197 protein-coding genes, 3 tRNA genes, 3 rRNA genes, 3 pseudogenes and 1 riboswitch (2 of these 207 running past the window's edge) are annotated in these 230,686 nt (G+C 59.8%); of the genes and pseudogenes, 96 read left to right on the top strand and 110 right to left on the bottom strand.

Annotation, left to right across the window (positions count from 1 at the left end):
- The 3 genes from F506_RS02565 to F506_RS02555 all read left to right on the top strand — a co-directional run.
- Positions 1–3,433, top strand: the 3' portion of a protein-coding gene (locus F506_RS02565; RefSeq protein ID WP_158443111.1) for a response regulator. The gene continues 77 nt to the left of window position 1, outside the view; only the last 3,433 of its 3,510 coding nucleotides appear in the window; the start codon falls outside the window, past its left edge; the stop codon is at positions 3,431–3,433.
- 22 nt (positions 3,434–3,455) lie between these two features.
- On the top strand, positions 3,456–4,625 hold the full coding sequence (locus F506_RS02560) for a response regulator (protein ID WP_053195198.1): 1,170 nt from the start codon (positions 3,456–3,458) through the stop codon (positions 4,623–4,625).
- Positions 4,626–4,939: 314 nt separating this feature from the next.
- Positions 4,940–5,179 (top strand): hypothetical protein, encoded by a 240-nt coding sequence (locus tag F506_RS02555; protein ID WP_053195197.1) that lies wholly within the window; start codon positions 4,940–4,942, stop codon positions 5,177–5,179.
- Positions 5,180–5,348: 169 nt separating this feature from the next.
- Here the strand turns inward: F506_RS02555 and F506_RS22960 are convergent.
- Positions 5,349–5,554, bottom strand: a pseudogene (locus tag F506_RS22960) (IS3 family transposase); the annotation flags it as partial.
- An 83-nt stretch (positions 5,555–5,637) separates the two neighbouring features.
- Here F506_RS22960 and F506_RS22955 point away from each other — a divergent pair.
- The 7 genes and pseudogenes from F506_RS22955 to F506_RS22485 all read left to right on the top strand — a co-directional run bounded on the left by F506_RS22955 (position 5,638) and on the right by F506_RS22485 (position 12,348).
- The gene (locus tag F506_RS22955) at positions 5,638–6,126 is read left to right on the top strand and encodes a helix-turn-helix domain-containing protein (RefSeq protein WP_144423974.1); all 489 of its coding nucleotides are present in this window, start codon (positions 5,638–5,640) and stop codon (positions 6,124–6,126) included.
- A 476-nt stretch (positions 6,127–6,602) separates the two neighbouring features.
- On the top strand, positions 6,603–7,256 hold the full coding sequence (locus F506_RS02545; RefSeq protein WP_053195195.1) for a TnsA endonuclease N-terminal domain-containing protein: 654 nt from the start codon (positions 6,603–6,605) through the stop codon (positions 7,254–7,256).
- Positions 7,237–9,225, top strand: a complete 1,989-nt coding sequence (locus F506_RS02540; RefSeq protein ID WP_053195194.1) for a Mu transposase C-terminal domain-containing protein — start codon at positions 7,237–7,239, stop codon at positions 9,223–9,225. Before F506_RS02545 ends, F506_RS02540 begins: the two co-directional genes overlap by 20 nt.
- Positions 9,222–10,190, top strand: a complete 969-nt coding sequence (locus F506_RS02535) for a TniB family NTP-binding protein (protein WP_053195193.1) — start codon at positions 9,222–9,224, stop codon at positions 10,188–10,190. Before F506_RS02540 ends, F506_RS02535 begins: the two co-directional genes overlap by 4 nt.
- Positions 10,187–10,591 (top strand): annotated as a pseudogene (locus tag F506_RS23825) (TniQ family protein); the annotation flags it as partial. The gene F506_RS02535 and the pseudogene F506_RS23825, both read left to right, overlap by 4 nt.
- 186 nt (positions 10,592–10,777) lie before the next feature.
- Positions 10,778–11,170, top strand: a complete 393-nt coding sequence (locus F506_RS23600) for a hypothetical protein (RefSeq protein ID WP_235471352.1) — start codon at positions 10,778–10,780, stop codon at positions 11,168–11,170.
- 17 nt (positions 11,171–11,187) lie between these two features.
- Positions 11,188–12,348: a TniQ family protein gene (locus tag F506_RS22485; RefSeq protein ID WP_083457533.1), complete on the top strand. Its 1,161-nt coding sequence runs from the start codon at positions 11,188–11,190 to the stop codon at positions 12,346–12,348.
- Between the two features lie 243 nt (positions 12,349–12,591).
- Here F506_RS22485 and F506_RS02530 read toward each other — a convergent pair whose 3' ends face one another.
- From F506_RS02530 to F506_RS02510, 5 genes are read right to left on the bottom strand one after another with little or no spacing between them, the layout of a single operon-like run.
- The gene (locus F506_RS02530) at positions 12,592–15,231 is read right to left on the bottom strand and encodes a GAP1-N1 domain-containing protein (protein ID WP_144423973.1); all 2,640 of its coding nucleotides are present in this window, start codon (positions 15,229–15,231) and stop codon (positions 12,592–12,594) included.
- Between the two features lie 10 nt (positions 15,232–15,241).
- On the bottom strand, positions 15,242–16,312 hold the full coding sequence (locus tag F506_RS02525; protein ID WP_053195191.1) for a TRAFAC clade GTPase domain-containing protein: 1,071 nt from the start codon (positions 16,310–16,312) through the stop codon (positions 15,242–15,244).
- Positions 16,309–17,310 (bottom strand): TRAFAC clade GTPase domain-containing protein, encoded by a 1,002-nt coding sequence (locus tag F506_RS02520; RefSeq protein ID WP_144423972.1) that lies wholly within the window; start codon positions 17,308–17,310, stop codon positions 16,309–16,311. The genes F506_RS02525 and F506_RS02520 overlap by 4 nt, the downstream gene beginning before the upstream one ends.
- 53 nt (positions 17,311–17,363) lie before the next feature.
- Entirely contained in the window at positions 17,364–18,392 is a 1,029-nt protein-coding gene (locus F506_RS02515) for a GTPase-associated system all-helical protein GASH (RefSeq protein WP_053195189.1), read from the bottom strand.
- 28 nt (positions 18,393–18,420) lie between these two features.
- Positions 18,421–19,773 (bottom strand): metallophosphoesterase, encoded by a 1,353-nt coding sequence (locus tag F506_RS02510; RefSeq protein ID WP_053195188.1) that lies wholly within the window; start codon positions 19,771–19,773, stop codon positions 18,421–18,423.
- A 1,095-nt stretch (positions 19,774–20,868) separates the two neighbouring features.
- On the opposite strand from F506_RS02510, the gene groES reads away from it, so the two are divergent.
- Both groES and groL read left to right on the top strand, forming a co-directional pair.
- A complete protein-coding gene (gene groES, locus F506_RS02500) occupies positions 20,869–21,159 on the top strand; it encodes a co-chaperone GroES (protein WP_007882171.1) in 291 nt (96 codons plus the stop codon).
- A gap of 107 nt (positions 21,160–21,266) precedes the next feature.
- On the top strand, positions 21,267–22,919 hold the full coding sequence (groL, locus tag F506_RS02495) for a chaperonin GroEL (RefSeq protein ID WP_053195187.1): 1,653 nt from the start codon (positions 21,267–21,269) through the stop codon (positions 22,917–22,919).
- 210 nt (positions 22,920–23,129) lie between these two features.
- On the opposite strand, the gene F506_RS02490 is transcribed toward groL, so the two are convergent.
- On the bottom strand, positions 23,130–23,699 hold the full coding sequence (locus F506_RS02490; RefSeq protein WP_053195186.1) for a methylated-DNA--[protein]-cysteine S-methyltransferase: 570 nt from the start codon (positions 23,697–23,699) through the stop codon (positions 23,130–23,132).
- 306 nt (positions 23,700–24,005) lie between these two features.
- Here F506_RS02490 and F506_RS02485 point away from each other — a divergent pair, with 306 nt between their 5' ends.
- The 3 genes from F506_RS02485 to F506_RS02475 all read left to right on the top strand — a co-directional run bounded on the left by F506_RS02485 (position 24,006) and on the right by F506_RS02475 (position 26,563).
- A complete protein-coding gene (locus tag F506_RS02485) occupies positions 24,006–25,055 on the top strand; it encodes a methionine ABC transporter ATP-binding protein (RefSeq protein WP_053195185.1) in 1,050 nt (349 codons plus the stop codon).
- On the top strand, positions 25,045–25,698 hold the full coding sequence (locus tag F506_RS02480; RefSeq protein ID WP_053195184.1) for a methionine ABC transporter permease: 654 nt from the start codon (positions 25,045–25,047) through the stop codon (positions 25,696–25,698). Before F506_RS02485 ends, F506_RS02480 begins: the two co-directional genes overlap by 11 nt.
- Positions 25,699–25,762: 64 nt before the next feature.
- A complete protein-coding gene (locus F506_RS02475) occupies positions 25,763–26,563 on the top strand; it encodes a MetQ/NlpA family ABC transporter substrate-binding protein (protein ID WP_053195183.1) in 801 nt (266 codons plus the stop codon).
- 175 nt (positions 26,564–26,738) lie between these two features.
- On the opposite strand, the gene ylqF is transcribed toward F506_RS02475, so the two are convergent.
- Both ylqF and F506_RS02465 read right to left on the bottom strand, forming a co-directional pair.
- Positions 26,739–27,692: a ribosome biogenesis GTPase YlqF gene (gene ylqF, locus F506_RS02470; protein ID WP_083458203.1), complete on the bottom strand. Its 954-nt coding sequence runs from the start codon at positions 27,690–27,692 to the stop codon at positions 26,739–26,741.
- Between the two features lie 82 nt (positions 27,693–27,774).
- A complete protein-coding gene (locus tag F506_RS02465; RefSeq protein ID WP_235471351.1) occupies positions 27,775–29,220 on the bottom strand; it encodes an MFS transporter in 1,446 nt (481 codons plus the stop codon).
- Positions 29,221–29,419: 199 nt separating this feature from the next.
- On the opposite strand from F506_RS02465, the gene F506_RS02460 reads away from it, so the two are divergent.
- On the top strand, positions 29,420–30,286 hold the full coding sequence (locus F506_RS02460; protein WP_053195181.1) for a LysR family transcriptional regulator: 867 nt from the start codon (positions 29,420–29,422) through the stop codon (positions 30,284–30,286).
- Here the strand turns inward: F506_RS02460 and F506_RS02455 are convergent.
- Positions 30,283–31,224 carry a histone deacetylase family protein gene (locus F506_RS02455; RefSeq protein WP_053195180.1) on the bottom strand — a complete coding sequence of 314 codons (942 nt, stop codon included), beginning with the start codon at positions 31,222–31,224 and terminating at the stop codon, positions 30,283–30,285. The genes F506_RS02460 and F506_RS02455 overlap by 4 nt on opposite strands.
- A gap of 224 nt (positions 31,225–31,448) precedes the next feature.
- On the opposite strand from F506_RS02455, the gene mltB reads away from it, so the two are divergent.
- The 3 genes from mltB to F506_RS02440 are packed head-to-tail and all read left to right on the top strand — an operon-like array spanning position 31,449 to position 35,962.
- Positions 31,449–32,585 carry a lytic murein transglycosylase B gene (gene mltB / locus F506_RS02450; protein ID WP_053195179.1) on the top strand — a complete coding sequence of 379 codons (1,137 nt, stop codon included), beginning with the start codon at positions 31,449–31,451 and terminating at the stop codon, positions 32,583–32,585.
- A 35-nt stretch (positions 32,586–32,620) separates the two neighbouring features.
- The gene (locus tag F506_RS02445; protein WP_053195178.1) at positions 32,621–34,774 is read left to right on the top strand and encodes a TonB-dependent siderophore receptor; all 2,154 of its coding nucleotides are present in this window, start codon (positions 32,621–32,623) and stop codon (positions 34,772–34,774) included.
- A gap of 24 nt (positions 34,775–34,798) precedes the next feature.
- Positions 34,799–35,962 carry a phosphotransferase enzyme family protein gene (locus F506_RS02440; RefSeq protein WP_053195177.1) on the top strand — a complete coding sequence of 388 codons (1,164 nt, stop codon included), beginning with the start codon at positions 34,799–34,801 and terminating at the stop codon, positions 35,960–35,962.
- On the opposite strand, the gene F506_RS02435 is transcribed toward F506_RS02440, so the two are convergent.
- Complete coding sequence (locus F506_RS02435) at positions 35,963–36,376, bottom strand: RidA family protein (protein ID WP_053195176.1); 414 nt, start codon at positions 36,374–36,376, stop codon at positions 35,963–35,965.
- 55 nt (positions 36,377–36,431) lie between these two features.
- Positions 36,432–37,403: an agmatinase gene (locus F506_RS02430; RefSeq protein WP_053195175.1), complete on the bottom strand. Its 972-nt coding sequence runs from the start codon at positions 37,401–37,403 to the stop codon at positions 36,432–36,434.
- 209 nt (positions 37,404–37,612) lie between these two features.
- Between F506_RS02430 and F506_RS02425 the strand changes: the two genes are divergently transcribed.
- The 4 genes from F506_RS02425 (at position 37,613) to F506_RS02410 (ending at position 42,176) form a co-directional block, all read left to right on the top strand.
- Positions 37,613–38,497 (top strand): LysR family transcriptional regulator, encoded by an 885-nt coding sequence (locus F506_RS02425; RefSeq protein WP_053195174.1) that lies wholly within the window; start codon positions 37,613–37,615, stop codon positions 38,495–38,497.
- Positions 38,498–38,800: 303 nt separating this feature from the next.
- Positions 38,801–39,772, top strand: a complete 972-nt coding sequence (locus F506_RS02420; protein ID WP_235471349.1) for a MurR/RpiR family transcriptional regulator — start codon at positions 38,801–38,803, stop codon at positions 39,770–39,772.
- An 88-nt stretch (positions 39,773–39,860) separates the two neighbouring features.
- A complete protein-coding gene (locus F506_RS02415; protein ID WP_053195172.1) occupies positions 39,861–40,649 on the top strand; it encodes a transporter substrate-binding domain-containing protein in 789 nt (262 codons plus the stop codon).
- Positions 40,650–40,754: 105 nt separating this feature from the next.
- Entirely contained in the window at positions 40,755–42,176 is a 1,422-nt protein-coding gene (locus F506_RS02410) for an MmgE/PrpD family protein (protein ID WP_053195171.1), read from the top strand.
- A gap of 6 nt (positions 42,177–42,182) precedes the next feature.
- Here F506_RS02410 and F506_RS02405 read toward each other — a convergent pair whose 3' ends face one another.
- Positions 42,183–42,719, bottom strand: a complete 537-nt coding sequence (locus F506_RS02405) for a YaeQ family protein (RefSeq protein WP_053195170.1) — start codon at positions 42,717–42,719, stop codon at positions 42,183–42,185.
- A 126-nt stretch (positions 42,720–42,845) separates the two neighbouring features.
- Between F506_RS02405 and F506_RS02400 the strand changes: the two genes are divergently transcribed.
- Together F506_RS02400 and F506_RS02395 are read left to right on the top strand one after the other, a co-directional pair.
- Entirely contained in the window at positions 42,846–43,427 is a 582-nt protein-coding gene (locus tag F506_RS02400; protein ID WP_053195169.1) for a DUF1415 domain-containing protein, read from the top strand.
- Between the two features lie 321 nt (positions 43,428–43,748).
- On the top strand, positions 43,749–44,081 hold the full coding sequence (locus F506_RS02395; RefSeq protein ID WP_053201175.1) for a hypothetical protein: 333 nt from the start codon (positions 43,749–43,751) through the stop codon (positions 44,079–44,081).
- An 87-nt stretch (positions 44,082–44,168) separates the two neighbouring features.
- Here the strand turns inward: F506_RS02395 and cysM are convergent, their stop codons facing one another.
- The gene (cysM, locus tag F506_RS02390; protein ID WP_053195168.1) at positions 44,169–45,071 is read right to left on the bottom strand and encodes a cysteine synthase CysM; all 903 of its coding nucleotides are present in this window, start codon (positions 45,069–45,071) and stop codon (positions 44,169–44,171) included.
- 182 nt (positions 45,072–45,253) lie between these two features.
- Here cysM and F506_RS02385 point away from each other — a divergent pair, with 182 nt between their 5' ends.
- Complete coding sequence (locus tag F506_RS02385; protein WP_053195167.1) at positions 45,254–46,915, top strand: isovaleryl-CoA dehydrogenase; 1,662 nt, start codon at positions 45,254–45,256, stop codon at positions 46,913–46,915.
- Between the two features lie 6 nt (positions 46,916–46,921).
- Here the strand turns inward: F506_RS02385 and F506_RS02380 are convergent, their stop codons facing one another.
- Genes F506_RS02380 through F506_RS02360 form a run of 5 tightly spaced genes read right to left on the bottom strand, consistent with a single transcriptional unit; the run spans position 46,922 to position 53,067 of the window.
- Positions 46,922–48,247 carry a four-carbon acid sugar kinase family protein gene (locus F506_RS02380; protein ID WP_053195166.1) on the bottom strand — a complete coding sequence of 442 codons (1,326 nt, stop codon included), beginning with the start codon at positions 48,245–48,247 and terminating at the stop codon, positions 46,922–46,924.
- A complete protein-coding gene (locus F506_RS02375) occupies positions 48,244–49,521 on the bottom strand; it encodes a ribulose-bisphosphate carboxylase large subunit family protein (protein WP_053201173.1) in 1,278 nt (425 codons plus the stop codon). The genes F506_RS02380 and F506_RS02375 overlap by 4 nt, the downstream gene beginning before the upstream one ends.
- Positions 49,522–49,532: 11 nt before the next feature.
- Complete coding sequence (locus tag F506_RS02370) at positions 49,533–50,072, bottom strand: VOC family protein (protein WP_016832757.1); 540 nt, start codon at positions 50,070–50,072, stop codon at positions 49,533–49,535.
- Positions 50,073–50,127: 55 nt separating this feature from the next.
- Complete coding sequence (locus F506_RS02365) at positions 50,128–52,002, bottom strand: TRAP transporter large permease (RefSeq protein ID WP_235471348.1); 1,875 nt, start codon at positions 52,000–52,002, stop codon at positions 50,128–50,130.
- Positions 52,003–52,029: 27 nt separating this feature from the next.
- Positions 52,030–53,067, bottom strand: a complete 1,038-nt coding sequence (locus F506_RS02360; RefSeq protein WP_053195165.1) for a TRAP transporter substrate-binding protein — start codon at positions 53,065–53,067, stop codon at positions 52,030–52,032.
- 470 nt (positions 53,068–53,537) lie between these two features.
- Between F506_RS02360 and F506_RS02355 the strand changes: the two genes are divergently transcribed.
- From F506_RS02355 to F506_RS02340, 4 genes are all read left to right on the top strand, one after another.
- Positions 53,538–54,713: an acetyl-CoA acetyltransferase gene (locus F506_RS02355; protein WP_053195164.1), complete on the top strand. Its 1,176-nt coding sequence runs from the start codon at positions 53,538–53,540 to the stop codon at positions 54,711–54,713.
- 91 nt (positions 54,714–54,804) lie between these two features.
- Positions 54,805–56,427: an acyl-CoA synthetase gene (locus F506_RS02350; RefSeq protein WP_268762606.1), complete on the top strand. Its 1,623-nt coding sequence runs from the start codon at positions 54,805–54,807 to the stop codon at positions 56,425–56,427.
- Positions 56,424–56,999 (top strand): PCC domain-containing protein, encoded by a 576-nt coding sequence (locus F506_RS02345; protein ID WP_053195162.1) that lies wholly within the window; start codon positions 56,424–56,426, stop codon positions 56,997–56,999. The genes F506_RS02350 and F506_RS02345 overlap by 4 nt, the downstream gene beginning before the upstream one ends.
- Before the next feature lie 89 nt (positions 57,000–57,088).
- A complete protein-coding gene (locus F506_RS02340) occupies positions 57,089–57,463 on the top strand; it encodes a PPC domain-containing DNA-binding protein (RefSeq protein ID WP_235471491.1) in 375 nt (124 codons plus the stop codon).
- Positions 57,464–58,180: 717 nt separating this feature from the next.
- Here F506_RS02340 and glcF read toward each other — a convergent pair.
- The 5 genes from glcF to F506_RS02315 form a co-directional block, all read right to left on the bottom strand.
- Positions 58,181–59,422, bottom strand: coding sequence for a glycolate oxidase subunit GlcF (gene glcF / locus F506_RS02335; protein ID WP_053195160.1), 1,242 nt, complete (start codon positions 59,420–59,422; stop codon positions 58,181–58,183).
- A gap of 1 nt (position 59,423) precedes the next feature.
- The gene (gene glcE, locus F506_RS02330; RefSeq protein ID WP_053195159.1) at positions 59,424–60,485 is read right to left on the bottom strand and encodes a glycolate oxidase subunit GlcE; all 1,062 of its coding nucleotides are present in this window, start codon (positions 60,483–60,485) and stop codon (positions 59,424–59,426) included.
- Positions 60,486–60,488: 3 nt separating this feature from the next.
- Positions 60,489–61,976: an FAD-linked oxidase C-terminal domain-containing protein gene (locus F506_RS02325; RefSeq protein ID WP_053195158.1), complete on the bottom strand. Its 1,488-nt coding sequence runs from the start codon at positions 61,974–61,976 to the stop codon at positions 60,489–60,491.
- Positions 61,977–62,201: 225 nt separating this feature from the next.
- Positions 62,202–63,092, bottom strand: coding sequence for a LysR substrate-binding domain-containing protein (locus tag F506_RS02320; protein WP_053195157.1), 891 nt, complete (start codon positions 63,090–63,092; stop codon positions 62,202–62,204).
- A 90-nt stretch (positions 63,093–63,182) separates the two neighbouring features.
- Positions 63,183–64,592, bottom strand: a complete 1,410-nt coding sequence (locus tag F506_RS02315) for an FAD-binding oxidoreductase (RefSeq protein WP_053195156.1) — start codon at positions 64,590–64,592, stop codon at positions 63,183–63,185.
- 213 nt (positions 64,593–64,805) lie between these two features.
- On the opposite strand from F506_RS02315, the gene F506_RS02310 reads away from it, so the two are divergent.
- Complete coding sequence (locus F506_RS02310; protein WP_053195155.1) at positions 64,806–65,369, top strand: cob(I)yrinic acid a,c-diamide adenosyltransferase; 564 nt, start codon at positions 64,806–64,808, stop codon at positions 65,367–65,369.
- Positions 65,370–65,415: 46 nt separating this feature from the next.
- Here the strand turns inward: F506_RS02310 and dxs are convergent, their stop codons facing one another.
- The 3 genes from dxs to F506_RS02295 form a co-directional block, all read right to left on the bottom strand.
- Positions 65,416–67,278, bottom strand: coding sequence for a 1-deoxy-D-xylulose-5-phosphate synthase (gene dxs, locus F506_RS02305; protein WP_053195154.1), 1,863 nt, complete (start codon positions 67,276–67,278; stop codon positions 65,416–65,418).
- 78 nt (positions 67,279–67,356) lie between these two features.
- On the bottom strand, positions 67,357–68,268 hold the full coding sequence (locus tag F506_RS02300) for a polyprenyl synthetase family protein (protein ID WP_053195153.1): 912 nt from the start codon (positions 68,266–68,268) through the stop codon (positions 67,357–67,359).
- The gene (locus F506_RS02295; RefSeq protein ID WP_053195152.1) at positions 68,265–68,516 is read right to left on the bottom strand and encodes an exodeoxyribonuclease VII small subunit; all 252 of its coding nucleotides are present in this window, start codon (positions 68,514–68,516) and stop codon (positions 68,265–68,267) included. Before F506_RS02295 ends, F506_RS02300 begins: the two co-directional genes overlap by 4 nt.
- Before the next feature lie 222 nt (positions 68,517–68,738).
- Between F506_RS02295 and F506_RS02290 the strand changes: the two genes are divergently transcribed.
- The 3 genes from F506_RS02290 to F506_RS02280 all read left to right on the top strand — a co-directional run bounded on the left by F506_RS02290 (position 68,739) and on the right by F506_RS02280 (position 71,868).
- Positions 68,739–69,857, top strand: coding sequence for an aromatic ring-hydroxylating oxygenase subunit alpha (locus tag F506_RS02290; protein ID WP_053195151.1), 1,119 nt, complete (start codon positions 68,739–68,741; stop codon positions 69,855–69,857).
- 212 nt (positions 69,858–70,069) lie between these two features.
- Positions 70,070–70,993 (top strand): DMT family transporter, encoded by a 924-nt coding sequence (locus tag F506_RS02285; RefSeq protein WP_053195150.1) that lies wholly within the window; start codon positions 70,070–70,072, stop codon positions 70,991–70,993.
- 14 nt (positions 70,994–71,007) lie between these two features.
- Positions 71,008–71,868, top strand: coding sequence for a sulfurtransferase (locus F506_RS02280; RefSeq protein WP_053195149.1), 861 nt, complete (start codon positions 71,008–71,010; stop codon positions 71,866–71,868).
- Positions 71,869–71,921: 53 nt separating this feature from the next.
- Here F506_RS02280 and F506_RS02275 read toward each other — a convergent pair whose 3' ends face one another.
- The 8 genes from F506_RS02275 to F506_RS02240 all read right to left on the bottom strand — a co-directional run bounded on the left by F506_RS02275 (position 71,922) and on the right by F506_RS02240 (position 82,128).
- Positions 71,922–72,824, bottom strand: a complete 903-nt coding sequence (locus F506_RS02275) for a LysR family transcriptional regulator (protein WP_053195148.1) — start codon at positions 72,822–72,824, stop codon at positions 71,922–71,924.
- A gap of 253 nt (positions 72,825–73,077) precedes the next feature.
- Positions 73,078–73,836, bottom strand: coding sequence for a ZIP family metal transporter (locus F506_RS02270; RefSeq protein ID WP_186447317.1), 759 nt, complete (start codon positions 73,834–73,836; stop codon positions 73,078–73,080).
- Positions 73,837–73,937: 101 nt separating this feature from the next.
- Positions 73,938–78,044, bottom strand: coding sequence for a hybrid sensor histidine kinase/response regulator (locus F506_RS02265; protein ID WP_053195147.1), 4,107 nt, complete (start codon positions 78,042–78,044; stop codon positions 73,938–73,940).
- Between the two features lie 33 nt (positions 78,045–78,077).
- A complete protein-coding gene (locus F506_RS02260; RefSeq protein WP_053195146.1) occupies positions 78,078–80,291 on the bottom strand; it encodes a methyl-accepting chemotaxis protein in 2,214 nt (737 codons plus the stop codon).
- 83 nt (positions 80,292–80,374) lie between these two features.
- Complete coding sequence (locus F506_RS02255; RefSeq protein WP_235471344.1) at positions 80,375–80,896, bottom strand: chemotaxis protein CheW; 522 nt, start codon at positions 80,894–80,896, stop codon at positions 80,375–80,377.
- A gap of 61 nt (positions 80,897–80,957) precedes the next feature.
- Positions 80,958–81,323, bottom strand: a complete 366-nt coding sequence (locus F506_RS02250) for a response regulator (RefSeq protein WP_053195145.1) — start codon at positions 81,321–81,323, stop codon at positions 80,958–80,960.
- A 35-nt stretch (positions 81,324–81,358) separates the two neighbouring features.
- Entirely contained in the window at positions 81,359–81,769 is a 411-nt protein-coding gene (locus tag F506_RS02245) for a response regulator (RefSeq protein WP_053195144.1), read from the bottom strand.
- Between the two features lie 206 nt (positions 81,770–81,975).
- Positions 81,976–82,128 (bottom strand): rubredoxin, encoded by a 153-nt coding sequence (locus tag F506_RS02240; protein ID WP_040503154.1) that lies wholly within the window; start codon positions 82,126–82,128, stop codon positions 81,976–81,978.
- Between the two features lie 96 nt (positions 82,129–82,224).
- Between F506_RS02240 and thiD the strand changes: the two genes are divergently transcribed.
- Together thiD and hemL are read left to right on the top strand one after the other, a co-directional pair.
- A complete protein-coding gene (gene thiD / locus F506_RS02235) occupies positions 82,225–83,052 on the top strand; it encodes a bifunctional hydroxymethylpyrimidine kinase/phosphomethylpyrimidine kinase (RefSeq protein WP_053195143.1) in 828 nt (275 codons plus the stop codon).
- A gap of 15 nt (positions 83,053–83,067) precedes the next feature.
- Entirely contained in the window at positions 83,068–84,369 is a 1,302-nt protein-coding gene (gene hemL, locus F506_RS02230) for a glutamate-1-semialdehyde 2,1-aminomutase (RefSeq protein WP_053195142.1), read from the top strand.
- Between the two features lie 134 nt (positions 84,370–84,503).
- On the opposite strand, the gene erpA is transcribed toward hemL, so the two are convergent.
- From erpA to rplM, 6 genes are all read right to left on the bottom strand, one after another.
- Positions 84,504–84,869 carry an iron-sulfur cluster insertion protein ErpA gene (gene erpA, locus F506_RS02225; RefSeq protein ID WP_016832796.1) on the bottom strand — a complete coding sequence of 122 codons (366 nt, stop codon included), beginning with the start codon at positions 84,867–84,869 and terminating at the stop codon, positions 84,504–84,506.
- A gap of 53 nt (positions 84,870–84,922) precedes the next feature.
- Complete coding sequence (locus tag F506_RS02220; RefSeq protein ID WP_007877923.1) at positions 84,923–85,324, bottom strand: bactofilin family protein; 402 nt, start codon at positions 85,322–85,324, stop codon at positions 84,923–84,925.
- An 8-nt stretch (positions 85,325–85,332) separates the two neighbouring features.
- Complete coding sequence (locus tag F506_RS02215) at positions 85,333–86,037, bottom strand: DUF6776 family protein (RefSeq protein ID WP_053201165.1); 705 nt, start codon at positions 86,035–86,037, stop codon at positions 85,333–85,335.
- A 23-nt stretch (positions 86,038–86,060) separates the two neighbouring features.
- Positions 86,061–87,098, bottom strand: a complete 1,038-nt coding sequence (argC, locus tag F506_RS02210; protein WP_053195141.1) for an N-acetyl-gamma-glutamyl-phosphate reductase — start codon at positions 87,096–87,098, stop codon at positions 86,061–86,063.
- Positions 87,099–87,284: 186 nt separating this feature from the next.
- Positions 87,285–87,677 (bottom strand): 30S ribosomal protein S9, encoded by a 393-nt coding sequence (rpsI, locus tag F506_RS02205; RefSeq protein WP_034299906.1) that lies wholly within the window; start codon positions 87,675–87,677, stop codon positions 87,285–87,287.
- Positions 87,678–87,686: 9 nt separating this feature from the next.
- Positions 87,687–88,115 (bottom strand): 50S ribosomal protein L13, encoded by a 429-nt coding sequence (rplM, locus tag F506_RS02200; RefSeq protein WP_007877931.1) that lies wholly within the window; start codon positions 88,113–88,115, stop codon positions 87,687–87,689.
- 551 nt (positions 88,116–88,666) lie between these two features.
- On the opposite strand from rplM, the gene F506_RS02195 reads away from it, so the two are divergent.
- Complete coding sequence (locus tag F506_RS02195; protein ID WP_053195140.1) at positions 88,667–89,125, top strand: OsmC family protein; 459 nt, start codon at positions 88,667–88,669, stop codon at positions 89,123–89,125.
- A 57-nt stretch (positions 89,126–89,182) separates the two neighbouring features.
- On the opposite strand, the gene coq7 is transcribed toward F506_RS02195, so the two are convergent.
- The 11 genes from coq7 to F506_RS02145 form a co-directional block, all read right to left on the bottom strand.
- Entirely contained in the window at positions 89,183–89,809 is a 627-nt protein-coding gene (gene coq7, locus F506_RS02190; protein ID WP_053195139.1) for a 2-polyprenyl-3-methyl-6-methoxy-1,4-benzoquinone monooxygenase, read from the bottom strand.
- 42 nt (positions 89,810–89,851) lie between these two features.
- Positions 89,852–90,886 carry a dihydroorotase gene (gene pyrC, locus F506_RS02185; RefSeq protein ID WP_053195138.1) on the bottom strand — a complete coding sequence of 345 codons (1,035 nt, stop codon included), beginning with the start codon at positions 90,884–90,886 and terminating at the stop codon, positions 89,852–89,854.
- A 236-nt stretch (positions 90,887–91,122) separates the two neighbouring features.
- Positions 91,123–91,851: an amino acid ABC transporter ATP-binding protein gene (locus F506_RS02180; protein WP_053195137.1), complete on the bottom strand. Its 729-nt coding sequence runs from the start codon at positions 91,849–91,851 to the stop codon at positions 91,123–91,125.
- A 79-nt stretch (positions 91,852–91,930) separates the two neighbouring features.
- Entirely contained in the window at positions 91,931–92,626 is a 696-nt protein-coding gene (locus F506_RS02175; protein WP_053195136.1) for an amino acid ABC transporter permease, read from the bottom strand.
- Positions 92,627–92,629: 3 nt separating this feature from the next.
- On the bottom strand, positions 92,630–93,379 hold the full coding sequence (locus F506_RS02170; RefSeq protein ID WP_053195135.1) for an amino acid ABC transporter permease: 750 nt from the start codon (positions 93,377–93,379) through the stop codon (positions 92,630–92,632).
- Between the two features lie 220 nt (positions 93,380–93,599).
- On the bottom strand, positions 93,600–94,547 hold the full coding sequence (locus F506_RS02165; RefSeq protein ID WP_053195134.1) for an amino acid ABC transporter substrate-binding protein: 948 nt from the start codon (positions 94,545–94,547) through the stop codon (positions 93,600–93,602).
- A gap of 175 nt (positions 94,548–94,722) precedes the next feature.
- Positions 94,723–95,643: an amino acid ABC transporter substrate-binding protein gene (locus F506_RS02160; protein ID WP_235471341.1), complete on the bottom strand. Its 921-nt coding sequence runs from the start codon at positions 95,641–95,643 to the stop codon at positions 94,723–94,725.
- 185 nt (positions 95,644–95,828) lie between these two features.
- Positions 95,829–96,188 (bottom strand): hypothetical protein, encoded by a 360-nt coding sequence (locus F506_RS23375; protein ID WP_158443110.1) that lies wholly within the window; start codon positions 96,186–96,188, stop codon positions 95,829–95,831.
- Complete coding sequence (locus F506_RS02155) at positions 96,172–97,470, bottom strand: Glu/Leu/Phe/Val family dehydrogenase (protein ID WP_053195133.1); 1,299 nt, start codon at positions 97,468–97,470, stop codon at positions 96,172–96,174. The genes F506_RS23375 and F506_RS02155 overlap by 17 nt, the downstream gene beginning before the upstream one ends.
- 347 nt (positions 97,471–97,817) lie before the next feature.
- A complete protein-coding gene (locus F506_RS02150) occupies positions 97,818–98,789 on the bottom strand; it encodes a LysR family transcriptional regulator (protein ID WP_053195132.1) in 972 nt (323 codons plus the stop codon).
- Between the two features lie 99 nt (positions 98,790–98,888).
- Positions 98,889–100,769, bottom strand: coding sequence for an ABCB family ABC transporter ATP-binding protein/permease (locus F506_RS02145; RefSeq protein WP_053195131.1), 1,881 nt, complete (start codon positions 100,767–100,769; stop codon positions 98,889–98,891).
- 142 nt (positions 100,770–100,911) lie between these two features.
- Here F506_RS02145 and F506_RS02140 point away from each other — a divergent pair, with 142 nt between their 5' ends.
- The 4 genes from F506_RS02140 to F506_RS02125 all read left to right on the top strand — a co-directional run bounded on the left by F506_RS02140 (position 100,912) and on the right by F506_RS02125 (position 104,053).
- A complete protein-coding gene (locus tag F506_RS02140; RefSeq protein WP_053195130.1) occupies positions 100,912–101,379 on the top strand; it encodes an acyl-CoA thioesterase in 468 nt (155 codons plus the stop codon).
- A gap of 97 nt (positions 101,380–101,476) precedes the next feature.
- A complete protein-coding gene (locus F506_RS02135; RefSeq protein ID WP_053195129.1) occupies positions 101,477–102,427 on the top strand; it encodes a 2-hydroxyacid dehydrogenase in 951 nt (316 codons plus the stop codon).
- A 13-nt stretch (positions 102,428–102,440) separates the two neighbouring features.
- Entirely contained in the window at positions 102,441–103,409 is a 969-nt protein-coding gene (locus tag F506_RS02130) for a 2-dehydro-3-deoxygalactonokinase (protein WP_053195128.1), read from the top strand.
- A 26-nt stretch (positions 103,410–103,435) separates the two neighbouring features.
- Positions 103,436–104,053: a 2-dehydro-3-deoxy-6-phosphogalactonate aldolase gene (locus F506_RS02125; RefSeq protein ID WP_053195127.1), complete on the top strand. Its 618-nt coding sequence runs from the start codon at positions 103,436–103,438 to the stop codon at positions 104,051–104,053.
- A gap of 80 nt (positions 104,054–104,133) precedes the next feature.
- On the opposite strand, the gene F506_RS02120 is transcribed toward F506_RS02125, so the two are convergent.
- The 3 genes from F506_RS02120 to F506_RS02110 all read right to left on the bottom strand — a co-directional run bounded on the left by F506_RS02120 (position 104,134) and on the right by F506_RS02110 (position 109,303).
- The gene (locus F506_RS02120) at positions 104,134–105,828 is read right to left on the bottom strand and encodes a long-chain fatty acid--CoA ligase (RefSeq protein WP_053195126.1); all 1,695 of its coding nucleotides are present in this window, start codon (positions 105,826–105,828) and stop codon (positions 104,134–104,136) included.
- A 281-nt stretch (positions 105,829–106,109) separates the two neighbouring features.
- Positions 106,110–107,210 (bottom strand): aminopeptidase, encoded by a 1,101-nt coding sequence (locus tag F506_RS02115; RefSeq protein ID WP_053195125.1) that lies wholly within the window; start codon positions 107,208–107,210, stop codon positions 106,110–106,112.
- Positions 107,192–109,303, bottom strand: a complete 2,112-nt coding sequence (locus F506_RS02110) for a molybdopterin-containing oxidoreductase family protein (protein WP_053201161.1) — start codon at positions 109,301–109,303, stop codon at positions 107,192–107,194. Before F506_RS02110 ends, F506_RS02115 begins: the two co-directional genes overlap by 19 nt.
- A gap of 89 nt (positions 109,304–109,392) precedes the next feature.
- Between F506_RS02110 and F506_RS02105 the strand changes: the two genes are divergently transcribed.
- Positions 109,393–110,223 (top strand): AraC family transcriptional regulator, encoded by an 831-nt coding sequence (locus F506_RS02105; protein WP_053195124.1) that lies wholly within the window; start codon positions 109,393–109,395, stop codon positions 110,221–110,223.
- Here the strand turns inward: F506_RS02105 and F506_RS02100 are convergent.
- The 5 genes from F506_RS02100 to F506_RS02080 form a co-directional block, all read right to left on the bottom strand.
- Complete coding sequence (locus F506_RS02100) at positions 110,220–110,855, bottom strand: LysE family translocator (protein ID WP_053195123.1); 636 nt, start codon at positions 110,853–110,855, stop codon at positions 110,220–110,222. The genes F506_RS02105 and F506_RS02100 overlap by 4 nt on opposite strands.
- 99 nt (positions 110,856–110,954) lie before the next feature.
- Entirely contained in the window at positions 110,955–111,983 is a 1,029-nt protein-coding gene (locus F506_RS02095; RefSeq protein WP_053195122.1) for an ABC transporter ATP-binding protein, read from the bottom strand.
- Complete coding sequence (locus F506_RS02090) at positions 111,980–112,963, bottom strand: ABC transporter ATP-binding protein (protein ID WP_053195121.1); 984 nt, start codon at positions 112,961–112,963, stop codon at positions 111,980–111,982. The genes F506_RS02095 and F506_RS02090 overlap by 4 nt, the downstream gene beginning before the upstream one ends.
- Before the next feature lies 1 nt (position 112,964).
- Positions 112,965–113,876: an ABC transporter permease gene (locus tag F506_RS02085; protein ID WP_053195120.1), complete on the bottom strand. Its 912-nt coding sequence runs from the start codon at positions 113,874–113,876 to the stop codon at positions 112,965–112,967.
- Between the two features lies 1 nt (position 113,877).
- On the bottom strand, positions 113,878–114,855 hold the full coding sequence (locus F506_RS02080; protein ID WP_053195119.1) for an ABC transporter permease: 978 nt from the start codon (positions 114,853–114,855) through the stop codon (positions 113,878–113,880).
- 264 nt (positions 114,856–115,119) lie between these two features.
- Between F506_RS02080 and F506_RS02075 the strand changes: the two genes are divergently transcribed.
- Positions 115,120–116,313: a M20 aminoacylase family protein gene (locus F506_RS02075; protein WP_053201159.1), complete on the top strand. Its 1,194-nt coding sequence runs from the start codon at positions 115,120–115,122 to the stop codon at positions 116,311–116,313.
- A gap of 60 nt (positions 116,314–116,373) precedes the next feature.
- Here the strand turns inward: F506_RS02075 and F506_RS02070 are convergent, their stop codons facing one another.
- Entirely contained in the window at positions 116,374–116,838 is a 465-nt protein-coding gene (locus F506_RS02070) for a hypothetical protein (protein ID WP_053195118.1), read from the bottom strand.
- A gap of 247 nt (positions 116,839–117,085) precedes the next feature.
- Here F506_RS02070 and F506_RS02065 point away from each other — a divergent pair, with 247 nt between their 5' ends.
- The gene (locus tag F506_RS02065; protein WP_053195117.1) at positions 117,086–117,439 is read left to right on the top strand and encodes a DUF1304 domain-containing protein; all 354 of its coding nucleotides are present in this window, start codon (positions 117,086–117,088) and stop codon (positions 117,437–117,439) included.
- A gap of 26 nt (positions 117,440–117,465) precedes the next feature.
- Here the strand turns inward: F506_RS02065 and F506_RS02060 are convergent, their stop codons facing one another.
- Both F506_RS02060 and F506_RS02055 read right to left on the bottom strand, forming a co-directional pair.
- Positions 117,466–118,293: a DUF3047 domain-containing protein gene (locus F506_RS02060; RefSeq protein WP_235471339.1), complete on the bottom strand. Its 828-nt coding sequence runs from the start codon at positions 118,291–118,293 to the stop codon at positions 117,466–117,468.
- Between the two features lie 72 nt (positions 118,294–118,365).
- The gene (locus tag F506_RS02055; protein WP_053195116.1) at positions 118,366–119,349 is read right to left on the bottom strand and encodes a LysR family transcriptional regulator; all 984 of its coding nucleotides are present in this window, start codon (positions 119,347–119,349) and stop codon (positions 118,366–118,368) included.
- Positions 119,350–119,577: 228 nt separating this feature from the next.
- On the opposite strand from F506_RS02055, the gene araD1 reads away from it, so the two are divergent.
- The 10 genes from araD1 (at position 119,578) to F506_RS02005 (ending at position 129,630) form a co-directional block, all read left to right on the top strand.
- Positions 119,578–120,573 (top strand): AraD1 family protein, encoded by a 996-nt coding sequence (araD1, locus tag F506_RS02050; protein WP_053195115.1) that lies wholly within the window; start codon positions 119,578–119,580, stop codon positions 120,571–120,573.
- A gap of 326 nt (positions 120,574–120,899) precedes the next feature.
- Positions 120,900–121,583 carry an amino acid ABC transporter permease gene (locus tag F506_RS02045; protein ID WP_053195114.1) on the top strand — a complete coding sequence of 228 codons (684 nt, stop codon included), beginning with the start codon at positions 120,900–120,902 and terminating at the stop codon, positions 121,581–121,583.
- Between the two features lie 9 nt (positions 121,584–121,592).
- The gene (locus tag F506_RS02040) at positions 121,593–122,243 is read left to right on the top strand and encodes an amino acid ABC transporter permease (RefSeq protein WP_053195113.1); all 651 of its coding nucleotides are present in this window, start codon (positions 121,593–121,595) and stop codon (positions 122,241–122,243) included.
- Positions 122,227–122,961: an amino acid ABC transporter ATP-binding protein gene (locus F506_RS02035; RefSeq protein WP_016832902.1), complete on the top strand. Its 735-nt coding sequence runs from the start codon at positions 122,227–122,229 to the stop codon at positions 122,959–122,961. The genes F506_RS02040 and F506_RS02035 overlap by 17 nt, the downstream gene beginning before the upstream one ends.
- Before the next feature lie 64 nt (positions 122,962–123,025).
- Positions 123,026–123,832, top strand: a complete 807-nt coding sequence (locus F506_RS02030; protein WP_053195112.1) for a transporter substrate-binding domain-containing protein — start codon at positions 123,026–123,028, stop codon at positions 123,830–123,832.
- 118 nt (positions 123,833–123,950) lie between these two features.
- The gene (locus F506_RS02025; protein ID WP_053201155.1) at positions 123,951–125,486 is read left to right on the top strand and encodes a UxaA family hydrolase; all 1,536 of its coding nucleotides are present in this window, start codon (positions 123,951–123,953) and stop codon (positions 125,484–125,486) included.
- 194 nt (positions 125,487–125,680) lie between these two features.
- Positions 125,681–126,853, top strand: a complete 1,173-nt coding sequence (locus F506_RS02020; protein ID WP_053195111.1) for a fumarylacetoacetate hydrolase family protein — start codon at positions 125,681–125,683, stop codon at positions 126,851–126,853.
- Between the two features lie 10 nt (positions 126,854–126,863).
- Entirely contained in the window at positions 126,864–127,628 is a 765-nt protein-coding gene (locus F506_RS02015; RefSeq protein WP_053195110.1) for an SDR family oxidoreductase, read from the top strand.
- 254 nt (positions 127,629–127,882) lie between these two features.
- Positions 127,883–128,776, top strand: a complete 894-nt coding sequence (locus F506_RS02010; RefSeq protein WP_053195109.1) for an SMP-30/gluconolactonase/LRE family protein — start codon at positions 127,883–127,885, stop codon at positions 128,774–128,776.
- A gap of 305 nt (positions 128,777–129,081) precedes the next feature.
- Positions 129,082–129,630, top strand: coding sequence for an acyloxyacyl hydrolase (locus F506_RS02005; RefSeq protein ID WP_053195108.1), 549 nt, complete (start codon positions 129,082–129,084; stop codon positions 129,628–129,630).
- Between the two features lie 497 nt (positions 129,631–130,127).
- Here the strand turns inward: F506_RS02005 and rrf are convergent.
- From rrf to F506_RS01975, 6 genes are all read right to left on the bottom strand, one after another.
- A 5S ribosomal RNA gene (gene rrf / locus F506_RS02000) occupies positions 130,128–130,240 on the bottom strand.
- A 134-nt stretch (positions 130,241–130,374) separates the two neighbouring features.
- Positions 130,375–133,248, bottom strand: a 23S ribosomal RNA gene (locus F506_RS01995).
- 284 nt (positions 133,249–133,532) lie between these two features.
- Positions 133,533–133,608: transfer RNA gene (locus F506_RS01990), tRNA-Ala, on the bottom strand.
- Positions 133,609–133,617: 9 nt separating this feature from the next.
- Positions 133,618–133,694 (bottom strand) — tRNA-Ile (locus F506_RS01985).
- 116 nt (positions 133,695–133,810) lie between these two features.
- A 16S ribosomal RNA gene (locus F506_RS01980) occupies positions 133,811–135,343 on the bottom strand.
- Together the 16S, 23S and 5S rRNA genes with 2 tRNA genes alongside form the textbook arrangement of a ribosomal RNA operon.
- Positions 135,344–135,950: 607 nt before the next feature.
- The gene (locus F506_RS01975) at positions 135,951–136,727 is read right to left on the bottom strand and encodes an enoyl-CoA hydratase (RefSeq protein ID WP_053195107.1); all 777 of its coding nucleotides are present in this window, start codon (positions 136,725–136,727) and stop codon (positions 135,951–135,953) included.
- Between the two features lie 165 nt (positions 136,728–136,892).
- Here F506_RS01975 and F506_RS01970 point away from each other — a divergent pair, with 165 nt between their 5' ends.
- Positions 136,893–137,330, top strand: a complete 438-nt coding sequence (locus F506_RS01970; protein ID WP_053195106.1) for a universal stress protein — start codon at positions 136,893–136,895, stop codon at positions 137,328–137,330.
- A gap of 84 nt (positions 137,331–137,414) precedes the next feature.
- Here the strand turns inward: F506_RS01970 and mltA are convergent, their stop codons facing one another.
- Positions 137,415–138,617, bottom strand: a complete 1,203-nt coding sequence (gene mltA / locus F506_RS01965) for a murein transglycosylase A (RefSeq protein ID WP_053195105.1) — start codon at positions 138,615–138,617, stop codon at positions 137,415–137,417.
- A gap of 176 nt (positions 138,618–138,793) precedes the next feature.
- Positions 138,794–139,168 carry a Co2+/Mg2+ efflux protein ApaG gene (gene apaG, locus F506_RS01960; RefSeq protein ID WP_053195104.1) on the bottom strand — a complete coding sequence of 125 codons (375 nt, stop codon included), beginning with the start codon at positions 139,166–139,168 and terminating at the stop codon, positions 138,794–138,796.
- Positions 139,169–139,326: 158 nt separating this feature from the next.
- Between apaG and rpe the strand changes: the two genes are divergently transcribed.
- From rpe to trpC, 7 genes are all read left to right on the top strand, one after another.
- Entirely contained in the window at positions 139,327–139,989 is a 663-nt protein-coding gene (gene rpe / locus F506_RS01955) for a ribulose-phosphate 3-epimerase (protein WP_053195103.1), read from the top strand.
- 18 nt (positions 139,990–140,007) lie between these two features.
- Positions 140,008–140,676 (top strand): phosphoglycolate phosphatase, encoded by a 669-nt coding sequence (locus F506_RS01950; RefSeq protein WP_053195102.1) that lies wholly within the window; start codon positions 140,008–140,010, stop codon positions 140,674–140,676.
- A 277-nt stretch (positions 140,677–140,953) separates the two neighbouring features.
- Positions 140,954–142,465, top strand: a complete 1,512-nt coding sequence (gene trpE, locus F506_RS01945) for an anthranilate synthase component I (protein ID WP_053195101.1) — start codon at positions 140,954–140,956, stop codon at positions 142,463–142,465.
- On the top strand, positions 142,466–143,041 hold the full coding sequence (locus tag F506_RS01940) for an aminodeoxychorismate/anthranilate synthase component II (RefSeq protein ID WP_053195100.1): 576 nt from the start codon (positions 142,466–142,468) through the stop codon (positions 143,039–143,041). It begins immediately after the preceding gene.
- A gap of 41 nt (positions 143,042–143,082) precedes the next feature.
- Entirely contained in the window at positions 143,083–144,120 is a 1,038-nt protein-coding gene (gene trpD / locus F506_RS01935) for an anthranilate phosphoribosyltransferase (RefSeq protein WP_053201153.1), read from the top strand.
- Positions 144,121–144,175: 55 nt separating this feature from the next.
- On the top strand, positions 144,176–144,808 hold the full coding sequence (locus F506_RS01930) for a LysE family translocator (protein ID WP_053195099.1): 633 nt from the start codon (positions 144,176–144,178) through the stop codon (positions 144,806–144,808).
- 56 nt (positions 144,809–144,864) lie between these two features.
- The gene (trpC, locus tag F506_RS01925; protein ID WP_053195098.1) at positions 144,865–145,665 is read left to right on the top strand and encodes an indole-3-glycerol phosphate synthase TrpC; all 801 of its coding nucleotides are present in this window, start codon (positions 144,865–144,867) and stop codon (positions 145,663–145,665) included.
- Between the two features lie 71 nt (positions 145,666–145,736).
- Here the strand turns inward: trpC and F506_RS01920 are convergent, their stop codons facing one another.
- Positions 145,737–146,495, bottom strand: coding sequence for a 3-oxoacyl-ACP reductase family protein (locus F506_RS01920; protein ID WP_053195097.1), 759 nt, complete (start codon positions 146,493–146,495; stop codon positions 145,737–145,739).
- A 164-nt stretch (positions 146,496–146,659) separates the two neighbouring features.
- Here F506_RS01920 and F506_RS01915 point away from each other — a divergent pair, with 164 nt between their 5' ends.
- On the top strand, positions 146,660–147,583 hold the full coding sequence (locus tag F506_RS01915) for a LysR family transcriptional regulator (RefSeq protein ID WP_053195096.1): 924 nt from the start codon (positions 146,660–146,662) through the stop codon (positions 147,581–147,583).
- Between the two features lie 5 nt (positions 147,584–147,588).
- On the opposite strand, the gene F506_RS01910 is transcribed toward F506_RS01915, so the two are convergent.
- The 8 genes from F506_RS01910 to F506_RS01875 all read right to left on the bottom strand — a co-directional run bounded on the left by F506_RS01910 (position 147,589) and on the right by F506_RS01875 (position 158,055).
- On the bottom strand, positions 147,589–149,016 hold the full coding sequence (locus F506_RS01910; protein ID WP_053195095.1) for a DHA2 family efflux MFS transporter permease subunit: 1,428 nt from the start codon (positions 149,014–149,016) through the stop codon (positions 147,589–147,591).
- 34 nt (positions 149,017–149,050) lie between these two features.
- Positions 149,051–150,622, bottom strand: coding sequence for a ubiquinone biosynthesis regulatory protein kinase UbiB (gene ubiB, locus F506_RS01905; RefSeq protein ID WP_053195094.1), 1,572 nt, complete (start codon positions 150,620–150,622; stop codon positions 149,051–149,053).
- Positions 150,622–151,203, bottom strand: a complete 582-nt coding sequence (locus tag F506_RS01900; RefSeq protein WP_235471338.1) for a ubiquinone biosynthesis accessory factor UbiJ — start codon at positions 151,201–151,203, stop codon at positions 150,622–150,624. Before F506_RS01900 ends, ubiB begins: the two co-directional genes overlap by 1 nt.
- Before the next feature lie 117 nt (positions 151,204–151,320).
- A complete protein-coding gene (locus tag F506_RS01895; RefSeq protein WP_053195092.1) occupies positions 151,321–152,292 on the bottom strand; it encodes a Tim44 domain-containing protein in 972 nt (323 codons plus the stop codon).
- Positions 152,293–152,327: 35 nt separating this feature from the next.
- On the bottom strand, positions 152,328–153,062 hold the full coding sequence (gene ubiE / locus F506_RS01890) for a bifunctional demethylmenaquinone methyltransferase/2-methoxy-6-polyprenyl-1,4-benzoquinol methylase UbiE (protein ID WP_053195091.1): 735 nt from the start codon (positions 153,060–153,062) through the stop codon (positions 152,328–152,330).
- Between the two features lie 60 nt (positions 153,063–153,122).
- Entirely contained in the window at positions 153,123–153,539 is a 417-nt protein-coding gene (locus F506_RS01885) for a gamma-butyrobetaine hydroxylase-like domain-containing protein (protein WP_053195090.1), read from the bottom strand.
- Between the two features lie 71 nt (positions 153,540–153,610).
- The gene (locus F506_RS01880) at positions 153,611–154,042 is read right to left on the bottom strand and encodes an HIT family protein (RefSeq protein ID WP_053195089.1); all 432 of its coding nucleotides are present in this window, start codon (positions 154,040–154,042) and stop codon (positions 153,611–153,613) included.
- 2 nt (positions 154,043–154,044) lie between these two features.
- Entirely contained in the window at positions 154,045–158,055 is a 4,011-nt protein-coding gene (locus F506_RS01875) for a DUF3683 domain-containing protein (RefSeq protein ID WP_053195088.1), read from the bottom strand.
- Between the two features lie 368 nt (positions 158,056–158,423).
- On the opposite strand from F506_RS01875, the gene F506_RS01870 reads away from it, so the two are divergent.
- Entirely contained in the window at positions 158,424–159,371 is a 948-nt protein-coding gene (locus F506_RS01870) for a ZIP family metal transporter (protein ID WP_083458198.1), read from the top strand.
- Here the strand turns inward: F506_RS01870 and F506_RS01865 are convergent.
- Entirely contained in the window at positions 159,363–159,854 is a 492-nt protein-coding gene (locus tag F506_RS01865; RefSeq protein WP_053195087.1) for a YqaA family protein, read from the bottom strand. The two genes, F506_RS01870 and F506_RS01865, sit on opposite strands and share 9 nt — an antisense overlap.
- 289 nt (positions 159,855–160,143) lie before the next feature.
- Here F506_RS01865 and ilvA point away from each other — a divergent pair, with 289 nt between their 5' ends.
- The 6 genes from ilvA to rapZ all read left to right on the top strand — a co-directional run bounded on the left by ilvA (position 160,144) and on the right by rapZ (position 166,165).
- Positions 160,144–161,670 carry a threonine ammonia-lyase, biosynthetic gene (gene ilvA / locus F506_RS01860; RefSeq protein WP_053195086.1) on the top strand — a complete coding sequence of 509 codons (1,527 nt, stop codon included), beginning with the start codon at positions 160,144–160,146 and terminating at the stop codon, positions 161,668–161,670.
- 51 nt (positions 161,671–161,721) lie between these two features.
- On the top strand, positions 161,722–162,570 hold the full coding sequence (gene queF, locus F506_RS01855) for an NADPH-dependent 7-cyano-7-deazaguanine reductase QueF (RefSeq protein WP_053195085.1): 849 nt from the start codon (positions 161,722–161,724) through the stop codon (positions 162,568–162,570).
- 420 nt (positions 162,571–162,990) lie between these two features.
- Positions 162,991–163,497: a hypothetical protein gene (locus tag F506_RS01850; RefSeq protein ID WP_144424144.1), complete on the top strand. Its 507-nt coding sequence runs from the start codon at positions 162,991–162,993 to the stop codon at positions 163,495–163,497.
- A 176-nt stretch (positions 163,498–163,673) separates the two neighbouring features.
- Complete coding sequence (locus tag F506_RS01845) at positions 163,674–164,147, top strand: PTS sugar transporter subunit IIA (RefSeq protein ID WP_053195083.1); 474 nt, start codon at positions 163,674–163,676, stop codon at positions 164,145–164,147.
- Between the two features lie 93 nt (positions 164,148–164,240).
- The gene (hprK, locus tag F506_RS01840) at positions 164,241–165,179 is read left to right on the top strand and encodes an HPr(Ser) kinase/phosphatase (RefSeq protein WP_053195082.1); all 939 of its coding nucleotides are present in this window, start codon (positions 164,241–164,243) and stop codon (positions 165,177–165,179) included.
- Positions 165,180–165,301: 122 nt separating this feature from the next.
- A complete protein-coding gene (gene rapZ, locus F506_RS01835) occupies positions 165,302–166,165 on the top strand; it encodes an RNase adapter RapZ (RefSeq protein WP_200907703.1) in 864 nt (287 codons plus the stop codon).
- Between the two features lie 35 nt (positions 166,166–166,200).
- On the opposite strand, the gene mutY is transcribed toward rapZ, so the two are convergent.
- Both mutY and mutM read right to left on the bottom strand, forming a co-directional pair.
- Positions 166,201–167,328: an A/G-specific adenine glycosylase gene (mutY, locus tag F506_RS01830; protein WP_144423969.1), complete on the bottom strand. Its 1,128-nt coding sequence runs from the start codon at positions 167,326–167,328 to the stop codon at positions 166,201–166,203.
- Complete coding sequence (gene mutM, locus F506_RS01825) at positions 167,325–168,155, bottom strand: bifunctional DNA-formamidopyrimidine glycosylase/DNA-(apurinic or apyrimidinic site) lyase (protein ID WP_053195080.1); 831 nt, start codon at positions 168,153–168,155, stop codon at positions 167,325–167,327. The genes mutY and mutM overlap by 4 nt, the downstream gene beginning before the upstream one ends.
- Before the next feature lie 259 nt (positions 168,156–168,414).
- Between mutM and F506_RS01820 the strand changes: the two genes are divergently transcribed.
- The 6 genes from F506_RS01820 to F506_RS01795 all read left to right on the top strand — a co-directional run bounded on the left by F506_RS01820 (position 168,415) and on the right by F506_RS01795 (position 173,785).
- Positions 168,415–170,181 (top strand): tetratricopeptide repeat protein, encoded by a 1,767-nt coding sequence (locus tag F506_RS01820; RefSeq protein WP_053195079.1) that lies wholly within the window; start codon positions 168,415–168,417, stop codon positions 170,179–170,181.
- 45 nt (positions 170,182–170,226) lie between these two features.
- Positions 170,227–170,862, top strand: coding sequence for an outer membrane lipoprotein LolB (locus F506_RS01815; protein ID WP_053195078.1), 636 nt, complete (start codon positions 170,227–170,229; stop codon positions 170,860–170,862).
- Positions 170,863–170,916: 54 nt separating this feature from the next.
- Positions 170,917–171,786: a 4-(cytidine 5'-diphospho)-2-C-methyl-D-erythritol kinase gene (gene ispE, locus F506_RS01810; RefSeq protein WP_053195077.1), complete on the top strand. Its 870-nt coding sequence runs from the start codon at positions 170,917–170,919 to the stop codon at positions 171,784–171,786.
- 83 nt (positions 171,787–171,869) lie between these two features.
- Positions 171,870–171,946, top strand: a tRNA-Gln gene (locus F506_RS01805).
- Between the two features lie 133 nt (positions 171,947–172,079).
- Positions 172,080–173,030: a ribose-phosphate pyrophosphokinase gene (locus tag F506_RS01800; protein ID WP_016832843.1), complete on the top strand. Its 951-nt coding sequence runs from the start codon at positions 172,080–172,082 to the stop codon at positions 173,028–173,030.
- Positions 173,031–173,176: 146 nt separating this feature from the next.
- Positions 173,177–173,785, top strand: a complete 609-nt coding sequence (locus F506_RS01795) for a 50S ribosomal protein L25/general stress protein Ctc (RefSeq protein WP_053195076.1) — start codon at positions 173,177–173,179, stop codon at positions 173,783–173,785.
- Between the two features lie 114 nt (positions 173,786–173,899).
- Here the strand turns inward: F506_RS01795 and F506_RS01790 are convergent, their stop codons facing one another.
- The 6 genes from F506_RS01790 to F506_RS01765 all read right to left on the bottom strand — a co-directional run bounded on the left by F506_RS01790 (position 173,900) and on the right by F506_RS01765 (position 184,472).
- Entirely contained in the window at positions 173,900–175,687 is a 1,788-nt protein-coding gene (locus tag F506_RS01790) for a M61 family metallopeptidase (protein WP_053201146.1), read from the bottom strand.
- 183 nt (positions 175,688–175,870) lie between these two features.
- Positions 175,871–177,334, bottom strand: coding sequence for a glutamate synthase subunit beta (locus F506_RS01785; protein WP_053195075.1), 1,464 nt, complete (start codon positions 177,332–177,334; stop codon positions 175,871–175,873).
- Positions 177,335–177,454: 120 nt separating this feature from the next.
- Entirely contained in the window at positions 177,455–182,131 is a 4,677-nt protein-coding gene (locus F506_RS01780; protein WP_053195074.1) for a glutamate synthase-related protein, read from the bottom strand.
- A gap of 182 nt (positions 182,132–182,313) precedes the next feature.
- A complete protein-coding gene (locus F506_RS01775; protein ID WP_053195073.1) occupies positions 182,314–183,051 on the bottom strand; it encodes a transposase in 738 nt (245 codons plus the stop codon).
- A 98-nt stretch (positions 183,052–183,149) separates the two neighbouring features.
- Positions 183,150–184,115 carry a TerC family protein gene (locus F506_RS01770; protein ID WP_053195072.1) on the bottom strand — a complete coding sequence of 322 codons (966 nt, stop codon included), beginning with the start codon at positions 184,113–184,115 and terminating at the stop codon, positions 183,150–183,152.
- 36 nt (positions 184,116–184,151) lie between these two features.
- A complete protein-coding gene (locus tag F506_RS01765; protein WP_053201144.1) occupies positions 184,152–184,472 on the bottom strand; it encodes a TFIIB-type zinc ribbon-containing protein in 321 nt (106 codons plus the stop codon).
- A 114-nt stretch (positions 184,473–184,586) separates the two neighbouring features.
- Here F506_RS01765 and nhaR point away from each other — a divergent pair, with 114 nt between their 5' ends.
- Entirely contained in the window at positions 184,587–185,510 is a 924-nt protein-coding gene (nhaR, locus tag F506_RS01760) for a transcriptional activator NhaR (RefSeq protein WP_053195071.1), read from the top strand.
- Between the two features lie 183 nt (positions 185,511–185,693).
- Here nhaR and F506_RS01755 read toward each other — a convergent pair whose 3' ends face one another.
- Positions 185,694–186,557, bottom strand: a complete 864-nt coding sequence (locus F506_RS01755; RefSeq protein WP_053201143.1) for a LysR substrate-binding domain-containing protein — start codon at positions 186,555–186,557, stop codon at positions 185,694–185,696.
- Between the two features lie 236 nt (positions 186,558–186,793).
- On the opposite strand from F506_RS01755, the gene F506_RS01750 reads away from it, so the two are divergent.
- Positions 186,794–188,011, top strand: coding sequence for a YbfB/YjiJ family MFS transporter (locus F506_RS01750; protein ID WP_053195070.1), 1,218 nt, complete (start codon positions 186,794–186,796; stop codon positions 188,009–188,011).
- A gap of 76 nt (positions 188,012–188,087) precedes the next feature.
- Here the strand turns inward: F506_RS01750 and F506_RS01745 are convergent, their stop codons facing one another.
- On the bottom strand, positions 188,088–189,587 hold the full coding sequence (locus tag F506_RS01745) for an AMP nucleosidase (protein ID WP_053195069.1): 1,500 nt from the start codon (positions 189,585–189,587) through the stop codon (positions 188,088–188,090).
- A gap of 577 nt (positions 189,588–190,164) precedes the next feature.
- Between F506_RS01745 and F506_RS01740 the strand changes: the two genes are divergently transcribed.
- The gene (locus tag F506_RS01740; RefSeq protein ID WP_053195068.1) at positions 190,165–191,232 is read left to right on the top strand and encodes a type II asparaginase; all 1,068 of its coding nucleotides are present in this window, start codon (positions 190,165–190,167) and stop codon (positions 191,230–191,232) included.
- Between the two features lie 98 nt (positions 191,233–191,330).
- On the opposite strand, the gene F506_RS01735 is transcribed toward F506_RS01740, so the two are convergent.
- Positions 191,331–191,906: a TMEM165/GDT1 family protein gene (locus F506_RS01735; RefSeq protein WP_053195067.1), complete on the bottom strand. Its 576-nt coding sequence runs from the start codon at positions 191,904–191,906 to the stop codon at positions 191,331–191,333.
- A 3-nt stretch (positions 191,907–191,909) separates the two neighbouring features.
- Positions 191,910–192,091, bottom strand: a riboswitch (yybP-ykoY riboswitch).
- Positions 192,092–192,369: 278 nt separating this feature from the next.
- Between F506_RS01735 and F506_RS01730 the strand changes: the two genes are divergently transcribed.
- Positions 192,370–193,983 (top strand): glucan biosynthesis protein, encoded by a 1,614-nt coding sequence (locus F506_RS01730; protein WP_053195066.1) that lies wholly within the window; start codon positions 192,370–192,372, stop codon positions 193,981–193,983.
- A gap of 46 nt (positions 193,984–194,029) precedes the next feature.
- Here the strand turns inward: F506_RS01730 and F506_RS01725 are convergent, their stop codons facing one another.
- The 8 genes from F506_RS01725 to F506_RS01690 are packed head-to-tail and all read right to left on the bottom strand — an operon-like array spanning position 194,030 to position 201,047.
- The gene (locus tag F506_RS01725) at positions 194,030–194,479 is read right to left on the bottom strand and encodes a nuclear transport factor 2 family protein (protein WP_053195065.1); all 450 of its coding nucleotides are present in this window, start codon (positions 194,477–194,479) and stop codon (positions 194,030–194,032) included.
- Positions 194,476–195,261, bottom strand: coding sequence for an SDR family NAD(P)-dependent oxidoreductase (locus F506_RS01720; RefSeq protein ID WP_235471336.1), 786 nt, complete (start codon positions 195,259–195,261; stop codon positions 194,476–194,478). Before F506_RS01720 ends, F506_RS01725 begins: the two co-directional genes overlap by 4 nt.
- A gap of 8 nt (positions 195,262–195,269) precedes the next feature.
- Positions 195,270–195,815: a DUF3833 domain-containing protein gene (locus F506_RS01715; RefSeq protein ID WP_053195063.1), complete on the bottom strand. Its 546-nt coding sequence runs from the start codon at positions 195,813–195,815 to the stop codon at positions 195,270–195,272.
- Positions 195,812–197,092, bottom strand: coding sequence for an MFS transporter (locus F506_RS01710; protein ID WP_053195062.1), 1,281 nt, complete (start codon positions 197,090–197,092; stop codon positions 195,812–195,814). The genes F506_RS01715 and F506_RS01710 overlap by 4 nt, the downstream gene beginning before the upstream one ends.
- The gene (locus tag F506_RS01705; protein WP_053195061.1) at positions 197,089–197,628 is read right to left on the bottom strand and encodes a chalcone isomerase family protein; all 540 of its coding nucleotides are present in this window, start codon (positions 197,626–197,628) and stop codon (positions 197,089–197,091) included. The genes F506_RS01710 and F506_RS01705 overlap by 4 nt, the downstream gene beginning before the upstream one ends.
- Before the next feature lie 31 nt (positions 197,629–197,659).
- Entirely contained in the window at positions 197,660–198,880 is a 1,221-nt protein-coding gene (locus F506_RS01700) for an SAM-dependent methyltransferase (RefSeq protein WP_053201141.1), read from the bottom strand.
- A 32-nt stretch (positions 198,881–198,912) separates the two neighbouring features.
- Positions 198,913–199,749 (bottom strand): DUF1365 domain-containing protein, encoded by an 837-nt coding sequence (locus F506_RS01695; RefSeq protein ID WP_053201139.1) that lies wholly within the window; start codon positions 199,747–199,749, stop codon positions 198,913–198,915.
- A 2-nt stretch (positions 199,750–199,751) separates the two neighbouring features.
- The gene (locus F506_RS01690) at positions 199,752–201,047 is read right to left on the bottom strand and encodes an NAD(P)/FAD-dependent oxidoreductase (RefSeq protein WP_053195060.1); all 1,296 of its coding nucleotides are present in this window, start codon (positions 201,045–201,047) and stop codon (positions 199,752–199,754) included.
- A gap of 134 nt (positions 201,048–201,181) precedes the next feature.
- On the opposite strand from F506_RS01690, the gene F506_RS01685 reads away from it, so the two are divergent.
- The gene (locus F506_RS01685) at positions 201,182–201,796 is read left to right on the top strand and encodes a TetR/AcrR family transcriptional regulator (RefSeq protein ID WP_053195059.1); all 615 of its coding nucleotides are present in this window, start codon (positions 201,182–201,184) and stop codon (positions 201,794–201,796) included.
- 103 nt (positions 201,797–201,899) lie between these two features.
- On the opposite strand, the gene F506_RS01680 is transcribed toward F506_RS01685, so the two are convergent.
- The 3 genes from F506_RS01680 to F506_RS01670 all read right to left on the bottom strand — a co-directional run bounded on the left by F506_RS01680 (position 201,900) and on the right by F506_RS01670 (position 206,471).
- Positions 201,900–204,380: an EAL domain-containing protein gene (locus F506_RS01680; RefSeq protein ID WP_235471331.1), complete on the bottom strand. Its 2,481-nt coding sequence runs from the start codon at positions 204,378–204,380 to the stop codon at positions 201,900–201,902.
- A gap of 415 nt (positions 204,381–204,795) precedes the next feature.
- The gene (gene mctP, locus F506_RS01675) at positions 204,796–206,292 is read right to left on the bottom strand and encodes a monocarboxylate uptake permease MctP (RefSeq protein ID WP_053195057.1); all 1,497 of its coding nucleotides are present in this window, start codon (positions 206,290–206,292) and stop codon (positions 204,796–204,798) included.
- Entirely contained in the window at positions 206,292–206,471 is a 180-nt protein-coding gene (locus F506_RS01670) for a DUF3311 domain-containing protein (protein ID WP_053201137.1), read from the bottom strand. Before F506_RS01670 ends, mctP begins: the two co-directional genes overlap by 1 nt.
- A 359-nt stretch (positions 206,472–206,830) precedes the next feature.
- Here F506_RS01670 and F506_RS01665 point away from each other — a divergent pair, with 359 nt between their 5' ends.
- The gene (locus F506_RS01665; RefSeq protein ID WP_053195056.1) at positions 206,831–208,201 is read left to right on the top strand and encodes a cache domain-containing protein; all 1,371 of its coding nucleotides are present in this window, start codon (positions 206,831–206,833) and stop codon (positions 208,199–208,201) included.
- Positions 208,202–208,223: 22 nt separating this feature from the next.
- Positions 208,224–208,832: a response regulator transcription factor gene (locus F506_RS01660; protein WP_407638204.1), complete on the top strand. Its 609-nt coding sequence runs from the start codon at positions 208,224–208,226 to the stop codon at positions 208,830–208,832.
- A gap of 132 nt (positions 208,833–208,964) precedes the next feature.
- Here F506_RS01660 and ssb read toward each other — a convergent pair whose 3' ends face one another.
- Positions 208,965–209,462 carry a single-stranded DNA-binding protein gene (gene ssb, locus F506_RS01655; RefSeq protein WP_053195054.1) on the bottom strand — a complete coding sequence of 166 codons (498 nt, stop codon included), beginning with the start codon at positions 209,460–209,462 and terminating at the stop codon, positions 208,965–208,967.
- Between the two features lie 85 nt (positions 209,463–209,547).
- Positions 209,548–210,744, bottom strand: a complete 1,197-nt coding sequence (locus tag F506_RS01650; protein WP_053201134.1) for an MFS transporter — start codon at positions 210,742–210,744, stop codon at positions 209,548–209,550.
- 337 nt (positions 210,745–211,081) lie between these two features.
- On the opposite strand from F506_RS01650, the gene F506_RS01645 reads away from it, so the two are divergent.
- From F506_RS01645 to F506_RS01635, 3 genes are all read left to right on the top strand, one after another.
- Entirely contained in the window at positions 211,082–212,881 is a 1,800-nt protein-coding gene (locus F506_RS01645; protein ID WP_200907701.1) for an ArnT family glycosyltransferase, read from the top strand.
- A gap of 72 nt (positions 212,882–212,953) precedes the next feature.
- Positions 212,954–215,809 (top strand): excinuclease ABC subunit UvrA, encoded by a 2,856-nt coding sequence (uvrA, locus tag F506_RS01640; RefSeq protein ID WP_053195053.1) that lies wholly within the window; start codon positions 212,954–212,956, stop codon positions 215,807–215,809.
- Between the two features lie 22 nt (positions 215,810–215,831).
- Entirely contained in the window at positions 215,832–216,596 is a 765-nt protein-coding gene (locus tag F506_RS01635; RefSeq protein WP_053195052.1) for a phytanoyl-CoA dioxygenase family protein, read from the top strand.
- A 76-nt stretch (positions 216,597–216,672) separates the two neighbouring features.
- On the opposite strand, the gene F506_RS01630 is transcribed toward F506_RS01635, so the two are convergent.
- From F506_RS01630 to F506_RS01620, 3 genes are all read right to left on the bottom strand, one after another.
- A complete protein-coding gene (locus tag F506_RS01630; RefSeq protein WP_053195051.1) occupies positions 216,673–218,427 on the bottom strand; it encodes a methyl-accepting chemotaxis protein in 1,755 nt (584 codons plus the stop codon).
- Between the two features lie 99 nt (positions 218,428–218,526).
- Positions 218,527–219,447, bottom strand: coding sequence for an AEC family transporter (locus F506_RS01625; RefSeq protein WP_053195050.1), 921 nt, complete (start codon positions 219,445–219,447; stop codon positions 218,527–218,529).
- Between the two features lie 12 nt (positions 219,448–219,459).
- The gene (locus tag F506_RS01620; protein WP_053195049.1) at positions 219,460–221,448 is read right to left on the bottom strand and encodes a cation:proton antiporter domain-containing protein; all 1,989 of its coding nucleotides are present in this window, start codon (positions 221,446–221,448) and stop codon (positions 219,460–219,462) included.
- A 255-nt stretch (positions 221,449–221,703) separates the two neighbouring features.
- Here F506_RS01620 and F506_RS01615 point away from each other — a divergent pair, with 255 nt between their 5' ends.
- From F506_RS01615 to F506_RS01575, 9 genes are all read left to right on the top strand, one after another.
- The gene (locus F506_RS01615) at positions 221,704–222,732 is read left to right on the top strand and encodes a KpsF/GutQ family sugar-phosphate isomerase (protein ID WP_053195048.1); all 1,029 of its coding nucleotides are present in this window, start codon (positions 221,704–221,706) and stop codon (positions 222,730–222,732) included.
- Positions 222,732–223,283, top strand: coding sequence for a KdsC family phosphatase (locus tag F506_RS01610; protein WP_053195047.1), 552 nt, complete (start codon positions 222,732–222,734; stop codon positions 223,281–223,283). The genes F506_RS01615 and F506_RS01610 overlap by 1 nt, the downstream gene beginning before the upstream one ends.
- Entirely contained in the window at positions 223,280–223,891 is a 612-nt protein-coding gene (gene lptC / locus F506_RS01605) for an LPS export ABC transporter periplasmic protein LptC (protein ID WP_053195046.1), read from the top strand. The genes F506_RS01610 and lptC overlap by 4 nt, the downstream gene beginning before the upstream one ends.
- 56 nt (positions 223,892–223,947) lie before the next feature.
- Positions 223,948–224,505 carry a lipopolysaccharide transport periplasmic protein LptA gene (lptA, locus tag F506_RS01600; protein WP_053195045.1) on the top strand — a complete coding sequence of 186 codons (558 nt, stop codon included), beginning with the start codon at positions 223,948–223,950 and terminating at the stop codon, positions 224,503–224,505.
- 1 nt (position 224,506) lies between these two features.
- Positions 224,507–225,250: an LPS export ABC transporter ATP-binding protein gene (gene lptB, locus F506_RS01595; RefSeq protein ID WP_053195044.1), complete on the top strand. Its 744-nt coding sequence runs from the start codon at positions 224,507–224,509 to the stop codon at positions 225,248–225,250.
- A 23-nt stretch (positions 225,251–225,273) separates the two neighbouring features.
- Positions 225,274–226,755: an RNA polymerase factor sigma-54 gene (locus F506_RS01590; protein ID WP_053195043.1), complete on the top strand. Its 1,482-nt coding sequence runs from the start codon at positions 225,274–225,276 to the stop codon at positions 226,753–226,755.
- Positions 226,756–226,878: 123 nt separating this feature from the next.
- Positions 226,879–227,232: a ribosome hibernation-promoting factor, HPF/YfiA family gene (hpf, locus tag F506_RS01585; RefSeq protein ID WP_053195042.1), complete on the top strand. Its 354-nt coding sequence runs from the start codon at positions 226,879–226,881 to the stop codon at positions 227,230–227,232.
- A gap of 333 nt (positions 227,233–227,565) precedes the next feature.
- Complete coding sequence (grxD, locus tag F506_RS01580) at positions 227,566–227,877, top strand: Grx4 family monothiol glutaredoxin (RefSeq protein ID WP_053195041.1); 312 nt, start codon at positions 227,566–227,568, stop codon at positions 227,875–227,877.
- Positions 227,878–227,950: 73 nt separating this feature from the next.
- Positions 227,951–228,487 (top strand): UbiX family flavin prenyltransferase, encoded by a 537-nt coding sequence (locus tag F506_RS01575; RefSeq protein ID WP_407638203.1) that lies wholly within the window; start codon positions 227,951–227,953, stop codon positions 228,485–228,487.
- A 47-nt stretch (positions 228,488–228,534) separates the two neighbouring features.
- Here F506_RS01575 and F506_RS01570 read toward each other — a convergent pair whose 3' ends face one another.
- Positions 228,535–229,293 (bottom strand): SDR family oxidoreductase, encoded by a 759-nt coding sequence (locus F506_RS01570; RefSeq protein ID WP_053195039.1) that lies wholly within the window; start codon positions 229,291–229,293, stop codon positions 228,535–228,537.
- Between the two features lie 187 nt (positions 229,294–229,480).
- Between F506_RS01570 and arsC the strand changes: the two are divergent.
- Positions 229,481–229,834: pseudogene (gene arsC / locus F506_RS01565) on the top strand (arsenate reductase (glutaredoxin)); the annotation flags it as partial.
- 34 nt (positions 229,835–229,868) lie between these two features.
- Here arsC and F506_RS01560 read toward each other — a convergent pair.
- Positions 229,869–230,686, bottom strand: the 3' portion of a protein-coding gene (locus tag F506_RS01560) for an ABC transporter permease (RefSeq protein ID WP_053195037.1). Its footprint extends 19 nt past the window's final position; the window shows 818 of its 837 coding nt (coding positions 20–837); its start codon lies off the right edge, out of view — the gene reads right to left on this strand; the stop codon is at positions 229,869–229,871.

Below are 230,686 nucleotides of genomic sequence, written 5' to 3'. Positions count from 1 at the left end.
GATTATTCTGGGCTTGGGTCTCAAGGACCTCCAGATGCAGACCGAACAGAGCGCGTTGATCGAGGACATCTACGAAACCGACCTGCTTGGCATTTCCAACGCCAAGGATGCCCTGATCCATTTGTCGCAGCGCGGTCGCGCCTTGCGTCAGGCCATCCTGGCGCCCGATGCTGCGAGCCGGGAACAAGCGCTGGCCCTGGTCGACGAGGCACAAACCAGACTCGATGTCGCGTTGAAGGAACTGCGGCCGCGCATCGTGCTGGCGGAAAACGCAGTCAATCTTGCCGACTTTGAAAAAGCGCACGCGGTCTACCGGGCCCGGGTCGAACGGGCAGTCCAGTTACTGAAGAAAGGCAACATCGCGCAGGCGCGCGAGATCGTTGCCGATCCGGAATTCCAGAACTATGGATTGGTGGCCAATATCGCCCTGAACCGCTTGACCGAACTCAAGGAAGACAGTGCGCGGCGGCGGATCAGTGAGCAAGGCGATCGCTATACATCGCAAACACGGTTCACGGTCATCTGGCTGTGCATCGGCCTGGCCTTGGGTCTGCTGTTCGCCGTCCTGGTCGGCCGCTCGGTCCGGCTGCCCAGCCAACGGTTGCGCAGAGCGCTGCAGGAGCTTGCCGCCGGAGAGCTTGAGCGTACCGTTCCTTATACCCACTATCCAAATGAAATAGGCGTCATCGCGCATTCGATCCAATCGCTTCAAGCAGAGCTGCGCAAAGGCAAGCGGTTTGAGGAAGAAATCAAGCGCATGAATTTCCTTACCGACGTGGCCCTGGATCAGACCAAGAGCGGGATATGGGTGGTGGATTTCAAGGACCCCGAGCATGTCTTCATGCCGGAGCGGACCGCTCGCCTGCTAGGTGAAGAAATCAAGCCGGACGGCGGCTTGTACCGGCTGGACAAGGAGTGGTTCGAGCGGGTTGTCGATGCCGACAAGACGCTGGGGCCGGACCAGGCTTGCGCCGAGCTGACCAATAGCCGCTATCGGGCGGCCATCAGCGGCGAGACCGAAAAATACGAATCGATCTATGCTTATAAACGTCCGGTGGATGGCGAAGTCATCTGGCTGCATGCGCATGGCCGGCCGGTACGGGATGAGCGGACGCAAGAGATCCTGTTCATCTATGGCGCCTATCTGGACATCACCGCGCAAAAGAATGCCGAGAACGAACTGCATCAGGCCAAGGAGCAGGCGCTGACCGCCACGCGCGCCAAGAGCGAGTTCCTGGCCAACATGAGCCATGAAATCCGCACCCCCATGAACGCCATCATCGGCATGTCGCATCTGGCGCTGCAGACCTCTCTCGACAAGCGTCAACGCAACTACATCGAAAAAGTGCAGCGCGCCGGTGAAAATCTGCTCGGCATCATCAACGACATTCTCGATTTCTCCAAGATCGAAGCCGGCAAGCTGACCGTCGAACAAATCGATTTCAGCCTGGAAGATGTGATGGATAATCTCGTCAGCCTGATTGGACTGAAAGCGGAAGACAAAGGCCTGGAGCTGCTGTTCCAGATCCGCTCGGATGTGCCCGGCGATCTGATCGGCGATCCGCTCAGAATCGGCCAGGTCCTGGTCAACCTGGGCACCAATGCCGTCAAATTCACCGATGCCGGCGAGATTGTCGTCGCAGTCGAACGCATTTCCGGCGACGACGACTCCGTCATGCTGCATTTTTCCGTCAAGGATTCAGGCATCGGCATGACCGAGGAACAGTGCGACAAACTGTTCCAATCCTTCAGCCAGGCAGACGCCTCGACCACGCGCAAATATGGCGGCAGCGGGCTTGGTCTCGCCATCTCCAAGAATTTGCTGGAACTCATGGACGGGCGGATCTGGGTCGAAAGTGAAATCGGCCGGGGATCGACGTTCCATTGCCATGCGCGTTTCGGCCTGCAAAAGAACGCCAAACCGCGCCGCATGTTTCACGCCGACGAATTGCTGGGCATCCGGGTGCTGGTGGTCGACGACAACGCCATGGCGCGTGAAATCCTGTCGACAATGGCGCGCAACTTCGGCCTCGAAGTCGACGTCGCTTCCGGCGGCGCGCAAGGCGTCGAGATGGTCCTGCAGGCGGAACGGCAATCCCTGCCTTACAACCTGATGCTGATGGACTGGAAGATGCCCGGCATGGACGGCATTGCGACGGTGCAGCGCTTGCGCGCCACCAGTCTGGCGCAAACGCCTGCGGTCATTATGGTGACCGCATACGGACGCGAGGACGCACTGCTCAACGCGGCGGAACAGGGCGTGGAACTGAGCTCGGTACTGACCAAGCCGGTCACCTCTTCTTCCCTGCTGGAGGCCATCGGCCTTGCGCTGGGAAAGGGTACGCTGGTCGAGACGCGCGCTAGCGAACGTGGTCATCACTATAAAGAGGCGATGGCCCACCTGCGCGGCGCGCGCGTGCTGCTGGTCGAGGACAATGAAATGAACCAGGAGCTGGCATGCGAGCTGTTGTCCAATGCCGGTGTGGAAGTGGTGGTCGCCGGCGACGGGCAACAGGCAGTAGATATTCTGGCCAGGGATGCCCGCTTCGACGGTGTGTTGATGGACTGCCAGATGCCGGTGATGGATGGCTATGAGGCGACACGAGTTTTGCGCGGCAATCCCTCATTTTCTGGCATGCCGATCATCGCCATGACTGCCAATGTCATGATGAGCGACAAACAGAGAGCGCTTGATGTCGGCATGCAGGATCACATCGCCAAGCCACTCAATGTCGGCGACATGTTTGCAACCCTGGCGCGCTGGATACATCCGCAGGAACCTGGCATCCACACATTGTCGGCCAGGACCGTGACGCCTGAAAAGGGCATGCCTCCTGTAATCGACAGCATCGACGGCATCGACATACAAGCCGGTCTGGCGACAACCATGAACAATCTGCCGCTGTACCGCCGTCTGCTAAGCAAGTTCCGCACGGGCCAGGGCAATTTTTCACAGATGTTCGAGGCGGCCTGCCGCGACGCGGATGCCTCCGCACCGGCGCGGCTGGCCCACACACTGAAAGGCACCGCCGGCAACATCGGCGCGAGGGAAGTTCAGGCCGCTGCGGCCGAGCTGGAAACGGCCTGCATGAGTAACGCTTCTTCAATGGTGATCAATGACCTGCTGGCCGACGTACTGAGAAAGCTGGAACCAGTGATTGCCGCACTGACGGCCCTTGAAGGCGTCGACACGGAAAATACCGGATCAATGACGAACATCGATATAACGCTCCTGCACGCGCAGACGGATCGCCTGAAGCAGCTCCTGGCGGATAGCGATGCGGAAGTCGCCGAGCTGTGGCAGGCCCATGCCGAACTCTTCAAAGCCGCCTACCCGCGGCATTGGCATCGAATTAACAAAGAAATGGAAGATTTTGATTTTGAGGTCGCCCTGACTGTCGTTGAAGCTGCAGAACAGGAATATCGCATTTGAAATGCCACCCGAGGGGACATTGATGAACGCAAAAGACGATGAACTGAACTTTGTAACCAAGCAGACGATTCTTCTGGTGGACGATACGGCAGACAATCTCACGCTGATGAATGATTTGCTGAAGGACCGTTACAAGATCAAGATTGCAAACAATGGCGCCAAGGCTTTGCGCATTGCACAGGCCGAAGCACCGCCCGATCTGATCTTGCTCGACATCATGATGCCGGAGATGGATGGCTATGAGGTCTGCCGCATACTGAAAGCGGACGTGAAGACACGTGACATTCCCGTGATTTTCCTGACTGCCAAATCAGATCCTGCGGATGAAAAGATGGGACTGGAACTCGGCGCCGTGGACTATCTGACCAAGCCCATCAGTCCACCCATCGCGTTGGCGCGGGTCAAAAATCATTTGCTGCTGAAGGCAAGCGCCGACTTCTTGCGCGACAAAAGCAAATTTCTGGAACAAGAAGTCGAAAGCCGTACGCGTGAGGTTTTGGCGATCCAGGATGTGACCATCCTCGCTATGGCGTCGCTGGCCGAAACCCGGGACCAGGAAACGGGCAATCACATTCGCCGCACGCAGTTCTACGTCAAGACGCTAGCAGAGAAACTAAAGGATCATCCGCGCTTTCGCGCGGTGCTCACCGAAAGTTACATCAACATTTTATTCAAATCCGCCCCATTGCACGACATCGGCAAGGTCGGCATTCCCGATCGCATCCTGCTCAAGCCGGGACGTTTCGAACCGCATGAATTTGAAATCATGAAAACGCATACGACACTGGGACGCGATGCGATCGAGCATGCGGAGCGCGCGCTGGGTACGCCGGTCCCGTTTTTATCCATGGCAAAGGAGATCGCCTACGGACATCAGGAAAAATGGGATGGATCGGGATATCCGCAAGGCTTGAGCGGAGAAGACATTCCCCTGTCGGCGCGCCTGATGGCCGTCGCAGATGTCTACGATGCGTTGATCAGCCGCCGCGTCTATAAGGAAGGCATGCCACACGACAAGGCAATCCAGATCATTATCGACGGCAAAGGAAAACACTTCGACCCGGATCTGGTGGATGCCTTCATCGAGTTACAGGATGAATTCCGTGCCATCGCGGTTCGCTTTCACGATACGGATCATGACATGGCACAAAAGCAGCATCTGATGGAGAGGTTGCTGGATACAAAGCCATGAGGAAAATTGCAAGGTTTCGGGACAGGCATAATGGTGCCAAATCACGCTGCAAAGTGGGTGGTGCACTTATTTGCAACTAGGTGGGGCGTTTGAATTGCAATTGTCTGGTGCTTTTGAAATGCAATTGAGTGGCGCAACTAACGCCAATACTCAAGTTGATCAGCAAAGTCTTAGTTTTCGACAAGTATGAAAACTGGTGCAACACACAACTATGCACTTGCAAGGAAGAGGCTATCAATGTGCTAGCGGAGACTCGTAGAAAAGCACAACGCCATAGCCATCTCTGGCAGACCTGGAAATTCTAAGGAAATAACATGAGCCGCCAAAACAACTATCAGTCGACTTCGTCAGCAGACGATCTCTGGCTCGACCTTGAAAAACTGCTTGAGCATGACGATGGAGCGGCAGCAAGAGCACATCTACAGGCCGGTCGCTGGATTACGTACAGAGACCAAAATTATCCCGACGCTATGGTGCGTGAATGGCCAAGTGGGAAGCGTGAACTGATAGAGGCAGATCTACTTGGGAATATTTTTGTGCTACGGACTCTTTGAAGGCCCCTCCGTTACAACACTGGATTGATTTGACCAAGCGCGAATTATTCAGTAAATTAGCGGCGATGCCCTTGAGGCCTTGGTTTTACCTATGCCCTACGTGGCCCCAAAAAAGCTCAGCTTCTGCTGGGCTTTTTTCTTTTGCGTGGCGAGTCGATTCATTCTTCGGTAAGCCGTTATCGTAGCTGTCGCCACGGCTGCCAACCGATGGCGCAATGCCATTTCGGCTAGGCCTTCAATGTAACGAATCCCGACGTATTGCGATCCCCCGTCGGAATGATGGATCAGGCCGCCGTTACCTTCAGGCTGGCGAGCATAGAGCGCTTGCTCCACCAGCGCATCACTCGCGGAACATGATAGGCTAACTCGTTGACCGCCCGCGGTGACGCAACCAGTTCTCATCTGTGCAGAACAAAATAACCGAAATAAAAATTTCTGATATTCACTGGATAAAGAAAATGTGGCTCTATCAAATAGGTCCGATAATTGCAAAACGCCGGCGAGCACTTTATTTAACTGAACAGCAGTTGGCCAGCCTTACTTCAGTACCGATCTCCGATATCCATGATCTTGAAAGTGGTCAATTACAAGACATCAGCTACCAGACTCTTTGCCAAATAATGGCAGTGGTCGGGCTAGTGTTCGACTTACCGACTGTTCAACCAAGAACTCGAAAACGCGGCCTGGAAATGGCAGCAAAAAATGCTAGCGTTAGCTATAAGAACGATATCGACCCTAACGCTCTTTGTGAAATATTGAAAACAGGTACGATACCGGCGCTTTATCTATCGAATATCATTCATTTCCTCGATGAGGCCCCTATTCCTTTGGTAGTAATGGCAGCAGAAGAGGCTGCAAGAGAAATGGATCGACCAGAATCTATCTGGCTAAATGTTCGAAATCTGGCCCTGAGCATCGACTCAGATAGAAAGAATATATGGGTTTAGCTCGTCTGTGAGGCCTTCGTTTTACCTTATGCCCTACGTGGCCCAGAAAAAAGCTCAGCTCTTGCTGGGCTTTTTTGTTTTTTAAGTTATGAATCATTTCGCTCTGTTGTGACGCGATGAACGTCAGCAAATCATGCTTTCTTAGCTCGAATTACAAAAACGGACTGAAAAATCTTCGTTTGGGAGTCGACTAAGATTTCAATTTTAGAATATCTAACGTGGCGACTACCGCGACGCCATTCTAGCAACTCATAATGGTTGCTATCAAATCCAGTCACTATCCAGCACCGTATTTTTCTTTAGTGACAAAAGTGCTCAAAATCATTTAACGGGAATAACATTAAATTATTTAACCGATTGATTTAAAAAGGATTTTCAAAAATTCTCTTTGCAGATTGCAGTAACTGGATTACTCTTCCGAGAAATATAAATGCCCTCCGCTGGTCAGCCCTGTTACTTTTCACAAGGAGTCAAGGATGGGAGTTGCGCGCAAGGTCGTACACCGCTCGACACATCGCATGGTAGGGGCAATTCCGTGCCTTGGGAAAAATCCAAAATTAGTGGAGTGGGAATCCCGATTAGAGCGTAACGCGATCGACATACTCCGATTTCATCCTGATGTGACTTACATAGATAGCCAAGTTCGGTGGTTGGAATACATTGATCAAAACGACCAAGTCCACCGACACTGTCCCGATCTATATGTGATTTATAAAGATAAGCCGCTTTGGATTGAAGTCAAATTCCAAAAATTTGTGGCCGAATATCAGGAGCGAACGCACTTAATTACTGAGCTTGTCCGCCTCAAAAGCGAGGAATATACCGTGATGGATGACACGGTCATCCTCATCGAACCTCGCCTGAGTAACATCCAGCTGCTGCTCCGCTACCAGCTGCTAAAGCCATCTGTCGCGATCAAAAGCAAAGCAGAAAAACTTTTTGACTCAGGTTTTTCCGCATCAATCGAAAACCTTATTGAGGAACATGGATTCGATTTGCTTACGCTCTACTCGCTCCTTTGTCACCACTACTTGCGTACGGATCTTCATACTCAGATCACGCGAAAATCAATCGTTTCACGCTTTGTTTCTGGTCAGGAGATTCTGAGCGATGAAGAAATTCTCAATTAGCCCCGGACTTTTGGTCCTTCGCAAAAATATCCAATACGAGATGCGAAGATTGGTTAATGGAGAAAAACTGATCTTCGAGTCGCTTGTTGATGGAGATGTTTGGAATATTGAGAAAATCGAATTTCTTCGTTTATGGAGCGAGGGAGAAATCCAACTTGTCTCTGCTACCGTATCTAAAGAAGAAATCCAAAAGGCTGATGGTTTTAGCTTGCAAGACTTGGACTGCTTTAGCGCTAAGCAGAAAGAAAAGGCACTTCAGCGCAATGAGTACGTATCAGAAATGCAAAAAATCTCAGTTTCATCCAGTGCTAAATCTCTCGTCGAAGTCATAAATCAGGTTGCTCTACGCCGCAAAGAAAAACCACCATCTCTACGCAGCGTATATCGGTGGGTCAAAGAATATAAAAGCAATGATCGCGATGTAGTATCTCTAGTCGATCGCCTAGCCAATCGAGGACGCCCCGCCTTTTCTGGAACGGTGCAAGCTCTGTTGGACGAATCAATAAAATCCGTCTATCTCACTCTCGAACGCCGCCCGGCCACAGATGTCTTCGACGACCTTGATTCAAAAATTGCTCAGCGAAATAAGTTCCCCGGGGCCGAACCTTTGGTGTGCCCCAGTATCGCGACAATTCGACGCTACATTGATACGCTAAATGCTTATGAAGTATGCGTCGCCCGCCATGGAAAAAAAGAAGCCACAAGGCAGTTTAGGTCCGTACGTAACACCAATTCAGTCAAGCGCATTCTTGAAGAAGTCCAAATTGACCATGGGCTATCAAATCTGTTTGTCATTGACGACGAACTTATGCTTCCGCTGGGAAGGCCCACTATTACCGCGGGGCGCGATACCGCATCTAGGATGCCGTTTGGTGTTTTCATTTCCTTTGTCCCGCCATCACTTTACTCTGTATTCTCCTGCCTCAGACAAGGCGTACTCTACAAAAATCATATCAACGAAACGTTCCCGAGCATAGAAGGAGATTGGCCAGTTTATGGCATTCCAATATCCATCAAGCTAGACAATGCACCTGAATTCCATAGCGCAGAATTATTCTCTGTTGCTCAGGAATTCGGAATATCGCTCACCTGGTGTCCTGTTCACCAGCCTTGGTTCAAGGGTGGGATAGAGCGCTACATCAAAGAGCAAAATGCAGGCCTCCTAGAAAAAATCCCCGGCACAACCTTTGCCAACCTGCTAGAACGCGGAGACTACGATCCCGAAAAGCACGCGGTTATCCGCTACAGCGTATTCATTGAACTCGTCTATAAATGGCTCATTGATGTGTATATGCGTAGCCCGAGTCGCGATTACACACGCCCCATTGATCTATGGAATGACGGCATCAAAGAGACACCAGTTTTCTTACCAGAGAGTGTGGCTCACCTCTCTGTCGCATTTGGCCGATCAGAGACTAGAACATTGCGCCATGACGGAATTCGTCTGCACAATTTGATTTACAACTCATCGGAAATGGATGAGCTGAGGCAGACATACGGCGCAATCCAAACTGTCACATACAAATATCAACCAGCAGATATTGGCAGCATCTTCGTTCAACACCCAACGGAAAAACGCTATATCGAAGTACCTTGCATTGACTCAGACTACGCAGGAGGTCTCTCTTTGTGGCAACACGAATTAATCCGAAAAATCGCAAAAGAGCGCCTGAAGACACGTATCGACATTGATGCCTTGCGCCGAGCAAAGGCTTATTTACGCGAGTTGGTCGCGGGGGAAATCAAACGGAAACCATCCGCTGCACGCAAGGCCGCCGCAAAAATGGCTGAATTCAGCTCCGATGCGACCTTGGCCGGTGCCACGCCGTCAGTCACTCAATGGCTGACACCTACGACTAGCTTACATGCCCAAGTCGACCAAGTTATTCAACAAGCCAAAGCTACGAGCAAGATGCCTACTGAGGTCCCAAAATTCGGCACCATTTTAAGTAAAAAGGAGAGCTTATGAGCGCAGAGCTCTTCTCGAACCCCGAAAAAATGGATGCGCCTTGGGGGGCGCCGACCTCAGCAGATAGGGAACATTTTTTTCACTTGGCACCAGAGGCAAAGGTTGCGGCCGTGCGACGAATCCGCGTTCTCCATCCTGCGTACGACAACGCCATTCAGTTTGTCCAACGCACATACGACAAATTCGGGCGGTTTGAAGATCCAGGAGGCGGTAGAATCATCGCCCAGTCTGGCGGTGGAAAAAGTGCTGTCGTACAGCACATGGTTGAAAAATATCCCAAGATCGATACCCCGGAGCGTCTGATAATTCCTGTATTAGCAATTTCAGTCGCAAGCAGTCCCCGTATAGGGTCAATACTTGACTCGATACTGGCTCAATGTTCCTTTCTTCTCCCAAACTCAAAATTACGACCTGCTGAAGATCTCAAGATTCCAATCAAAGTGGACAGTGTGATCGACGCTTTCGCGCGTTGCCAAGTCCGTCTTCTGATGGTAGACGAATTTAGTCACGTTGGAGAGCGCAAACAGGGGCCAATGTCCAAGGAAATAACAAACACGATGAAGCTGATTTACTCAGCGACGAAAGTTGGGCAGATATTTCTCGGGGAAGAAAATGCCAACCTTCCTTTCGAACAAAATGGACAGCTGAGGACAAGACTACCTGGAATGATCTCTCTCCACATGTTCGAATATGGTCCGGAATTCCTTGGCGTACTTCAGAGCTTCGACGAACAACTTCCGATGCGCTATCAAGCAGGTCTAGCGGCGCCCGACATTTCGTTTGCGCTCCACGTTGCAAGTGGTGGGCAAATGAGAACATTGGTCAAAATTCTGTCCGAAGCCGTCTATATCGCAGCGAGTAAGAATATGGACAAAATCTCGCACGAGCATTTGAGAGTCGCGTACGACTCCGTGAATGGCGGCGATCCAAAATCGCACAATCCGTTTTCGGCCATCGGAAAATGACCTGGGGACAGGCCAGCTCGCGCTTGCTAGTTCGTGGGCAACCATCTGCTGAGGAAAGCCTACTGGGCTTCCTAATTCGCTTGACGGAGGCTAATAATTTGGCCAGCCCTGAACGACTTTATCGCCTTATTCAGGGCTCATCGCCGACATATCCATCGCGACATGATCTATTGAAGTTTGCGCACGTTGCAGGATGTGCATTCGCTGACCTAGATATCCGACACTATCGGCACACGCTAGCAGACAACTGCAAAGGAAGCTTTAGCTACTTCGGCAATTCACTTTCACGCGAATGCTTTCTAACGTTCTTTTATCCGCGTATATGCCCTGAATGCCTTTGCGAAGCTGAAATAGTTCACGCGATCTGGGATCTGACGCTTGTCACAGCTTGCCCCCACCATCTAATTCGACTCGTGGACAGTTGTAGTTCATGTGGGAAAAGACTTTCCTGGAAAAGGAATCGCCTCTGTTATTGCAATTGCGGTTTTGACCTTCGGTACTCACCCCGTTGTAGCTCCGCAGGATTTCCGGCCTTTTTTTCTCAGCACATCAGCAGGAAGCTGGCATTACGCTCACCGGCGCTTAGTATGGCGATTCCAGATATCTACCGAGACTTCTGGTCTCTATCACTAAACGGCCAATTCTCGCTAGTTTGGCTGCTTGGCAGGCTCGTGCCAAATCACGCACAACTCAAGAATGGACATGGTCGGGCAAAACTTGGGGTTGGTGCGGCAACTTCGTTGCTCGAAAATGCTGCCTCCACCATGGCACGCTGGACGTCACCAATAGGTATCGACTGCCATGAGCAGCTCCATGACATCAATTGCCTTTCAAATGTCAGACGCTACATCCAAGACGAATTCTCTGCGTCCGATCTGCTAACTCTTCGACCGCAGCTGGAACGAGAGTACGGTCAGACACCTCGCAGGCGTGTCGCCATTGATGCTCAATTTGGATTTCAGCTGCCCTTAGATTTTTGACTTAGAGAGGAAAAACAATGCCCCTTGATTCCCTTGATGTCACAGCACCGATTGGAAAAGGGTATCTTCCTCCAAGACTGAGGCTATATGGTTGCCCGCTACCATTGGCTGACGAGTCACTATCTTCATGGCTTTTACGTGTTAGCGCCAACTACATTATTCCTGTGAAAGAGATCATTGAATATTGTTTTGGCAAGGGTCTTACGCGATTATTCTGCGTTGATCCGGATGTAGTCCTCGTTGAGCGAATTCAACAATCGCTAGCATCCAAATTTGGAATATCTGCAGAAAATTTCTCTTCAGTCGCATCTTTAACTCCAAGAAACCTGGATTGGCCCTCTGAATCCTGGCTGGTAGAGAACCTCCACTATGCTTTGCACCGCAGCGCATTTTGTCCTCACTGCCTGGCCTCAGATTCGACTCCCTATTTTCGAAATCAGTGGCGTTACACAACAATGAAGGAGTGCTCCCTCCATAATTGCCTGCTACTCAGAAAGTGTCTACATTGCAATTTCTCTGTCCACCCTTATCGCCACAAGGTCAGCCGATCACAGGAATCTAGTCTTCTAGCTTTCTGTCCACACTGCAAAAATTGTCTTCATCTCCCGTCCACAGGAATAGCGTGTTTCGATAGAGAAAAGCAGTTACAGCTTCCCCGTCAAGAAAGCGCAACAAAGCCTTTAGTCACGAATCCCACGAAAAAGAAGCAGCCAAAAGAAGAATTGGAGGTAATGACGAGTCCACAGATCTCGGTCGTAGAGTCGGTTTCAGCTTTGGACCCGAATTTGCTCGACTCTGAATGGAGAACTGAGACAGATGCGCGCTATTTGATGTGCCTACGAAATCCGACCTATCGGTTGAATACGATTTTGCAAAAGAGCGAAAATTATCGCGAACGAATAGCAGAGACAGTTGCACGCCGATTTTTGCAGATGGCTCGCGGCCATGTAGAATCTGAAACCACGGCAATTTCTCCACCTTTCTGCATTCCATCGCTCGTAGCTGATTATCTTAAGCATGAACAAGCACAACCTAGCGATCTGCTCAGAATAGTGCATCAAACGGCTGAACAACTACATGCAAGATCACGCCCTGCTGTCGGTGCGAGAGAAGCACAGCTAATCGAAGCAGGACTTGCTCAATGCGAGGCATTTTTGTCGAGAAAAACTCAACTCTGATTAACTAGATCGACCAATTTCTTAAGAAAACGCCTCAAAGCGAGGTGCAAATCAACTACCGACACCGGAATAACTGCAATCGGTCAATAACGGACTTCTGATGCTTCGCTCTGCCAAGGTAGCCGCCGCGCTATCCAGTTCGCTCCGGTTTGAGTGTCCAACGCAAAACGAATCGAGTGCCTAGAAGCCGAAAAATATGCACCTGGTTCCCAGAGGCAGAGCTTACGCGTGGACTAGTAGAACTTACCCATCGGACGGCGATTTATAACCAAGTGGATACTTTCGAAGATTTTTAATTGCTTTCTTCACTTGACGTTTCCATGGTTCTGGAAGCGTGTCGATCTCTCGTTCGATCAAGGAGATCGCCCACAATCCGTTGTCTTGTTTCGCGATACTTCGAAGAATGCGATCAGCATCTTCGGCTCGCGCCGCAGCCAGAGCGATATCTCTAGGCCGCCAGTTTGAGCGTAGGAACGCTCGTGCGAGTTCACTCCGTGCGACCTTACAGCGATCCCAATCCATAAATGGGAACATATACGAGAGGAAATCTGGAAGGCTCTCATTTTGGAGTTCGCGGTACACGGAAGGGAATGCCGCGGCGACAATTGGAGATGCGGCTTCTGTCTTCGCATTGGTCAGGAAAGAAAGCAACTTTGCCGACGCAAGACGAAAGCCATGGTAGTCGACCGGAGCGGAATCCCACAGCAAGCGACCAACGGCCTCGCCCCCCTCATAGGACAGGGAAAATGCTCCTCTTCCGACTATGGTGTCGGCAAGTGCCATCGGATTCCTAAGGAATTTATTGCGAACGACTGGCGGTGAATTGTCAAACAACACTAAGTTGCTACTCGCCAAATCTGCAGGTACTTCCTGGCCGGCGCCTATGCTCAGGATGCGAACACTATCAATATGTTCACTCGCATGACTAAAAAAGGTCGAGACGAGTTGTTCACGCTCAGGCAAGAAGGCCTGAGACAACACTGCCTCCAGGCCTACCACCGCGATGTCACCCGCTCTCGGACCACTCATGCGGGTTAGTATCCGTATAACAAGTGCTACCTGGTCTGCCGGCTGCAAACGAACATTTTCGACCAAGCGCGCCAAAACCTCGGTCGCGGCAGGTAGATCCTCCGTTGCTTTGAGTACACCGTCGAGGATATCCGGCGCTTCAAAAATGGCACAAAGTTGCTGTCTGGATGCACTAGTAAGTACGTCCACAAGTAGCATTGAGCGACGCGCATCCGAACTCTTCATCACACTTAAGATCCATCGGACGTCCGCGACGTTTGGCCCAAGAAGCTTGCGGAGCATCGCGTTCGACTCCTGTGACTGGCGCGCCTCCGCTACAGTGCCACGTAGCGGAACAATTTCGTCAGCTTGTTGAGCCACGTCCACAAGCACATCATTTAATGCCGTGGCCGTAAAGTCATTTGCATTCTTTAAGCGCTCCGCCTCAATTGCGATTGTTGTGGCGTTAGCATCCGCCATCAAACCGGCGAAAAGCCCCGCGTGCCTGTCGCTGACGAGTTGCGGCAGGAGACATTTTCGTGCTGTTTCGATCTCCTCCTCGCTTGCGCCATCAATGCTCGCGGCAAGAGCAGTTTCGATGCCATAGTCACTCGCTAATAATCGTACTGCCAGCTCTGGTGAAGCCAGTACTGTACGAAGGAGTACATCTCCTCGGACGATCGCGAGGTTTCTCGCCGCAGGTTCGAACGCATCACTACTCTTAGCAATTCCTGTAGCTAAATCTTTAAGAAGGTAACCGCCACCTTCCACTACCTGCGAAGCCACTTCCACTGCGTCAACTGGATGCCGTTGCGCGAGGGATATCGTGGAGGCACTTATAGAGCTGACCAATGATAGACGCGAGCGCGTCTCACCGAGTTTCTCAATCAATACTTGGAGAAACCGCCAGGCCTCAGATGGTGGCATGGTGGATGCCACGGTAACCGCTGTTTGCGCTAGAACCGGCGTAAGCTCGTTAACTAGCCTTGTTCTACGCGATTTTCTCGTATTCGCGATGTCGAGCAGTCCGAGAGCAGCCTGCGGCTCCGTTGGTACTCTGATGGCAAGCTCACTCCAGAGTAAAGACAGGCGAAGTGCTTCTTCGTTGCCTTTTTCATCTTCTGCTATTTCACCGAACGCATCGAGCGTCGAGAGAGAGGGATGCGGCGCGCGAAAGACCTCATCCGCGAGCTTCAAGGACCATCTATGGCGTGACGAATTCGCCTTCGTACCGTCAACACGCCGTCCTTTCCAATCGGAAAATCGAGACCTTGCCTCCACAGGGGCAAATACGAGGTCAAAGCTCTTTTTAGCTATCGTCCGTGGAGAATTGCAGAATGTCGACACTGTGAAGCGGCGGCGCATGGACGGCCAGATCGCAGTTAATAGGCGAATCGCGATAAGCTCGGACGCTTTAGAGCCGAACACTGCCACCGGTACTGGATCTTCAAGAAATAGCGCTTCCAGGAGCTCGGCTCCGGCGGTCTCCACAGGCGGTGACGGGTTAGTGAGGTCTGGTTCGATCGATAATCGTTTTGACCTTTGGCTAGGGCCAGCCTCCGTGGCAATCGCAACCAACGTAGATGGATCCGCGACCGATGCCCATTCTGCCATCGGGATCAGCAGCGATCGGGTGCGGACGCATCCAGCACGCGGAGCCTCACGATCATGCCAAGTTCTGGCCACGATATAGTGAGATCCGCTCGGCAACGGATAGCAAGTGATGTAGGGCAGGATTTTCTCGCTAGGTGCGATTGGGCCAGCAATATCGGAAAGCCGATCGATAAGATCCTGATCCCGCGGAGGCAACGTAATGGACCCGGACAGCAACTCGTGTCCGTGATTGTATCCATGCAGTTGCTGGTCAACGATCATTTCACCATCCTCAATTCCCAAGCGCCCAAGCAAGCGGCAGCGTCACATCTGGATCCTCCACGACAACACCACCTCGTACTACAGCCGTGTAGCCGACTTCCGACAAATCACGCTTCTTGAGCGAGTCCCTGAACGGTTTGTTGGGGGTTCCTCGCAAATTGCCTCCAACGATGGACATACCAAACACCTCGACGTCGAGGTGTCCAGGCGTTTTAAGTCTACCCGCAAACATTGGGAACTGTTCCTCGAGGTAACGCATAGGACCGGCAGCCTTCGCTTCGGAATCGAGCATATCCCACGCGGTCACCATAATAGCCAGACGAGGGCGTCTCCCATCAGGGCCGTCCGTAAGCGTGAGGGTGAGATAGCGGAAGAGTTCGCAAAATCCAACCTGCGCGGGAAGACCATTGGCCTTGAGCACGACCTCCTCGGTTTCGTCCCCTTGCGCACTGCCCCCCGGTTCAATCACGTCGCTAATGTCATGTGAATTCGCTCCCTGCTCATTGACAGGTTGTGCGACCACATCGGTTTTATTAATTGGCGTAGTGGCCGATATGGAAATCGGGTTTCCGTCTTCATCTTCGTCCTCCCCGTATTCATCATCTCCTTCATCGTCATCATCCTCTTCGCTGTGCTCAGTTAAGTGATCACGTGCAGTAACCCAGTCCATCGGCTGCAGATTGAGCTTTGAGTGAGCTCGTACAAAGAGTATTGCTGACGACGAAGCCTTGAGTGCATCCATCCATTCCTGAGGGAGCTCATACGAATCGATTGCCCGCCGCCAAAGCTCTCCGGTAATATCTGGCACAGTAATTTCTTGTTCCAGCCCTGTACCTTCGTTCCCCCGCACTTTCACAATAAAATCACGACGCCCGCTTTCATCCATGTCGCGCTGCGTTCTCGGCGCGAATTTACGGTCGAGTAGATGTTGTACTGCATCATTCACATATTCGATGTTGGCTGGGAGCGTCGACGCGCGCAATTGCCCTTTCTTTGCTTTGAAGGAAAGCCACAGACGGGCGATGTAGTTCGTCTTGCCGGAAGCTGGTCCTCCGACGAGGAGGATCGATCCTGTGCTCATGGTTTCCTCCGAAATGCTGCTAGCCGTCTATCACTATTGTCGCAATCGGTCTCGGGCCAGAATTCAGGTTGGCTCGGTCGCGCTGCAAGAGAATCCGCGAACAGCTTGGATATGCCGTATCCAGGCTCAATGTCGTCATCCCACGAGAAGGAAGCAATGGGCGCCGTGGCTACGTCGAAGCGGAATTCGGCCCCGTAGCGGATCAGCAGATCGGCTTCTTCCTGTGGAAATAGCTGTTTGTCTTGCCAAGTCGGGACGATGATGATGCGAGGACGATGATCCCCGAGGAGATTGGCCAGCCGCTCAATCAGAAGGGTCGTGCGATAGCGGGCGTTAGCGACACGGCTATCGTCAACGAATTGGCGCCCATCGACCATCAGCCAAATCACACTTGCGGATCCCAAGAAACTCAGCCGATCTCCGTCTGAACGGTCGATTAATGCTCTGGACCATTCTCCAGGAAGATCAGGCAGGAGGATGTCGAAGAGACTGCTATCGGCGTCGCGGCGTAACCGTAGATGTAGAAACCCGGCCTCGCGGTCATTCGACAGCGTCGTGTGGCTTGTGATCTGCTCAGGTGGATTACCTCTGTTCCAGGTTCTGCTTGCCCGGGCAATCTCCTCGAATGCGCGAAGGGTTTCGCTATCTGCGTAGGAGAATCCTTCGAACTCACCTTGAGAGAGCATAAGGTAGGCACTGACCAACGCTGCGGTCTTGCCAGCCCCCGCAAGTCCGACTATCCCGACGAGACAAGTCGGCCGTTCCTCCATCATGGCGTTAACCTGAGATATCCCAAGCGTACGACTTGCCGGAAAGGTTGGTAAATCTGCATTCGGAGCGGACAAAACCGCGCGCCCGAGCCCAAGGTCCGCACCGATGTTAAATGCTCCGTCATCAGTATTTTTTGCCTCGTACTCCGAATCACTCTCCAGTTCAAAGTTATCTTCGTCACCAATAACGGGGCGATGAGAGCACTCCTCGGGTGAATTGCCAGCCACGCATGAACTAGTCGCGTTAAACGTACAGTTTTCATTAGTACATGGCCCGCGCATCAGGCGGCTCCGGCAAATCGGCTTTCCATCACTAGGATTGAAGCCTCGAGAAGCGCTCGCGCACCCCAGCCTCGAGCATCTAGCTCGACGCTGGTTACAGACTGATGTTCGTCACCTATGAGCGAAGAAATGAGTGGAAAAACCAAAGGAACAGTCATTGCCAAACTATTGATATACGGCGCACTGAGTTTCGCTCGCGACTCCCCAAGTGACTCGATCAAAGTCTTGAGAGGTATATTCGCCGAAGCACCTACATGGCGCAAGGCAGCATGACGAAAGCCATCGCTTGGCAAGCGATGCAACACTGTGGCGCCTTCTAAGCCACTTGCAATTGCCCGAATAAAGGAAACTTGATCGAATAACGCACAGTCGAGTATTTCACTGTAATCAGCGAGTACCCACCAAAGGAAGTTAATCTCCTCGTGATCCAAATCCTGATTGGTTTTCAGTGCTGCAATAACTGGTGCGGTCGCCTTCCTGTAAGCAGTATTCGCCTTGGTGCTTCGTGGGTCTTCTTCAGGAATAGTGAGTGTGCCGACATCTGGCACAATCATGCGCTTTCGAGCGACCTTGGCAACTCGTGCAACCCGTGTACGGCATACTTCGATGAGATCTTGCCTCAATTCTTCGACCTTCGCATGCTCACACTGATCCTGTAGACTTAACGCTGACCAGAGCGATGCTGCGAAAGCGTCCGCAGTGGTCCAGCCAGGCCCGTCGACGACGGGCTGCGTCACGATAGCAATTACCGCCACAGCTAGACAGACTTGGGCTTGGAGTTCTCGCCCCTGTAGGACGAAAGCTGCACTTTCGGCACTGATAGCCTTTTCTATCTCTTGGGCCAGCTCTGCCGGGAGCGCCGAGCCACTAAAACCGCTGGCAACTGCCGCAGCGAGAGTGATCGCTTCACGCGTCGATTTAGTCAAAAGCTGCGCCCGGAGCGTCTCCACCGCTTTGTTACGGTCTTGGACATCTTGGTTCGTTGGTTCTGCCCAGATGATTTGGGCATACTTAGCCATAATGCTCATGCTTTAATCTTCCCCCTTATTCAGTATTTTATGCCGCCTCGAGAAGCTGCTCGATTTCCCTCGCCTTTCCTTGACGAACTGCGCGCCGGAAGAGGCGCCGCTCCATTGAGTGGTCAATCCTTCCCTTTACCTGGTCAAGAACACCGAACTCGACGAACGCTTTCAAACGGTCGCCCTGCGAAAATTCTTGGAAGAAACGCAGCTGCAAGTCTCGGACGTGCTGTGAAGGCTCTGCCTCGACAAGTTCGACATCGATCATTTCTGCTGTTTTAGTTTCGTCAAGTTCGAATCGTCGCTCGTACTCTGGCAACCGTTCGTCTATCTCTGTCAGCAGCTCCTCGACGAGTTTTCCCTCTACTGCCGTTTTCTCGTGATCCGATTGCTTCGCTCTCTTACGGAAGTTGGGTGACTCGAGCACCTGACGCTCTTCCTTTCCATTCATGAATTCGTCGTCCCGACGGAATCGAGCAACACTACTATCCCAAGTCCGTGGATTGAGAGATACCGCAAGAGCATCGTTGTCCTCATCCCATTCGAATGCGAGTATGTTGTATTTGTAGGTGTATTTGTCGTCGACTCGATCTGGCGCGGTGGCACCGGCTGCAAGCATCATCAACTGGCAACGATCTTCGACATCTACAATTTCAAGTCTGGGGAAATGCTCATGGCCTGAAATAAACACGCGGGCGCGTCCACGGAGGTATCCACGCGCTTTTTCCGAATCCTGGAACCAGCCGAGTGGGTGATGCGATAACACAATATTCTCCACTCCGTCATCAACCGGAAGCAGGCGCTGACGCTTGCCTAGGATTAGCTTACCTTCCTCTTTTTTACCAGAACAGATGAGGGCGGAGTTAAGCCTCACAAATCGGATCGCTCGTCCTGGAGCTAGATCCAACTTCGCGCTCATCGAGATGCCGCCATTGAGGTCTAGCTCGCAGCGATAGTCGAGCGCAAAGCCCTTGTATGCGTCGAACCGTTCGTACAGGATCTTGCAGTCGCTCTCGTCGTCGAGGTGTTTGTCGAGCCACTCATCGCCTCCTTCTCTAATTGAATAAAGAACGCTGTCGATGGTGTTCGTAATTTTGGTTCGGTCGATGTCGTGATTTCCAGGAACCAACTGAACGTCCGTTCGCTGGCAGCCGATCGCATCCGTTAACTCGGCCAGCCACTCTGCAGCCAAAGCGTATTCCTCTTCTCGTGCGGAGTACGCGATGTCTCCGGTCACGATCACACCGTGCGCTTTTCCGCCGAATTTTCCGACTTCCTCAGACGCATCTTCTATCAGACGCTTCTTAGCGTCTGCATTCTCGGCATCGGTGCCACCATCCTTTTCCTGACCGAAATGGATGTCGGACAGATGTACGAATACTGTCTTCAAGTTGCGTCTCCTGACGAGCAAAATTTACTTAACTATTGTTACTTAGCTATTGCCAGAAATGGTAACACTGCCGTATCACGTTCTAATGCGAAAAGGCATCTTCCAACTGATTTTATTGCATGTTTGATCAGCCTATGGAATTAAGTGACTGTCTTCATAGTGACGCAGCTCCATTTCCACCCAAGTCAGATCCTTGAGACTAACGCGAAGGGAATAAGACCCTCCTTTCAAGCGGCCTTCGACATTTCCCGCAACACAGTTCGCCGTTTCATCCGATCCGATGTCAACGAACCTACTTCTCCAGCAAGGCGTTCGCCAAGCTCGCTCGATGACTTCACAGCTAAGCTCTCCGCCCTGGCTCTGCGCGGAGGCGATCAAACCTCGAAAGCAAAGAAAGGCCCTGAAACATATGTTCCTGGATTTGAAAGAACTGGGATATGAGGGGTCGTATGACCGGGTGGCTGCCTTCAGCAGGCAATGGAAAGTGGGTCAAATGGAGAGGATCAAATCCACGAGCAAATCAACAGTGTCGCGGGGAATGGCGAGCCTGTGAGCTATATCCCGGATTGAAATTTCAATGCAAATCAACATGGTTGCCGACGAAAAGGGAAAGATCTATACCACGCCTTCTGATTTTTATTGCAAATATTTCTCTTTGGAAATGTTTGATTATCTTGGGAAAGTGCAGAGTTACGTCACCGAAGTACAGACTTAAACGAATTCCACCGACAAAGCCCTAAAAGACAATTTTAAATTTCGATAAAAAATTGCAGTCCGGCGCCTAAAATCCCAATGAATTCACGAAAAGATTCGCAAAATACCCTTCAAGTCATTGATTTTAAAAACAAATCTTAGTGACATTATTTTTGATCGCTGTGACATTAATTATGATCGCGGACATCATCCCACCCTTGAAAAACCGCCATCGCGCCCCTATACTTAGCACTCGTTAGGGGAGAGTGCTAACAACTCATCCTGGCCTACCACTTTTCCGATGTGGCACGGATTTCTTGCTGCAGGGCTTAAGTACACTTTGCAGCCGATGCCGCAATTATTTCGCAGTTTTTTTTAACTTATTGAATTTAAGGAGTTTTCATGAGCCTTCGTCCTTTGCACGATCGCGTTATCGTCAAGCGTCTCGACCAAGAAACCAAGACCGCATCCGGTATCGTGCTGCCTGACGCAGCAACTGAAAAGCCAGATCAAGGCGAAATCCTGGCTGTCGGCAACGGCAAGATCCTCGATGACGGCAAGGTCCGTCCGCTGGCAGTCAAGGTCGGCGACCGCGTTCTGTTCGGCAAATACTCCGGCCAAGCCGTGAAGATCGATGGCCAGGAACTGCTGGTCATGCGTGAAGAAGACCTGTTCGCCGTCGTCGAAAAATAATCGACTTCCTGCTGCCTCGGCGCTGTGCAACACATCCTGCGCCGGCAGCGAACAATTCTGATCGAGGCTGATCAAGCCAATTCAAACGAATTTTTGGAGAATCCAACATGGCAGCAAAACAAGTAATTTTCGGCGATGACGCACGTGCAAAAATCGTCAATGGCGTCAACATCCTGGCTAACGCAGTCAAGGTAACTCTGGGTCCCAAGGGCCGCAACGTGGTTCTGGAGCGCAGCTTCGGCGCTCCGACCGTCACCAAGGACGGCGTTTCGGTTGCGAAAGAAATCGAACTGAAAGACAAGCTGGAAAACATGGGCGCGCAACTGGTTAAAGAAGTTGCCTCCAAGACTTCCGACAACGCAGGCGACGGTACAACTACCGCTACCGTGCTGGCTCAGGCGATCGTTCGCGAAGGCTTCAAGTACGTTGCAGCCGGTTTCAACCCAACCGACCTGAAGCGCGGCATCGACAAGGCTGTCACCGCCATCGTCGGCGAAGTCAAGCTGTTGGCGAAGCCAACAACAACCAGCAAGGAAATCGCTCAAGTCGGTTCGATCTCGGCCAACTCGGATTCCGATATCGGCGACATCATTGCCAAGGCAATGGACAAAGTCGGTAAAGAAGGCGTCATCACCGTGGAAGACGGCAAGTCGCTGGAAAACGAACTGGACATCGTCGAAGGTATGCAATTCGACCGCGGCTACCTGTCCCCATACTTCATCAACAACCAAGAAAAGCAAGTTGTTGCCCTGGAAAACCCGTTCGTCCTGCTGTTCGACAAGAAGGTTTCGAACATCCGTGACCTGCTGCCTATCCTGGAACAAGTCGCCAAGGCCGGCCGTCCACTGCTGATCATCGCTGAAGATGTCGAAGGCGAAGCACTGGCAACTCTGGTTGTGAACAACATCCGCGGCATCCTGAAGACTGCAGCCGTCAAGGCTCCTGGCTTCGGCGACCGTCGCAAGGCAATGCTGGAAGACATCGCTATCCTGACCGGCGGCCAAGTGATCGCTGAAGAAGTCGGCCTGACCCTGGAAAAAGCCACTCTGGCTGAACTGGGCCAAGCCAAGCGCATCGAAATCGGCAAGGAAAACACCACCATCATCGACGGCAACGGCGAAGCCATCGCTATCGAAGCACGCGTCAAGCAAATCCGCGCGCAAATCGAAGAAGCGACTTCCGACTACGATCGTGAAAAGCTGCAAGAACGCGTTGCCAAGCTGGCAGGCGGCGTTGCACTGATCAAGGTTGGCGCAGCCACCGAAGTCGAAATGAAGGAAAAGAAAGCACGCGTTGAAGATGCTCTGCACGCTACCCGCGCTGCGGTTGAAGAAGGCGTTGTGCCAGGCGGCGGCGTTGCCCTGCTGCGCGCTCGCGCCAACGTCAAGAACCTGAAGGGCGACAACGCCGATCAGGAAGCCGGCATCAAGATCGTTCTGCGCGCTGTCGAAGAGCCACTGCGTCAGATCGTGTTCAACGCAGGCGACGAACCTTCGGTCGTGATCAACGCCGTGCTGGCCGGTTCGGGCAACTACGGTTACAACGCTGCCAACGGCACCTACGGCGACCTGGTTGAACTGGGCGTTCTGGATCCAGCCAAGGTCACCCGCTCCGCTCTGCAAAACGCAGCATCGGTTGCCGGCCTGATCCTGACAACCGACGCACTGGTTGCTGAACTGCCGGAAGACAAGGCAGCCGGCGGCATGCCAGGCGGCATGGGTGGTATGGGCGGCATGGGCGGTATGGACGGCATGATGTAATTCGGCTGCGCCTGCATTCTCCGGAATGCGGGCGCACCGGAAAGCACGCTTTCCTGCAGCACAAAAAAAAGGCCTCGAGCGATCGAGGCCTTTTTTATTGCGCGGAGAGTTTGCGTTTGCGTCTGCGGCCAGAAATCAGATCAATTCAGATCAATTCAGATCAATTCAGATCAATTCAGATCAATTCAGATCAATTCAGATCAATTCAGATCAATCCGCGAACAGCAAACCCTGATTGGGATCCGGCAGCTTGCTGCGGCGCTTTTGCGGAACTGCGGTGCCGGGCTTGTTGTGCAAGGCATGGGCGCCTTCCAGCGTGAGCAGCAGTTCCTTGGCCTTGAGGCCGCCGGCGAATCCGGTCAGCTCGCCGGAGGCGCCGATGACGCGATGGCATGGCGCGATGATGGAAATCGGATTTTTGCCGTTGGCCGCACCGACTGCACGCACCGCCTTGATATCGCCCAGTTGCAAGGCGATTTCGCTGTAGCTGCGGGTTTCGCCGAACGGGATGGTCAGCAGCGCCGCCCACACCCGTTTCTGGAAATCGGTGCCGGTGAAATCCAGCTCGATTTCAAACTGTTTGCGCTTGCCGGCGAAGTATTCGTTGAGCTGGCGTTCGGTCTCCTGCAGCACCGCGCTGTCCGGGTCGGGACTCATTTCTCCCAGGCGCACGCGCGTGGGCTTGTCGTTTTCCCACAGGATCGCCGCCAGCCGCTCACCGCGGCCGACCAGAGTCAGCTCGCCGACGGGCGACTGCATGGTTGTATAGACGTATGGCATCGATGGTTTCCTCGGGACCGGGACGGCTATCTTAATCGCATTGCGGCGAGCATGCAGGACCCGGTTGCGGAGATTGTCAAAATGAAAATCCCCGGCATGCACCCGACCGGCGTTGTTCTTTGCAATTCGCGCCGGGAAGCGCGTGGTTATGCCTTTTCCTCATTAGGGAATATGCAAAATGTAGTTCCGCCTGCAACGAAATCCTCATAAAATCACGGGTCTATATAAAAAATCCGAAAAATATCGGCAGCAGCCTGCCTCGGGCCGGCCTGCTGCCTTTTTCATTCAGGCAACATCGAAAGCAATATGATCGAAATACAGGGGGTCACCCAACGCTTCCCCAACGGCAGCGGCACGGTCGACGCGGTACGCAACGTCGACCTGTCCATCCGCAAGGGCGAAGTCTTCGGCATCATCGGCCGCAGCGGCGCCGGCAAGAGCACGCTGGTGCGCACCATCAATCTGCTCAATCGCCCGACCGAGGGCAAGATCATCCTCGACGGCAAGGACATGACCACGCTGTCGGCTGACGACCTGCGCGATGCGCGCCGCCATATCGGCATGATTTTCCAGCACTTCAACCTGCTGTCCTCGCGCACCGTGTACGACAACATCGCGTTGCCGCTGGAGCTGGCCGGCCTGTCCAAGGCCGAGATCGCGAAAAAGGTGGAACCGCTGCTGGAGCTGGTGGGCCTGACCGCCTTGAAGGATCGCTATCCGGCGCAGATTTCCGGCGGCCAGAAACAGCGCGTCGGCATCGCCCGCGCCCTGGCCAACGATCCGAAAGTGCTGCTGTCAGATGAAGCCACCTCGGCGCTCGACCCGGAAACCACCCGCTCGATCCTGGAACTGCTGCGCAAGATCAACAAGGAACTGGGCCTGACCATTGTCCTCATCACGCACCAGATGGAAGTCATCAAGGTCATCTGCGACCGCGTCGCCGTGATGGAAGCCGGTGAAGTCATCGAACAGGGCGAAGTCCTGGACGTGTTCCGCGAACCCAAACATGAAGTCACGCGCGCCCTGATCGGCGACGTCATCGCGCATGAACTGCCCAAGGGCGTACTGGAGCGCCTGCGCGCGCGCCTGGCCAATACGGAGGCAGGCTCGGGCACTGATCACCTGTTCCGCTTCGCCTTCACCGGCTCGGGCGTGGACCAGCCGCACCTGTCGGAAGCGGTGCGCCGTTTCGATCTCGACTTCAACATCCTGCACGGCCAGATCGACGAAATCCAGGGCCAGGCCTTCGGCTCGCTGGCGATCCTCGCCAACGGCACCGCCGAGAACATTACCAATGCAATGAATTACCTGCGTGCGCAAGGCGTCGTGGTGGAGGAGCTGAACCATGTCATCTGAACTGATTGACCTCTTCGTCAGCTCGTTCGGCGAAACCCTGATGATGGTCGGCATTTCCGGCCTGCTCGGCGCCGTCTTCGGCGTGCCGCTGGGCATCGCGCTGCACCTGACCGAACGCAAGGGCATCCTGCCCAACGTCGCGTTCAACCGCGTGGCCGGCTTGCTGGTCAATGCCGTGCGTTCGACGCCGTTCATCATTTTGCTGGTGGCCGTGATTCCATTCACGCGCTTCTTCGTCGGCACCTCGATCGGCACTGCCGCCGCGATCGTGCCGCTGACCATCGCCTCGGCGCCGTTCATCGCGCGCCTGGTCGAGACCGCCCTGCGCGAAGTCGACCACGGCCTGGTCGAAGCCGCGCAAGCCATGGGCGCGACCACCTGGCAAATCATTTACAAGGTCTTGGTGCCTGAAGCGTTTGCTGGTATCGTCGCGGGTCTTACGATCACCTTCGTCAGCCTGGTCGGCTATTCCGCCATGGCCGGCGCGATCGGCGGCGGCGGCTTGGGCGACCTCGGCATCCGCTACGGCTACCAGCGCTTCCTGCCGGAGGTGATGCTGGCAGTGGTGCTGATCCTGATTGTATTTGTGCAATTGGTGCAAACGCTGGGAGATGTCCTGGTACGTCGTCTGAGCCATCGTTAAGAACAGGTCCAGGCAAAAAAACAATGCAGCTATCCGCTGCTGCTATCGAAGAGAGAGGGAAACAATGAATCGTCGTCAATTAATCCAGTTTTTCGCAGGTCTGGGCGTAGTTGCCGGCCTGGTGTCCGCACCGGTCCTGGCACAGGACAAGCCGATCAAGATCGGCGCCACCGGCGGCCCGCACGCTGAAATCCTGGAGCAGGTAAAGAAGCTGGCCGAGAAAGACGGCCTGAAGCTGCAGATCGTTGAATTCAGCGATTACATCCAGCCGAACGCGGCGCTGGCTGCCGGCGATCTCGACGCCAACAGCTATCAGCACCAGCCGTACCTGGATGCGCAAGTCAAGGACCGCGGCTACAAGCTGGTCAGCGTCGGCACCACCATCACCTTCCCGATGGGCGTGTACTCGAAGAAGATCAAGTCGCTCAAGGACCTGAAGAACGGCGCCCGCGTCGGTATTCCCAACGATCCGACCAACGGCGGCCGCGCGCTGCTGCTGCTGCAAGCGCAAGGCGTGATCAAGCTGAAGGCTGATGCCGGCCTGAAGGCGACACCGCTGGACATCGTCGACAATCCGAAGAAGGTCAAGATCATCGAACTGGACGCAGCGCAACTGCCACGCTCGCTGGATGACTTCGATGCTGCCGCCATCAACGGCAACTTCGCCGAGTCCGCAGGCCTGTCGCCAACCAAGGACGGCATCGCCATCGAAGCCGCCAAGGGCCCTTACGTCAACGTCATCGCCGTACGCGTCGAAGACAAGGACAAGCCTTGGGTCGCCAAGCTGATCAAGGCTTACCACAGCCCGGAAATCAAGAAGTTCGTGATCGAGAAGTACAAGAACTCGGTCGTGACTTCCTGGTAACGCATCCCCGGCAAGCAGTTCCGCCGCAAAAAGGGCTTTCTTCGGAAAGCCCTTTTTTACGCCCCGGGTTTCCGAACAGCGAAAAAAAACGGCTGAGCACTGTGCCGGCGCCGATGGCAGCGCAATAAAAAAAGCCCGCATGAGCGGGCTTTTCAGGCGTCGGCATACCGGCGTGTTACTCGGGACGGCCGCGGTTCTTTTCCGCTTCCTCGGCGGCGATGGCAGCGAGTTCTGCGGCCTCTTCCGCTGCCGCGATGGCCAGCTCGGCCTGGTAGTTTGCCAGCAGCTCGGCGCGCGTGGCGGGCGTCTCCAGCGTGATTTGTCCGAGGGCGCCGGTGCGATAGTCCTGCAGGAAAGTGTGCGCCGCCTTTTCATAATCGAAGTCGCCGCCCTTGAGACGAAAACCGCGCTTGGTGGCAACGCCCTCCACCACCGCCACGCCGTCCATGCCTTCGGTCTTGAAACCGTAACGCGCCGCCAGCAAGTGCGGGTAGCGCTTGAGCAGTTCATCGGCGAGGAAGGTGGCAACCTCTTCCTCGATCAGCGCATTGCTGCCGATCGCATGGCTGGCGGCCAGCATCAGGCCGTCGCTGGGGTGCTGGATCTTCGGCCACAGCATGCCGGGCGTATCGATCAGCACCATGTTGTTGCCGAGGTAAAGACGCTGCTGGGTCTTGGTCACGGCCGGCTCGTCACCGACGGCGGCCACGCGCTTCTTGAGCAGCGCATTCATCAGCGTCGACTTGCCGACGTTGGGAATGCCCATGATCATCATGCGCAGCGGCTTCAACGGCGTGCCGCGATGCGGCGCCAGCGCCAGCGCCAGCTTGGGCACCTTGGCGACGTCGCTCGGCTTCTTGCAGCTGAGCGCGACGGCGTTGACGTTCTTCTGGCTGTTGTAATGCGCGATCCACGCTTGCGTGACGGACGGATCGGCCAGGTCGCTCTTGTTGAGGATCTTCAGGCAGGGCCGCTGGCGAAACAGGCGGATCTGCTCGATCATGGGATTGCAGCTGGCCTGCGGCAGGCGGGCATCCACCACCTCGATGACCAGGTCGACCTTTTCCATCGCTTCCGCCGCCTTCTTGCGGGCGGCGTTCATGTGACCTGGGAACCATTGAATAGACATGCGGAATTCTTCTTTTTGCAAAATAAGCCGCTATTTTACGGCCTGCGGCCTGTTTGCTTCCAAAAAGAAGACCGGAGCGTGCTTATTCCCCGGCTGGTGCGACGGCAGCCGTGCTTGCCGCCGAGCGCGTATTGACATAGCGCAACACCAGCACCAGGGCCAACGCGTAGACGATCGCCACCACGCCGTAAGCCAGCACGATGCGCGTGATCCAGCCGCCGAAGCTGTGCAGGATCGCGCCCATCAACGCCACACCGACCAGCGCGCCGATCTGGCGATTGGCATTGAGCGCGGCGGCGGCGCTGTTGGCGTGGCCCTTGCCGGCCACCTGCATCACGGCGGTAGTCATGGCCGGAATGGCGGTGCTGATGCCGAGGTTGGCGAGCGCGCCGGCGACGGCCAGCATCCAGTAAGGCGTCTCCGGCGTCAACCCGATCAGCACCGCAGAAAACACCGCGCCCACCGTCAGGCCCAGGCGCAGCGGCAAACGCGGTCCGAAACGCGCCGTCATGCGGCCGGAAGTCAGGTTACCGATGAAGATCACCGCCATCATCGGCAGCATCTGCAGACCGGTTTGCAGCGCGTCGGCGCCGCGCGCCTGCTGCAGGAACAGCGCCAGGAAAAAGAACTGCCCGTAGACGCCGAAGTTGATCAGGAAGCCGATGCCGTTGGCGGCTGCGAACTGCGGCGTGGCGAACAGCGCACGCGGCAGCAAAGGCGCCGCGCCGCGACGTTCGCGCTGCACCAGCATGCCCAGCGCCAGCACCACCACGATCACAGCCGTGACAATGGGCAGCGAGGTCCAGCCGTACACCGGTCCCTGGATCAGCACGAAGCTCAGCGCAGCCAGCATCAGCACGCCGAGGAAATGGCTGGTGATGGTCAGCGCCCGCATGTGCCGTTCCACCGCCGGAATCATTTTGACGGCCATGAACAGGCCGAGCAAGCCGACCGGCACGTTGATCAGGAACACGCTGCGCCAGCCGAACGAATGGATCAGGATGCCGCCCACCAGCGGCCCCACCGCTGCCGCGCCGCCGACCGTGGCCGACCAGACGCCCAGCATGCGGGCGCGCACGCGGTCGTCTTCATAGACATGGGTCAGCAGGCTCAGCGAACTTGGCATGAAGAACGCCGCGCCCAGGCCTTGCAACAGGCGCGCGGCAACCAGCATGCCGCCGTTGGGCGCCGCGCCGCACAGCAGCGACGCCACCACGAACAGCACCAGTCCGAGCAGATAGATATTCTTGGCGCCGTAGCGATCGGCCAGTGCGCCGCCGACCAGCAGCATGGCGGCGAAGCTCAGCGTATAGCCGTCGACGATCCAGACCAGCATGCTCAGCGGCGTCGCCAGGCTTTTTTCAATCGATGACAAACCGACATTGACCACGGTGACGTCGAGCATCGCCATGACGAAGCCGATGGCCAGCGTCACCAGCGGCAGCAGGCCAATATGGGCGTCGGCCTTGCGCGGAATCGCGGCGATGGTGCCGGCCGGCGCGGGACATTGAGTAGATTGAGTAGACATGGGAGCACTTCTCTTTCGATAGGGTTGCCGCCCGGCATCCAACGCGCGAAGCGGAGGGAATGCGAGCAAGGATGCCATTCTAGGCTGGTTGCGCAATGCAATAAATAAGCATAAGCTCAGCGCTCTGATGCAAATTTGCATCACCCAAACGCTTACCCTTCGCTTACCCATCACTCACCTGTCTGCAATAGGAACCATCATGGATTGGGACAACGCCCGTATTTTCCTGGCGATACAGCGCGCCGGCACCTTGCGCGGCGCCGCCGAACAACTGCAGATCGACCAGGCCACGGTCGGCCGCCGTCTGAACGCAATGGAGAAATCGCTGGGCGCGCGGCTGTTCCTGCGCACCCCGGCCGGCTACGTGGCGACGCCCGCCGGCGACCTGGCCGTGGCCGCTGTCGAAAAGATGGAACTGGCGGCAGACCAGCTGCAACGCCAGATGCAGGGTATCGACGAGCGCCTGTGCGGCGTGGTGCGCATTGCCGCCACCGATACGATGGCCAAGCACGTGCTGATGCCGGCCATGCAGCAACTGGCTGCCGATCATCCCGCGATTCGGGTGGTGCTGACGACCTCGACGCAGGTTTCAAACCTGACCCGGCGCGAGGCCGACCTGGCCGTGCGCAGCCTGCGCCCGACCAGTCCCGACCTGATTTCGCGTCACCTGAAGCGGCTGGCGGTCGGCCTCTACGCCTCCAGGAGCTACGTCAAAAAGCACGGCCAGCCGCAACCCGGCACTGCGCTGGCCGGACATGACGTCGTGATTTACCAGCGCGCGGTCTCTGCGTCGCAGCTCGAGAGCATCTGCGGCGAATCGACCGCCAACGCACGCGTGGCGATGGAAGTGAGCTCGGGGCTGATGCTGATCGAAGCGGTGGCGGCGGGACTGGGCATCGGCGAGCTGCCCACGCACATGGGCGACACGGTACCGCAGCTGGTGCGGATCTGGCCCGAACGCGCCGAGCCTTACGACATGTGGCTGGTGCTGCACAGCGACCTCAATCGCACCGCCCGCGTGCGCGCCGTGGCCGATGCCATTGTGGCGGCTTACGACCGTCTCTAGTCGAGATCAGCCAGCACCTTGAGGTGCGCCACCACGCTGCGGCCCAGCGCCGAGAGGTTGTAGCCGCCTTCCAGACAGCTCACGATGCGGCCGCGCGCGTACTGTCGCGCCACGTCCATGATCTGCCTGGTCATCCAGGCGTAATCGGCTTCCACCAGCGCCATCTGTCCCATGTCGTCTTCACGATGGGCGTCGAAACCGGCCGAGATGAAGATCATCTGCGGCTGATGCGCGTGCAGCGCCGGCAGCCACTTGTCGGTCACCAGCTGGCGCACCACGTTACCCGCCGTGTAAGCCGGCAACGGCTCGTTGAGGATGTGCGGCTCGGCCGGATCGGCGCCGCTGAACGGATAGAACGGATGCTGGAAGAAGCTCACCATCAGCACGCGCGGATCATGTTTGAAGGCGGCTTCGGTGCCGTTGCCGTGATGCACGTCGAAGTCGACGATGGCGACGCGCTCGAGGCCATGGATCTCCATCGCGTGACGCGCCGCGATGGCAACGTTGTTGAACAGGCAAAAACCCATCGGTGTGGTCGGCGTGGCGTGATGTCCGGGAGGACGCACCGAGCAGAAGGCGTTTTCGAGCTCACCGGCGATCACTGCATCGGTCGCGGCGACGGCGGCTCCGGCCGCACGCAAGGCGGCGTTCCAGCTGTGGCGGTTGATCGAGGTGTCGGCGTCCAGCGGGTAGTGTGCAACATCGTCCTGCGCCAGCGTGGCGGCGTTGTCGCGAATCAACGCCACCGCGTTGGCGGTGTGCACGCGCTCGATGTCGGCGACCTCGGCCAGCGGCGCCTCGCGCCGTTCAAGGAACTGGTCGATGCGGCTGGAGATCAGTTGATCCTCGATGGCCTGCAGGCGCAGCGGCGTCTCCGGATGCCAGTCGCCCATCTCGTGGCGCTGGCAGTCGGCATGCGTATAAAAAGCAGTCGTCATTATTATCTTTGCTTCGTTCCTCCCGGTACGGGAGTGTCTCGTGGCGTCCGTCGCGTCCCGGGCATCTGCTGCGGCTGCGGCTGCGGTGGCGGTGGCGGTGGCACCTGCCTCTAGTGTACATCCAAGCGCTTCGGCGGGAGTGGGCGGCGGTCGGACCGCCCGGCCGATCATGTATACTGGCTGACTTGTCTGTCAGCTACCTTACGCGCAGCGCTGCGCCATCCATGTCAATGAAACCCTGCCTTCGTTTTCCTCGCCTGCTCGGCCTGTCCGCTCTCACCCTTGCTTGCCTGATCCCCGCAGCAGTCCACGCGGAATCGACGCATCACAAGAATAAAGCCGATAAAAGCAGCGTGAAAGCCGGGCAGGCCAAGCCGAAAAAGAAAGCCGCTCCGGCCGAGGACGGCGAGTTCGCCAATTTCAGCCAGTGGAAGGAAGTCAACGACTTCATCGACGAAATGGTCGCACGCAACGGCTTCGACAAGGCTGCCCTGCAAGCGCTCTTCAACAAGGCGCGTTATATCGATACCGCAATCCAGCTGATCAAGCCGGCCCCGAGCGGCAAGCCGAAGAACTGGCAGGCCTATCGCGCGCGCTTCGTCGAACCGAAACGCATCAACGCCGGCGTCGATTTCTGGGACGAGCATGAACTGGCGCTGTCGCGTGCCGAAGCGCAATACGGCGTGCCGGCCGAAATCATTGTCGGCATCATCGGCGTGGAAACCGTCTACGGCCGCAACACCGGCAATTTCCGCGTGCTCGACGCCATCACCACGCTGGCCTTCGACTATCCCAAGACAGCCAACCGCGACGCTCGCATGGCATTCTTCCGCGGCGAACTGGAAAACACGCTGCTGTTCGCGCGCGAATCCAACATCGATCCGTTCTCGCTGCTGGGCTCGTACGCCGGCGCCATCGGTTGGCCGCAATTCATGCCGAGCAGCATTCGCCAGTACGCCGTCGATTTCGACGGCAACGGCAAGATCGACCTGCGCAACTCGCCGGTCGACGCCATCGGCAGCGTCGCCAACTTCCTCAAGATCCACGGCTGGCAGCGCGGCGAACCGACCGTGTTTTCCGCCACCGTTACCGATCCCGGCAAAGTCGACAGTCTGATCAACCAGGGGCTGGAAGCCAAGTTCAGCGCCGATGAATTGCGTGCCGCCGGCGTCGTGCCCGGCAGCGAACTGCCGTCCGGCCTGCGCTACGGCCTGGTCGATCTGCAGAACGGCGAGGCCCCGACCGAACACTGGCTGGCGACCAATAATTTCTTTGCGATCACGCAATACAACCGCAGCTATTTCTACGCCATGTCGGTGATCGACCTGGCCCGCGCCGTGCGCACCGCCCGCGCAAAATAATCGCCGGCCACATTCAGAAACCAATAGCAAGACCGATGAAACGCATTTCTCCCCTCGCCATTTCCCTGACGCTGGCCAGCATCTCCCCTACCGCCTTCGCCGAAGAAGGCGCCGATGCCGGCACGCTGCCGGCCATCAACGTCAGCGCCGAAGCAAACCGCGCCGACGCCTATCGCGCACGCACGTCGGGCATCGCCGGTTTTGGCGAGACGCCGCTGCTGGACACGCCGGCATCGGTCTCGGTGATCACCGAAGCGCAACTGAAAGACCAGCAGGCGCGCCTGCTCAGCGACGTCATCAAGAACGACGCCAGCATCGGTGAAAACTATGCGCCGGTCGGCTATTACGAAAACATCAGCGTGCGCGGATTTCCGCTGGATCTGGCGAGCGGCTACCGCATCAACGGCCTGTCGGCGGTCGGCGAACAGAACATCGCCTTGGAAAACAAGGAACAGGTCGAGATCATCAAGGGCCTGGCCGGCCTGCAAGGCGGCGTACTCAACGCCGGCGGCCTGGTCAATTACGTGACCAAGCGCCCGGCCGACGTACGCTCGGTCATGCTCGGCACCGACTCCAACGGTTCGCGCTACCTGTCGACCGATCTGGGCGTGCTGTTCGGCGATCACCAGCAGTTCGGCCTGCGCGTCAACGCCGCGCACGAAGATATCAATTCCTACGTCGACTACAGCAACGGCTATCGCGACTTCGCCTCGCTGGCGGCGTCGTGGGACATCAGCACGAAAGCGCGCCTCGCCTTCAATATCGAATACCAGAAGAAGGCGCAGAAATCCGTAGCCGGCTATCAGCTGCTGGGCGGCACCACGGTGCCGTCGGGCGTCTCGCCGACCACCATGCTGTCGCCGCAGCCGTGGGCGCAACCGGTGCGTATCGATTCGCTCAACTTCAACACCCGTCTCGACTTGGAATTCAACGCCGACTGGCGCGGCTACATCACGGCCGGCCGCAGCCGCGCGGTGATCGACGATTACCTGGCCTTCCCTTACGGCAGCAACTCCGCCACCGTGTTCTCGCCAACCTTCGCCGCCAACGGCGACTATGACGTATACGACTACCGCAGCCCGGACGACACGCGTCGCAACGATGAAGCGCAAGCAGTCGTGCAAGGCAAGTTCAACATGGGTTCCGTCAGGCACGATGTGACGCTGGGCGTGACCATGTCGCGCCGCGTGGTCGACAAATCGGACGGCATTTCCATCCCGGTCGGCACCGGCAACATCTACAATCCGGTCGCTGCGCCGCTGGCGCCGTCGGGCGCCGACATTCCCGCCTCGTACCGCAATCTGGACAGCCGCCAGCAGGCGATCCTGCTCACCGACCGCGTGCAGTTCGGTGAGCACTGGGAAGTGCTGGCCGGCGGACGCCAGTTCTGGCTGAAGGAAAAAACCTACAACCTGGCCGGCGCCACCACACGCGATACTGATCGCAACCAGTTCCTGCCGCAACTCGCGCTGATCTACAAGCCCCAAGCCAACATGTCGGTCTACAGCAGCTACGCCGAGACGCTGAGCATGGGCACGGCGGCGGCATTCTGGCAGACCAATTTCCCCACCATCCTGCCCCCTTCGGTGGCGCGTCAGTTGGAAACCGGGATCAAGTACGACTGGAACAAGGACCTGAGTTTTACCGCGGCGGTGTTTCGCATGAAGAAGGCATATGAGTACCCGCAACCGGACGGCGCAGGCGGCTTCAAGTACGTCCAGCAAGGTACTCAGACCCACAATGGCCTCGAACTCGGCGCCACCGGCAATGTCACCAGGCAGCTGCGCCTCTCCGCCAGCCTCGCCTTCATCCAGGCGCGCGCCGATGGTACCGGCACGCCGGCTTACGACGGCAAGCAAGCCATCAATGTGCCGCGCCTGCGCAGCGCGCTGTATGCCGACTATGCACTGGCGGCCCTGCCGGGCCTTAACCTGCTGGGCAGCTGGCTGTACAGCGGCAGCAAGACCGCCACGCGCGACGGCAGCGCCTCAGTACCGTCGTATCACATCTTCAACGCCGGCCTGCGCTATCAGACCAGGATGGGCGGCCATCCGACCATCGTGCGCCTGACCGTCGACAACGTGTTCGACAAGCGCTACTGGAAAGACACCGGCGAGTCGCTCGGCGACAGCTATCTGCATCTCGGCGCTCCTCGTCTGGCGCGCCTGTCGGTGCAATACGACTTCTAAGCCGAAAACCGGAACCCCGCCCGCATGGAAGCCGCCTCCCATCACCTGACCCGTGTACTCAGCCACGGCATGAACGCCGACGCCGTGATCTCGGACTGGCCGGCGCTGACTTCGGCCGAGGTGGCGCGCGTGCTGCAGCACTATCCGCAAGCCGGTACGCCGAAGCGCCTGGTGTGGCATAGCCCGCGGCCGTTCTCGGCCGGTTGCGTGATGACGACCTCGACCATGGACGTGTTCGTCAAGCGCCACCATCTGTCGGTACGCGATGTCGCCGGCCTGAGCGAAGAACACGGCTTCGTCAATCACCTGCGCAGCCGCGGCATCGCCGTCAGCGAAGTGCTTACGACCGTCGATGGCGCCACTGCCTTTACGGACGATCACTGGACCTATGAAGTGCACGGCGTCGCCGCCGGCGTCGACCTGTATCGCGATGCGGTGTCGTGGACGCCGTTCAGCAGCAGCGTGCACGCGCACGAAGCCGGCAAGGCGCTGGCGCGCCTGCACCTGGCCGCGCAGGATTACGCTGCGCCGGCGCGCAAGGCGCAGACGCTGGTGTCGAGTTTCACGATTTTTTCGCAGCCCGATCCGCTGCCGGCGCTGCAACGCTACATCGAACGCTATCCGGCGATTGCCGACTACCTGAAAGATCGCGACTGGCGCGGAGAAACCGTAGGCACGCTACTTCCGTTCCACAAGCAGCTGTTGCCTTATCTGGATGAATTGACGCCGCTGTGGACTCACAACGACTGGCACGCGTCGAACCTGCTGTGGAGCGACCGCAGCACGGCCGCCGGGGTCCAGACCATCCTCGATTTCGGTCTCAGCGACCGCACGTGCGCGCTGCACGACCTGGCCACCGCGATCGAGCGCAACGTCATCGAATGGCTGGCGATCCAGGCCGGCAAGACCGACGCCGTCCATCCCGACCTGCTCGACGCCATGCTCGACGGCTATCATCTGTTGCGCCCGCTGACGTCGCGCCAGTGGCTGGCGCTGGCGGCCCTGCTACCGCTGGTGCATGCGGAATTCGCGCTGGCCGAGCTGGCGTATTTCCACGGCGTCACGCGCTCGGCCAACAATGCCGCGCTGGCCTACGATGCGTACTATCTTGGACATGCGGCATGGTTCAACAGCGCAGAAGGACAGCAGCTGCTCGCGCGGATCGCGCAACGGGCTGCTGCCGGCTGATCAGTCCGGGATCACTGCCGTCGCATCCACTTCCACCAGATATTCCGGCCGCGCAAAAGCGCTCACGACAATACCTGTCGATACCGGAAACACTCCCTTGAGCCAACGGCCCACCACGCGATACACATCTTCGCGATAGCGCGGGTCGGAGATGTAGATCGTCACCTTGCAGATGTGCTCCAGCTTGCCTCCGGCTTCCTTGAGCAGCATGTCGATGTTATACATCGCTTGCTCGGTCTGCCCTTTCGCGTCGCCGATGCAGACGCTTTCCGAGGTATCCAGGTTCTGCCCGATCTGGCCGCGCAGGAACACCGTCGTGCCACGCGCGACGACCGCCTGGCACAAATCGTTGTCGATGTTTTGTTCGGGATAAGTATCTTTGGTGTTGAATCTGCGAATGCGCGTGTGTTCCATGAGAGCCTCGGTGTATGAGTGTGTGGGGAATGATGGATGTCGGATGTCGGATTGATTACGCCTTGTTCTTCTTGTCGAAATAACCGGCGCGTATCGTCGAGCCGATCAGATTGACGATCAAGCGACCGGCGGTGACGCAAGTCAGTTTGCTGGCGTTGTCCTTGACCGGCTGGATTTCGACGATATCCATGCCGACCACGCGTCCCTTCTTCACCAATCCATGGATCAGTTTGCGCGCCTGCACGAAGCTCACGCCGCCGGGCGCCGGACCGTCGACGGCCGGCATGATGGTCGGATCGAGGCCGTCGGCGTCGATCGTCAGATAATAATTGCCGCCGTCGGGAATGCGCGCCAGCACGGCATCCATGCCGATATCGTGCAATTCGTAGGCCGAGATCAGGTCGGCTCCCCAGGACTTGGCCGCTTCATAATCCGCAGGCCGTCCGCTGCCTTGCGCGCGTAGACCGATCTGCACGATATGTTTGACGAACGGAAGTTCGGAGGCGCGGCGTATCACGCTGGACAAACCGTCGCGCACGCCGTTGACTTCATCGCGCCAGTCCAGATGTGCATCGATGTGCACGATCGTCACCGGCCCGACTTCGTCGAAGCCGCGCAACACCGGATTAGTGATGCCGTGATCGCCGCCCAACACGATCGGCATGCCGCCGCCGCGCAGGATTTGCCGGATCGCCAGTTCAGCGCGGCGTTGATGATCGCCTGGTACCGCGAGATCCGGCAGTACGTCGCCGCAATCGACGAAACGGATGTCAGTGCGGCCTTGCAGCAGCGGGCCGTCGATATCGAAATCATAGTGTTCGGGTGCGCGCACGATGCGGTCGGTGACATCGCGAATCGCCTGCGGCGCGTTGCTCTGATCGTTGGTGAATTGGCGCGGCGTGTAAGCCGAACCAAACGGCACGCCAAGGATTGCAATGTCCGCCTTCAGGTCGGTCATGTCGGTGACCAGCTCCGAATACAGCAGTGTTTTGTGGCCGGTGCGCGGCGCTACGGTAAGTTGCTCCATCAGCGGGGATCCTTTTGGACGAGAGAGGTGGTGAAGAGAAACGCGCCGGTATCCATGCAAGATCGAAGCCAGCGCATGCATCGATACGACCAGGTGGATTCGACTGTAGCAAGCAACCCGGACAATAAAAAATGATTGTTTTGCAGGTATAGTCTTGAAATTCGATACCTTTCCTTTTCGCTTCCCACTTACCTTCCCGGCGGGCAATCATGATCCAGTTGGACTTCGACGAACGCGACCTGCGCTCTCTGCGGGTGTTTTGCAATGCGGCCCAGGCCGGTGGATTCGCGGCGGCGGAAAAGCGCCTGCATATGTCCAAGGCGTCCATCAGCCGGCACGTGCGCGAAGTGGAAGAGCGCCTCGGCGTGCGCCTGTGCGAACGCGGCCCTGCCGGTTTCAAGCTGACGCCGGAGGGCGAGGTGGCGCTCAAGCTGGCCTCGGATGCACTGCGCTCGCTGGAACGGATCCGCTCCGAAATCGATGCCGTGCATGGCGTGTTGTCCGGTTCGCTGTCGATCGGCATCGTCGAACACACGCTCACGCATCCCGACTGCAAGATCCCGGAGGCGCTTGCCATCCTGCGCCAGCGCGCGCCCAACGTGCGCCCGGAAATCAGTGTCATGACCTTCCCCGATCTCAACCAGGCATTGCGCGAGCACCGCGTCGACATTGCGATTCGCGGCAGGTATCCGCGCGAGGGCGAATTCAGTTACCTGCCCTTGTTTTCAGAAACCCATCGCGTCTATACCGCCGCAAAAAAAACCAGGGGCGGCGCCGGCGATCTGCCGCTGGTCTACCGGCCGCACCCATATGTCGACCAGGCGCTGGCGACCGAAGGCTACGCACGCGGGCCTGATGCCGGCGGCCTGGAAGCCATCGGCCTGCTGGTGGCGACCGGTTGCTATCTGGGCATCCTGCCGGTGCACTACGTCCAGCTGCTAGGCAAGCGCTATGCGCTCCGGGCGAGAAGCGACGGTCCGTCCTATCATCATCAGATCTGCGCAGTCACCGAATCGTCCCGTCCCTCCACGTATCGCGCAGACCTCTTCCTGGACATCCTCAGAGAACTGCATCCCGGCAATCAAGCAGCCTGAACTGATTTCATCGATCGGCGCGAGACGCGGACAACGCTCGCCCCAAAGCGACGCATGGCGTCGTCAGCTACATGTCCATCATGGCGCATCGGTGACGGACATGACGATGCATCGCGTTAGCACGCGTATATTTTGATTCATGCCAACGCGTATTTTTGAATCACCGAAATCAAACCGCTCCTGCGCAGCGATTTTCTTGAGCACTGAAATGCGCCACGAAAATGATTCATTTGAATCATTTTAAAAAAATATTGGCACATATGTTGCTTGAAGCCTCGCATATCCCGATTGCGGAGCATCCTCGTGAATCAAGCTTCATCAACATCGCCAAAGCCGTCGCAGCGCTTGCCGTCGCAACAAGCGCTGGTGCTGCATATCAAGCAATGTTTCGACAGCCTGCCGCGGCAAGTGCGGCTCGCGGCCGGATTCGTGCTCGATCATCCGCACGAAGTTGCGGTGATGTCCATGCGCGAGCAGGCGCGGCTTGCCGGCATCCCGCCGTCGACGATGACGCGGCTGGCAAAGTTTCTGGGCATGGAGGGTTATGACGACATCCGTGAAGTGTTCAAGAACAATCTGCGTTCGCGCAGCAACGAATACAGCCAGCGCGCCCACGGCCTGGTCGAACTGAATCAGAAGATCGGCGAAACCGCGCTCGCGCTCGATGTCGCCAACAACGCCATCGCGCACATCCAGGCGCTGTGCAGCGCCGACACGCTGGCCGCCATCGTGCGCGCCGTGAAGCTCCTGTCGTCATCGCGCACCATCTATTGCCTGGGCTTGCGTTCGTCGTTTCCCGTGGCGTTCCAGTTTTCCCACGTCTCCGAATACTTCGCCAAGAACATCACGCTCATCGACGGCGCCGGTGAAAGCGGCATGATGAAGATCATGCATCAGGCCGGCCCCAAGGACGCCTTGTTCGTCTGCTGCATCGCGCCTTATTCGCGGCGCGCCATATCGATTGCCGGACATCTGGCCAAAGCCGGCGTCAAGCTGATCGCCATCACCGACAGCGACAGCTCGCCGATTGCACGCATGGCAACGGAGACCATTCTGGTCGGCAAACAGAATGCCTCGTTCTTCGACACGCTGGTCCCCGCTTTCCTCGTCAGTGAAATTCTGGTCGCGCTGATGGCGGCGACTTCCAAGGTCGACGTCAAGGCCTCGGTGTCCGAGACGGAGAAAAATCTGTGGAGCATGGGTGAATGGTGGGGTACGGAAGTCAGCGAGTTGCCCCGGATGCCCAGATCGCGCACCCGCAAGAACGACAGATGACGATCATAGCAACGCATAGGCGACCGCATGTAATCCGCTTCAGCACTACCCGCACTTCATGAATGACTTCAATTGAAAGGATATCGAAATGAAACGCCGCTCCCTCCTGCTTAGCCTGATCGCCGTCGCCATCGCCGCTACTGTTTCCGCCAACGCCATGGCGGAGGACGCACTCAGCACCATCCTGGCGCGCAAGGTCATCCGCGTCGCCGTACCGACCGACTATCCGCCCTACGGCTCGGTCGGCACCGACATGACGCCGCGCGGCTACGACATTGATATGGCGACGCTGGTCGCAAAAAAACTCGGCGTCAAACTGGAACTGGTCCCCGTCACCGGCCCCAATCGCGTCGCCTACCTGCAAACAAAAAAATCCGACCTGACCATTTCGTCGCTCGGTAAAACACCTGAGCGTGAAAAGGTCATCGACTACAGCATCGCCTATGCGCCGTTCTTCGACGCCGTCTTCGGCAAGCAGGAAATCATCGCGAAGAACTACAACGAACTCACCGGCAAGGTCATCGCCGTAACGCGCGGCTCGATGCAGGACGAAGAACTCTCGCGCCTGGCCCCGGGCGCCGTGATCAAGCGCTTCGAAGACAACAACGGCACGGTCTCGGCCTTCCTCGCCGGCCAGGCGCAGATGTTTGCAACCGGCACGGCCGTGGCGGCCACGATCAAGACCAAGGATCCATCGGTGAGCATGGATCTGAAAGTGATCCTGTCCAATTCGCCGTGCTACATCGGCGTGCTCAAGGGCGAGCCGCAACTGGTCGCCCGGCTCAACGAGATCATCCGCGAGGCCAAGAGCAACGGCGCCATTGACGAAATGTCGAAGAAATGGCTGGGCGCGCCTGCCGGCCCATTGCCGGAGTAAAGCGGTAACGCTTTGCTGAGTTGCCGTACCCGATGCCATTATTGGAAGCGCATCGGGCGAGCAGCTCCCCAGCTCTCCCAGTCAATAAAAAAATAGCGTCACGACATGACTCCCCCTACCGCAATCGACCGCCTGGCCGACTGGATCTGCAGCCTGCACGCTGACCGTGCCGTGCGTAACATTCCCGCTTCCGTGCGCAGCATCGCCGCCAATTGCCTGATCGATACGATCGGCGTCGCCTTTGCCGGATCGGCGACGGCGGTCGCTCGCACGGCGCGCGCCATCGCCGTGGATGCCGGTTCACGCGGCGACGCGGCGGTGCTGGGAAGCCATCACTTGTTTTCTGCGCCGGCGGCGGCGTTCGCCAACGCCACCTCGGCTCACGCCCTCGACTTTGACGACAACTGCTACGCCGGCTTCGTGCACGGTTCCGCCGTGATCGCCCCCGCCGCAATCGCGGTCGCACAAAAGCGCAATGCCTCGGGACGTGACCTGCTGACCGCCTTCATTGTCGGATCCGAGTGCGAGTACGCCGTCGGCGCCGCAACCAATAGCGTGCTGTATGACCATGGCTGGTGGACTACCGGCGTGCTCGGTCCGATCGGGGCCTGCGCGGCGGCGGCATGGCTGCTCAAGCTGGACCGCCGCCAGACGGCGTCGGCATTGGGGCTGGCGGTGGCCGGTACGGGTGGCATGAAGGCCTGTTTCGGCACCGATGCCAAGGCGCTGATGGCCGGCCGTGCGGCGGAAGCCGGCATCGTCGCCGCCTTGCTCGCCGCCCAGGGCGCGAGCGGGCCGCACGATGCCTTCGAACACTGGAATGGATTTAACGGCTTGTTCAATCAAGGCGAATTCAACCTTGCCACGATGGCGCAGCTGGGGATGCAATGGTTCTTGGAATCGCCCGGGGTCGATATCAAGCGCATCCCCCTCTGTCTGTCTTCGCATGCCGCGGTCGATGCCGCCATGGCGCTCGTCGCCCGGCATGCTATCGACGTCGCGGCAATCGAAGAGATCGTCTGCGACGTACCGCAGATCGTTTTTGCCAATCTGATCTACAACCAGCCGGCGACAAGACAGCAAGCCCAATTCAGCATGCCTTTCGCCATTGCGGTGTCCTTGCTGTACGGCTCGGTGCAATTGCAGCACCTGGACGGCGCGGTACTGCAGGAGCAGCCCGTCCTCGAATTGATGAAGCGCGTGAAGATGACAGTCGGCCCGCGCTGGAGCCTGGAAGGCGCCTGCGAGGCGGCGCCGGAAGGAGCAAACGTGCGGATCAGGCTACGCGGCGGCGACTGGCTTGAGGAGTTTCAGGCGCAGGCGCGCGGCAGTGCGCAATGCCCGATGCGGCAGGATGAAATCGAAGCCAAGTTCATGCAGTGCATGGAGGCGGGAAGTGCCGGCAACGTCCACGGCCAAGGCGGCAGCGGCAACGGCGGCGACAGAGACACCGGCGCCCTGCTGCTGTCCCGCCTCAAATCGATCGAGACGCTGCCGTCGGTGCGCGAACTGTTTTCCGTCCGATAGCGGCGGCTACGGCTTGATGACCTGCGGGTCGATCTGCACCATCTCTTCATTGTTGCCCAGCCAGATCTGGCCGTCCTGGATCGTGCATTGCAATTGCATGTTGCGCTGGGCGAGCTTTTCCAATGCCTGGCTGGTTTCGGCGGCGATGTTGATGACGGTCAGATTCTTGGCGCGCTCGACGCGGTTGCCGATCTGGTTCCACCAGATGCTGCTGACACTGCTGTAGCTGTAGACGATCACGTGCGCCGCGCGGCCGCAGGCCTTGAGGATGCGCTTGTCGTCGGGCTGGCCGACTTCGATCCAGAGATCGATGGCGCCGGTCAGGTCTTTTGCCACGACGTCCGGGTCTTCGACGTCGGACAAGCCCTTGCCGAAGGTCAGCGCGTCGCTGGCGTTGAGCGCAAAGGCCAGCACACGGATCATCATGCGCTCGTCGGTTTCCGACGGGTGGCGCGCGATGGTCAGCGAATGGTTCTGGTAGTAATGCCGATCCATGTCGGAAATCTGCAGATCGGCTTTGAAAATGGTTGCTTTGAGCGCCATGACGGTCTTCTTTTGGTGCGGAGTTGGGCGTATTGCTTGCGAAGGATGTGAAGGATAGCCGATTTCAAGGGCTTTTCCACGCTTTCCCGCGAGATTGGAAAATGACGCCCGTGAGACAATTCCACTATGGATACGCCTACTTTCCCCGACGACGACACGGTTGCCGCCCTGACCCGCGCCTGGGTCGCCGAAGCCGTGATCGGCCTGAACCTCTGCCCGTTCGCCAAATCGGTCTACGTCAAGGATCAGATTCGCTATGTGGTCAGCCACGCGGACAACGAAGCTGATCTGGCGCAACAGCTGCTGACGGAATTGCAACACCTGCAAGCCGCCGATCCGGAGTTGCTCGACACCACGCTGCTGATCCATCCGCGCGTGCTGCAGGATTTCTACGACTACAACAGCTTCCTCGACGTCGCCGACCAGGTACTGGAAGACGCCGGGCTGGACGGCGTCATTCAGATCGCCAGTTTCCATCCGCAGTATCAGTTTGCCGATGCCGGGCCTGACGATATCGACAACTACACCAACCGCTCGCCGTTTCCGGTTTTGCATCTGTTGCGTGAAAGCAGCATCGACCGGGCGGTCGCCGCCTTCCCCGAGGCAAGCGCCATTTTCGAACGAAACATCGCAACCATGCGGGATCTCGGGCTAAATGGCTGGAATCGGCTGGCTTTTGTCGTGTCAAAGAAACAACACCAATTATAGAAAAATTCCTGTTAATATCTGTTACAAATTCGAGGTGATTTCTCGCAACTATTTTGTAATAGACTTTTCTGAACGAATGTACTGAGCGTCAACATTGGCGTTTTGACAGTACCGACGTTGGGAGCACGGAAACGAATAGTGAAGGCTGGCAAGTCAGACCGACTGATCCCGATGGCCTTGGTTCGAGTTGTGTTGTTGCAGTGGGAAAAGAATGGCACCTCTGATGGAAACTAGTGAACCACGTTTTGCAGTTTTACCAAGAACTAATGCACTTGCACAAACAAGGCCTTTATAAACATCTGCATAATGGAACGTCCGATCATGACTACACCTAATGGCATCAACGATACTTCCCTTTCGGATCAAATCAACTACGATCCTAACCACCTGCTGGATGCGCTGATTGAGAAATTGCATCTGAAGAACGACGCCGCGTTGTCGCGTGCGTTGGAAGTGGCTCCACCAGTCATCAGCAAGATCCGTCACCGTCGTCTGCCGGTTGGCGCGTCGCTGCTGATCCGCATGCACGAAGTCAGCGAATTGTCGATCCGCGAACTGCGCGAATTGATGGGCGATCGTCGCGAGAAATTCCGCATCAGCGACAAGCAGTTCAAGCCGAAGCCAGGCTCGCCGGCAACACCAGGCGTGGAATAAAAAAAACGGAGCGTAAGCTCCGTTTTTTATTGGCGCGAAGAAAAGCCCTCCGGCGCCGGGCCCACGGGCCCATGACAGGCAAGAAAACTAGGCAGGAAATACGCCCGTAGACAGATAGCGGTCGCCGCGATCGCAGACCACGAACACGATGGTCGCATTCTCGACCTGCTGCGATAGGCGCAGCGCCACTTCGCAAGCGCCGGCTGCGGAAATGCCGCAGAACAGCCCCTCCACCATCGCCAGTTTGCGCGCCATGTTTTCGGCGGCGGCCTGGCTCACGTATTCGAGCTGGTCGACGCGCGGCTTTTCATAGATTTTCGGCAGGTAGGCGTCCGGCCATTTGCGGATGCCCGGAATCGACGAACCTTCTTCCGGCTGGGCACCGATGATCTGGATCTCGGGATTCTGTTCCTTCAGGTAGCGCGACACGCCCATGATGGTGCCGGTGGTGCCCATGGCGCTGACGAAATGGGTAATGCGGCCTTCGGTGTCGCGCCACAGTTCGGGGCCGGTGGTTTCATAGTGCGCCTGCGGATTGTCGCCATTGGCGAACTGGTCGAGGATCAGGCCCTGGCCTTCCTTCTGCATCTGTTCGGCGAGGTCGCGGGCGTATTCCATGCCGCCACTCTTGGGCGTCAGGACGATCTTGGCGCCATAGGCGGCCATGCTCTGGCGGCGTTCTTCGCTGAGGTTTTCCGGCATCAGCAGCACCATCTTGTAGCCGCGCAGTGCGGCCACCATGGCCAGCGCGATGCCGGTGTTGCCGCTGGTGGCTTCGATCAGGGTATCGCCAGGCTTGATCTGGCCGCGCTCCTCGGCGCGGCGGATCATCGACAGCGCGGCGCGGTCCTTGACCGACCCGGCCGGATTGTTGCCCTCCATCTTGCCGAGGATGATGTTGTTGCGTCGCTTGGCGTCTTCGCCGCCGAGGCGCTGCAATTGGATCAAGGGCGTATTGCCGATGGTGTCTTCGATGGTCAGATAAGGCATGGTCGGAGGAATCCTTTCAGGAGTCTCATTTTAATATGAGTCTTTGTCATGTGCCGGACAGCCCTAGCGACAAGATACTTATATAGTTATAGCAAATACGCCTAACGCAACTCTTGCGCGCCGGAGATGCCTTACACTGTCCGCGCTCGCCGGCCGTTCTTCCGTCTTCCCCAGGAGCCGCAATGAAAACGCACGATGTCGCCAACCAGGTCCCGGAACTGCAGGACTTCAATCTGTATGACACCGATACCGCGCTGAGCCAGGGCGTACGGCGCGGGCAGGCCGGCTGGCATGCATCGGTGCTGGCCAATTACGGCGCCGAACTGGGCAGCGCCGAGGTGCTGCAGATGGCCGCATTGGCCAACCGCCACGAGCCCGAACTCAATACCCACGATCGCTTCGGCAACCGCATTGACCGCGTCGACTTTCACCCCGCCTGGCATGCCCTGCTGGCATTGCTGCGGCGCGAAGGACTGCACGCGCTGCCGTGGATGCCGGAATTCGATGGCAAGCCCGGCGCCCATGTCGCGCGCGCCGCCGGCTATTTCCTGCATGCCCAGGTCGAAGCCGGATCCTTGTGTCCGACCACCATGACCTTCGCCTCGATCCCGGTATTGCGCAGTGAAGAGGCTCTGTACGGCCTGCTGCGCGACAAATTGTTTTCCCGCCAACACGACCCGCGCGACCTGCCGCTGGAACAGAAGCACTCCATGCTGGTCGGCATGGGCATGACGGAAAAGCAAGGCGGCTCCGACGTGCGCAGCAACACCACGGCGGCGCGCCCGCTCAATGGCAGCGGCCGCGGCGCAGCCTACACGCTGACCGGCCACAAATGGTTTTTTTCGGCGCCGATGTGCGATGCCCACATGGTCCTGGCGCGCACCGACAACGGCCTGTCGTGCTTCTTCATACCGCGCTGGCGGCCCGACGGCCACAAGAACGGCGTGCTGATCCAGCGCATCAAGGACAAACTCGGCAACCGCTCCAACTCCAGCAGCGAAGTCGAATTTGAAGATGCCTACGGCGTCATGGTCGGCGATGAAGGACGCGGCATCCCCACCATCATCGAGATGGCCAACCACACGCGCCTCGATTGCGTCATCGGCAGCGCCGGCCTGATGCGCCATGCGCTGGTGCAGGCCATCCATCACGCGCGCCACCGCAGCGCCTTCGGCAAGCATCTCGCCGACCAGCCGCTGATGCGTAACGTGCTGGCCGACCTGGCGCTGGAAAGCGAAGCCGCGACCTTGCTGATGCTGCGTCTGGCGAGCGCCTTCGAAGCGCCCGCCGATCCCTTGCAGCGCGCCTGGCGCCGCATCGTCACGCCGGCGGCCAAGTTCTGGATCTGCAAACGCGCGCTGGAATTCACCGGCGAGTGCATGGAAGTCTGGGGCGGCAACGGCTACGTGGAAACCGGACCGATGGCACGCATGTATCGCGAAGCTCCGGTCAACTCGATCTGGGAAGGTTCGGGCAACGTGATGTGCCTCGACGTGCTGCGCGCGATGGAACGCGAACCGGACGCCTGCCTGTTGCTGTTGGATGAATTGCAACAGGTCGCCGATGGCCACGAGGTCTTGCAGGCGCCGCTGCACGCGCTCAAGCAAATGATGACGCTGCCGCCGGAACAGCGCGAAATGCTGGCGCGCCGCCTGGTGCAGCAGCTGGTGCTGACCGTGCAGGGTGCGCTGATGTTGCAGCATGCGCCGCCGGCGATGGCCGAGGCCTTCGTGCTCAGCCGCGGCGATGCCGCCAACGGCCGCGTGTACGGCACGCTGCCTGCCGGAAGCACGGATGCCGCGTCCTTGCACCAAAGCATCCTGGCGCGCGCCTGGCCGCAGTAATAAAGACTAGGCGCCGTTGGATCCCTTCGCCAGCCGGTCGAACAAATCCTCGCCGCCCATCTGGCCGCCCTTGAGCATCAGTTCGATGCCATCCTCGCGCGCACCGTCGGCGTGCGCACGGCACAACGCTACGCCCGGCGACAGCTTGCCAAGATAGGACAAGCCCCAGATGTCGAGCGCCTTCAGGGCATGGCTGGAAGTGTCGCCGCCGGCCACGCCGATGCGGCGTACCGTGGTCAGCGGCAACAGACGCCGCAGGAAATTCCCGCTCGCCTGCGCCAGCCGCAACGATGCGTGCTCACCATCGAGGTGTGCGCCGTCGGCGGTACTGGCCAGCACGTGATGACCGTCGTTCAGACGTTGTGCAATGCGTGACAGCATCGACTCGATATAAGCCTGGTCCTCATTGACCAGTCGGCGCGCATCCAGTGTGACGCGCTCGTATGACGTCGCGGCGACCACCTGGCGCGCCGTGACCGGCGACAGGCTGCCGGCCAGCACGAACACAGCGCCGTCAGGCGCAGCGATGCGTGTCGCACCGATCGAAGACGCGGGCAACTCCCCCTGTTCGCGCCAATGACCGCACAAGGCCTGCACCACGCTGCTGGCACCGATTGCCAGCAAGGGCTGCCGTTGCGCGCGCTGCCAGATCTGCCGGCCGATCGGCAGCAGATGCGCCGCGTCGCCGACGTCGAACAGCACGGCATCAGGCCGTTCTTGCGCCAGCCGTTCCAGCTGTGCATCCAGTTGTTCCGCACTCCCCGCGTAAGCCGGCGCATGGATGGCAGCCACCCGCATGCCCTGCCCCGCAAGGTGCACGCGCATGTCGGTTTCGTGCATCGGCGTCACCGGATGATTACGCATGGTCTGGTGGCGATCGATGCGGAATACTTCGCCGCCGCCGTTGACCGCGGCGTACAGGTTGCTGAACAGGCAGTAGCGCTGCAGATTGGGCTGGCCGCCGACGATGGGCACGAAGTCATTAACAATGTGTTGCCGCCATACCGACAGGGCCGTACCGATGTTGCCGACGTACGGCGCGCTGTCGAAGGTCGAGCAGATTTTGTAGTGCGTCACCGGCGGCTGCAAGCCGGCAAAAAACCGGGCGACCGGTTCGAGTTCTTCGCGCATTTCTGGCGGCGCCATCGAACGCGCAGCGCCCGCGACGCCAAGGCAATCAAGTACGCCGGCCGCCTCCAGCTGACGCCGGTCCGGCACCCGCAGGAACAGCAAACTGCGCAAGCCGGCTTCGGTCGCCGTCGCCAGCGTGTCGGTGGCGCCGGTGAAATCGTCGCCGTAGAAGCAGACGCGCGGGCGATGCTGCCGGGTCATTTCAGACGCGGCCCGAAGAAGTCGAGCGCATGCTGCAACTCCGGCGACCGGCGTGCGCGCTCCTGCAGGCTGACGCCGTCGCGCGCCGCTTCCCAGGCCTGGCGCAGACTGGCGACACCGGCTGCGGCGCCGTCCGGATGCGCGAGGATGCCGCCGCCCGAGAGGAAGATCACGTCAGTGCTGTTGACCGCTGCGAAGGTAGCCGGCACCGTGCCGGCCCACTGTCCCGACGAAAATACCGGCATCACTTCGTCGCCGGGCGCCATCGGCGTCAGGCAATCGCGCGCCGACTGCACCACTTCGTCATTGAATTCGGAGAACTTGCCGTCGAGGCCATGCACGTGCAGATGGTCGACGCCGCTCAGGCGCCACAGGCTTTGATACGCCGAGAACGACATACCCAGCGCCGGCTGGCGCGACATCATGCCGAAGCCGTTGCGATGACCGTGGATCGCCAGGCCGCTGCTGCGCCGCAAGCTTTGCAGCGCGGAGAAGCCGCACCAGTTGAGCCCGACCATGATGCAGCTGCCGCCTTCGCGTTCGACCAGGTCGGCGTGACGGCGCATGGCGTCGAGTTCGTCGGTGATGTTGAACGCCACCATGACGCGGCGGCCGGACTTGTCCTGGTAGGCGCGCACGCGGCGCATGACTTCACGCACGCGTTCTTCCAGCGGCGCATGGACCGGATTGGCGCAGACTTCGTCGTCCTTGATGAAGTCGACGCCGGCTTCGCACAGCTGCGTCACGAGCTCGCCGGTCTGCACTGCGCTGAGGCCGACATTGGGCTTGATGATGGTACCCAGCAAGGGCGCTTGCGATGCCGACGATTGGCCCGTCAGCTTGCGGGTACCGGCAACGCCGTGGCGTGGCATATCGAACCGGCGACGATAATGTTCCGGCAGCGACAGCGACAACAGGCGCATGCCGGTGACTTCGCCGAGATCGAACAGATTACCGGCCACGGTCGCCGCCAGCGTCGGCAGGTTGGCGCCGACATTGTCGATCGGGAAGGAAATCCGCACCCGGGCGCGACGCCACGGACCCTGCATGTTCTGGCGCTGCTGCCAGGCGTTGGGCAGGCTCGGCGTCGCCACGCTGTCGATCTCTTCCACCGACACCACGACGGCGCGTGCGCGTTCGCGCAATTGTTCGGTCTCGCCCTGCACCCGCACGAAGGTGCCGCAGGATTGCTCGCCCGCCATGACCTCCGCGACCTGCGACGGATCGAGCGGCGTTTCGATCAGGTAGTCGGCGTAAAAACGATTGTCGTCCATCTGGTCCGCCATCACATCTTGCTCAGGTCGGGGAAGGTGCGCACCGGATCGCTGCCGTCCCAGTTCTCGGCCGATTCGCGGATGATGCGGAACACCGTGCCCTTGGGGCCGGCGATTTCCGACAGCTCGATCACGGTGCCGGGGTGGTATTCGGTTTCGAAATAGACGAAGCGGCCGCGCTCGCCGACCTCGCCGCTCATGCCGACCTTCCAGCCCTTCTCCAGCAGGCGCGCAAGGTCGTTGTCGAAGTCTTCGGTCCAGTAGGCCAGATGCTGCAAGCCGGTGCGGCCGGCCTTGAGGAAATCCCGGTACATCGACGGCGCATCGTTGCGCTGCTGGATCAGTTCCACCTGCACGTTGCCGGAGTTGGCCAGGGCCACCGACGAATGGATGTCCTGCAGCTCGCCCTTGTAGCGGTAGTTCTTCAGCGGCACCCGCTCCATGTAGTACCACGGGCCGACGCCCAGCACTTCGCTCCAGTATTTCATCGCGGCCTGTATGTCTTCGACGACGTAGCCCAGTTGTTTTATCTCACCCAGAAAACGGCTCATTGCTCACCTCTTTTTTTCGTTTGTTTCGTTTGAATAGTCGGTAGTAAAGTATTTTTTACGTCAGGAAGCCGATCGAAATCCACGGCACCGCAGCCACCACCAGCAGCGCAACCACCAGCGCCGCCAGATAGCCCCAGACGCGGTTGAAGACCTTGTCCGGCGACACCTTGCCGATCGCGCAAGCGGCATAGAAGCCGACGCCGAACGGTGGCGCGAACAGGCCGATGCCCATCGCCAGGATCACCACCATGGCGTAATGCACGTCATGAATGCCCAGCGAACGCGCCACCGGGAACAGCAGCGGGCCGAACAGCACGATCGCCGGAATCCCTTCCAGGATGCTGCCCAGCACGATGAAGATCACGATCGTGATCAGCAGGAAACCCAGACCGCCGCCCGGCACGCCCTGCATCAGCGACACCAGCTTGGCCGAGAAGCCCGACTGCGTCAGCGCCCAGGCCATCGAAGTCGCCATGCCGATGATCAGCAGGATCGCCCCCGACAAGGTCGCCGCCTCCACCAGCATCGGATAGATGCGCTTGAAGTCGAGATGCTTCAGGAAGGCATGCATGACCAGGCCGACCACGATGGTGTACGCGACACCGATGGTGGCGACTTCAGTGGCCGTAGCGACGCCTTCAATGACCGCCACGCGGATCAGCATCGGCAAGGCCAGTGCAGGGATCGCGGCAATCAGGGTCTTGCCGATCACGCCGATGGAAGCGCGTTTCACATCCGGCATCGGTTCGCGGCGGGCGCGGAACCAGCAGACGATGCCAATCGCAATCGTGGCGATCACCGCAGGCATCAGCCCGCCGATGAACAGGGCTGTGATCGACACGCTGCACACCGCACCGATGGTGATCAGCACCAGGCTCGGTGGAATCGTCTCGGTCATGGCGCCGGAAGACGACAGCAAGGCCACCAGCTCTTCCGGCTTGGAGCCGCGCTTCTTCATTTCCGGGAACAGCGCCGGGGCGATGGCGGCCATGTCGGCCGCTTTCGAGCCGGAGATGCCCGAGACCAGGAACATCGCGCCCAGCAGCACGTATTGCAGTCCGCCCCGCACATGACCCAGCAAGGCGGCCATGAAGTCGATGAGCGTACGCGCCAGGCCGCTGATTTCCAGCAGCGAGCCGAGCAGCACGAACAGCGGCACCGACAGCAGGATCAGGCTGGACATGCCTTCGTCCATGCGGCTGACCACGATCATCATCGGCGCGCCGGTGGCGATCGTCAGATAAGCCATCGTCGCCGTACCAAAGGCAAACGCAATCGGAATGCCGCCTGCGACACAGACACCGATCAGCAGCACGAAGAACACGATCAGGTTGTAATTGCCCATGGCCAGCAAGGCCGGCTTGCTGATCCACAGCACGGCGCCGATCACGGCCACGACCGCGACCGCAGAGAGCACCTGTTTGACGCTGGAGCGGCTGGCCATGCGTGCAATCGCCGCCAGGAACATCAGGATCGCGCCCACCGGCAACGCAGCTGCGCGCAGGCCGTCGGGAATCTCCAAAGCCGGCGTGGTGATGGCCATCTGCTCCGAGGCATGGTCGACGGCGGGATGGATGATCATCAGCACGAAGATGCAGACGATCAGCGCGGCGACGGTTTCCAGCCAGACGCGCCATTTGTCGGAGAGCTTGTTGACGATGGCCGTCAGGCGCATGTGCTCGCCCCGGTCCAGCGCCAATACCGCTCCCAGCATCGACAGCCAGATGAACAGCGTGGAGGCCAGTTCATCCGACCAGATCAGCGGGTCGTGCAACGCATAGCGGTAGATCACCCCGGCCAGCAGCACGCCGGTTTCCACCACCACCAGCGTTGCCGCCACGGCGGCGACAACGTGCATCACATTGCGGTTCACGCCCGCCAGCAGACGCGCCAGCGGGTTGGCCGGCGCCGATGCCGATGCAGGATGCATTCTTGCTTCTGTCATCGCCGCGTCCATTTATGCCAGCTTCCCGGTGTACTTCTCCAACAGCGCCCAAGGTTCGTCGCCGAACTTCTTGTGCCACTCGGCGTAGAAACCGGCGCTGCGCAGCTTGGCGCGGAAGGCTTCATTGTCGGTGTCGTTGAAGGCCAGGCCCTTGCCCTTCATCTCGGTCGCCAGCGAATCGTTCAGCGCCTTGACGTCGGCGCGCTGCTTCATGCCGGCTTCGTTGATATTGCGCGTGACGATCTCTTGCAGATCCTTGGGCAGGCGCTCGAACGACTTCTTGTTGGCCAGGAACCAGAAACCGTCCCACATGTGATTGGTCATCGAGCAGAACTTCTGCACTTCGTACAGCTTGGCGGTCGAGATGATCGCCATCGGGTTTTCCTGGCCTTCGACGATCTTGGTCTGCAGCGCGGAATACACTTCGGCGAAGTTGATGCTGGCCGGCGCCGAATCGAAGGCGCGGAACATCGAGGTCCACAGCGGGCTCGGCGGCACACGCAGCTTCATGCCCTTGAGGTCTTCCGGCTTGTTGATCGGACGGGTGCTGTTGGTGATCTGGCGATAGCCATTGTCCCAGATCTTTTCAAATGCAAAGACGGTCGACTTGGCGTCGATCTGCTTGCGCACATGCGCACCCAGCTCGCCGTCCATCGCCGCCCACACCTGGTTGTAATCCTTGAACGCGAAACCGACGCCGCTGATCTGCGCAGCCGGCACCAGCGTGCCAAGAATCAGCGGCGACAAGGTGAAGAAGTCGACCGCGCCCGAGCGCACCTGGCCCAGCGTATCGGTATCGTTGCCGAGCTGGTTGTTCGGATAGACCTGGAAGTCGATGCGACCCTTGGATTCAGTCGCGATCTTGGCGGCCATTTCCTTGGCGCGCACATTCATCGGATGCGTGGCCGGCAGGTTGTTGGCGTACTTCAGCGTGAATTCAGCGGCGGCGTGCGCCTGTGTCGCCATCATGCCGGTCGCAGCAGCAGCCGATGCAATGGATACGGTCTTCAAAAAGTGACGGCGTGTAACGCCAGCAGTTGGTTTGCCCATCTGTTTGTCTCCTGATTTTAGTTTTGGTTGGTTTGTTGCCGATACGAGTGAAACGAATAACTTGTTCAGCACTGCTTATGCGTCCTAGAGCAATTTGGATGCCAAGTCGATGACGGCACTGGCGTTCCTCCCTGAAGTCGGCATTGCAAGCACATTCTCTTCGATAAACGCCTGATTCGACAAGGGATGTGAGAGCCAATCGGGTGTTTATTTTGATGCGACACCTGTCGCATTGCCTGGACACTTGATTGACACCTGTATGCGGTTTCAGCCGGGCCTCATTCTGCAGCGCAGCAAATCGTCCCAGTGTGCAACGTGCTATGTTTACCGCCATCACGGCCTGCCGACGCCGCCCGCACGGGCGCTGCCGCCATAACAGGAATCACCGCGGCAATGCTGCCCCGGCCTGAAAAATTCGTGGCATCGTTTTTGCATATTGCTGTTCCAACACACTCTTTTCAGGAATCCACATGACTGCATCTTCACCTTGCATCACCGGCTGGAACCACTCCCAATTCGGCAAGCTCGACGGCATCGATCCGGAAGCACTGATCGGCCAGGTTGCCAAGGCCGCCATCGAACACGCCGGCCTGACGCCGGAAGACATCGGCTCGATCCACATCGGCACCTTCAACGGCGGCTTCCTGTACCAGGACTTTCCCTCCTCGCTGGTGTTCAATACCCTGCCCGCGCTGCGCTTCAAGCCGGCCGTGCGCGTCGAGAACGCCTGCGCCACCGGTTCGGCCGCGATCCACTCGGGCATGCAATCGATTTTGTCCGGCCAGGCCAGGCATGCGCTGGTGATCGGCTTTGAAAAAATGACCGAGCTGGCCACACCACAAGTCGGCGAAGTGCTGCTCAAGTGCTGCTACGCCAAAGAAGAGGCCGGTATCCCGGGCGGCTTCGCCGGCGTGTTCGGCAAGATCGCGCAAGCCTACTTCGACCGTTACGGCGATCAGTCGGATGCGCTGGCCGCCATTGCCGCCAAGAATCACAAGAACGGCATGAGCAATCCCTACGCCCACATGCGCAAGGATTTCGGTTTTGATTTCTGCCGCAATGTTTCGGAAAAGAATCCTTTCGTCGCCGGTCCGCTCAAACGCACCGACTGCTCGCTGATTTCCGACGGCGCCGCCGCACTGGTGCTGAGCGCCGCCGACGCCGCCAAGACCATGCAACGCGCCGTGACCTTCCGCGCCGCCGTGCACGTCAATGACTTCCTGCCGCTGTCGCGCCGCGATCCGACCCGCTTTGAAGCCGGCGCGCTGGCATGGCAACAGGCGTTGAAGCAGGCCGACCTGAAATTGCTCGACCTGTCGCTGGTGGAAACACACGACTGCTTCACCATCGCCGAATTACTTGAGTATGAAGCCATGGGCCTGGCCGAACCCGGCCAGGGCGCGCGCGCCATCCTCGACGGCGTCACCGCCAAGAACGGCCGCCTGCCGATCAATCCTTCCGGCGGCCTCAAATCCAAGGGCCACCCGGTCGGCGCCACCGGCGTGTCGATGCACGTGATGGCCGCGATGCAAGCCAGCCATGACGCGGGCGACATGCAGATCCCGAATGCGCGCTATGCCGGCGTGTTCAACATGGGTGGTGCTGCGGTGGCGAACTACGTGAGCATTCTGGAGCGCGTGCACTGACAGTTTTCCCCGCCGTCCTGACAAGCTCGGGACGGCGGCAGTAATAGCAACAACAGCAACAGCAGCGGCAGCAACAAAGATCCATATAAAAATACACACGAGCGAGACGATGTTAACAAAAGTAATGAACCTGGGGCGGCTTCTCTCCGACGTCGCCCGTCGCTTTCCGGACGAGCCGGGCCTGATCTTCGGCGACGGTACTGCCGACGGCAAAGGCGACAAGATCGCCACCTGGAAACAGATCAACGACCGCGTCGACACGCTGGCCCATTCGCTGCAAAAGCTGGGCGTGACCAAGGGTGACAAGATGCTGGTCCACTCCCGCAACAACCTGCAGATTTTCGAAAGCGCCTGGGCCGCCTTCAAGCTGGGCATGGTCTGGGTCCCGACCAACGTGCGCATCACGCCGCCGGAAGCGGCCTACCTCGGCCAGTCGAGCGGCGCCAGCGTGATGCTGTACGACCGCGGCTTCGCCAACTATGTCGACGCGGTGAAAGAAATTTCTCCCGCGCTGAAACACGTGATTGCCCTGCAGGATCCGCGCGCCGGCGAGCTCGATTTCGAAGCGCTGGCGACGCCGTCCGGTGCGCATCAGTCCTTCGACGAAGTGGAAGTCGATTACGAAGATCCGCTGTGGTTCTTTTACACCTCCGGCACCACCGGCCATCCCAAGGCGGGCATGCTGTCGCACGGCCAGATGGCGTTCGTCGTCACCAACCACCTTGCCGACCTGCTGCCGGGCCTGACGCACCAGTCGCGCTCGCTGGTCGTCGCGCCGCTGTCGCACGGCGCCGGCATCCATGCCGTCGTCAACACGGCGCGCGGCGCCGCCAGCATCCTGCTGTCGACCGAACGCCTGGTGCCGGAAGAAGCCTGGCAACTGGTGCAGCGCCACCGTGTCGACAACATGTTCACCGTGCCGACCATCGTCAAGATCCTCACCGAAGATGAATCGGTCGACCGCTACGATCACAGCTCGCTCAGACATGTCATCTACGCCGGCGCGCCGATGTACCGCGCCGACCAGGTGTACGCGTTGAAGAAGCTCGGCAAGGTGCTGGTGCAGTATTACGGCCTCGGCGAAGTGACCGGCAACATCACCTTCCTGCCGCCGTACATGCATGAGGCGGACGATGCCCATCCGAAGGCGCGCGTCGGCTCTTGCGGCATGCCGCGCACCGGCATGGAAATCGCCATCCTCGACGACAGCTGCAAGAAACTGAAGCCATTCGAGACCGGCGAAATCTGCGTGCGCGGCCCGGCCGTCTTCATGGGCTATCACAACAATCCGGACGCCAATGCCAAGGCCTTCAAAGGCGACTGGTTCCACACCGGCGACCTCGGCCACGTCGATAACGACGGCTTCCTCTACATCACCGGCCGCTCGTCCGACATGTACATCTCGGGCGGCTCCAACGTCTATCCGCGCGAGATCGAAGAAGCGCTGCTGACGCATCCGTCGGTGTCCGAAGTCGCCGTGCTCGGCGTGCCGGATCCGAAATGGGGCGAAAGCGGCATCGCCGTCATCGTCGCCAAATCCGGCCAGCAAGCCGACGGCGAGGCACTGTTGTCGCATCTGGAAAGCCGCATCGCCAAATACAAATGGCCGCGCCGCTTCGTGTTCTGGGAGACCATGCCGAAATCCGGTTATGGAAAGATCGTCAAGAAGCAGATCAAAAGTCTGCTCGAGGAGAAAGGTGACTATCGCTTATGAAAATTTCCAACAAGTCCGCCGAAGGCCATCCGGGATTTGTCGAGGTACGCAAGTTTCTTCACGCCGGCCAGCAAAGCTACCCGCGCACGCTGGACCTGGAAGCCGAACCGGCGGAAGAACTGCGCATCACGCTGCAGCCCGGCACCAAAGTCGGCGAGGCCTTGCGCGAGGTGCTGAAGCAGTATTCGGCGCGTGGTCAGCGCGGCGGCGTCGGCCGCATGTGCGGCGGCACCGCGCGCAAGCTGCATTACCACCGGATCGAAAACACGCGCGATGCCAACCGTCCGTACGACTACGGTCCGCCGCACGTGCTGGAAGGCGTGATCACCTTCGTCACCGGAGCGATCACGGTGGGCCAGAACCAGGAAGGAAAAGTATTATTGCATTGCCACGCCGGTTTCCTTGACGGCGATGGTTCGATACACGGCGGGCATTTATTGCTCGACACGGTGGAAGTGGGCGACGATCCGCTCATCATCCGCCTGTGCTTGTTTTCCCAGGGCGCTTTCGTCGTCAACAGCGATGAAGAGACGCTATTCAGTCTATTGCATCCGACACCCATGGAATCATGATGACGACATCGACATTGATAAAAAATACAGAGACGCACAACAACGACAACGACATTCAAGTAGAGGAAGGCACACTGGGAAAACTGGTGATGGCGCGCCTCAAACCCAACCAGGACCTCACCGAAAGCGTGGAAGCGCTATGCCGCCAATACGGCATGCAAACCGCCATCGTGCGCGGCGCCATCGGCAGCCTGATCGATGCGCACCTGGAATACGCGACGCCAACCGGCTGGCGCGAAATGGAAATCAACGGGCCCGGAGTGGAGATCCTCAACGTCTTCGGCGAGATCGGCTTTGCCGGCGGCAAGCCGCACGCTCATCCTTTGCAGGGAGTGGTGGCGGATGTGGATGGGAAGATCTTTGCGGGACGCTTTGTGCGCGGCGCGAATCTGTCGTTCATCACGATCGAGATTACCTTACAGGAGTGGATTCCCAAGCAGGTGCAGCAGGCATTGCACGCTTGAATTTTGGACGTTGGTTGATGAAGGCGGCTCTCTTTTTTGGAGCCGCTTTTTTTTGTTTCTCTGCTTAGGAAGATTGGATTTTTCTCTCTTCGGACGACCTTGCCGGGGGTAGCCCGGCGGCTACTCACTTTTCTTGTCTCGCCAAGAAAAGTAAGCAAAAGAAGCGACCGCTGGTTCGTAGCCCCTTCGGGGTTCCCGGCGTCGTCAGGCGCAAATCGGGAGGGGAAACAAACTCGCTGCGCTCAGACAAGTTTCCCCTCTTTATCCGATTTGCACCTGCCGCCACCGGCTACTCGCAAGCGGACTTCCAGACTGGCTCGCTGCGCATCGCCAGGGGATGGAGGTGGAGTGAAAGTCACAGTTCTCCGCGGTCAGTCCAAGAAAGAATGAGAATCACGATGCCGAAGGCGAGCCCCCCAAGGCAATGCGCAGCGAGCCGTGAAAGAAGTTCCGCTTATGAGTCGCCGTTGGTGACGTGCCTAAATCGGATAAAGAAGGGAAACTTGTCTGAGCGCAGCGAGTTTGTTTCCCTTCCCGATTTAGGTGCGGCGCCAACGGGAACCCCGCGCAGCGGGGCGGCGAATCGCGGTCGCCTTTCTTTGCTTACTTTCTTTGGCGAAGCAAAGAAAGTGAGCGGCTGCCGGGCCGCCCCCGGCAACCACGGTCGTCCGAAGAAAGAAAAGATGAAGCTACCCAGAACAGCGAAGTCGGAACAACTTACGACCCCACCAAAGCCGCATCCAGCAACTCAATCCAATGCCTCACCGGCGTATCAGTCCCCGACTGCAAATGCGTCAAACACCCGATATTCCCCGAAACAATCATGTCAGGCTGAGTAGCCTGCAAATTACCAAGCTTGTTGTCACGCAAACGATAAGACAGCTCCGGCTGCAAAACCGAATACGTCCCCGCCGACCCGCAACAAAGATGACTGTCCGCGCACAGCTTCACATCGACACCGGCACTGCCGAGAATCTGCTCCACCTTTCCGCGAATCTTCTGTCCGTGCTGTAGAGTGCAAGGTGGATGATAGGCCACCCGCTTGCCGATCTTGCCCTTGAGCTTGCCGGCCAGTTCGGCTTCGAAGTCCGGCAGGATCTCGCTGATATCGCGCGTCAGCTGGGAAATACGGTGCGCCTTGGCGGCGTAGGCAGCGTCATGCTGCAGCAGGTGTCCGTATTCCTTGACGGTGGCGCCACAGCCGGAAGCATTCATCACGATCGCCTCCACGGTGAATCCCGCCGAGCCGTCGACATACGGCCACCACGCGTCGATATTGCGGCGCATATCGGCCAGCCCGCCATCCTGATCATTCAGGTGATAGCGGATCGCGCCGCAACAGCCGGCCTTGGGCGGCACCACCATCTCGATGCCGAGCGCATCGAGCACGCGCGCAGTCGAACTGTTGATATTGGGCGACATGGCCGGTTGCACGCAACCGTCGAGCATCAGCATCTTGCGGGCATGGGTGCGTGTCGGCCATTGCCCGGCATCCTGTTTTGGCGGCACCTTGTTCTGCAATTTCTGCGGCAACAGCGGACGCACCAGCTGGCCGGCCTTCATCGCCGGATTGAACAGCCACTTGTTCGGCAGCAGCGTCTTGAGCGTGGTGCGCACGATGCGCTGGCCGAGCGGACGCGGCACCTGGTCTTCGACCACCTTGCGGCCGATGTCGACCAGGCGGCCGTATTGCACGCCGGATGGACAGGTCGATTCGCAGTTGCGGCAGGTCAGGCAGCGGTCCAGGTGCGATTGCGTGGCGGCGGTGGCCTGCTTGCCTTCGAGCACCTGCTTGATCAGGTAGATGCGGCCGCGCGGACCATCGAGTTCGTCGCCCAGCAATTGATAGGTCGGGCAAGTCGCCGTGCAGAATCCGCAATGCACGCAGGAGCGCAGGATGGCGTCGGCTTCCTTGCCTTCGTTGGTGTCGCGGATGAAATCGGCCAGGTTGGTTTGCATATCAGAGATCCGGGTACATGCGGCCGGGATTGAAGATTCCCGACGGGTCGAAGGAGGCTTTCAGGTTGCGATGGATCTTGGCCACCGCAGGCGCGAGCGGCTGGAACACGCCGACGCTCTTGTCGCCGCCACGATACAGGCTGGCGTGGCCGCCGGCTGCGGCCGCGGCCGCGCGGATGGCGGCCACGCCGTCATCGCCGCGATACCAGCGTTGCGCGCCGCCCCATTCGATCAGCTGCACGCCCTTGAGCGCCAGCGGCGGCGTCACCGACGGCAAGGAGATGCGCCATAGCGGCGCCTCCGCGTCGGCGAAGAACGCATGGTTCTGCTCGCGCAGGTCGCGCCAGAAATCCTCGCCATTGGTCAGTTCGGTGCCGCCGAGTCGGGTCTCTGCGGCAGAGACCGCCGCTTGCGCACCCGACAAGCGAATCGTCAGCACGCCGTTGACCCAGGCGCTGGCCGACAATGGCAGCGGCTGGCCGCCCCATTCATTGAGCAGGCGGATCGCATTGGCCTCGTCGACTTCGAACACGCGCGTGCTGGTGGCGAAAGCTTGCGGCAATACCTTGATCGACGCCTGCAGGATCAGCCCCAGCGTGCCGAGCGAACCGGTCAGCAGACGCGAGACGTCATAGCCGGCGACGTTCTTCATGACCTGTCCGCCGAAATGCAGCACCTGCCCTTGCGCATCCATGAGATCGGCGCCGAGCACGAAGTCGCGCACCGATCCGCTGGATGCGCGTCCCGGCCCCGACAAACCCGCAGCGACCATGCCGCCGATAGTGGAAACACCGCCAAAGCGCGGCGGCTCGAAAGCAAGCACCTGATTGTTCGCCGCGAGCGCGGCATCGATCTCCGACAGCGGCGTGCCGCAACGTGCGGTAATGACCAGCTCGGTCGGCTCGTAGTCGATGATGCCGCTGTAAGGACGCGTGTCGAGCACCTCGCCGCGCGGCTCCTGGCCGTACCAGTCCTTGGTGCCGCCGCCGCGGATTTGCAGCGGCGCGCCGGCGGCCGTGGCCGCGGCGATGCGCTCCTTGAATGCTTGCAGTATTTGTTCCATGCGTTAAAACCTTGGCAAATCGGGAAATTTGATGGCGCCGCGCTGCACGTGCATCTTGCCGTACTCGGCGCAGCGATGCAGCGACGGAATGGCCTTGTCGGGGTTGAGCAGGAAGGCCGTGTCGAAGGCGCGCTTGACCTTGAAGAAGGCTTCGCGCTCTTCGGGCGAATACTGCACGCACATGGAGTTGATCTTTTCGATGCCCACGCCGTGCTCGCCGGTGATGGTGCCGCCGACTTCGACGCATAGCTCGAGGATCTCGGCGCCGAACAATTCGGCGCGGTGGAATTCATCCGCGAGGTTGGCGTCGAACAGGATCAGCGGATGCAGATTGCCGTCGCCGGCGTGGAAGACGTTGGCGCAGCGCAGGCCGTATTTGCCTTCCATCCTGGCGATGCCGAGCAGGACTTCGGCCAGCCGCTTGCGCGGGATGGTGCCGTCCATGCAGTAGTAATCGGGCGAGATGCGGCCCGCGGCCGGGAAGGCGTTCTTGCGGCCCGACCAGAAGCGCAGGCGCTCCGCCTCGGATTGCGACACCGCGATGGCGGTGGCGCCGCTGGCGTTGAGCACTTCGCTCATGCGGCCGATTTCTTCCTCGACTTCTTCAGCGGTGCCGTCGGATTCGCACAGCAGGATCGCCTCAGCGTCGACGTCGTAGCCGGCCTTGACGAAAGGCTCGACCATGCGCGAACTGGTCTTGTCCATCATCTCCAGGCCGGCCGGGATGATGCCGGCGGCGATGACGTTGGCGACCGCGTTGCCGCCCTTCACCACGTCGTCGAACGAGGCCATGATCACACGCGCCTGCTGTGGCTTGGGCACCAGCTTGACGGTCACCTCGGTGACGATGCCGAGCATGCCTTCGGAACCGATGAAGACCGCCAGCAGATCGAGGCCGGGCGCATCGAGGCCTGCGTTGCCGAGCTCGATGACATCGCCTTCGATGGTGACCACGCGCACGCGCAGGACGTTGTGCACGGTCAGGCCGTATTTGAGGCAATGCACGCCGCCGGAGTTTTCGGCGACGTTGCCGCCGATGGTGCAGGCGATCTGCGAGGACGGGTCAGGCGCGTAGTAGAGACCGTGCGGCGCGGCCGCTTCCGAGATCGCCAGGTTGCGCACGCCGGGCTGGACCACGGCAGTGCGCGAGTACTTGTCCATGCTGACGATCTTGTTGAACTTGGCGGTCGATACCACCACGCCGTCGGCAATCGGCATGGCGCCGCCGGACAAGCCGGTGCCGGCGCCGCGCGGGACGATCTGGACCTTGAGGTCGTTGCAAGTCTTGAGGATGGCGATGACCTGCGCTTCGTTCTCGGGCAAGACCACCACCATCGGCAACTGGCGGTAAGCGGCCAGGCCATCGCACTCATAGGGGCGGGTGTCTTCTTCGTCGAACAGCACGCAATGCGGCGGCACCACGGCTTTCAGCGCGGCAACCACCTCGCGCTGGCGCGCGGGGGAAAATAAGGGGGCGACTGGGGCGTTCATGCGTGACCTCGTTTGGCTTTGGGCTGGGACGCGGCGATGACGGGGGGATTATTTTTCCGGCTTGTGGCGTCGGTTTTGGACTACCTGTCTCGCTGTTATCTTCGCAATGCCTGAAGTGTAGCGAATTTCAGCCCGGGATAGCGAAAAGCGTGGTTGAGGCGCACTGAAAAGAATTCACGGCGCGCCGTGAATTCTTTTCAGCGACTTCGAAGGTCCGACCGTGCCTCAGATGTTCTTGAACGCGTTCTGCAGCCAGTCGATGAAGGCATCCACCTCCGGCCGTTCGCGGATCTGTTTCTCGTAGACCACGTAATAGGCATGCGGCGGCGTGCGCAGGCGCACGTCGAACAGTTCGACGATTTCGCCGCGCGCCAGCAGTTCTTCGGCAAAATGCTGGCGCGTGAGGCCGACGCCGTAACCATGGCGGACCGATTCCAGCAGCAGGCCGAGATCGTCGACGCGCAGGCCGGTCGACGGCTCCGGCCAGTCCTTGAGACCGGCCGCCTCGAACCACGGTTGCCACGGTTCCAGCGCCGAGCGCAGCAGGTTGGCATGCTGCAGGTCTTGCGGGGCCTTCAGCGGCGGGATGGTCTTCAGGTAAGCCGGGCTGGCGACGGCGAAGGCCGGCTCTTCGAATAATTTTTCGGTGACGAAGTTGGGATAGTTTCCGGCGCCGAAACGGATCTCGACGTCGCTCTCGGACAGGCTCAGGTCGTACAGCGGCACCGACAGATACATTTCGACGGTGATGTCGGGATAGCGCTGCGTGAACTCGGCGATGCGCGGCACCAGCAAATGGCGCGCAAACGTCGGCGGCAGCATGATCTTGACCTTGGGCTGCACCGTGGCGTTGCGATGCGGCATCGGGAAATCGGTCAGCGTGCGCAAGGCCGAACGCACCACGTCGAGGTAGCGGCGGCCGAACTCGGACAGGCCTATCGAGCGGCCGTCGCGATAGAACAGGCGCTCGCCGACAAACTCTTCCAGCAGACGGATACGGTGCGACAGCGCCGAGGGCGTGATGCAAAGTTCTTCCGCCGCCACGGCGAATGAATTGTGACGCGCCGCCGCTTCAAACGCGGAAAGGGCATGGACGGGAGGAAGGCGTGTTGCCATGTCTTGTTCTACCTGCTGTTATTGTGGGACGGCCACCATGCGGCGCGTCCCGGGGTGCTGCTTGCTATTGGATGCAAGGTAATCAAACGATTACCAACGTACGATCTTGCCCGGATTCATGATGTTCTTCGGATCGAGCGCATGCTTGATCGCACGCATCACGTCGATGGCGCCGGCGCCGTGTTCCTGCACCAGGAAATCCATCTTGTGCAGGCCGACGCCGTGTTCACCGGTGCAGGTGCCGTCCATTTCAAGGGCGCGCGTCACCATGCGTTCGTTGACGCCTTCGGCGCGGGCGATGTCGGCCGGATCGTTGGGATCGACCATCATCTGCACGTGGAAATTGCCGTCGCCGACGTGACCGATGATCGCGTGGATCAGGCCCTGCGATTCGCAATCGGCCTTGGTCTCCAGCACGCATTCGGCCAGGCGCGAAATCGGCACGCAGCAATCGGTGGAGATTGCGCGCGCACCCGGGCGCATCTGTAGCAGCGCAAAGTAGGCGTTGTGACGGGCGGTCCACAAGCGCGTGCGATCTTCCGGACGCGTGGCCCATTCGAAACCGAGCGCATTGTTGTCGCTGGCCAGTTCCTGCACGACTTCGGCCTGTTCCTTGACGCCATGTTCGCTGCCGTGGAATTCAAACAGCAGCAAGGGGTTTTCGGGCAGCGTCATCTTGTCGTGGGCATTGATGGCCTTCACGCCGTTCTCGTCGAGCAGCTCGACGCGCGCCAGCGGCACACCGACCTGGATCGCCTGGATCACGGTATTGACGGCATCGGCCACGCTGGGGAAAGAACAGATCGCCGCCGACACGGCCTCGGGTTGCGGATACAGGCGCACGGTGACTTCGGTGATGATGCCCAGTGTGCCTTCGCTGCCGACGTAGACGCGGGTCAGGTCGTAGCCGGCCGAAGATTTCTTGGCGCGCGTGCCGGTCTTGATGATGTTGCCGTCGGCGGTGACGACGGTCAGCGCCAGCGTGTTTTCACGCATGGTGCCGTAGCGCACGGCGTTGGTGCCGGAGGCGCGCGTCGAGGCCATGCCGCCGATGGAGGCGTCGGCGCCCGGATCGATGGGGAAGAACAGGCCGCTGTCCTTGATCTCCTGGTTGAGCTGCTTGCGCGTGACGCCGGCTTGCACGGTGGCGGTCAGGTCTTCGGCGTTGACCGCCAGCACCTGGTTCATTTGCGACAGGTCGATGGTGATGCCGCCTTGCAGCGCCAGCACGTGGCCTTCCAGCGAAGTGCCGGTGCCGTAGGGAATGACGGGAATGCGATGTTCGCTGCAGGCCTTGATGACGGCGGCGACTTCTTCGGTGGTGTGGGCGAACACCACGGCGTCGGGCAGCATCGGATCGTAGGACGACTCATCGCGGCCGTGATGCTCGCGCATCGCCTGCGTGGTCGAAAAGCGATTGCCGAACAAGGCCTGCAAGGACGCCAGCAAGGCCGCGGGAACGGGCTTGCGCAATTTCTGCGCATCAACGATATGGTTCATTGTCTGTCTCTCTGTCTGTTGGAATAGTGACGCAAGGGAATACTGCATCGACCCGGAACGCAATCAAACACGGGCACGGCGGCTTACTCCGGCGTCAAAACCTCTGTGGGATTTTACTCTCTTGCCGCAGACATATTTTATATTTGTCTGACAACTTGAGCTCTGAACCGCGATTTTTTCGCTATGCTTGGCTTTTCATTTGCAGAGAACAACATGGGCAATCGACTTTCCAAAATCGCAACGCGCACCGGCGACGACGGCAGCACCGGACTCGGCGACGGCAGCCGCATCGCCAAGGATGCGCCGCGCATCCATGCGCTGGGCGAGGTCGACGAGCTCAATTCTCAGCTCGGCCTGCTGCTGTGCGAAGACTTGCCGGCCGGCGTGCGTGAAGAATTGCTGGCGATCCAGCACGATCTGTTCGACCTCGGCGGCGAGCTGTGTATTCCCGGTTACAGCGTGATCGCCGACGCACAGGTGGCGCAGCTCGATGCGCTGCTGGAAAAATACAATGCCGGTTTGCCCCCGCTCAAGGAATTCATCCTGCCCGGCGGCTCGCGCGCTGCGGCGCAGATGCATGTCTGCCGCACCGTCTGCCGCCGCGCCGAACGCGCCGTGGTGACGCTGGCGCAATCGGAAGCCGCCGCAGTCAATCCGCAACCGCGGCAATACCTGAACCGGCTGTCGGACCTGTGCTTCGTGCTGGCGCGCGTGCTCAACCGGCATGCCGGCGGCAGCGATGTGCTGTGGCACAAGGACCGAAACAAGGAAACCTGAAGACGTAAAAAAAGCGGCCTGAGCCGCTTTTTTATTGCCGCCATATTCAACCGTTGTTGACCACCAGGCGCGGCTGGTCCTTGCCAAAACGTTGCACGATGGAGGCGGCGATGCCGTCGCTGTCGAGGCCGCATTTGGCCAGCAACTGTGCAGCGTCGCCGTGGTCGATGAAGCGATCCGGCAAACCAAGGTGCAGGATCGGCTTGACGATGCCGGCTTCGGCCAGCGCTTCCGCCACTGCGGCGCCGGCGCCGCCCATGATGCAGCCTTCTTCGACGGTCACCAGCGCATCATGGCCGGCGGCCAGTTGCTTCACCAGTTCGACGTCGAGCGGCTTGATGAAACGCATGTTGGCGACCGTGGCGTTGAGCTTGTCCCCTGCCGCCAGCGCCGGCGCCACCATGGTGCCGAACGCCAGGATGGCGATGCCCTTGCCTTCGCGGCGCACTTCGCCCTTGCCCAGCGGGATTGCCGTCAAGGTCTTTTCCACCGCCACGCCGCTGCCGGAACCGCGCGGATAACGCACCGATGCCGGGCCTTTGTATTCGAAGGCGGTCGTCAGCATCCGGCGGCATTCGTTTTCGTCCGAGGCGGCCATGACCACCATGTTGGGAATGCAGCGCAGGAAGGCCAGATCGTAATTGCCCGCGTGCGTGGCGCCGTCGGCACCGACCAGGCCGGCGCGATCGAGCGCGAACGTGACGTCGAGGTTTTGCAGCGCGACGTCATGGATCAGCTGATCGTAGGCGCGTTGCATGAAAGTGGAGTAAATCGCCACGACCGGCTTCAATCCCTCGCAGGCCATGCCGGCGGCGAAGGTGACGGCGTGCTGCTCGGCGATGCCGACGTCGTAGTAACGGTCGGGGAATTTCTGTTCGAACCTGACCATGCCGGACCCTTCGCGCATGGCGGGCGTGATGCCGACCAGCGTCTTGTCCTGCGCGGCCATGTCGCACAGCCATTCGCCGAAAACCTGGGTGTAGGTCTGCTTGCTGGCGGCGGCCGGCTTGATGCCTTCGGCCGGATTGAATTTGCCGGGACCGTGGTACAGCACCGGATCGGCTTCGGCCAGCTTGTAGCCCTGGCCTTTCTTGGTGACCACGTGCAGGAACTGCGGCCCCTTGAGGTTCTTCAGGTTCTGCAATGTCGGGATCAGCGAATCGAGGTCGTGACCGTCGATCGGGCCGATGTAGTTGAAACCGAATTCTTCGAACATGGTGGCCGGCACGATCATGCCTTTGGCGTGTTCCTCGAAGCGCTTGGCCAGCTCCAGCACCGGCCCCGGCAGCATCGACTTGCCGACGTTCTTCGCCTTGGCGTAGAACTGACCGGACATCAGGCGCGCCAGGTAGCGGTTGAGTGCGCCGACCGGCGGCGAAATCGACATGTCGTTGTCGTTGAGGATGACCAGCAGGTTGACGTCTTCGCAGATACCGGCGTTGTTCATCGCCTCGAACGCCATGCCGGCGGTCATTGCACCGTCGCCGATGACGGCGATGGCGTGACGATCTTCGCCCTTGGTCTTGGCCGCCAGCGCCATGCCCAGCGCAGCGGAAATCGACGTCGACGAATGCGCGGTGCCGAAGGTGTCGTGTTCGCTTTCAACCCGGCGCGGGAAACCGGAAATACCGTCGAGCTGGCGCAGCGTCGACATCTGGTCGCGCCGTCCGGTGAGGATCTTGTGCGGGTAGGTCTGGTGGCCGACGTCCCAGACGATGCGGTCTTCAGGCGTGTTGAAGACGTAATGCAGCGCAATGGTCAGTTCGACCGTGCCGAGATTGGATGAAAGATGCCCGCCGGTCTTCGATACCGAATCGAGGATGAAGGCACGCAACTCGTCGGCCAGTGGCTTCAACTGAGTGCGGGGAAGTTGCCGCAGATCGGCGGGGCTGTTTATGGTATTGAGCATGCTGGGTCTTGTCACCGTTAATTGGTTTCCTGCGAGCGTGCGGAAAATACCGCTGCACTCACCGGTGCGCTAATGCGCTTATGCCTTGCGTTGCACGATCAGGTCGGCAAGTTCATGCAGGCGCCGCGCCTTGTTGCCGAACTGCTCCAATGCCTTGTGTGCGTCGTTACGCAGCTTTTCCGCCAGCGCCTGCGATTCGCTCAAGCCAAGGATGGAGACGTAGGTCGGCTTGTTGTCGGCCGCGTCCTTGCCGGCGGTCTTGCCGAGCGTGGCGGAATCCGCCGTCGCATCGAGAATGTCGTCCACTACTTGAAACGCCAGGCTGATCGGGCAGGAATACGCCTCCAGCGCAGCCTGTTCGACCACCGTCAGATGCTTGCCGCTGCAGGCGCCAAGCAGGATGGCGGCGCGCAGCAGCGCTCCTGTTTTGAGCCTGTGCATCTGTTCCAGTTCCGCCAGCGACAGGGTCATGCCGACACTGGCCAGATCGATGGCCTGGCCGCCGCACATGCCGGTGGAGCCGGCCGCTTGCGCCAGCAAGTGCAGCATCTTCAACTGGCGCGCGGCGTACTGCTCTTCGACATTGCCGGACAGCACTGCAAACGCCTGCGCCTGCAACGCGTCGCCCACCAGCAAGGCGGTCGGTTCGTCGTATCTGACGTGCACGGTCGGCTTGCCGCGGCGCAATGCATCGTCATCCATGCACGGCATGTCGTCGTGCACCAGCGAATAGACATGGATCATCTCCACGGCGGCAGCGGCGCGGCCGAGCAACTCCTCCGGCGCCTCGAACAGCTCGCCGGCGGCATACACCAGCAAAGGGCGCACGCGCTTGCCGCCATCGAGCGCCGTGTAGCGCATGGCCTGGTGCAGGCGCGCCGGGATTTCGGTGACCGCCGGCAGATAGGCGTCCAGCGTGCCTTCCATGCCGGCCTGGACGTGTTGCATCCAGTCGGTGAATGCGGCATCCGCTTCGATCCGTGCGTTCATTCTTCGTCCTCCGCAAGTTCGCCCGCCAACGGCTTGAGCATGTCGCCTTCGAGCACCTTGACCTGGCTGTCGACCTTGTCGAGTTGTACGGAACAGAACTTCACCAGTTCGGCGCCGCGCTTGTAGGCGGCGACGGAGGCTTCCAGCGGCAGTTCTCCGGCTTCCATCTGGATGACCAGTTGTTCGAGCTCTTCCATGGCCTCTTCGAAAGAGGCGGGCTGGCTGGCTTTGACGGGATTCTTTGGCATAGTGGCTGATTTCAGATATAGCCCGTCATTTTAGTGCAATCCGCCACAGATAGGCGGCCGAGGGCGTATTTTCAGGCGATTCAACCGCGCAAAGCGCCCTGAATAGAGGGATTTATGGCATAATCCGCAGTTCTGTCCAAAATTTCCTCTTCAATTCATTGAACCCAGGTTTTTGCGGATTCTTTCTCTCTTAGGTTGGTGCAAATTAATTTGGGGGCGGAGATGTCCGATCTTGCTACTTTTGCCAAACTGGCGCGCTCAAACGCGCAGCTACCAGTTGACGTCTATTTTGACGAGGCGCTTTTCAAGCGCGAAATTCACCAGTTATTTCAACAGGGGCCTCGTTACGCCGGCCATGAACTGATGGTGCCCAATGTCGGCGACTACGCGACGCTGCCATGGGAAAACGAGGGCCGCATGCTGGTGCGCAACGCGCACGGCATCGAACTGATGTCCAACGTCTGCCGTCATCGCCAGGCCAAGATGCTTGATGGCCGCGGCAACGCGCGCAATATCGTCTGCCCCTTGCATCGCTGGACCTACGATCTCAAGGGCGACCTGATCGGCGCGCCGCATTTCGGCGAAACGCCGTGCCTGAACCTGTCCAAGACGCCTTTGCAAAACTGGAACGGCCTGCTGTTCGAGAACAACGGCAAGGACGGCCGCGACGTCGCTGCGCAACTGAAGCAGCTCGGCGTCACGCGCGACCTGGATTTTTCCGGCTACCTGTTCGATCACGTCGAAGTGCACGAGTGCGACTACAACTGGAAGACGTTCATCGAAGTCTACCTGGAGGACTACCACGTCGAGCCTTTCCATCCGGGCCTGGGCAGCTTCGTCAGCTGCGACGATCTGAAATGGGAATTCGGCAAGAATTACAGCGTGCAGACCGTGGGCGTCAACCACGGACTGGCCAAGTCGGGTTCGCCGACTTACAAGAAGTGGCAGGAACAGGTGCTGCGCTTCGGCAACGGCCAACCGCCGAAGTACGGCGCGATCTGGCTGACGCTGTATCCCAACATCATGGTCGAGTGGTATCCGCACGTGCTGGTGGTGTCGACGCTGTGGCCCAACGGTCCGCAAAAAACCACCAACGTGGTCGAGTTCTACTATCCCGAAGAAATCGCCCTGTTCGAACGCGAGATGGTCGAGGCCGAACGCGCCGCCTACATGGAGACCTGCGTCGAAGACGACGAGATCGCCCTGCGCATGGATGCCGGGCGGCGTATACTCATGGATCGCGGCACCAGCGAAGTCGGTCCATACCAGTCGCCGATGGAAGACGGCATGCAACACTTCCATGAATGGTACCGGTCGCAGATTGCAGTGCAGGAAAACTGAATTTCACTCTGACTCCTTTTTGAGGAAAGCATGCAGAAAACGCCGATGATGCGATGTCCACGATGTACCCTGGCCATATCGGCGCCGACATCAGCATCCGCAGCGCCAGACCAATTCTGCAGTACCTCCGATTAACGTACGATCCGAAGGCAGCGCCGGCTCAAGCTCGCGCTGCCTGTTTTTTTGTCCTCGCTTTCGAATAGAGTATCGCCATGCAATCCCTCTGGATGCTTGTTGCCTCCTTCCTGTTTTCCATCATGGGCGTATGCGTCAAGCTGTCGTCCGACTACTACTCCACCGCCGAAGTGGTGCTGTGCCGCGGGATAGTTGGCGTCATCTTCATCTACGGCCTCGTCATGATCCGCGGCGGCACGCTCAGGACGCCCTACCCGCGTGACCACATCATCCGCGGCGGCGTCGGTGTGATTTCGCTGTGGCTGTGGTTCTACTCGTTCGGCCTGCTGCCGGTGGCGACCGCCACCACGCTCAATTACATGTCGTCAATCTGGATCGCCGCCATGCTGTTCGGCATCGCCTGGTGGCAGGGCAAGAAGCGTTTTGAATGGGGTCTGGCCGGCACCGTGCTGCTGAGTTTTATCGGCGTGGCGATGCTGCTGCGGCCGTCGATCGATTCCGACCAGCTGGCGGGAGGAATGATCGCGCTGTTTTCCGGCGTGCTGTCGGCGCTGGTCTACCTGCAGGTGCGCAAGCTCGGCCTGCTCGGCGAACCGGAATATCGCGTGGTGTTCTATTTTTCCTTCACCGGCTTGCTGGCCGGCCTGGCCGGCTGCGTGGCGATCGGCCGCATCCCGTTCTGGCATGCGCACACCGGCAAGGGCCTGGCGCTGCTCGTCACCATCGGCCTCACCGCTACGCTGGCACAGATCGCCATGACGCGCGCCTACCGGCTCGGCAATACGCTGGTCACCGCCAACCTGCAATACACCGGCATCGTGTTCGCCAGCCTGTGGGGCCTGTTCATCTGGAACGATGCGCCGGGCTGGATGGGCTGGGCCGGCATCGGCATCATTCTGATGAGCGGTGTAGTCTCGACGTTCTACAATCAGCGTTCCCAGCAACAATCCCGACAATCGAGCAATCTGCCCGCGATCGACCCGATCGCCACCGAAGTTTAGGAAGAGGAATAACCATGACCTACGCCACCCTGATTTCCGCAGCCGACCTGGCCGGCCATCTCGACGACGCCAACTGGCTGGTGATCGACTGCCGTCACGACCTCGCCAATCCCGATGCCGGCGCACAGGCGTACGCCGCCGGCCATATTCCGCGGGCACGCTTTGCCCATCTCGACAAGATCCTGTCCGGCGCCAAAAACGGCGCCGACGGCAAGTTCAAGGGCCGCCATCCGCTGCCTGAACGCCAGGCCTTCATCGACGCCATGCAGGAACTGGGCGTTGGCAAGGGCACGCAAGTCGTCGCCTACGACGCCCACGGCGGCATGTTCGCCGCGCGCCTCTGGTGGCTGTTGCGCTGGGTCGGCCATGTACAGGTGGCGGTGCTCGACGGCGGCTTGCCGGCATGGCAGGCGCAGGGCGGCGAGTTGTCGACGGCGACGCCGGCACCGGTGCGCGGCGACTTGCAGGAGCAGGCGCCCCTGGTGAGCACCGTCGATGTCGGCAATGTCGTTGCCAATCTCGACAGCAAGGCGCTGACCGTCATCGATGCGCGCGCGGCAGATCGCTATCGCGGCGAGAACGAAACGCTGGACGCCGTCGGAGGCCATATTCCCGGCGCGAAGAATCGCTTCTTCAAGGACAATCTCGGCGCCGACGGCCGCTTCAAATCGGCCGATGCGCTGCGCGCCGAATGGAATGCCCTGATCGACAGCCCGCAGACAGCCGTCATGCAGTGCGGCTCCGGTGTGACCGCTTGCCACAACCTGCTCGCGCTGGAAGTGGCCGGCTTGCCGGGCGCACGCCTGTATCCGGGTTCGTGGAGCGAGTGGAGTTCGGATTCGTCGCGTCCGGTGGCGACCGGCGCACAGCCGTAAGCGAACACAAGTCCGGCGGCTCCCGGAACCTGTTCACGATCTGAAACAGGTGCTCAGGCTGCCGGCATCTGCAAGCCTTGCACGAAGGCCTGCACGAACTGTCCCACCATCACCGGCGCATCGCGCCTCATCATCAGCACCACCGCCGACTGGAAGTCGGGCTCCCGTATGTCGATGAAATGCACGCCCGCAACGGCAATCGCCCGCATGCTGTCGGGCACGACGGCAATCCCGAAATTGGCGTTGACCAGGCTCAGCAGCGAGGCCTTGCGCGAAGTCGCGCGCGCCGGCCGGGGGAAGAAGCCGTGTGCGATGCAACGCTCGGCCACCAGGTAACTGAGGCCGCCGCGCTCGCGATGCGGCATGGATACGAACAGCTCGTCGCGCAGCTCGGCGATATCAATCACCTCGCGTTGCGCCAGCGGGTGCTGCAGCGATACCGCGACCACCAGCTTCTCCTGATACAGCGTGATGGTTTCCAGATGCGGATGCTTGCGCAGGATGGGAGTGCGCGCGAGCCCGAGATCGGCGCGGCCTTCTTCGACGTCGAGCGCCTGGTGCTCGGAGGAGGCCTGGGAAATTTCCAGCGTGACGCCGGGGAAAGCCTGAAGCACCGCATTCAGGCAAGGCCCCAGCGGCGGCGACAGCGGCACCGAGCTCGAATGCAGCAGGCGGATGGCGCCGCGCTCGCCCTTGTCGATGTGGCGCGCCTGCACGATGGCCTGGTCCATGTCGTCGAGGATCTTGCGTGCGCGGTCGTAGAAATCCCGGCCCGCCAGCGTCAGCTCGACCTGCTTGGCGTCGCGTCTTAGCAAAACGACATCAATATCGTTTTCCAGCTCCTTGATCTGGCGGCTCAGCGCCGACTGGGCGATGTAGAGGCGCTCGGACGCGCGCGTATAACTGCCCGCAGCGACGATCTCGACAAAGTACTTGAGCTGTTTGATGGAAATCATGAGCGCCTATTTTGCCGTCATCGCGAAGCCGCCGCCATGCCGTTTTGCGATAATCGGACAGCGCATTTGATATTGGCGGCTGCACCGGCTATGGCGCTACAGTCCATGCATCGTTGGCAATGCGAAAGGGCTTATCGTGTCGGAAATATTCCTTGTCCTGCTCGGCTTCGCCGGGCTGCTGCTCAGCGTCGTGATCAAGCTAATGTGCCTGCCGGTCAAATCCACACGTGGCCGCAGCCACGGCGAGTGAATCTCAATGCGCGTGCGCGTGGCTGGTCAGCACCAGCACGATCACCACGCCCAGGCCGATCAGGATCACTTGCGGAATCGTCTCGCGCAGCGTGGCGCGGCGCTGCATTTGCGGCATCAGGTCGCTGACGGCGATATAGATGAAACCTGACGAGGCGAACACCAGCACGTAGGGAATCCATTCCATGCCGCGCTCCAGCATGAAGTAGCCGAGCACGCCGCCCAATACCGCCATCAGGCTGCAGATCAGGTTGTAGACGTAGGCGCGCGTGCGCGAAAAGCCGGCGTTGAGCAGGACGATAAAGTCGCCGATCTCCTGCGGGATTTCGTGCGCGATGATGGCCAGGCCGGTCACCAGCCCCAGGTGCGGGTCGGCTAGGAAAGCGGCGGCAATCAGGATGCCGTCGGTGAAATTGTGCATGCCGTCGCCGACCAGGATCATCCAGCCGGCCTTGCCCGCCTCGTGCTTGTCGTGTCCATGGTGATGGCCGTGGCCGTCTTCTTCATGATGATGGGAGTGGCGCAGGATGGACAACTTCTCCAGCAGGAAGAATGCCAGCAAACCGCCCAGCAACACGGCGAACAGCTTGTGCGGCTCGGCAGAGGATTCGAAGGCTTCCGGCAAGGCGTGCAGCAGCGAGGTCGACAGCATGATGCCGACCGACAGGCTGACCAGGCGCTCAACCATCTTCGACAGCAGCGCGAACGAGAAGATCGCGGCAGCAGTAATGCTGAACACGCCGGCAATCGTCGTGGCCAGCAGGATGGAAAGCAAAGTGGAATTAATTTCGAGCCCCAATCGTCAGGAACAGCCTCAGGAAGTGGCAGATTAGACCATAGCTGGTTTTTTTCGGCAAATGAGGGCTACGTGGACGGACCTTCCCGGGTGTCGCCTGCGTGGTCCTCGCCCTGCTGCTCATCTCCCTCCTCGCCCCCCTTGGCGTCCCCCTTCTCGTCCTCGGTTTCATGAAAGAACAGCACGTCATCGACACGAAATTCGGGCCGCACGCCGTTGTTTTCGATCAAGCCATGCACCAGATCAAGCAGCACGTCGTCCTGATACGGCTTGCCGAGATAGGCGTTGACCCCCAGCTCCATGGCGCGCTCGCGATGCTTGGCGGCGGTGCGCGAGGTGATCATGATGATCGGCAAGGTCGCGGTGGCGGCCATGTCGCGGATGTTGCGCGTCAGATCGAAGCCATCCATGCGCGGCATTTCGATGTCCAGCAGCACGATGTCGGGACGCACGGCTTGCATCTGATGCAGGCCGTCGACGCCGTCAGTGGCCAGCACCACCTGATAACCTTCGCGCGTGAGCAGGCGATGCATGACGCGGCGCACCGTCAGCGAATCGTCGACTACCAGCACGATCTTGCGACTGACGCCGCCATCCACGCCTTGCGGCTGCTCACGCCGGAGAATGCGCTGGTAACCGTGACGCTGGACCAGTTGGATCGGATTGAGGATGAGTACGATGCTGCCACTGCCCAGCACGGTGGCGCCGACCACGCCGGTCATGCCGGCCAGTTGCGGGCCGATGCTCTTGGTGACGACTTCACGATTGCCGACGACGCGGTCCACCAGGATCGCCAGGAAATCATGGCCGCTCTTGACCACCAGCACCGGCAAGGTTTGCTGCTGCGGAATGTTGCGCTCGTCGCCCAGCAGCGCAGAAAGATAATGCAATGGCAAGCTGCGCCCCTGCCATTCCAGCAAGCCTTCGCGGAACATGCGCTCCTGATCGGCGCGCTTGATCTGCAGCACTTGCTCAACCAGCAGCGAGGGAATCGCATAGCTTTGCCGGTCCAGCTCCAGCAGCACCACTTGGGCTATCGCCAGCGACAGCGGCAGATGGATGATGAATTGCGCACCTTTTCCGGCTACCGTGGCGATGCTGATGCGCCCGCCCAGCGAGGCCACCTCCGAGCGAACCACGTCCATGCCGACGCCGCGTCCGGCAATCGCCGTGACATTGCTGCTGGTCGAAAATCCCGGATGAAAAATGATGCCGGTCAGTTCGGCGTCCGACAGGCGCTGGTGAGGAACGATCAGCCCCAGGTGCAGCGCCTTTTCATGAATGCGTGCGAGGTCGAGCCCCTGACCGTCGTCGGACAGCCGGATCATCGCCTCGTTGCCCTCCTGCCGGACCTCCAGCAACAGCCGGCCCACCACGTCCTTGCCGGCGGCCAGCCGTTGCTCTGCGCCTTCGATGCCGTGCGCAGCGGCATTGCGCAGTAAATGCTCGAACGGCCCGACCATCTTTTCCAGAATGCTGCGATCGAGTTCGACCGCGCCGCCGACGATATCGAGTTTGAGCTCCTTGCCGGTTTCCTTCGCCATTTGCCGCACCAGCCGCTGCAAACGTTCTTCGACGCCCTTGAACTGCACCATGCGCGCGTGCATCAGTTCGCGCTGCATGTCGCGCGTCAGGCGCGCCTGCTGGACCAGACCGTTTTGCGTGCGGTCCACCGCGTCGACCAGGTTCTTCTGCAGCGAAGCGACGTCGTTGACGCTTTCGGCCAGCATGCGCGTGAGTTCCTGCAGGTGTGTGAAGCGGTCGAATTCAAGCGGATCGAAATGCTGATTCTGCGGCTGCTTCTGGTTTGACGCGGCGATCTGGATTTCAGCCTGGATCTCGACCTCGCGCAGTTGCGTACTCAGTCGCGCCACATTGCTGCCGAGGTCCGTCAGATGCTGGCGCAGGACGTTGACTTCGGATTCCAGCCCGGAACGCGAGATTGAAATTTCACCGGCCTGATTAAGCACACTGTCGAGGATGCCGGCACGGATGCGCACCAGAGGAGCGGTGGCTGGGGGCTGCGCCGGTGATGCCGGAGCCGGAGCCGCTGCCGGTACGGCCGGAGCCTTGGCTACTTCAGCCTGCGGTAAGGCTGCGGGAGTCACATCTGAAACTGGCGCCGCAGCAGCGGCCGCAATGGCGACCGGCGCCTGCAACGCATCAAACAATTGCAAACCCTGATCATAGCGCGCCAGCAAGTCGTCGATCAGCGCCGCCGACGGCTCACCGTCGCGCATCATTTCTCCGATACGGCTTTCCAGATCGTGCATGTGCTGGCCGAGGTGCATGGCGCCGGCCATGCGCGCACTGCCCTTGATGGTATGCAGCGGCCGCAGCAGATACTGGATCAGCGCCGTGTCGCCGGGTGTTTTCTGCAACTTGTACAAACTCTCGCCTATCTGCGGCAGCAGGTCGCGGCCTTCTTCCAGAAAAATATCCAGCAACTCCGGATCGATGAGGTCACCGCTCTGCTCGGGAGTTTTTCCGACTGCCGCTTGCGAGCTTTCCGCCGGCGCCGTCTTGCCGTCGTCGTGGCTCTGGCGCCGGTGCGCTTCCAGCGTCGTCAGCAAAGTCTGCAGTTGCAATTGCACGGCGGGGCGGGGCGACGGCATGATGCGCGCGGCGAATTGATGCTGCATGGCCTGGAGGTCGCGCACCACCTGCATCAGCTCGCTGCAGATGGCGGCATCCAGCAAACCCGGGTAGTTTTCCAGGAACTGCATGAAGTCATCGAGCGGCTGCGCCAGCGCCAGCATCGGCGCGAACCTGACCGACGCCGCGCTGCTCTTGAGCGAATGGGTCGCGCGCAACGCTTCCGCTGCGATCACCTCGGGCGTGGCGGTCTGCCACTGCGCAATTTGTTTGGCGAGGATGTCGAGCAGATTGGCTGATTCCTCGCTGTAGATCTGGTGCAGCCTGACCGGCAAGACGAGGTCGCCGACCTGGCAGGTGTCCGTGTGATCGGCGGTGTCCTTTTGCGTCGATGGAGATTCGCCGTGGGCATGACCCGCCACCGCCGCCAGCAAGCCTTCCGGACTGCGCGATGAATTTCCATTTGCGCTGATCTCGTCTATCCAGACGCTCAGCTCCAGCACAGCGTACTCCAGCAAGGCGTAGTCGGTCGCCGTGCCCGGCCGGCCTGCGGCGGCCCAGGCGGAGGCAAATTCCTCGAGCGCCATCGCGCCGCGACCCAGCGCATTGAGCCCGACCATCCGGCCGCTGCCCTTGAGCGTATGGAAACCCCGCCGCAATACAACCACCTGCGCCATGTCTTGCGGCGCCGCGCGAGACGCCGCCAGCGCAGCGCGTATGCTGCCCAGCACTTCGTAGGCCTCGAGCAGGAAGACTTCGCGCAGTTCCGGGTCAATTTCATCCGGCTGCGGCGGCGCAATGTCCAATGCACCCATCGGCGCAATCCCGGGCGTAGCGATAACGCTCTCTTCATCGAACTTGCCGGGATAGGTCATCGATGCCGGTGCATTGTGCATCAGAGGAAGCGACAGGCTCAACGCCGCCACATTGTGGGCGAGACGCGCCAGGCTTGCCGCCTCGGCAGCGGTGGCGTTCCCCACGCCGGCCGGCGGCAGGCGGCCGATGTCGACGGCGCACAATCGTAGCACTTCGCAAGCCGCCGTCAATTCCAGCGCCTGCCCCACCGTCGCCAGTTGCTGCGCGAGCAGCTTCGCCTCATGCAAGGAATCGGGCGCGGCACGGCCTTGCAAATATGCGTCCAGCAAATTCTCCAGGCGGCCGAGGTCGGTCGTCAGTTGTGCGATGGCGGTTTTCAGCGCCGGACGTCGACGCACCGCCTCATCCGGCAACGTTGCCTGTTGCGAGGCCATGCCGGCCTCGATATCGACCAGGCCGGCACGCAAATCCCTGCAGGCGTGCTGCACGGATTCAGTAGTATCGCCGGCAAAGGCCGGTTCCGTGCCGGTGGACTCGAACAAGCCGAGCAGCGCCGCCACATCGGACTCCAGCGACGTAGCGCCGATAAACGCCAGCGTATCGGCCCCCTGGCGCAACAGCACGTGAGCCTGTTGCGCCGCCTGCGGGCTGCCGTCGCCAAGCAGCTGCATCGCCTGATCGACGGTCGCGATCAGGCCCGGCGCCAGCGACGCCAGAGCGGACGGATCCGCCGGCCGTGGTTCAGACGTGGGATCGGAAGCCATGCGCGATCTGCAGGTTGGACGAGTCCGGACGCATCACGAAATGGTGACGCGGAAGCGCGACACCGAATTCTTGAGCAACTCGGCCAGATCGTGCAGTTCGTTGAACAGGGACAGCACCTGTTCGCGGCGCTGCTCGATGATCTCGTTCTCGCTGAGGATGTTCTGGATATCGTGGGCCACGCTGTTGGCGGAAGTGGCCTGATGCCCGGTGGAAGATGAAATGTCCTGGATCAGTTCGGCCAGCTGATTCGACACGCGGCGTATGTCCGACAGCGATGCGCCGGCGGCATCGGACAACTTGGCGCCGTCGACCACGCCGGCAGTCGATTTTTCCATCGCCGCCACGGCGTCATGGGTGTCGGCCTGAATCATGCGCACCAGCGCGCCGATCTGCCTGGTCGCTGCGCTGGAGCGTTCCGCCAGGCGTTGCACTTCTTCTGCCACGACCGAGAACCCGCGCCCTGCCTCGCCGGCGGAAGCGGCCTGGATGGCGGCGTTCAGCGCCAGGACGTTGGTCTGTTCGGTGATGTCGGAAATCAGTTCGGTGATCTCGCCGATCTCCTGCGACGACTCGCCCAGTCGCTTGATGCGCTTGGAGGTTTCCTGGATCTGCTCCCGGATTTCGTTCATGCCCTTGACGGCGTCTTCCACCGCCTTGGCGCCACGCTCGGCCACCACCACCGAGTGGCGTGCGACGTCGGCTGACTTGTTGGCGGAGAGCGAGACATCGGTAATCTGTATCGACATCTCGAGCATGGACTGGCCGGTGTCATGGATGCGGCGCGCCTGGATCTGGCCGGCGCTGGTCAGCTCCTGCGCATTGTCGCGCACCTGGTTGGAGGCAGCCGCCACTTGCGAAGCGGTATGCGTGACCTGTCCGACCAGGCCGCGCAACGCTTCGACCGTGTAGTTCACCGAATCGGCGATGGCGCCGGTGATGTCTTCGGACACGGTGGTGTGCACCGTCAGATCGCCGTCCGCGACTTTCTGCAACTCATTCATGAGCCGCAGGATCGCCGCCTGGTTGATGGCGTTGGTGCGCATGGCGCGCTCTTCCTGCTGTTGCGCATGCAGGCGCTGCCCCTCCGCTTCCTGGCGGCGCAGTTCGGCTTCTTCCGCGTTGCGCCGGCTGCTTTGCAATTGCACCCAGGCGATGCCGACGCCGCACACCAACGCCAGCGCCATCGACAGCAGCATGATCCAGAATGTCCAAGCGCGGCTTTCCTGCGCCTGCCGGTAGTCGTTTTGCAGCACGGTCAGACGCTGCTTGAGGGTTTCGTTTTCCAGGAACACCAACTGCTCGGACTGCTTGGCGGCGATGAAATTCTGCAGGTTGCCGAGGATGTTGGCGACCAGCGACTGGTATTCGCTGAAGACCTTTTCCAGTTCGTTGAGCTTGTCGCGCATATCCTTGTCGCGCACCGCGTTGAGGCCGAGGATTTCGCTGCCGTTAAGGAAGCCGTCGATGATGTCGCGGAAGGTGTTGACGTCCTTGCCGAGCAAGAAGGCGGTTTCCGGATTGACGCCTTCAGAGGTGAGAAATTCATTGGCGCTGCGGCTCAGGCGCAAGGTCAGAAAAATCAGTTGCGCTGCTGCGGCGACTTCGCGCGGCGAGTTGCCTCCCAGCGATTGCAACATCGAAATCTGCTCGCTCATGTCCTGCAGATTGTGCGACAACAGCCGCAATCGCGCCAACGTGACGCCGAAGCCGGTCAGTTCCGGCTGCAGCTTGAGGATGGTGGAAGCGGCCTTGTCAGTGTGATCCCAGATCTTTTGCACGTCAGTCAGCACGGTGTGCATTTCAGGCTCCGGCTTGAGGATGGTATATCCCTGGTATTCACCGCCGAGCATCAGGACGTTAAGTCCCTGGTTGAATTCCTTGCGGCTTTCGGTGAGCTGGCTGAAGGCTTCGCGATTGCCCTGGATGGCGTTGGGTACGGCCTTGCCGATGCGCTGCGAGTGCATGACGAGATCGCTGGTGATATGCGCCTGCAGGCTGACGTGGATATAGTGCTTCGAGCCCAGCCAGAGGAAGAAGAACATCGACAATAACGCAAGGATCAGCAGCATCAGCAAAATACGGGTCTGCGCACGCAGCGACTGACGGCCGATGAACGGCAGGCGGGTATGCTGGTAGCGCTGCATGTACTTGTCCGCCTTGGCGCTGATGGCCGATGGCCGGTTCGCCTGAGATCCCGCTGGCCCGGCTGTTTTATTCTTCGAAAGATACGGCAGCTTGAATGCCATGGCTAAGGCTCCTTGTTACGAGATCGTTGCGCGGTTGCGGCGACGTTGTTGCCTTCAATCCGTTGCACCCGGTGCGACAGTTTTTATATTCCGACTTGCAAGAAACGTGGATCTTCCACAATCCCGGCAAGGCTGATTTCCACCCATTCGTTCCGGTCGCCGTCGAGATAACATTTGCGTCCGTCGTCGCTGCGGGGCTGCTCGGCCATCTCCTGAATGTGTCGCAGTCCCAGAACGCGCGACAGCAGAAAACCCGTGTTGCCTGACAAGGCGGCAGAAACCACCAGTACGCGGCTTTCCTTGCCGGGGGTCTGCCGCGGTCCGCCCAGAAAGCAATCCAGATCGACCACGCCGATCAGCTTGCCGCGCACGTTGGCCAGTCCAAGATACCAATCCCGGGACAGCGGCACCCTGGTCATCGCAACCAGCGTGACGATTTCACCGGCTTCGCGCAGATCGACCAGGCAGCGCCTGTCGCCGATCATCACGCCGAGGCGGCTGTCGCGCATGCCGGAGCCGTCGCGCGCAGCGTCCATGCGTTCCAGCAGCCGCGCCTGGAACTCATGCAGCCGGCCATATCTCCATTGGTCGGGAACTTGGTCCACCCTCACCTCATCTGTCTTGGCTGAGTTCATGCCGCATCGGCATCCATCTGCGTACCGCCACTCAGCCGAGCGCCGCAATTTTGGACAGCAACTCCTGTGCGTCCACCGGTTTGACAACATAGTCGCACGCGCCCTGGCTCAAGGCCCAAATGCGATCGGTTTCCTGATCCTTAATGCTGCACATCATGATCGGAATGTCCCTTAGGCTGGGATCACGTGTCATCTGACGCGTAATCTGGAAACCGTTTTTGCCGGGCATGACGACGTCCATCAGCACCAGTTCCGGCCGGTTGCGTTGTATCTTCCCGAATGCCTCTTCGCCATTGTCGGCGGTCTCGACTTCAAACCCGTGCCTGCTCAGGATCTCCGTCAGGAGATAGCGGTCAGTCGCCGAATCATCGACGACGAGAATTTTCTTGATCCCCATTGCACTGTTACTCCGTACCTGAGAAGTGCTTTTTGTCAGAAATGCGCGGCTTCGGCCTGCCCCCCTGCGTATGTCCTGACGGCCTGTAACATGCCGTCTTCCGTGAATGGCTTGGTCATGAACGCTGCGGCGCCGACGATGGCGCCGCGCGCCCGGTCGAACAACCCGTCCTTGGACGACAACATGACCACGGGAGTTGCATGGAATCTTGCATTTTTTTTAACTAATGCACAAGTCTGGTAGCCGTCGAGCCGAGGCATGAGAACGTCGCAGAAAATCAGGTCGGGGGTGCAATCGGCAAGCTGGGAGAGTGCATCGAAGCCGTCTTCGGCCAGTACTACCCGATGACCGGCCTGCCCGAGGAATAGCGCCGCCGAGCGCCGGATGGTGGCGCTGTCGTCAACAATGAGGATGGTGAAGCTGTGGCGGGCTTGCGCATCAGTCATCAGAGCTCCCGGGAATCGTTGCGGCAGGCGGTGAAGGGTTATTGTTTCGGCTGCAGCCAGCCTGCTTTAGCCGACTATAGCAAAGCGACAGCTGACGCATAAATGGAACAAGCCCGCTTTGCCCCCTCATTTGGGAGCAAAGACGGGCTTGCGGGCGGTTCCCGGAGGAAACTTCGCTGCCGCGAGTCTCCTGACAAGCAACCTGGTTAAAGCGCCACCATCTCGAAATCTTCCTTGCGGGCGCCGCATTCCGGACAGGTCCAGTTGATCGGAACGTCTTCCCAGCGCGTGCCGGGAGCAATATCCTCGTCCGGCAGGCCGGCTTCTTCATCGTAGACCCAACCACAGATCAGGCACATCCAGGTCTTGTATTCTGTTTTGCTATCGCTCACGGCTGACTTCCCTCAATTCAATCTAAAGTAAAATGGTAAACCAGATATCTTAATCTACTCGTCGTGCAAAACCAAACATCTCCACTGATATTAACCTTTGGCGCAGCCGACCCGGTCGGCGCGACAGGCATCCAGGCCGATCTGGCCACGTTTGCCGCCATGGGCTGCCACGGCTTGTCCATCATCACCTCCATTCTGGTCGGCGATACTGCGCGTATCGAGGACATCCAGGTCATCGACGTCGACTGGATGGCCGATCAGGCACGCGTCATCCTGGAAGACATGCCGGTAGCGGCTTTCAAGGTCGGCGCGGTGGGCAGCATCGAGAATATTTCGGCAATCGCCGAGATTGTTTCCGACTACCCGGACATTCCATTGATCCTCGATCCGTTCATCACCGCCATGCCCAGCCAGGAAGGCGACGATGATGACAACCAGATCGCGATCCGCGAATTGCTGATCCCGCAAACCACCCTGATGCTGGCTTCCGCGGTTGAACTGAACCGTCTCGCCGAGACCTGGCGCGAGCCGGTACCCAGCGACGCGCTGCAGCTCGACGCCATGCGCATCATCGAGATGGGCTGCGAATACCTGTTCGTCACCGGCATGCCGGGCGGCGATTCGCACGAAGTTGCCAATGCGCTGTTCGACGAATCCGGCATGATCCGCCGCGACAGCTGGCAACGCCTCCCGGGTTCGTTTACCGGCGCCGGTTCGACCTTGTCGGCGGCCATCTGCGCCATGCTGGCCAATGGCCTGGAAATTCCCGAAGCCGTATCCGAAGCCCAGGAATTCACCCTCGCCGCCCTCGCCCACGCACAACGCCTGGGCATGGGCAAGCTGGTTCCCGATCGCTATTTCTGGGCGCGCGAAAACGACGAGCCCAATTAATCCTTTCCATTCCGTATGAACGCACACAGCCCACGCAATACCAACGAATCCCTGTTCGCCCGCGCACAGAAGACGACCCCCGGCGGCGTCAACTCGCCGGTACGCGCCTTCCGCTCGGTCGGCGGCACGCCGCGCTTCATCACCAAGGCCCAAGGCCCGTATTTCTGGGATGCCGAAGAGCGCCGCTATATCGACTACATCGGTTCCTGGGGCCCGGCCATCGTCGGCCACGCCCATCCGAAGGTGGTGCAGGCGGTGCAGGAAGCGGCCGCGCGCGGCCTGAGCTTCGGCGCGCCGACCGAAGGCGAGATCGACATGGCCGAAGAGATCTGCAAACTGGTGCCCTCCATTGAACAGGTGCGCCTGGTCTCGAGCGGCACCGAGGCGACCATGAGCGCCCTGCGTCTGGCGCGTGGTGCCACCAGGCGCGACAAGATCGTCAAGTTCGAAGGCTGCTACCACGGCCACGCAGACTCCCTGCTGGTCAAGGCCGGCAGCGGCTTGCTGACGTTCGGCAACCCGACCTCGTCAGGCGTGCCAGAGGACTTCGTCAAACACACCCTGGTGCTCGACTACAACAACACGCAACAGCTGGAAGAAGCCTTCAAGGCCGCCGGCAACGAGATCGCGTGCGTGATCGTCGAACCGGTCGCGGGCAACATGAACCTGGTGCCGGCGACGGCGGAATTCCTGCAAACCATGCGCCGCCTGTGCACCGAATACGGCGCCATCCTGATTTTCGATGAAGTGATGTCGGGTTTCCGCGTGGCATTGGGCGGTGCGCAATCGCTGTACGGCATCGCGCCGGACCTGACCGCATTGGGCAAGGTCATCGGCGGCGGCTTGCCGGTGGCTGCCTTCGGCGGCCGCGCCGATATCATGAAGCACCTGGCGCCGCTGGGCGGCGTTTACCAGGCCGGTACGCTGTCGGGCAACCCGGTGGCGGTGGCGGCGGGCCTGACCACGCTCAGGATCATCCAGGAGGCCGGTTTCTACGAACGGCTGTCGGCGCAGACGCGCAAGCTGGCCGATGGCCTCGGCGATGCGGCCCGCGACGCGGGCGTGACTTTCTCGGCGGATACGCTGGGCGGTATGTTCGGTCTTTACTTTTCGGCGGCGGTGCCGACCAGCTATGCTGAAGTCATGCAAGGCGACAAGGAACGCTTCAACGTGTTCTTCCACGCCATGCTCGACCAGGGCGTGTATCTTGCGCCATCGGCGTTCGAAGCGGGCTTCGTGTCGGCGCAGCATGACGACGCGGTCATTGCGGAAACCCTGGTAGCGGCGCGCACGGCTTTCGCGGAGATCGCCAGCTGAATTGCCGCCTGAATCGCGGGTGGTTGCAATCCTGTCGGTTGCAACCATCAGTCAAAGCAGTGGCAGAAAACAAAAAAGGACGCTTTCGCGTCCTTTTTACGTCTGGGAAGACGAATCCGGCTCTGTTTGGCTACTTACGCCGAGAACGACGAACCGCAACCGCAAGTGGTGGTGGCATTCGGATTCTTGATCACGAACTGCGCGCCTTCCAGGTCATCCTTGTAGTCGATCTCTGCGCCGACCAGATATTGGTAGCTCATCGAGTCGATCAATAGCTGGACGCCATTCTTGGTCATGGTGGTGTCGTCTTCGTTGACGATTTCATCGAATGTGAAACCGTATTGGAAGCCGGAGCAACCGCCACCCTGCACGAATACGCGCAGTTTCAGGTCTGGGTTACCCTCTTCTTCGATCAGTTGTGCAACCTTGGCGGCGGCGCTGTCGGAAAAGACCATCGGGGCTGGCATCGAGGTTTCGGGGATTTCGGCTACGGCATTCATATCAGGCTCCTGCGTCTGCGGACAATGAGGACATTATAAGGCGTCTGGAAAAATCATGCATCGCCGCCGGCCGAAGCCGCCAGCTTGAGCACCGGCGCCTCTTCGGTCTGGCCGTGGCTGAGCTTGCCGGACACCAGCGCACCGCCGTGCATTTCCAGAGCTTTGTAATACACATCTCCGGTTATGCGGGCTTTCGGCTGTAATTCAAGTAGCTCGACCGAATGGACGTCGCCGATGATTTCGCCATTGACAATCAGGTGCACCGCGCGGATTTCGCCGACGATCTTGGCGTGCTCCGAGATTACCAGCACGCTCGGCTGGCCGGCCTCGGCGTTGATGTTGCCCTTGATATGCCCGTCAATGCGCAAGCCGCCCTTGAAATGGACGTCGCCCTGGATACTGGTGGAAATGCCGATCAAGCTGTCGATCGTGCTTTTGGATTTACGTCCCAACATGATTCACCTCACAAATTCACGGATTGCTGGGCGCGCATCTGGCCTCTTTCGAGGACGCGAGCCTGAATCGCCTTGATGGTTGCACCCTCGGGCAGGGTCAATACGCCTTCCACCCGCTGATAGTACTTGAATGCGAGCTTGTAGCGCGCCTGATCTGTCGCGTTTTGTTCGGGGAAGTTGATAATAACACTTTTGCCGCCCTGCAACACCGTCACGGAGAGTTGCAGGTTGCCCACAAACTGGCGCCCCTTTTCGCCCTGGATTGCGAGCAATTGATAACGCACCTGATTCGGCACCACCACTTCCGCCTTCAGGCGCTGGATGGTAATGCCGTCGACACCGACGTTGGTCGGCAGCAAGCTTTCAAAAAACGACAGGTCTTCCTTGAGCTTGTTGTTTTCCGTCACCAGTGTCTTGATCTGCCCGGCCAGTTGCGCCTGCGCCGAACGCTCGATATTGAGCTGGCTTTCGGCCGCATTGGCGCTGGTAGACAATTGCTCGCGCTCGGCGCTGAGCTTCTTGACCTGCTCCTTCAGTGCGACCACCTGGTCGCGCATGCCGTCCGGATTCAGGCCGGCAAAATTGTTGCGCCCGAGGTCGTAGGCCCACATCGCCATCGCGCCGCCGAGACCGACCACCACCGCCAGGAACACCGCACGCAGCGGCCAGGGCATGTGACGCTTGATGGTCATCTTCGGCGCCGAAATCGACATGCGCCTGACCCACAGCCTGTATTTCACGGCAGAACCGGCACGTGCATCAGGCCGGTGGTTTCCTCCAGGCCGAACATCAGATTCATGCATTGCACGGCCTGGCCGGAAGCGCCCTTGACCAGGTTGTCCTGCACCACCAGCACGACCACGGTATCGCCGTTGTCCGGACGATGCAACGCGATGCGCAGCATGTTGGATGCGCGCGTGGTACGTGTTTCCGGATGCGCGCCGAACGGCATCACGTCAATGAACGGCTCGTCCTTGTAGGCGTCCTCGAACAGCGCCTGCAATGCGGCATTGTCGATGTCCCGGGTCAGGCGCGCGTACAGCGTCGAATGCATGCCGCGGATCATCGGCACAAGATGCGGAGTAAACAGCAAGCCGACCTTGTCGCCGGTCAATGTACTGAGGCGCTCGACGGTTTCCGGCGAGTGGCGGTGGCCCGACACGCCATAGGCCTTGAAATTGTCGGACGCTTCCGAAAACAGCGTGGCGATCTCGGCCTTGCGACCGGCGCCGGAGACGCCCGACTTGCAGTCGGCGATCAGGTGCGAGGCATCGATCACGCCGGCCTTGAGCAGCGGTGCAAAACCCAGCTGCATGGTGGTCGGGTAGCAACCTGGATTGCCGACCAGGCGCGCCTTGCGGATCGCGTCGCGGTTCAGCTCCACCAGGCCGTAGGCGGCTTCCCTGAGCAGTTCAGGGCAGCTGTGCGGCATCTTGTACCACTTCTCGAACGCGGCGATATCCTGCAGACGGAAATCCGCAGCCAGATCAATCACCTTGACGCCGGCGGCCAGCAATTCAGGCGCCTGCGCCATGGCGACGCCATGCGGCGTGGCGAAGAAGACGACGTCGCAGTCGGTCAGTTTGGCTTTGTCGGGCGAAGAGAAGGCGATATCGACGCGGCCGCGCAGCGACGGATACATTTCCGCCACCGGCATGCCGTCTTCCTTGCGCGATGTCACCGCCTGCAACTGCACGTCCGGATGCGAGGCGAACAGGCGCAGCAACTCCACGCCTGTGTAGCCTGTACCGCCGACAATACCAACCTTGATCATGTTTTTTCCTTGCTGAACGGGCTTTCCCGGGAGCCTTTGATTTTAACAGGAGAATATTTCTGTCACATTACCCTAAGGCGCACCGATTCAAAGCGCAAATAAGGGCGAAAAATCCGCCCCGGAATGCAAAAAGCCGCCAGGCTTGCGCCGGCGGCTTTTCGTTGTGCTGAAAAGCACGCGTCGATATTAACGCTTCGAGAATTGCTTTGCGCGACGAGCTTTGCGCAGACCAACCTTCTTACGTTCGACTTCACGTGCATCACGTGTAACGAAGCCTGCCTTGGACAGTTCTGGCTTCAGTGTTGCATCGTAGTCGATCAGAGCGCGGGTGATGCCGTGACGAACAGCACCAGCCTGGCCGGATTCACCGCCGCCGTGGACGTTGACCATGATGTCGAAACGCTCGACGTTGTTGGTCAGTTCCAGTGGTTGACGAATCACCATCAGACCGGTTTCGCGCGAAAAATATTCATTCGCTGGCTTGCCGTTGACGACGATCTTGCCCGAGCCGGACTTGATGAAAACACGCGCCACTGCACTCTTGCGACGGCCGGTTCCGTAATTGTAGTTACCGATCATGTCTGTTCCTTAGAGTTCGAGTGCTTTAGGTTGCTGAGCAGCGTGCGGATGATTGCCATCTGCATAAACCTTCAGCTTCTTGATCATCGCGTAGCCGAGCGGGCCCTTAGGCAACATGCCCTTGACCGCTTTTTCCAGCGCGCGACCTGGAAAACGCTGTTGCATTTTCAGGAAATTCGTTTCGTAGATGCCGCCTGGGTAGCCGCTGTGACGGTAGTACGTCTTTTCAGTTGCTTTGGTGCCAGTGACACGCAGTTTGCCGGCATTGATCACGACGATGAAATCGCCCGTGTCGACGTGCGGAGTAAATTCTGGTTTGTGCTTGCCGCGCAGTCGGAGTGCCACTTCGCTGGCAACACGTCCGAGGACTTTGTCCGTCGCGTCAATCACGAACCACTCGCGCTTTACCTCATGGGCTTTAGCGGAAAAGGTTTTCATGATGACTTCCTAATATTAAAAATAAACGCTCAATTTGGCGGTTCTGCGGCTATCGGGGCGGCGTGCTGCACGTGCTGCCTCGTCATACCAAACGCAGACTCTTCCTTGTTATCTTTCCCAGAGCGAACGGAAAGCCGAGAATTATAGCCTTTTCAAGGACTTAGCGTCAAACCCTTTATTCCCCGGCCCGCGCGCAGTGGCCTTTTCGGCACATTTTCCTATGAAGCGGCGCCCGCCGGCGAAGGCAAAAAAAACCCGGAACGAGGGTTCCGGGTTTAAATCCACACCAAAGGAGGAGGGTGGAGGAGACAGGGTTGATGGCGTCGAAACGTCAATCAGTGAATTCAATATAGCAAACGAAATTGTGCACTGCAAGATTTAATTTTCCCTATTTGGCTCTATTTAAACAAAGGAAAAACAATAGTTTTTGCTGCTTTGCAATATGCATATATTTGCCTATTCGCGGCGCGTCCGCGCATGCACGGCCAGACCCGGTTTGCGGGAAAAGCTACAATAGCCGCCTCCCCCTTATTTATCGAATGAGAACGCATATGGAATGCACAGTACGCTGGACCGGCCTCTCCTCAGGCATGACTTTCCTCGCAGAAACCGGCTCCGGCCATGTTGTCGCCATGGACGGCGCGCCCGACGGTGGCGGCCGCAACTTGGCGCCGCGCCCGATGGAGGTGGTGCTGCTGGGTACCGGCGGTTGCACGGCCTACGATGTGGTGGTGATTTTGCGCAAGAGCGGCCAGGATATCCGCGGTTGCGAAGTGACTCTCAAGTCGGAGCGCGCCGAACAGGATCCGAAAGTGTTTACCAAGATCCATTTCCATTTCACCGTACGCGGCCGCAATCTCAAGCAAAACGTGGTGGAACGTGCGATCAAGCTGTCCCACGACAAATATTGCTCGGCCTCGATCATGCTGGAAAAGACGGCGGAAATAACGCACTCGTTTGAAATCGTCGACGACCTCGCCGATCCGCCGCAGCAACTGCAACAACAGTAAGCCGCGGGCAGCTGGCGCCCTGCCCGGCCGCAACGGCCGGGCGTCCGACGCTTGCGTTCAGACTCGGTAAGCCACCGTGGTCATGACTTTCGACATGAGCTTCATCGCGGCGCGGATGGCGGCGGGCATCTCGGCAGCGCCGAGAGCCTTGGCGGCTTCACCGTGCTCGACTTCATCTTTGCGCATCTGATCGACGATGGCGCGCGATTTTGCATCTTGCGCCGGGAGTTTTTCCAGATGGCTGATCAGATGCAACTCGACCTGGCGTTCGGTCTCGGCCACGAAACCAAGATTGCGCGCATCGCCCACGCGGGCTGCAATCGAGCCCAGCACATAAGAGCCGGCGTACCACAGCGGATTGAGCAGGCTGGTGTGCGAACCGAGTTCGCGCAGACGCTCTGCGGTCCATGCCAGGTGATCCTCTTCTTCAATCCCGGCGTGCGCGAATTGCTGCTTGAGCGCCTGCGCCTGCGCGAAACGGCCCTGCGCGTCATACAGCGCCTGCGCACACACTTCACCGACATGGTTGACGCGCATCAGGCCGGCGCTATGCCGCTTTTCGGCGTCGCTCATGGCGGCGTCGCCGATCAGCGCGGCGGGATTCGGACGCGATGACGCCACCACGCCGCTGACTACGCGCAAGGCCTTGTCGAGGTCATGAATCAGTTTGTCGGCGAATGACATGGGCGCAATCTCACTCAGAAGTAATCGGGTTGAGCCGGCGGCTCAGGCCATTTTCCAGTTGATGGTTTCACCGCTGTTGAGCGGCACCACCGTGGTATCGCCCATCGGCAATTCTGCCGGGATGGTCCAGTTCTCGCGGCGCAGCGTGACGCGGCCCTGATTGCGCGGCAAGCCGTAGAAGGCCGGGCCGTTGAAACTGGCGAATGCCTCCAGCTTGTCCAGCGCACCCGCCTGGTCGAACGCCTGGGCGTACAACTCCAGCGCATGCAGCGCGGTGTAGCAACCGGCGCAACCGCAGGCGTGCTCTTTCAAACCCTTGGCATGCGGCGCCGAATCGGTGCCGAGGAAGAACTTGTCGCTGCCGGAAATCGCTGCGGCGACCAGCGCCTGGCGATGGGTTTCGCGCTTGAGCACCGGCAGGCAGTAGTAATGCGGGCGGATGCCGCCCTTGAAGATTTCATTGCGGTTGTACAGCAGGTGATGCGCGGTGATGGTCGCGGCGGTCGGGCCATCGGACGACATCACGTAGTCGGCGGCGTCCTTGGTGGTGATGTGTTCGAACACCACCTTGAGCTCGGGCATGTCGCGGCGCAGCGGCGTCATCACGCGATCGATGAAGACCGCTTCACGGTCGAAAATGTCGATGGCCGGATCAGTCACTTCGCCGTGGACCAGGAAAGGCATGCCGGTTTCCTGCAGCACTTCCAGCGTCTTGTAGCAGTTGCGCAGATCGGTCACGCCGGCGTCGGAGTTGGTGGTCGCGCCAGCCGGATACAGCTTGACGGCGTGCACGAAACCGCTGTCCCTGGCTTTGCGGATTTCATCCGGCGGCGTGTTGTCGGTCAGGTACAGCACCATCAGCGGCTCGAAGTCGGACCCGGCCGGCAACGCCGCCAGGATGCGATCGCGATAAGCCGAGGCCAGCGCCACGGTAGTGACCGGCGGCTTCAGGTTGGGCATGACGATGGCCCGCGCGAACTGATGAACGGTGTGCGGCAACACGCTCGCCATGGTAGCGCCGTCGCGCAAATGCAAATGCCAGTCATCCGGACGGGTAATGGTCACTACGTCGCTCATCGCTCTTCTCTTTCCTGATCGTTCTGTTGATGTCTGGGGCGGCGACAGACTTGTCGGCCACGCACGAAATGCCGTTATTTTACCGCAAGGGGTGGCGCACGCCGGTTGCGCCATATCAAGCCGCGTCAAGCCACATCATGCGCAAAAAGCAAAAAACCGCCGCAGCCGAAGCCGGGGCGGTTTTGCTGGTCCTTGCGTCGACAGATGCCGCAGCATCCGCCAGACACGGTCCGCTGTCAGTGCGTGATGATCTTGGCCAGGAAGTCGCGTGCGCGATCCGAACGCGGCGAACCGAAGAAGTCTTCCTTCTTGCAGTCTTCCACGATCAGGCCCTTGTCCATGAAGATCACACGATTGGCGACCTTGCGTGCAAAGCCCATTTCGTGGGTCACGACCATCATGGTCATGCCTTCTTGCGCCAGGCCGACCATCACGTCCAGCACTTCATTGATCATTTCCGGATCGAGCGCCGAAGTCGGTTCGTCGAACAGCATCGCGATCGGATCCATCGACAGCGCGCGGGCAATCGCCACACGTTGCTGCTGACCACCCGACAGCTGGCCCGGGAACTTGTCTTTTTGCGCGATCAGGCCGACGCGATCGAGGTACTTCAGACCCTTCTCGGTGGCTTCGTCCACGCTGCGGCCCAGCACTTTGACCTGGCCGATGGTCAGGTTTTCGCGGATCGACAGATGCGGGAACAGCTCGAAGTTCTGGAACACCATGCCGATGCGCGCGCGCAGTTTCGACAGGTTGGTCTTCGGATCGCCGACAGACACACCGTCAACGGTGATGGTGCCCTTCTGGAACGGCTCCAGGCCGTTGACTGTCTTGATCAGCGTCGACTTGCCCGAGCCCGAAGGACCGCAGACCACGACCACGTCGCCCTTGGCCACGCTGGTGGTGCAATCGGTCAGAACCTGGAAGCTGCCGTACCACTTGCTGACGTTGTTGAGTTCAATCATTTATTTCTCCTAATTCCTGAATACGGTATGTCCGCCGGCGTCAGGCGCATGCCGCGCCGGCGAGAGTCGTTAGCATTGGTTAGCGAATGATGGCGATCTTGTGCTGGAAGCGCTTGACGGTTTGCGACAGCACGAAGCTGAGCACAAAGTAGACCACCGCGACAAACAGGTACATTTCCACCAGACGGCCGTCACGCTGAGCGATTTTCGAAGCGCTGGTGACGAAGTCGGGCACCGAGCCGAGCACGTAGACCAGCGACACGTCCTGGAACAGCACGATGGTCTGAGTCAACAGGATCGGCGTAACGTTGCGGAACGCCTGCGGCAGCACCACGTTGCCCATCATCTGCCAGTAGTTCATGCCGATCGCGTAGCCGGCAAATACCTGGCCGCGCGGGATCGACTGAATGCCGGAACGCATGATTTCGCAGTAGTACGCCGCTTCAAACAGGATGAAGGTGATCAGCGCAGATTGAAATGCACCGACCTGGATCGGCTCACTGGCGCCGATGACCCATGCACCGATGAACGGCACCAGGAAGTAGAACCAGAAAATCACCAGCACCAGCGGCACCGAGCGGATCAGATTGACGTAGGTGGTGGCGACGAACGACAACGGCTTGTTGCTCGACAGGCGCATCATCGCCAGCAGGGTGCCCAGGATGATGCCGCCTACCATGGCCGAAATCGTCAGCACCAGGGTGAACTTGAGGCCGGTCGTGATCAGGTAGAACCACGAGCGCTGAATAATATCGAAGTCGAAATTAGAAAACATAGTTTAATGTCCTCCCGTACTGGAGCTGCCGGTCGTGATGTAACCGGGCACGGCGGTGACGCGCTCGAGGAAGCGTGCCAGCAACAGCGCGATGACGGAAATGATGATGTAGATGATCGTGGCGCCAGTCAGCGATTCGAAGGTCTGGAACGTGAATTCGCGCATCGAGTAGGTCGCTGCGGTCAGTTCCACCAGGCCGATGGTCAGCGCCACCGAGCTGTTCTTGATGATCGCCGCAAATTCGTTGGTCAGCGCCGGGATGATGATCCGGAACGCCATCGGCAGCAGCACGTAGCGGTAAGTCTGTACCGGCGTCAGGCCGAGTGCAGCGCCGGCCATGCGCTGGCCGCGCGGCAAGGCGTTGATACCGGTGCTGACCTGCACGGCGACACGCGAGGACGTGAAGAAACCAAGCGCCAGGAAGGCGGTGACGAACGACGCCTCAGGAAGGCTCTTGAGCCAATCGCCCACTGCGGCAGGAACCAGTTCCGGCATCACGAAGTACCAGAGGAACATCTGGACCAGCAGTGGAATGTTACGGAACAGCTCAACGTAACCGTTGGCAATTCTGACGGCCCATGGTTTCTGGGTCGTGCGGATGGTACCGACGACCGTACCCAGAATCAGCGCCATGATCCAGGCCAGTACGGCCGTGGCGATGGTCCATTTCAGGCCGATCAGCAATGTATCGATATAGGGGATGCCGTCGGGAGATTGCTCCCAGAATATGCCCCAGTTCCAGTTGTAATGCATAAATGCCCTCGTCTTCTCGTCTCGACTCGTTTGCGATCAAGAACCCCATTTTCACGGCGCTCTTCGGCTGCCTGCGCCGGCTTTCATCTACAGTGAAAGACGACTTCTGAGCAGGTCTTGCTTTTCTTCGCCAACTTAAACAAAACGGGGGACAACTCCCCCGTTTCGTTTTTCATGCTGCGCGGCAATCAAATGCCGCGCTTTCAAGCATCTCTCCGGCTTACTTCTTCTTCGAAGATTGCTTTTGCGCTTCAGGCACGGCTGCATAAGCGGCCGGATCGCCCGAATCGGTCGGCTTGGCGAAGACAGCTTGCAGTTGCGGGCTCATCGGCACGTTCAGGTTGACACCCTTTGGCGGGATCGGCGATTGGAACCACTTGGCGTAGATCTTCTTGATGTCGTCGCCCTTGTAGACGTTGATCATCGCGTCATCCACGACCTTCTTGAAGGCGGTATCGCCTAGCGGTAGGATCAGGCCGTATGGCTCAACCGACAGCGCTTCGCTGGAAACGACGTAGTCGCCAGGCGCCTTGGAGTTTGCAGCCAGCGAGGACAGCAGGATGTCGTCCATGACGAACGCCACTGCACGACCGGTTTCAACCATCAGGAACGCTTCGGCGTGATCCTTGGCAGCCAGGATGTTCATGCCCAGGTTGCGTTCGGTATTCAGCGTGGTGATCTGCTTCAGGTTCGATGTACCGGAAGTCGAGACGATAGTCTTGCCCTTCAGGTCATCCAGCGTCTTCAGGTTGGCAGCCTTCTTGGTCAGGAAACGGTTCGCGGTGACGAACTCGGTGACGGCGAAAGCAACTTGCTTCTGACGCTCCATGTTGTTGGTCGCGGAATCGCACGAGATATCAGTTGTGCCGTTGGCGATCAGTGGAATACGGGTTGCCGAAGTCACGGGAACCATCTTCACGTTCAGCGAAGTCAGGCCCAGTTTCTTCTGGATCGCTGTCGCCGCTTTCAGGCACAGGTCGATCGAGTAGCCTTGATACGATTGCTTGTCATCCAGATAGGAGAAAGGAATCGATGCATCACGAACGCCCAGCGTCAGTGTGCCGGTTTCCTTGATTTTTTTCAGACGACCGGTGAACTCTTCTGCGTGGACCGAGCCCATCAAAACGCTTGCCCCAACCAACACCCCTGCGAACTTTAATAACTTCATGTGACCTCCTGGAAAAATTTTTACGTAGTGTACCAAAAGCCATTCTTCAAAAATAGCCTTCATTCTTGAAAAGACGCTATTTTGCGCTCAATTCAGCTTAGCTTACAAAACCATCCCGCTCACCGCCAGCGTGTCGATTGCCGCCAATGCGCCATTGCAGCAAAACACGCAATCTTCAATCGTCGCCGACCTTGTCCGTGGGATACCGCAAAGTATCGCGCAAAATGAAGCCCATCGGCATGTTCATCGACGGCACTTTTGCGCTGATCGGCTGCACGAACCAGCGATCGTAAATCCTGTAAATCTCGCCTGACCGTACGATCCGCACCATTTGCAGGTCCACGAATCTTTTGAATTCGGGATCGCCCTTGCGCATCATGATGCCGTAAGGCTCCAGCGATAGCGCCTCGCCCACGACCTGGTAATTCTCCGCCTGCGGCGCCGACAAGAGGTAGCGCCGCAACAGCACGTCTTCCATCACGAAGGCATCGGCCTTGCCTTTCTCGACGCTATCGAAGGCGTCTCCGTTATACGCGACTTCCACGATCCTGATATTCAGCGAGCGGATTTTGCTGCGCTGCTCCAGCAACTTCACCATCGGCGTGTTGCGTGGCACAACGACGGTCCTATCGCGCAAATCCTCCCAGTTGCGAATGCCGGAATCCTTCTTCACCAGCATGCGCACCGCCGCAAAAAAATGCGGCACCGTGAACGCGGCAATCTTGCGCCGCTCGGCGTTGTTCGTGGAAGTGCTGCACTCCAGATCCGCCTTGCCCTGATCCAGCGCGATGAAGCGCGTCACCGTGTCGACTTCCAGGAACTGCACCTGCATGCGCGGCAACTTCAATTCTTTGCGCAAGCCTTCCGCGATATTCCTGCACAGTTCAATCGTGTAACCGGTCACCTGCTTGTCGTCGCCGAGAAACGCAAACGGCGTCGTGCCGTTCAGGTAAGCGATCACCACCGCATTGGTGCGCCGGATTTTTTCCAGCGTTCCTTCCGACCGTGCCTGCATCGGCAAGCCGATGCATAAACTCAGGAGTATCGCGTTGATGATCCACCGCGTCGTCGCCTGGCTGGCATATCGAGTCATCATCGCGCGCCCTTTTGCCGACGCATGGCATCGGAGATTTATCATGAGCAAGTATCATGCCAGAAAATCAAGTCTCCAATCGCGAGATCAGCGCGGCAATTCAAGCCCTTATTGCCCCATTTGCCCGCTTGGCCACTCTCGCATCGGGCAAGCCAAAGCCGCGTCGGCAGGCGCATACGGCAAATTCGTCAAAAGGGGAAACAACCCGCCAGCGTAGTGCGCTGCGCATGCACCGGCGCACGTGTATGCGCACGAAAAGTGCGCACCAGCGGCATGACGAATGTCAGCGTGGACGGTATGTATTTGGCGTGGACGTCTCCTCCTTCGCGCTCGGCATCGCTTGTCTGCAACCATGGAAAAAATGCGATCAAACGCACCTGCGTTTCTCGCAATTCCCGACTGCAAAAACCTGCCGCCGATTCATCTTTTTTACTGCACACGGCAAGCGAAGATATTGGTCTTGTGATTCTTCCGCCTGCCGTGTTGCTGTGTTGCTGTGCTATTGCATTGATGCGTTTTCGCTGCCGGGCATCAAGGATACAGGCCACGCATTTCGCGCGCCTGCAGCACGCGGGTGCAGGCAACGATGAAGGCCGCCGTGCGCAACGAAATTTTCTTTTCGTCCGCCAGTTGCCACACCGCCGCGAACGCTTCGCGCATGATGCGGGTCAGGCGCAGGTTGATCTCGTCTTCAGTCCAGAAGAAGCTCGAGAAGTCCTGCACCCATTCAAAGTAGCTCACTGTCACACCGCCGGCATTGGCGATCACGTCAGGAACGATGAGCACACCCTTGTCGTGCAGGATGTCATCGGCCGCCGGTGTGGTCGGACCGTTCGCCCCTTCGAGAATGATCTTGGCGCGAATCATCGAAGCATTGGCTTCAGTGATTTGCTGCTCGAGCGCGGCAGGCACCAGAATGTCGCAATCGGTCGCCCAAAACAGGGCGCGATCCGTCACTTCGTCGGCGCCCGGGAAACCCCGGACGCTGCCGTGTTCAGCCACATAAGCCTGCAACGCCGGCACATCCAGACCGCTGTCGCGCACGACCGTCGTGATGTGATCCTGCACCGCCACCACCTTGGCGCCGGCTTCCGCAAACAGACGTGCGGCAATGCCGCCGACGTTGCCGAAACCTTGTACCGCGACGCGTGCATCCTTGATGTCGAGACCGCGTTTTGCCGCTGCTTCGCAGCCGACCACGAACACGCCGCGGCCGGTCGCTTCATGGCGACCCAGGCTGCCGCCGAGCGAAATCGGCTTGCCGGTGACGACGCCAGAAGCAGTGCTGCCCTGGTTCATGGAATAGGTGTCCATCATCCATGCCATGATCTGCGAATCGGTATTGACGTCAGGTGCGGGAATATCCTTGTTGGGTCCGATGATGATGCCGATTTCGCTGGTGTAGCGACGCGTCACGCGCTGCAGTTCACCGCGCGACAGGGTTTTCGGATCAACGCGGATGCCGCCCTTGGCGCCGCCGTACGGCACGTTGACTGCGGCATTTTTGACGGTCATCCAGGCCGACAGCGCCATCACTTCGGACAGTGTGACGTCCTGATGGAAACGCACGCCGCCCTTGCCCGGACCGCGGGAGGTGTTGTGCTGCACGCGGTAGCCTTCGAAGTGGGCGATGGTGCCGTCGTCGCGCTCAATCGGCACGTCGACGATCAGGATGCGCTTGGGACGCTTCAGGGTTTCCACCCAGCGCGCCAGCGAGCCGAGGTGAGGGGTGACGCGGTCAATTTGTTCGAGATAGACGCCCCATGGACCGATGCCATGCGGAGTGACGTATGAAGGGACTTCGTGCTGCTTGAGTGGTTCGTTCGACATGATGCAATCGCTCCTTGATGTTGCCACGCTTAGCCATGCTGGCCGAGGCTGCTGCAAAATTAATCAAACTCGCGGAAATCATTGGAATTCAACGGAATTCAAGCTAACGCCATCCTACTCCGGTAGCGTCCGCATTGTCGCGCAATGTTGCTTAATTTTTCAGCCGCCGCCGGGTGAAAAACCCGGCCGGGAGAGCGGATGCGCCTGCACAAAACCATCGTGCAAACTTGACATCCAGGCACGCCATCGACAGCGACGCCATCGTAGGTCAATGCGATGCAGCAAAGCTAATGCTTTGTGCGCATGCAACTATGCGTTCTACGCATAGTTATTCTTCGATCCTTGTTTTACGGGGCTTTCGAGGCCTTTTTTGTCCGCACGACGGCGGCATTCCTGCCTGCCTCGAGCTCCTGCAGATAGTCCCACAAGCGCGCCACCACCACCTTGCCGCTGCGTTGCGGAGTCGGCCGTTCTCGGTACAAACGGATTTCCATCTCGACTTCCCATTCGCCCTGGGCGCCGTCGGCGCGTGCGAGTTGCTTGTTGCGCACTTCGCGCGTGACCGAGGACTCCGGCAGGAAAGCCACGCCGTGCCCTTCCAGGGCCATCATCTTGAGGCTTTCCGACATGTCGGTTTCGTAGTGCTTTTCCAGGTGCAGCGGCTTCTTGGCGTCGGTGAGGATGAGCTCCACCATGCGGCCGAGGTAGGCATTGGGCGTATAGGACAGGAACGGCAACGGCGCCTTGGAACTGCCCGGGAACACATAATCCGGCTTGCCGGTGCGATCGCAGCGCGAGTACGGACGCACGCTTTCCTTGCCCATGCTGAGCATATCGTAGCGGCTGGAATCGAGCTGCACCGGCTGGCGCGGATGGTGATAGCACAGCAGCAAGTCGCAGCCGCCTTCGACGATGGTCATGACGGCGTCATGCACGTTGAGCGCGATCAGGCGCGTATTGAGCGCGCCGAAGCCGGACTCCAGCGAACTGAGCCATTTCGGAAAATAGGTCAGCGATAAGGTATGCGGCACCGCAAAATCGACGGTGGTCTGCGCCGCCGGGCGCTTGCCGCGCAACAGCGCACGGGTGTTATTGATCTGGCCGAGCATTTCCACCGCCTGCTCGTAGAACACTTCGCCGGCCGCCGTGAGTCGCGTCGGATAAGACGTGCGGTCGATCAGGTCCGAGCCGAGCCAGGCTTCGAGCGACTGGATGCGCCGTGAAAACGCCGGTTGCGTCACGTGGCGCAATTCTGCGGAGCGACTGAAACTGCGCGTTTCAGCAAGGGAAATGAAATCTTCCAGCCACTTGGTTTCCATGCTTTCTATCCCACCTCATGAGGGCATGCGCCGCTCTTGTTGTCGTTATCGTTGTCGTTCGTTGTCGTTCGTTGTCGTTATGGTGACGTGCCGCGCCGCTCACGCCAATTGCAGCGATGGCGACACCGGCCCGGCGCCTGCACCTGCACCGTCCTCCTCGCCGTCGTCATCCTCGCGCGCCTGCTGGCGCGCCCACATCTGCGCGTAGGCGCCATCGGCCGCGAGCAGCTGGGTGTGCGTGCCACGCTCGATGATACGCCCATGCTCCAGCACCAGAATCTGATGCGCATCGACGATGGTCGACAGGCGATGCGCGATGATCAGCGTGGTGCGGCTTTCGGCGATCTCGCTCAATTGTTCCTGGATCGCCTGCTCGGCCTTGGAATCCAGCGCCGAAGTGGCTTCGTCGAAGATCAGCACAGCCGGATTCTTCAACAACGTGCGCGCAATCGCCACGCGCTGTTTCTCGCCGCCCGAAAGCTTCAGCCCCCGCTCGCCGACTGTGGTCTCGTAACCGTCCGGCAGCGACTCGATGAAGTCATGCACATACGCGGCCTTGGCGGCGGCGACGATTTCTTCCTTGCTGCTGCCGGGCTTGCCGTAGCCGATGTTGTATCCGATGGTGTCATTGAACAGTACGGTGTCCTGCGGCACGATGCCGATGGCCTTGCGCAGCGAGGCCTGAGTGACGTTGCGCAGGTCCTGGCCGTCGATGGTAATCGCGCCGGCGTCGATATCGTAGAAGCGGTACAGCAAGCGCGACAGCGTCGACTTGCCCGATCCACTGTGGCCGACCACTGCGGTAGTGGTGCCGGCGGCAACTTCGAAATCGACGTCGAACAGGATCTGGCGCTTGCTCTCGTAGCTGAAATCGATATGCGAAAAACGCAGCGCGGCGCCGTTCGTCGTCAACGGTTTCGCATCCGGGGCATCGGCGACGTCCTTGTTCTGCTCCAGCAGCGAAAACAGGCGTTCCATGTCGGCCAGGCTTTGCTTGATTTCGCGATAAATGACGCCCAGGAAGTTGAGCGGAATGTACAACTGGATCATGAACGCGTTGACCAGCACCAGGTCGCCCAGACTCATCTTGCCGCTGATCACACCTTGCGTGGCGCGCCACAGGATCAGGGTTACCGCGATGGCGATGATGGCCGACTGTCCCGAGTTGAGCAGCGACAGCGATGACTGCGACTTGACCGCCGCGGCTTCGTAGCGCTGCAGGCCTTCGTCGTAGCGGCGCGCTTCGAAATCCTCGTTGCCGAAATACTTCACCGTCTCGTAGTTGAGCAGCGAATCGATGGCCTTGGAATTGGCGCGCGAATCGAGATCGTTCATGGTGCGGCGGAAGTGCGTGCGCCACTCGGTCACGGTGATCGTGAACACGATATAGAGCACCAGCGCGCCCGCCGTGATCACGGTGAACCAGATCTCGTAGTGCAGCACCAGGTAGACCAGCACCAGGGCAATTTCGATCAGCGTCGGCAAGATGCTGAACAGCGCATACGACACCAGCGACGATACCCCGCGCGTGCCGCGCTCAATGTCGCGCGTCATGCCGCCGGTCTGCCGGTTCAGGTGGAAACGCAAGGACAGCGCATGCAGGTGGCGGAACACCTTCAGCGCAATGGTGCGCACCGCACGCTGCGTCACTTTGGCGAAAATGAATTCACGCAATTCGGTAAACACCGTCGTCGCCAGCCGCAATGCGCCATAGGCCACCAGCAGCGTCAGCGGCAACACCAGCAGCGCCTGCGGATTGTTCGGGCCGACGGTCATGCGATCAACCAGTTGCTTGAGCAACAAGGGCACGCCGATGTTGGTCAGCTTGGCGCCGACCAGGAATGCCAGCGCCAGCAGTACGCGCCATTTATAGGTCCAGAGATAAGGCAGCAAGGTGGCCAGCGTTTGCCAGTCGCTGTGCGCAGGAACGGAAGGTGTACGCGCAGCTTGCGGCGCGGCGGAAGGCGGATATCGACGCATGAAAAAATTGCCCGGAAAAATTTGTGCTTTTGTTTTGCGGAGGAGCCGCGAAGATCCCGCGACTCCTATAAACTAGGAGGTTCTCCCTGATCTTCCGCATTATAAGAGTCCCCAGGACTTCACGCTTTCAAAAGGAAACGTAATGACCAGTCAGCACAATACCTCGCTGCCCGTCGGCAAAATGCCGCATCTGCGTGTGATGCCTATGCCATCCGACGCCAATGTCTACGGCGACGTCTTCGGCGGCTGGATCATGGCGCAGGTCGATATCGCCGGCTCGCTGCCCGCCACCAAACGCGCCAACGGCCGCGTCGCGACCATCGCGGTCAATTCGTTCCTATTCAAACATCCTGTCTTCGTCGGCGATCTGCTGTCATTTTATGCTGATATCGTCAAAGTCGGCAAAACCTCGATCACCGTCAACGTGGAAGTGTACGCCGAGCGCAATCGCCTGCAGGCCGAGGTCGTGAAGGTCACCGAAGCCACCCTGACCTACGTCGCCACCGACGAAAACCGCAAGCCGCGCGACCTGCCGCCGCTGGCCCCCGGCGATAGCGCGCCGATCACTAGCGGCCTGCAAGACCTCGGCGGCGGCTGGTGCGCCGCCTGACCCGTCCATTGTTTCATCCATTTTCCGGACCGGCGCGCGGTTTTCCGTGGCGCGCCGGCCTCCCAACCGCCCTTCACTCACCGCTCAAGATCATTCCATGACTTCCACTTCCGCACGCCCCGACATCCTCATCGCCGCCGCACTGCCGCCGCACCTGATGCAACGCCTGCAAGACACTTTCACCTGCCACGACGCCACCTCGCTGAGCGAAGCCGCATTGGCCGCCGTCGCACCGTCCATCCGCGGCATCGCCTCGAAGGGCGAAACCAAGGTCTCGCGCGAGTACATCGCCCGCTTCCCGGCGCTGGAAATCATTTCCGTATTCGGCGTCGGCTATGACGGTGTCGACGCCGTCGCCGCACGCGAGCGCGGTATCGAAGTGACCAACACGCCTGATGTACTGACCGACGACGTCGCCGACTTCGCCATGACCTTGCTGCTGTCGACCGCGCGCCGGGTGGTGGACGCCGACCGGTTCGCCCGCAGCGGCGAGTGGAAAAAAGGCCCGTTCGCGCTGACCACCAAGGTCACCGGTTCGCGCCTGGGCATCGTCGGCCTGGGCCGCATCGGCAAGGCCATCGCCAGGCGCGCCGCCGCCTTTGACATGGAAATTTCATATCACAACCGTTCGCCGCAAAGCGACGTGCCCTACCGCTACGTGGCCGACCTCAAGACGCTGGCCGGCGAAGTCGACTTCCTGGTGCTGTCGATGCCGGGCGGCGCCGGCACGCGTGCGCTGGTCAATGCCGACGTGCTCGACGCGCTCGGCCCCAAGGGTTTTCTGATCAACGTCGCGCGCGGTTCGGTAGTCGACGAGGCGGCGCTGATCAAGGCGCTGCAAGAAGGCAAGATCGCCGGCGCCGGCCTGGACGTGTTCGAGAACGAGCCCAACGTTCCGGACGCGCTGGCCAAGCTGCCGAACCTCACGCTGACGCCGCACATGGCCAGCGGCACCGTCATCACACGCACCGCCATGGCCGACCTGGCGTTCGATAACCTGCAGGCGCATTTCAGCGGCAAGCCGTTGTTGACACCTGTGCCGCGTTAAATCGGGAATCGGCATGAGCGCCATTGCAACCCGGCTCATCGCGCTCGACTGGGGCACCACGTCGCTGCGCGCCTATCGCCTTGGCGAGGATGGCGCCGTGCTGGACAAGCGCGGCCTGCCATGGGGCATCATGAATCTGCCGGTAGTGGAAGGCGACTTCAGCCGCGCGGCCGGTTTTGCCAAGGCGTTCGACGAAGCCTGCGGCGACTGGCTGCAAAGCAGTCCCGCCAGCCCGCTGATCGCCGCCGGCATGGTTGGCAGCGCGCAGGGCTGGCGTGAAGCCGGCTATGTCGATATCCCGCTCGCCGTGGCCCACGTCGGCAAGCAGCTGACGCACGTCGACCTCGGCGCCGGCCGCACGTTGCACATCGTGCCCGGCCTGCTGCAGCGCGCAGCGTTGCCGAACGTGATCCGCGGTGAAGAAACCCAGGTGGTCGGCGCACTGGACACGAGGCAAGACAGCGATGATGTCTTGATCGGATTGCCCGGCACCCACTCAAAGTGGATACGCGTACAAGACCGCATCATGACCCATTTCGACACCTTCATGACCGGCGAAGTGTATGCAGTGCTGAGCCAGCACACCATCCTTGGCCGCACCATGGAGCACCGCGAACAAAGCGATCCGGCCGCCTTCGAACGCGGCCTGCGTGTTGCGTCTTCGGAAGAGGGACGCGCCGGCGTGCTGTCGAACATCTTCAGCAGCCGCACCCTGGGCCTGGTCGGTCAGCTCGGCGCAAGCAGCCAGCCGGATTATCTCTCCGGCCTGCTGATCGGCCATGAAATCGCCGCGCTCAAGGCAACCCGCGCAGCCGCCGCCTGCACCGCAGAGCCGCACATCATCCTGATCGGCGACGACAAACTGTGCGCGCGCTACCGCACCGCGCTGAGCCTGTACGGACTGACCCGCCTCGACATCGCCGCGCAGGCGACTGAACGCGGCCTGTGGAAGATCGCGCGACAAGCCGGACTGCTGAACTGAACCGTCCGATTCACTGGAGAAGCACCATGTTGAAAGAAGCACTGAAACAATGCGGACTGATCGCGATCTTGCGCGGCATCCGTCCCGATGAAGTCGAAGCAGTCGGCCAGGCCTTGTACGATGCCGGTTTTCGCATCATCGAAGTCCCGCTCAATTCGCCCGAACCGTTCGAAAGCATCCGCGTATTGCGCAACGTGCTGCCGGCCAGTTGCATGGTCGGCGCCGGTACGGTACTGTCCCCGGCGCAGGTGCAGCAGGTCAAGGATGCCGAGGGCCAGTTGATCGTCATGCCGCACAGCGATCCGGAAGTCATCCGCGCCGCCACTGCCGCCGGCCTGGCCAGCGCGCCCGGCGTGGCAACCGTGACCGAGGCCTTCGCCGCGCTCGCAGCGGGTGCCGATATCCTCAAGATGTTCCCGGCCGAGCAGCTCGGGCCGGTGGTGGTCAAGGCCTGGCGCGCAGTGATTCCGGCCAGCGTCATGCTGGTGCCGGTGGGCGGCATCACGCCCGACAGCCTGAAGGAATTCACCGCTGCCGGCGCCTCTGCGTTTGGCCTCGGCTCGGCGCTGTACAAACCCGGCATGACGGTGGAACAGGTCCGCAAGAACGCCGATGCATTTGTCAGTGCATGGAAGCAGACCTGAACGCAATCTTGCGGCCATGAAAAAACGCGACCTTGAAGGTCGCGTTTTTATTTCCGTCGCAAGAAATCAGCGGCAATAAATCATGCCGCTTTCTTCTCGGTCTTCTTTTCATCGCGCAATTCACGGCGCAATATCTTGCCGACATTAGTCTTGGGCAGTTCATCGCGGAACTCGATGTACTTCGGCTTCTTGTAGCCGGTAAACTGCTCCTTGCAATACGCCATCAACTGCTCGGCGGTCAGCGACTTGTCCTTGCGCACCACGAACAGCTTGACCGCTTCGCCGGTGTGCTCATCGGGCACGCCGACGCAGGCGCATTCGAGCACGCCCGGATGGGCCGCGACCACGCCTTCGATTTCGTTCGGATAGACGTTGAAGCCGGAGACCAGGATCATGTCCTTCTTGCGGTCGACGATGCGGGTATAGCCGCGCTCGTCCATGATGCCGATGTCGCCTGATTTGAAGAAGCCGTCCGGCGTCATGACCTTTTCGGTTTCGTCAGGGCGATTCCAGTAGCCGCTCATGACTTGCGGACCGCGGATTGCAATTTCACCGGGCTTGCCAAGCGGCACCGGTTTGCCGTCGTCGTCCAGGATCTGGAATTCGGTCGACGGCAGCGGCAACCCGATGGTGCCGGTGTAATCGCTGATCGTGCACGGGTTCGCGCTGGCGATCGGTGAGGTTTCGGACAAGCCGTAGCCTTCGATGATCGGGCAACCGGTGACCTTCTTCCATTTGTCCGCCACCGATTTTTGCACCGCCATGCCGCCGCCGACGCAGCAGCGATAGCCGGAGAAATCCAGCTTGGCGAAATCAGGGTGGTTCAGCAGCGCGTTGTACAGCGTGTTGACCGCCGGGAAGGTGTTGACCTTGTACTTGCCGAGTTCCTTGATGAAGCCCGGGATATCGCGGGGATTCGGGATCAGCACGTTGAGTGCGCCTTCGCGCGTGCCCAGCATGTTGCAGACCGTCAGCGCGAAGATGTGATACAGCGGCAGCGCGCAGATGAACACCAGCTGGTCGAGCTTGGCACCCTGCTTGAGCGCCGGCATCAGCCATTCTTCCGCCTGCAGCACGTTGGCGACCAGATTGCGATGCGTCAGCACCGCGCCCTTGGCGACGCCGGTGGTGCCGCCGGTGTATTGCAAGAAGGCGATATCGTCATGGCCGACTTCAACCGGCGCCGGAGTCTTGCCGTGGCCGATCGACAGCGCCTGTTTGAAGGTGATCGATTGCGGCAGCGAAAATGGCGGCACCAGTTTCTTGACGTGGCGCACTACCAAATTGACGACGGCGCCCTTGAGGCCGCCGAGCATCTCGCCCATGCTCGCCACCACGACGTGCCGGACGCTGGTGTTGGCGATGACCTTGGCGAGCGTACACGCGAAGTTCTCAAGCACGAAGATGGCTTCGGCGCCGGAGTCCTTCAACTGATGTTCGAGTTCGCGCGGCGTGTACAGCGGATTGACGTTCACCGCGGTGTAGCCGGCGCGCAGAATGGCGGCGATGACGATGGGATATTGCAGCACATTAGGCATCATGATCGCCACGCGTGCGCCCTTTTTCAAGCCGGTGCCTTGCAGCCAGGCGGCTAGCGCCGTCGATAGCCGGTCCAGCTCGCGATAGGTCATGTATTTGCCCATGCAGACATAGGCATTGCGGTCGGCGTATTTGGCGAAAGCTTCGTCGATCAGCTGCACCAGGGATCGGTAGCGGTTCGGGTCGATGTCGGCAGGGACGCCTGCGGGATAAGATGCAAGCCAGAATTTGTCCATATTGTTCCTTTTGTCTCCGGTTCAGGGCGGCTGCCGGTTGTTTCCCGCGGCTTGGGCGCGCACTGCAAAAAAAGCACGGTTGTGTTTTTATTTAATGCAGATGCTATCGGCCAATCTCATTCAGGGCAAGTATTTTGAGGAAATTTAAGAAAATTTTCTTATTCCCTGCCGCGTTTCTTCCTGTTGCCTATAGCAACGCGATGGCAACGCGATGGCAACGCGATGGCAAGGCCCTACCATGCCCCATCTTTTCCAAATTGGCAACTTTTAAGGCCCGATGTTCATTTCGCCGCCGAATGCAGCGGTTGAACATTTTCCTGCAAGCGATCCAGCTGCTCATTGCGCGCCGTCTTGTCAAGTTTTGCCAGCGCCTTCACTCGCGTGAAAAAATCCGGAAAGCTGCTGCTGCGCCGGAACAGTTCGCGAAACGCCGGCACCCGGTCGTGATAGGTGCCGACCAGCGCCAGATGCGCATTTGACAGCGGCATGGCGAACCAGCGGTCGTAACCCGAGAAACCGCCCCAGCGCACTTTGAGCCGCTGGTATTCGGCGCGCAGTGCATCGAAAATCTCAGCCTTGCGACGCAGCTTGTCGGCATCGCTGCCGTCGCCTTCGTAGTTGGCCTCCAACTGAGACCGGTATTTCAGCAGGAGTTCAAGAAAGTCCTGCTTGCGTCCGGCGAATACCTTGTATGCCTCGCGCAGCTTATCGTCATGATGCGCCTGCAACCATCGCTCCAATCCGATTTCTTCAACCGTAGTCGCATACGACTCGTTGAACTGTGAATCGCCCTTGGCGTACACCACCTGATGGGCCAGTTCGTGGAAGATCAGCCGCGCCAGTTCAGCATCGGGATAATTGATGAAGGTCGACATCACCGGATCATTGAACCAGCCCAGCGTCGAGTAAGCCGGCACGCCCAGCACCTGGACGTCGTCGCCCTCCTTGACCAGGCCGTCGGCATATTGCTGCGCGTCCTGCTGGCTGTAGTAGCCGCGATAGTCGACGCAGCCGGCGACCGGGAAACACCATTTCCGCGCCGTCAGCGACAAGGCCGGCGCCGCCACCACATTCCACACCACGAAGGGGCGCTGCAGCTGCGCATAAGTCGTGTAACTGCCGTTATCGGGCAGCGCCAGTTGCTCCACCGCGAAGCGGCGGATCTCGCGCACCGCCAGCAACTTGCCGCGCAGGCGCTCGGAGGTATGCGGATCGGCCAGCCAGTCGTCGATCGGCCGCGCTTGCGCCAGCAGCGAAAACTGGCCGTGCGCCGCCTGCGCGTAATAACCGAGCGAACTGCAACCGGTCGCCAGTAGCAAAGCTGCGCCCAGGCTTGCCGCCAGGACGAATCTGGAAAGTTTGCTCAGACGCCGGACGGGCATGCTTCGACTTGCACCAGGACGTCGTAAAACGTCGGCGCATTGCCCATGTCGGTCAGGCGCTGGCTGGTCACTTCGTTGGCGTTCTTGCCGTCGCCGGAAAACTTCTTCCACCAGATCGACAAACCCACCACCAGCCCGACGCGCGCTTTCGGCGTCACGCGCGCCTTGGCCAGCATGCTGCCGCGGTCGTTGAAAATCCTGACCTCTGCACCATTGACGATGCCGCGCGCGGCGGCGTCGTCGGGATGGATGTCGAGATGCGGTTCGCCTTCGGTGTCGCGCAGGCTCTGCACGTTGACGAAGGAGGAATTGAGGAAGTTGCGCGCCGGCGGCGAGATCATCGCCAGCGGATATTTCTGCGCCAGCGCTGCATTGCTGGCCGCCGATTCATACGGCGCGATATACGTCGGCAGCGGATCGAGGCCGTCGGCGAGCATGCGCGCGGAATAGAATTCGCACTTGCCCGACGGCGTGCCGAAGCCGCCCTCGGCAAATGGTGCGGCCGGCATGTTGAGACGCTGCCAGCCTGTTTGCTTGAGACGCTCCCAGTCGTAATCGGCCGCGCGCGGATGGCTGCGATCAAAAGCCTGCGCGGCGATGGCGTCGTCGCTGTCGCTGAAGCAGTCTTCGGTGAAACCGATGCGCGCCGCCAGCAGGCGGAAGATTTCCGAGTTGGGCTTGGCTTCGCCGAGCGGCGCTATCGCAGCGTTGTTGGCCATCATGTAAACGTGGCCGTACGTCGCATGCACGTCGATGTGTTCAAGCTGCGTGGTGGCCGGCAAGAGGATGTCGGCGTAGTCCGCCGTATCGGTCTGGAAATGCTCCAGCACCACGGTGAACAGATCCTCGCGCGCGAAGCCCTGCGCCACCTTGCCCGACTCCGGCGCGACCGCCACCGGGTTGGAGTTGTAGACGATCATCGCTTCCACGCGCGGACCGAAATCGGCCGACGCCTCGCGCAGCAAATCGTCGCCGATGGTGCTCATGTTGATGGTGCGCGTCGGCACGCCATTGTTATGTTGCAGCAGCAGGTCCGGCCGCTGCAGGAAGGCGCCGTTCTTCGGGAAGGAATCAGAGGTCGACAACTGCAGACCGCCGCCGGCATGACGCCAGGCGCCGACCAGCGCCGGCAGGCAGGCGATATTGCGCACCGCCATGCCGCCGCCGCGCACGCGCTGCAAACCGTAGTTGGCGCGGATCAGCGTGATCTCGCCGCGTCGCGCGGCAGCGCCGTATTCGCGCGCCAGCTGCACGACTTCCTCGGCGCTGATGCCGCACACGTCGGCGGTATGCTGCGGCGTCCATTCCTGCACGCGCTGCTTCAGTTGTTCAAAACCCAGCGTGTGCTGCACGATGTAATCGGTGTCGAGCAGGTTTTCGTTGATCAGCACGTGCATCATGCCCAGCGCCAGCGCCGCATCGGTACCCGGCAACAGGGCGATATGCTGGTGGCATTTTTCGGCGCTCAGCGAGCGGTAAGGATCGATGGCGATCAGCTTGGCGCCGCGCCGTTTTGCTTCCTGCACGCGCATCCAGAAATGCAGGTTCGAGGCGATCGGATTGCCGCCCCAGATGATGATCAGCCTGGCATCCTGCACGTGTTCAGTGTCGGCGCCCAGGCGCGTGCCCACCGTGTACTTGTAGCCGGCCGCGCCGGCCGAAGCGCAAATGGTGCGATCCAGTTGCGAGGCGCCTATGCGGTTGAAGAAACGCATCGCCATCGATTCGCCCTGCACCAGGCCCATGGTGCCGGCGTAGCTGTACGGCAGGATGGCTTGCGGATTGCGCGCGGAGACTTCCTTCAGTCGCGCGGCGATCGTGTCGAGCGCTTCGTCCCAGCTGATGCGCTCGAATTTTCCTTCGCCCTTTTTCCCGACGCGCCTCATCGGATGCAGCAGGCGGTCCTTGTGATAGGTGCGGTCGGTATAGCGCGACACCTTGGTGCACAGCACACCGGCGGTGGTCGGATGATCAGGGTCGCCCTTCACTTCGGTGGCGACGCCGTCCTTGACGGTCACCAGCAAGGCGCACGTGTCTGGACAATCGTGCGGGCAGACGGCGCGGACGAGGATGGGTTCGGAAACGGAATTCATGGCGGTCAACTAAATGGAAGGCGCGACGGAATGGCGCGGCAAGCTGCTACTTTATCTTAAAATGCAGCATCATTTACGAAGCCTTCGCGATGTCATCCAGACAATCTTCCCTTCCCTCCGCTGCCACGCCCGTCGTCGAATTCTGGCGTGACGCCGACTTGCCGTTCTGCGAAGGCCGGCGCGCGATCGGCAGCGTCAGCTGTTATGCGCCGCATACGCACCCGACCTTCTCGATCGGCGTGGTTGACGCCGGCGCCAGCACCTTTTCGCTGCCGCTCCGGCAGATGCAGATCAGTCCCGGCGACGTGGTGCTGATCGGCGCCGACGAAGTGCATTCATGCAACCCCGGCGACCGGGAGAGCTGGGGCTATCGGATGTTTCATCTCGACCGCCGATGGCTGCTGCAATTGCTGAAGGAAAGCGGCATCGACGCCCTGCCGGCGTCGCAGGTGCTGCGCTCGCCGCGTGCGTCCGCGCTGATGGATGACGTCACCGCTGCCATGAGCGGCAAAGACGAGGCATTGCAAAAGGAAACCCTGCTGATCGCCGCGCTGTGCGAACTGTTCGATATCTGCCGGGAAGCCGGCGTCGAAATGCATCAGGCGCGTACCGCCGACCTGCAAAGCGTGCGCGATTATCTGCAAGAGCATTGCTGCCACAAGATCGCCCTCGATACGCTGGCGCAACTGGCCGGTGTCGGACGCTATCAACTGATCCGCCAGTTCCGCGCGCAGTTCGGCATGACGCCGCACGCCTTGCAACTCGACATGCGCATCAACCTGGCGCGGGACTTTCTGCGGCACGGCGTGGCGCTGGCCGAGGTCGCCTATCGCACCGGCTTCGCCGACCAGAGCCATTTCCATCGCATCTTCAAATCGCGCGTGGCGGCGACGCCGGCGCAATACCAGCTGATCGCCTAGACGGCGAGCACGACTGTCATCGCCAGCATCGTTCCGCCCAGCAGCAGGATGACGCCGGCCAGCCACTCGGCGCGCGCGAAATAGCGGGCGATCCACCCCGCGACGCGCGCATTCGACACCGCCAGCACCAGCCCCGCATCCCAGACGAACACCGCCGTGAACATCCACAAGCCGTACCACAGCTTGATGTGCATGCCGGTGCCGGCGCCGACCATCAGGGTGAACAGGCCGAGATAGAACAAGCCGTTTTTAGGGTTCAGACCGCCGGACAAAAAACCGGCGACGAAGCCGCGCAGGAATCCGCCGCGTTCCATGCCAGCGCCCTCCCCCGCCATCACCGGCGGCGCTGCCCGACCGGCCTGCATGAAGGACCAGCCGATATACGCCAGGTACGCCGCCGCCAGTAGTTTCATCACCGTCAGTGCCGCCGGGCTCCGCTGCAACAGGCTGAAGCCGGCCAATGCCAGCGCGATGTAGACGCCGTTGGCGCAGGCGATCCCGAGACTCGCGCCGATGCCGTTGCGGCGACCGTGGCGCAAGGCGCTGCGCAACAGCAAAAGAAAATCCGGCCCCGGGCTGACCAGCGCCAGCCAGTGTGCCGCCGCCAGCATGGCGAATTCCTGCATGACCATGGTGTATCGCTCCCTCGAAGATAAGGTAGCGATGCTAGGCGGCGCGGCGCCGGCCGTATTGAACAAAATTGCAAACTGCAGAATCGATGCCCAGCGTTTCTATTGTGCGTCGTTCAGATGGCAGGCTGACATGTGGCCCGGCGAGATTTCCCGGAGCAGCGGCTTTTCCACCGAACAGCGCGGCATGGCATGCGGGCAGCGCGGATGGAAGTGGCATCCCGAAGGTGGATTCAGCGGCGACGGGATTTCGCCCTTGACGGCGAAGTAGGTCGCCTTGCCGACTTCCAGTTTCGGCGCCGAAGCCAGCAGCGCCTGCGTATAGGGATGGTTGGCGCGCGCGAAGACGGCATCGGTGGGCGCCGATTCGACGATGCGCCCCAGATACATGATCAACACGCGGTCGGAGATATGCCGCACCACGCCGAGGTCATGACTGATGAACAGATAGGTCAGGTCAAGTTCGTCGCGCAGCTTGATGAACAGATTGAGCACCTGCGCCTGGATCGACACGTCGAGCGCCGCCACCGCTTCGTCGCAGACCAGAAATTTCGGTTTGACTGCGAGCGCGCGTGCGATGCCGACACGAGCGCGCTGGCCGCCGGAGAACTGATGCGGGAAACGGCGTAGCATGTCGCTGCTCAGGCCCACGCGCTGCAACAGGTCGGCGACGTAGTCCTGCTGCTCGCGCTTGCCGGTGATGCCATGCACGACCGGCGCTTCGCCGACGATGTCGACCACGCGCAAGCGCGGATTGAGCGACGCATAGGGGTCCTGGAAAATCATCTGGATCGCCAACTGGCGTTCGCGCCGTTGCTGCGGCGACAGCGCGTCAAGATCTTCCCCTTGCCACAGGCGCTGCCCTTCGGTCAGGCCGTGCAGACCCACCGCCATGCGGCCCAGCGTCGATTTGCCGCATCCTGATTCGCCCACCAAGCCGACCACTTCGCCGGCGTCGATGTGCAGGCTGACATCGTCAACTGCATGCACCACTTCCTCGTGCAGGACTTTGCCGAACGGCCGGGTGATCAGGTTGGACGTCTTCGCCGCGCTGTCGAGCGGTTTGACGAAGCGTTTGGAAACGTGGCGCAGTTCCAGCAATGGCGGCATGGCGGCGTGCTTCTGGTTCATGCGATGCTCCCTGCCGGCGCATCGGCCATCGGATGGAAGCAACGCAAGGCGCGGCCGTCGACGATGCGCGTCTCCGGCGTCTGCGCGCATTCGATGGTGGCGTATGCGCAGCGGTCGCGAAAGGCGCAGCCGGCGGGCAGTTTCAACAGCGACGGCGTGCTGCCGGGAATCTGGCGCAAGGCCTGGCCGCGCGGATTGCGCGATGGCGCCGAGGCAATCAGGCCGTGCGTGTAGGGATGGCGCGGGTGGGTGAGCACCCGGGCGACGTCCCCGCTTTCAACGATGCGCCCGGCGTACATCACGCTGACGGTGTCGGCCAGCCCGGCGACCACGGACAGATCGTGGGTGATCCAGATCAGCGCCGTACCGGACTCCCGGCACAGCTTCTGCATCTCGAACAGGATCTGGCCCTGGATGGTGACGTCGAGCGCAGTGGTCGGTTCGTCGCAGATGATCAGGTCCGGCTTGTTGAGCAGCGCGATCGCGATGGCGACGCGCTGGCGCATGCCGCCCGAGAACTGATGCGGATAGGCGTTGAGGCGTTCGTCCGGCGCGGCGATGCCGACGCGCACCAGCGCATCGCGTGCCATCGCCAGCGCGGCATCCTTGCTGACGTCCTGATGCGCGCGCACGGCTTCGATCATCTGCGTGTCTATGCGCAGCACCGGGTTCAGCGTCATCATCGGATCCTGGAAAATCATCGCGATGCGGTTGCCACGGATGCGCCGCATTTCTTCGGCCGGCAGGCTGCGCAGGTCGCGGCCGTTGAGCAGGATGCGGCCACCGGCCACTTTTCCCGGCGCGTCGATCAGTCCCATGATGGAATAACCCGTCATCGACTTTCCTGAACCGGACTCGCCGACCAGTCCCATGACCTGGCCCTGCTCGACCGCGAAGGATACGTCATCCACCGCGCGCGCAATGCCGCCGCGCGAAAGGAAGTGCGTCTGCAGGTTTTCTACTTGCAAGGCGGCGGTCATCTCATTGTCCTTGCAGGCGAGGATTGAGGACGTCGCGCAACTGGTCGGCGACGAGGTTGATCGCCACCACGGTCGCCAGCAGCGCCACGCCGGGGAAGAAACTGATCCAGTATTTTCCCGACATCAGGTATTGGAAACCGTTGGAGATCAGCAGTCCCAGCGACGGTTCCGTCACCGGCAGGCCGAGCCCGAGGAAGGACAGCGTCGCCTCCAGCGAAATCGCCGACGCCACCTGCAGCGCGGCGATCACGATCAGCGGCGGCAGGCAATTCGGCAGCAGGTGGCGGAACATGATGCGCAGCAGCGACAGGCCGAGCAGGCGCGCAGCTTCGATGTATTCCTTCTTGCGCTCCACCAGCGCCGTGCTGCGCGTGGTGCGCGCGTAATACGCCCATTGCACGGTGACCAGCGCGATGATGATCTTGTCGATGCCGCGCCCGGTCAGCGCCAGCAGGATCAGCGCCACCAGGATCGGTGGAAACGCCAGCTGGATGTCTGCCACGCGCATGATCAGCGCCTCGGTGCGACCGCCTGCATAACCCGCCAGCAAACCCAGCGACAGGCCGATGGCCAGCGCAATCACGGTGCTGGTGACGCCGACCATGACGGAAATGCGCAGACCATAAAGAATCGCTGACAGCATGTCGCGACCCTGGTCGTCTGTGCCGAGCAGATAAGTGAGATTGCCTTCCATGGCGCTCTTGCCCGGCTCCAGGCGCGAGTCCATGACGTCGAGATGTTCGAGGTCGTAGGGATTCTGCGGCGAGACCAGCGGTGCAAACAAGGCTGCCAGCAGGATCAGCAGCAGCAATGCAAATCCGACCGTGGCGACGCGACTGGAGAAGTAAGCTTGCAGGAAGCGCGTGAACGGCGTGTCGGCCTGGATGATTTTCCGGGTGTATTTCGAAACCATGTCAGCCCTTCGCTTCCGACAAGCGCACGCGCGGATCGAGCAGCGAATACAGCAGGTCGACACACAGATTGATGAGGATGAAAATGGCCACGATCAGCGACAGGAAGGCAACGATCACGGGCCGGTCGAGCACGCGTATCGAGTCGATCAGCAGCTTCCCGACGCCGGGCCAGGCGAAGATGGATTCCGTCACGATCGAGAACGCGATGATGGAGCCGAACTGCAGCGCCACCACGGTGACGATGGGAATCAGGATGTTCTTGAGCACGTGCACGCCGATGATGCGGCTGTTGCGCAGCCCCTTGGCGCGGGCGAACTTGATGTAATCCTGCAGCAGTGCTTCCTGGGTGCCGGCACGCGTGAGGCGGATGATCAGCGCGATGTTGAACAGCGACAGGTTGAGCGCAGGCATCAGCAAATGCCTGAGTCCGTCCCACGTCAGGAAACCGAACGGGATGCCGAACAGCAGTGCGGTCTGGCCGCGTCCACTGGTCGGCAGCCAGCCCAGCTCGACTGCGAACACCATGATCAGCATCAGCCCGACCCAGAAAGTCGGCAGCGAAAAACCGAAGATCGATACCGTCATGATGGTCTTGCCGGCAAAACTCCGGGGGCGCAAACCCGCCCATAATCCCAGCGGCAATCCGATCACGATGGCGATCAGGATCGCAGCCACGGCCAGTTCCAGCGTGGCCGGCAGGCGCTCGAGGATCAGTCCCAGCGCCGGCGTGGCGTACACGAAGGAGCGTCCCATGTCGCCGGCAAAGGCGTTCTTGATGAAGTAAAAGTATTGCACCCACAGCGGCTGGTCCAGCCCGAATGCCGCAATCACGCGCGCGCGCTCAATCTGATCGGCGTCGGCGCTGATCAGGATATCGATGGGATTACCGATGGCATAGACGCTGACGAACACCAGCAGCGACATCAGCAGCAATACGGCAAGGCTCTGGACGCAGCGGCGAATAATGAAGACAAGCATTGGCGGTTGGCTGGTGAATTGACTGGAATTTATTTCATGACAGGATACGCAAAATTGTCCCGGCCGGGCATCCCGGCGACGCCGGGTCGGTATTGCGCCAGCCGGAAAGTGCAGATGGTGCAGAAATCATGCAAAAGAAGCAACTACATTTATGGAAGCTGTTCAAGCCTGGGAGTAATATAGACGACACCGCGACAAAGCACTTGCCGTCGCACTCCTCAACGCATCATGTCGAAATGGCAACATAGCAGCAAGGTACGCACCATGAAACTCATCGATCCCATCACCAAATTCCACGCCGAGTTGCAAAAGATCCGGCGCGATATCCACGCTCATCCCGAACTGAGCTATGAAGAACAGCGCACCTCCGACGTCGTCGTGCAAAAGCTGACCGAATGGGGAATCCCGGTAGTGCGCGGACTGGGCGTCACCGGCGTGGTCGGCATCATCAAGGGCGGCGACGGTCCGCGTGCGATCGGCCTGCGCGCCGACATGGACGCATTGCCGATGCCGGAGCTGAACACCTTCCCGCACGCCTCCAAAAACGCCGGCAAGATGCACGCCTGCGGCCACGACGGCCATACCGCCATGCTGCTGGGCGCGGCGCATCACTTGTCGCAGCACCGTGATTTCGACGGCACCGTCTATGTGATTTTTCAGCCTGCGGAAGAAGGCGGCCGGGGCGCCGAGCGCATGATCCAGGACGGCCTGTTCGAAAAGTATCCGATGGACGCGGTGTTCGGCATGCACAACTGGCCGGGCATGAAAGCCGGTACCTTCGGCGTCACGCCGGGACCGATGATGGCTTCCAGCAATGAGTTCGAAGTAATCGTCAAAGGCAAGGGTTCGCACGCGGCGCAACCGCACAAGTCCATCGACCCGGTCATGACGGCGGTGCAGATTGCACAGAGCTGGCAGACCATCGTCTCGCGCAACGCCAATCCCAACGATCCGGCGGTGTTGTCGATCACCCAGATCCATGCCGGCAGCGCCACCAACGTCATTCCCGACAACGCCAGCCTGATCGGCACTGTGCGCACCTTCAGCACACCGGTGCTGGACCTGATCGAACGCCGTATGCGCGAAATTGCCGAGCACACGGCCGCGGCCTTCGATGCCGACGTCGATTTCAAATTCCAGCGCAACTATCCGCCGCTGATCAATCACGCCAAAGAAACCGCGTTCGCCGTCGAAGTCTTGCAAGGCATCGTCGGCGCCGAGAATGTCGATGCCAAGGTCGAGCCGACCATGGGTGCGGAAGATTTCGCCTTCATGCTGCAGCACAAACCCGGTTGCTACGTCTTCATCGGCAACGGTGAAGGCGGCCATCGCGACAGCGGCCACGGCCTCGGTCCGTGCAACCTGCACAATCCCAGTTACGATTTCAACGATGATTTGCTGCCGCTCGGTGCGACGTATTGGGTGCGCCTGGCGGAGGCCTTCCTGAAGCCGCAATAAACTCTGTTGATCGCGTAAAAAAAACGGCGGGCCGTCATGGCACCGCCGTTTTTTCATTGCCTACTTTGTGAGAATCGCCACGGCCTGCTTGCCGTAGTTCACGATGTAACCGCCGTTCTGCTGCTGCCAGGCGCGCGCGGTCGGCTCGTCGGGAAACCAGTTCTGCTCGAAGTCGCCGAACCGGCCCTGCTCGAAGCGATAGCGATCCAGCAGCGCCGTATCGCGGCGGTCGATCTCCTGCTTGCAGACGTCCCAGCTTGCGAAACCGAGTTCGCGCGCCAGCGTGTGCAGGATATGCTTGAGCTGCAGGGTTTCGCGCACGTTGTACAGATCGGTGACGGCGAGTTCCGGCATGAGACCGGCGTCGATCACCCGGCGCAGCACCGGCAAGGCCTTGCTGGGCTGGTCGGCGCGGCCGTCGCGCACCAGCCGGCGCGCATGACGGCGCAGGAATTCACTGTTGCTGCAGGCTTCGCCGGCAACAGTGCGCGATTGTTTGAACAGGGGATGGGAGGTAGACCACATAACGTTCCTTTCATATCGACCGTTCTCGCTACGGTCATATCAAGGTTTCAACGTCAGGGCATATCCGAAAAGGAAGGTGCGCGTAACAATGAACAGGTGCGTCAGCTTTCGCGAGACCGGGCCTCCTGTCAGGCCCGGCGCCATTGTAGCGGCTTTCTCGCGCGGCCCGCAACCTCAGGCCGCAAACTATGTTCACGAACCGTTGTTTCGGGCATCATCGCAAGACAAATCATAACAAGGAGAAACAATGAAACTGCTCGCCGATATCCTGGTGGCGCTGATCGCCATACTGCACGTCTGGATCCTCGTGCTAGAGATGTTCCTGTGGACCAGGCCGCTGGGGCTGAAGACCTTCCGCCAGTCGCGTGAAGCCGCCGAAGCGTCCAAGGTGCTGGCCGCCAATCAGGGACTTTACAACGGCTTCCTCGCAGCGGGCCTGGCGTGGGGGCTGATCTCCGGCGACGGCGCGATCAAGCTGTTCTTCGTCGCATGCGTGCTGGTGGCGGGCATCTATGGCGGCCTCACCGCCAAACGCTCGATCCTGTACGTGCAGGGATTGCCGGCCTTGCTGGCGCTGCTTGCGCTGCTGGCGGTGCGTTAAGAGCGGCGTTTTGTCAGCCGCGCAGTCTATTGCTGCTGCGGTGACGGCGTCCGTCCGGCCACCGTGGCCTGGCGCAACAAGCGGATGTCGCCGTACCAGGCTTCGACTTTTTCTTCGGTGTTGTCGGTGTCGGTCAGCACACCGACGCCGATCAGCCGTCCCGGCTGTTCGCCGTACACCTTCACGTAGTCGTCGACGATGTTACGCTGGTAGCTGACCCACCGGCCCACGTTGGCGGCGCCGCTTTCAGCCACCAGCATCTGGATGCGGCCGGTGCGCGTATTGGCGATGACGGTCTCTTTGGGCGCTTTGTTTTCCCAGATGTACATCAGCGTAGCATAGGGGAAGTCATGCCCCGATACCAGCTTGGCGGTGTCGAACAGGATCGTGTCCATGAAAGACAGCTTGCTCTTGTCGCCGTCGAAAGCCAGCACGATGCGCACCGGCGAATCTTCGGTGTCGCGGAAACGGTTGTCGGCAGTCTTGATCAAGGCCGAGGTCTTCCAGCTCCAGGTCAGCCACGGCTGCTTGACCGGATCGATATTGACCTGATGCCGCAAACCCGACGAGGCCTTGTCGGCGAAGGCGCGCAATACCGTGCGCTCGCCGTCCTTGACCAGGCCGTAGTCGGTCGTCTTCTTCTTGCGCATCAGGACCAGCGGTTCCCAGTCTTTCGGCAGACCTTCGACGGGATTGTTCGAGAACAGCGCCAGCGCCTGGTCCAGCTTGACTTGCTTGGCGACCGGATCATGCGTCTTTTGCGTGTTGGCGCACGCCGCCAGGATGGCGACTGCACCGGCCAGCATGGCCAGGCGCAAGGAAGACGGCAGCGAAGATGTGATGGAAGACTTCATGGATTCCCGGCGAAATTGCGATGATGGAACAAGGATGGAAAGTGGGCGTCGCTGCGATCAGATTTTTTCAGTTCAGTTTTGCTGGCGCAGGATGTTGATGAACATCTTCCCTATCGACGACAGGGTGGCGTTCTTGCGGGTCACGATGCCATAGTGCTCGATGCGGGTCTTCAGATGCACGGGGAGGATGCACAGCATCTGCTTGGCCGCGAAGAAGTGCGCGATATCCAGCGGCATCACCGCCACCATGTTCGACTGCGCCAGCAAGGTGACGGTGACGAAGGGGGATGCCGTTTCGATAACATTGGCCGGCACCTTCATTCCTTCCAGCTTGAATTCATGCTCGATCCAGATGCGCATCGGCATATTGCTGGAGTACAGGATCCACGACGCGGTCGACAATTCCTGCAGGCGCACCTTCTGCGCGGTCGCGAGGTGATGCTCGAGGCCGGTGACGATGCACATCGGCTCGCCGCGCAGCATTTCATAGTTATACAGCTGCGGCTGCGAACTCACCGACGAACGCCCCACCATGAGGTCGATGCGGCCCTGGTCAAGCAGCAACAACTGGCGCGCGCTGGTGTCTTCGGTGATTTCGATCGACACTTCCGGCTGCACCTCGCGAAGGCGCGTCAGGGCGCGCGTCACCAGCGGTGCGGCGCCCATGATGGTGCCGATCGACAACCGGCCGCCCTGCCCGGTCAGCATGCCTTGCAATTCGTCGCGCAAATTGCTGATGTCGCTCTGGATCAGGCGCGCATAGCGGATCACGCAGCGGCCCAGCTCGGTCGCTTCGATGCCGCGCGTGGACCGGTCGAACAGCGTCACGCCCAGCGCCGACTCCATTTCGTGCAGCGCCTTGGTGGCCGCCGGTTGCGTCATGTGCATGACCTCGGCAGCCTTGTGCAGCGAACCCTGCTCGTCAAGCGCCGTCAGCAAAGCCACCTGCTTGAAACGCAGGCGGCTGACGATGGCGCTCACCGAGGGCAAAACCGCAGGTGTTTCCTCCGTTGCCTGCAGTTGGTTATCACCCGATGAATTAAGGTCATTAGACATCGTTAGGGAAGCCTCTTATATTTTGTCCGGCAAAAACATAATGCTAACGCATCCATACTCGGGAGGATGTGAATAATTTCATGGAGACATTGGCGAAATTGATCTGAGCGCCGTTGCTGACAGCAACTGCCTGCAATCGATTCGACCTGCCGGCGCCTGTGCTGCGCCACAGCATCCGATGCGCGCGGCGCCATCGCCGGATGTCTCCATATCAACATCGGAGACAACGTGAGACTGATTCAATTCGAAGACCGCCAGGGCAGCCGCAAAGTCGGCATCGTGTGCGGCAAGGCCATCAACGTGGTTTCCCAGGTCGGCACCATGCATGAACTGGCCCTGCTGGCGATTGCCGAAGGCAATTCGCTGGAGCGCCAGGCGCAACTGCTCAACAGCAATACCCAGGAAGACTACGCTGCAATCCTGAAAGAAAACCGCATCCTGGCGCCGCTGGACCATGCAGACCCGGCGCACTGCCTGGTGTCCGGCACCGGCCTGACCCATCTGGGCAGCGCCTCCACGCGCGACAAGATGCACCAGAAGCTGGACGACGACGAAAGCGCAATGACCGACACCATGCGCATGTTCAAGTGGGGTCTGGAAGGCGGACGTCCGGGTCGCGGCAAGATCGGCGCACAGCCGGAGTGGTTCTACAAGGGCGACGGCGCTATCGTCGTCAATCCGGGCGCGCCCTTCCCGATGCCGGAGTTTGCCGAAGACGCCGGCGAAGAGCCTGAATTGACCGGCCTGTATATCATCGGCGACGACGGCCAGCCGCATCGCCTCGGTTTCGCTATCGGCAACGAGTTCTCGGATCACGTGGTCGAGCGCAAGAATTACCTGTACCTGGCGCACTCGAAACTGCGCTACTGTTCCTTCGGTCCGGAACTGCTGGTCGGCGAGCTGCCCGCCAATCTGGTCGGCATGAGCCGCATCCGCCGCGACGGCCGCGTGATCTGGGAGAAGGAATTCCTCTCCGGCCAGGACAACATGTGCCACGCCATCGAGAACCTGGAATACCACCATTTCAAGTACAACCAGTTCCTGCGCCCGGGCGATATCCACGTGCATTTCTTCGGCACTGCGACGCTGTCGTTTGCCGATGGCGTACGTACTCAACTGGGCGACACCTTCGAAATCAGCCTGCCTGATTTCGGCGAGCCATTGGTCAACGGCATCGCGCGCGAACAATCACGCGTTGCCATCGACGGCATCAAAATACTTTGATCGGCGGCTAGCAAGTTTCAGGAATTTAGTTTTTCACCAACAGAAAAGCGCCCATCAAGAGGCGATTGCCGATACGCTCTGCAGACCGGACATTCGATCCGCAGAGTGCATCACGATAGTGAACGGTCTTGCGTAGCGGACATTCCCGGTCCCGCGCCAGGCCCTAGCAAGGAGACCCAGCAATGCAAAAGCACTTCCATCCGGCATGCGTCCTCGCGACGCCGGCATCCCCTGTTCCATCTGCAATTCCATCCATGCTTTGGATCGCAGCCTGATTCCCCGGCTTCCTGGAATCGGTCACCGTCCCGAAGACTTCTGGAGACTTCATGCATTACACCTTTGATTTCATGAGCGTGTTCGTCAACTGGCCCCGTTTGCTCGAAGGTGCCTGGCTGACGGTACAGTTGTCCGCGCTTTCCATCGTATTGGGTTTTGTGGTCGGCACTCTGTGCGCCATCGCCTTCAAGAGCAAGAGCTGGCTGCTGCAGGCGCTGGTCAAGACTTACGTCGAGATCATCCGCAATACGCCGCTGCTGGTGCAGGTGTTCCTGGTCTATTTCGGCCTGGCGAGCATCGGCTTGCGACTGACCGCGGAAACCGCCGCCGTGATCGCGCTGACCGTCAACGTCGGCGCCTATACCGCTGAAATCATGCGCGCCGGCATCAACTCCATCCACCCCGGCCAGATCGAAGCGGCCGAATGCCTGGGCATGTCGAAGTTCCATGTCTACTGGCATGTAGTGCTGCTGCCTGCGGTGGAACGCGTCTATCCGTCGCTGACCAGCCAATTCATCCTGCTGATGCTGGCATCGAGCATCACCTCGCAGATCTCTGCCGAAGAACTGACCGCCACCGCCAACCTGGTGCAGTCGGAAACCTTCCGCAGCTTTGAAGTGTATGTGGTGATTGCCGTCGCCTATCTGGCCTTGTCCTTCCTGTTCCGCGCTGCCTTCTGGCTGGTCGGGAAGACAGCGTTTGTGCGCAAGCGCAAACTCGGCACCAATCTGTAAGGAGAGAGCGTGACCTCATTTACCTTTTTACACGTCGAATACCTGCTGCAGGCTGCGGTCTGGACCATCGTCCTGTCGCTGGTAGCGTTCGTCTTCGGTGGCGTGGCCGGCTTCGTGATCGCGCTCTGGCGCGTATCTCCCAACAAGACGCTGCGCAGCATCGCGAGCTGGTACATCCAGATCGTGCAGGGGATCCCGTTGCTGGTGATCCTGTTCGTAGCTTATTTCGGCCTGGCGATTGCGGGCTTCAAGCTGTCGCCGCTGGTAGCCGCCGGGATTTCTTTTGCGGTGTACTGCGCCGCCTTCCTTGGTGAAATCTGGCGCGGTTGCATCCAAGCCGTGCCGAAAACGCAGTGGGAAGCGTCGGAATGCCTTGGCTTCAACCGCTTCGAGCAATTGCAGAAGGTGATCCTGCCGCAGGCGTTCAAGATCGCCATTCCGCCGACCGTCGGTTTCATGGTGCAGATCGTCAAGAACACCTCGCTGGCCTCGGTGATCGGCTTCGTCGATCTGTCGCGCGCCGGCCAGATCATCAACAACTCGACTTTCCAGCCGTTCACCGTGTTCGGCTGCGTAGCCCTGATTTATTTTTGTCTCTGCTATCCGCTGTCGGCGCTGAGCAAGCACTTTGAAAGGAAATTGAATGTCAGCAATCGTTAGCATCAACAATCTGCACAAGAGCTTCGGCACGAACAAGGTGTTGAACGGCGTCTCGCTGGATGTGCAGAAGGGCCAGATGGTTGCGATCATCGGCCGCAGCGGATCGGGCAAGAGCACCTTGCTGCGTTGCCTCAACGGACTCGAACGCATCGATTCCGGCGACATCAATGTCTGCGGCCACGATATCCATCATCCGGACAAGCTCAACCTGCGCGAACTGCGCAAGCAGGTCGGCATCGTGTTCCAGAGCTACAACCTGTTCCCGCACGTGACGGTGGAGCGCAACATTACGCTGGCGCTGACGACCATTAAGAAGATGGCGACAGCAGAGGCGAAGAAAATCGCGCACAATGTGCTGACGCTGGTTGGTCTGGAGGCCAAGAAGGAAGCCTATCCGGAGCAACTCTCCGGCGGCCAGGCGCAGCGTGTGGCGATTGCCCGTTCGCTGGCGATGGCGCCGGAACTGATGCTGTTCGACGAAGTGACGTCGGCGCTCGATCCGGAACTGACCGGCGAAGTATTGAAGGTCATGGAAGACTTGTCCAAGCAAGGCATGACCATGGTGCTGGTCACGCATGAAATGGCGTTCGCGCGCAAACTGGCGGATGTGCTGGTGTTCATGCATCAGGGAAAAGTCTGGGAAATGGGACCGCCGGACGAACTGTTCACCAATCCCAAGACCGCTGAACTGGCGAAGTTCGTCAGCAGCGAGTTGTAATTTCCCGGTCCGTACAAAATAGTTTCACCACCTTGCAGTAACAATCGATATCTCAGGAGACAACATGAAAACTTTATCCAATTTCACCAAAAAAGCCGCTGCTGTCATGCTCGGCCTGGCCTGCTTCGCCCAGATCGTCCACGCTGACACGCTGGCCGACATCAAGGCGCGCAAGAAAGTGCTGATCGCCGTCGACCTCGGCGCGCCGCCGTTCGGCATGACCAACGCCAAGCTGGAACCGCAGGGTTCGGACGTGGAAACAGCACGCGCGCTGGCCAAGGACTTGGGCGTGGAACTGGAAATCGTGCAAGTCACCGGCCCGAACCGCGTGCCCTTCCTGATGACCGGCAAGGCCGACATGGTCATCGCCACGTTCAGTATCACGCCTGAACGCGCCAAGGTCATCTCCTTCACGCATCCGTACGGCGCATCGCAATTCGTTGTCGCTGCACCGAAGGGCACCGCCATCAAGAGCCTGGCCGATCTGAACGGCAAGCGCATCGCCGTCGTGCGCGGCAACATGCAGGATTCCCTGCTCACGCCGCTGGCTCCGAAGGGCGCCACCATCGTGCGCTTTGACGATGACGCCACCGTGACCGCTGCCGTCGTATCGGGCCAGGTCGACGGTCTGTGCACACCGAATGCGCTGGCTGCCGCAATCGCTCGCCAGAATCCGTCCAAGGGCCTGGAGACAAAGTTCGCGATCAAGGATATCCCTTACGCCATCGGCATCCGCCAAAACGAACCTGAACTGCAAAAATGGCTGAACGCCTGGGTCGACGCCAACACCAAGAACGGCCGCCTCGGTCAGATCTATCAGCAATGGGTCGGCGCGCCGATGCCTGACCTGGCGCAATTTGCAGCGAAGTAAGTAAGCACGCATTACGTGAGCAGCAACATGCACCACGGCCGACGCCGCTGCCTGGCAGTGCGTCGGCCGGCATGACATTCACCGCTGCCGATATTTGCCGATTTTTACCGAGATCATCATGAAACCTATTTCTCCTGTCATCCGATTGAATCCTGTCGATGATGTTGTCATTGCGCGCCGCCAGCTGATCACCGGCACCATTCTCGAAGAAGAGAACGGCCTGCGGGTCGCGGCGCTGATCCCTGCCGGGCACAAGATGGCGACACGCGCCATCGCCGCCGGCCAGCCGATCAAGCGCTACGGGCAAATCATCGGCACCGCCAGCCAAGCCATCGAGCCGGGTCAGCACGTGCACACGCACAATCTGGCCATGGCGGAGTTTTCGCGCGAGCACTCCTTCGGCGCCGACTTCAAGCCTGTCGACTATGTCGATGCGCCTGCCACCTTCCTCGGCATCAAGCGCCCGGACGGCCGCGTCGCCACGCGCAATTACATCGGCGTACTGACCTCGGTGAACTGCTCGGCTACCGCCGCGCGCGCGATTGCGGATTACTTCCGCCGCGACATCCATCCGGAAGCGTTGGCTGACTTCCCCAACATCGACGGCATTGTCGCGCTGACTCACGGCCTGGGCTGCGCGGTCGACTCGGAAGGCGAACCGCTGGCGATGCTGCGCCGTACGCTGGCTGGTTACGCCAAGCATCCGAACTTTGCGGCGGTGCTGATCGTCGGTCTCGGTTGCGAAACCAACCAGATCTCCGGCCTGCTGGAAGCGCACAACCTGAAAGAGAACGAGTACTTCCACACCTTCACGATCCAGAGCACCGGCGGCACCGCCAAGACCGTGGCGCTGGGCATCGAAAAGATCAAGAAGATGCTGCCCGCCGCCAACAACGTCAAGCGCGAACCGGTTCCGGCCAGCCATCTGACGCTGGGTCTGCAATGCGGCGGCTCGGACGGCTATTCCGGCATTACCGCCAATCCGGCGCTGGGTGCGGCGGTCGACTTGCTGGTCAGGCATGGCGGCACCGCGATCCTGTCGGAAACACCGGAAATCTACGGTGCGGAACACTTGCTGACCCGCCGCGCAGTGTCGTCGGAAGTCGGCGAGAAGCTGCTGGCGCGCATCGCCTGGTGGGAAGAATATTGCGCCAGGAACGGCGCCGAGATGAACAACAATCCGTCTGCTGGCAACAAGGCGGGCGGCCTGACGACCATCCTGGAAAAATCGCTGGGAGCCGTCGCCAAGGGCGGCACTTCCAATCTGGTGGATGTCTACAAGTATGCGGAGACGGTAACGGCCAAGGGCTTCGTCTTCATGGACACGCCAGGCTACGATCCCATCTCCGCAACCGGGCAAGTCGCCGGCGGCGCCAACATGATCTGCTTCACGACCGGCCGCGGATCGGCGTACGGCTGCGCGCCGTCGCCATCGTTGAAACTGGCGACCAACACGGCATTGTGGCAGCGCCAGGAAGAAGACATGGACATCAACTGCGGCGAGATCGCCGACGGTCTGGCCACGCCGCAGGAGATCGGCGCCAGGTTCTTCCAGATGATCCTCGACACCGCGTCGGGCAAGAAAACCAAGAGCGAATTGCATGGCTACGGCCAGGATGAATTCGTGCCCTGGCATACCGGCGTTTATACCTGATCGCCCGATCGTTTTTCCTCTTTACTGTCGCCGGCGCCGGTTTTGCCGGCGGCAGTTTTTCCATCGAGGGATTGCGACATGCTTCAAGCAATGCCGATCGCGCGTCTTGAAGCATCTCTCAACATCTCTCAGTATTTCGCAAGCATTTTCTCGCACTCATTTCAGCATTGTCCCTGACTCTCATTGGAGCACGCATGACACACGCATTCACGACGCAGGCGCATCTGCCTGAGGATCACCAGCAAGCAACGCTGGTCGGCCGCATCTGGCAACCGGGCATCGGTCCGGTTCTGGTCAAGGTGCAAGCCGACGGCGTGTATGACCTGACGACCGTCGCAGCGACTTCGAGCCAGTTGCTCGAGCTCGACAATCCCGCCATGGCGGTCGCGCAAGCCAAGGCGCCGCGCCTGGCGTCGCTGGAAGACCTGCTGGCCAACGCCGACGTCGCCACGCGCGATACTGCGCGTCCATGGCTGCTGGCGCCGATCGATCTGCAGGCGGTCAAGGCCAGCGGCGTGACGTTCGTCGCCAGCATGCTGGAGCGCGTCATCGAAGAGCAGGCGCGCGGCGACGCCGGCAAGGCAGAATCGGTACGCAAAGCGATCACGGCCGTGATCGGCGACAACCTGTCGAGCGTGGTGCCGGGTTCCGACGGCGCTGCCAAACTCAAGGAAGTGCTGCTGGAACAAGATGTCTGGTCGCAATACCTGGAAGTCGGCATCGGTCCCGACGCCGAAATCTTCACCAAGGCGCAGCCGCTGTCGTCGGTCGGCCTGGGCGATGAAGTCGGCATCCATCCGAAGTCGGTCTGGAACAATCCCGAGCCGGAAATCGTGCTGGTCGTGAACAGCCGCGGCGCCACGCTCGGCGCGACGCTCGGCAACGACGTCAACCTGCGCGACTTCGAAGGTCGCTCCGCCCTGCTGCTGGGCAAAGCCAAGGACAACAACGCTTCGTGCGCAGTCGGGCCTTTCATTCGCCTGTTCGATGCAAACTTTTCAATTGACGACGTGCGCCGTGCCGAACTTACAATGCGGGTGGATGGTACGGAAGGCTTTACGCTCAAGGGCAGCAGTTCGATGTCGATGATCAGCCGCGATCCGCTGAACCTGGTGGAACACGCCATCGGCCCGAATCACCAGTATCCCGACGGCCTGGTGCTGTTCCTTGGCACCATGTTCGCGCCGACGCAGGACCGCTTCGGACCGGGACAGGGTTTTACCCACCAGGTCGCCGACGTGGTCACGATCGCGACGCCGAAGCTGGGCGCGCTAGTGAACAAGGTCAACTTTACCGACAAAGTGACGCCATGGACATTTGGTCTGACGGCGCTGCTCAAGAATCTCGCACAACGCAAACTCATTTAAAGGAAATCACATGTCGCAATCCTCAGGACGCCTGGCCGGCAAAACCGTGCTGATCACCGCCGCCGCGCAAGGCATCGGCCGCGCGTCGGTCGAACTGTTTGCACGTGAAGGCGCACGCGTCATCGCGACCGACATCAGCAAGCAGCATCTGGATGAACTGGCCGGCATAGCCAACGTCGAAACACATCTGCTGGACGTGACCGACGACGCCGCGATCAAGACGCTGGTGGCCAAGATCGGCGCGGTCGATGTGCTGTTCAATTGCGCAGGCTACGTTGCTGCGGGCAACATCCTGGATTGCGACGACAAGGCCTGGGATTTCTCCTTCAACCTGAACGCCAAGGCCATGTTCCACACTATCCGCGCAGTGTTGCCCGGCATGCTGGCGAAGAAGTCGGGATCGATCGTCAACATCGCATCGGCCGCATCGAGCGTCAAGGGCGTGGCGAATCGCTTCGCCTACGGCGCCAGCAAGGCGGCGGTGGTCGGCCTGACCAAATCGGTTGCGGCCGACTTCGTGGCGCAAGGCGTTCGTTGCAATGCGATCTGCCCGGGCACCATCGAATCGCCGTCGTTGAATCAGCGCATCACCACCCAGGCCAAGGAAACCGGCAAGAGCGAAGCGGAAGTGCGCCAGGCTTTCGTCGGCCGTCAACCGATGGGCCGCATCGGCAAAGCCGAAGAAGTCGCAGCGCTGGCGCTGTATCTGGCATCGGAGGAGTCGGCGTTCACCACCGGTGCGATCCATATGATCGACGGCGGCTGGTCGAACTGACGACACTGACGACACTGAGCGCCGTACAAATTGATGCGGCGATGTAGTATGCTACATCGCCATGCTGATGCTCTCGCAGCCCCTGCCGATCCCGGATCACAGGGGCTGCGGTGTTTTGGGCGCCACATGTGCATCAGGTGCAGCCTTCCTCGCGCCGGTTTTTATTTGCGCTTTCAGCACTGACGGCATTGTTCATCGCACTGGAATGGGCATAATGCAGTTCTTGTTTATCTGAAACTGCCCAATCTATCCTTATGTCCTCACATCCAATTCAGATCGCTTTCGACACGCCCATGCAACTTGGCGAATGTCCGTTGTGGCACGCCCGCGAAGGGGCGCTGTACTGGATCGACATTCCCGGCCGGGCGGTGCATCGCCTGCATGAGCGCAGCAAGGCGCATCGCAGCTGGCCCATGCCCGGAGAGCCCGGCTGCATCGCCATTCATGCCGACGGCGGTTTGCTGGTGGCGTTGCGGGATGGCCTGTTCCGTCTTGATACGGACAGTGGCGACCTGATTCGATTGCATGACGCGCCTTACGACGTCAGCAAACTTCGTTTCAACGATGGCCGCTGCGATGCGATGGGACGATTCTGGGCCGGGACAATTTATGAACCGCGCGATCAGGAGCTCGGCAGCTTGTTCTGTTTCGAACGGGGAGAGTTGCGCGATGCTGTACATCCGGTGACCACCTCCAACGGCGTTGCATTCAGCACGGACGCACGCACGATGTTTCATTCGAACACGCCGGCCCACCGCATCGATATCTATGATTTCGATCTCGCCGGCGGCACGACAGGAAACAAGCGCCTGTTCAAACAATTCGATACGGACAAGACGGCGCCGGATTACGGCGGCCGCCCCGACGGCGCCGCGGTCGACAGCGAAAACACCTATTGGTGCGCGATGTTTGAGGGCGGCCGCGTGCTGCGGCTTTCTGCGGCCGGCGATATTTTGCAGGAGATCAAAGTCCCGGCGCGCTGTCCGACAATGGTTGCCTTTGGCGGAGAGGATTTGCGCACGCTCTATATCACTACCGGCAGGAATGGCCGCAGCGAAGCGGAGTTGGCGCAGTACCCTCATTCCGGCTGTGTGTTGTCTGTGCGGGTGGACGTCGCCGGTTTGCCCGAATTTGCCTATCGGGGATGACCGGTTCCGGTGCCTCGTGTCCTTGAGTTGTTCGCACGAGGGAATATGTTTTTCGCTGTCGTACGCACATCAGTTCGCGCGATCGAAAATGCATTGCCTGTTTGGCAATTAAATGACGGCGTTATGGAGCGCTCCCAGCAAAGCTGTTCAATTTCAGCGACAATCTTGGTCACGCTTGTTCCGAGACTTGCTTTCTTTTCTAGTTGTTATGAGAAAATAGCCTCAAGTGTTTGCGGATACTATTCGCTCTCAGCACAACCGATTCCATTTCGATATTCAACAATATTTACTCTAGCGAAAACTCCATGTCGATGAAAAAATTTACCTTCAAACTCACTGTCGCAGCTGTTGCCCTGATCGGCCTGCAAACCTCCAGCTATGCTGTGGATTCCGTGTCCGTGGAAGCCGGCGCCGGCTCCAAGGTTCAGATGCTCCGCCTCGGCGCACAATGGGATTGGAAGAACACAGCCTGGTGGCAATCGAACGGTACGCACATTGGCGGCTACTGGGATCTGACGGTCGCTGAATGGCACGAAAAACGTTACAACAATACCGACTCCAGCAAAAACTTCACCGATATCGGTTTCACACCGGTCTTCCGTTTCCAACGCGATGACAAGAAGGGCTTCTACGGCGAAGCCGGCATCGGCGTTCACCTGTTCTCCTCGCTGTACAACAACGACACCAAGAAGCTGTCGACAGCATTCCAGTTCGGTGACCACGTCGGCACCGGCTATGTATTTGCAAACGGCCTGGATGTCGGCCTGAAGCTGCAACACTTCTCGAACGGCGGCATCAAGCAACCAAACGGCGGCGTGAACTTCGCGGTTCTCAAGGCTGCTTACCGTTTCTGATTGTTGGAAGGGCTGTCGATTCGACAGCAAGAATTAAAAAACCGGTCGCTGACCGGTTTTTTTTCGTCTTCGCCTGGTGTCGCGAAAGTCCGGAGTGCTGGATTGCGTTCGGATCACGAGAGAAAGGGAGTCCGATCGCGCGCGGCGGACCATGTTGTTGAAGATAATCTGATTGCTTATTGCGACGAGGTGCTTGGCGAGGACTTGAAATCATGAGCGAAGATCTCGATCGAGCCCATTGAGCAGTAATTTGAAGAGGCAGTGAGCGGCATGGAGAGGGAAGACCAGAGGACGAGGCCATGCGGAAGTGGGGATTTGCCTGCGTGAGGTGGCGATTGCAGGTTGAAGTGGAGAGGTATTACGGATGCCGGCGGGTCAGATGCTCGTTCCGCGAGGGAGCAGGCGAGTGGAAGTGAGGCAGGAAGGAGAGCGCTACAAATAACGCGGACAGCAAAAAGCCCCACACCTTTCGGTATGGGGCTTGAGCTTAATTAATAGCCTGACGATGACCTACTTTCACACTGGTTGCAGCACTATCATCGGCGCGAAGTCGTTTCACGGTCCTGTTCGGGATGGGAAGGGGTGGTACCAACTTGCTATAGTCATCAGGCATAACTTGTAGTGTTGCTTGGGTCCCGTTGAAGCTGGGTTGCCAAACAACGCAATCTGGGAAGAAGTAAATATATTGGGTGTGATGCACAAGGCAAACACATAAAACTCTAAAGCTATAACAGCTAATGTTATAGGGACAAGCCGCACGGGCAATTAGTATCAGTTAGCTTAACGCATTACTGCGCTTCCACACCTGACCTATCAACGTCCTGGTCTCGAACGACCCTTTAGGGGGGTTAAACCCCCGGGAAGTCTCATCTCAAGGCGAGTTTCCCGCTTAGATGCTTTCAGCGGTTATCTCTTCCGAACTTAGCTACTCGGCAATGCCACTGGCGTGACAACCGATACACCAGAGGTTCGTCCACTCCGGTCCTCTCGTACTAGGAGCAGCCCCCTTCAAACTTCCAACGCCCACGGCAGATAGGGACCAAACTGTCTCACGACGTTTTAAACCCAGCTCACGTACCACTTTAAATGGCGAACAGCCATACCCTTGGGACCGGCTACAGCCCCAGGATGTGATGAGCCGACATCGAGGTGCCAAACTCCCCCGTCGATATGAACTCTTGGGAGGAATCAGCCTGTTATCCCCAGAGTACCTTTTATCCGTTGAGCGATGGCCCTTCCATACAGAACCACCGGATCACTATGTCCTACTTTCGTACCTGCTCGACTTGTCAGTCTCGCAGTTAAGCACGCTTATGCCATTGCACTATTAGCACGATGTCCGACCGTACCTAGCGTACCTTCGAACTCCTCCGTTACACTTTGGGAGGAGACCGCCCCAGTCAAACTGCCTACCATGCACTGTCCCCGATCCGGATAACGGACCAAGGTTAGAACCTCAAACAAACCAGGGTGGTATTTCAAGGATGGCTCCATAGAGACTGGCGTCCCTACTTCAAAGCCTCCCACCTATCCTACACAGATTGGTTCAAAGTCCAATGCAAAGCTACAGTAAAGGTTCATGGGGTCTTTCCGTCTAGCCGCGGGTAGATTGCATCATCACAAACATTTCAACTTCGCTGAGTCTCGGGAGGAGACAGTGTGGCCATCGTTACGCCATTCGTGCAGGTCGGAACTTACCCGACAAGGAATTTCGCTACCTTAGGACCGTTATAGTTACGGCCGCCGTTTACTGGGACTTCAATCAAGAGCTTGCACCCCATCATTTAATCTTCCAGCACCGGGCAGGCGTCACACCCTATACGTCCACTTTCGTGTTTGCAGAGTGCTGTGTTTTTATTAAACAGTCGCAGCCACCTTTTTATTGCAACCCGTTTGTCCTTCTGGCGCAGGCCAGTCAAACTACTAGGGCGTACCTTATCCCGAAGTTACGGTACAAATTTGCCGAGTTCCTTCTCCCGAGTTCTCTCAAGCGCCTTAGAATACTCATCTCGCCCACCTGTGTCGGTTTGCGGTACGGTCTCGTTAGACTGAAGCTTAGAGGCTTTTCTTGGAACCACTTCCGATTGCTTCGCGAACAAGTTCGCTCGTCCCATACCCTTGAATTACGCTGCCGGATTTGCCTAACAGCCTTCTCTGATACAGGAACCGGGACATCCAACACCCGGACAACCTTCCGCGATCCGTCCCCCCATCGCATCTAACGACGGTGCAGGAATATTAACCTGCTTCCCATCAGCTACGCATCTCTGCCTCGCCTTAGGGGCCGACTCACCCTGCTCCGATGAACGTTGAACAGGAAACCTTGGGCTTACGGCGTGGGGGCTTTTCACCCCCATTATCGCTACTCATGTCAGCATTCGCACTTCTGATACCTCCAGCATCCTTTACAAGACACCTTCGCAGGCTTACAGAACGCTCTCCTACCATATCAATAAATTGATATCCGCAGCTTCGGTGACTGGCTTAGCCCCGTTACATCTTCCGCGCAGGACGACTCGATCAGTGAGCTATTACGCTTTCTTTAAAGGATGGCTGCTTCTAAGCCAACCTCCTGACTGTTTTAGCCTTCCCACTTCGTTTTCCACTTAGCCAATCTTTGGGACCTTAGCTGGCGGTCTGGGTTGTTTCCCTCTTGACGCCGGACGTTAGCACCCGACGTCTGTCTCCCAAGCTCGCACTCATCGGTATTCGGAGTTTGCAATGGGTTGGTAAGTCGCGATGACCCCCTAGCCATAACAGTGCTCTACCCCCGATGGTGATACTTGAGGCACTACCTAAATAGTTTTCGGAGAGAACCAGCTATTTCCAAGTTTGTTTAGCCTTTCACCCCTACCCACAGCTCATCCCCTAATTTTTCAACATTAGTGGGTTCGGTCCTCCAGTGCGTGTTACCGCACCTTCAACCTGGCCATGAGTAGATCACTTGGTTTCGGGTCTACACCCAGCGACTGAACGCCCTATTCGGACTCGATTTCTCTACGGCTTCCCTATTCGGTTAACCTTGCCACTGAATGTAAGTCGCTGACCCATTATACAAAAGGTACGCAGTCACCCCTTACGAGGCTCCTACTGTTTGTATGCACACGGTTTCAGGATCTATTTCACTCCCCTTCCGGGGTTCTTTTCGCCTTTCCCTCACGGTACTGGTTCACTATCGGTCGATTACGAGTATTTAGCCTTGGAGGATGGTCCCCCCATGTTCAGACAGGATTTCACGTGTCCCGCCCTACTTGTCGCAAGCCTAGTTCCACACTACTGATTTCGTATAAGGGGCTATCACCCTCTATGGCCGGACTTTCCATTCCGTTCTACTATCAATGGTGCTAAATCTTGCAGGCTGGTCCCATTTCGCTCGCCACTACTTTGGGAATCTCGGTTGATTTCTTTTCCTGCAGCTACTTAGATGTTTCAGTTCGCCGCGTTCGCTTCACAGACCTATGTATTCAGTCAGTGATACCCTTGCGGGTGGGTTTCCCCATTCGGAAATCTGCGGATCAAAGCTTGTTTGCTAGCTCCCCGCAGCTTATCGCAAGCTACTACGTCCTTCATCGCCTGTAATCGCCAAGGCATCCACCATGTGCACTTATTCACTTGTCCCTATAACGTTAGCCTCTGTTCCCAGAGAGCGTTATAGAGTTTTTTGAGTTTAGCGTTTGCCGTATTGCCAAAGTAAGTCTTCTAATTGCTAAGATCACTTCGTAATACTTTGATTGATACAATCACACCCATCAACTTCTCACACAAGGACAGAAATCCTGGCGCTCGTCGTTGACGAATACTTTACTTCTTCCAGATTGTTAAAGAACAAAAACAGCTATTGATCACTAAAAGACCAAACCTAAATCCACACGCTTTTGCATGCGACTTAGGTTTGATGTTTCTGGTGGAGGTTGACGGGATCGAACCGACGACCCCCTGCTTGCAAAGCAGGTGCTCTCCCAGCTGAGCTAAACCCCCGAAACTCTTTGGTGGGTCTGGTTGGGCTCGAACCAACGACCCCCGCGTTATCAACACGGTGCTCTAACCAGCTGAGCTACAGACCCGCTTGGATCAGTAATCAGCAGTCAGCCAGCAGACTATGCCGCCGCCGCAACCGATATAACTGTTCTTCTTTACTAACAGACGATAAGTGTGAGCGCTTAAATCATGCGCACTCTAGAAAGGAGGTGATCCAGCCGCACCTTCCGATACGGCTACCTTGTTACGACTTCACCCCAGTCACGAACCCTGCCGTGGTAATCGCCCTCCTTGCGGTTAGGCTAACTACTTCTGGCAGAACCCGCTCCCATGGTGTGACGGGCGGTGTGTACAAGACCCGGGAACGTATTCACCGCGACATGCTGATCCGCGATTACTAGCGATTCCAACTTCATGGAGTCGAGTTGCAGACTCCAATCCGGACTACGATACACTTTCTGGGATTAGCTCCCCCTCGCGGGTTGGCGGCCCTCTGTATGTACCATTGTATGACGTGTGAAGCCCTACCCATAAGGGCCATGAGGACTTGACGTCATCCCCACCTTCCTCCGGTTTGTCACCGGCAGTCTCATTAGAGTGCCCTTTCGTAGCAACTAATGACAAGGGTTGCGCTCGTTGCGGGACTTAACCCAACATCTCACGACACGAGCTGACGACAGCCATGCAGCACCTGTGTTACGGTTCTCTTTCGAGCACTCCTAAATCTCTTCAGGATTCCGTACATGTCAAGGGTAGGTAAGGTTTTTCGCGTTGCATCGAATTAATCCACATCATCCACCGCTTGTGCGGGTCCCCGTCAATTCCTTTGAGTTTTAATCTTGCGACCGTACTCCCCAGGCGGTCTACTTCACGCGTTAGCTGCGTTACCAAGTCAATTAAGACCCGACAACTAGTAGACATCGTTTAGGGCGTGGACTACCAGGGTATCTAATCCTGTTTGCTCCCCACGCTTTCGTGCATGAGCGTCAGTGTTATCCCAGGGGGCTGCCTTCGCCATCGGTATTCCTCCACATATCTACGCATTTCACTGCTACACGTGGAATTCTACCCCCCTCTGACACACTCTAGCCATACAGTCACAAATGCAATTCCCAGGTTGAGCCCGGGGATTTCACATCTGTCTTGTATAACCGCCTGCGCACGCTTTACGCCCAGTAATTCCGATTAACGCTTGCACCCTACGTATTACCGCGGCTGCTGGCACGTAGTTAGCCGGTGCTTATTCTTCAGGTACCGTCATTAGCCCCAGGTATTAACCAAGACCGTTTCTTCCCTGACAAAAGAGCTTTACAACCCGAAGGCCTTCTTCACTCACGCGGCATTGCTGGATCAGGCTTGCGCCCATTGTCCAAAATTCCCCACTGCTGCCTCCCGTAGGAGTCTGGACCGTGTCTCAGTTCCAGTGTGGCTGGTCGTCCTCTCAGACCAGCTACTGATCGTCGCCTTGGTGAGCTTTTACCCCACCAACTAGCTAATCAGATATCGGCCGCTCCATGAGCATGAGGTCTTGCGATCCCCCACTTTCATCCGTAGATCGTATGCGGTATTAGCTAATCTTTCGACTAGTTATCCCCCACTCTAGGGCACGTTCCGATATATTACTCACCCGTTCGCCACTCGCCACCAGGAGCAAGCTCCCGTGCTGCCGTTCGACTTGCATGTGTAAGGCATGCCGCCAGCGTTCAATCTGAGCCAGGATCAAACTCTTCAGTTCAATCTCTGTTTTGCCATTGCTGCTGATTCTTTCGAATCGGTCACTCACTCAAAATACTGACAGATAATTTCTTACCTATATTTCTTCGTGAGCGTTTAAAAATATTTAAAGTTTCCAGACCCGAAGGTCTGTCGCACTTCATTAAACGCCCACACTTATCGACTGTTAATTTTTAAAGAACCTTGCCTGCTTCGCGCCGCACCGAAGTGCCGCTTGCGTCGCTGTCAAATCGTTTTGTTTGTCAGCAGCAGAGAAACGAGATTATGTAGTGTTTTTTAATTTGCGTCAACTACTTTTTTAACGCTTCACTAAAAATTTTTACTACCAACTTCTCACTTCCTAAAACCTTTTTTACTTCCTTTCCCCACCTCCGGCGCGCTGCGTCTTGCTGTTTGCTGCGTCGCTCTGTCAGCGGGGAGGCGAACTATAGCAAAGCTTTTCCAATCCGTGCAACTGTTTTTGAAAAATTATTTAAACTTTTTATCCTCACTCCCCGCAAACCCGCTACCGCTCTGGATTTGCGCCGACAAATAATTTTTAAAACAAAAAGCATTAAGCCCGTCCCTTGCGGGACGGGCTTAATTTTCAAGCAGATACCGGCATCGAATTATTGATTTTTGAAACTCGGCGGCCGCTTTTCCAGGAATGCCGCCATGCCCTCCGTCTGATCTTCAGTAGCAAAGCAACTGTAGAACAAGGCGCGTTCATATTTGATGCCCTCGGCCAGCGTCGTTTCGTAAGCCCGGTTCACCGAATCCTTGACCATTGCGGCCACGGGTTGTGACATCTCGGTAATGACGATGGCCGCGGCCAATGCTTCATCCATCAGCTTGTCGGCAGGAACCACCCGCGAGACCAGGCCGGCACGCTCGGCTTCCTGCGCGTCCATCATGCGCCCGGTCAGGCACAGGTCCATGGCCTTGGCCTTGGATACCGCGCGCGGCAGGCGCTGAGTGCCGCCGGCGCCCGGTACGATGCCGAGCTTGATTTCCGGCTGGCCGAATTTGGCGTTGTCGGCGGCGATGATGAAGTCGCACATCATCGCCAGCTCACAGCCGCCGCCCAAGGCATAGCCGGCCACTGCAGCGATGACCGGCTTGCGCACGCGGCGGATGGTTTCCCAGTTGCGCGTGATGAATTCGCCTTTCAGCACGTCCATGTAGTTATAGCGCGCCATCACCGTGATGTCGGCGCCGGCTGCAAATGCCTTTTCACTACCGGTGACGATGATGCAGCCGATGTTTTCATCGGCGTCGAAAGCCAGCAAGGCGTTGCCGAGGTCGATCATCAGCGCGTCATTCAGCGCGTTCAGGGCTTTGGGCCGGTTCAGGCGGATTACTGCGACCTTGCCAATGGTCTCGGTCAAGACGTTTTCGTAGCTCATCTGGTCTCCTCTATATAGGGGTAGCGCGATAGTTGAATGTACCTGCCGCGTCGATTGTAACGCCAATGAATTTGCGCCATGTCAAAGCCCCTCAGGAATTTGCCCCGGCCGCAAAGGTCAGAGCCTATACTGGGGTATCCCTTCACAACAACAGAGGAGGATCATATGTTCAAGACCATTCTTGTCCCCACGGACGGATCGGAACGCTCCGACAAGGCCATCGCCAACGCCATCGACTACGCCCAGCACTGCAAGTCCAGGATCATCGGCATTTCGGTGGCCGAGCCCTACCCGTTCTCGCCGCTGGCGGAAAGCTCCATGGCAATTGACCCCGGCATTTACGAAGAGAACGTCCGCACCCTCGCGGAGCAGCATGTGAAAAAGATCGCCGACGCCGCCCTGGCCGCCGGCGTGGAATGTGAAACCACCACGGTACTGTCGTTCGCACCGGACGAAGAAATCGTCAACGCCGCCAAGAAGTACGCCTGCGACGTTATCTTCATGGCCTCCCATGGCCGCAGCGGGCTCAGCCGATTGTTTCTTGGCAGCAAGACGCAAAAGGTGCTGGCGCACTCCGCCATTCCCGTTCTCGTCTTGCGCTGACCACGACGCGCAACAAAAAACCCGGCTTGCTCTCCGTGAGCAAGCCGGGTTTTATTTGCCATGCCTGAATACAGGCGATGAAATTCAGGAATTGGGCAACAGCACCCACATCATGCCGCGCTGCTTCATTCCGCCCGCCTTTTCGCCGGCTTCATTGCCGAATCCCCAGAAGTAATCGGCCCGCACCGCGCCGCGAATGGCGCCGCCGGTATCCTGCGCCAGCACCAGCCGCTGCAGGACCGTGTCGCTATTGGGCTGCGTCGTCGCCAAAAATACCGGTGTACCCAACGGGATATGCTGCGGGTCAACCGCAATCGAGCGCTGCCCGGTCAGCGGCAAACCCATGGCGCCCTTGGGCCCCTTGGACGGATCGGCGATTTTCTCTTCCTTGAAGAAGATATAGCTCGGGTTGACGTTCAACAGTTCGTTCTGGCGCGACGGATTGGCGATCACCCAGGCCTTGATACCCTGCGCAGACGCCTGCGACAGCGTCATTTCGCCCTTGTCGACCAGATAACGACCGATCGACTTGTAGGGATAGCCGTTCTGATCGGCATAGGCCAGGCGCACGGTTTCCTGGGTGTCGGCAAGCTGGACGCGGCCTGAACCCTGCACCTGCAGGAAGAACGCCTCCACCGGATCATCCACCCAGACCAGTTCCTTGCCCGCCAGCGCACCCGATTGCAGCAACTCGGCGCGCGAGGAATACGGCACTACCTTGTTGCCGACCACACGCCCGCGCAGGCGCATGTTCTTCAGTTCCGGATACAGGCTGGCCAGGTCGATGGTCAGCAAATCATCGGGCGCTCTATATAGAGGGGTCTGATACGGCCCGCCGCGCTTGCGCGAACCGCGCAGCAACGGCTCGTAGTAGCCGGTCACCAGTCCGGTGTCGCTGCCGTCCGGGTTGAATACCTTATAGGGCGTGAAGCCGGATTCGAAGAACGCGCGAATGGCGCCCTCGTCATTGGCATTGACCTGGCGCGCCGTGGTGCAGGCGTTTTTCCATTCGCTGCGGCGGACCAGCGTCTGGCACGAGATCAGGAAGGCCGGCCAGGCCTCACGCAAGGCATCCCTGTCCCAGCCCGGCATGGCGGCGAAGCTGCTCTTTTGCATTTCCTGCGCCTGGCCTTCGGGCTGAGCCGGCACGCTTGGCTTGGCCGGTGTCACAGGCGGCGTCGGCGTGGCAGGCGGCAACGGCGTGGTCGTACAGGCGGCAAGCGATACGGCGACGATGACGGCTAATGCGGGTAAACTGCGGCGGATGCTCGTTTGAATAAGTGACATTGAGGAAACATGAAATGTGGTGGTTAATACTCGAAGCCGGCGCAGCCTTCTTTATTTTCGTATTCATTGTCTGGTGGACCATGTTCTCCGGACGCAAGCCGGATCGATCCGTCCAGACAAAAAATCCCGCCGATAAAAAAGACGACAGCCAGGCTTGAACGCTCAGTGCAACACGCTTAATGCAGCGTACGCGGCAGCGACAGGATGAACTCCGGGATCTTCACGTCGAACTGTTCGCCGTCTTCGGCGACGCAGAAATACTCTCCGTGCATCGAACCCTGCGGCGTCTGCAATGACGTACCGCTGGTGTATTCGAACTGTTCCCCCGGTTGCAGGAAGGGCTGATGGCCGACGACGCCCAGACCGCGCACCTCTTCGGCGTGGTTGTTGGCGTCGGTAATGACCCAGTGGCGCGAAATCAGCTGGGCCGGCACCTGCCCTGAGTTGACGATGGTGATCGCATAGGCGAATACATAATGCGAACGCGCCGGATCGGACTGCTCTTCCAGATATTGCGTCTTGACCGTCACCGTTAACTCATACGTCGCCATGCGGATTCCTCGATTTTGTAAAAAGCCTGGCCCATTCCACACGAAATCAACCTCAAGTGCAAGGCTTGCAACAAAACCGGGCGCGGCGAACGGGTAAAATAGCGCATCTTTGATTGTTCCATCCTCGCTCTACAGCCTTATATATAAGCCATATCGCCATGCCCAACTACCGTATCGCCCCCAGCATCTTGTCCGCCGACTTCGCCCGCCTGGGCGAGGAAGTCCGCAATGTCGTCGCTGCCGGCGCCGACATTATTCACTTCGACGTGATGGACAACCATTATGTTCCCAACCTGACCATCGGACCTTTGGTTTGCGAAGCCATCCGTCCGCATGTACAGGTGCCGATCGACGTCCATCTGATGGTCAAGCCGGTGGATCGCATCATTCCCGACTTCGCCAAGGCCGGCGCCAACATCATCACTTTCCATCCGGAAGGTTCCGAGCACATCGATCGTTCGCTGCAACTGATCCGCGACAACGGCTGCAAAGCCGGCCTGGTGTTCAATCCTGGCACGCCGTTGCATTTCCTCGATCACGTCATGGACAAGATCGACATCGTCCTGATCATGTCCGTCAACCCGGGCTTCGGCGGCCAGTCCTTCATTCCTGAAGCATTGAAGAAAATCGCCGCAGTGCGCCGCCGCATCGACGAATCCGGCCGCGACATCATGCTGGAAGTCGACGGCGGCATCAAAATCGACAATATCGCAGCAGCAGCCAAGGCCGGCGCCGACACCTTCGTGGCCGGCTCCGCCATCTTCGGCAAGCCGGACTACAAGGCCGTCATCGACGCCATGCGTGGCGAACTGGCCAAGTAAACGTCCAAAAAAGATCCCATGCTCGACAACATCAAAGCCGCCATCATCGACCTCGACGGCACCATGCTCGACACCGCTCCGGATTTCCACGTTGCGGTCAACCGCATGCGCGCCGACCTGGGCCTGGGGCCGCTGGCGATGCAGACCATCGTCAATTTTGTCGGCAAGGGATCGGAAAACCTGATGCGCCGCGTGCTGGCCGTCGACTACGACGAAGACGGCGTGGAGCAGCGCTTCGAGGAAGCGCTGGCGTCCTATCAGGAGCATTACCTCGCCATCAACGGCGACTACGCCACGCTGTATCCGAACGTGATCGAAGGCCTGCAGGCGCTCAAGGCCAAGGGCCTGCGCCTGGCTTGTGTGACCAACAAACCGATCGCCTTCGCACTGCCGCTGATGGATAAAAAGGGCCTGTATCCGTTTTTTGATGTGATTTACGGCGGCGATTCACTGCCGAAAAAGAAGCCGGATCCCATGCCTTTGCTGCAGGTTTGCGCAGATTTTTCCCTGCAGCCGGTGCAGGTAGTGGCCATCGGCGACTCGTCCAATGACGCGCAAGCCGCGCGGGCGGCGGGTTGCAGGGTGCTCAACGTGCCGTACGGCTACAATCACGGCGAACCTATACACAACGTCGATTCCGATGGTATAGTTCCAACGCTGCTCGATGCAGCGCACCAAATCTCGTAGTGAAAAAGCTTTCTTAACTGAACACATACGACAAATGTTTCTCAACAAAAAACTTAACGCCAACAAATCAGCCGCCCCTGAGGCCTGGCTGTGGCGACGCTGGCAATCCTGGGCTAACTAACCCACGCCGGCTGCTGGCCGCTCCCCTCGGCCAGACAGTTTTTTGCATCACCACCCCTGTTTAATATATCGCTATCGTCGGCACGCGCTTGCCGGGACGCATCAAGCCGTCCTGCCCCCTGCAACCCGTCTACAATAGCGGTCCTGGAGAGAAACAATGACCGAACTCGAATTCAAATCGCTGGCCTCGCAAGGCTATAACCGCATTCCGCTGATCGCCGAAGCCTTCGCCGACCTGGAAACGCCGCTGACCCTCTACCTCAAACTGGCGCAAACCCAGAATGCCGGGAAGAACACCTTCCTGCTGGAATCGGTGGTCGGGGGCGAGCGTTTCGGCCGCTACTCCTTCATCGGCCTGCCGGCGACGACCAAGCTGCGCAGCTTCGGCAACAAGATTGAAGTCCTGAAGAACGACAAGGTGATCGAATCGCTGGAAGGCAATGCGCTCGAGTTCATCGCCGAATTCCAGTCGCGCTACAAGGTGGCGATCCGCCCCGGCATGCCGCGCTTCTGCGGCGGCCTGGCCGGCTACTTCGGCTATGACGCCGTGCGCTACATCGAAAAGCGCCTGGCCGACAGTGCGCCGAAGGACGACCTGGGCCTGCCCGACATCCAGTTGCTGGTCACCGAAGAACTGGCCGTCATCGACAATCTCTCCGGCAAACTCTACCTGATCGTCTACACCGACCCGTCGCAACCGGAAGCCTTCAGCAAAGGCCGCCAGCGTCTCAAGGATTTGCGCGCCATGCTGCGCCGCGCCGCCGATGCGCCGGTCACCAGCGGCTCGGTGCGCACCGAAACCGTACGCGAATTCCCCAAGGATGAATACCTGAAGGCCGTCGCCAAGGCCAAGGAATACGTCATGGCCGGCGACCTGATGCAAGTGCAGATCGGCCAGCGCCTGAAGAAATCCTACGTCGACTCGCCGCTGATGCTGTACCGCGCGCTGCGTTCGCTGAACCCGTCGCCGTACATGTACTTCTACAACTTCGGCGACATGCAGATCGTCGGCGCCTCGCCGGAAATCCTCGTGCGCAATGAAACCATCGGCCAGACCTCCGACGGCGAAGCGCAAAAGAAAATCACCATTCGTCCGCTGGCCGGTACCCGTCCACGCGGCTCGACCCCGGAACGTGATGCCCAGCTCGCCACCGAGCTGCTGGCCGACCCGAAGGAAATTGCCGAACACGTCATGCTGATCGACCTCGCGCGCAACGACATCGGCCGCATCGCCACCACCGGCAGCGTCAAGGTCACCGACCAGATGGTCATCGAAAAATATTCCCACGTGCAGCACATCGTCTCCAACGTCGAAGGCCTGCTCAAACCCGGCCTGTCGAATCTCGACGTCCTGAAAGCCACCTTCCCCGCCGGCACGCTGTCGGGCGCCCCGAAAGTGCGCGCAATGGAAATCATCGACGAGCTCGAGCCGACCAAGCGCGGCATCTACGGCGGCGCCTGCGGCTACCTGTCGTTCGGCGGCGAGATGGACGTCGCGATCGCGATCCGCACCGGCGTCATCAAGGACGGCACACTGTATGTGCAGGCCGCGGCCGGCATCGTCGCCGACTCGGTGCCGGAAATGGAATGGGAAGAAACCGAAAACAAGGCGCGTGCCGTTCTGCGCGCTGCCGAACAAGTGCAAGACGGACTGGATGGAGAAATCTAAATGCTGCTGATGATCGACAACTACGATTCCTTCACCTACAACATCGTCCAGTATTTCGGCGAACTCGGCGAAGAGGTGCTGACCATCCGTAACGATGAAATCACGCTCGATGAAATCGAAAAACTGAATCCTGAACGCATCTGCCTCTCGCCCGGCCCTTGCAGCCCGAGAGAAGCCGGCATCTGCATCGACCTGCTCAAGCGCTTTTCCGGCAAGTTGCCCATCCTCGGCGTCTGCCTCGGTCACCAGGCCATCGGCGAAGCCTTCGGCGGCAACGTGGTGCGCGCCAAGCAAGTCATGCACGGCAAGACTTCGAAGATCGCCCATACCGGCGTCGGCGTGTTCAAGGACATTCCCAGCCCCTACACCGTGATCCGCTACCACTCGCTGGCCATCGAGCGCGCCTCGCTGCCCGACTGCCTCGAAGTGACCGCGTGGACCGACGATGGCGAAATCATGGGCGTGCGCCACAAGGAATTCGATCTGCAGGGCGTGCAATTCCACCCCGAGTCGATCCTCTCCGAACACGGCCACGCTTTGCTGAAAAACTTCCTGACCGGCACCGCGCGCGCATGAGCGCCGACGGTCCGCAGACGACACCATCCGGGGAAAACAAGATGTCCATCACACCACAAGAAGCCTTACTGCGCTGCATCGAGCACCGCGAAATTTTCCACGACGAAATGCTGACGCTGTTCCGTCAGATCATGAGCGGCGACATGTCGCCCGTCATGATCGCCGCGCTCACCATGGGCCTGCGCGTCAAGAAGGAAAGCATCGGCGAAATCGCCGCCGCCGCGCAAGTCATGCGCGAGTTCGCCACCAAAGTGCCGATGGCCGACACCACCAACCTGCTCGACATCGTCGGCACCGGCGGCGACGGCGCGCACACCTTCAATATTTCCACCGCCTCGATGTTCGTTGCCGCCGCAGCCGGAGCGCGCGTGGCCAAGCACGGCGGCCGCAGCGTATCCTCGTCGTCAGGCAGCGCCGACGTGCTCGAAGCGCTCGGCGCCGATATCAACCTGCAACCGGAACAGGTCGCGCAATCGATCGCACAAACCGGCATCGGCTTCATGTTCGCTCCCAACCACCATGCCGCCATGAAGCACGCGGCGCCGGTGCGCAAGGAACTGGGCGTACGCACCATCTTCAACATCCTCGGCCCGCTGACCAATCCGGCAGGCGCGCCGAATATCCTGATGGGCGTGTTCCATGCCGATCTGGTCGGCATCCAGGTGCGCGTGCTGCAACGCCTCGGCGCCCAACACGCGATCGTGGTCTGGGGCCGCGACAACCTCGACGAAGTCACGCTGGGCGGCGCCACCATGATCGGCGAGCTGGTCAACGGCGAAATCCGCGAATATGAAATCCATCCGGAAGATTTCGGCATGAGCATGTTCGCCAGCCGCAACCTGCAAGTCGCCAATGCCAACGAATCGAAGGAAAAAATCTTCGAAGCACTCAAGGGCGTGCCTGGTCCGGTGCACGACATCGTCGCCATCAATGCAGGCACCGCGCTGTACGCAGCCGGCATTGCGACGTCGATCGAGGAAGGCCTGAACAAGGCGCGCGCGACCATTGCCTCGGGCGCGGCGCTGGCCAAGGTCGATCAGTTCGTGAATGCGACGAAGCTGCTGGGCGGCAAAGGCTGATCTTTTAAAGCCACTATTGGGAACTGATCTTTTTACAGACGGAAAGGCGCGCACCATGATTCCCCTGAACGATTTACTGATCTTCGCGCTGGCGGCATTGGTGCTGGTGCTCACGCCCGGCCCCAACATGATGTATTGCGTGTCGCGCTCCATCTGCCAGGGACGTGCAGCAGGGATGATTTCCTTGCTGGGCGTGGCGGCCGGGTTCGTGGTCCACATGCTGGCGGCGACCTTCGGCCTGACGGCCTTGTTCCTGGCGGTGCCGCTGGCCTATGACCTGATCAAGTATCTCGGGGCAGCCTATCTGCTGTGGATGGCATGGAACGCAATCAAACCGGGCGGCTCGTCACCATTCCAGACCCAGGACCTGCCGCATGACAGCAATGCGACCTTGTTCCGCATGGGTTTCCTGACCAACCTGCTCAATCCCAAGGCGGCGATGTTCTATATGTCGTTCCTGCCGCAATTCATCCATGCCGAACATGGCCACGTCATGCTGCAGAGCCTGACGCTGGGCGTGACCCAGATCGCCGTCAGTTTCACCGTCAACGGCTTGCTGATTCTGACCGCCAGCGCCATTGCCGGCTTCTTTTCCAGCAATCCGGGATGGATGCGTGTACAGCGCTATGTCATGGGACTGACGCTGGGCGCATTGGCGTTCCGGCTGGCGCTGGATCAGCGCAAATAGGCCGCACAAACAGTACAAACAGTACGAATAGTACAAACAGCAATCAAGGAATTTCCATGTCTGACATCCTCAACAAGATCCTCGACGTCAAAGCCGAGGAAGTCACAGCGGCCAAAAAACACCGCGACCTCGCCAGCCTGCGCCGCGACGTTGAATCCGATACCGAAGCGCGCGCGCAATTGCGCGGCTTCGAAACCGGCCTGCGCGACAAGATCGCTGCGGGCCACGCCGGCATCATCGCCGAAGTCAAAAAGGCCTCGCCGTCCAAAGGCGTGATCCGTCCCGACTTCAAGCCGGCCGAGATTGCCGCCAGCTATGCCGCTCACGGCGCTGCCTGCCTGTCGGTGCTGACCGATGTGCAATTCTTCCAGGGCGCTCCGGAATACCTCCGGCAGGCGCGCGCCGCCTGTGCGTTGCCGGTGCTGCGCAAGGATTTCATGATGGACTTGTACCAGGTCTATGAAGCACGTTCCTGGGGCGCCGACGCCATCCTACTGATCGTCGCCGCGCTCGACCACGGCCTGATGGCGGAGTTGGAAGCCTGTGCCCATGAACTCGGCATGAGCGTGCTGGTGGAAGTGCACGACGGCGTTGAACTCGACGCCGCGCTGAAACTGAAGACCGCGCTGCTGGGCATCAACAACCGCAACCTGCGTACCTTCGAAACCACGCTGGACACGACACTCAGCCTGTTGCCGCGCATTCCGTCCGACAAACTGGTCATCACCGAATCGGCCATTGCCACGCCGGACGACGTCAAGCGCATGCGCGACGCCAAGGTCAACGCCTTCCTGGTCGGAGAAGCCTTCATGCGTGCGCCGGAACCCGGTGTCGAGCTGGCGCGCTTGTTTGCCTGATCACTCTCAGGAAATAAAAAAGCGGAGCCCGAAAGCTCCGCTTTTTTTACGTCTGCTGCTCTGCCAATTGATCAGGCTGAGAAGCCGCCGTCGATCGTCAGGCTGGCGCCGGTGATGTAACCCGCTTCAGGGCCTGCCAGATACGCCACGAAGCTGGCGATTTCTTCGGCCTTGCCATAACGCGGCAACGCCATCAGGCCTTTCAGCGCGCCGGCAAAATCGCTGTCGGCCGGATTCATGTCGGTGTCGACCGGACCTGGTTGCACATTGTTGACGGTGATGCCGCGCGGACCGAGGTCGCGCGCCAGGCCCTTAGTCAGGCCGACGATGGCCGACTTGCTCATGGCGTACACGGCGCCGCCGGCGAATGGCATGCGGTCGGCGTTGGTGCTGCCGATGGTGATAACGCGACCGCCTTCGCGCATGAAACGCACGGCTTCCTGTGTTGCGACGAATACACTGCGCACGTTCACGTCCAGGGTACGGTCCAGATCTTCCAGCTTGAATTCTTCCACCGGGCCCATCGCCAGCACGCCGGCGTTGTTGACCAGAATGTCCAGGCGGCCAAAGGTTTCTGCGGCGATGCGGATGGCTTGTTGCAATGCTGCGGTGTCCGAGCTGTCGGCCTGGATTGCCAGTGCACGGCCGCCCTTGGCTTCGACTTCGCTGACCAGCGCCTGGGCCTTGTCTGGCGAGCTGACGTAAGTGAAGGCGACGATCGCACCTTCCTGCACCAGGCGCTTGACGATGGCGGCGCCGATGCCGCGCGAACCGCCTTGCACGAAGGCAACTTTGTTAGACAGGCTCAGATTGGTGTTGTTTGCAGTCATGATATTGCTCCTTGATTAGGTAAGGGAATGAAAAGATGGCCTGCGGTTTTCCTTGCGTTGGTTTGAATTCCGTTTGGCTTGGAATGAAGTATGGGACACGCATTATGTTTAAACTAGATAGCAATCACTATGAACTTTTTAAACATTATGTTTAAAATAGATCCATGGAATCCTTAACCAGCATTGAGTGCTTTGTCGCCTCGGCCGAGGCCGGCAGCTTCTCCGCAGCCGCGCGCCGACTCGGCCTGACCTCGGCGGCGGTCGGCAAGAACGTCGCCCGGCTTGAGTCCAGCCTGGGGGTACGGTTGTTCCAGCGCAGCACGCGCAGCCTGCGCCTGACCGAGGCGGGAGAAAGATTCTTGCAGGAAGTCAGCGGCGGACTGTCCAGCATCCAGAGCGCGGTGGCCAATCTGGCCAGTTCCGGCGGCCAACCGGCCGGGGTGCTCAAGGTCAGCATGGGGACCGGCTTCGGCCGCGAGTACATCGTGCCGCTGCTGGGCGGTTTCCTCGAACGCTATCCAGCCATCTCGCCGGACTGGCACTTCGACAATCGTCCCGTGGATCTGATTACGGAAGGCTTTGATGCGGCCATCGGCGGCGGCATCGAACTGCCGCCCGGCATCGTCGCGCGCGAGCTGGCGCCGGCGCATCGGGTCTTGCTGGCGTCACCGGCCTACCTTGCCACGCGCCCGCCCATCCGCACGCCGGAAGATCTGGTCCAGCACGACGGCATCCTGATCCGTTCGCCGCAAACCGGTCGCGTGCGCGCATGGACCCTGCGCAACGGTGACGGCGTGCAGGCGCCGATCGACCTGAAGGTGAAAATGACGATGAGCGACCCCAACGCCGCCTGCGAAATCGCCGAAATGGACATGGGCATCACCCTGACGGCGATGCCGCACGCCGTGGTTTATCTGGACAAGGGAACGCTGGTGAGGGTGTTGCCGGACTGGTATGTCGACGGCGGCATGCTGGCGCTCTACTTCGCTGCGGCGCGGCTGCTGCCAGCCAAGACACGCGTGTTCGTTGACTACGTGGTGGAGCATTTCCGCAGCGAACAACTGGCGCAGCGATTTTCCGCGTTCTGAAACGCTCAGCGATTCTTCGGCGCGCCGCGCACGCCGCCACCCAGATTGTTGCCGGCATCCTTCGCCAGATGGCGATAGCCGAGCGCCGAACACAGCGTCAACAAACCGGCCATGGCGAACGCCCAATGGAAGTCGATGACGGAGAAATGCGCCTCGCCGCTTCCGTTGAAATAGGAAGCCACGCGCAAGGCCAGCGCGCCAAATGCAATCCCCATCCCGATCGTCATCTGCTGCGCCACGCTCCATAAAGTGGAGGCGGCGCTCTTTTGCGCTTCGCTGACATCGGCATACGCCAGGGTCGCCAGCGTGGTGAACTGCATCGAGCGCGACAGGCCGTAGATGAAGATCGTCATCAACACCACCGGCACCGGCGTGGTTGCGGTGAGCAGTCCGCACGCCACCACGAACACACCTGCAATCACCGCATTGTTCAGCGCCACGCGACGAAAACCAAAACGCTGCAACACGCGCGTGGTGAACATCTTCATGCCGAGGTTACCCAATGCGCTGGCCAGCAGCAGCAAGCCCGAATGGAATGCCGACAAACCGAAGCCGATCTGGAACAACAGCGGCAGCAAATACGGCACCGCCTCGATGCCGATGCGCGTGAACGAGCCGGCGACGACGGTCACGTTGAATGTCGACACCTTGAGCGTTGAGTAGTCCAGCAGAGGATGTTCGCGGCGCATGCCGTGGCGATACGAGAACACGCCGAGAACAAGGCCGCCGGCGATGAACAGCATCGCGACCAGCAGATTGGTGTCGGTGTGGCTGGCCAGTTCGGTGCCGTACAAGAGGGAAGTCAACGCCGTGCCGCTGAGGAAGAAGCCGATCATGTCGAGCGGCTTGCGCTGGTTGCCGCGTTCGTTTGGCACGATGCGCAGCACCGCGGTCAATGCGGCGATGCCGAACGGTACGTTGATCAGGAAAATCCAGTGCCAGGAAAAATAGGTGGTGATGAAGCCGCCCAGCGACGGCCCCACGACCGGGGCCACAATCGCCGGCCAGGTGATCGTCGAGATCGCCTTCATCAGCTTGTCCTTGCTGGTATTGCGCACCACGATCAGGCGACCTACCGGCACCATCAGCGCGCCACCCATGCCTTGCAAAATACGTGCGGCGGTGAATTCAAAGACGCTGCCGGAAATCCCGCACAGCACCGACGCCAGCGTGAAGATCACGATCGCAGAAGCAAACACCGTCCGCGACCCAAGCCGGTCGGCGATCCAGCCGCTGATCGGAATGAACACCGCCAGCGTCAGCATGTAGGCGGTCATGCCCAGGCTCAGTTCATTCGGTCCGACCTTGAACGCCTGCGCCATCTGCGGCAAGGCCGTCGCGATGATGGTGGTGTCGAGGTACTCCATGAAGAAGGTCGCCGCCACGATGAACGGCAACCAATGCGCGCGCGATGGCGTCTGTGCGGCTGTCATTCCTGTTCCATCCTGCTTTTATTCCCGGAGCGCCTCAGTACCGCAGGAAGTGCAGCAACACCTGCACCACGATGATTCCCCCGATCAGTCCGCCGCCGAAATACACGATCACACCCAGCAACAGATTGGTGCGGCGCTGTTCGGCCACCAGTTTCCTGAGCAAGTCTGCATTCTGCTCATTCCTGCCGCCTTCAGTCGCCATCGTCAGCGCCTGATGCGCCAGGCGCGGCAGTTGCGGCAACAAGCGGCTGTAGCGCGGCACTTCAATCTTGAGCTGCTGGACGAAACCGCGCCAGCCGATCTGTTCATTCATCCAGCGTTCCAGATACGGTTTCGCGGTCTTCCACAAATCGAGTTCGGGATCGAGTTGGCGGCCGAGGCCTTCGACGTTGAGCAAGGTCTTTTGCAACAGCACCAGTTGCGGCTGTACTTCGACGTTGAAACGACGCGAGGTCTGGAACAGGCGCAGCAGCACCTGGCCGAACGAGATGTCTTTCAGCGGACGATCGAAAATCGGTTCGCAGCAGGCGCGTACCGCCGCCTCGAGTTCGTCGACGCGTGTGTCTTTGGGCGCCCAGCCGGATTCGATGTGCGCTTCGGCCACGCGCTTGTAATCACGCTGGAAGAACGCCAGGAAATTCTGCGACAAATAGTCCTTGTCGAAGTCGGTGAGCGTGCCGACGATGCCGAAGTCGAGCGCAATATAGCGGCCGAAAGTAGCCGGCGCGGTCGACACCAGGATATTCCCCGGATGCATGTCGGCATGGAAGAAGCCGTCGCGGAACACCTGCGTGAAAAAGATCTCGACGCCGTCGCGCGACAGCTTGCTCAGGTCGACGCCTTCCGCCTGCAGACGCTCGGTCTGGCCGATCGGAATGCCGTGCATGCGTTCCATCACGATCACCGACGAGGAGCAATAGTCCCAGTACATCTCGGGCACCATCAGCAAATCGGAGTTGGCGAAATTGCGGCGCAGCTGGCTGGCGTTGGCCGCCTCGCGCATCAGGTCGAGTTCGTCGTGCAGGTATTTGTCAAACTCCCCCACCACTTCCTTGGCCTTGAGCCGGCGGCCATCGGCCCACAGGCGCTCAACCCAGTCGGCGGCAATATGCATCAGGCCGATGTCGTGGTCGATGGTGCTGCGCATGCCCGGACGCAAGACCTTGACGGCGACTTCGGTGCCGTCTTTCAGCGTGGCGAAGTGCACCTGCGCAATCGAGGCGGATGCGATCGGCGTGCGGTCGAAGCTGGCGAACAATACATCGGGATGCGCCCCCAGGGATTTCTCGATCTGCGCGATGGCCAGTTCGGAATCGAAAGGCGGCACGCGGTCCTGCAGGCGTGTCAGTTCATCGGCGATGTCGAGCGGCAGCAGGTCGCGCCGCGTCGACAGCACCTGGCCGAACTTGACGAAGATCGGACCGAGGTCTTCCAGCGCACGACGCAGGCGTTCACCGCGTGGCGTCGAAAGATCGCGCCAGAAAAAAATACCGTTGAGCAAACGGGTGATGCGCGGCGTGTCGAAGCCGGAGATGGCGATTTCATCGAGGCCGTAGCGTATCGCTACGCGCACGATCTTGAACAGACGCAGGGAACGCAAGAACATCAGCGGCGCTCCAGTTTCTCTATCCGCTTGGACAGGCGTTCAAGATCGTCGCGCAGCTTGACGACCTCGCTGGAAAATTCACTCATGACGTGCGGGCGGATCAGCATCGGTTGTTCTTCCTGGAAGTATTCAGCGACATTTTCGGCGAGTTGCCTTTGCGTGGTCTGCGCGGCAGCGGCAATCGATCTGGCGCCGGACACGATGCGCGTGGCGGCGATGTCGCCGACCACCTTGCCGAGGTCTTCTTCCGCATCCCAGCGCAGCGACTGGCTCAGCTGGGAAATGGCATTGGCGAAATCGGCGTCGCCTTCGATCCTGACGTAGGACACGGCGCGCTCGCGGTTGGCCAGGATCAGTGGCAAATCGGACAACTTCAGGTGAATAGTCACGGCCGGCACGGCGTTGTCATCGGCACTCTTGAGAAAGCCGTCGCCGGTGACGGTGAGCATCAAGGAGGCGACGCCGGCGTCGATGCAGGCGGTCTTGTCGCGATGGGCAATGAGTTTGGCCTGCGCCCACGGCTCTTGCTCGAGCAAATGGTTGATGACGGCGGCAGCTGGACGCAAGAGGGAAGAGAGCATGGGAGTTCGCGGCATCAAAAAAGAAAACCGCCCGAGGGATGTCGGGCGGTTTCAAGTTTAACAGTTCTTGGCGCTGCTCAGTGAGTCGGCAGGCCTGATGACGACGCAGCTGCGAACTTACACTTGCTGGATACCAGCCAGCACCCAGCCGCCCGTGCCATTGACCGGCTTGGACAGATTCCAGATTTCCGCGAACGGTTCGGCCGAGGCGTCCGGCGCTTCCTTGATCAGACCGGTGAACTTGATGGTCGCCAGGTAATCGTGCTCCAGCGTTTCAATGCCGAGCAGTTCGCCGTCGATCTGCACGACGTCGGTGTTGTTGGCGGCGTTGCCGCGCTCCTGCAGTTGCAGGCGCAACTCACCGAACATTTCCGGCGTGGTGAATTCGCGGATGTCGTTGATGTCGCCCTTGTCCCACGCCGCTTGCAAGCGGATGAAATAGGTCTTGCCGTTGCGCACGAAGCCGGCCACGTCGAAGTCCGCCGGTATGCCCCACGGGATGATCGGCGCATTCGCTGCGGCGGCTGCGGACGAGCCGAATTCATTGCTGCCTTGCAGCGATGCAGGCGCCTGCAAGCCGACCGGCTCGATGCGCGAACCGATCTCAGGCGTATGGACTGCCAGTTCTGGCGCGCTGGCATATGCGGGTTGCGGCGTAAAGCCGTTGTTGCCGGCAGCACCCGAATTCCCACCGTTCTTGCGCGTGAACATGCGGAACAGGAACATCGCCACAAACGCCAGCAGCGCCACCATCAGGATGGTGCTCAGCATGCTTGCCATGGCGCCGCCCAGACCGAAGTGCGACAGCAGCGCACCCAGGCCGAGGCCAAGCAAGGCGCCGCCGAGGATGCCCTTCCATGGGCTGGCGGGTTTTGGCGGCACCGATTGCGGCGCTGCCGCCGGCGCGGCCGGTTTGGCGGGCGCCACATTGGACGGCGACTGTGCAGGAGCCGACGGCACCTGGCGCGTGTAGTTCGACGATTGCTTGCCGAACGAACCGCCGCCACCGAGACGCTTGGCTTCAGCGCCCGACATCGCGACGGTCATGGCCGTCACTGCCAGCATGAGGATGACGAAGAATTTTTTCACACAAGCTCCTACGCAAATTGTCCCAAGCCCGAGGCTCAGAGTTTGATACCCGTATGCAAGGCGGCAACGCCCGCAGTCAGGTTGTAATACTGCACGCGCTCGAGGCCGGCGTCTTCCATCATTTTCTTCAGCGTTTCCTGATCCGGATGCATGCGGATCGATTCAGCGAGGTAACGATAGCTTTCGGCGTCGTTGGCGACTTTCTGCCCCAGCCACGGCAGCACCGAGAAGGAATAAACGTCATACGGCTTCTTCAGCGGCTCCCATACCTTGGAGAACTCCAGCACCAGCAACTTGCCGCCCGGTTTCAGCACACGACGCATTTCCGACAGTGCAACATCCTTGTGGGTCATGTTGCGCAGGCCGAAGGCCACCGACACGCGATCGAAGTAGTTGTCGGGAAACGGCAGCTTCTCGGCGTCGCACAACAAGGTGGGGGTCGGGATGCCCTTATTCAATAGGCGGTCGCGGCCCACGCGCAGCATCGATTCGTTGATGTCGGTCAGCCAGACTTCTCCGCCCGGACCGGCCTGTCTGGCGAACGCCTTGGACAAGTCGCCGGTGCCGCCGGCAATGTCGAGCACCTTGAAGCCGGGACGGATGCCTGCCTGGGCGATGGTGAACGCCTTCCAGATCCGATGCAGGCCGGCCGACATGAAGTCGTTCATGACGTCGTACTTGGCGGCGACAGAATGGAAGACTTCGGCGACTTTATGCACCTTGTCGTCTTCAGAAACGGTCTGGTAACCGAAGTGGGTGGTGTTGGTCATGTGGCAACTTGAAAGAAGGAATACAAATAAGGCGACATTATAAGGGGAGGCTCGTGGCGCTCAATGATGGTGGCCGCAGGCGCTGCCGCCGGACGAACTCATGTCCTGGTCGCGCCCGCTTTCGCGCGTGAAGCCTGCCTCCTCCAGTTTTTGCAGGTAGGTTTCCCACATCGCATCCTGGTCGCGTCCGAGCTGATACAGGTAGTCCCAGGTAAAAATGCCGCTGGAATGCTCGTCCGAGAATATCGGTTTGATGCCGTAGTTGCCGACAGGTTCGACGCCGACGATGCCGACGTCTCTTTTTCCGGTCTGCAAAGTCTCCTGGCCGGGGCCGTGGCCGCGCACTTCCGCCGAAGGCGAATACACGCGCAGCAATTCAAACGGGATGGAGAACTGGGCGCCGTCGTCGAAGGCGACTTCCATCACGCGCGACTGCGTGCGGACCTTGAAGGATACGGGCGTGGGACCGGAGCTCATTGCGTGCGCTTCCTATTGTGTGAGGTGTCTTGCGAGATAAGAATGAATGAACGTGCGGCGACTGCCCGCAGTCAGGCTGCGGCCGCCAGTTCGCGCGCGATCGCTGCGCGCAGCTTTGGCAACAAAGCGGTACGTTCGGCAAGGGAAGCGGCGACGCTGTCGCGGCGCACCTCGGCCCAGACCGGGCTGGGGAAATGTGCGTCGTCGAGGTAGCGGGGAATGACGTGCCAGTGCACGTGCGGCGTCATGTTGCCGAGACTGGCGACATTGATTTTTTCCGGCTGCATGACTTCGCGCACGGCGGCTTCGACCGCCCATACCGCAGACATCAAGGCGCTGCGGTCTGCCGGGGCGAGATCCGTCATTTCCTTGACGTGGCCGTTCCAGATCACGCGGCAGAAACCGGGATAAGCCGGCTCGTCGACCAGCACGACGCGCAAGCTGCCGTTGTTGAACAGCAGCTCGCCGCCGTCGCCGTCGCACAGATCGCAAGCGTTGGCCATGCTTACACCAGCACGCGTTCGATGCCGCCGTTGTTGGCGCGGGCCACGTAATCCGGCAACCAGTTTTCGCCGAGCAGGTGCTTGGCCATTTCGACCACGATGTAGTCGGCGGTGGTGCCCGAATCTTCGTTGTAGCGCGACAAACCCTGGAAGCAGGACGGGCACGATGTCAGGATCTTGACGTCGCCGTCGAAACCGTCGGCGCGCACCTTATCGGCGCCCTTGCGCATTTCTTCTTCCTTGCGGAAGCGCACCTGGGTCGAAACGTCAGGACGGCTCACGCCGAAGGTGCCCGACTCACCGCAGCAGCGCTCATTCTTTTCGATCTTTTGTGCATCGATAGTAGTGATCAGCGAGTTGACGGTCTTAAGCGGGTCCTGCAACTTCATCGGGCTGTGGCAAGGGTCGTGGTACATATAACGGGTACCGGTGACGCCTTCCAGGCGCACGCCCTTTTCGAGCAGATATTCGTGGATGTCGATGATGCGGCAGCCCGGGAATATCTTCTCGAATTCATAACCCTGCAACTGGTCGTAGCACGTACCGCAGGACACCACGACGGTCTTGATGTCGAGGTAGTTCAGCGTGTTGGCCATGCGATGGAACAGCACGCGGTTATCGGTGATGATCTTCTCCGCCTTGTCGAAATCGCCGCTGCCGCGCTGCGGATAACCGCAGCACAGGTAACCCGGCGGCAACACGGTCTGCACGCCGACGTTCCACAGCATCGCCTGCGTGGCAAGGCCGACCTGCGAGAACAGCCGCTCCGAGCCGCAACCCGGGAAGTAGAACACCGCCTCGGTTTCCGCCGTGGTGGTCTTCGGATCGCGGATGATAGGCACGATCTTGTCGTCTTCGATGTCGAGCAGCGCGCGTGCAGTCTTCTTCGGCAGGTTGCCCGGCATCTTCTTGTTGATGAAGTGAATCACCTGTTCCTTGATCGGCGCCTTGCCGACCGTGGCTGCAGGTTTCTGCGTCTGCTTCCGGGCGAACTTCTTGAAGATATCGTTGCCCAGACGCTGCGCCTTGAAACCCCAGTCGGTCATCACCTTGCGCGTGGCATTGATGGTGGCCGGATCGGTGGCGTTGAGGAAGAACATCGCGGTCGCCGTACCGGGGTTGAACGATTTCTTGCCCATCTTGCGCAGCAGATTGCGCATGTTCATCGAGACGTCGCCGAAGTCGATGTCGACCGGGCACGGCGTCACGCACTTATGGCAGACGGTGCAATGGTCGGCGACGTCTTCGAACTCTTCCCAATGCTTGATCGACACGCCGCGGCGGGTCTGCTCTTCATACAGGAAGGCCTCGACCAGCAATGAGGTCGCCAGAATCTTGTTGCGCGGCGAGTACAGCAGGTTCGCACGCGGCACGTGCGTCGCGCACACCGGCTTGCACTTGCCGCAACGCAGACAATCCTTGACGCTGTTGGCGATGGCGCCGATATCGCTTTGCTGCATGATCAGCGATTCGTGGCCCATCAAACCGAAGGACGGCGTATAGGCGTTGGACAGGTCGGCTTCAAAGCCGGGCAAATTCAGCAGCTTGCCCTTGTTGAAACGGCCTTCCGGATCGATGCGCAATTTGTATTCGCGGAATTCGCTGATTTCATCTTCGGTCAGGAATTCCAGCTTGGTGATGCCGATGCCATGCTCGCCGGAAATCACGCCGTCCAGCGAACGCGCCAGCGTCATGATGCGCGCCACGGCTTCATGCGCGTCCTGCAGCATCTGATAGTGATCGGAGTTGACCGGCAAATTGGTGTGCACGTTGCCGTCGCCGGCATGCATGTGCAGCGCCACGAACACACGGCCGCGCAGCACGCGCTTGTGGATGGCGTTGCATTCTTCAAGGATCAGCTTGAATGCGCCGCCGCTGAAAATCTGACGCAGCTGCGCGCGCACTTCCTGCTTCCAGGAGACGCGTACGGTGCGGTCCTGCACGACATGGAACACATTGGCGTCAGGCTGGTCGAGCAGGCGCTGGTCGAATACCGGCAACAGCTTGTCGAGACCCAGCGCGGCCATTTCGCCCTTCGCCACAGTCAGCGGCTGGTCCAGATTGGCCAGCAGATAGCTCCAGCGCGCCTGGGTCTTGGCGATCAGGTCTTCGGCCTGGTGCACGCGGTCTTCCAGCATTTCCGCAGCTGGGATGTCTTCGCCTTCGGCGTCGTCGCTCTTGCCCAGCGGCAGGTTGCCCTTGACGAAGAAGGCGTTGAGCTCGTCCAGGAACTGCAGCTTGTTCTTGATCGACAGTTCGATGTTGATGCGCTCGATGCCGTCGGTGTACTCGCCCATGCGCGGCAATGGAATCACCACGTCTTCGTTGATCTTGAAGGCGTTGGTGTGCTTGGCGATGGCGGCGGTACGCGAGCGGTCGAGCCAGAACTTCTTGCGTGCTTCCGGGCTGATCGCGACAAAACCTTCACCGACGCGATTGTTGGCCATGCGGATCACTTCCGAGGCGGCCTGCGCCACGGCGATTTCGTCGTCGCCGACGATGTCGCCGATCAGCACCATCTTCGGCAGCACCCCGCGTTTGGATTTGGTGGCGTAGCCGACTGCGCGCAGGTAGCGCTCGTCGAGATGTTCCAGGCCGGCCAGGATGGCGCCGCCCTTTTTGGTCTCGGCGTCGAGATAATTCTTGATTTCGACAATCGACGGAATCGCATCGCGCGCCTGGCCGAAGAATTCGAGGCAGACGGTGCGCGTCTGTTTCGGCATCTTGTGCAGGATCCAACGCGCCGACGTGATCAGGCCGTCGCAACCTTCTTTTTGAATGCCGGGCAAGCCTGACAGGAATTTGTCCGTTACATCCTTGCCCAGGCCTTCCTTGCGGAACTTGCGGCCGGCGATCTCGAGGATTTCGGTTTTGAAAACTTCAGTCTTCTGGCCTTTTTCGCCGGGATGCGACCACTCGAGCCTGAAGGTCGCCAGTTCGACGTCGTGGATCTTGCCGAGGTTGTGGTCCAGGCGCGTGACTTCGAGCCAGTCGCCTTGCGGATCGACCATGCGCCAGCTGGCCAGGTTGTCGAGTGCAGTGCCCCACAGCACGGCTTTCTTGCCGCCAGCGTTCATGGCGACGTTGCCGCCGATGCACGAGGCTTCGGCCGAAGTCGGATCCACCGCGAAGACGAAACCGGCTTTTTCAGCGGCGTCGGAGACGCGCTTGGTGACTACGCCGGCGCCCGAGTAAATCGTCGCGTACGGCTTGTCGAGGCCGGGCAAGACTTCCATCTCGACGGCGCCGAGCTGTTCCAGCTTTTCGGTATTGATGACGGCCGACATCGGTGTCAGCGGGATCGCGCCGCCGGTATAACCGGTGCCGCCGCCGCGCGGGATGATGGTCAGGCCAAGTTCGATACAGGCCTTGACCAGGCCGGCCATCTCGTCTTCGCTGTCGGGCGTGAGCACGACGAACGGATACTCGACGCGCCAGTCGGTGGCGTCGGTCACGTGCGAGACGCGAGAGAGGCCGTCGAACTTGATGTTGTCCTTGGCGGTATAGCGGCCCAGCACCTTGGTGGCGCGCTTCCGCAGGTCGTAGGTGTGCTTGAATTCTTCGCCGAAATCGGCAATCGCCTTGCGGGCGGCCTTGATCAACAGCTCGACGTTGGCGCTGCGGCGCGCGCTCTCAGCAGCGGCGGCATCACCCGCTTCGGACTGATTGACGTCGATGCGGCGCTTGTCCACTTCGGCCAGGCGATGGTGCAAGGCCTCGATCAGTGCAGCGCGACGCTTGGGATTATCCAGCATGTCGTCCTGCAGATAAGGGTTGCGGCGCACCACCCAGATGTCGCCCAGCACTTCATACAGCATGCGCGCAGATCGACCGGTCTGGCGTTTGCTGCGCAACTCGTCGAGCACGCGCCACGCGTCTTCGCCCAGCAGGCGGATCACGATTTCGCGGTCGGAGAACGAGGTGTAGTTGTACGGAATTTCGCGCAAGCGCGTGGGGCTGGCACCCTGCGGTGCATCAGTGAGCAAAGCCTGGATTTTTGCGGGGGCGTTCATTAATTTTGGAAAAAAATCTGCTGCCGGATATGCATTTTATCTTATTGCCGTCCCGCGCGAGGGAATGCCCTTACTTTTGGAAGAACAATACGAAATGGTTCTTATTTGCAGAAATTCGCTGCAATTGGCTCAATTTCCGCATTGCAACATACCGCTCGCTATTGAATCAATAAATACAATCAATTTTTATATATTAATTGTTTAAATTTATTATCACTCCATCGACACCTTCCCATCGCTCACGGAGAATGCTATGTTGCAATCACTGATTACCGAAATTCTGGAAAATCTAGCCATCACCCTCGCCGATTACGCCGAGTGCAAGGCTTAGGACAGCCATCCGCCAATCCGATCCGAGGATGACTGCCATGATACAAGCCCAATTGCGCGAACAATTCCCTGTCGAACCGGCACCCGTAGCCGCTCCTTCCCCATCCGGATTCTGGGCCGGCCTGCGCCTGCGCCAGATCGCCATGCTGACGGTCGGACTGGTGTTCGGCCTGGTCAAATCCTACGAAAGCCTGCAGGCGTTTTTCCTTGACCATCCCGAAGTCAGGATGGCGCTGCTTGGCTCGTCCGCAGCCGCCGGACTGACGGCCCTGGGCGCGCTCGGGGTGCTGTTCACGCGGCGCATATCAGAGCGCACGCAAGACGTGCTGCTCGGCTACGGCGGCGGCATCATGCTGGCCGCGAGCGTATTTTCGCTGATCATTCCGGCCATGAACCACGCCCAGGCACTGGGCTACGAAAAAACCGGCGCGGTCCTGCTGACCGCCACAGGCATCATGCTCGGAGGCCTGTTCGTGCTGGCGATCAACCATCTGATCCCGCACCAGCATTTCATCGCACCCAATCCGGCGATTCAATCCATGCGCACCAGCCGCATCTGGATGTTCGTGATGGCGGTGACGATCCACAATTTTCCCGAAGGCCTGGCGATCGGCGTCGGTTTCGGCGGCGATGAAATGGGCAAGGCGATCGCGCTGGCGACGGGCATCGGCATCCAGGACATTCCGGAAGGACTGGTGGTGGCGCTGGCCTTGCGCACGCTTGGCTATTCGCCGTGGAAGTCGGCCGGCGCCGGCATCCTGTCAGGACTGGTTGAACCGGTCGGCGGTGTGCTCGGCGCGCTGGCCACCGGCGTATCGGCCACGGCATTGCCGTGGGCGCTGGCCGGTGCGGGCGGTGCGATGCTGTTTGTGATCAGCCACGAAGTGATTCCCGAATCGCACCGTCAAGGCCATGAAACCCAGGCCACGCTCGGCTTGCTGGCCGGCTTCGTGACGATGATGCTGCTGGATACGCTGCTAGGCTAACCAGTCGGCGATGCTGCGCCAGAAGCCGTCCGGCACGTTGAGCAGCAGCCAGGTCATGAACAGGTAGCGCAGGAATTTTCCCACCATCATATAGAACACCGACGGCCAGAATGGCAGCCTCAACCAGCCTGCCAGTGTACAGATCGGATCGCCGATGCCCGGCAGCCAGGCCAGCAGCATGGTCTTGGGGCCGAAGCGTTCGAGCCAGTGGAACCAGCGGCTGCTGCGTTCGCGCGCAAAGGTCTGCTTGGCGCCGTAACCCATCCAGTAATCCACCATCCCCCCCAGCGTATTGCCGACCGTCGCCACCAGGATGACCGGCCAGAACATCGCGCCATTGGCCTTGATGACCGCGAACACCGCCGGCTCCGAGCCGAGCGGCAGCAGCGTCGCCGAAATGAAGCTGATGAAAAATACCGACGTCAGCCCGACGGTCGGTACGGCAAGGAAATTCAGCAACCACAAAATGGCGGATTCAATCATGCAGATCAGGTAAGGATGAGCGGTGGGGGAAATTGGTGCGCCAACCTGGTAGTTGGCGTTGTTTGACTGCAGATGACAGCAGCAGCGGCTTTTTCAAGTCAAAAAACCGCCGTTTCATATGCTGCATCCGCATGCGGATATAAGCCTGTCAGTCGCCTCCATTATAATGATCAGTTCGCCGCGCCCTGCGTTTCCCGATCCGACATGGGAAAACAAGGGGGAAAACCGCATGAAGATCGCAGTCCCGCGACTGCGCGTCCATCGTTCCTTTCGCTTCTTTTAGCTGACTATGACCACCGACTATCTGCAAAAAATCCTTACCGCCCGTGTCTACGACGTTGCCATGGAAACGCCGCTGGAAATTGCGAACACGCTGTCGCAACGGATGGAAAACCGGATTTACTTCAAGCGTGAAGACATGCAGAGCGTGTTCAGCTTCAAGCTGCGCGGCGCGTATAACAAGATGGCGCATCTGCCGCCGGCCCAACTCAAGCGCGGCGTGATCTGCGCCTCGGCCGGCAACCATGCGCAGGGCGTCGCGCTGTCGGCGGCCAAGCTCGGCTGCCGCGCCGTGATTGTGATGCCGACCACCACGCCATCAGTCAAGATCGAAGCCGTCAAAGGCCGCGGCGGTGAAGTCGTGCTGTTTGGCGACTCGTTCACCGACGCCTACAACCATGCGCTGACGCTGGAAAAGAAACTGAAGCTGACCTTCGTCCATCCCTTCGACGATCCGTATGTCATCGCAGGCCAGGGCACCGTCGGCATGGAAATCCTGCGCCAGCACGCCGATCCCATCCACGCGATTTTCGTCGCCATCGGCGGCGGCGGCCTGATCTCCGGTATCGCCGCCTACGTCAAGGCGGTGCGCCCCGATATCAAGATCATCGGCGTGCAGACCACCGACTCCGACGCCATGGCACGCAGCATCAAGGCAGGCCGCCGCGTCACCTTGCCCGACGTCGGCCTGTTCTCGGACGGCACTGCGGTCAAGCTGGTCGGTGAAGAGACCTTCCGCATCACGCGCCAGCTGGTGGACGACATCATCCTGGTCGATACCGACGCCGTGTGCACCGCCATCAAGGACATTTTCCAGGACACGCGCAGCATCGTCGAGCCGGCCGGCGCATTGGCCGTCGCCGGCGCCAAGGCCTACATCGAACGCGCCAAGAACAGCAAAAAACCGATCAGGAACCAATCGCTGATCACCATCGCCTGCGGCGCCAACATGAACTTCGACCGCCTGCGTTTCGTCGCCGAAATGGCCGATGTCGGCGAGGCCCGCGAGGCGGTGTTCGCCGTGACGATTCCCGAAGAACACGGCAGCTTCAGGCGTTTCTGCGAAGTGATCGGCCCGCGCAACGTGACCGAATTCAATTACCGCATCAGCGATGCCAAATCGGCGCACATCTTCGTCGGCATCCAGACCGGCAGTGCCGACGAACCGGCCAGAATCGCCAAGACGTTTGAAAAGAACGGTTTCAGTACGCTTGACCTGACCCACGATGAACTGGCCAAGGTGCACATCCGCCATCTGGTCGGCGGCAAGAGTACGCTGGCGCAGGACGAACTGCTGTATCGCTTTGAGTTCCCCGAGCGCCCGGGCGCGCTCATGCGCTTCCTCAGCACCATGAACCCGAACTGGAACATCAGCCTGTTCCACTACCGCAATCAGGGCGGCGACGTCGGCCGCATCCTGGTCGGCTTGCAGGTGCCTAAGAAGGAAATGAAGACGTTCCGCGCTTTCCTGGACAACCTCGGCTACCGCCATTGGGATGAAAGCAAGAACCCGCTGTACAAACTGTTCCTTGGCTGATGCCGCCAGGGACGCGTCAGAGAATTTGAGAAGTACGAAGGAAGCAAGACCATGAACCACGCCAACGCAAGCAACTCTCCCGACACCTCGCCGCTGGGCAAGTCGTCCGCTTATCCGGACGCCTACGACCCGTCCCTGCTGTTCCCGATTCCACGCCAGCCCAAGCGCGACGAACTCGGCGTGACGGGCACGCTGCCGTTCTTCGGCGTCGATATCTGGAATGCGTATGAAGTGTCGTGGCTGAACCAGCGCGGCAAGCCGCAAATCGCGATTGCCACATTCATGATCCAGGCCGATTCGCCCAACATCATCGAATCGAAGTCGTTCAAGCTGTATCTGAATTCCTTCAACCAGACTCGCCTCGATGATCAGCAGGCTTTGGTCGCGCTGTTGCAGAAAGATCTCTCGGCGGCGGCCGGCGCCGGCGTGCAGGTGACGCTGACCGAACCGGGCGCATTTTCGTCATTGCAGATGGGTGAACTGAGCGGCCTGCTGCTTGACCGTCTCGACATCGAGGTCGTCGATCACCACCCTAATCCGTCGCTGCTGTCGGCCAATCACGACGAAGCGACCGTCGAGGAAACGCTGCTGTCGCACCTGCTCAAATCCAATTGCCCGGTTACCGGCCAGCCGGATTGGGGCAGCGTACAGATCCATTACGTGGGCGCGCCGATTGACCAGGAAGCACTGCTGAAATACCTGATCGGTTTCCGTGAACACAACGAATTCCACGAGCAATGCGTGGAACGCATTTTCGTCGACGTGCTGCGTCAGTGCCGCCCGCAAAAGCTCGCAGTCTACGCACGCTATACGCGCCGGGGCGGCCTCGACATCAATCCGTGGCGCAGCAATTTTTCTGCTGCAAGGGCACCATCCAACCTGCGCAACGCGCGTCAGTAAGCCGTTACGGGCGGCGCTTTTTCGGGCGACGCCGGTTTTTTGTTACAAAACCATTACATCGCAGCGGCTGTTGCGTAACCCGCTGCCCTCGCGGCAAGCGGCGTTACCCCCCCATTTCCGCCGCAACATTTTGAAACGATTTATCCGCATTGCATAAAACTTCTTGTGCAATGATCCAGTCTCACTCTCGACTCCATCGTCAGGCAATGCTCGTCCCGGGCATCGCCTCGCCGATTTTTCTGACGAGGAAATCTGGTCCGTTTCCTGCCGGCATTTGCCGCGCCGTGTGCAAACGACCGTCAGCACCATCAACAAACAGCCAATAAAAATATGAGCCAATCACTTCCCTCCTTTTCCGCTCCCCGCGCCTTGCTCGCCGGTGCTTTCGCGCTGGGTTGCGCGGCAACGTCGCTTCCCGCCATGGCGCAACAAAGCGACGAATTCAGCTGGTGGCAATCCATCAAGAATCACGCCTCGGAAATCGCCGACAAAGGCGACGACGCCATCTACGTATCGGGCCTGGCTCACCACGGCCGCAGCACCTATACCAAGGAAAAGCTGGACCAACTGAACGAACACGCCTGGGGTCTGGGCTACGGCAAGACCATGCGCAACGAGCGCGGCAATGACGAGTCGCTGTACGGCTTCGTGCTCAAGGATTCGCATCGCCATCCGCAAATCATGGCCGGCTACGCTTACGAATGGGTCTATCCGATCGGCCGCACGCCGCTCGAGTTGGGTATCGGCGGCACCGCCATGCTGATGAGCCGGCAGGATTACTTCGGCGGCGTGCCGTTCCCGGTGCCGCTGCCGCTGGCGTCGATCGGCACCAAGAAAGCCAAGGTCATGTTCGCTTACGTACCGCGCCTCTCGTCGAACAAGAACAACGGCGATGTGCTGCTGGTTTTCGGCCGCATCGAGATGTGATTTCGGTCAGGCCTTTTCGTCTGAAAAGCAAGCCTGTCGCGCCGCTGCGGCAGCTTGCGGAGCTTCTTTCCGGCAATACTGTTGTTTGCATTGGAGCAACACCGGAATTCATTGCGTAACTCCCAAAGAAGCCTATAATCCTGCACAAAAGCCTATCTAGCGCCTTCTTTTGTGTCATGACAAATCTTGCAAAAATCCTGTCTCCAGAGAACGTCATTCTGGATCTAGAAGTCTCCAGCAAAAAACGAGCATTCGAACAAGCCGGACTTACCTTTGAAAACAACAGCGGCATCGCCCGCTCGACGGTTTCCGAAAACCTGTTTGCACGCGAACGACTCGGCTCGACAGGACTGGGCCATGGCGTCGCCGTGCCGCACGGCCGTATCAAGGGACTGAAAGCACCGCTGGCGCTGTTCATGCGCCTGGCCGAGCCGATTCCTTTCGAGTCGCCCGACGGCGAGCCGGTCAAGCTGCTGATCTTCCTGCTCATTCCCGACAACGTCACCCAGCAGCATCTGGAAATCCTGTCCGAAATTGCAGAGATGTTTTCGGACAACGCCTTCCGCAATGACTTGATCGCCGACCCCGACCAGGCGTCGGTCTATTCGCGCCTGGTGACCTGGCAGCCGTCGCTGGAAAAAACCAACTAAACGAAGCGTTGCGACGAACGATGCGATGTTTTCGCACCGCTTGCTCATACAGCTCAACCACGCCAACGACCGCCCTATCGGAATCGGAGAACCATGCCTTCATTTACCGCATTGTCGATACAGCAACTGTATGAAGAAAATCGCGAATCGCTGCAACTGGGCTGGTTTGCCGGCTTCCCCGGCGGCGAACGCCTGATCTCCGGCGACGCCGCATCGGCCGCCGACCAGGTCGGTCACCTTAACCTGATCCACCCCGGCCGTATCCAGGTCTTCGGCCATCAGGAAACCGAGTACTACCAGCGCCTTTCGAACACTTCTCGCGCATACCAGACCGCAGAACTGGTCGCCGGCGAACCGCCCGCCTTCATCATCGCCCAAGGTCTGGCGACGCCGCCCGACATCCTGGCAATCTGCGACGAAAAAAACATCCCGCTGTTCTCGACGCCGCTGCCGGCCGCGCAAGTCATCGACTACCTGCGCGTCTACCTGTCCAAGAAACTGGCGCAGCAAATCACCATGCACGGCGTCTTCATGGACGTGCTCGGCGTGGGCGTGCTGATCACCGGCGAATCGGGACTGGGCAAAAGCGAACTGGGCCTGGAACTGATTTCCCGCAGCCACGGCCTGGTGGCCGATGACGCCGTCGAATTCGCACGCATCGCCCCCAACATGATCGAGGGCCGCTGTCCGCCGCTGCTGCAAAACTTGCTGGAAGTGCGTGGCCTCGGCCTGCTCGACATCAAGGCGATCTTCGGCGAAACCGCGGTGCGCCGCAAAATGCGCCTGAAGCTGATCGTGCATCTTGTCCGCCGCAGTACGCTGGAAGAAAATTACGAGCGCCTGCCGCTCGACGCGCAATTTGAAGATGTACTCGGCTTGCCGATCCGCAAAGTTGTCATCCCGGTGGCGGCCGGCCGCAATATCGCGGTGCTGCTGGAAGCGGCGGTGCGCAACACCATCCTCCAGTTGCGCGGCATCGACACCCTCAAGGAATTCATCGATCGCCAGCGCAAGGCGATGAACGGCGAATGAACCGCCAAGAGAATTGCAATAAATCCAGGTAAAGATTCCCTGAGCCGCGTGCAGACAAACGGGTAGCGCGTTAAGCTGACAAGACACTGACCCATATTCCGGCTTGGGGTATCATCCTACTCATGCGTATCGTTCTTATTACCGGCATATCCGGCTCCGGCAAATCGGTGGCTCTCCATGTACTGGAAGACGCCGGGTATTTTTGCGTCGACAATTTACCGCCTGCCTTGCTGCGAGACTTGGTGGAAACGCGCCTGAAAGAAGGCGATGACACCATGGCGGTGGCCACCGACGCGCGCAGCGCCGACTCGCTGGCCGGCCTCGGTCCCGATATCCAGTGGCTGAAAGACCAGGGCCATGACGTCAAGGTGTTCTTCCTGACCGCTACCACCGAATCGCTGATCACGCGTTTTTCTGAAACGCGCCGCAGCCATCCGCTGTCGCATCGGCTGCTGCCCAATCAGAATCCGACCGATCGCATGACGCTGACCGAGTGCATCCACAAGGAGCGCGAAATGCTGAGCGTGATCGAAGGACTCGGCCATGTGATCGACACCTCCAACCTGAGCGCCAACAAATTACGCGCCTGGATTCGCGATCTGATCGACACGAGCCCTGCCAGCCTGACGGTACTGTTCGAATCCTTCGCCTTCAAATTCGGCGTGCCGCTCGACGCCGACCTGGTGTTCGACGTGCGCATGCTGCCCAATCCGCATTACGACCTGAGTCTGCGGCCGTTGACCGGGCGCGATGCGCCGGTGATCGAGTTCCTGGAAAATTTGCCTGCGGTGCAGGATCTGCTCGGCGACATCCGCAACTTCGTTGAAAAGTGGCTGCCGTCGTTCAAGCGCGATAACCGCAGCTATCTCACCGTGGCCATTGGCTGCACCGGCGGCCAGCATCGCTCGGTGTACATCGTCGAGCAACTGGCAAAACATTTTTCTGCACAGGAAAATGTGGTGGTGCGGCATCGCCAGCTCAGCTGACGCTGCCCCCCTTTTTTTTCCTCCCTGCGACGACGTCAGCTCAGCAAGTCGTCGGCCTGCAATACGCCCAACAGTAATTTCTTGACCGGCGCCGGCAACGGCGCGTCGGCCAGCTGCGCAATCGGATACCAGACATGGCCCGATTCCGCGACGTGCGGACGGCGCTTCTCCAGCACCACTTGGTACGGGGAAATGTGCAGCTTGAAATGCGTAAAGACGTGCGAGAACGGCTGCAGTTTGCGGCAAGCCGCGATGGCGCCGAACCCTTGCAGCGCGCTCTCCACTGCAGCGCCGAAGGCATCCGCATCCGGACTCGGCGGCAATTCGGGCAAGGACAGCAAGCCGCCCCAGATGCCGCTGTCGGGACGCTGCTCCAGCAACACGTCATTGCCTTCGCTGATGACCAGCATCATGGTTTCTTTTTCCGGCACTGCCTTCTTCGGCTTGCGCACCGGCAGTTCAGCGGTGCGGCCGGTTGCCAGCGCCACGCAACGCGGCGCCAGCGGACAGCGGTCGCAAGCCGGCTTGCCGCGCACGCACAAGGTCGCGCCGAGATCCATCAATCCCTGCGTGTAAGCTTCCATTCCGGATTCCATGCCGGCCTGCGGCAGCAGCGCCACTGCACGCCGCCACAATTGATCTTCCACCGCCTTGGCGCCGGGAAAACCTTCCACGCCGAACACGCGCGCAAAGACGCGCTTGACGTTGCCGTCCAAAATTGCGGCGCGCTTGCCGTAGGAGAATGCAGCGATCGCCGCCGCCGTTGAACGGCCGATGCCCGGCAAGTCCGCCAGCAATTCTGGATCATCCGGGAAGCGCCCGCCGTATTCCGCCGTCACGCGCTGCGCGCAGCGATGCAGGTTGCGTGCGCGGGTGTAGTAGCCGAGTCCGCTCCAGTGCGCCATCACGGCTTCGGACGGCGCCGCCGCGAGACTCTCGACGGTCGGAAAACTCTGCAGGAATTTCTGATAGTACGGAATCACCGCCGTCACCTGCGTCTGCTGCAGCATGATTTCCGACAGCCAGATGCGATAGGCGTCGCGCGTGTTTTGCCAAGGCAGGGCATGGCGGCCGTGCTGCTTCTGCCAGTCGATCACTGCCTCCGAGAATGTCGGGTCGGCGAAATCCTGCGCCGCCTCGTTGCTGTTGAGGACGCGTTTCATCGCTGGCAGACCACGCAGTAGAAAGTGGAACGCTGGCCCTGCTTGATCTGGCGGATCGGTGTAGTGCAGATACGGCAAGCCAGGCCGGTACGGTTGTAGACGAAATAGCTCTGCTGGAAATATCCCGATTGCCCGTTGACGGCAATGAAATCGCGCAGGCTGCTGCCGCCCTGCTCGATGGCGGCGGCCAGCGTTTCGCGGATCGCGACCACCAGCTTTTCATAGCGCGGCAGGCTGATTCTTCCGGCCGCGGTCTTGGGATTGATGCCGGCCTTGAACAGGCTTTCCGACGCATAGATGTTGCCGACGCCGACGACGATGTCGCCGGCCAGCAGCACTTGCTTGATCGGCGCACTGCGGTTGCGCGTCTGGCGATGCAGCTCGCGCGCGGAGAATTTGTCTTCCAGCGGCTCCAGGCCGAGACCGCGCAGCAGCATGTGCTCTTCAATGTCGCCGTCGGCGTTGTCGTGCCACAGCACGGCGCCGAAACGGCGCGGATCGGTCATGCGCATGATGTTCCTGACCGGCTTGCCCACCACGAGATCGAAGTGATCGTGCTTTTGCGGCGCGATGCCCGGCGGCAGAACACGCAGATGCCCCGACATGCCAAGATGCACGATCAGCGTGCCGTGGTCGAAATTGATCAGCAGGTATTTCCCGCGCCGCCCGGTTGAGCGGATGACGTGTCCGGCCAGCCGTTCGTTCAGGTCGGAGGGAAACGGCCAGCGCAATCCGCTGTGGCGCGTCACCACTCCCGCAACCGTCTGCCCCTCGAGATGGGGAGCGACGCCGCGCCGGGTGACTTCTACTTCTGGTAATTCGGGCATGGAACGATGACTTTTGGCTGGACTGAGCTGACTGTTAAGAAGACAAGCGGCGAATGAAAGCGGACACAGGCGAATAAGCGCAAGACGGCTATGATAGAGCAGATGCAGGCGGATGGTTTACACTCGCTTACACCAAGAAACACGCGGTTGAGCGTAAAATTAATATTTGCCTGCCCGCCTGTTCGTTCTTGCCGGACTATTTCCAGATTACTCAGGATTACACTTGAAAAAACCTCTCGCCATTGTAACGCTCTCCCTCATGCTTTCCGCATGTGCAAGCCTGCAGCAACCCAGCGAGACCGATGCGGCTCCCGTTGCGAGCGGCAAGAAACAAACTCTGGTCAAGGCCTCGCCGGCGCGCAAGGGACAAGCGAAGGCCAAGGCCCAGCAACCTGAAGACGTCGTGCCGCCGGTCGAGCTCAGCGAAGAAATCCTGTTCAAAATCCTCAGCTCGGAAATCGCTTTCCAGCGCGGCCAGTGGCAAGCGGCTTACGTGACCCTGCTGGGCACGGCGCAACAAACCCGCGATCCGCGCCTGGCCAAGCGCGCCGCTGAAATCGCCCTCGCTGCGCGCCGCCCCAATGAAGCGCTGGCCGCCGTACGCCTGTGGACCGAACTGGCGCCGCACTCGGATGAAGCGCTGCAAAATTACCTCGGCCTGATCATGTTGGGCGACAACATCGGCGAAATCCAGCCCCTGCTGACACAACGCCTGGCCGAAGCGGCGCCACAGGCGCGCGGCCCGATGATCCTGCAAATCCAGCGTCTGCTGAGCCGTGCGCGCGACAAGACCGCTGCATTCAATATCCTGCAGGCAGTGACCGCACCGTATCCGGCGCTGATCGAAACCCACCTGGCGCTGTCGCAAGGCGCATTCGCCAACCGCGATGCGGTGCGCGCACGCGAGGAAGCCAACCAGGCGCTCAAGCTCAAGCCGGATTCCGAGCTGGCGATCCTGACGCTGGCGCAAGTCACCCAGGATCCGACGGAAGCCATGAAGCTGGTGGCTGATTTCCTGAAGAAGTATCCCGACGCACGCGAAGTCCGTGTCGCCTATGCGCGCGGCCTGGTTGAACAGAAGCAGTTCGAACAGGCGCGCAGCCAGTTCCAGACGCTGCTGAAAGACGATCAGGAAGATCTGACGACACTGTTCGCGCTGGGCATCCTGAACGTCCAGACCAATCGTCTGCCGGAAGCAGAGACTTATCTCAAGCGCTACCTTCAGGTGCTTGCCACCCAGCCCGAAGATGAGCGCGACCCGACCCAGGCGCTGCTGTTGCTGTCGCAGATCGCCGAGGAACGCAACGACATCCCGGCCGCGCTGAAATGGCTGGAGCAGGTCGAACCGGGCGAAGCCTACGTCAACGTGCAAATCCGTCGCGGCCAGTTGCTGGCCAAGCGCGGCGACATCAACGGCGCCCGGGCCGTATTGCAGCAGGCGCAGTCCGAAGCCGGCAACGACCGCGAGCAATTGCAGTTGATCCAGGGCGAAGCGCAGATCCTGCGTGACAGCGAACGCTACCAGGACGCCGCCGACGTGCTGTCGGCCGGACTCAAGCGCTTCCCGGAAAGCACCGACCTGCTGTACGACTACGCCATGGCCACCGACAAGACCGGCAACTACAAGGACATGGAAACCGCGCTGCGCAAGATCATCGAACTGGCCCCCAACAACCAGCACGCGTATAACGCGCTCGGCTATTCGTTCGCCGATCGCAATATCCGCCTGCCGGAAGCAGTCGCGCTGATCAAGAAAGCCGTGCAGCTGGCGCCGGAAGACGCTTTCATCGCCGATAGCCTGGGCTGGGCCGAATTCCGCCTGGGCAATCTCGACGAGGCCGAAAAGGAATTGCGCCGCGCCTACGGCCTGCGCCCCGATCCGGAAATCGGCATCCACCTCGGCGAAATCCTGTGGGCGCGCGGCAAGCAAGACGAAGCCAAACGCCTGTGGCGCGAAGCCCAGTCGAAAGATCCGAAGAACGACGTCCTGAAGAGCACGCTGGATCGCCTCAAGGTGCAGTTGTGATGCCGGCGGCGATTCAATGCTGAGGCAAGGACACGGTTACCACTCATGAAGCGATTTTTCAACTATGCGGCCACGGCCGGACTGGTGCTGCTGATCGCCGGCTGCGCCGGCCTTGCACCGCAAGACGCGAGGGACAACGGTCCGGCGCTGGAGCGCCGCTACAGCGACGCCATCGATCTCGGCGGCCGGCTGTCGGTGCGCTATGAACAGGACGGGCGCGACCAGGCCGTACACGGCAGCTTCACCTGGAACCAGAGCGCACGCCACGTGGTGGTGACCCTGCTGTCGCCGCTCGGCCAGACCCTGGCCGTGATCGACATCAAGCCCTGCATTGCCGTATTGACACAATCGGGCAAGCCCCCGATGACCGCAACCGATGTCGACATCCTCACCGAACAGGCCTTGGGCTGGCCCTTGCCGATCTCCGGCCTGCGCGACTGGCTGCAAGGCTTCGGACGCGGCGCCGATGGCAAACTGTTTACGGCGCAGCCTGCAGCCGACACCGTACGTTTCACCACCCGCGACGGCTGGAACCTCAACTATGGCGAATGGCAGGATGGTGCGGCCAACACTGCCGCAAACCACCCGAAACGCATCGATCTGGCGCGTGAAACCAAACAGGCCGGTCCGGTCGCCATCCGTATCGTGATCGACAGCTGGAAAGCCGCCGGCATCCAATAACAAGGAAGTCGTCGGCGTTTTGAAGCCCTTCCACCCGTTTTGCAGAATCATTCCATGCCAGCAAGCCTTTTCGACTGCCCCGCCCCGGCCAAACTGAACCTGTTCCTGCACGTGACCGGCCGTCGCGCGGACGGTTATCACCTGCTGCAAACGGTATTCCAGTTGGTTGACCGTAGCGACGCGCTGGATTTCACAGTGCGCGACGACGGCATCGTCCGCCGCACCAACGATATTCCGGGCGTGCCTGCCGATACCGACCTGGTGGTGCGCGCCGCGCGCCTGTTGCAGGCGGCCGCCGGCAAACCCGAGCTGGGCGCCGACATCGCCGTGCGCAAGCAATTGCCGATGGGCGGCGGCCTCGGCGGCGGCTCGTCGGACGCCGCCACCACGCTGATGGCGCTCAATCATCTGTGGCAAACCGGACTGACCCGTGCGCAACTGATGGCGCTGGGCCTGCAGCTGGGCGCTGACGTGCCGTTTTTCGTGTTCGGCGGCAATGCCTTCGCCCAAGGCGTCGGCGAAGACCTTTTGCCTCTGAAAACCGCAGATTGCTGGTTCGTGGTGATTGAACCGGGCGTGTCTGTTCCCACCGCGATAATTTTTTCGTCACAGGAATTGACAAGGGATACGAAACTGGTCAAAATAACGGACTTTCCTGAAGCGCATAATCTTCTTTACGGCGACTTCGGAAAAAACGACTTAGAAGTGGTGGCTGCCAAGCAGTTTCCTCCTGTCGCTGAAGCCATCAAGTGGCTCAAGACATTTGGAAACGCAAGGATGACCGGATCCGGCGCCTGTGTGTTCTGTGCTTTTGAACATGAACATCAGGCCGACGAAGTGCTGAAACAGATGCCTTCAAAATGGATCGCGTGGAAAGCCAAAGCGATGCAGGAACATCCTCTCGCCCATTTGACAAAGTCGTAGCCAAGAATTGGTTTGACGGCGAATGACAGACGATGCAGGCAAGAGACGCAGCGGATCGTTCGACGGAAAACAGCAGATTGCGTAGGGGAATCGCCAAGCTGGTTAAGGCACTGGATTTTGATTCCAGCATTCCAAGGTTCGAATCCTTGTTCCCCTGCCATTAAATTTGGGCAATAGTGTAGCGCCCATCAAGAAATAGAAAAGCCAAAGAGATAAGCCGCCAACGCAAGACTGTACCAGTCAAGCATTGTCGGCTTTTCGACTTTTAAACGATTGCATTCAGGGATACCCACATGGCAAACGAAAACCTGATGGTTTTTACCGGCAGCGCCAATCCAGAACTGGCGCAAGGCGTCGTTGAAAAACTCGGTATCCCTCTGGGCAAGGCCAATGTGTCGAAGTTCTCCGACGGCGAAGTGATGGTCGAGATCAACGAAAACGTCCGCGGCAAAGACGTCTTCGTGCTGCAGTCCACCTGCGCACCGACCAACGACAACCTGATGGAAATCATGATCATGGTCGACGCGCTCAAGCGCGCATCGGCCGGTCGCATTACCGCCGCGATTCCTTACTACGGCTATGCGCGCCAGGACCGCCGTCCGCGCTCCGCCCGTGTTGCGATTTCGGCAAAAGTCGTCGCCAACATGCTGCAGGAAGCCGGCGTCGAACGCGTCCTGATCATGGATCTGCACGCCGACCAGATCCAGGGCTTCTTTGACATTCCGGTCGACAACATTTATGCATCGCCGATTTTGCTGGGCGATCTGGTGAGCAAGAACTACGACGACCTGCTGGTCGTGTCGCCTGACGTCGGCGGCGTGGTGCGCGCCCGTGCATTGGCGAAGCGCCTCGGCTGCGACCTGGCGATCATCGACAAGCGCCGCCCGAAGGCGAACGTGTCGGAAGTCATGAACATCATCGGTGAGGTCGAAGGCCGCAACTGCGTGATCATGGATGACATGGTCGACACCGCCGGCACGCTGACCAAGGCTGCAGAAGTACTGAAAGAACGCGGCGCCAAGAAAGTCGTCGCCTACTGTACGCACCCTGTGCTGTCCGGCCCGGCGCTGGACCGCATCGCCAATTCGCCGCTGGACGAGCTGGTCGTCACCGACACGATTCCATTGTCGGACGCCGCCAAGGCCTGCGGCAAGATCCGCCAACTGACTTGCGCCAGCCTGCTGGCCGAGACATTCAAGCGCATCAGCAAGGGCGACTCGGTGATGTCGCTGTTTGCAGAATAAGATTTAGAGTCAGAGTCGGATTTAGATTCAGATTCAGCTCAGATTTCAGTTTTAATTCCGTCGTGCAAATGACGGGATCCTTGAATCCCCTGGTCGCGGGGGATTTTTAACGCGAGACGAAAGTCCCGCAACCTTTGGAGTTTCACATGAAAGTAATCGCATTTCCACGCAAAGAGCAGGGGACCGGAGCGAGCCGCCGCCTGCGTAATGCTGGTCAAACACCAGCCATCGTCTACGGTGGCACAGCTGCACCGCTGAATATCGCTCTGGATCACAACGCGCTGTACCACGCGTTGAAGAAAGAAGCCTTCCACTCGTCGATCCTCGACCTGGAAATCGACGGCAAGGTTGAACAAGTTCTGCTGCGCGACTTCCAAGTCCACGCGTACAAGCAACTGGTTCTGCACGTTGACTTCCAACGCGTCGATGCATCGCAAAAGATCCACGTCAAGGTGCCTCTGCACTTCGCGAACGCTGAAGTCTCGCCGGCCGTCAAGCTGTCGTCGGGCATCATCAGCCACGTCATGACCGAACTGGACATCTCTTGCCTGCCTAAGGATCTGCCGGAATTCGTTTCCGTCGATCTGTCGAAGCTGGAAGTCGGTCACTCGATCCACTTGGCCGACCTGAAGCTGCCAAACGGCGTGACCGCCGTTTCGCAAGAAAACCTGACAGTTGCTACCGCTTCGGTACCAGCAGGCAAGGTTGAAGCTGAAGGCGCAGCGCCAGCAGCAGGCGAAGCAGAAGCGAAGTAATCTTCAGTTCAGCAAAGCTACAGCAGCAAATAAAAAACCCGCTTCGGCGGGTTTTTTATTGTCCGTATTGTCCGTTTGTCCGTTCACCGGCGCAGCGCCGGTAAACGCAAACAGTCAGCTAAGCCAAGACTTGCGCTTGCGCGCCGCGGTCGCCGGCTTGGTTTCTGCGGCCAGCACCATCTGCGGCGCATCGTCGCTTTTGAGCTTGACCGAAAAGCTCATCAGTTCGTCGCGCCGGAACACATGCAAAGCCACCACGTCGTTTTCACGATAGCGCGCCAGCAAGCCGTCCGCGCCCGCCGGCGGCACGCGCAAACCATCCAGCGCCACCAGCTTGTCGCCGGCCGATACACCGGCGCGATGCCCTGCCCCGCCCTCATAGACATTCGCCACCTTGGCGTCGCCACCGTCGCGCACCACGCGCAGGCCGAGTGACGGCTTGCGGTCCTTACGGACGTCTTCGAGCTTGATTGCCATCTCGGGCAGCAACTGCGAGAACGGCAGGTCTTCCGTGCCGCGAATGTAGCGATCGAAGAAACGCTTGAGCTTGACGCCGCTGACGGCTTCGAACAAGGCTTCAGCCTCCTCTTCGCCCAGACCTCGGCCACCATTGCGGGTATAGAACTGGCGACCGTATTGCTGCCACAGCGCCAGCATGATGTCGTCGAGCGACTTGCGGCCCTTGGTTTCGCTGCGGATGGTCAGATCCAGCGCCAGCGCCACCAGTGAACCCTTGGTGTAGTAGCTGACGATGGCGTTGGGAGCATTTTCATCCTGGCGGTAGTACTTGACCCAGGCGTCGAAGCTGGATTCCGCCACACTCTGTTTGCGGCGACCGCTGCCGCGCAGCACCCCGTTGATGGTCTTGGCGAGCATGCCCAGATAAGCCGCCTCGTCGATCAGGCCGGTGCGCACCAGGAACAGGTCGTCGTAATAGCTGGTGAAACCTTCGAACAGCCACAGCAGCGAGGTGTAACCCTCTTCACGCAAATCATAAGGCGCGAATGCCGCCGGCTTGATGCGCTTGACGTTCCAGGTATGGAAATACTCGTGGCTGCACAGGCCGAGGTAGGTGCGGTAACCATCGCTCAGCTCGCTCTTGCCCTTGACCGGCAAATCGCTGCGTGCGCAGACCAGCGCCGTCGAGGCGCGATGTTCGAGGCCGCCGTAGCCGTCACCGACCACCATCGTCATGAACACATAGCGCGACATCGGCGCACGCTTGCTCTTCGGCTCGAAGAAGGCGATCTGCGCTTCGCAGATTTTCTGCAGGTCGGCCGACAGGCGCGGCAAATCGAGGTTCGGCACCTGGCCGGTGATCACGACATCATGCGGCACGCCGTGCGCGGTGAACGTCGCCAGCGCGAATGTGCCGAGCTCGACGGGATGATCGATCAGTTCGTCGTAATCGGCAGCGACGTATGTGCCGAAGCCGTAGCGCCGGGCTTTCAGCTCGGGCAAGGACGTCGCCACGCGCCAACGCTTGTAGGCGTCGCCGGCTGGCCGGCGGATGTCGACCACGTGCTGCGACTGCTCCTGCCCTTCCACCCGCAGGAAAACGCTGGTGCCGTTGAAGAAGGCATGCGTCTGGTCCAGATGCGCAGTGCGCACCGACAGGTCCCAGGCGTAGACCTGGTAAGTCAACGTGAGCGGGCCGGCACAAGGCGCGGCTTTCCAGGTGTGCTTGTCGAGCTTGCGCAGGATCACTTTCTTGCCGCTGGCTTCGCCGCGCAGCTGGATGATGTTGCGCGCGAACTCGCGGATCATGTAGCTGCCGGGAATCCACGCCGGAAGGGAAAACACCTGGCCGTCGGCAGCCGGCGCATCGACCGTCACGGTGACGTCGAATACGTGGGCGGCGCAATCGTTGGAAGTAATGCTGTAGCGAATCGGGGTCGTCATGTTGTGCTTGGGGCCCGCCGCAGTGCGGTGCAAACCCGTGTCAGGAAAAGTGAAACCATTGTACTTGAGCAAGCTGCGAATGCGCTGACGGCAGGCTGATTTCAAGCGATGCCGGCATGCGCATCGCATAAAAAAAGCCGGAGCGACTGGCGTCGGCCCGGCTTCTTCAGACATGTCCCCGTATCAGCGCGGCAGCAGCGAAGCGCCCATCAGGAATTCGTCCACGGCGCGCGCGCATTGACGGCCTTCGCGAATCGCCCACACCACCAGAGACTGGCCGCGACGCATGTCGCCTGCGGCAAAGACCTTGTCGACCGAGGTCTTGTAGCAGCCTTCGCCGTCGGTGGTCGCCTTGGCGTTGCCGCGTTGGTCCTTGTCGACGCCAAACGCTTCCAGCACTTGCTGCACCGGCGAAACGAAGCCCATGGCCAGCAGCACCAGGTCGGCTTTCATTTCGAATTCGGAATTTGGCACTTCCTGCATCTTGCCGTCCTTCCATTCGACGCGCGCGGCGATCAGTTTTTCAACCTTGCCGTTCTTGCCTTCCAGACGCTTGGTGGCGACGGCCCAGTCGCGGTCGCAACCTTCTTCATGCGAGGACGAAGTGCGCAGCTTGGTCGGCCAGTACGGCCAGACCATCGGCTTGTTTTCGCTTTCCGGCGGTTGCGGCATCAGTTCGAACTGGGCCACCGATGCGGCACCGTGACGATTCGAGGTACCGACGCAATCGGAACCGGTGTCGCCGCCGCCGATCACGACCACGTGCTTGTCGGTCGCCATGATCTGGCCCTTGAGCTTGTCGCCGGCGTTCACCTTGTTTTGCAGCGGCAGGAATTCCATGGCGAAATGCACGCCCTTCAATTCACGGCCCGGCACCGGCAAGTCGCGCGGCAATTCAGCGCCGCCTGCGATGACCACCGCGTCGAAATCCTTCTTCAGGTCGTCAGGGGAAACCGTTTCCTTAGACCAGTTGGTGATGTTTGCCGGGAAATCCTTGCCCACCAGCGTGCTGGTGCGGAACACGACGCCTTCGGCTTGCATCTGTTCGACGCGCAGGTCGATATGCGACTTTTCCATCTTGAAGTCGGGGATGCCGTAACGCAGCAGGCCGCCGACGCGGTCGTTCTTTTCGAACACGGTGACGTCATGGCCGGCGCGCGCCAGCTGTTGTGCAGCAGCCAGGCCGGCAGGACCAGAGCCGACCACGGCGACTTTCTTGCCGGTCTTGACGGCGGCCGGTTGCGGCGTAACCCAGCCGTTTTCCCAGCCCTTGTCGATGATGAAGTGCTCGATCGACTTGATGCCGACGGCGTCGCTGTTGATACCGAGCGTGCAAGCCGCTTCGCACGGCGCCGGGCAGATGCGGCCGGTGAACTCGGGGAAGTTGTTGGTCGAGTGCAGCGTGTCCAGCGCTTCCTTGTAATCGCCGCGATAGACCAGGTCGTTCCAGTCGGGGATGATGTTGTTGACCGGGCAGCCGTTGTTGCAGAACGGGATGCCGCAATCCATGCAGCGTGCGCCTTGCACTTTGGCTTCCGCGTCGCCCAAATGCAGGACGAATTCCTTGTAGTGCTTCATGCGCGACTGCGGCGCTTCGCTCGCCTCTTTCAGGCGCTCATATTCCATAAAGCCGGTTACTTTACCCATTTTCCACTCACATTCTTCGCTAAGGATAGGCAGCCGGCGATTCTGTCGATGTCGATGTCGTTATCAGAATCGCCGGCCTTGCGTGTTGCTTCTTATTGATCGCCAAGGCGGCGCGGGTGCTTACGCCGGAACCTTGTCCTTCGGCGCCACTTTGGCTGCGTTCAGTTCGCCCAGTGCACGTTTGTACTCGGTCGGGAAGACCTTGACGAACTTGCCGCGCGAGGCCGCCCAGTTATCCAGCAGGTAGCGCGCGCGCGTGCTGCCGGTGTACTTGAAGTGGCGTTCGATCAGACCACGCAAAATCACTTCATCGGTCTGGCCGTCGCCGCCGCGCTGCAGGCTGTGCCAGACGGCGCGATCGGTCGAGGCTTCCTGTTCGGTGTCGGACAAGACCTTGTCCAGCGCGACCATGGCCATGTTGCACTTGCCGGCGAAGTCGCCGGCTTCGTCGTAGACGTAGGCGATGCCGCCGGACATACCTGCTGCAAAGTTACGGCCGGTTGCACCCAGCACGACGACGGTGCCGCCGGTCATGTATTCGCAACCGTGGTCGCCGGTGCCTTCAACGACGGCAATCGCGCCGGAGTTACGCACGGCGAAACGCTCGCCGACGACGCCGTTGATGAATGCTTCGCCGGTCGTTGCACCGTACAGCACGGTATTGCCGGAGATCATGTTGTCGACCGCGCGGCCGCGGAACTCGGTGTTCGGACGCACGATGATGCGGCCGCCCGACAAGCCCTTGCCGACGTAGTCGTTGCCTTCGCCGACCAGGTCGAGCGTTACGCCGTGCGCCAGGAACGCGCCGGCCGACTGGCCTGCGGTGCCTTGCAGCTGGATGTGGATGGTGTCGTCCGGCAGGCCTTCATTGCCGTAACGCTTGGCCACTTCGCCCGACAACATCGCGCCGACGGTGCGGTTCAAGTTGCGGATCGGCGAGATGAAGGAAACCTTCTCGCCCTTTTCCAGCGCGGTTTTCGCCTGTGCGATCAGCTTGTGATCCAGCGCCTTGTCCAGCCCGTGGTCCTGCTCTTCGGTGTGGAAGTAAGGCGTTGCGCTGACCGGTTGATAGAAGATCTTGCTGAAGTCCAGACCTTGTGCCTTCCAGTGCTGGATGGCCTTGGTGCGGTCCAGCAGATCGGAGCGGCCAATCAGTTCGTTGAAGGTGCGGATGCCCAGCTGCGCCATGATCTGGCGCGCTTCTTCAGCGATGAAGAAGAAGAAGTTGACCACATGCTCAGGCTTGCCGGAGAACTTGGCGCGCAGCACCGGATCCTGCGTCGCCACGCCGACCGGGCAGGTATTCAGATGGCACTTGCGCATCATGATGCAGCCTTCGACCACCAGCGGTGCGGTAGCAAAACCGAATTCGTCAGCGCCCAGCAGCGCGCCGATGACGACGTCGCGGCCGGTCTTCATCTGACCGTCGGCCTGCACGCGGATGCGATTGCGCAAGCCGTTCAGCACCAGCGTCTGCTGGGTTTCGGCCAGGCCGAGTTCCCATGGCGAACCGGCGTGCTTGATCGAGGACAGCGGCGATGCGCCGGTGCCGCCGTCATGGCCGGCGATCACGACGTGATCCGACTTGGCCTTGGCCACGCCTGCAGCAACCGTACCGACGCCGACTTCCGACACCAGCTTGACCGAGATCGAGGCGCGCGGATTGACGTTCTTCAGATCGTGGATCAGCTGCGCCAGATCCTCGATCGAATAGATGTCATGGTGAGGCGGCGGCGAAATCAGCCCGACGCCCGGCACCGACACGCGCAACGTCGCGATGTAATCGGTAACCTTGTGGCCCGGCAGCTGACCACCTTCGCCCGGCTTCGCGCCTTGCGCCATCTTGATTTGAATCTGGTCGGCGGAGATCAGGTATTCGGCCGACACGCCGAAACGGCCGGACGCCACCTGCTTGATGCGCGAACGCAGCGAGTCGCCGGCTTGCAGCGGGATGTCGACTTCGATGACGTCCTTGCCGATTTCCGAGGCCAGGGTGGCGCCTTGCTTGATCGGGATGCCCTTGAGTTCGTTGCGGTAGCGATTGACGTCTTCGCCGCCTTCGCCGGTATTCGACTTGCCGCCGATACGGTTCATCGCGATCGCCAGCGTTGCGTGCGCCTCGGTCGAGATCGAACCGAGCGACATGGCGCCGGTGGCGAAGCGCTTGACGATTTCCTTGGCCGGCTCGACTTCATCGATCGAGATCGCCTTCGACGGATCGATCTTGAATTCGAACAGACCGCGCAGGGTCATGTGGCGCTTCGACTGATCGTTGATGATCTGCGCGTATTCCTTGTACGAATTGAAGTTGTTCGCACGGGTCGAGTGCTGCAGCTTGGCGATCGCATCCGGCGTCCACATGTGCTCTTCGCCGCGGATGCGGAAGGCATATTCGCCGCCGGCGTCGAGTGCGTTGTTGAGGACAGGATCGCTGCTGAAGGCAGCGCGGTGCAGGCGCAGCGCTTCTTCGGCGACTTCGAACACGCCGATGCCTTCGACGTTCGATGCGGTGCCCTTGAAGTACTTGTCGACCAGCGCCTTGTTCAGGCCGATGGCTTCGAAGATCTGCGCACCGCAGTAGGACATGTAGGTCGAGATGCCCATCTTGGACATGACCTTCAGCAAGCCCTTGCCGATCGCCTTCTGGAAGTTGTAGATCGCCTTCTCGCCCGACAGGTCGCCCGGCAGTCCCTTGGCCATCTCGGTCAGCGTATCCATTGCCAGGTACGGGTGGATCGCTTCGGCGCCATAGCCGGCCAGCAATGCGAAGTGATGCGTCTCACGCGCCGAACCGGTATCGACGACCAGGCCGGTCGAAGTGCGCAGGCCCTTGCTGACCAGATGCAGGTGGATCGCGGAAGTCGCCAGCAACGCCGGGATCGCGACCTGCTCGGAATCGACCTTGCGATCCGAGATGATCAGGATATTGTGGCCCGACTTGACCGCGTCGACCGCCTTGGCGCACAGCGAGGCCAGGCGTGCTTCAATGCCTTCCTTGCCCCATGCCACCGGATAGCAGATGTTCAATTCATGCGACTTGAACTTGCCGCCGGTGTGTGCGCTGATGTTGCGCAGCTTGGCGATGTCGGCGTAATCCAGCACCGGCTGCGACACTTCGAGACGCATCGGCGGATTGATGTTGTTGGTGTCGAGCAGGTTCGGACGCGGGCCGATGAAGGACACCAGCGACATGACCATGGCTTCGCGGATCGGGTCGATCGGCGGGTTGGTCACTTGCGCGAACAATTGCTTGAAGTAGTTGTAGAGCGTCTTGTTCTTGTTGGACATGACCGCCAGCGGCGAGTCGTTGCCCATCGAGCCGATCGCTTCTTCGCCGGCGGAGGCCATCGGCGCCATCAGGAACTTGACGTCTTCCTGGGTGTAGCCGAACACTTGCTGGCGATCCAGCAGCGGGATGGTCGAGCCGGATTCGAACGGCTCCGCCTTCAGCTCGTCGAGCTTGACGCGCACCGATGAAATCCATTGCTTGTACGGCTTGGCGTTGGCGTAGGTGTCCTTGAGTTCCTTGTCGTCGATGATGCGGCCGGCGTCGAGGTCGATCAGGAACATCTTGCCCGGCTGCAGGCGCCATTTCTGGATGATCTTCGATTCAGGAATCGGCAGCACGCCGGATTCCGACGCCATCACCACCAAGTCGTCGTCGGTGACGATGTAACGCGCAGGACGCAGGCCGTTGCGGTCAAGCGTGCCGCCGATGTGGCGGCCGTCGGTGAACGCCAGGGCGGCCGGGCCGTCCCATGGTTCCATCATGGCGGCATGGTACTCGTAGAAGGCGCGACGGTTGTCGTCCATCAGAGTGTGGTTTTCCCAGGCTTCCGGCACCATCATCATCATGGCTTGCGCCAGCGGATAGCCCGCCATCAGCAACAGTTCCAGCGCATTGTCGAAACACGCGGTGTCAGACTGGCCTTCATAGATCAGCGGGAACAGTTTCTTCAGGTCGTCGCCCAGCACGGCCGACTGCATCACGCCTTCGCGGGCGCGCATCCAGTTGAAGTTGCCCTTGACGGTGTTGATTTCGCCGTTGTGGGCGATCAGGCGGTACGGGTGGGCCAGCGGCCACTCGGGGAAAGTATTGGTGGAGAAGCGCTGATGCACCAGCGCCAGCGCGGACACGCAGCGCGGATCTTGCAGGTCCTTGTAATAGACGCCCACCTGGTCGGCCAGCAGCAAGCCCTTGTAGACCACGGTGCGGGCCGACATCGACGGCACGAAGAATTCCTTGCCGTGGATCAGGTTCAGCGCCTGGATGGCGTGGCCCGACGACTTTCGGATGACGTACAGCTTGCGCTCCAGGGCGTCGGTCACCATGATGTCCGGACCGCGGCCGATGAAGATCTGGCGGATGACCGGTTCTTTTTCGCGCACGGTCGGCGACATCGGCATGTCCATGTCGACCGGCACGTCGCGCCAGCCCAGCACGACCTGGCCTTCAGCCAGCACCGAGCGCTCGATTTCCTGTTCACAGGCGATGCGGGAAGCGTTTTCCTTCGGCAGGAAGATCATGCCGACGCCGTATTCGCCTGGCGGCGGCAGTTCGACGCCCTGCCTGGACATTTCTTCGCGGTAGTACTGATCCGGAATCTGGATCAGGATGCCGGCGCCGTCACCCATCAGCGGATCTGCACCGACCGCACCCCGGTGGTCCAGATTCTTCAGGATGAGCAAGCCTTGCTCAACGATGGAATGGTTTTTCTTGCCCTTGATATGGGCGATAAAACCGACACCACAGGCGTCGTGTTCATTAGCTGGGTCGTATAGGCCTTGCGCGTGCATAACGGTGCTCCACCACTTTGAGAGTAAGGGTTTAAGGATAGTGCACTGCACCCAAATCTTCAATAAGAACAAAAGGGGTCAGAGTAAAATTAAAAACCTCAGAATTTTTAATAATTTTTAATTAGGGACAGAGTAAAGATGCTGTTTGCTTGAATTCTCTAATTCTTTGTATTCATTGAGATTTATTCCACCGTATTGCTTCCAGCACCGTCTTCCGAAGACGCGCTTTCATCCTTCTTCTTCACCGGCCGGCCCCGTTTTGCCGGACTGACGCGCCGGCTGACCTGCTTTTCCAGACCGCTTTTGTACTCCTCCGCCCCAAGCGCCCAGCCTTTCAGCGTCGCCTGGCTGATCGCCTCGACCTCGGCCTGCCCCAGCGACTGTTCCGCCTGCAGCTTGTAGGCGATTTCGCGATCGAAGGGCGTATTGCCCAGCGCCCAATACACGCTGTGGTCGGTAATCAGCGGGTCCGGCTTTGCGCCAATGTGATGCATGTAGCTCGACCAAGGGTAGTCCAGCGCACTGCCAACCAGGCCGTTGCGCACCGGATTGAGCTCGATATAGCGGCTGCACGGCAGCAGATAGCGCTCCGCATCCAGCACCGTCGCCTTATAGCGCCCTTGCCACAAGGTGCCGCTGCGCCGGTATTTCTGATTGATGTAGGGCACGTAATACCGTCCCACCCACTGCATCATTCGTGCCAGCCCGTCGCCGTCCACCGGGGTGGCCAGCAAATGGATGTGGTCCGGCATCAGGACATACGCATGGATGGCGACCTTGAAGCGCTTCGCGCCCTCCTTCAGCCAGTCAAGAAAGACCGTATGGTCGGCAGTGTCGCGGAAAACGAGCTGGCCGTCATGGCCGCGCTGGATGATGTGATGCGGCTGATACGGGACGACCAGACGAGGTAAGCGGGCCATAGCGAAAATTGAAGGATAAAAAGAAAAGGGCCGGAGCGATTCACGATTGTAAATCACTCCGACCCTAATTTATCCGGCCGTCATTGGTCTTATCAATATCAGGCGGATATTTTCTTTTTTGACAACACCAGACTGATCAGTACCGATGCCAGCAGGATTGCAGCAACCACCAGCAGCGACACCATCACCGGGATGTGGAACCAGTACGCCAGCAGCATCTTGCCGCCCACGAATACCAGCACCAGCGCCAGACCGTACTTGAGATAGTGGAAACGATCCGCCACGTCAGCCAACAGGAAGTACAGCGCCCGCAAACCCATGATCGCGAACATGTTCGACGTGAACACGATGAACGGATCGGTGGTGATCGCAAAAATCGCCGGGATGCTGTCCACCGCGAAGATCAGGTCCGTCACCTCGATCAGGATCAGCACCAGCATCAGCGGCGTGAAATAGCGCACGCCGTTGCGCATGGTAAAGAACTTCTCGCCGTCGTACTCGTTGCTGATGCGCATGTGCTTGCGCAGGAATTTCAGCAGCGGGTTGTCGTTGAGATCGCTTTCCTTGTCCGCGAAAATCAGCATCTTGATGCCGGTCACGATCAGGAATGCGCCGAACAGGTACATGATCCAGCTGAATTGCGCGATCAGCCATGCGCCCAGCAAAATCATCACGGCACGCATGATGATCGCGCCGACCACGCCGTACAGCAACACGCGCCGCTGCATCTCCGCCGGCACCGCGAAGTAGCCGAAGATGACCAGGAACACGAAGATGTTGTCCACCGACAGCGACTTCTCGATCAGGTAGCCGGACAGGAATTCCAGGCTCTTCTGATTGGCGAATTCGCGCCCGATGCTGTGATCCAGGTACCACCACAGCAAGCCGCTGAACAGCAGCGCCAGCATCACCCACGCCACCGACCAGCCCAGCGCTTCCTTGACCGTCACCTTGTGCGCATGGCGGCCGCCCAGCACCAGCATGTCGAACGCCAGCATGCCCAGCACGAATACGATAAAGCCGCCCCACATCAGCGGACTTGCAAAACTTTCTACGCCGTTCACGGTATTTCCCCTTGGTTATGTAAGTGCGTTGTCACGTCAGTCGAAATCGAAGATCTCGCCCAGAAAACCCTTCTTCTTGCGCGACCGGTAATCCGCATGATCCTTGTACTCCCGGCCGTGACCGAAGCGGTCATCGTAGCCGCGCTGCTGCATTTGCGGCGCCGCCGGTGATGCATAGCGAGGCGCCGGCGCTTGGGCTGCGGCAGCTTGCGGCGCCGCGGCCTGGCTGCGTTCAATCAATTTATCGAGTTCGCCGCGATCGAGCCAGACGCCGCGGCATTGCGGGCAGTAATCGATCTCCACTCCCTGGCGATCGCTCATGCTCAGATTGACGGTAGTGCAAACGGGACATTTCATGATGGCCTCCATGGCTGTGCAATAGACAGGTGCCACTTTAGCCAAATCCGATACTATTGAAAATTCGAATATACTTTTCTTATTATTCGTAAAAACCGATGTATTGAAAACACCATGGCCGCGCTTAATTACAAACACCTGCATTACTTCTGGATGGTTGCCAAGACCGGCGGCATTGCGCGCGCCGGCGAACGCCTGCACCTCACCGCGCAGACGATCAGCGGACAGATCGCGCTGTTCGAGGAGTCGCTCGGCTATCGCCTGTTCAACCGCGTCGGGCGCAAGCTGGAGCTCAACGACGCCGGCCGCACCGTGTTTTCCTACGCCGACCAGATCTTCACACTCGGGGAAGAACTCGAAGAAGTGATGCGCTTTCGTCCAGGCGGACGACCGCTGCAATTTCGCGTCGGCGTCGCCGATGCCGTGCCCAAGACCATCGCCTACCTGCTGCTGGAAACCGCATTGACGCTGGAAGACCCGGTGCGCATCGTCTGTCGCGAGGGCAAACTCAACAGCCTGCTTGGTGACCTCGCCATCCACCGGCTCGACATCGTCATCGCCGACAGCCCGATGCCCGCCAACATCGACGTGCGCGGCTACAGCCACTTGCTCGGCGAATGCAACACCAACTTCTTCGCCACGCCCGCACTGGCCAAAATGCACAAGAAAAGTTTCCCGCAAAGCCTGGATGGCGCGCCCTTCCTGATGCCGGGAGAAGACGCTGCGGTGCGGCCGAAATTGCTGCGCTGGTTCGAGAAGGAAAAGATACGCCCGCAGATCGCCGGCGAGTTCGATGACGGCGCCTTGCTCAACGCATTCGGCGAAGCAGGCACCGGCATCTTTGCCGCGCCCTCGGCGGTCGCGGCGCAGCTGAAGCAGCAACTCGGCGTGGTGCAGATCGGCCAGACCGACCAAGTCATCGAACAGTTTTATGCAATTTCGGTGGAGCGCCGCCTGACGCATCCGGCGGTGCTGGCGATCCAGTCGGCGGCGCGCGAGAGCCTGATCATCCCCAAGGGGAAATGGAAGGAAAGATGATACCGTCAAGAACGGCGTACAAAGAAAAAACCCCACGCACCTTGCGGTTCGTGGGGTAAATCCCATTCTCGGGGGAGAGAATGGAGGGGGAAACCAGACTATAAAAAAAGCGCTGCAGGACCGCAGCGTTTTTTACAAATTGTTACGCCGCCCCAACCTGCTCCTCCGACTGTGCCGGCGGCGTCAGGACTCAGTCAGCAACAGGGTGCGCAAGGCGTCGTAAACTGTTGTCTGCTGATCATGGCGGCAAATCAGATATGTGGTGATGCGCCCTTCTTTTCCTAAAGAATAGGTCGAAAAATTCTGTTGTCCATGCATATTTAATATCGTTCGCGGAACAAATGCGATTCCGGCGCCCGCCGCCACGCACGCCAGCATCGCATGATATGAGCCCAGCTCGAGCAAACGCGCCGGCCGGCGCCCCTTGATCGTGCCCGAGGCGAACCAATGTTCGGCGCGCTTGCGATAGGCGCAACCTTGTTCGAACACAATCAGCGTCTCGACGGTGAGGTCATCCGGACTTTTTACCCGCGCATGTCCGCGCGGCACCACGATCACCAATTCCTCCTGATACAACGGTGTTGCCACAAACACATCGTCATCGATGGGTCCGGCCACCAGTGCGGCGTCCAGCTTGAAAGCCCGCACCTGGTCGATCAGCATCTGCGACGCGGCCGTGGTCAGTTCCAGCTGCACCTCGGGCCAGCGCTGATGGAACGCAGCCAAGGGGCCCGGCAGGCGGCTGGCCGCCGTGCTTTCCATCGCGCCCACACGCAGCCGGCCGCGCGGCCCCTGCGGCAACACGGCCTGACGCGCTTCCTGCACCAGGCCGAGGATGCGTTCGGAATAATCCAGCAAGACTTCGCCCGCCGGCGTCAGTAACAGCCGCTTGCGATCCCGGATGAACAGCGGCACGCCGACCGATTCCTCCAGCTGGCGGATACGCGTGGTGACGTTGGACTGCACGCGGTGCAGGCGTTCGGCGGCGCGCGTGATGCCGCCCTCGCTGACGACGGCGCGAAAGATTTCAAGTGCGGCAATTTCCATGCTGTTCTCCTGCGGATTGCGCGTGCATCGCGAATCTTGCTTCAATAATTTTCATCAAACATCCCAAAAACAGATGAATCCATTCTTATTATTCATTTTTTAGGATGATAAAGACAAGCTACCATGGCGTCATCAGCAATATTCGCGCAATATTCACGCAATAACGGAAATGCCACAGCAGGGAGATGCAGCGACAAATTGCAGCCTCTCGCCGACCGGCGCCACCACGGGAACACATGACCATTCAAGACACTCAAGAGATCCAGTCCAATCGCAAAACCGCTTGGCGCATCGCCCTTTCCGGCCTGATCGCGTTGTCGGTGGCGATGGGCATCGGCCGCTTCGCCTTCACGCCGCTGCTGCCGATGATGCTGCACGACCAGACCATCGACCTCAATAGCGGCGGCTGGCTGGCGACGTCAAATTACCTCGGCTACTTCCTCGGCGCCCTGCTGTGCGCCTTCTGGCGCGGCCTCCCGCCAACCCGCACGATCCGCGCCGGACTTTTCGCGACGGTGCTGTTGACGGCGGGCATGGGTGTCTTCCACTCGCAAGGCCTGTGGCTGCTGTTGCGTCTGCTATCGGGCATCGCCAGCGCGCTGGTGTTCGTCTATAGCTCAGGCTGGTGTTTGCAGCGGTTGGCGCAATTGAAGTTGCCGGCTTTGGGCGGAATCATCTATTCCGGCCCGGGCCTGGGCATCATGCTGACCGGCCTGTCGAGCAGCGCCATGGTGGCCGGCGGCTGGCAGGCGGCGGGAGGATGGCTGGCGTTCGGATTGATGGCGGCTCTGCTGACGCTGCTGGTGTGGAAGACCTTCCGCGGCGAAGTCGACCTGCGCGCAGCAGCCGCAACCGCCGCCGAGGACCATATCGAGCCTGCGGCGGTGACGCGCGAAGTACGTTGGCAAGTGCTGGCTTACGGCCTCGCCGGCTTCGGCTACATCATCACCGCCACCTTCCTTCCGGTGATTGCACGCCAGGCCTTGCCGGGATCCTCCTGGCCCGATTTCTTCTGGCCGCTGTTCGGCCTGTGCGTGGCGCTCGGCGCGCTGGGCGCGACGCGCATTCCGGTGCATGCCGACCAGCGCCTGTTGCTGGCCATCAGTTACGTCATGCAGGCCATCGGCGTCATCATCAGCGCGATCCTGCCCAATGAATTCGGCTTCGCACTGGGCAGCGTCCTGCTGGGCTTGCCGTTCACCGCAATCACGCTGTTCGCCATGCGTGAAGCGCGCCGCCTGCGCAGCCATCATGCACCCGGACTGATGGGACTGATGACCGCCTCTTACGGCATCGGCCAGATCGTCGGTCCGCCGCTGGCGACGAAGCTGGTGCACATCGGCGGCTCGTTCACACCGTCGCTGTCGATCGCGGCTGCCGCCCTGTTGGCGGGTGCAGGGTTGTATGGCTGGCTCGCCGCACGTGACCGTGGCAGCAGACTCGCAACCGCATAGAAAACAACAGGCATGAAAAAAGCGCCGATACGGTCTCCCGCATCGGCGCTTTTTTGTTTGACTCCGAATCAGTGCATCAACGGAACGCCGGCTCGCCGAAGCTGCGCAGCTTGCGGCTGTGCAGTTGCTCGACGCCATGATTGCGCAGCAATTCCAGCGCGCGGATACCGATCTTCAGATGCTGCGCCACGCGCTGCTCGTAGAATCGATTCGCCATGCCCGGCAACTTGATTTCGCCATGCAAGGGCTTGTCCGACACGCACAGCAAAGTGCCGTAAGGCACGCGGAAGCGAAAACCGTTGGCCGCCACCGTCGCGCTCTCCATGTCGAGCGCAATCGCCCGGCTCTGGCTGAAGCGCAGCAAAGGCGTCCGATGATCGCGCAGCTCCCAGTTGCGGTCATCGACCGACGCCACCGTGCCGGTGCGCATGATGCGCTTGAGCTCGTAGCCTTCCAGTTGCGTGATTCCCGCCACCGCATCCTGCAGGGCCAGCTGCACTTCGGCCAATGCCGGGATCGGCACCCATAACGGCAAGTCGTCATCCAGCACGTGGTCGTCGCGCACATAGGCATGCGCCAGCACGTAGTCGCCCATACGTTGCGACGACGACAGGCCGGCGCAATGGCCGAGCATGATCCAGCCGTGCGGACGCAACACGGCAATGTGGTCCGTGATGGTCTTGGCGTTGGAAGGCCCCACGCCGATGTTGACCAGCGTGATGCCGGAACCGTCGGAGCGCTGCAGATGGTAAGCCGGCATCTGGGGCTGGCGCACCGGCGCCGTGCCGGAACCCGCCACGCCCTTCATGCCCTCGACGTTGGCGTTGGGCGTGATGACGTTGCCGGGTTCGACGAAAGCGGTGTATTGCTGGCGATACGTGCGCAGCTCCGGATCGTCGGTGGGCTGCATCAGTTCGCGCCCCATGCGCACGAACTCGTCCACGTAGAACGCATAGTTGGTGAACAGCACGTAGCGCTGAAAATGCTGGGGAGCGGTCGCCGTGTAATGACGCAGCCGATGCAACGAATAATCGATGCGCGGCCCGGTGAACAGCGCCAGCGGATGCACGCCGTCGCGCCAGCCACCGTTGTCGACTTCATAGGTGCCGTTGACGATGCGGTCATCCATCTCGGCCAGGTCCGGCAAGTCGAACACGTCGGGCAGCAAACGCAGGTGCTCGGGATCCAGGTCGCCCTCGACGTGGATGCCTTCGGCGAAGGCGAAGTGTACCGGGATCGGCAACTCGCTCACGCCCACCTCGAGCGGCTCCTGATGATTCTGCAGCAGCAGCGTGAACTGGCTCAGCAGGTAATTCTTGAACAGCGTCGGGCGCGTCAGCGTGGTCTGGTAAGTGCCCGGCCCGGCGACGAAACCGAACGACTGGCGCGTATCGGTATGGGTGACTTTTTCGGTGGTGATGCGCACGAAGGGATAGCACGCTCGCACACGGTCCTGCAGCACTTCGCCTTTGGCGAACAGCTTGAAGGCGTCACGGAGGATGGCGGTGTTGCTCTCATAGATTTCGATCACGCGATCGACCGCCGCTTGCGGATCGGTAAATTTTTCGGTCAACAACTTGGCTCCAATCAATTCCGGTTCACGATACGTTGCCGCTGTTCGGTATGAATTCAACAAGAATTCAGCACGGCAACGTCCGATTTCATTGTACCTATATAAACAAAAAGACCAACCGAATTCCGGAATTCGGTGCGGCGCGCAACGCCCCGCATTCATTTCGCCCGCTGATCGTCATTCTTGAATAGAATCAAATATTCGTCCTGTCTATTTTTTCATTTAACAAAAATCAGGCCGACGAAAAATTCAAAGTCTCGAAACGGCTTACGGCACAATTTTTCGCATTCCCGGCAGTATGCAAATGCCGCTGCACAGACGTTCGATTAGAGTGCAAAAGCAGGTTCTTCGCGCCCTTTAAAAGCGCATCCGGCGCACCCCTTGCGGGCACAAAATCCGCGGCGCAATCCATACATAAAAATACTTCCAAAAATCCCTCGGCATATCTTCTAAGAAGCCCCAATGAGTGCTATCTTGGCTGCTCTCCGCGCCTCACAAGGGCAAGCTCCGGCGTGCATCTGCTCGCGCCGGGACGCAAGGAGAAGAGACTACAAAACATACTTTAATCAAGAGGAACGACATGCATTCCAAAAAAATATTCGGCCAGTTTCTGATCCTGGCCTGTGCCGCTCTGGTATCCATCGCGCACGCGCAAAAACTTCCCAACGTCATGATCCTGGCAACCGGCGGCACCATCGCCGGCACCGGTGCTTCGAGCACCACCACCGTCGGCTACACCGCCGCAAAAATCGGCGTTGATGCGCTGATCGACGCCGTTCCGGAACTGAAAAAAGTCGCCAACGTCAAGGGCGAGCAAGTGTTCCAGATCGCCAGCGAAAACATGAACAACGACTACTGGCTGAAGCTGTCCAAGCGCGTCAACACGCTGCTGGCGCAAAGCGACGTTGACGGCATCGTGATCACCCACGGCACCGACACCATCGAAGAAACCGCTTACTTCCTCGACCTGACCGTGCACAGCAAGAAGCCGGTCGTGATCGTCGGCTCGATGCGACCATCGACAGCGATCAGCGCCGACGGTCCGATCAACCTGTACAACGCCGTTCTGCTGGCGGGTAGCCAGGAAGCCATCGGCAAGGGCGTCCTGGTCACGCTGAACGATCAGATCAATGCTGCGCGCGAAGTTACCAAGACCAACACCTCGACGCTGGATACCTTCAAGACGCCTGAACTGGGTTTCCTCGGTTACATCCAGGGCAGCAAGCCGTTCTTCTATCGCCAGTCGACACGCAAGCATACGGTTGATTCCGAATTCGACATCTCGAAACTGGATGTGCTGCCGCAAGTCGATATCGTCTACGGCTACGCCAACATGAACCCGATCGCGCTGAACGCCTTCGTCGCCGCCGGCGCCAAGGGCATCATTCACGCCGGCGTGGGTGACGGCAGCCTGAACAACACGGTGGCGCCATCGCTGAGCGAAGCACGCAAGAAAGGCGTTGTGATCGTGCGCGCCAGCCGCGTCGGCCAAGGCATCGTGGCGCGCAACGGCGAAGCCGACGACGACAAGCTGGACTTCGTCGTCTCCGACACGCTGAATGCGCAAAAAGCACGCATCCTGCTGATGCTGGCGCTGACCAAGACCAGCGACACCAAAGCAATCCAGAAAATCTTCTATTCGTATTGATTACGGATCGACACAGCTGCCTGGTTCAGCAAGAAAAAACGGCCCGCAATTTGAATTGCGGGCCGTTTTTCATTGTGCGTGAAGCTCGGCGCAGGACATCAGAACCCCACCGATTTGCCGGCGCCCAGCAGCGTCGCCACACCGATGATCGCGAAGATCAGCGCGGCGATGGCATGCACGATGCGCACCGGAATCTTGTTGGCGATACGGTCGCCCAGCAACACCGCCGGCACATTGGCGATCATCATGCCTAGCGTGGTCCCCGCCACCACCGGTACGAAGGCGTGATACTGCGCCGCCAGTGCGACGGTCGCCACCTGCGTCTTGTCGCCCATTTCCGCGAGGAAGAAGGCAATCACGGTGGTGCCGAATACACCGAAGCGCGCGAACCTGGCTTCGCTCTCGTCGAACTTGTCGGGAATCAGCGTCCAGATCGCCATGCCGATGAAGGACACGCCCAGCACCCAGCGCATGGTGTCGGGCGAGACCAGCGACGTGATCCATGCACCGAGCGCGCCGGCAAAGGCGTGATTGGCAATGGTCGACACCAGAACGCCCAGAATGATGGGAATCGGTTTGCGGAATTTTGCAGCGAGGATAAAGGCCAGCAGTTGCGTCTTGTCGCCGATTTCAGCTAAGGCGACTACGCCGGTGGAAATGAGAAATGCATCCAATTGGGGTCTCCATGGCCGGACAAAAAACGATTGACCACGCCTCTCCCCGGCCATTCCGGAGGCAACGTGGTCAAAGGTCTTGTCAAGCTTTTAGGACCGCTTACGCCATGGCCTGTTGTTGACCAAGTATGTTGACGTAAGCCCCTCCTCAGGGCGGAAGGCGACTACTCCCCAATGACCGGCGCATTTTACTCAATAAATTTTTATGCGTCCATAGAAAATACACAAAGAAGCAGGAACCAAGCCCCAGCATGAGACTCTTTATCAGGTAGCCTTCAGGAAAGCATGACGGCCCGACGCCAGGCGCCCACGCGGGCGCCGCTGTCATGCTAGGATTTCCGCCTTGCCGCGTCTTCAATCATCGCATCCGAGCTTCACCGAGGCGATTCATTTGCATCACGCTGTGCTCCCGACCAACCTTTGCTGTTTTCACGCAGCATTATTCATTCGACATTTATTGCCTATGATCAATCGACGCACCTTCCTGAGCTCTGCCACCGCGACCGCCGCTCTCGCCGCCCTCGGCATTCCTCCCGAAGCGCTCGCCGCCAATCGCATCAAGCTCGGCAATCCCGCGCCATTCTCGTTCGACGCCCTGATCGCGCAAGTACGCACGGCTGCGCAGTCGCCCTACAAGCCGCAGAACAAACCGCCCGCCGAGATCCTCGACAAGATCGACTACGAGGCGCACGGCAAGATCAGATTCAATACCGATTCATCGCTGTTCGCCAATGGGCCGGGGCAATTCCCGGTGACCTTCTTCCATCTCGGCCGCTTCTTCCAGGCGCCGGTGCACATGTACGCGCTGGAAGGCGCGGGCAACAATGCCAAAGCGCGCGAAATCCTGTACGACGAAAGCTACTTCGACATGCCGGCCGACAGCCCCGCGCGCAAGCTGCCGCGCGGCAGCGGCTTTGCCGGTTTCCGTTTCCAGGAAAACCGCAACGGCGACCAGGCCAGGCTCGACTGGCGCAAGAATGACTGGGTCGCGTTTCTCGGCGCGTCCTACTTCCGCGCCATCGGCGACCTGTATCAATACGGCTTGTCGGCGCGCGGCATCGCCATCGACGTCGCCCAGGCAGGCAAGCCGGAAGAGTTTCCCAATTTCACGCATTTCTATTTCGAGGCCCCGGCCGACAAGAGCGATACCGTCGTGGTGTATGCCGTGCTCGACGGCCCCAGCATCGTCGGCGCCTACAAGTTCATCATGCGCCGCGACGACGACGTGGTCATGGACGTCGACTGCGCGCTGTTCCTGCGCCAGGACGTAGGACGTCTCGGCATCGCACCGGCCACCTCGATGATGTGGTATTCCGAAGCCGTCAAGGGCACCGGCGCCGACTGGCGTCCGGAGGTGCACGACTCCGACGGACTGGCGATCTGGAACGGCAACGGCGAACACATCTGGCGTCCGCTCAACAACCCGGCGCGCATCACCGCCTCGGCGTTCGGCGACAACAATCCGCGCGGCTTCGGCCTGCTCCAGCGCGACCGCAACTTCGACCACTACCAGGACGGCGTGCATTACGAGCGCCGCCCGAGCCTGTGGGTAGAACCGCTGGAGGGCTGGGGCGAAGGTTCGGTCCAGCTGATCGAAATCCCGACCGACGACGAAATCCACGACAACATCGTCGCGATGTGGGTGCCGAAGGCCAAGGCCGCAGCCGGCAGCAGCTATCGCCTGCGCTACCGCCTGCATTGGATGAAGGATGAGCCGTTCCCCTCGCCGCTGGCGCGTTGCGTCGCCACGCGCCTCGGCAATGGCGGCCAGCCTGGCCAGGCGCGTCCGCAAAACGTGCGCAAGTTCATGGTCGAATTCAAGGGCGCGCCGCTGGAGAAACTGGCCTTCGGCGAATTGCCCGAGGCAGTGCTGTCGTCATCGCGCGGCAGCTTCTCGTATGTCTTCACCGAAGCCGTGCCCAATGGCGTAGCCGGCCATTGGCGCGCGCAGTTCGACCTCACCGTCGACGGCGACGATCCGGTCGACCTGCGCCTGTACCTGCGCCACAAGAACCAGACGCTGTCGGAAACCTGGCTCTACCAATACCAGCCGTTCAAGACACGCGGTATTTATTAGGCGTCTTCAGGCGTGCTGGAGCTGGAGCCGGAAAAGGGCTACGACATCATCCGCCGCCTGCCGCAGGCTTGATTCTGGTTTCGAATAATCTGCGCAGCCAGCGAATCAGCCCGCCGATGACCGGCAATTTCTGAAACAACTCTTCCGCCGCATCCCAATAATCGCGATGCAGAACAACCAGGCCTTCGTCGTTGAACTTGAGATGCGTGCCGCCGGCGATGCTGTAGTGCTTGCCCTTGAGTTCGAATTCGAACACCCAGGTGATGAACGCCTGTTGATCGGTGACGATGCGGTCGTGGATGATGAAACGGGGATTGCCGGTGGTGTCGAACATGTGTTCGTACACGACGATCATCGCGGCAATGCCGCGGATATCGTTGAACGGATCCTTGAAGTGCACTTCTGGCGCATAGAACTGGCCGATATGGCGCACGCTCTGCCGGGTCAGCGTGACGTACCATTCGGCCAGCGCATCGAGTCTGTCTCTGATTGTCATGTCATGTGCAGGAAACGGTGGAACAATGCGAAGCGCCAGCGATAGGGCAGCATCTGGACCAGCTTCAGGATACGCGTAAAGCGGCGCGGAAAATGGATTTCAAAACGTCCTTCGGCGATGCCCTTCCAGATTTCGACCGCGGCGGCAGCGGGCGTTTGCATGGCCGGCATGGCGAAGTCGTTTTTCTCCGTCAGGCCGGTCTTCACGAATCCCGGATTGATCAGATAGACGCTGATGCCCTTGCTGCGCAGGTCGCTGTAGAGTATCTCCGCCAGATTGATCAGGGCCGCCTTGCCGGGGCCGTAGACACTGGCGTTGGGCAGGCCCATGTAGCCGGCCACACTGGCCACCAGCGCGATGCCGCCGCTACCCTGCGCCAGCATGTCCGGCAACACGCTGGACAGGGCCGAATAAACGCTGACCAGGTTGGTCTTGATGGTCTGTTCGGCGACGTCGTCGCTGACTTCCCAACTGCGTTCGGGACGATAGTCGGCGGCGCAGAACAGCATCAGGTCGACGCCGCCGAATGCGGCGCAGACCTCGGCATGACGCGTGCGCCAGGCGGCATGATCGAGCACGTCGAACGGCAGGATCAAGGCGTTGCCGTTCGTCCCGGCAACCGCTTGCAAGGATTCCACGCGGCGCGCCGAAACCGCCACCTGCGCCCCCATCGCCAACGCCTGCCGCGCCAGTGCGGCGCCAATGCCGCTGGAGGCGCCGATCAGCCAGATACGCTTGCCGGTCCAGTCGTGCACCGGCTTGTTCATGGGACTAAACATCATGGCCTCCGTCATTCCTGCTTGCGAAAGAACAGCGTCACCTGTCCGACTTCCAGCCCGAACTTGCTCATGCTGGTGCGATTGATCATGGTGTTCCGGTCCATCTGGTACATCCAGTCGTCCATGTGCATTTCGTAGGTCTTGCCGTCAACCGGGAGCAACAGCGTATAGCGCCAGTTCAGCGCATTGCCGGCGGCATGCCCGACCGCCTCGCCGACGACGTCGCCGGCAGTGCCGCGCCAGCTGCCATCGGCTTGTCTTGCCAGCGTCCAGACGCGCTGCTGAGTGCTGCCGTCGTCATAGCGAAAACGTTCGTCCAGCATCAGCTTGCCGCCTTGTTCGCTACCGGTGATCTCGACATGAAAGCGCTTGACGACTTCGCCGCCGCGTTTCTGGAACATTCCCCAGGCCTCGGTCTTGCCGCTGAAAAATTGCACCGGGTCGAACACCGGCTCGTTCCTGGCATAGTGCGAGACGTCGGTCCCGGCGCAGGCACCGAGCAATAGCAGCAGCAACACGGGCAGCGACAGCACTGCAAAACGGCGGATGGTTTTCATGAAGAGGTCTCCGGTAGAACAGCAAGAGAATCGGATGCCGGCGCTGTTTTCAGCAATAGCAAGGCAATCAGTTTGAACACGCAAGGGACGGCGGCATACACCCAGCCCAGTGCAGCGCTGCCGCTCACGCCGGGTTGATAATCGAACCGCGCCAGCAGCGGCAAGGCAAGGCCGGAAATCGCCAGCGCCAGCTTCGCCAGCAACGTCCACACGCCGTAATAGGCAGCGGTGCTTTCGAACCTGCCGATCACGTTCGCCAGCAATACCGGAGGCAACGCCAGGTCGGCTCCCAGCGCCAGACCTGCGGCGACGCACACCACGCCGTAGAGCAAGACATCGCCCGCACCCAGCAGCACCGTACCGCCGAAGGCGAGGATCGCCAGCAGCATGCCGACGCGCCAGGCCCGCAAGACACCAACACGTTTGGCAGCGGCGACCCACAGCGGCAGGCCGATCGCAGTGGCGAGAAAATACGTCGCGAGAAAAAGGCCGGCGTAGTCCGGCGCCTGTAATCTGTCGTTGATGAAGAACAGCGCCAGCGTCGCCGGTATTGCCACCGATACTGCGTTCAGGAAATACGGCAGCAGCAGCCGGCGAAATCCCGGATTGGATTTCATCGCCGCCACGGCGCTGCGCCAGCCGCCTGCATGCGCCGCAACTTTGTTCCAGCGCGGCGCCAGCCACAGCAAAGCTGCCAGCGATACCGCCAACGCAGCGGCGAACGCGCCTGAATACAAGGCAAAACCACCTCGCCCCCATGCGCCGCTCATCATGATGAAGCCCGGTATCACGCTGGCTGCTACCGCTCCCAGCAAACCCATCAGTTCACGCAAGGCGGAAGCGCCCAGCAAGCCGCCCGCGTCTTCCGACAGCCGAGCACCCCACGCCAGGTAAGCAATATTGAGCATGCTGTGCGCGGTGTAGGCCGCGATCAGCATGACGCCCAGCCATGCCAACAGGTACACGCCGGAAGCGCGTACAAACTCCGGCGGCAGCCAGATGCCGAAGAACGCCAGCGCCAGCAACAGGGCCGCCAGCATCATCCACAAGTTCAGGCGCGCACCGTGCAATCCGTCGATATACTGCCCGAGCCACGGGTCCTGCACGGTATCGACGATGCGCGCCAGGAACAACACCCAGCCAGTACCCGCCAGCGTCGCACCCAGATAGGAGGTGTAGTACATCGGCGCCTGGATATACACGGGCAAGGCCGACATTGCCAGCGGCAGGCCGAGCAAGCCGTAGGCGAAATAACGAAGCCGGCTGTCGCTTTTCATTTTTCCGCTCCCAGCAGGCGATCGCGCAGTTGCGTGTCCCTGGTGCGCGGGTCGAGCCAGATGGCGAAGAAGGCGCGCGCGAACTCCGCATCGCGTACTTCTGCCAGCAAGCGGGTACGACTGTAGAAGCGGCAGCCGACACCGGGAAGATAGACACCGGTGAGCTGATCGCCCTCGTTGACGTCGACGAAGGCGCGCATCATGTCGGCCTCCCAGCGCTGCAATTGTTCTTCGCTGTAACGGTCGCCGAACAGGCGGCGGATTTCGTCCATGCTGGTCTGCACGATGCGCGTGCGGCTGATGCTGCGCCGATAGGTCAGCTCCAGCGCAAACGGCTGCGCGGGGTCGAACGGCGTCGTGCCGCTCCATAGCGCTGCGTCGTAGATCTTCAGTCCGAACCAGCGCAGTCCGGCGCTGCCCTGCAAGTGCGCCTGCGACAGATCGTCGCGCCAACCCGCCGCCTGCGCAGCACCGGCCGACCACGTGGCGGCTAGCAGGAGGCAGGTGACAAGACTGCGGCGGGAAAATGCACGCATGCGTCCGGTTCCAACGAATCCGGAACCGTGATCAGCTTTTCTGCAACATGAACTGAATGACATCGGTGCGCTCCTCGTCGAAGCCCACTTCGCAATAGGCATAGTAAAGTTGCCACAGGCGCATGAAGCGCTCGTCGAATCCCTGCTTCCGGATGGCATCGCGGGCGCGCAGGAAGGAGGCATGCCAACGGCGCAGCGTCTCCGCATAATCGATCCCGAAACGGTATTGATCGAGCGTCTGCAGACCGGCATTGCGGGCCTTCGCGCAGAAGCGCTCCGGGCTTGGCAGCATGCCGCCCGGGAAGATGTACTGGCGGATGAAATCGGACGTGTTGCGGTAGCGTTCGAAGTACTGTTCGGCAATCGTGATCGACTGGATCATCGCGCGGCCGCCCCGCTTCAGGCGCGCCGAGACGGTGTCGAAATACTGTTGCCAGTAACGCTCGCCGACCGCTTCGAACATTTCGATCGAGACCACGGCGTCATACTCGCCTTTCAGGTCGCGGTAGTCGCACAGTTCAAGCCGGGCCAGATGATCGAGGCCGCGCTCGGCGAGGCGCTGCTGCGCCACCTGCAACTGCGCGGCCGAGATGGTAACGCCGTGCACGCGGATGCCAAGCGATGCCGCGTGTTCCGCAAAGCCGCCCCAGCCGCAGCCAATTTCCAGCACGTGGTCGCCGGCCTGCAAGCCGAGCTGGTCGATGATGCGCTGATATTTGCGTGCCTGGGCCGCCTCCAGACTTTGCCCGTGATCGCCGTCGAAGATCGCACTCGAATAAGTCCAGCTCCGGTCCAGCCATTGGTGATAGAAGGCATTGCCGATGTCGTAGTGCGCGTGGATATTCTTGCGACTGCCGGCGCGCGTGTTGGCGCGCATCAGATGCCGCAGGCGATACCACAGTCCGGCCAGCTTGCCGCCGAACATCATGCGTTCCAGTTCCGCCTGGTTGCGCAGGCACAGGCGCAGCAACGCGCTCAGGTCGGGCGTGTCGATCCAGCCGGCGGCATAGCTTTCGGCGAAACCGATGTCGCCTGCCTGCAACATCCGCGCGCAGGCGCGCCAGTCGCGGATCACCATCTGCGCGCTGGGCGGTTGGTGCAAATCGCCGAAGGTGAGCGTATTGCCATGCGGCGTAATCAGTTGCAAATGACCGTGCGCGAGGCAATTGAGCAGGCGCAGGAACAGACGCGTGGCCGGCGGTGCAGAGGCGCCGGCGGGACGCGATGAATCGGATAGCGCAGCTTCTGGCATGGGTGTGCTGAAGTGCTTCATCTCGGTCGGGTTCACGGTGACATCTCCTTGTTGAAATTGGTGGTCGCTACCACGCTATCCTTTGAACGGTCCGGCTTGCGAAAAAACGGCACGCGCTTGCGCCATAGTTTCAAGGCCTGCCAGTGAATCTTTGCGACGATGCCGAAGGTCATGAATGGCTGCGTCAGCAAGGCCAGCAAGGCGCCATCGGAAGTCATAGCGTGCAAGCGACCGCCGACGGTGGTGCGAATCAGCAAGCCGGCATTGTCCGAGCCGGCGGCGTCGGATTGGTCGCTCGCCTGATCGTCGTAGTCGATGCCGATCAATGTGCTTCTTGCCGTGTCGCGAAAGCGGAAATGGTAGGCGCCCCGCACTTCGCAAAATGGCGACACATGCATTTCTTTGGCGCATGTCAGCCGGGTGTCGGGCGTAATCGCCTTGCGTTCGCCGTCCGCCAGAAGGTAACGGTGCGTTTCACCAAAGGTGCTGTTGACTTCGGCCAGTACGGCGCGCAAGGCGCCGCCGCTGTCGTGGCAAAGCCAGAAACTGACCGGGTTGAAAACAAATCCGAACATGCGCGGAAAAGTCTGCAGCCAGATCTCACCGTCGGCCGGCAATCCCGCCTCGGCCAGTTGCGCACGCATCCAGCCGTCCAGATCGCTGCCGTCGCGCGGACCGTAGTCACGCGTACGGACCGACATCAGCCGCTTGCGATTGACGCCGAACCAGGCATTGTTTGCCTCCGCCAGCCGGCCCAGATTCAGACGTACGCAGAACACCGGATAGACGAAGCGATGCGGCACCGGACGCAGCCGCTGGTGCATGACGTGGCCGCGAACCAGATAGGCCGGCGTGCGCAAATTCGACATGATCAGACCCGCGCCCATATCGGCGCCTGGCCGAAATCGGCGACCACGCGCAGCGCCGATTTCAGGCCGTCTTCATGAAAACCGTAACCTGTCCAGGCGCCGGCGAACCAGGTACGCCGTCTTCCCTGGATCGAGGTTAATCCGGCTTGTGCGGAAATGGCAGTCTGATCGAATACCGGATGCTGGTAGTCGAACCTTGCAATCGTCTTGTCGGCCGCCGGTGGCGCGAACGGATTAAGCGTCACCATCACCGCGCTCTTGCAGGGCAAGGCCTGCAGCCGGTTAAGCCAGTAGCTGACGCATACGGCGCGTGCACCATCCTTTGCCGCCGCAGCATCGCCCAGGTAATTCCATGAAGACCAGACCTTGCGTCGTCGCGGCATCAGCGACAGATCGGTGTGGAGATACGCGGTGTTGGCCTGATAGCGTACGGCCGACAACAGATCGCGCTCCGCAGCATCGGCGTCGGCGAGCATTTTCAGGGTATCCGGTGCATGCGTGGCGATGACGACGCTGTCGAACTGTTCGTAACCGCCGTGCGTGCGAACCGTTACTCCCTCGTCGCTGCGCAACACGGCCAGCACTTCGGTATTGAGCCGCACCGTCGGCAGCGTGGCGGCGATCCGCCGGACGTATTCGCGCGCACCGCCCCTGACCGTACGCCATTGCGGGCGATCGTTGATCTGCAGCAGGCCGTGATTGAGGCAGAAACGCAGGAAGGTGGCCGCGGGGAATTGCAAAATATCCGCCGGTGCGCTCGACCAGATCGCCGCGGCCATCGGCAACAAATAGGCATCGCGAAACATGGCACCGTAATTGCCGTCGGCGAGCAGTTGCGCCAGCGTGACAGGTGCCGATGCCGGCGCAGCCAAGCTGGCGGCGAGATTGCTTCCGGCGGCGCGGTTGAAGCGCAGGATGTCGCGCAGCATGCCCACAAAAGCCGGCGACATCAATCGCCTGCGCTGTGCAAAAACGGTGTCCAGACTGGTGCCGGCCCATTCGAATTTGCCGTCATCAAGCGACACGCCGAACGACATGTCGGTGGCGTAGCTGTCCACACCCAGTTCCTCAAGCAAAGCGATCAGATTCGGATAAGTCGCTTCGTTGAAGACCAGGAATCCGGTATCGACCGGAAAGGTCCGGCCTTCCAGCGTGACATCCACCGTATTGGTGTGCCCGCCTATATAGCTGCCGGCCTCGTACAGCACCACATCATGCTCACGGGCAAGGAAATACGCGCTCGCAAGGCCGGATATCCCCGTCCCGATCACTGCGATTTTTTGCCTTGCTTGCGTCATTGCGGGCCTTCCGTGTGGTTTTACCGTGTGCATACCGTATTTGCACACTGTTGGTTTTGTTGGTTTTGCCAGTTCGGTGCTAAGATTACTACCAATATAAAATAAAATCTACCAATTAGTAACTAAAGCTACCAATGAGTATTTTTGGCAAATTGAGTTTCAAGGATCAGGCCTTCAAACTGCGTGAGAACGCCATACTGGATGCGGCCACGTCCGTACTGGGCACCAAGGGTTACGACCTGATGACCATGGACGACGTCGCCGGCGCGGTGGGCATCTCCAAACCGAGCCTGTACAAGCATTTCAAATCGAAGGAAGACCTGGTCGGGGAGGCGCTGATCCGCCTGATTGACGGCGCCGTCGATTTCCTGGCGCAGTTGGACAACACGCTGAGCCCGAAGGGCAAGCTGGCGGCGCTGCTGGAGTGGGCCTTGCGCGTGCGGCTGGATGGCGGCCTGCCATTCCTGCCGTCGACCAGCGCCCATGTGCGCGACATGCTCATGCGCAATCTCAAGTACGTGACGCGCGTGCTCAAGCTGAACGGCCAGATCGAAAAGCTGGTGCTGGCGGCGCAGAAGAACGGCGAGCTCGATGCGGCACTGCCGAGCGACGTCATCCTGTTCAGCTATTACGCCCGCACCTGCGATCCGGCGGTGGAGTACCTCCAGCGTTTCAGCAAGATGAGCAATGAGGACATCGTGCGGCACATGCTGCAAGTCGCCTTCGACGGTTTCCATCCGGCGAGCTGAAGCCCTTGCCCGGCGAACAGCCCTCGGGCTGGATGCCTGCCGGCGAGAATGGAAGTGAATTGAATGGAGTCGGCCGGATCTGCGAGACAACCCGCATGGTGCATCAATACTGCAACTGCTCCGCAGGTCCGGGACGAGAAAACGCGTAGCCCTGGTATTTCAGGCAGCCGATGGAGGCGAGAAAATCGCGCACTTCGAGCGTCTCAACGCCTTCGGCAATCACGTCGACATTCAATGCGGAACCCAAGGCGATGATGCTCTTGGCGATTGCCACGTCGCTTGCGTCGACAAGAATGTCCCGGACGAAGGATTGATCAATTTTCAGCTGGTCAAGGGGCAAGCGCTTTAGTAAAGATAGCGACGAGTATCCCGTGCCAAAATCATCAAGGGACAGTGAAATACCGAGACCTTTCAGTATCTTCATTTTCTCCACGGTCTCCTGCACGTCATCCACCATCATGGTTTCCGTCAGTTCCATCTTCAGAAGCGCCGGATTGACGCCGGTCCGGGAAATGATTTCCGAAACGTCCGTCGTGAATTCTGAATGGCCGAACTGAATGGCGCTGACGTTCACGGCGACAACAAGCGGATGGTCCGGCCTGGATAGTTGCCACCGGACGGATTGTTCGCATGCCTGGCGCAGCACCCACTGCCCTATCGCGAACATGAGTCCGGCGGCTTCCGCGACCGGGACGAAGATGCCCGGCGCCACCGATCCGCGCTCAGGATTCTGCCAGCGCAACAGGGCCTCAACGCCGATGACCCGGCCGCCCAAGTCGACTTGCGGCTGGTAGTGAAGATAGAACTCCTGCCTGTCGATCGCTTTTCGCAGGTCAAACTCCAGAGCCGTCCTGAAGTTCACGGCGTTTTCGATCTCCGCAGAAAACAGGCAAAAGGTATTGCGTCCATTTTTCTTGGCCTGGTACATGGCCAGATCGCCACGCCGCAGCATATCCTGGGCCGTCAAATCTGAACCTTGCATAAGAGCGACGCCTATGCAGCAAGTTGCGTGATGGCTCAACCCCGCAAGTTCGAATGGCTCACTCATTGCCGTCAATACGCGCTGGGCGAATCTCCGGACCGCGATCTCGGAATCCGTGGTGTCAATTCCCTGCAGCAAGACAACGAACTCGTCTCCTCCCAAGCGCGCGACATTTTCCTCGGAATCGGCAGCGGCGATAAGGCGATTCGCGATTTTCTTCAGAAGTTGGTCACCGATGTTATGCCCCAACGAGTCGTTCAGATCCTTGAAATTGTCGATGTCGATGACGAGCAATGCGAAACTCTTGCCATTGTCTGCATTGGCGGCGATGGCTGATTCGACTCGCTCAATCAACAGTCGCCGATTGGGCAATTCGGTCAATGAGTCGTAGTCGGCGAGCCGGACTGTTTCCGCCAGCAATAACTTTTGCTGCGTAATGTCGGTCTGGGTTCCGACGTAATGGGTGATCTTCCCGGTCGCGTCGCGCACAGCCGTCATGGTCAGGCGCGCCATATACCGTTCATTGTTTTTCTTCTTCGCCTGGACTTCGCCATCCCATTGGCCCGTCTCCTTGACGGCATTCCACATGCTTTCGCGATAGTCATGCTCTCCTTGCTCCAAATAAAACGGCAAGGTCGCCTTGTCCATCAGTTCCGCAAGATTGAAACCCGTCAGCTTTACGAAAGCATGATTGACGTCGAGGATGCGACGATCGGGCCCCATTACCCACATCGCTTCCTGCGACTGAAATACCGTGGCCGCGACACGCAAAGACTTCTCACTGTTACGCAGCTCGCGAGTGCGAATCTCGACTTCTCTTCGAAGATACGCCGCCACGCCAAGTGCGCACAGGAACAAGCCGACGGTGGCAACAAGGCCCCATAAGATGAATCTTGATATCCGGGAGTTCGAACCTCTTCCCCATTTTTGCAGGATCTCGAAATAGACCGATTGCGGTTCCTCTTGCCAGACGCGAAGAGAACGATCTATTGCGGCGAGAATATCTTGATTGCGGCCTTTGGCCGAAATGAAAAACAGCTTTACCGGTTGAAAGACAATCGGCGTGTCCGCAAGCCCGTGTCGCTCGGCGAGCAGATCTCCGGTCTGCTGGCTGGCAATGACTGCATCGGCTTTGCCCGTCTCAACCATCTGAAATCCGGTTTCGAGTCCTGTTATGGGAACGAATACGACGCGTATTCCGGAGTTCTCCACCAGCTTCCTGAAATAGTCCGCCTGAACCGAGGAGGATAGTAGTGCGATACGTTTTCCGTTGAGATCGAAAACGGAATTGATGGCGACATCTTTGTTCCGGTAAAGAAGGGACCAGCTGTATAGCGCAGGCACCGCATGAAAATCAAAGATCGCCGCGCGCTCATCCGTATAGGCGACATCCGGAAGCAGATCGATCTCACCTCGCTCGACCGCCTTCAGGCAGACTTGCCATTCGCAAGGTACGAACCGGAGAGTCCATTGTTCACGTTCCGCGATCTGGCGGATCAAATCTATATGAATGCCGGTGGCCACACCATTCTTGTCAAAGAATATTTTGGGCGGATTTGAATAGACCCCGACTGTCAGCTCTTTTCCAAAAGAGGAATTCATGCCAATTCCCAGGAAAAAGAACGCAAATAGAAATCGATTAAGCAGCCCTCTCGGCGCGGACATTCGCAAATGAAGGCAAAAAGAACAAGCGCGATGAATATGTGGCTGGAGCATGCTCGCACCTTATCGATTTATGGAAGAGAACACTTTTTCGTATTATGCGATACCAATTCGGCGGGAAGAGTGGAGAAGTGGAGTATTTAAACTTAGTTGCAGATCTACCTCACTGCGCGCGAAGGCGCCGTGTGAAATTTCATGGAATGAATTTCCTCCAGGACACTACTTTGCCGTGACCATGTGACGTCACGGATGCGTCGGCCGGAAATCAACAAGGCCCCGTAACTTCAACAAGTTACGGGGCCTTATTGCTACCAGACTGCGGGGATGCTTCTACCCGCCGGTCTTCTTCCTCCGCTTACGACTTCAGTGCGGGCCGTGCACCCTTGTCCAGAATGACGTTGACGATGACTGCCACCGCAATGTTCAGGGCCAGTGCAATCAGGCCGGTGTACATGGTGTACGAATCAGCACCGATATGGAAGGTATGCACCGGCTTGATGCCGTCGGCATACGCCAGCCAGCTGCCGCCGATGATGCCCACCGCCCAGCCCGCCAGCAGCGCATTGGCGCCGAACCAGCCGATGAACAGACCGAACACCAGCGCCGGGAAGGTCTGCAGGATCCACACGCCGCCCAGCAACTGCAGATCAAGCGCAAACTTGGTCGGCAGGAACAGGATGAACACCAGCGCGCCGAACTTGACCACCAGCGATACCATCTTGGCGACCTTGGCTTCGCCTTCGGCCGACACGTTCGGGTTCACGTACGGCTTCCAGAAGTTTCGCGTGAACAGGTTGGCCGCGCCAATCGACATCACCGCCGCCGGCACCAGCGCGCCGATGGCGATCGCCGCGAAGGCAAAGCCGCTGAACCAGCTTGGGAACATGGCGTTGAACAGCGCAGGAACGATGTCATTGTTGGCCTGGACCTTGACGCCCGCCGCATAGGCCATGTAGCCCAGCAGCGCGATCAGGCCCAGCAGCACGGTGTACGCCGGCAGGAACACCGCGTTCTTGCGGATCGTGTCGGCGCTCTTGGCCGCGAAGATGCCGGTCAGGGTGTGCGGATACATGAAGGCCGCCATCGCCGAACCCAGCGCCAGTGTGGCAAACGGCAGGAACTGTGCTGGCTTGAGCGTCAGGCCGGTCATGCCGCCCTTGGCAGCAAATGCCTCGCGCGCCGAATTGAACACGATGCCGTAGCCGCCGAGCTTCATCGGCACCAGCACCACCGCCACCAGCACCACGATGTAGATCATGAGGTCCTTGACGAAGGCGATCAGCGCGGGGGCGCGCAGGCCGGCCGAGTAGGTGTACAGCGCCAGGATCACGAAGGCCGCCAGCAGCGGCAGTTCACCGGTGACGCCGAGCGCCTTGATGACGACTTCCATGCCGATCAACTGCAGCGCGATGTACGGCATGGTCGCCACGACGCCGGTCAGGGCGATGGCGAGCTCCAGCTTGCGCGACTTGTAGCGGCCGAAGACGACGTCGGCAGCGGTGACGTGGCCGGCCTTGTGCGCTGCGTGCCACAGTTTTGGCATGATCAGGAACACGATCGGGTAGACCAGGATGGTGTACGGCAGCGCGAAGAAGCCGTAGGCGCCGACGGCATACACCAGCGCCGGCACGGCGATCACGGTGTAGGCGGTATAGAAGTCGCCGCCGACCAGGAACCAGGTGATCCAGGTGCCGAAATTGCGGCCGCCCAGGCCCCATTCGTCGAGATGGGCACCCTTGTTGGCGGAACCGCCGCTTTGCCAGCGCGAGGCCCAAAAGCCCATGACGGTGACCAGCGCGAAGAAGAAGATGAAGACGCCGAGCGCCGTCCAGTTGATGGAGGAGGAATTCATTATTCGACTCCCTTCCTGAGACCGTCCTTATAGACGATCCAGATGATCAGCGCGGTGAGCGGCACCCACGCAAGCTGATACCAGTAGAAAAACGGGAAGCCAAACAGCGCGGGCAGTTCGTCGTTGTAAAACGGAACCCACAGCAAGGCGATGAAGGGTAGCAACAGCAACGCGCGCAGATAGCTTCGCCCCACTGTTCCTGGTGACGTGTCGGTAGACATCAGATCTCCTGAGTTGTTATGAAAAAATGACCGCTTTGGATGCATCCGGAAAGAAGGGCGACCGTCGGCGCGCATATGCATGGCGTCCGGAGCCGTCGTCGTGGGGATGTCTCCGATATAAAGAAATTTCTATATCAATCTTGATATTTTTATGTGCCGTAGTATTCGCAACTATGCGGCCTGGAACAAGCGGGAGACTACTTAGTGCGGCTACGTAGGAACACGTAGATGGCGGCGTGCAATCCGACATAGAATTGCGGGAGAACCCAGACCGGAAGGGTGCGCGAGGCCTTTCAAGGCCGGGAGACATTGCCAGGATGAAACTAAGACACAAAATTATTTTCTTTGCCGCCACACCATTGCTGATCTCTTTCGGGGTCATTGCCGTTGTCGTCTGGCACCAGACCATCAGGCTCGGCGAACAGCAGCGCCAGTCGATACAAGAAGCCTACCGGAGCAGCAAAGATGCGGAGTTGCGTCACTACGTCGATCTCGCCGTTCATTCGATTGCGCATCTCTACGAACGTGGCGATGCGGAAAATGCCAAACGGGAAGCTCTCGATATCCTGGCTAGACTCGATTACGGCGATGACGGCTATTTCTTTGCTTACGATTTTGCCGGGAATACGCTGGTTCATCCGCGCCAGCCTGAACTGCTGGGCAGAAATTTGTGGGACTGGGAAAACGTGGATGGCACCAAAACCATCCAGCGCCTCATTGTTCGGGCTCGCGGGGGCGGCGGCTATGAACGCTATCTGTGGCGCAAGCCGTCCAGCAGTACGGTCGCGCCGAAACTTGCGTATGTGATCGCCCTGCCAAAGTGGGGATGGATTATCGGCACGGGAATCTATCTCGACGATGTGGACGCGGCGCTTGCCAACATCGATCGGCAGATATCCGGGCACAATCTCGACACCATGCGACTGATCGCGGTCATCGCACTCCTCAGCGTCGCGGCCGTCGCCGGCTTCGGCCTGATGTTCAATCTCAGTGAACAGCGTGTTGCCGACGCCAAGCTCAGGGAGTTGGCCCAGAGAGTCGTTCTGTCGCAAGAGGAAGAGCGGGCGCGCGTCGCACGCGATCTGCATGACGGCATCAGCCAGCATCTGGTTTCCATCAAGCTGCAGACCGAAGCGGCGATCATCAAGCTCGAGTCGCCACAGCAAATCGCAGCTGCCGGCGACGCCTTTGAACACACCGTGGAGCAAATGAATCGCTTGCTCGGTGAAATCCGGCATATTTCCCACGGCCTGAGGCCTGCTCTCCTGGACGATATGGGCCTGACCAGTGCGCTGCAGTTTCTGTGCGACGAATGGAATGCGAATGGCGAGCTTCGCATCGACTTCTCCTTCAGCGGGACCAGCAATGCATCGCCGGATGTCGTCAATACCGTGATGTTCAGGGTGGCCCAGGAGGCCTTGAACAATATCTGGCGCCACGCAAAAGCAAGCGCTGTTTCGCTGGAACTTGCCGAGAAAGAAGGCATGTTCCTCCTGACCATTCGCGACAACGGCATCGGTTTCGATACGGGTGAGATCGCCAAGCATCCCAAGCAGGGCATAGGCTTGCGCAACATGGCGGAACGCCTGCAAGCGGTGGGCGGCAGTTTCTCCGTATCCTCAAGTTCGGAAGGGACGGTGGTCGTGGCGCAAGTTCCACTGCCGGCCAGGGAGGCATCTTATGCATGAGGAAGCGGCAATAACGAACGTCATGATCGTGGACGATCATCCGATGATCAGGGATGGCCTGCGCGCCCGGCTGGAGAGCATGCCGGGCATACGGGTCGTTGCTGAAACCGGCACCGCGGACGAAGCGATGAAGCATGCAGCGCGTCAGCCGATCAACCTGGTGCTGATGGACATCAACCTTCAGGGCAGCAGCGGGATCGAGCTGACCGCGCAGTTCCAGCAGAATTTCCCCGATATCGCCGTGCTGATCCTCAGCATGCACAACAAGGCGGAGTACGTCTTGCAATCGATTCGTGCGGGCGCAAGAGGCTACATACTGAAGGACGCACCCGGCAGCGACATCGTGCGCGCCATCGAAGCGGTGTTAAACGGGGGCGTCTATTACAGCGCCGCCCTCATGCCCATCATCGCCCAACCGCGCGTAAAAGAAGAATCGCTCACGGTGCGCGAACGCCAGGTCCTTGAACAGATCGCGAGAGGCGCGTCGAACAAGAGCATCGCCGAGACGCTGGATCTAAGCGTGCGTACCGTCGAAACCCACTGCCTGAACATCAAACGCAAGCTGGATATCGAAGGACGCAGCGAGCTGATCAAGTTCGCGCTGGAAAACCTGAGGACGGAACGAGGTTAGAAGGCGCCTGTTCCTGCAGCGTCATTGGGTAATCGGATATCTGCAAACGGAAACGGAAACGGAAAACGGAAAACGGCCCGGATACCATGTATCCGGGCCGTTTTTCGTTTGCCGAATTAGAGCAGATATCGATCAGAACGGGATGTCGTCATCCATGTCCGAGAAATTCGGCGCCGGACGGGCTGCCGCCGGAGCGCGTGCTGCGCCGCCGCCAGCGCCGCCACCCGAGCTCTGACGCGCAGGTGCACCGCCGCCGTAGCTGCCGCCGTCGTCCGACGCACCGCCGCCCATGCCCTGGCGGCTGCCCAGCATTTGCATGGTGTCGGCAATGATTTCGGTGGTGTACTTCTCGACGCCATCCTTGTCGGTCCACTTGCGTGTCTGCAGGCGGCCTTCGACGTAGACTTGCGAACCCTTCTTCAGGTACTGGCCGGCGATTTCAGCCAGCTTGCGGTAGAAGGTGATGCGATGCCATTCGGTGAGTTCTTTCTTTTCACCGCTGTTCTTGTCCTTCCAGCTTTCGGTCGTGGCGACGGCGACGTTGGTGACGGCTTCGCCATTGGGCATGTAACGCGTTTCCGGATCGCGCCCGAGATTGCCGACGATGATGACTTTATTGACCGATGCCATTATTTCTCCTGAATTTCACTGAATTTCACTAAATGTGATGACTGATTTGATACGAATCTGATGCGAATCTGATACGAGTTTGCAACTACGCGGTTGCGCTTGCCGGCTGGACGCCGCGGCGCGGCAGATTTTTCATGTTAGACGCGATTATAAGCCAGGTCAGTGTCGCCACGGCGCACATGACGAACACCGAGGGCGCGCCTGCAAATTGCTTCAGCCATCCTCCCAGCGCGCCGCCGCAGAACAGGCCGAGCGCCTGCAGCGTATTGTAGACGCCCAGCGCAGTGCCTTTGGCAGCTGCCGGCGCAATGCGCGACACCAGCGACGGCTGGCAGGCTTCGAGGATGTTGAACGCGATGAAAAACGCGAACAGCAGGAACACCAGCACGCCCCAATGTGCAGCGAAATGCGACAAGGTCAGCCACATGCCGATCTGCACCAGCAGCAACAGCGAAATGGCGGCGACGAAAACTTGCTTCATGAGCCCGCGCTTTTCGCCGATGAACACCGGCGGCAACATGAACACGAACGACGCCAGCACCACCGGCAGGTAGATTTTCCAGTGCTCCGCCACCGGCAAACCGGCATATTGCACCAGCGCAGCCGGCAGCACCACGAACATCGCCATCTGCGTCATGTGCAAGGCGAACACGCCGAAGTTCAGGCGCATCAGTTCGCCATGGCGCAGCACCTCGCCCCAAGGCACGCGGCGCGCCTTGACCATCGGCGCATCCGGCACCACGAACAGCACCACGCCGATGGCGGCCAGCGCCAGCACGCCGGTCAGCCCGAAGATCCCGCCCATGCCGATCGCCTTGTACAACAGCGGCGAGGCCACCAGCGATACCGCAAAGGTCAGGCCGATCGAGGCGCCGACCATGGCCATGGCCTTGGTGCGATGTTCTTCGCGTGTGGAATCGGCAATGAAGGCCGTCACCGCCGCCGAAATCGCACCGGCGCCCTGGATGGCGCGACCGGCGATGACCCAGCCGATGTCCTGCGCACCTGCCGCCACGAAAGAGCCCAGTGCGAACAAGACGAGTCCGACGACGATGACGCGCTTGCGGCCGTATTTGTCGGAGGCGATGCCGAACGGAATCTGTCCGAACGATTGCGCCAGGCCGTAGATGCCCATGGCCAGTCCGACCATGGCCGCGCTTTCGCCGCCCGACAGGCCTTTGGCGTGAACCGCGAACACCGGCAGGATCAGGAACAGTCCGAGCATGCGCAAGGCGAAAATCGATGCCAGCGAAGCGCTGGCACGGACTTCGGCGCCGGACATGCCGGCTTTTTGTGCGGATTCGGAAGAGTTGGCGTTCATGGTGGAAATGACGTGGTTGAGCGTGCAGTGAGAATGCAGCAAAGGATCGGCAGATCGCGTTGGCGGTTACCCGAGCCCGCAAACCCGATATGTTAGCAGCAAACAAATCCGGCCCCCCTTTTTCCTGGCCGGTTGGGTTGAACTCCGTTGAATTTCTAACAACCGGCCTTTCTTCGCTCGGAAACGGCATTTCTTTACAAAGATTTCATGTTTCGTTTTGTAACTCAATGTTTCCGGCTTGATGATTATGTAACAATAGACAGTTGCCCATTTCCCTCCGTTGCTCGCATTCAATTTTATGCTTTCGCCTGTCCGTTCAACCTACCTGACGCCTTTACAGCAGCACCTTTCAGCGAGGGTAGCCTGGTTGATTCTGGCGGCGGTGGCGTGCGCTTATTTGCTTCCCGGCATCTTCGGACACGGCCCCTGGAAACAGGACGAAGCCTACAGTTTCGGCATGATTCAGCACATGCTGATCAGCGGCGACTACCTGGTGCCGACCAACGCCGGCGCTCCCTTCATGGAAAAGCCGCCCCTGTACTACTGGACCGCCGCCCTGTTCGCTACGGCGTTGCATCCCTGGCTCAGCTATGCCGACGGCGCGCGCGTGACGTCGGTATTCTTCATGCTGATCACCTTGCTGTTCGTGGCGCGGATTGCGCGCGTCGCATGGAGTGAAGAAGACTTCCTGAATTCCCGCGTGCTCGGCACGCTCGCACTGTTCGCCGGCACGGTCGGCATGATCAAGCATGCGCACGACATGTTTACCGACGTTGCACTGGTGTGCGGCGGCACGATTGCCATGTACGGCCTGCTGCGGATTGCACTCAACGAACAGCGCAAGACGCCGCGGATATCAGCGGCGCTCTGGTTCGGCCTCGGCGTCGGCATTGCCGAAATGTCCAAGGGATTGTTCGTTCCCGTCATCTACGCCGCCACTGCCTTGCTGACCGGCTTGCTGGTGCGCGAGTGCCGGTCCCGCTCCTATCTGCGCATGGTCGGCGTGGCCGTGCTGGTGTCGCTGCCGTTTTTCCTGCTGTGGCCGATACTGCTGGCGCAGCATTCCATGCCGTTGTTCATGGAATGGTTCTGGGACAACAACGTCGGCCGCTTCCTGGGCTTTTCCGTCAGGAAACTCGGCTCCGACAACGACCACAGCGTGATCTTTCGCGCGCTGAGCGGTTTCGCACTGCCCGGCGCGCCATTGGCGGTGCTGGCGATTGCAGGCGGCGACTGGCGCCGGATCCGGCAACCACGCGTGGCGATTCCGCTGGCGTTCACGTTCGTGTGCATTACCCTCTTGCTGATGTCGGCCACCGCGCGCCAGCTGTATCTGCTGCCGCTGATCCTGCCGCTGTGCCTGCTGGGATCAACCGCGATCGACCGCCTGCACGACTGGGTCCATCTGAGCTGGGACTGGTTTGCGCGCTTGTTTTTTGGCGGGATGACAGCACTTGTATGGACGATCTACATCATTTCCATCGGTCCGGTTGAATATCATCATTATCTGTTCTGCCTCGCCAAATGGTTGCCGCTGGGCTTCATCACGCCGCTGCAGCCGCTGGCGCTGGGTGCGGCAATCCTGATGACGCTGGGCTGGCTATGCTGCCTGCCGCGCCTGAAACAATGCGGCAAATGGCGCGGCGCGCTGAGCTGGTTCGCCGGCCTGACCTTGATGTGGGGCGCCGCGTATACCTTGCTGTTGCCTTGGGGCGACTTCGCCAAGAGTTTTGAATACGTGTATGCGCGCCTGTCGGACAGATTGAAACCTGAATGGCGCGACGGCGATTGCATGGCCAGTATCGGCCTTGGTGAATCGGAAGCGCCGATGCTGTTGTACTACGCCGGCATCCTGCATCAACCCGTCGACAAGACCCTGGCCACCAGCTGCCGCTGGGTGATCGTCCAGACCCCATTCGGCACCGGCCTGCCGGCGGGCAAGTGGGAGCATTTCTGGAAAGGTTCGCGCGACGGCGACGATGAACAGACTTTCAACGTCTATCGGCGCACCGCATCGGTTGCGCCCGGGGCAGCATTGACGAAGCAACGCCAGGATATTTCCCAGCCCGCCGGTCCAGCCGCAAATGGTGAGTCCTGATATAGTAATAGGTTGATCCTCCGCTCAATGTTCATATGAACAACGAACGGAAAACTTACGCTGAAGGCATCCATGGAAGAAATTCGCATTCGCGGCGCACGCACGCACAATCTGAAGAACATCAGCCTCGACTTACCCCGCAACAAACTGATCGTGATTACCGGCCTGTCCGGCTCGGGCAAGTCGTCGCTGGCATTCGACACTCTGTATGCAGAAGGCCAGCGCCGCTATGTCGAGTCGCTGTCATCCTATGCCCGCCAGTTCCTGCAACTGATGGAAAAACCCGACGTCGACATGATCGAAGGCCTGTCGCCGGCGATCTCGATCGAGCAGAAGGCGACCTCGCACAATCCGCGTTCGACCGTCGGCACCGTCACGGAAATTCACGACTATCTGCGCCTGCTGTACGCCCGCGTCGGTACGCCTTATTGCCCCGACCATCCGGAAAATCCGCTGGCGGCGCAATCGGTGTCGCAGATGGTCGACGCCGTGCTGGCCATGCCGGAAGACACCAAGCTGATGATCCTGGCGCCGGTTGTCGCCAACCGCAAGGGCGAACACGTCGACCTGTTCGAGCAGATGCAGGCGCACGGCTTCGTGCGTTTCCGCATCCAGAGCGGCACCGGCACGGCAAAAGTCTACGAGATCGATGACCTGCCGAAGCTCAAGAAAACGGAAAAGCACACCATCGACGTCGTCATCGACCGCGTCAAGGTCAAGGCCGACATCAAGCAACGCCTGGCGGAGAGTTTCGAAACCGCGCTGCGCATCGCCGAAGGCCGCGCCATCGCGCTGGAGATGGATACCGCCAAGGAACATCTCTACTCCAACAAATTCGCCTGTCCGACCTGCGGCTACTCGCTGCAGGAACTCGAACCGCGCCTGTTCTCGTTCAACAATCCGATGGGCGCCTGCCCGGAATGCGACGGCCTGGGCCATATCGAGTTCTTCGACCCCAAGCGCATCGTCGCCTTCCCGAACCTGTCGCTGGCCAGCGGCGCGATCAAGGGCTGGGATCGACGCAATCAATTCTATTTCCAGATGCTGTCGAACCTGGCGGCGTTCTACGAATTCGACATCGACATTCCGTTTGAACAATTGCCGGAAAAATCCCAGCAAGTGATCCTGTACGGCTCCGGCCGCCAGACCATTCCGTTCACCTATGTGAACGAGCGCGGCCGCACCGTGGTCCGCGAACACACCTTCGAGGGCGTGGTCACCAACCTGCAGCGCCGCTACCGCGAAACCGATTCGATGGCGGTCAAGGAAGAACTGGCCAAGTTCATCAACGAAAAAGAGTGCCCGTCATGCGGCGGCGCACGCCTGCGCGTAGAGGCGCGTTTCGTCAAGATCGGCGCGGGCCGCCAGCAGCGCGCCATCTATGAAGTCGCGGCGACGCCGCTGCGCGAGACCTTGTCGTTCTTCGAGAACCTGAAGCTGACCGGCGCGAAGAAGGAAATCGCCGATCGCATCATCAAGGAAATCATTTCGCGCCTGAAATTCCTCAACAACGTCGGTCTCGACTACCTGTCGCTGGAACGCAGCGCCGACACGCTGTCGGGCGGCGAAGCGCAGCGCATCCGCCTGGCGTCGCAGATCGGCTCCGGCCTGACCGGCGTGATGTATGTGCTGGACGAGCCATCGATCGGCCTGCATCAGCGCGACAACGATCGCCTGATCGGCACGCTCAAGCATCTGCGCGACATCGGCAACAGCGTGCTGGTGGTGGAGCATGACGAAGACGCCATCCGCACCGCCGACTACGTGGTCGACATGGGCCTGGGCGCCGGCGTGCACGGCGGCGACATCATCGCCCAGGGCACCCTGGAAGACATCCTCAAGAGCAAGAAATCGCTGACCGCGAAATACCTCAACGGCTCGCTGGAAATCAGCGTGCCGAAGAAGCGTGTGCAGCCCGATCCGGAACGCCAGCTGACCATCACCGGCGCCACCGGCAACAACCTCAAGAACGTCAGCTTCGACCTGCCGGTCGGCCTGCTGACTTGCGTGACCGGCGTGTCCGGTTCGGGCAAGTCGACGCTGGTCAACGACACCCTGTACCTGGCGGCATCGCGCCACCTGTACGGTTCCCAGACCGAACCTGCGGCGCATGAATCGATCAGCGGCCTGGAGCATTTCGACAAGGTCATCTCGGTTGACCAGGCGCCGATCGGCCGCACCCCGCGCTCCAATCCGGCGACCTACACCGGTCTGTTCACGCCGATCCGCGACCTGTTCGCTACCGTGCCTGCGGCCAAGGAACGCGGCTACAGCGCCGGACGCTTCTCGTTCAACGTCAAGGGCGGCCGCTGCGAAGCCTGCCAGGGCGACGGCGTGATCAAGGTGGAGATGCACTTCCTGCCGGACGTCTACGTGCCGTGCGACGTCTGCCACGGCAAGCGCTACAACCGCGAAACGCTGGAAGTGCAATACAAGGGCAAGAACATCACTGAAATCCTTGAGATGACGGTGGAAGACGCCCACGAATTCTTCCTGCCGGTGCCGCTGATTGCGCGCAAGCTGCAAACCCTGCTCGACGTCGGCCTCGGCTACATCAAGCTGGGCCAGAGCGCGACCACGCTGTCGGGCGGCGAAGCGCAGCGCGTCAAGCTGTCCCTGGAGTTGTCCAAACGCGATACCGGGCGTACGCTGTACATCCTGGACGAGCCGACCACCGGCCTGCATTTCCACGACATCGATCTGCTGCTCAAGGTGATCCATCGCCTGCGCGACCAAGGCAATACCGTGACGATCATCGAGCACAATCTTGACGTCATCAAAACTGCCGACTGGATTATCGACCTCGGTCCCGAAGGCGGCGCGGGTGGCGGCAAGATCATTGCCGTCGGCTCGCCCGAGGACGTTGCCAGGAATCCGGAAAGCATCACCGGCCATTATCTGGCGCCGCTGTTGAAAAAGAAGAAATAGCAAGAAAGGCGCAAGGCCAGTCATGGACGCTCCCCTCTCCTCAACCCAGATCGACGCCTTCCGCAGCCAGGGTTACCTGCTGCTCAAAGGCTTCGTTCCGGCGGCTGCCTGCGACAATATGCTGGCGGTAACGCGCGCGCATGTGCAGCAGGCCGTGGCGCCGCTCGAATACGAAGCCGAGGTCGGCTACGCGGGCGCCCCCTCGTCGCTCGACGCGCCCGGCGGCCGCACCGCGCGACGCTTGCGCGCGGCCTGGCAGCGCGACGATCATTTCCGTGCATGGGCATCCAATCCGACGCTGGTAGCGGCGCTGCATCAGTTGTTTGAGGAGCCCGTCAGCGTCACACTGGCGCATCACAATTGCGTGATGACCAAGCATCCGACTTTCGGCACGGCGACCGGCTGGCACCGCGATATCCGCTACTGGTCGTTCCCGCGCAATGAACTGATTTCGGTCTGGCTGGCGCTGGGTCCGGAGCATGCCGACAACGGCGGCCTGAAGTTCATTCCGGGTTCGCATCTGCTGCAGTTGCAGCCGGGCCAGATGGACGAACTCGACTTCCTGCGTCCGGAAGTGCCGGCCAACCAGGCGCTGTTTGCGCAGGGGATTTCCGTGCCGCTCGAACGGGGCGACGTGGTGCTGTTCCATAGTGGCCTGTTCCATGCGGCCGGCCGCAATGGTTCCGACCAGCTCAAGGCCTCGGTCGTGTTCGCCTACCACGGCCGCAGCAATGCACCGATCGCGGGGACCAGGTCGGCGGCATCGGAAGACATCGCGCTGGATTGAAGACAAACTGATTGCTCACAAAAAAAGGGTGTTGCCATGACCGGCAACACCCTTTTTTACGTCCTGAAAAAAGCCGTCAGAACTGTTCCCAGTCATCGTCGCTCGACTTGACCGCCGCACTCGCAGGCAAGGCGGGTGCAGCTGTGGGCCTCGCTGCCTTGGCTGGTGCGGTAGAGGATTGTCGGGGCTTGCTCGACTTGCCGCCCGCAGTGACTGCCGCCGGACGCGGCGTGATGTCGACGGTGCGCACCGCAGCTGCAGCTGCCGGCGTCGGTGCCAGCTGATGGTTGCCGTCCAGCTTGAACACGCTGACCGACTGCGTCAGGCGCTGCGCCTGGTCCTGCAAGGATTGCGCGGCGGCGGCGGCTTGCTCGACCAGCGCGGCGTTCTGCTGCGTGGTCTCGTCCATCTGGGTGATGGCGCGGTTGACTTCTTCGATGCCGGAACTCTGCTCCTGGCTGGCAGCCGTGATCTCGCCCATGACGTCGGTCACCCGTTTGACGCTGGCGACCACTTCATCCATCGTGACGCCGGCCTGCTCGACGAGCTTGCTGCCCTCGCCCACTTTCTGCACCGAATCGTCGATCAGGGTCTTGATTTCTTTGGCCGCGGCAGCCGAGCGTTGCGCCAGGCTGCGCACTTCCGACGCCACCACGGCAAAACCGCGCCCTTGCTCGCCGGCGCGCGCGGCTTCCACCGCAGCATTCAAGGCCAGGATATTGGTCTGGAAGGCGATGCCGTCGATCACGCTGATGATGTCGACAATTTTTTTCGACGAATCGTTGATGTTGTTCATCGTCACCACCACCTGGCCGACGACGCTGCCGCCCTCTTGCGCGATCTGCGACGCCGAGGCGGCCAGCTGGTTGGCCTGGCGCGCGTTGTCGGCGTTCTGCTTGACGGTGGAGGTCAGCTCTTCCATCGCCGAGGCGGTCTCTTCCAGCGAGCCGGCCTGGCTTTCGGTGCGGGCCGACAGGTCGAGGTTGCCGCTGGCGATTTCGCTGGAGGCGGTGGAAATGGTATCGGTGCTCACGCGCACTTCGCCGACGATCTGCTGCAGGCGGGCATTCATGGTTTTCAGGGCTTCCATGAGCTGGCCGGCTTCATCGCGCGAATGCACTTCGATGGTCTGGGTCAGGTCGCCGTCGGCCACGCCGCGCGCGACCCGGACGGCTTCATTGAGCGGACCGGAAATCGCCCGCACCAGCCAGATGCCCATGATCAGCGCGACCGACAGCCCGATCACGATGGCGGCGATGGTCATGGTCAGGAAGGTGTCGTAGCGCGCCTGCGATTCGTTGTAGAGCTGTTTGCTGACGTCCTGCTGCAAGCGGGTCAGCTTGGACATGGTGACGGTGATCTGCCTGGACATGTCCAGCAGCGGGCCGTTGTACAGTTCGGTTGCCCCCTGGAAGTCACGGTTATGCAACGCCTCCATGGCCGGCTTGACGCCGTCGGCGATGAATTTTTTCTTTTGCGCGGTGAATTGCTCGGTCAATTGCTTTTCGTCCGGCGTCAGGGAGGTTGCCAGATATTCTTGCCAGACCTTGTCGCCATCCTTCAGTATCTTTTCCAGCGCATCCATGTTCTTGTCGATTTCACCCGAATCGCCGACGATGGCGGTCGAGATGGCATAGCGGCCGGTTTCGACGGAAGTAGCTACCTGGCCGAGTTGCCCAAGTGCAATCACACGATCCTCGTAGAGCGATTTGAGCGCGGTATTGGTTTGCTGCAGGCTGGTCAGGCCGACGGCGCCAAACAGCGCGAGCAGGACGGACAGAAAACTGACGACGAATATGAGGCGCGCCTTGATGGAAAAATTCTTGAACATGACAACATCCTTACAGTCGATTGAGCACCCAGAGTGCTTTATTTTGTAAGCATTTCCCATACCAACATGCGCTGAACAAAGCCCGGCGCGGGGTGCATTTCAACGGATTGAGGGTTGCAATCCCAACCACAAACCCAGCGGCACGAAAACCAGCGCGGCAAGGTTTCCCATGAGCACGATCGCCGCCACTTTGTCGGGTTCCTGACGGTATTGCTCGGCCACCATGAAACACAGCACCGCCGGCGGCAAGGCGCCGAACAGATACATCTGGCCGCGCTGACCTGACGTCAGCGGCAACACCTGATCGAGCGCGAAGGCGACGATCAATCCGACCAGCGGACAGGTCACCGCCCCGACCAGGCCGATATGCCAGCTCTTGAAGCTGATGTCCATCATGCGCACGCCGAGCGCGAACAGCATGATCGGAATGCTGGCTTCGCCGAGCAGCTTCATTGCCGAAAACAGCGGTTGCGGCAACGGCACATGCAAGACCGCGAACAATACTCCCAGCACCATGGCGACCATGATCGGGCTCTTGAACAACTTGAGGAAAGAACCGGGACGGGTGTCCCGGCCATGCTGCAGCATCTTGATGCCCAGCGAGAAATACACGAAGGTGGCCGCCGTGAACAAGGCCACCGCCGCCGACAGGCTCTCGGGACCGAAGGCCAGCAGCATCAGCGGCACGCCCATGTTGCCGCCGTTGTTGTACATCATCGGCGGCAAAAAGGTGCGCTTGTCGTAACCCAGTATTTTCGCTACCGGCCAGGCCAGCACGCCGGAACCGAGCGAGATGATCACGCTGGCGAGAATCAGCCAGCCGTTATGGACCAGGTCGAAATCCTTGGCCGACAAGGCGCTGAACACCATCAGCGGCGCCAGCACCTCCATCGACACGCGATTGACCGAGGCCATGTCCGAGCGCACCACTTCGCCGCGCCAGCGCGCATAGCCGTAACCAATGGCGATGATGGCGAAGACGGGAAGGATGATCCCGGTGATGCGGTCAAGGATTTCCATTCATTCCCAAGTTCATTTTTTGAGAAGGCGTTTTTCGGCGCGCAGGATGTTTTCGCCGGTGCCGCGCAACACCACGATGTCGCCGGTCTGCAGGACCGTATCAGGCATGAATTCGACCCGCAGCTTGCCCCGCCGGAGCATGGTGACTTCGGTGTCGAATTGCTCGAGCGCGACCTGGTACAGCGTCTTGCCGATCGCGCTGGCGCCTTCGTTGAGCGCGACCGATTGCAGCCGCACGTTGAGATTGTCGTTGTCTTCGGGTACATCCGAGGCGCCATGGAAGTAACCGCGCAAGGAGGTGTAGCGCTCGTCGCGCGCGCTTTGCACGCGATGCACCACGCGGCGCAACGGCACGCCCAGCATCACCAGCGCATGCGAGGCCAGCATCAGGCTGCCTTCCAGCGCTTCGGGGACGACTTCGGTGGCGCCGGCCTCGAGCAGCTTGTCGAGATCGGCGTCGTCGTGACTGCGCACGATGACCGGCAAGGTCGGCGCCAGTTCGTTGGCGTGATGCAGAACCTTCAGGGCCGACGGCGTGCTGGCGTAGGTGACCACCAGCGCGGCGGCGCGATGGATGCCGGCGGCGACCAGACTCTCGCGGCGTGCAGCGTCGCCGTAGGACACGTTGGCGCCGGCCTCGCGGGTGTCATGCACCAGGTCCGGGTCCATCTCCAAGGCGTGATAGGGAATGCCTTCCTCTTCGAGCAGCTTGGCCAGGCTCTGGCCGCTGCGGCCGAAGCCCGCGATGATGACATGCTTCTGGCTCGACATGGTGCGCGTGGCCAGTTGCGTCAGCGCCAGCGATTGCAGCATCCATTCGTTGGCGGACAATTTCATGACGATGGCGTCGGATTTGGCGAGGATGAACGGCGCCGCCAGCATCGACAGCACCATCGAGGCCAGGATCACCTGGATCAGCAAGGGGTCCATCAATTGCAGGCCGCCGGCCTGGTTCAGCAGCACAAAGCCGAACTCGCCGGCCTGCGCCAACGCCAGGCCGGTGCGCAAGGCAACGCCGGTGGTCGAGCCGAACAGTTTGGCGAGGCCGGCGATCAGCACGAACTTGAGCAGCACCGGACCGACCAGCAGCAACAGCACCAGCCACCAGTGCTCCAGCACCAGATGCACGTTGAGCAGCATGCCGATGGTGATGAAGAACAAGCCGAGCAGCACGTCGCGGAAGGACTTGATGTCTTCTTCCACCTGATGCTTGTATTCGGTTTCGGAAATCAGCATGCCGGCGATGAACGCGCCCAGCGCCAGCGACAGGCCGGCTTTTTCGGTGATCCAGGCGGCGCCCAGCGTGATCATCAGCAGGTTCAGCATGAACAGTTCCTGCGAACGCCGTTTGACGACGATCTGGAACCAGCTGCGCATGAGCTTCTGGCCGAAGAACAGCAGCAGCGCCAGCACCACCAGCGCCTTGATCGACGCCCACGCCAGCGTGACGACGAGGTTGCCGGAGTTCTTGGCCAGCGCCGGCACGATGATCAGCAGCGGCACCAGCGCCAGATCCTGGAACAGCAGGATGCCGAGGATGCGGCGGCCGTGTTCGGTTTCCAGTTCCAGCCGCTCGGTCAGCAGTTTGGAGACGATCGCAGTGGACGACATCGCCAGCGCGCCGCCCAGCGCAAACGCCGCCGGCCAGCTGATTTCATTGAGTTGCGGCAGGATGTAGGCCGCGCTCCAGCCGAACACCATGGCCACCGCGATGGTCGCCAGCACCTGAGCCACACCCAGGCCGAAGACAATGTGCCGCATAGCCGACAACTTGGGCAGCGAGAATTCCAGCCCGATCGAGAACATCAGGAACACCACGCCGAACTCCGCCAGCGCGTGCGTGGTTTCATTGTCGTCGGCGAAACCGAGGCCGTGCGGGCCGATCACGATGCCGACGACGAGGTAACCCAGCATCGGCGGCAAATGCATCATTCGAAAAGCGACGACCCCAAGCACCGCAGCGCCGAGTAGAAAAAGAGTGAGCTCTAGTCCTGAAAACATGTAGTGGAAAACGAAGCAATTTTTATATGTGAAGGCCGCAAGGCCTGTTAAGCCAGAATCATGCCTGCCTGCCGCCATGGATTCCGATCGGTGTCGCATTGCAGCAAGCCCGCTGCGGGCAGCCTCGGGCGCCAGGCTTTTCATGCTTTTGCACCGCAGAATACCGCGCCGGATTCGACGGCACGGCATCCCTGACGCTACACGAGGTTACATCTGGCAAGTTTTTTGCTTTCGTAATTCGTTTATACTTCGGTTATGAGTGTAACCGAAGCCAAAATCTTGCCAAAATCTTTTTCTACGGAACGTGCGCAGCGCGCGCTTGAGCTCGCCCGTCAAACTCTCCAGATTGAAGCCGACGCCATCCTGGCGCTGAAGTCGCGCATGTCGGACGATGCGGCCGAGCCGCTGGCCCGTGCGGTGGACGTCTTGCTCGAATGCAAAGGCCGCGTGGTGGTCTCCGGCATCGGCAAATCCGGCCACATCGGCCGCAAAATCGCCGCCACCTTTGCCTCGACCGGCACGCCGGCGCTGTTCATGCATCCTGCCGAAGCCGCGCACGGCGACCTCGGCATGGTCACGCCCGGCGATGTCTTCATCGCCATCTCGAATTCCGGCGAGACCGCCGAGCTCATGGCCATCGTGCCGATCATCAAGCGCATGGGCGCCTACCTGATCGCCATGACCGGCAATGACGAATCCAGCCTGGCGCGCCTGTCGGCGATCCACCTGAACGTCGGCGTGGCCAAGGAAGCCTGTACCCTCAACCTGGCGCCGACCGCCAGCACCACCGCCACGCTGGCGATGGGCGACGCGCTCGCGGTGTCGTTGCTGGACGCGCGCGGCTTCCTGGAAGAAGACTTTGCCCGCTCGCACCCCGGCGGTGCGCTGGGACGCCGCCTGCTGACCCATGTGCGCGACGTGATGCGCACCGGCGATGCCATTCCGGCGGTCAAGCCGGACGTGTCGCTATCGGCCGCGCTGATGGAAATCACGCGCAAGGGCATGGCGATGACCGCCGTCATCGACGACGACAACCGCCCTATCGGCGTGTTTACCGATGGCGACCTGCGCCGCTTGCTGGAGCGTGGCGAAGATTTCACCACATCCTCCATCGCAGACGTCATGCATCGGGGCCCGCGCACCATCAATCCAGATCAGCTGGCGGTCGATGCCGTCCAGTTGATGGAAGAATTCCGCATCAACCAGGTGCTGGTGGCGGACGCCCAGGGCAAGCTGGTGGGCGCGCTGCATATCCATGACCTGACCCGCGCCAAGGTGATCTGATGACGGATCGATTCAGCAAGGCCAGCACGGCCGCCGTCGCCAACGCCAAGCAGGTCCGCCTGATGATTTTCGACGTTGACGGCGTACTCACCGACGGCGGCTTGTATTACGGCCCCGAAGGCGAACCGGTCAAGCGCTTCAACGCGCTCGACGGCCACGGCATCAAGATGCTGCAGCAGTTCGGCGGCATCGCCACGGCCATCATCACCGCGCGCCAGTCGCCGATCGTCCTGCGCCGCGCCAAGGACCTGGGCATCGCCCACGTGTTCCAGGGCGTGCACGACAAGCGTATCGCCTTTGCGCAGTTGCTGGAGCAGACCGGCGTAGCCGCTGCCGCCTGCGGCTACCTGGGCGACGACGTGATCGACCTGCCGGTGCTGACCAAGGTTGGCTTCACCGCCTGCGTCGCCAACGGTCATCACGACGTCAAGCAGCGTGCGCAATACATCACCGACAGCTGCGGCGGCAATGGCGCGGCGCGCGAGGTCTGCGATTTCATCCTGACCGCGCAAGGCCATTACGAGGCGGCGCTGGCCGCGTACCTGGCATGAGCAATCGCAGCGGCGAACGCGCCGCGCAGCGCATCCGGCTGGTCGTCGTGCTGGTGGTGCTGACCGCGCTGGCGCTCGGCAGCTTCTGGGTGCTGCAGGTCATGCGCCGCGATACCGACGATGCGCTTGCCGCGCGTCCGCGCAGCAAGCCGGATTATTACGTCGAGAAGTTCAGCTACGTGAAGATGTCTGAAACCGGCCATCCGCGCTACGACATCACCGGCGAAAAAATGGTCCACTTCCCCATTGACGATTCGTTCGAGGTGACCTTGCCCGTGATCACCAGCCTGGCGCCGGAAAAGCCATCGATGACACTGCGCTCGAAACGGGCCAGGATTGAAGATGACAACACCAAGATCCACATGTACGACAACGTCAATGCCGATCGCCCGGCCTTCGGCACCGCCGAGGACATGCACCTGAAGACCGAATACCTGCTGCTGCTGCCCGACGAAGACATCGCCCGCACCGACAAGCCGGTCGAAATCACGATGGGCCAATCCATCATGACCGGCACCGGCATGATCGCCAACAATGCGACGCAGGAATTCCAGTTGCTACACAATGTGCGCGGCACGTACCAGCCGCGTACCCGGCCGGCCCGTTAGCCTTCAGCCCCCACGCCAATTGGCATAATCCAAACGAGATACTTGCGCAGGATCCTATGAAAACGACATCCCTACTGCCGCTGCTTACCGTGCTCCTGATGGGCATCGCCGGCGTCGCACGCGCCGAACGCGCCGACACGGAAAAGCCGACCCGCATCGAAGCCGAGCAAATGGTCTACGACGACGTCAAGCAGGTGAAGACGTTCACCGGCAACGTCGTGCTCACGCGCGGCACGCTGCTGATCAAGGCCGGCAAGGTCGTGCTGACCACCGACCCGGCCGGCTATGAACTGGCGATCCTGTATGCGGCGCCCGGCCAGCTGGCGAGCTTCCGCCAGAAGCGCGACGGCGGTCCGAACCTCTGGATCGAAGGCCAGGCGGAGCGTATCGAATACAGCGAAAAAACCGAAATCTCGAAACTGTTCACGCGCGCCCACATGCAGCGCATGGACGGCCCGCGCGTGACCGATGAAGTCAACGGCGAGTTCATCTCCTACGACAGCCGCGCCGAATTCTATTCGGTCAACAACACCAACACCGGCGAAAGCAAACCCGGCGGCGGTCGCATCACCGCGATCATCCAGCCGCGCGTCGATTCTTCGAAGGGCCAATAAGATGGCGATCAGTTCTCTCGTTGTCCGCGGATTGCAAAAGAGCTACGGCGCGCGCCAGGTCGTGCGCGACGTTTCGCTGGAAGTCGCCAGCGGCGAAGTGGTCGGCCTGCTCGGCCCCAACGGCGCCGGCAAGACCACCTCGTTCTACATGATCGTCGGCCTGGTGCCGTCCGACGGCGGCGAGATCGATCTCGACGGTGCGGCGATTTCGCGACTGCCGATTCACGAGCGGGCGCAACTCGGCCTGTCCTACCTGCCGCAGGAAGCATCGGTGTTCCGCAAGCTCAACGTGGAAGACAACATCCGCGCCGTGCTGGAACTGCGCAAAGAAAACGGCGTGTCGCTCAGCCGCGATGAAATCGAAGGCCGCCTCAACAGCCTGCTGCACGAATTGCAGATCGAGAAGCTACGTGAAAGCCCGGCCCTGTCGCTGTCCGGCGGTGAACGCCGGCGCGTCGAAATCGCCCGTGCGCTGGCGACCGATCCGCGCTTCGTTCTGCTCGACGAACCGTTCGCCGGTATCGATCCGATCGCCGTGATCGAGATCCAGCGCATCGTGCGCTTCCTCAAGGAACGCGGCATCGGCGTGCTCATCACCGACCACAACGTGCGCGAAACGCTGGGCATCTGCGACCGTGCCTACATCATCAATCAGGGTACCGTGCTGGCCAGCGGCAGCCCCGACGACATCATCGCCGATGAGTCCGTTCGCCGCGTGTATCTCGGCGAACACTTCCGCATGTAGCACCCAGGCCACCTGAAAACTGAATGAAACAATCCCTCCAGCTTCGCACCTCCCAGCATCTGGCATTGACGCCGCAGTTGCAGCAGTCGATCCGTTTGCTGCAGCTGTCGACGCTGGAGCTGCACCAGGAACTGGAACAGATCCTGTCGGACAATCCGCTGCTGGAACGCCTCGATGACGCGCTCGACAATTCCGTGCGGCTGCTGGCCGACGGCGCCATCAGCAGCCCGCCTTCGGCGCAGGCCGATCCGGTCGAGAACACCGCGGCCAGCGCCGCCCCGGCTGAAGGCGAAGCCGGCGATCCGCAGGACAGCGTAGTCGGCGACGACCACGCCGGCGGCGACACCGACTGGAGCTTCGACGACGTCGCCCGCACCGGCAAGACGCCCGACGACGAAGATTCGCGTCCGCAACTCGAAGCGCATGACATCACGCTGCGCGAACATCTGCAGGAGCAGACGCGCCTGACGGTGCGCAGCCTGCGCGACCGCGCGCTGATCGAACTGATCGTCGATGCGATCGATGACCATGGCTATCTGGAAGAGTCGCTCGAAGAAATCCACGCGCGCTTGCCCGAAGAACTGGAAATCGAACTTGACGAACTGACCATTGCGCTGAAGCTGCTGCAGAGCTTCGACCCGGCCGGCATCGGCGCACGCAGCGCGTCCGAATGCCTGGCGCTGCAGATCCGGCGCTTGCCGAAAGTTGCCTTTGTCACACGCCGGTTGGCGCTGACGATCGTCGAAGATTATCTGGCGCTGTTCGCCCAGCGCGATTTCAACAAGATCAAGAAAGCGCTCGGCTGCGACGATGAAGACCTGCGCGAAGCGCAAGCCGTGATTCGCCAGTGCCATCCGCATCCCGGCGCCGTATTTGCATCGGGCCGATCCGACTACGTGGTGCCCGATGTCATTGTCAAGGCGGCCAAGGACGGCTGGCAGGTTTTGCTCAACCACGACGTGATGCCGCGACTGCGCGTCAACGCCATGTATGCCAATGCGCTCAAGCAAACCAAGGGCGACGGATCGCTCGGTTCGCAGCTGCAGGAAGCCAAGTGGCTGATCAAGAATATGCGGCAACGCTTCGACACAATTTTGCGTGTCGCCCAGGCAATTGTTGAGAGGCAACGCAACTTTTTTTCGCATGGCGCAGTTGCCATGCGCCCCCTTGTGTTGCGCGAAATAGCTGATACACTAGGTCTACACGAGAGCACTATTTCTCGTGTAACGACTCAGAAATACATGCTGACTCCGCATGGCATGTTTGAGTTGAAATACTTCTTCGGCAGCCACGTCGCAACGGAAACAGGAGGTGAAGCTTCCTCCACTGCGATACGGGCTCTCATCAAACAACTGATAGGAGCAGAAGACCCTAAGAACCCACTCTCTGATAGCAAGATTGCAGATATGTTGGCGGAACAGGGCATGGTGGTGGCGCGACGGACTGTCGCGAAATACCGCGAAGTGCTCAAAATCCCGCCGGTAAATCTCCGCAAATCTCTGTAAGTTTTTCTGTAGCAAAGCATCGTTGCTGTGTTCTGTTGAGTTCGGGTGTTTTGTTCTGGTGCTGCCTGCAAGCAACCGGACAATACGTAAGAACCTCCAGCAATCTCACGATAGGAGTGCTGTATGAATCTGACCATTAGTGGCCATCATCTCGATTTGACCCCTGCCATCCGCGAGTACGTGCAAAGCAAGCTGACGCGCATCAAGCGCCACTTTGACCACGTGATCGACATCAGTGTCATTCTCAGCGTAGACAAGCTGACCGAAAAAGAAAAACGCCAGAAAGCAGAAATAAACGTTCATATCAAGGGGAAAGATCTGCATGCCGAGAGCATTGCACATGACCTGTACGCCGCCATCGACATGCTGATCGACAAGCTGGATCGCCAGGTCATCAAGCACAAGGACCGCGTACAAAACCATCACTCGATGGCAAAACGCCTGCCGGAAGAACCGCTTTCCGCAGCTGCCTCGTGATAGCCAACTAGCCGGCGGACTGGACCGGCAACAGAAAAAGGGCGCGCAAGCGCCCTTTCTTGTTTCCGTGACAGCAACTTCCTCATGTATTTCGCGAGCGCTTTCCTATCTTTCAAAATCTTCTACACAATTTCTTCTCAATTTTTTCCGCCTGCTGCTGAGCTATCGAGCTGCCGGTCTTGCAATCCTGTAAATCATTTCCATGTTGGTCACAGCAGACCACAACGAGCCGTGTTGCCTGAAAGACATTTCCCTGTGCAACGGCACTCTCCCAACGCGCGCGCCCGCTTTTTCATATAATGACGGCATTGCGAACTTTTTGAAGGTGTAGTCATGAGCGAAGTCCAATCCTGGATCAAGGAAACCGTTACCCAAAACCCCGTCGTGCTGTTCATGAAGGGCACGGCGCAATTCCCGCAATGCGGCTTCTCGGGCAAGGCGATCCAGCTGCTCAAGGCCAGCGGCGCGGAAAACATCGTCACCGTCAACGTGCTGGAAAGCGCCGACGTGCGCCAGGGCATCAAGGAATACTCGAACTGGCCGACCATTCCTCAGTTGTACGTCAAGGGTGAATTCATCGGCGGCTCCGACATCCTGAGCGAAATGTACGAATCGGGCGAACTGCAAACCCTGTTCAAGGGCTGATCTCCTGTCCATCGCGACAAATTCCGCGCCGCCGCGCCAACGCCTGATCGTCGCCATCACCGGCGCAACGGGCGTGGCGTATGGCGTGCGGCTGCTCGGCGTGCTGCGCGACGCCGGTGTGGAAACCCATCTGCTGGTGTCCGAAGCGGGTGTGCTGAACCTGCACCAGGAACTCGACATGAGCCGCAAGGACGTCGAAGCGCTAGCCGATGTGGTCCATCCGGTGCGGGACGTCGGCGCGTCCATCGCCAGCGGCTCGTTCGCCTCGTCGGGCATGATCGTTGCGCCGTGTTCGATGAAGACGCTGGCGGCCATCGCCAACGGCCTGTCCGACAATCTCATTTCACGCGCCGCCGACGTGGTGCTGAAAGAACGCCGTCGCCTCGTATTGATGGTGCGGGAAACGCCATTCAATCTGGCCCACTTGCGCAACATGACCAGCGTCACCGAAATGGGCGGCATCATCTTCCCGCCGCTGCCGGGCTTCTACCACCGCCCGCAATCGATCGCCGAAATGATCGACCACACGCTGGGCCGCGTACTGGATCTCTACGATATTCCGCATGCGCTGACGCCGCGCTGGGCCGGCCTGAAAAACCAGCCGACATAAAAAAACGCTGCCTTGAGAGCAGCGTTTTTTATTTGCAGAAGCGTATTTCAGCCACGTCCGATGAACGGCATCTTGGTCGCCATCACCGTCATGAACTGCACGTTGGCATCCAGCGGCAGGCTGTCCATATAGAGGATCGCCTTCGCCACATGGCCCGCATCCATGGTCGGCTCGACCTGGGTCGAACCGTCCGCCTGCAAGGTCCCCTTCTTCATCAGCTCGGTCATGTCGGTCGAGGCATTGCCGATGTCGATCTGGCCGCAAGCAATGTCGTAGCGGCGGCCGTCGAGCGAGGTCGACTTGGTCAGGCCGGTAATCGCATGTTTGGTCGCGGTGTACGACACCGAGAATGGCCGCGGCGCATGCGCCGAAATCGAACCGTTGTTGATGATGCGGCCGCCGCGCGGCGATTGTTCTTTCATGAGACGAAACGCTTCCTGGGTACACAGGAAGACTCCGGTCAGGTTAATGTCGACCGCCGATTTCCACTGCTCGTAGCTCAACTCTTCCAGCGACATCGGGGGAGCGAAGATGCCGGCATTGTTGAACAGCAGATCAAGACGACCGAATTTCTCCTTTGTCCTGGCAAACAGGTTCTTCACCGAAGCGGGATCGCTGACATCGGCCGGCACCACCAGCGCGTTGACGCCGGACTCGCCGGCCGCCTTGACGGTTTCTTCCAGCGGCTCCTGGCGGCGGCCGGCCAGCACAACGGCGTAACCTTCGCGCAGCAGGGCCAGCGAAATCTGTTTGCCGATGCCGGAACCGGCGCCGGTGACCAATGCGATTTTCTTCGGTGCTGCCATCTTTGGTGCTCCTCTGTTTTCTTGGGAATGGGATATTGACCGCGCGCGATGCACGTCCTTGTTGAGCGTTTTACTATAGCAGCTGTCGCCGCGCGAGAAGATGAAGTATTTTCAGCTGAGCCGGAGCCGGACCGTCTCCGATCGGCTATGCTTGCGCACATCATTTTTTTGAACCCCGGGAAACACCATGTCCGACGTCACCATTTATCACAACCCGAAATGCGGCACCTCGCGCAAGGTGCTGGAAATGATCCGCGCCGCCGGCATCGAGCCGGAGATCATTGAATACCTGAAGACGCCCCCCGACCGCGCCACGCTCAAGAAGATCATCGCGGCCACCGGCCAGCCGGTGCGCGACCTCATGCGCCGGCGCGGTACGTCTTACGATGAGCAGGATCTGGATAACGCGAAATGGAGCGACGCGCAGCTGATCGACCTGATGCTGAAGGATCCGGTCCTGATCGAACGCCCTATCGTGGTTACGCCGTTAGGATCACGGCTATGCCGGCCCGCTGAGAAATTGCTGGAAATATTGCCGCAGGCCTGACGCGTCCCTTCGCCGACATGTTTGCGTTTCAGACGGTTGGAATACGCGAACTGTCAGCCCAGAACAAAGCCTTGCGTTGCAGAAAACTCATCAGCACATGCAGGCACACCCCGATCGCCGACAGCACGAACAGCGTGGCGAACACGCCCGCGGTGTCGAGATTGACGTTCATCTGCATGATGGCGTTGCCGAGTCCCTTGCGTGAGCCGAGGAACTCGCCGACGATGGCACCGAGGATGCTGAAGATGATCGCGATGTTGAGTCCCGCGAAGATCATCGGCAGCGCGCCCGGCAGGCGCACCATCGTGAAAATCTGCCAGCGCGTCGCGCGCAGCGAACGCATCAGTTCCAGCCGCGCCGGATCGGTCGAGCGCAAGCCGCTGATGACATTGACCAGAATCGGAAAGAAAGCGATCGTCGCGGCGATGATGACCTTGGACGTCATGCCGAAGCCGAACCACATGATGAACAGCGGCGCCACCGCCACCTTGGGTGTGGTCTGGATCGCGATCAGATAGGGATACAGCGTCTTTTCCGCCAGCGGGAACTGGGCGATCAGGCCGCCCAGCACGATGCCGAACAAGGCCGCCAGCAGGAAGCCGAGCATGGCTTCGCCGAGCGTATACAGCGCGTTGTCGAGATAGCCGGTATTGACCAGCGCCAGCGCGATGTTGGACGGCGCCGGCATGATGTAGATCGGAATCTCGAAGAAGCGGATGATCGCCTCCCACACCGCCACGACGGCGACGAACACGGTCGGGATCAGCAGCAGTTCGGGCCGCGCCCTGAGCGTGCGGCGCAGGCTGAAAGAGGTGGACGCCGGGGTGACGTTCGGCGCGGCCGGAT

Origin of the sequence: Herbaspirillum hiltneri N3 (assembly GCF_001267925.1) — a bacterium.
Classification (GTDB): Bacteria; Pseudomonadota; Gammaproteobacteria; order Burkholderiales; family Burkholderiaceae_D; genus Herbaspirillum; species Herbaspirillum hiltneri.
This window is presented reverse-complemented; position numbering and strand designations above follow the sequence as displayed.

Bases quoted from the DNA above. Each gene is read 5' to 3' on its own strand.
- F506_RS02560 (WP_053195198.1), top strand. From the start codon at position 3,456: ATGAACGCAAAAGACGATGAACTGAACTTTGTAACCAAGCAGACGATT.
- F506_RS02555 (WP_053195197.1), top strand. From the start codon at position 4,940: ATGAGCCGCCAAAACAACTATCAGTCGACTTCGTCAGCAGACGATCTC.
- F506_RS22955 (WP_144423974.1), top strand. From the start codon at position 5,638: ATGTGGCTCTATCAAATAGGTCCGATAATTGCAAAACGCCGGCGAGCA.
- F506_RS02545 (WP_053195195.1), top strand. From the start codon at position 6,603: ATGGGAGTTGCGCGCAAGGTCGTACACCGCTCGACACATCGCATGGTA.
- F506_RS02540 (WP_053195194.1), top strand. From the start codon at position 7,237: ATGAAGAAATTCTCAATTAGCCCCGGACTTTTGGTCCTTCGCAAAAAT.
- F506_RS02535 (WP_053195193.1), top strand. From the start codon at position 9,222: ATGAGCGCAGAGCTCTTCTCGAACCCCGAAAAAATGGATGCGCCTTGG.
- F506_RS23600 (WP_235471352.1), top strand. From the start codon at position 10,778: ATGGCGATTCCAGATATCTACCGAGACTTCTGGTCTCTATCACTAAAC.
- F506_RS22485 (WP_083457533.1), top strand. From the start codon at position 11,188: ATGCCCCTTGATTCCCTTGATGTCACAGCACCGATTGGAAAAGGGTAT.
- F506_RS02530 (WP_144423973.1), bottom strand. From the start codon at position 15,231: ATGATCGTTGACCAGCAACTGCATGGATACAATCACGGACACGAGTTG.
- F506_RS02525 (WP_053195191.1), bottom strand. From the start codon at position 16,312: ATGAGCACAGGATCGATCCTCCTCGTCGGAGGACCAGCTTCCGGCAAG.
- F506_RS02515 (WP_053195189.1), bottom strand. From the start codon at position 18,392: ATGAGCATTATGGCTAAGTATGCCCAAATCATCTGGGCAGAACCAACG.
- groES (WP_007882171.1), top strand. From the start codon at position 20,869: ATGAGCCTTCGTCCTTTGCACGATCGCGTTATCGTCAAGCGTCTCGAC.
- groL (WP_053195187.1), top strand. From the start codon at position 21,267: ATGGCAGCAAAACAAGTAATTTTCGGCGATGACGCACGTGCAAAAATC.
- F506_RS02490 (WP_053195186.1), bottom strand. From the start codon at position 23,699: ATGCCATACGTCTATACAACCATGCAGTCGCCCGTCGGCGAGCTGACT.
- F506_RS02485 (WP_053195185.1), top strand. From the start codon at position 24,006: ATGATCGAAATACAGGGGGTCACCCAACGCTTCCCCAACGGCAGCGGC.
- F506_RS02480 (WP_053195184.1), top strand. From the start codon at position 25,045: ATGTCATCTGAACTGATTGACCTCTTCGTCAGCTCGTTCGGCGAAACC.
- F506_RS02475 (WP_053195183.1), top strand. From the start codon at position 25,763: ATGAATCGTCGTCAATTAATCCAGTTTTTCGCAGGTCTGGGCGTAGTT.
- ylqF (WP_083458203.1), bottom strand. From the start codon at position 27,692: ATGTCTATTCAATGGTTCCCAGGTCACATGAACGCCGCCCGCAAGAAG.
- F506_RS02465 (WP_235471351.1), bottom strand. From the start codon at position 29,220: ATGTCTACTCAATCTACTCAATGTCCCGCGCCGGCCGGCACCATCGCC.
- F506_RS02460 (WP_053195181.1), top strand. From the start codon at position 29,420: ATGGATTGGGACAACGCCCGTATTTTCCTGGCGATACAGCGCGCCGGC.
- F506_RS02455 (WP_053195180.1), bottom strand. From the start codon at position 31,224: ATGACGACTGCTTTTTATACGCATGCCGACTGCCAGCGCCACGAGATG.
- mltB (WP_053195179.1), top strand. From the start codon at position 31,449: ATGTCAATGAAACCCTGCCTTCGTTTTCCTCGCCTGCTCGGCCTGTCC.
- F506_RS02445 (WP_053195178.1), top strand. From the start codon at position 32,621: ATGAAACGCATTTCTCCCCTCGCCATTTCCCTGACGCTGGCCAGCATC.
- F506_RS02440 (WP_053195177.1), top strand. From the start codon at position 34,799: ATGGAAGCCGCCTCCCATCACCTGACCCGTGTACTCAGCCACGGCATG.
- F506_RS02435 (WP_053195176.1), bottom strand. From the start codon at position 36,376: ATGGAACACACGCGCATTCGCAGATTCAACACCAAAGATACTTATCCC.
- F506_RS02430 (WP_053195175.1), bottom strand. From the start codon at position 37,403: ATGGAGCAACTTACCGTAGCGCCGCGCACCGGCCACAAAACACTGCTG.
- F506_RS02425 (WP_053195174.1), top strand. From the start codon at position 37,613: ATGATCCAGTTGGACTTCGACGAACGCGACCTGCGCTCTCTGCGGGTG.
- F506_RS02415 (WP_053195172.1), top strand. From the start codon at position 39,861: ATGAAACGCCGCTCCCTCCTGCTTAGCCTGATCGCCGTCGCCATCGCC.
- F506_RS02410 (WP_053195171.1), top strand. From the start codon at position 40,755: ATGACTCCCCCTACCGCAATCGACCGCCTGGCCGACTGGATCTGCAGC.
- F506_RS02405 (WP_053195170.1), bottom strand. From the start codon at position 42,719: ATGGCGCTCAAAGCAACCATTTTCAAAGCCGATCTGCAGATTTCCGAC.
- F506_RS02400 (WP_053195169.1), top strand. From the start codon at position 42,846: ATGGATACGCCTACTTTCCCCGACGACGACACGGTTGCCGCCCTGACC.
- F506_RS02395 (WP_053201175.1), top strand. From the start codon at position 43,749: ATGACTACACCTAATGGCATCAACGATACTTCCCTTTCGGATCAAATC.
- cysM (WP_053195168.1), bottom strand. From the start codon at position 45,071: ATGCCTTATCTGACCATCGAAGACACCATCGGCAATACGCCCTTGATC.
- F506_RS02385 (WP_053195167.1), top strand. From the start codon at position 45,254: ATGAAAACGCACGATGTCGCCAACCAGGTCCCGGAACTGCAGGACTTC.
- F506_RS02380 (WP_053195166.1), bottom strand. From the start codon at position 48,247: ATGACCCGGCAGCATCGCCCGCGCGTCTGCTTCTACGGCGACGATTTC.
- F506_RS02375 (WP_053201173.1), bottom strand. From the start codon at position 49,521: ATGGACGACAATCGTTTTTACGCCGACTACCTGATCGAAACGCCGCTC.
- F506_RS02370 (WP_016832757.1), bottom strand. From the start codon at position 50,072: ATGAGCCGTTTTCTGGGTGAGATAAAACAACTGGGCTACGTCGTCGAA.
- F506_RS02365 (WP_235471348.1), bottom strand. From the start codon at position 52,002: ATGCATCCTGCATCGGCATCGGCGCCGGCCAACCCGCTGGCGCGTCTG.
- F506_RS02360 (WP_053195165.1), bottom strand. From the start codon at position 53,067: ATGGGCAAACCAACTGCTGGCGTTACACGCCGTCACTTTTTGAAGACC.
- F506_RS02355 (WP_053195164.1), top strand. From the start codon at position 53,538: ATGACTGCATCTTCACCTTGCATCACCGGCTGGAACCACTCCCAATTC.
- F506_RS02345 (WP_053195162.1), top strand. From the start codon at position 56,424: ATGAAAATTTCCAACAAGTCCGCCGAAGGCCATCCGGGATTTGTCGAG.
- F506_RS02340 (WP_235471491.1), top strand. From the start codon at position 57,089: ATGGCGCGCCTCAAACCCAACCAGGACCTCACCGAAAGCGTGGAAGCG.
- glcF (WP_053195160.1), bottom strand. From the start codon at position 59,422: ATGCAAACCAACCTGGCCGATTTCATCCGCGACACCAACGAAGGCAAG.
- glcE (WP_053195159.1), bottom strand. From the start codon at position 60,485: ATGGAACAAATACTGCAAGCATTCAAGGAGCGCATCGCCGCGGCCACG.
- F506_RS02325 (WP_053195158.1), bottom strand. From the start codon at position 61,976: ATGAACGCCCCAGTCGCCCCCTTATTTTCCCCCGCGCGCCAGCGCGAG.
- F506_RS02320 (WP_053195157.1), bottom strand. From the start codon at position 63,092: ATGGCAACACGCCTTCCTCCCGTCCATGCCCTTTCCGCGTTTGAAGCG.
- F506_RS02315 (WP_053195156.1), bottom strand. From the start codon at position 64,592: ATGAACCATATCGTTGATGCGCAGAAATTGCGCAAGCCCGTTCCCGCG.
- F506_RS02310 (WP_053195155.1), top strand. From the start codon at position 64,806: ATGGGCAATCGACTTTCCAAAATCGCAACGCGCACCGGCGACGACGGC.
- dxs (WP_053195154.1), bottom strand. From the start codon at position 67,278: ATGCTCAATACCATAAACAGCCCCGCCGATCTGCGGCAACTTCCCCGC.
- F506_RS02300 (WP_053195153.1), bottom strand. From the start codon at position 68,268: ATGAACGCACGGATCGAAGCGGATGCCGCATTCACCGACTGGATGCAA.
- F506_RS02295 (WP_053195152.1), bottom strand. From the start codon at position 68,516: ATGCCAAAGAATCCCGTCAAAGCCAGCCAGCCCGCCTCTTTCGAAGAG.
- F506_RS02290 (WP_053195151.1), top strand. From the start codon at position 68,739: ATGTCCGATCTTGCTACTTTTGCCAAACTGGCGCGCTCAAACGCGCAG.
- F506_RS02285 (WP_053195150.1), top strand. From the start codon at position 70,070: ATGCAATCCCTCTGGATGCTTGTTGCCTCCTTCCTGTTTTCCATCATG.
- F506_RS02280 (WP_053195149.1), top strand. From the start codon at position 71,008: ATGACCTACGCCACCCTGATTTCCGCAGCCGACCTGGCCGGCCATCTC.
- F506_RS02275 (WP_053195148.1), bottom strand. From the start codon at position 72,824: ATGATTTCCATCAAACAGCTCAAGTACTTTGTCGAGATCGTCGCTGCG.
- F506_RS02265 (WP_053195147.1), bottom strand. From the start codon at position 78,044: ATGGCTTCCGATCCCACGTCTGAACCACGGCCGGCGGATCCGTCCGCT.
- F506_RS02260 (WP_053195146.1), bottom strand. From the start codon at position 80,291: ATGGCATTCAAGCTGCCGTATCTTTCGAAGAATAAAACAGCCGGGCCA.
- F506_RS02250 (WP_053195145.1), bottom strand. From the start codon at position 81,323: ATGGGGATCAAGAAAATTCTCGTCGTCGATGATTCGGCGACTGACCGC.
- F506_RS02245 (WP_053195144.1), bottom strand. From the start codon at position 81,769: ATGACTGATGCGCAAGCCCGCCACAGCTTCACCATCCTCATTGTTGAC.
- F506_RS02240 (WP_040503154.1), bottom strand. From the start codon at position 82,128: ATGTGCCTGATCTGTGGTTGGGTCTACGATGAAGAAGCCGGCCTGCCG.
- hemL (WP_053195142.1), top strand. From the start codon at position 83,068: ATGAACGCACACAGCCCACGCAATACCAACGAATCCCTGTTCGCCCGC.
- erpA (WP_016832796.1), bottom strand. From the start codon at position 84,869: ATGAATGCCGTAGCCGAAATCCCCGAAACCTCGATGCCAGCCCCGATG.
- F506_RS02220 (WP_007877923.1), bottom strand. From the start codon at position 85,324: ATGTTGGGACGTAAATCCAAAAGCACGATCGACAGCTTGATCGGCATT.
- F506_RS02215 (WP_053201165.1), bottom strand. From the start codon at position 86,037: ATGTCGATTTCGGCGCCGAAGATGACCATCAAGCGTCACATGCCCTGG.
- argC (WP_053195141.1), bottom strand. From the start codon at position 87,098: ATGATCAAGGTTGGTATTGTCGGCGGTACAGGCTACACAGGCGTGGAG.
- rpsI (WP_034299906.1), bottom strand. From the start codon at position 87,677: ATGATCGGTAACTACAATTACGGAACCGGCCGTCGCAAGAGTGCAGTG.
- rplM (WP_007877931.1), bottom strand. From the start codon at position 88,115: ATGAAAACCTTTTCCGCTAAAGCCCATGAGGTAAAGCGCGAGTGGTTC.
- F506_RS02195 (WP_053195140.1), top strand. From the start codon at position 88,667: ATGGAATGCACAGTACGCTGGACCGGCCTCTCCTCAGGCATGACTTTC.
- coq7 (WP_053195139.1), bottom strand. From the start codon at position 89,809: ATGTCATTCGCCGACAAACTGATTCATGACCTCGACAAGGCCTTGCGC.
- pyrC (WP_053195138.1), bottom strand. From the start codon at position 90,886: ATGAGCGACGTAGTGACCATTACCCGTCCGGATGACTGGCATTTGCAT.
- F506_RS02180 (WP_053195137.1), bottom strand. From the start codon at position 91,851: ATGATTGAACTCAACAACGTCAGCAAGTGGTACGGCAGCTTCCAGGTT.
- F506_RS02175 (WP_053195136.1), bottom strand. From the start codon at position 92,626: ATGTTTTCTAATTTCGACTTCGATATTATTCAGCGCTCGTGGTTCTAC.
- F506_RS02170 (WP_053195135.1), bottom strand. From the start codon at position 93,379: ATGCATTACAACTGGAACTGGGGCATATTCTGGGAGCAATCTCCCGAC.
- F506_RS02165 (WP_053195134.1), bottom strand. From the start codon at position 94,547: ATGAAGTTATTAAAGTTCGCAGGGGTGTTGGTTGGGGCAAGCGTTTTG.
- F506_RS02160 (WP_235471341.1), bottom strand. From the start codon at position 95,643: ATGATGACTCGATATGCCAGCCAGGCGACGACGCGGTGGATCATCAAC.
- F506_RS02155 (WP_053195133.1), bottom strand. From the start codon at position 97,470: ATGTCGAACGAACCACTCAAGCAGCACGAAGTCCCTTCATACGTCACT.
- F506_RS02150 (WP_053195132.1), bottom strand. From the start codon at position 98,789: ATGGAAACCAAGTGGCTGGAAGATTTCATTTCCCTTGCTGAAACGCGC.
- F506_RS02145 (WP_053195131.1), bottom strand. From the start codon at position 100,769: ATGCGTCGATATCCGCCTTCCGCCGCGCCGCAAGCTGCGCGTACACCT.
- F506_RS02140 (WP_053195130.1), top strand. From the start codon at position 100,912: ATGACCAGTCAGCACAATACCTCGCTGCCCGTCGGCAAAATGCCGCAT.
- F506_RS02135 (WP_053195129.1), top strand. From the start codon at position 101,477: ATGACTTCCACTTCCGCACGCCCCGACATCCTCATCGCCGCCGCACTG.
- F506_RS02130 (WP_053195128.1), top strand. From the start codon at position 102,441: ATGAGCGCCATTGCAACCCGGCTCATCGCGCTCGACTGGGGCACCACG.
- F506_RS02125 (WP_053195127.1), top strand. From the start codon at position 103,436: ATGTTGAAAGAAGCACTGAAACAATGCGGACTGATCGCGATCTTGCGC.
- F506_RS02120 (WP_053195126.1), bottom strand. From the start codon at position 105,828: ATGGACAAATTCTGGCTTGCATCTTATCCCGCAGGCGTCCCTGCCGAC.
- F506_RS02115 (WP_053195125.1), bottom strand. From the start codon at position 107,210: ATGCCCGTCCGGCGTCTGAGCAAACTTTCCAGATTCGTCCTGGCGGCA.
- F506_RS02110 (WP_053201161.1), bottom strand. From the start codon at position 109,303: ATGAATTCCGTTTCCGAACCCATCCTCGTCCGCGCCGTCTGCCCGCAC.
- F506_RS02105 (WP_053195124.1), top strand. From the start codon at position 109,393: ATGTCATCCAGACAATCTTCCCTTCCCTCCGCTGCCACGCCCGTCGTC.
- F506_RS02100 (WP_053195123.1), bottom strand. From the start codon at position 110,855: ATGGTCATGCAGGAATTCGCCATGCTGGCGGCGGCACACTGGCTGGCG.
- F506_RS02095 (WP_053195122.1), bottom strand. From the start codon at position 111,983: ATGAACCAGAAGCACGCCGCCATGCCGCCATTGCTGGAACTGCGCCAC.
- F506_RS02090 (WP_053195121.1), bottom strand. From the start codon at position 112,963: ATGACCGCCGCCTTGCAAGTAGAAAACCTGCAGACGCACTTCCTTTCG.
- F506_RS02085 (WP_053195120.1), bottom strand. From the start codon at position 113,876: ATGGTTTCGAAATACACCCGGAAAATCATCCAGGCCGACACGCCGTTC.
- F506_RS02080 (WP_053195119.1), bottom strand. From the start codon at position 114,855: ATGCTTGTCTTCATTATTCGCCGCTGCGTCCAGAGCCTTGCCGTATTG.
- F506_RS02075 (WP_053201159.1), top strand. From the start codon at position 115,120: ATGAAACTCATCGATCCCATCACCAAATTCCACGCCGAGTTGCAAAAG.
- F506_RS02070 (WP_053195118.1), bottom strand. From the start codon at position 116,838: ATGTGGTCTACCTCCCATCCCCTGTTCAAACAATCGCGCACTGTTGCC.
- F506_RS02065 (WP_053195117.1), top strand. From the start codon at position 117,086: ATGAAACTGCTCGCCGATATCCTGGTGGCGCTGATCGCCATACTGCAC.
- F506_RS02060 (WP_235471339.1), bottom strand. From the start codon at position 118,293: ATGAAGTCTTCCATCACATCTTCGCTGCCGTCTTCCTTGCGCCTGGCC.
- F506_RS02055 (WP_053195116.1), bottom strand. From the start codon at position 119,349: ATGTCTAATGACCTTAATTCATCGGGTGATAACCAACTGCAGGCAACG.
- F506_RS02045 (WP_053195114.1), top strand. From the start codon at position 120,900: ATGCATTACACCTTTGATTTCATGAGCGTGTTCGTCAACTGGCCCCGT.
- F506_RS02035 (WP_016832902.1), top strand. From the start codon at position 122,227: ATGTCAGCAATCGTTAGCATCAACAATCTGCACAAGAGCTTCGGCACG.
- F506_RS02030 (WP_053195112.1), top strand. From the start codon at position 123,026: ATGAAAACTTTATCCAATTTCACCAAAAAAGCCGCTGCTGTCATGCTC.
- F506_RS02025 (WP_053201155.1), top strand. From the start codon at position 123,951: ATGAAACCTATTTCTCCTGTCATCCGATTGAATCCTGTCGATGATGTT.
- F506_RS02020 (WP_053195111.1), top strand. From the start codon at position 125,681: ATGACACACGCATTCACGACGCAGGCGCATCTGCCTGAGGATCACCAG.
- F506_RS02015 (WP_053195110.1), top strand. From the start codon at position 126,864: ATGTCGCAATCCTCAGGACGCCTGGCCGGCAAAACCGTGCTGATCACC.
- F506_RS02010 (WP_053195109.1), top strand. From the start codon at position 127,883: ATGTCCTCACATCCAATTCAGATCGCTTTCGACACGCCCATGCAACTT.
- F506_RS02005 (WP_053195108.1), top strand. From the start codon at position 129,082: ATGTCGATGAAAAAATTTACCTTCAAACTCACTGTCGCAGCTGTTGCC.
- F506_RS01975 (WP_053195107.1), bottom strand. From the start codon at position 136,727: ATGAGCTACGAAAACGTCTTGACCGAGACCATTGGCAAGGTCGCAGTA.
- F506_RS01970 (WP_053195106.1), top strand. From the start codon at position 136,893: ATGTTCAAGACCATTCTTGTCCCCACGGACGGATCGGAACGCTCCGAC.
- mltA (WP_053195105.1), bottom strand. From the start codon at position 138,617: ATGTCACTTATTCAAACGAGCATCCGCCGCAGTTTACCCGCATTAGCC.
- apaG (WP_053195104.1), bottom strand. From the start codon at position 139,168: ATGGCGACGTATGAGTTAACGGTGACGGTCAAGACGCAATATCTGGAA.
- rpe (WP_053195103.1), top strand. From the start codon at position 139,327: ATGCCCAACTACCGTATCGCCCCCAGCATCTTGTCCGCCGACTTCGCC.
- F506_RS01950 (WP_053195102.1), top strand. From the start codon at position 140,008: ATGCTCGACAACATCAAAGCCGCCATCATCGACCTCGACGGCACCATG.
- trpE (WP_053195101.1), top strand. From the start codon at position 140,954: ATGACCGAACTCGAATTCAAATCGCTGGCCTCGCAAGGCTATAACCGC.
- F506_RS01940 (WP_053195100.1), top strand. From the start codon at position 142,466: ATGCTGCTGATGATCGACAACTACGATTCCTTCACCTACAACATCGTC.
- trpD (WP_053201153.1), top strand. From the start codon at position 143,083: ATGTCCATCACACCACAAGAAGCCTTACTGCGCTGCATCGAGCACCGC.
- F506_RS01930 (WP_053195099.1), top strand. From the start codon at position 144,176: ATGATTCCCCTGAACGATTTACTGATCTTCGCGCTGGCGGCATTGGTG.
- trpC (WP_053195098.1), top strand. From the start codon at position 144,865: ATGTCTGACATCCTCAACAAGATCCTCGACGTCAAAGCCGAGGAAGTC.
- F506_RS01920 (WP_053195097.1), bottom strand. From the start codon at position 146,495: ATGACTGCAAACAACACCAATCTGAGCCTGTCTAACAAAGTTGCCTTC.
- F506_RS01915 (WP_053195096.1), top strand. From the start codon at position 146,660: ATGGAATCCTTAACCAGCATTGAGTGCTTTGTCGCCTCGGCCGAGGCC.
- F506_RS01910 (WP_053195095.1), bottom strand. From the start codon at position 149,016: ATGACAGCCGCACAGACGCCATCGCGCGCGCATTGGTTGCCGTTCATC.
- ubiB (WP_053195094.1), bottom strand. From the start codon at position 150,622: ATGTTCTTGCGTTCCCTGCGTCTGTTCAAGATCGTGCGCGTAGCGATA.
- F506_RS01900 (WP_235471338.1), bottom strand. From the start codon at position 151,203: ATGCTCTCTTCCCTCTTGCGTCCAGCTGCCGCCGTCATCAACCATTTG.
- ubiE (WP_053195091.1), bottom strand. From the start codon at position 153,062: ATGACCAACACCACCCACTTCGGTTACCAGACCGTTTCTGAAGACGAC.
- F506_RS01885 (WP_053195090.1), bottom strand. From the start codon at position 153,539: ATGAGCTCCGGTCCCACGCCCGTATCCTTCAAGGTCCGCACGCAGTCG.
- F506_RS01880 (WP_053195089.1), bottom strand. From the start codon at position 154,042: ATGGCCAACGCTTGCGATCTGTGCGACGGCGACGGCGGCGAGCTGCTG.
- F506_RS01875 (WP_053195088.1), bottom strand. From the start codon at position 158,055: ATGAACGCCCCCGCAAAAATCCAGGCTTTGCTCACTGATGCACCGCAG.
- F506_RS01870 (WP_083458198.1), top strand. From the start codon at position 158,424: ATGATACAAGCCCAATTGCGCGAACAATTCCCTGTCGAACCGGCACCC.
- F506_RS01865 (WP_053195087.1), bottom strand. From the start codon at position 159,854: ATGATTGAATCCGCCATTTTGTGGTTGCTGAATTTCCTTGCCGTACCG.
- ilvA (WP_053195086.1), top strand. From the start codon at position 160,144: ATGACCACCGACTATCTGCAAAAAATCCTTACCGCCCGTGTCTACGAC.
- queF (WP_053195085.1), top strand. From the start codon at position 161,722: ATGAACCACGCCAACGCAAGCAACTCTCCCGACACCTCGCCGCTGGGC.
- F506_RS01850 (WP_144424144.1), top strand. From the start codon at position 162,991: ATGGCGCAACAAAGCGACGAATTCAGCTGGTGGCAATCCATCAAGAAT.
- F506_RS01845 (WP_053195083.1), top strand. From the start codon at position 163,674: ATGACAAATCTTGCAAAAATCCTGTCTCCAGAGAACGTCATTCTGGAT.
- hprK (WP_053195082.1), top strand. From the start codon at position 164,241: ATGCCTTCATTTACCGCATTGTCGATACAGCAACTGTATGAAGAAAAT.
- rapZ (WP_200907703.1), top strand. From the start codon at position 165,302: ATGCGTATCGTTCTTATTACCGGCATATCCGGCTCCGGCAAATCGGTG.
- mutY (WP_144423969.1), bottom strand. From the start codon at position 167,328: ATGAAACGCGTCCTCAACAGCAACGAGGCGGCGCAGGATTTCGCCGAC.
- mutM (WP_053195080.1), bottom strand. From the start codon at position 168,155: ATGCCCGAATTACCAGAAGTAGAAGTCACCCGGCGCGGCGTCGCTCCC.
- F506_RS01820 (WP_053195079.1), top strand. From the start codon at position 168,415: ATGCTTTCCGCATGTGCAAGCCTGCAGCAACCCAGCGAGACCGATGCG.
- F506_RS01815 (WP_053195078.1), top strand. From the start codon at position 170,227: ATGAAGCGATTTTTCAACTATGCGGCCACGGCCGGACTGGTGCTGCTG.
- ispE (WP_053195077.1), top strand. From the start codon at position 170,917: ATGCCAGCAAGCCTTTTCGACTGCCCCGCCCCGGCCAAACTGAACCTG.
- F506_RS01800 (WP_016832843.1), top strand. From the start codon at position 172,080: ATGGCAAACGAAAACCTGATGGTTTTTACCGGCAGCGCCAATCCAGAA.
- F506_RS01795 (WP_053195076.1), top strand. From the start codon at position 173,177: ATGAAAGTAATCGCATTTCCACGCAAAGAGCAGGGGACCGGAGCGAGC.
- F506_RS01790 (WP_053201146.1), bottom strand. From the start codon at position 175,687: ATGACGACCCCGATTCGCTACAGCATTACTTCCAACGATTGCGCCGCC.
- F506_RS01785 (WP_053195075.1), bottom strand. From the start codon at position 177,334: ATGGGTAAAGTAACCGGCTTTATGGAATATGAGCGCCTGAAAGAGGCG.
- F506_RS01780 (WP_053195074.1), bottom strand. From the start codon at position 182,131: ATGCACGCGCAAGGCCTATACGACCCAGCTAATGAACACGACGCCTGT.
- F506_RS01775 (WP_053195073.1), bottom strand. From the start codon at position 183,051: ATGGCCCGCTTACCTCGTCTGGTCGTCCCGTATCAGCCGCATCACATC.
- F506_RS01765 (WP_053201144.1), bottom strand. From the start codon at position 184,472: ATGAAATGTCCCGTTTGCACTACCGTCAATCTGAGCATGAGCGATCGC.
- nhaR (WP_053195071.1), top strand. From the start codon at position 184,587: ATGGCCGCGCTTAATTACAAACACCTGCATTACTTCTGGATGGTTGCC.
- F506_RS01755 (WP_053201143.1), bottom strand. From the start codon at position 186,557: ATGGAAATTGCCGCACTTGAAATCTTTCGCGCCGTCGTCAGCGAGGGC.
- F506_RS01750 (WP_053195070.1), top strand. From the start codon at position 186,794: ATGACCATTCAAGACACTCAAGAGATCCAGTCCAATCGCAAAACCGCT.
- F506_RS01740 (WP_053195068.1), top strand. From the start codon at position 190,165: ATGCATTCCAAAAAAATATTCGGCCAGTTTCTGATCCTGGCCTGTGCC.
- F506_RS01730 (WP_053195066.1), top strand. From the start codon at position 192,370: ATGATCAATCGACGCACCTTCCTGAGCTCTGCCACCGCGACCGCCGCT.
- F506_RS01725 (WP_053195065.1), bottom strand. From the start codon at position 194,479: ATGACAATCAGAGACAGACTCGATGCGCTGGCCGAATGGTACGTCACG.
- F506_RS01720 (WP_235471336.1), bottom strand. From the start codon at position 195,261: ATGATGTTTAGTCCCATGAACAAGCCGGTGCACGACTGGACCGGCAAG.
- F506_RS01715 (WP_053195063.1), bottom strand. From the start codon at position 195,815: ATGAAAACCATCCGCCGTTTTGCAGTGCTGTCGCTGCCCGTGTTGCTG.
- F506_RS01710 (WP_053195062.1), bottom strand. From the start codon at position 197,092: ATGAAAAGCGACAGCCGGCTTCGTTATTTCGCCTACGGCTTGCTCGGC.
- F506_RS01705 (WP_053195061.1), bottom strand. From the start codon at position 197,628: ATGCGTGCATTTTCCCGCCGCAGTCTTGTCACCTGCCTCCTGCTAGCC.
- F506_RS01700 (WP_053201141.1), bottom strand. From the start codon at position 198,880: ATGCCAGAAGCTGCGCTATCCGATTCATCGCGTCCCGCCGGCGCCTCT.
- F506_RS01695 (WP_053201139.1), bottom strand. From the start codon at position 199,749: ATGTCGAATTTGCGCACGCCGGCCTATCTGGTTCGCGGCCACGTCATG.
- F506_RS01690 (WP_053195060.1), bottom strand. From the start codon at position 201,047: ATGACGCAAGCAAGGCAAAAAATCGCAGTGATCGGGACGGGGATATCC.
- F506_RS01685 (WP_053195059.1), top strand. From the start codon at position 201,182: ATGAGTATTTTTGGCAAATTGAGTTTCAAGGATCAGGCCTTCAAACTG.
- F506_RS01680 (WP_235471331.1), bottom strand. From the start codon at position 204,380: ATGAATTCCTCTTTTGGAAAAGAGCTGACAGTCGGGGTCTATTCAAAT.
- mctP (WP_053195057.1), bottom strand. From the start codon at position 206,292: ATGAATTCCTCCTCCATCAACTGGACGGCGCTCGGCGTCTTCATCTTC.
- F506_RS01665 (WP_053195056.1), top strand. From the start codon at position 206,831: ATGAAACTAAGACACAAAATTATTTTCTTTGCCGCCACACCATTGCTG.
- F506_RS01660 (WP_407638204.1), top strand. From the start codon at position 208,224: ATGATCGTGGACGATCATCCGATGATCAGGGATGGCCTGCGCGCCCGG.
- ssb (WP_053195054.1), bottom strand. From the start codon at position 209,462: ATGGCATCGGTCAATAAAGTCATCATCGTCGGCAATCTCGGGCGCGAT.
- F506_RS01650 (WP_053201134.1), bottom strand. From the start codon at position 210,744: ATGTCCGGCGCCGAAGTCCGTGCCAGCGCTTCGCTGGCATCGATTTTC.
- F506_RS01645 (WP_200907701.1), top strand. From the start codon at position 211,082: ATGCTTTCGCCTGTCCGTTCAACCTACCTGACGCCTTTACAGCAGCAC.
- uvrA (WP_053195053.1), top strand. From the start codon at position 212,954: ATGGAAGAAATTCGCATTCGCGGCGCACGCACGCACAATCTGAAGAAC.
- F506_RS01635 (WP_053195052.1), top strand. From the start codon at position 215,832: ATGGACGCTCCCCTCTCCTCAACCCAGATCGACGCCTTCCGCAGCCAG.
- F506_RS01630 (WP_053195051.1), bottom strand. From the start codon at position 218,427: ATGTTCAAGAATTTTTCCATCAAGGCGCGCCTCATATTCGTCGTCAGT.
- F506_RS01625 (WP_053195050.1), bottom strand. From the start codon at position 219,447: ATGGAAATCCTTGACCGCATCACCGGGATCATCCTTCCCGTCTTCGCC.
- F506_RS01620 (WP_053195049.1), bottom strand. From the start codon at position 221,448: ATGTTTTCAGGACTAGAGCTCACTCTTTTTCTACTCGGCGCTGCGGTG.
- F506_RS01615 (WP_053195048.1), top strand. From the start codon at position 221,704: ATGAGTGTAACCGAAGCCAAAATCTTGCCAAAATCTTTTTCTACGGAA.
- F506_RS01610 (WP_053195047.1), top strand. From the start codon at position 222,732: ATGACGGATCGATTCAGCAAGGCCAGCACGGCCGCCGTCGCCAACGCC.
- lptC (WP_053195046.1), top strand. From the start codon at position 223,280: ATGAGCAATCGCAGCGGCGAACGCGCCGCGCAGCGCATCCGGCTGGTC.
- lptA (WP_053195045.1), top strand. From the start codon at position 223,948: ATGAAAACGACATCCCTACTGCCGCTGCTTACCGTGCTCCTGATGGGC.
- lptB (WP_053195044.1), top strand. From the start codon at position 224,507: ATGGCGATCAGTTCTCTCGTTGTCCGCGGATTGCAAAAGAGCTACGGC.
- F506_RS01590 (WP_053195043.1), top strand. From the start codon at position 225,274: ATGAAACAATCCCTCCAGCTTCGCACCTCCCAGCATCTGGCATTGACG.
- hpf (WP_053195042.1), top strand. From the start codon at position 226,879: ATGAATCTGACCATTAGTGGCCATCATCTCGATTTGACCCCTGCCATC.
- grxD (WP_053195041.1), top strand. From the start codon at position 227,566: ATGAGCGAAGTCCAATCCTGGATCAAGGAAACCGTTACCCAAAACCCC.
- F506_RS01570 (WP_053195039.1), bottom strand. From the start codon at position 229,293: ATGGCAGCACCGAAGAAAATCGCATTGGTCACCGGCGCCGGTTCCGGC.